General features: G+C 71.9%; 209 protein-coding genes, 1 tRNA gene and 1 pseudogene (1 of these 211 cut by a window edge). 78 read left to right on the top strand and 133 right to left on the bottom strand.

Annotation, left to right across the window (positions count from 1 at the left end; translation table 11 throughout):
* Positions 1-129: 129 nt before the first annotated feature.
* The 4 genes from DPM19_RS16210 to sigE form a co-directional block, all read right to left on the bottom strand.
* The gene (locus DPM19_RS16210; protein ID WP_111868365.1) at positions 130-1,728 is read right to left on the bottom strand and encodes a S1C family serine protease; all 1,599 of its coding nucleotides are present in this window, start codon (positions 1,726-1,728) and stop codon (positions 130-132) included.
* A gap of 84 nt (positions 1,729-1,812) precedes the next feature.
* Entirely contained in the window at positions 1,813-2,874 is a 1,062-nt protein-coding gene (locus tag DPM19_RS16205) for a sigma-E factor regulatory protein RseB domain-containing protein (protein WP_111868362.1), read from the bottom strand.
* Positions 2,871-3,392, bottom strand: coding sequence for an anti-sigma factor family protein (locus tag DPM19_RS16200; RefSeq protein ID WP_111868359.1), 522 nt, complete (start codon positions 3,390-3,392; stop codon positions 2,871-2,873). Before DPM19_RS16200 ends, DPM19_RS16205 begins: the two co-directional genes overlap by 4 nt.
* A gap of 79 nt (positions 3,393-3,471) precedes the next feature.
* Complete coding sequence (gene sigE, locus DPM19_RS16195; protein ID WP_111868356.1) at positions 3,472-4,071, bottom strand: RNA polymerase sigma factor SigE; 600 nt, start codon at positions 4,069-4,071, stop codon at positions 3,472-3,474.
* Between the two features lie 196 nt (positions 4,072-4,267).
* Between sigE and DPM19_RS16190 the strand changes: the two genes are divergently transcribed.
* Together DPM19_RS16190 and DPM19_RS16185 are read left to right on the top strand one after the other, a co-directional pair.
* Positions 4,268-4,903: an O-methyltransferase gene (locus DPM19_RS16190; protein WP_111868353.1), complete on the top strand. Its 636-nt coding sequence runs from the start codon at positions 4,268-4,270 to the stop codon at positions 4,901-4,903.
* On the top strand, positions 4,900-5,502 hold the full coding sequence (locus DPM19_RS16185; RefSeq protein ID WP_233510205.1) for a hypothetical protein: 603 nt from the start codon (positions 4,900-4,902) through the stop codon (positions 5,500-5,502). Before DPM19_RS16190 ends, DPM19_RS16185 begins: the two co-directional genes overlap by 4 nt.
* Positions 5,503-5,600: 98 nt before the next feature.
* Here DPM19_RS16185 and DPM19_RS16180 read toward each other — a convergent pair whose 3' ends face one another.
* From DPM19_RS16180 to DPM19_RS16160, 5 genes are all read right to left on the bottom strand, one after another.
* Positions 5,601-7,103, bottom strand: coding sequence for a leucyl aminopeptidase (locus DPM19_RS16180; RefSeq protein ID WP_111868350.1), 1,503 nt, complete (start codon positions 7,101-7,103; stop codon positions 5,601-5,603).
* Positions 7,104-7,247: 144 nt separating this feature from the next.
* The gene (locus DPM19_RS16175) at positions 7,248-7,415 is read right to left on the bottom strand and encodes a DUF3117 domain-containing protein (protein ID WP_111868348.1); all 168 of its coding nucleotides are present in this window, start codon (positions 7,413-7,415) and stop codon (positions 7,248-7,250) included.
* 443 nt (positions 7,416-7,858) lie between these two features.
* Positions 7,859-8,479 (bottom strand): DNA-3-methyladenine glycosylase I, encoded by a 621-nt coding sequence (locus DPM19_RS16170; protein ID WP_111868345.1) that lies wholly within the window; start codon positions 8,477-8,479, stop codon positions 7,859-7,861.
* A gap of 9 nt (positions 8,480-8,488) precedes the next feature.
* Positions 8,489-8,941, bottom strand: a complete 453-nt coding sequence (locus DPM19_RS16165; RefSeq protein WP_111868343.1) for an SRPBCC family protein — start codon at positions 8,939-8,941, stop codon at positions 8,489-8,491.
* The gene (locus DPM19_RS16160) at positions 8,938-9,417 is read right to left on the bottom strand and encodes a SlyX family protein (RefSeq protein WP_146778893.1); all 480 of its coding nucleotides are present in this window, start codon (positions 9,415-9,417) and stop codon (positions 8,938-8,940) included. Before DPM19_RS16160 ends, DPM19_RS16165 begins: the two co-directional genes overlap by 4 nt.
* A 50-nt stretch (positions 9,418-9,467) precedes the next feature.
* Here DPM19_RS16160 and DPM19_RS36295 point away from each other — a divergent pair, with 50 nt between their 5' ends.
* Complete coding sequence (locus DPM19_RS36295) at positions 9,468-10,007, top strand: hypothetical protein (RefSeq protein ID WP_111868338.1); 540 nt, start codon at positions 9,468-9,470, stop codon at positions 10,005-10,007.
* Here the strand turns inward: DPM19_RS36295 and DPM19_RS16150 are convergent.
* The 5 genes from DPM19_RS16150 to DPM19_RS16130 form a co-directional block, all read right to left on the bottom strand.
* Positions 10,004-11,353, bottom strand: a complete 1,350-nt coding sequence (locus DPM19_RS16150) for an alkaline phosphatase PhoX (RefSeq protein ID WP_111868337.1) — start codon at positions 11,351-11,353, stop codon at positions 10,004-10,006. The two genes, DPM19_RS36295 and DPM19_RS16150, sit on opposite strands and share 4 nt — an antisense overlap.
* A 118-nt stretch (positions 11,354-11,471) precedes the next feature.
* Entirely contained in the window at positions 11,472-12,077 is a 606-nt protein-coding gene (locus tag DPM19_RS16145) for an LOG family protein (protein WP_111868335.1), read from the bottom strand.
* Complete coding sequence (locus DPM19_RS16140; RefSeq protein WP_111868333.1) at positions 12,077-12,883, bottom strand: LOG family protein; 807 nt, start codon at positions 12,881-12,883, stop codon at positions 12,077-12,079. Before DPM19_RS16140 ends, DPM19_RS16145 begins: the two co-directional genes overlap by 1 nt.
* A 278-nt stretch (positions 12,884-13,161) precedes the next feature.
* Positions 13,162-14,217 (bottom strand): succinyl-diaminopimelate desuccinylase, encoded by a 1,056-nt coding sequence (dapE, locus tag DPM19_RS16135; protein WP_111868330.1) that lies wholly within the window; start codon positions 14,215-14,217, stop codon positions 13,162-13,164.
* A gap of 70 nt (positions 14,218-14,287) precedes the next feature.
* A complete protein-coding gene (locus tag DPM19_RS16130; protein ID WP_111868328.1) occupies positions 14,288-15,124 on the bottom strand; it encodes a 2,3,4,5-tetrahydropyridine-2,6-dicarboxylate N-succinyltransferase in 837 nt (278 codons plus the stop codon).
* A 62-nt stretch (positions 15,125-15,186) separates the two neighbouring features.
* Between DPM19_RS16130 and DPM19_RS16125 the strand changes: the two genes are divergently transcribed.
* A complete protein-coding gene (locus DPM19_RS16125; RefSeq protein ID WP_233510204.1) occupies positions 15,187-16,014 on the top strand; it encodes a hypothetical protein in 828 nt (275 codons plus the stop codon).
* A 427-nt stretch (positions 16,015-16,441) separates the two neighbouring features.
* On the opposite strand, the gene DPM19_RS16120 is transcribed toward DPM19_RS16125, so the two are convergent.
* From DPM19_RS16120 to DPM19_RS16110, 3 genes are read right to left on the bottom strand one after another with little or no spacing between them, the layout of a single operon-like run.
* Entirely contained in the window at positions 16,442-16,633 is a 192-nt protein-coding gene (locus tag DPM19_RS16120) for a DUF397 domain-containing protein (protein ID WP_111868323.1), read from the bottom strand.
* Between the two features lie 37 nt (positions 16,634-16,670).
* Positions 16,671-16,856 carry a DUF397 domain-containing protein gene (locus DPM19_RS16115; RefSeq protein WP_111868321.1) on the bottom strand — a complete coding sequence of 62 codons (186 nt, stop codon included), beginning with the start codon at positions 16,854-16,856 and terminating at the stop codon, positions 16,671-16,673.
* Entirely contained in the window at positions 16,856-17,668 is an 813-nt protein-coding gene (locus DPM19_RS16110) for a helix-turn-helix domain-containing protein (protein WP_111868319.1), read from the bottom strand. Before DPM19_RS16110 ends, DPM19_RS16115 begins: the two co-directional genes overlap by 1 nt.
* 99 nt (positions 17,669-17,767) lie before the next feature.
* On the opposite strand from DPM19_RS16110, the gene DPM19_RS16105 reads away from it, so the two are divergent.
* Positions 17,768-18,175 (top strand): ATP-binding protein, encoded by a 408-nt coding sequence (locus tag DPM19_RS16105; RefSeq protein ID WP_158566802.1) that lies wholly within the window; start codon positions 17,768-17,770, stop codon positions 18,173-18,175.
* A 16-nt stretch (positions 18,176-18,191) separates the two neighbouring features.
* On the opposite strand, the gene DPM19_RS16100 is transcribed toward DPM19_RS16105, so the two are convergent.
* From DPM19_RS16100 to fdxA, 14 genes are all read right to left on the bottom strand, one after another.
* Positions 18,192-19,043 carry a GNAT family N-acetyltransferase gene (locus DPM19_RS16100; protein ID WP_146778892.1) on the bottom strand — a complete coding sequence of 284 codons (852 nt, stop codon included), beginning with the start codon at positions 19,041-19,043 and terminating at the stop codon, positions 18,192-18,194.
* 79 nt (positions 19,044-19,122) lie between these two features.
* Positions 19,123-19,266, bottom strand: a complete 144-nt coding sequence (locus DPM19_RS35740; protein ID WP_199485106.1) for a hypothetical protein — start codon at positions 19,264-19,266, stop codon at positions 19,123-19,125.
* Positions 19,263-20,189, bottom strand: coding sequence for a radical SAM protein (locus DPM19_RS16095; protein WP_233510203.1), 927 nt, complete (start codon positions 20,187-20,189; stop codon positions 19,263-19,265). Before DPM19_RS16095 ends, DPM19_RS35740 begins: the two co-directional genes overlap by 4 nt.
* A 375-nt stretch (positions 20,190-20,564) precedes the next feature.
* Complete coding sequence (locus DPM19_RS36290) at positions 20,565-21,320, bottom strand: DUF6879 family protein (protein WP_233510202.1); 756 nt, start codon at positions 21,318-21,320, stop codon at positions 20,565-20,567.
* A gap of 39 nt (positions 21,321-21,359) precedes the next feature.
* Complete coding sequence (locus DPM19_RS16085) at positions 21,360-22,262, bottom strand: helix-turn-helix domain-containing protein (protein WP_111868310.1); 903 nt, start codon at positions 22,260-22,262, stop codon at positions 21,360-21,362.
* Positions 22,263-22,386: 124 nt separating this feature from the next.
* Positions 22,387-23,529 carry an acyl-CoA dehydrogenase family protein gene (locus DPM19_RS16080; protein WP_111868307.1) on the bottom strand — a complete coding sequence of 381 codons (1,143 nt, stop codon included), beginning with the start codon at positions 23,527-23,529 and terminating at the stop codon, positions 22,387-22,389.
* Between the two features lie 106 nt (positions 23,530-23,635).
* Positions 23,636-25,213 (bottom strand): polyamine aminopropyltransferase, encoded by a 1,578-nt coding sequence (locus tag DPM19_RS16075; RefSeq protein WP_111868305.1) that lies wholly within the window; start codon positions 25,211-25,213, stop codon positions 23,636-23,638.
* Positions 25,214-25,281: 68 nt separating this feature from the next.
* Complete coding sequence (locus DPM19_RS16070; protein WP_111868302.1) at positions 25,282-25,758, bottom strand: DUF350 domain-containing protein; 477 nt, start codon at positions 25,756-25,758, stop codon at positions 25,282-25,284.
* On the bottom strand, positions 25,758-26,585 hold the full coding sequence (locus DPM19_RS16065) for a hypothetical protein (RefSeq protein WP_111868300.1): 828 nt from the start codon (positions 26,583-26,585) through the stop codon (positions 25,758-25,760). Before DPM19_RS16065 ends, DPM19_RS16070 begins: the two co-directional genes overlap by 1 nt.
* A complete protein-coding gene (locus DPM19_RS16060; protein ID WP_111868298.1) occupies positions 26,582-26,986 on the bottom strand; it encodes a DUF4247 domain-containing protein in 405 nt (134 codons plus the stop codon). Before DPM19_RS16060 ends, DPM19_RS16065 begins: the two co-directional genes overlap by 4 nt.
* Complete coding sequence (locus DPM19_RS16055) at positions 26,983-27,483, bottom strand: DUF2617 family protein (protein WP_111868295.1); 501 nt, start codon at positions 27,481-27,483, stop codon at positions 26,983-26,985. The genes DPM19_RS16060 and DPM19_RS16055 overlap by 4 nt, the downstream gene beginning before the upstream one ends.
* Before the next feature lie 2 nt (positions 27,484-27,485).
* On the bottom strand, positions 27,486-28,085 hold the full coding sequence (locus tag DPM19_RS16050) for a DUF4178 domain-containing protein (protein WP_111868293.1): 600 nt from the start codon (positions 28,083-28,085) through the stop codon (positions 27,486-27,488).
* A 116-nt stretch (positions 28,086-28,201) separates the two neighbouring features.
* Positions 28,202-29,281 carry a succinyldiaminopimelate transaminase gene (gene dapC / locus DPM19_RS16045; RefSeq protein WP_111868290.1) on the bottom strand — a complete coding sequence of 360 codons (1,080 nt, stop codon included), beginning with the start codon at positions 29,279-29,281 and terminating at the stop codon, positions 28,202-28,204.
* An 81-nt stretch (positions 29,282-29,362) separates the two neighbouring features.
* Positions 29,363-29,689 carry a ferredoxin gene (gene fdxA, locus DPM19_RS16040; protein WP_111868288.1) on the bottom strand — a complete coding sequence of 109 codons (327 nt, stop codon included), beginning with the start codon at positions 29,687-29,689 and terminating at the stop codon, positions 29,363-29,365.
* A 143-nt stretch (positions 29,690-29,832) separates the two neighbouring features.
* Between fdxA and DPM19_RS16035 the strand changes: the two genes are divergently transcribed.
* On the top strand, positions 29,833-30,042 hold the full coding sequence (locus DPM19_RS16035) for a putative acetyltransferase (RefSeq protein WP_111868457.1): 210 nt from the start codon (positions 29,833-29,835) through the stop codon (positions 30,040-30,042).
* Here the strand turns inward: DPM19_RS16035 and DPM19_RS16030 are convergent.
* The 3 genes from DPM19_RS16030 to DPM19_RS16020 all read right to left on the bottom strand — a co-directional run bounded on the left by DPM19_RS16030 (position 30,039) and on the right by DPM19_RS16020 (position 32,686).
* Positions 30,039-30,854, bottom strand: a complete 816-nt coding sequence (locus DPM19_RS16030; protein ID WP_233510201.1) for a polysaccharide deacetylase family protein — start codon at positions 30,852-30,854, stop codon at positions 30,039-30,041. The genes DPM19_RS16035 and DPM19_RS16030 overlap by 4 nt on opposite strands.
* A 144-nt stretch (positions 30,855-30,998) precedes the next feature.
* Positions 30,999-31,865, bottom strand: a complete 867-nt coding sequence (locus DPM19_RS16025; protein ID WP_111868285.1) for a crotonase/enoyl-CoA hydratase family protein — start codon at positions 31,863-31,865, stop codon at positions 30,999-31,001.
* 74 nt (positions 31,866-31,939) lie between these two features.
* A complete protein-coding gene (locus DPM19_RS16020; protein ID WP_146778891.1) occupies positions 31,940-32,686 on the bottom strand; it encodes a hypothetical protein in 747 nt (248 codons plus the stop codon).
* 95 nt (positions 32,687-32,781) lie between these two features.
* On the opposite strand from DPM19_RS16020, the gene DPM19_RS16015 reads away from it, so the two are divergent.
* The 6 genes from DPM19_RS16015 (at position 32,782) to DPM19_RS15995 (ending at position 39,542) form a co-directional block, all read left to right on the top strand.
* Positions 32,782-33,594 (top strand): class I SAM-dependent methyltransferase, encoded by an 813-nt coding sequence (locus DPM19_RS16015; protein ID WP_111868280.1) that lies wholly within the window; start codon positions 32,782-32,784, stop codon positions 33,592-33,594.
* A gap of 34 nt (positions 33,595-33,628) precedes the next feature.
* Complete coding sequence (locus tag DPM19_RS16010) at positions 33,629-34,723, top strand: acyltransferase family protein (protein ID WP_111868277.1); 1,095 nt, start codon at positions 33,629-33,631, stop codon at positions 34,721-34,723.
* 10 nt (positions 34,724-34,733) lie between these two features.
* A complete protein-coding gene (locus DPM19_RS16005; protein WP_111868275.1) occupies positions 34,734-35,402 on the top strand; it encodes a hypothetical protein in 669 nt (222 codons plus the stop codon).
* A 318-nt stretch (positions 35,403-35,720) separates the two neighbouring features.
* Positions 35,721-36,251 carry a hypothetical protein gene (locus DPM19_RS34855; RefSeq protein ID WP_146778890.1) on the top strand — a complete coding sequence of 177 codons (531 nt, stop codon included), beginning with the start codon at positions 35,721-35,723 and terminating at the stop codon, positions 36,249-36,251.
* Between the two features lie 771 nt (positions 36,252-37,022).
* Entirely contained in the window at positions 37,023-37,757 is a 735-nt protein-coding gene (locus tag DPM19_RS16000; RefSeq protein WP_146778889.1) for a hypothetical protein, read from the top strand.
* Between the two features lie 9 nt (positions 37,758-37,766).
* A complete protein-coding gene (locus tag DPM19_RS15995) occupies positions 37,767-39,542 on the top strand; it encodes a serine/threonine-protein kinase (RefSeq protein ID WP_111868270.1) in 1,776 nt (591 codons plus the stop codon).
* An 8-nt stretch (positions 39,543-39,550) separates the two neighbouring features.
* Here the strand turns inward: DPM19_RS15995 and rraA are convergent, their stop codons facing one another.
* Positions 39,551-40,030: a ribonuclease E activity regulator RraA gene (gene rraA, locus DPM19_RS15990; protein WP_111868267.1), complete on the bottom strand. Its 480-nt coding sequence runs from the start codon at positions 40,028-40,030 to the stop codon at positions 39,551-39,553.
* 30 nt (positions 40,031-40,060) lie between these two features.
* On the bottom strand, positions 40,061-40,507 hold the full coding sequence (locus DPM19_RS15985) for an Lrp/AsnC family transcriptional regulator (protein ID WP_111868264.1): 447 nt from the start codon (positions 40,505-40,507) through the stop codon (positions 40,061-40,063).
* 91 nt (positions 40,508-40,598) lie between these two features.
* Between DPM19_RS15985 and rocD the strand changes: the two genes are divergently transcribed.
* A complete protein-coding gene (gene rocD / locus DPM19_RS15980; protein WP_111868262.1) occupies positions 40,599-41,801 on the top strand; it encodes an ornithine--oxo-acid transaminase in 1,203 nt (400 codons plus the stop codon).
* Here the strand turns inward: rocD and DPM19_RS36285 are convergent.
* The 4 genes from DPM19_RS36285 to DPM19_RS15960 form a co-directional block, all read right to left on the bottom strand.
* The gene (locus tag DPM19_RS36285) at positions 41,783-42,274 is read right to left on the bottom strand and encodes a flavin reductase family protein (RefSeq protein ID WP_233510199.1); all 492 of its coding nucleotides are present in this window, start codon (positions 42,272-42,274) and stop codon (positions 41,783-41,785) included. The two genes, rocD and DPM19_RS36285, sit on opposite strands and share 19 nt — an antisense overlap.
* Positions 42,271-42,669, bottom strand: coding sequence for a DUF6113 family protein (locus tag DPM19_RS36280; protein WP_233510198.1), 399 nt, complete (start codon positions 42,667-42,669; stop codon positions 42,271-42,273). The genes DPM19_RS36285 and DPM19_RS36280 overlap by 4 nt, the downstream gene beginning before the upstream one ends.
* Positions 42,670-42,761: 92 nt before the next feature.
* A complete protein-coding gene (mshB, locus tag DPM19_RS15965; RefSeq protein WP_111868254.1) occupies positions 42,762-43,634 on the bottom strand; it encodes an N-acetyl-1-D-myo-inositol-2-amino-2-deoxy-alpha-D-glucopyranoside deacetylase in 873 nt (290 codons plus the stop codon).
* Between the two features lie 13 nt (positions 43,635-43,647).
* A complete protein-coding gene (locus DPM19_RS15960; RefSeq protein WP_111868251.1) occupies positions 43,648-44,991 on the bottom strand; it encodes a serine/threonine-protein kinase in 1,344 nt (447 codons plus the stop codon).
* Positions 44,992-45,115: 124 nt separating this feature from the next.
* On the opposite strand from DPM19_RS15960, the gene DPM19_RS15955 reads away from it, so the two are divergent.
* Positions 45,116-47,215 (top strand): S9 family peptidase, encoded by a 2,100-nt coding sequence (locus tag DPM19_RS15955; RefSeq protein ID WP_111868248.1) that lies wholly within the window; start codon positions 45,116-45,118, stop codon positions 47,213-47,215.
* A 10-nt stretch (positions 47,216-47,225) separates the two neighbouring features.
* Here DPM19_RS15955 and DPM19_RS15950 read toward each other — a convergent pair whose 3' ends face one another.
* The gene (locus tag DPM19_RS15950; RefSeq protein WP_111868246.1) at positions 47,226-49,013 is read right to left on the bottom strand and encodes an ABC transporter ATP-binding protein; all 1,788 of its coding nucleotides are present in this window, start codon (positions 49,011-49,013) and stop codon (positions 47,226-47,228) included.
* 50 nt (positions 49,014-49,063) lie between these two features.
* Positions 49,064-50,743 carry an ABC transporter transmembrane domain-containing protein gene (locus DPM19_RS15945; RefSeq protein ID WP_111868243.1) on the bottom strand — a complete coding sequence of 560 codons (1,680 nt, stop codon included), beginning with the start codon at positions 50,741-50,743 and terminating at the stop codon, positions 49,064-49,066.
* Between the two features lie 279 nt (positions 50,744-51,022).
* On the opposite strand from DPM19_RS15945, the gene DPM19_RS15940 reads away from it, so the two are divergent.
* The 6 genes from DPM19_RS15940 (at position 51,023) to DPM19_RS15915 (ending at position 57,834) form a co-directional block, all read left to right on the top strand.
* Positions 51,023-52,231 (top strand): PP2C family protein-serine/threonine phosphatase, encoded by a 1,209-nt coding sequence (locus DPM19_RS15940; RefSeq protein ID WP_233510197.1) that lies wholly within the window; start codon positions 51,023-51,025, stop codon positions 52,229-52,231.
* Positions 52,228-53,919, top strand: coding sequence for a sensor histidine kinase (locus DPM19_RS15935; RefSeq protein ID WP_111868241.1), 1,692 nt, complete (start codon positions 52,228-52,230; stop codon positions 53,917-53,919). The genes DPM19_RS15940 and DPM19_RS15935 overlap by 4 nt, the downstream gene beginning before the upstream one ends.
* Complete coding sequence (locus DPM19_RS15930; protein WP_111868238.1) at positions 53,861-54,301, top strand: response regulator; 441 nt, start codon at positions 53,861-53,863, stop codon at positions 54,299-54,301. The genes DPM19_RS15935 and DPM19_RS15930 overlap by 59 nt, the downstream gene beginning before the upstream one ends.
* 139 nt (positions 54,302-54,440) lie before the next feature.
* Positions 54,441-55,118: a succinate dehydrogenase cytochrome b subunit gene (locus DPM19_RS15925; RefSeq protein ID WP_267900885.1), complete on the top strand. Its 678-nt coding sequence runs from the start codon at positions 54,441-54,443 to the stop codon at positions 55,116-55,118.
* A gap of 35 nt (positions 55,119-55,153) precedes the next feature.
* Complete coding sequence (locus DPM19_RS15920) at positions 55,154-57,091, top strand: fumarate reductase/succinate dehydrogenase flavoprotein subunit (protein ID WP_111868447.1); 1,938 nt, start codon at positions 55,154-55,156, stop codon at positions 57,089-57,091.
* Complete coding sequence (locus tag DPM19_RS15915) at positions 57,091-57,834, top strand: succinate dehydrogenase/fumarate reductase iron-sulfur subunit (RefSeq protein WP_111868235.1); 744 nt, start codon at positions 57,091-57,093, stop codon at positions 57,832-57,834. The genes DPM19_RS15920 and DPM19_RS15915 overlap by 1 nt, the downstream gene beginning before the upstream one ends.
* Before the next feature lie 3 nt (positions 57,835-57,837).
* Here DPM19_RS15915 and DPM19_RS15910 read toward each other — a convergent pair whose 3' ends face one another.
* Together DPM19_RS15910 and DPM19_RS15905 are read right to left on the bottom strand one after the other, a co-directional pair.
* On the bottom strand, positions 57,838-58,824 hold the full coding sequence (locus DPM19_RS15910) for a LysR family transcriptional regulator (RefSeq protein WP_111868232.1): 987 nt from the start codon (positions 58,822-58,824) through the stop codon (positions 57,838-57,840).
* A 50-nt stretch (positions 58,825-58,874) separates the two neighbouring features.
* Positions 58,875-59,585, bottom strand: a complete 711-nt coding sequence (locus DPM19_RS15905; protein WP_111868229.1) for a Crp/Fnr family transcriptional regulator — start codon at positions 59,583-59,585, stop codon at positions 58,875-58,877.
* A gap of 285 nt (positions 59,586-59,870) precedes the next feature.
* On the opposite strand from DPM19_RS15905, the gene DPM19_RS15900 reads away from it, so the two are divergent.
* From DPM19_RS15900 to DPM19_RS15890, 3 genes are all read left to right on the top strand, one after another.
* On the top strand, positions 59,871-60,770 hold the full coding sequence (locus DPM19_RS15900; RefSeq protein WP_111868226.1) for a hypothetical protein: 900 nt from the start codon (positions 59,871-59,873) through the stop codon (positions 60,768-60,770).
* Between the two features lie 112 nt (positions 60,771-60,882).
* Positions 60,883-61,488 (top strand): hypothetical protein, encoded by a 606-nt coding sequence (locus DPM19_RS15895; RefSeq protein ID WP_111868223.1) that lies wholly within the window; start codon positions 60,883-60,885, stop codon positions 61,486-61,488.
* Positions 61,489-61,585: 97 nt separating this feature from the next.
* Positions 61,586-62,479, top strand: a complete 894-nt coding sequence (locus DPM19_RS15890) for a hypothetical protein (RefSeq protein ID WP_111868221.1) — start codon at positions 61,586-61,588, stop codon at positions 62,477-62,479.
* A 118-nt stretch (positions 62,480-62,597) separates the two neighbouring features.
* On the opposite strand, the gene DPM19_RS15885 is transcribed toward DPM19_RS15890, so the two are convergent.
* The 8 genes from DPM19_RS15885 to DPM19_RS15850 all read right to left on the bottom strand — a co-directional run bounded on the left by DPM19_RS15885 (position 62,598) and on the right by DPM19_RS15850 (position 70,069).
* Positions 62,598-63,368 (bottom strand): succinate dehydrogenase/fumarate reductase iron-sulfur subunit, encoded by a 771-nt coding sequence (locus DPM19_RS15885; protein WP_111868219.1) that lies wholly within the window; start codon positions 63,366-63,368, stop codon positions 62,598-62,600.
* The gene (locus DPM19_RS15880) at positions 63,365-65,278 is read right to left on the bottom strand and encodes a fumarate reductase/succinate dehydrogenase flavoprotein subunit (protein WP_111868216.1); all 1,914 of its coding nucleotides are present in this window, start codon (positions 65,276-65,278) and stop codon (positions 63,365-63,367) included. Before DPM19_RS15880 ends, DPM19_RS15885 begins: the two co-directional genes overlap by 4 nt.
* Before the next feature lie 13 nt (positions 65,279-65,291).
* Entirely contained in the window at positions 65,292-66,095 is an 804-nt protein-coding gene (locus DPM19_RS15875; RefSeq protein WP_111868213.1) for a hypothetical protein, read from the bottom strand.
* A gap of 265 nt (positions 66,096-66,360) precedes the next feature.
* Positions 66,361-66,777: a DUF3592 domain-containing protein gene (locus DPM19_RS15870; protein WP_111868210.1), complete on the bottom strand. Its 417-nt coding sequence runs from the start codon at positions 66,775-66,777 to the stop codon at positions 66,361-66,363.
* Positions 66,774-67,148 carry a hypothetical protein gene (locus DPM19_RS15865; RefSeq protein WP_111868207.1) on the bottom strand — a complete coding sequence of 125 codons (375 nt, stop codon included), beginning with the start codon at positions 67,146-67,148 and terminating at the stop codon, positions 66,774-66,776. Before DPM19_RS15865 ends, DPM19_RS15870 begins: the two co-directional genes overlap by 4 nt.
* Complete coding sequence (locus DPM19_RS15860) at positions 67,145-67,690, bottom strand: hypothetical protein (RefSeq protein ID WP_146778888.1); 546 nt, start codon at positions 67,688-67,690, stop codon at positions 67,145-67,147. Before DPM19_RS15860 ends, DPM19_RS15865 begins: the two co-directional genes overlap by 4 nt.
* Positions 67,669-69,294, bottom strand: coding sequence for a hypothetical protein (locus DPM19_RS15855; protein ID WP_111868201.1), 1,626 nt, complete (start codon positions 69,292-69,294; stop codon positions 67,669-67,671). The genes DPM19_RS15860 and DPM19_RS15855 overlap by 22 nt, the downstream gene beginning before the upstream one ends.
* A 100-nt stretch (positions 69,295-69,394) precedes the next feature.
* Positions 69,395-70,069, bottom strand: a complete 675-nt coding sequence (locus tag DPM19_RS15850; RefSeq protein WP_158566801.1) for a hypothetical protein — start codon at positions 70,067-70,069, stop codon at positions 69,395-69,397.
* 67 nt (positions 70,070-70,136) lie between these two features.
* Between DPM19_RS15850 and DPM19_RS15845 the strand changes: the two genes are divergently transcribed.
* Entirely contained in the window at positions 70,137-71,351 is a 1,215-nt protein-coding gene (locus tag DPM19_RS15845) for a C40 family peptidase (protein ID WP_233510196.1), read from the top strand.
* A gap of 17 nt (positions 71,352-71,368) precedes the next feature.
* Here DPM19_RS15845 and DPM19_RS15840 read toward each other — a convergent pair whose 3' ends face one another.
* The 18 genes from DPM19_RS15840 to DPM19_RS15755 form a co-directional block, all read right to left on the bottom strand.
* Entirely contained in the window at positions 71,369-72,259 is an 891-nt protein-coding gene (locus DPM19_RS15840; RefSeq protein WP_111868196.1) for a hypothetical protein, read from the bottom strand.
* Between the two features lie 90 nt (positions 72,260-72,349).
* Entirely contained in the window at positions 72,350-73,051 is a 702-nt protein-coding gene (locus DPM19_RS15835) for a hypothetical protein (protein ID WP_111868193.1), read from the bottom strand.
* Between the two features lie 37 nt (positions 73,052-73,088).
* A complete protein-coding gene (locus DPM19_RS15830; protein ID WP_146778886.1) occupies positions 73,089-73,544 on the bottom strand; it encodes a hypothetical protein in 456 nt (151 codons plus the stop codon).
* A 30-nt stretch (positions 73,545-73,574) separates the two neighbouring features.
* Positions 73,575-74,534 carry a hypothetical protein gene (locus DPM19_RS15825; protein ID WP_146778885.1) on the bottom strand — a complete coding sequence of 320 codons (960 nt, stop codon included), beginning with the start codon at positions 74,532-74,534 and terminating at the stop codon, positions 73,575-73,577.
* A 108-nt stretch (positions 74,535-74,642) separates the two neighbouring features.
* The gene (locus DPM19_RS15820; protein ID WP_111868186.1) at positions 74,643-76,859 is read right to left on the bottom strand and encodes a fused MFS/spermidine synthase; all 2,217 of its coding nucleotides are present in this window, start codon (positions 76,857-76,859) and stop codon (positions 74,643-74,645) included.
* A 69-nt stretch (positions 76,860-76,928) separates the two neighbouring features.
* Positions 76,929-78,692 carry a hypothetical protein gene (locus tag DPM19_RS15815; RefSeq protein ID WP_111868184.1) on the bottom strand — a complete coding sequence of 588 codons (1,764 nt, stop codon included), beginning with the start codon at positions 78,690-78,692 and terminating at the stop codon, positions 76,929-76,931.
* A gap of 13 nt (positions 78,693-78,705) precedes the next feature.
* Positions 78,706-80,277 carry an OmpA family protein gene (locus tag DPM19_RS15810; protein WP_111868181.1) on the bottom strand — a complete coding sequence of 524 codons (1,572 nt, stop codon included), beginning with the start codon at positions 80,275-80,277 and terminating at the stop codon, positions 78,706-78,708.
* Positions 80,278-80,433: 156 nt separating this feature from the next.
* Positions 80,434-80,631: a hypothetical protein gene (locus tag DPM19_RS15805; RefSeq protein WP_111868178.1), complete on the bottom strand. Its 198-nt coding sequence runs from the start codon at positions 80,629-80,631 to the stop codon at positions 80,434-80,436.
* Between the two features lie 108 nt (positions 80,632-80,739).
* Positions 80,740-81,393, bottom strand: a complete 654-nt coding sequence (locus DPM19_RS15800; RefSeq protein WP_111868175.1) for a response regulator — start codon at positions 81,391-81,393, stop codon at positions 80,740-80,742.
* Positions 81,390-82,583, bottom strand: a complete 1,194-nt coding sequence (locus DPM19_RS15795) for a sensor histidine kinase (RefSeq protein ID WP_111868173.1) — start codon at positions 82,581-82,583, stop codon at positions 81,390-81,392. Before DPM19_RS15795 ends, DPM19_RS15800 begins: the two co-directional genes overlap by 4 nt.
* Positions 82,567-83,460, bottom strand: coding sequence for a type II secretion system F family protein (locus tag DPM19_RS15790; protein WP_111868171.1), 894 nt, complete (start codon positions 83,458-83,460; stop codon positions 82,567-82,569). The genes DPM19_RS15795 and DPM19_RS15790 overlap by 17 nt, the downstream gene beginning before the upstream one ends.
* Positions 83,460-84,386 (bottom strand): type II secretion system F family protein, encoded by a 927-nt coding sequence (locus tag DPM19_RS15785; protein WP_111868168.1) that lies wholly within the window; start codon positions 84,384-84,386, stop codon positions 83,460-83,462. Before DPM19_RS15785 ends, DPM19_RS15790 begins: the two co-directional genes overlap by 1 nt.
* The gene (locus DPM19_RS15780) at positions 84,383-85,696 is read right to left on the bottom strand and encodes a CpaF family protein (protein WP_111868166.1); all 1,314 of its coding nucleotides are present in this window, start codon (positions 85,694-85,696) and stop codon (positions 84,383-84,385) included. Before DPM19_RS15780 ends, DPM19_RS15785 begins: the two co-directional genes overlap by 4 nt.
* A gap of 1 nt (position 85,697) precedes the next feature.
* Positions 85,698-86,063, bottom strand: coding sequence for a TadE/TadG family type IV pilus assembly protein (locus DPM19_RS15775; RefSeq protein WP_111868163.1), 366 nt, complete (start codon positions 86,061-86,063; stop codon positions 85,698-85,700).
* Positions 86,060-86,446: a TadE/TadG family type IV pilus assembly protein gene (locus tag DPM19_RS15770; RefSeq protein WP_146778884.1), complete on the bottom strand. Its 387-nt coding sequence runs from the start codon at positions 86,444-86,446 to the stop codon at positions 86,060-86,062. Before DPM19_RS15770 ends, DPM19_RS15775 begins: the two co-directional genes overlap by 4 nt.
* Positions 86,447-86,465: 19 nt before the next feature.
* Complete coding sequence (locus tag DPM19_RS15765; protein WP_111868157.1) at positions 86,466-87,665, bottom strand: AAA family ATPase; 1,200 nt, start codon at positions 87,663-87,665, stop codon at positions 86,466-86,468.
* Positions 87,662-88,378, bottom strand: coding sequence for a Flp pilus assembly protein CpaB (gene cpaB / locus DPM19_RS15760; RefSeq protein WP_111868154.1), 717 nt, complete (start codon positions 88,376-88,378; stop codon positions 87,662-87,664). Before cpaB ends, DPM19_RS15765 begins: the two co-directional genes overlap by 4 nt.
* A gap of 35 nt (positions 88,379-88,413) precedes the next feature.
* Entirely contained in the window at positions 88,414-89,394 is a 981-nt protein-coding gene (locus tag DPM19_RS15755) for a hypothetical protein (protein WP_146778883.1), read from the bottom strand.
* Positions 89,395-89,849: 455 nt separating this feature from the next.
* On the opposite strand from DPM19_RS15755, the gene DPM19_RS15750 reads away from it, so the two are divergent.
* From DPM19_RS15750 to DPM19_RS15720, 7 genes are all read left to right on the top strand, one after another.
* Entirely contained in the window at positions 89,850-90,293 is a 444-nt protein-coding gene (locus tag DPM19_RS15750) for a DUF4282 domain-containing protein (protein ID WP_111868150.1), read from the top strand.
* Positions 90,294-90,353: 60 nt separating this feature from the next.
* The gene (locus tag DPM19_RS15745; RefSeq protein WP_111868147.1) at positions 90,354-92,726 is read left to right on the top strand and encodes a serine/threonine-protein kinase; all 2,373 of its coding nucleotides are present in this window, start codon (positions 90,354-90,356) and stop codon (positions 92,724-92,726) included.
* A gap of 268 nt (positions 92,727-92,994) precedes the next feature.
* The gene (locus DPM19_RS15740) at positions 92,995-94,122 is read left to right on the top strand and encodes a peptide chain release factor-like protein (RefSeq protein WP_146778882.1); all 1,128 of its coding nucleotides are present in this window, start codon (positions 92,995-92,997) and stop codon (positions 94,120-94,122) included.
* Positions 94,123-94,398: 276 nt separating this feature from the next.
* On the top strand, positions 94,399-96,327 hold the full coding sequence (locus DPM19_RS15735; RefSeq protein ID WP_111868142.1) for an AAA family ATPase: 1,929 nt from the start codon (positions 94,399-94,401) through the stop codon (positions 96,325-96,327).
* A complete protein-coding gene (locus tag DPM19_RS15730; RefSeq protein ID WP_111868139.1) occupies positions 96,324-97,049 on the top strand; it encodes a 4Fe-4S single cluster domain-containing protein in 726 nt (241 codons plus the stop codon). The genes DPM19_RS15735 and DPM19_RS15730 overlap by 4 nt, the downstream gene beginning before the upstream one ends.
* Complete coding sequence (locus tag DPM19_RS36775; RefSeq protein WP_111868136.1) at positions 97,037-98,092, top strand: FHA domain-containing protein; 1,056 nt, start codon at positions 97,037-97,039, stop codon at positions 98,090-98,092. Before DPM19_RS15730 ends, DPM19_RS36775 begins: the two co-directional genes overlap by 13 nt.
* 99 nt (positions 98,093-98,191) lie before the next feature.
* Entirely contained in the window at positions 98,192-98,626 is a 435-nt protein-coding gene (locus DPM19_RS15720) for a DUF4282 domain-containing protein (RefSeq protein WP_158566800.1), read from the top strand.
* 36 nt (positions 98,627-98,662) lie between these two features.
* Here DPM19_RS15720 and typA read toward each other — a convergent pair whose 3' ends face one another.
* The 10 genes from typA to ychF all read right to left on the bottom strand — a co-directional run bounded on the left by typA (position 98,663) and on the right by ychF (position 114,011).
* Complete coding sequence (gene typA, locus DPM19_RS15715; protein ID WP_111868131.1) at positions 98,663-100,516, bottom strand: translational GTPase TypA; 1,854 nt, start codon at positions 100,514-100,516, stop codon at positions 98,663-98,665.
* Between the two features lie 205 nt (positions 100,517-100,721).
* Entirely contained in the window at positions 100,722-101,129 is a 408-nt protein-coding gene (locus DPM19_RS15710) for a (deoxy)nucleoside triphosphate pyrophosphohydrolase (protein WP_233510195.1), read from the bottom strand.
* A complete protein-coding gene (locus DPM19_RS15705) occupies positions 101,126-102,172 on the bottom strand; it encodes a C40 family peptidase (RefSeq protein WP_111868128.1) in 1,047 nt (348 codons plus the stop codon). Before DPM19_RS15705 ends, DPM19_RS15710 begins: the two co-directional genes overlap by 4 nt.
* On the bottom strand, positions 102,169-102,804 hold the full coding sequence (locus DPM19_RS15700; protein ID WP_158566799.1) for a hypothetical protein: 636 nt from the start codon (positions 102,802-102,804) through the stop codon (positions 102,169-102,171). Before DPM19_RS15700 ends, DPM19_RS15705 begins: the two co-directional genes overlap by 4 nt.
* Positions 102,804-105,317, bottom strand: coding sequence for a type IV secretion system protein (locus DPM19_RS15690; RefSeq protein WP_111868123.1), 2,514 nt, complete (start codon positions 105,315-105,317; stop codon positions 102,804-102,806). Before DPM19_RS15690 ends, DPM19_RS15700 begins: the two co-directional genes overlap by 1 nt.
* A complete protein-coding gene (locus tag DPM19_RS15685; RefSeq protein ID WP_111868121.1) occupies positions 105,310-107,814 on the bottom strand; it encodes an ATP-binding protein in 2,505 nt (834 codons plus the stop codon). Before DPM19_RS15685 ends, DPM19_RS15690 begins: the two co-directional genes overlap by 8 nt.
* Positions 107,815-107,879: 65 nt before the next feature.
* Positions 107,880-111,107, bottom strand: coding sequence for a TcpE family conjugal transfer membrane protein (locus tag DPM19_RS15680; RefSeq protein WP_111868118.1), 3,228 nt, complete (start codon positions 111,105-111,107; stop codon positions 107,880-107,882).
* 80 nt (positions 111,108-111,187) lie between these two features.
* Entirely contained in the window at positions 111,188-111,469 is a 282-nt protein-coding gene (locus DPM19_RS15675) for a hypothetical protein (protein ID WP_111868116.1), read from the bottom strand.
* Positions 111,470-111,666: 197 nt separating this feature from the next.
* Positions 111,667-112,689 (bottom strand): conjugal transfer protein, encoded by a 1,023-nt coding sequence (locus tag DPM19_RS15670; RefSeq protein WP_111868113.1) that lies wholly within the window; start codon positions 112,687-112,689, stop codon positions 111,667-111,669.
* A 230-nt stretch (positions 112,690-112,919) separates the two neighbouring features.
* Positions 112,920-114,011 carry a redox-regulated ATPase YchF gene (gene ychF / locus DPM19_RS15665; RefSeq protein ID WP_111868110.1) on the bottom strand — a complete coding sequence of 364 codons (1,092 nt, stop codon included), beginning with the start codon at positions 114,009-114,011 and terminating at the stop codon, positions 112,920-112,922.
* 138 nt (positions 114,012-114,149) lie between these two features.
* Between ychF and DPM19_RS15660 the strand changes: the two genes are divergently transcribed.
* Together DPM19_RS15660 and DPM19_RS15655 are read left to right on the top strand one after the other, a co-directional pair.
* Entirely contained in the window at positions 114,150-115,511 is a 1,362-nt protein-coding gene (locus DPM19_RS15660; RefSeq protein ID WP_111868108.1) for a DNA recombination protein RmuC, read from the top strand.
* Entirely contained in the window at positions 115,508-116,041 is a 534-nt protein-coding gene (locus DPM19_RS15655) for a DUF6542 domain-containing protein (protein WP_233510194.1), read from the top strand. Before DPM19_RS15660 ends, DPM19_RS15655 begins: the two co-directional genes overlap by 4 nt.
* 24 nt (positions 116,042-116,065) lie before the next feature.
* Here DPM19_RS15655 and DPM19_RS15650 read toward each other — a convergent pair whose 3' ends face one another.
* Complete coding sequence (locus tag DPM19_RS15650; RefSeq protein WP_111868102.1) at positions 116,066-117,022, bottom strand: 4-hydroxy-3-methylbut-2-enyl diphosphate reductase; 957 nt, start codon at positions 117,020-117,022, stop codon at positions 116,066-116,068.
* A 205-nt stretch (positions 117,023-117,227) separates the two neighbouring features.
* Between DPM19_RS15650 and DPM19_RS15645 the strand changes: the two genes are divergently transcribed.
* The 3 genes from DPM19_RS15645 to DPM19_RS15635 are packed head-to-tail and all read left to right on the top strand — an operon-like array spanning position 117,228 to position 119,424.
* A complete protein-coding gene (locus DPM19_RS15645; protein ID WP_146778881.1) occupies positions 117,228-117,878 on the top strand; it encodes a hypothetical protein in 651 nt (216 codons plus the stop codon).
* A gap of 40 nt (positions 117,879-117,918) precedes the next feature.
* Positions 117,919-119,157: an exodeoxyribonuclease VII large subunit gene (gene xseA, locus DPM19_RS15640; RefSeq protein ID WP_199485105.1), complete on the top strand. Its 1,239-nt coding sequence runs from the start codon at positions 117,919-117,921 to the stop codon at positions 119,155-119,157.
* A 9-nt stretch (positions 119,158-119,166) separates the two neighbouring features.
* Positions 119,167-119,424 (top strand): exodeoxyribonuclease VII small subunit, encoded by a 258-nt coding sequence (locus DPM19_RS15635; protein ID WP_111868095.1) that lies wholly within the window; start codon positions 119,167-119,169, stop codon positions 119,422-119,424.
* Between the two features lie 7 nt (positions 119,425-119,431).
* On the opposite strand, the gene DPM19_RS15630 is transcribed toward DPM19_RS15635, so the two are convergent.
* Both DPM19_RS15630 and DPM19_RS15625 read right to left on the bottom strand, forming a co-directional pair.
* Complete coding sequence (locus DPM19_RS15630; protein ID WP_111868093.1) at positions 119,432-120,040, bottom strand: DUF4245 domain-containing protein; 609 nt, start codon at positions 120,038-120,040, stop codon at positions 119,432-119,434.
* Positions 120,041-120,060: 20 nt separating this feature from the next.
* Positions 120,061-120,678: a TetR/AcrR family transcriptional regulator gene (locus tag DPM19_RS15625; protein WP_111868090.1), complete on the bottom strand. Its 618-nt coding sequence runs from the start codon at positions 120,676-120,678 to the stop codon at positions 120,061-120,063.
* 119 nt (positions 120,679-120,797) lie between these two features.
* Here DPM19_RS15625 and glpX point away from each other — a divergent pair, with 119 nt between their 5' ends.
* Positions 120,798-121,832, top strand: coding sequence for a class II fructose-bisphosphatase (gene glpX / locus DPM19_RS15620; protein ID WP_111868087.1), 1,035 nt, complete (start codon positions 120,798-120,800; stop codon positions 121,830-121,832).
* A 44-nt stretch (positions 121,833-121,876) separates the two neighbouring features.
* Here the strand turns inward: glpX and DPM19_RS15615 are convergent, their stop codons facing one another.
* Positions 121,877-122,482, bottom strand: coding sequence for a DUF1707 SHOCT-like domain-containing protein (locus DPM19_RS15615; RefSeq protein WP_233510193.1), 606 nt, complete (start codon positions 122,480-122,482; stop codon positions 121,877-121,879).
* A gap of 74 nt (positions 122,483-122,556) precedes the next feature.
* Between DPM19_RS15615 and DPM19_RS15610 the strand changes: the two genes are divergently transcribed.
* The 3 genes from DPM19_RS15610 to DPM19_RS15600 all read left to right on the top strand — a co-directional run bounded on the left by DPM19_RS15610 (position 122,557) and on the right by DPM19_RS15600 (position 125,643).
* Positions 122,557-123,498: an ABC transporter ATP-binding protein gene (locus tag DPM19_RS15610; RefSeq protein WP_199485104.1), complete on the top strand. Its 942-nt coding sequence runs from the start codon at positions 122,557-122,559 to the stop codon at positions 123,496-123,498.
* Positions 123,495-124,313 carry an ABC transporter permease gene (locus tag DPM19_RS15605; protein ID WP_111868082.1) on the top strand — a complete coding sequence of 273 codons (819 nt, stop codon included), beginning with the start codon at positions 123,495-123,497 and terminating at the stop codon, positions 124,311-124,313. The genes DPM19_RS15610 and DPM19_RS15605 overlap by 4 nt, the downstream gene beginning before the upstream one ends.
* A gap of 220 nt (positions 124,314-124,533) precedes the next feature.
* A complete protein-coding gene (locus DPM19_RS15600) occupies positions 124,534-125,643 on the top strand; it encodes an MFS transporter (protein ID WP_233510192.1) in 1,110 nt (369 codons plus the stop codon).
* A 214-nt stretch (positions 125,644-125,857) separates the two neighbouring features.
* Here the strand turns inward: DPM19_RS15600 and DPM19_RS15595 are convergent, their stop codons facing one another.
* Positions 125,858-126,088, bottom strand: coding sequence for a hypothetical protein (locus DPM19_RS15595; RefSeq protein WP_111868077.1), 231 nt, complete (start codon positions 126,086-126,088; stop codon positions 125,858-125,860).
* Positions 126,089-126,116: 28 nt separating this feature from the next.
* Positions 126,117-127,502 carry a MocR-like pyridoxine biosynthesis transcription factor PdxR gene (gene pdxR / locus DPM19_RS15590; RefSeq protein WP_111868076.1) on the bottom strand — a complete coding sequence of 462 codons (1,386 nt, stop codon included), beginning with the start codon at positions 127,500-127,502 and terminating at the stop codon, positions 126,117-126,119.
* A gap of 81 nt (positions 127,503-127,583) precedes the next feature.
* On the opposite strand from pdxR, the gene DPM19_RS15585 reads away from it, so the two are divergent.
* From DPM19_RS15585 to DPM19_RS15570, 4 genes are all read left to right on the top strand, one after another.
* Positions 127,584-128,534 carry a DMT family transporter gene (locus DPM19_RS15585; protein ID WP_111868075.1) on the top strand — a complete coding sequence of 317 codons (951 nt, stop codon included), beginning with the start codon at positions 127,584-127,586 and terminating at the stop codon, positions 128,532-128,534.
* Between the two features lie 36 nt (positions 128,535-128,570).
* A complete protein-coding gene (locus DPM19_RS15580) occupies positions 128,571-130,226 on the top strand; it encodes a fumarate hydratase (protein ID WP_111868074.1) in 1,656 nt (551 codons plus the stop codon).
* Between the two features lie 102 nt (positions 130,227-130,328).
* Entirely contained in the window at positions 130,329-131,591 is a 1,263-nt protein-coding gene (locus DPM19_RS15575) for a serine/threonine-protein kinase (RefSeq protein ID WP_111868073.1), read from the top strand.
* A gap of 25 nt (positions 131,592-131,616) precedes the next feature.
* Positions 131,617-133,011 (top strand): class II fumarate hydratase, encoded by a 1,395-nt coding sequence (locus DPM19_RS15570; RefSeq protein ID WP_111868072.1) that lies wholly within the window; start codon positions 131,617-131,619, stop codon positions 133,009-133,011.
* A 3-nt stretch (positions 133,012-133,014) separates the two neighbouring features.
* Here DPM19_RS15570 and DPM19_RS35735 read toward each other — a convergent pair whose 3' ends face one another.
* The 10 genes from DPM19_RS35735 to DPM19_RS15520 form a co-directional block, all read right to left on the bottom strand.
* On the bottom strand, positions 133,015-133,530 hold the full coding sequence (locus DPM19_RS35735; RefSeq protein ID WP_199485103.1) for an aggregation-promoting factor C-terminal-like domain-containing protein: 516 nt from the start codon (positions 133,528-133,530) through the stop codon (positions 133,015-133,017).
* A 179-nt stretch (positions 133,531-133,709) separates the two neighbouring features.
* Positions 133,710-134,504 (bottom strand): aggregation-promoting factor C-terminal-like domain-containing protein, encoded by a 795-nt coding sequence (locus tag DPM19_RS36270; protein WP_233510191.1) that lies wholly within the window; start codon positions 134,502-134,504, stop codon positions 133,710-133,712.
* Between the two features lie 407 nt (positions 134,505-134,911).
* Complete coding sequence (locus DPM19_RS15555) at positions 134,912-136,270, bottom strand: PhoH family protein (RefSeq protein ID WP_233510190.1); 1,359 nt, start codon at positions 136,268-136,270, stop codon at positions 134,912-134,914.
* Positions 136,271-136,408: 138 nt separating this feature from the next.
* Positions 136,409-137,191 (bottom strand): isoprenyl transferase, encoded by a 783-nt coding sequence (locus DPM19_RS15550; protein WP_407642536.1) that lies wholly within the window; start codon positions 137,189-137,191, stop codon positions 136,409-136,411.
* Positions 137,192-137,335: 144 nt separating this feature from the next.
* Positions 137,336-137,899: a hypothetical protein gene (locus tag DPM19_RS15545; protein ID WP_111868436.1), complete on the bottom strand. Its 564-nt coding sequence runs from the start codon at positions 137,897-137,899 to the stop codon at positions 137,336-137,338.
* Positions 137,900-137,969: 70 nt separating this feature from the next.
* Positions 137,970-138,491, bottom strand: coding sequence for a hypothetical protein (locus tag DPM19_RS15540; protein ID WP_111868069.1), 522 nt, complete (start codon positions 138,489-138,491; stop codon positions 137,970-137,972).
* A gap of 103 nt (positions 138,492-138,594) precedes the next feature.
* On the bottom strand, positions 138,595-139,737 hold the full coding sequence (locus DPM19_RS15535) for a C40 family peptidase (RefSeq protein ID WP_233510189.1): 1,143 nt from the start codon (positions 139,735-139,737) through the stop codon (positions 138,595-138,597).
* A 218-nt stretch (positions 139,738-139,955) separates the two neighbouring features.
* On the bottom strand, positions 139,956-141,941 hold the full coding sequence (locus DPM19_RS15530; RefSeq protein ID WP_111868064.1) for a thioredoxin domain-containing protein: 1,986 nt from the start codon (positions 141,939-141,941) through the stop codon (positions 139,956-139,958).
* Positions 141,942-141,989: 48 nt separating this feature from the next.
* Positions 141,990-142,868 carry a glycoside hydrolase family 16 protein gene (locus DPM19_RS15525; protein ID WP_158566798.1) on the bottom strand — a complete coding sequence of 293 codons (879 nt, stop codon included), beginning with the start codon at positions 142,866-142,868 and terminating at the stop codon, positions 141,990-141,992.
* A 166-nt stretch (positions 142,869-143,034) separates the two neighbouring features.
* Positions 143,035-143,883 carry a dioxygenase family protein gene (locus DPM19_RS15520; protein WP_233510188.1) on the bottom strand — a complete coding sequence of 283 codons (849 nt, stop codon included), beginning with the start codon at positions 143,881-143,883 and terminating at the stop codon, positions 143,035-143,037.
* Positions 143,884-144,109: 226 nt separating this feature from the next.
* Here DPM19_RS15520 and DPM19_RS15515 point away from each other — a divergent pair, with 226 nt between their 5' ends.
* Positions 144,110-145,522 (top strand): S28 family serine protease, encoded by a 1,413-nt coding sequence (locus DPM19_RS15515; protein WP_111868057.1) that lies wholly within the window; start codon positions 144,110-144,112, stop codon positions 145,520-145,522.
* A gap of 36 nt (positions 145,523-145,558) precedes the next feature.
* On the opposite strand, the gene DPM19_RS15510 is transcribed toward DPM19_RS15515, so the two are convergent.
* The gene (locus DPM19_RS15510) at positions 145,559-146,215 is read right to left on the bottom strand and encodes a LuxR C-terminal-related transcriptional regulator (RefSeq protein ID WP_111868054.1); all 657 of its coding nucleotides are present in this window, start codon (positions 146,213-146,215) and stop codon (positions 145,559-145,561) included.
* A complete protein-coding gene (locus tag DPM19_RS15505) occupies positions 146,215-147,615 on the bottom strand; it encodes a sensor histidine kinase (protein ID WP_111868049.1) in 1,401 nt (466 codons plus the stop codon). Before DPM19_RS15505 ends, DPM19_RS15510 begins: the two co-directional genes overlap by 1 nt.
* Positions 147,616-147,748: 133 nt before the next feature.
* Between DPM19_RS15505 and DPM19_RS15500 the strand changes: the two are divergent.
* Together DPM19_RS15500 and DPM19_RS15495 are read left to right on the top strand one after the other, a co-directional pair.
* Positions 147,749-148,438 (top strand): annotated as a pseudogene (locus DPM19_RS15500) (ABC transporter ATP-binding protein); the annotation flags it as partial.
* A gap of 23 nt (positions 148,439-148,461) precedes the next feature.
* The gene (locus DPM19_RS15495) at positions 148,462-149,196 is read left to right on the top strand and encodes an ABC transporter permease (protein ID WP_111868046.1); all 735 of its coding nucleotides are present in this window, start codon (positions 148,462-148,464) and stop codon (positions 149,194-149,196) included.
* Positions 149,197-149,331: 135 nt separating this feature from the next.
* On the opposite strand, the gene DPM19_RS15490 is transcribed toward DPM19_RS15495, so the two are convergent.
* Together DPM19_RS15490 and mca are read right to left on the bottom strand one after the other, a co-directional pair.
* On the bottom strand, positions 149,332-149,565 hold the full coding sequence (locus DPM19_RS15490; protein WP_111868043.1) for a hypothetical protein: 234 nt from the start codon (positions 149,563-149,565) through the stop codon (positions 149,332-149,334).
* A complete protein-coding gene (mca, locus tag DPM19_RS15485) occupies positions 149,553-150,413 on the bottom strand; it encodes a mycothiol conjugate amidase Mca (protein ID WP_111868040.1) in 861 nt (286 codons plus the stop codon). Before mca ends, DPM19_RS15490 begins: the two co-directional genes overlap by 13 nt.
* Before the next feature lie 137 nt (positions 150,414-150,550).
* Between mca and DPM19_RS15480 the strand changes: the two genes are divergently transcribed.
* Both DPM19_RS15480 and greA read left to right on the top strand, forming a co-directional pair.
* Entirely contained in the window at positions 150,551-150,940 is a 390-nt protein-coding gene (locus DPM19_RS15480; RefSeq protein WP_111868038.1) for a DUF4307 domain-containing protein, read from the top strand.
* Between the two features lie 213 nt (positions 150,941-151,153).
* Complete coding sequence (gene greA, locus DPM19_RS15475) at positions 151,154-151,654, top strand: transcription elongation factor GreA (protein ID WP_111868036.1); 501 nt, start codon at positions 151,154-151,156, stop codon at positions 151,652-151,654.
* Between the two features lie 83 nt (positions 151,655-151,737).
* Here the strand turns inward: greA and DPM19_RS15470 are convergent, their stop codons facing one another.
* Positions 151,738-152,205, bottom strand: a complete 468-nt coding sequence (locus DPM19_RS15470) for an Lrp/AsnC family transcriptional regulator (RefSeq protein WP_111868033.1) — start codon at positions 152,203-152,205, stop codon at positions 151,738-151,740.
* 143 nt (positions 152,206-152,348) lie between these two features.
* Between DPM19_RS15470 and hppD the strand changes: the two genes are divergently transcribed.
* The 6 genes from hppD (at position 152,349) to DPM19_RS15440 (ending at position 160,071) form a co-directional block, all read left to right on the top strand.
* Entirely contained in the window at positions 152,349-153,440 is a 1,092-nt protein-coding gene (hppD, locus tag DPM19_RS15465) for a 4-hydroxyphenylpyruvate dioxygenase (protein WP_111868030.1), read from the top strand.
* A gap of 66 nt (positions 153,441-153,506) precedes the next feature.
* Positions 153,507-154,115, top strand: coding sequence for an RDD family protein (locus tag DPM19_RS15460; RefSeq protein WP_111868028.1), 609 nt, complete (start codon positions 153,507-153,509; stop codon positions 154,113-154,115).
* A gap of 47 nt (positions 154,116-154,162) precedes the next feature.
* On the top strand, positions 154,163-155,677 hold the full coding sequence (locus DPM19_RS15455; protein WP_111868025.1) for a M1 family metallopeptidase: 1,515 nt from the start codon (positions 154,163-154,165) through the stop codon (positions 155,675-155,677).
* Between the two features lie 88 nt (positions 155,678-155,765).
* On the top strand, positions 155,766-157,157 hold the full coding sequence (locus DPM19_RS15450) for a M1 family metallopeptidase (protein WP_199485102.1): 1,392 nt from the start codon (positions 155,766-155,768) through the stop codon (positions 157,155-157,157).
* Positions 157,151-158,545, top strand: a complete 1,395-nt coding sequence (locus DPM19_RS15445; protein ID WP_233510187.1) for a M1 family metallopeptidase — start codon at positions 157,151-157,153, stop codon at positions 158,543-158,545. The genes DPM19_RS15450 and DPM19_RS15445 overlap by 7 nt, the downstream gene beginning before the upstream one ends.
* 107 nt (positions 158,546-158,652) lie before the next feature.
* Positions 158,653-160,071 carry a M1 family metallopeptidase gene (locus DPM19_RS15440; protein WP_111868023.1) on the top strand — a complete coding sequence of 473 codons (1,419 nt, stop codon included), beginning with the start codon at positions 158,653-158,655 and terminating at the stop codon, positions 160,069-160,071.
* 46 nt (positions 160,072-160,117) lie between these two features.
* On the opposite strand, the gene ilvA is transcribed toward DPM19_RS15440, so the two are convergent.
* The 3 genes from ilvA to DPM19_RS15425 form a co-directional block, all read right to left on the bottom strand.
* Entirely contained in the window at positions 160,118-161,302 is a 1,185-nt protein-coding gene (ilvA, locus tag DPM19_RS15435; protein ID WP_233510182.1) for a threonine ammonia-lyase, read from the bottom strand.
* Positions 161,303-161,383: 81 nt separating this feature from the next.
* Positions 161,384-162,322, bottom strand: a complete 939-nt coding sequence (locus DPM19_RS15430; protein ID WP_111868018.1) for an ROK family protein — start codon at positions 162,320-162,322, stop codon at positions 161,384-161,386.
* Entirely contained in the window at positions 162,319-163,506 is a 1,188-nt protein-coding gene (locus tag DPM19_RS15425; protein ID WP_111868016.1) for an FIST signal transduction protein, read from the bottom strand. Before DPM19_RS15425 ends, DPM19_RS15430 begins: the two co-directional genes overlap by 4 nt.
* 144 nt (positions 163,507-163,650) lie before the next feature.
* Here DPM19_RS15425 and DPM19_RS15420 point away from each other — a divergent pair, with 144 nt between their 5' ends.
* The 3 genes from DPM19_RS15420 (at position 163,651) to DPM19_RS15410 (ending at position 167,605) form a co-directional block, all read left to right on the top strand.
* On the top strand, positions 163,651-165,051 hold the full coding sequence (locus DPM19_RS15420; RefSeq protein ID WP_111868013.1) for a sigma 54-interacting transcriptional regulator: 1,401 nt from the start codon (positions 163,651-163,653) through the stop codon (positions 165,049-165,051).
* 46 nt (positions 165,052-165,097) lie between these two features.
* A complete protein-coding gene (locus tag DPM19_RS15415; protein ID WP_111868011.1) occupies positions 165,098-167,062 on the top strand; it encodes a vWA domain-containing protein in 1,965 nt (654 codons plus the stop codon).
* A 72-nt stretch (positions 167,063-167,134) separates the two neighbouring features.
* Positions 167,135-167,605 carry a DUF2269 family protein gene (locus tag DPM19_RS15410; RefSeq protein WP_111868009.1) on the top strand — a complete coding sequence of 157 codons (471 nt, stop codon included), beginning with the start codon at positions 167,135-167,137 and terminating at the stop codon, positions 167,603-167,605.
* Here DPM19_RS15410 and DPM19_RS15405 read toward each other — a convergent pair.
* Positions 167,602-168,597: an alpha/beta hydrolase gene (locus DPM19_RS15405; RefSeq protein ID WP_233510180.1), complete on the bottom strand. Its 996-nt coding sequence runs from the start codon at positions 168,595-168,597 to the stop codon at positions 167,602-167,604. The two genes, DPM19_RS15410 and DPM19_RS15405, sit on opposite strands and share 4 nt — an antisense overlap.
* A 115-nt stretch (positions 168,598-168,712) precedes the next feature.
* A complete protein-coding gene (locus tag DPM19_RS15400) occupies positions 168,713-169,864 on the bottom strand; it encodes a cystathionine gamma-synthase (protein WP_111868003.1) in 1,152 nt (383 codons plus the stop codon).
* Positions 169,865-170,010: 146 nt separating this feature from the next.
* Between DPM19_RS15400 and DPM19_RS15395 the strand changes: the two genes are divergently transcribed.
* On the top strand, positions 170,011-172,161 hold the full coding sequence (locus DPM19_RS15395) for an MMPL family transporter (RefSeq protein WP_111868000.1): 2,151 nt from the start codon (positions 170,011-170,013) through the stop codon (positions 172,159-172,161).
* A gap of 50 nt (positions 172,162-172,211) precedes the next feature.
* Here the strand turns inward: DPM19_RS15395 and DPM19_RS15390 are convergent, their stop codons facing one another.
* A complete protein-coding gene (locus DPM19_RS15390) occupies positions 172,212-173,588 on the bottom strand; it encodes a cystathionine beta-synthase (RefSeq protein WP_111867998.1) in 1,377 nt (458 codons plus the stop codon).
* Positions 173,589-173,760: 172 nt separating this feature from the next.
* Between DPM19_RS15390 and DPM19_RS15385 the strand changes: the two genes are divergently transcribed.
* From DPM19_RS15385 to DPM19_RS15370, 4 genes are all read left to right on the top strand, one after another.
* On the top strand, positions 173,761-174,753 hold the full coding sequence (locus DPM19_RS15385) for an SGNH/GDSL hydrolase family protein (RefSeq protein ID WP_199485116.1): 993 nt from the start codon (positions 173,761-173,763) through the stop codon (positions 174,751-174,753).
* Positions 174,754-174,854: 101 nt separating this feature from the next.
* Positions 174,855-176,177: an outer membrane protein assembly factor BamB family protein gene (locus DPM19_RS15380; protein ID WP_233510177.1), complete on the top strand. Its 1,323-nt coding sequence runs from the start codon at positions 174,855-174,857 to the stop codon at positions 176,175-176,177.
* Between the two features lie 155 nt (positions 176,178-176,332).
* Positions 176,333-177,553, top strand: coding sequence for an acetyl-CoA C-acetyltransferase (locus DPM19_RS15375; RefSeq protein ID WP_111867989.1), 1,221 nt, complete (start codon positions 176,333-176,335; stop codon positions 177,551-177,553).
* Positions 177,554-177,739: 186 nt separating this feature from the next.
* Entirely contained in the window at positions 177,740-177,967 is a 228-nt protein-coding gene (locus tag DPM19_RS15370) for a DUF4287 domain-containing protein (RefSeq protein ID WP_111867986.1), read from the top strand.
* Positions 177,968-178,130: 163 nt separating this feature from the next.
* On the opposite strand, the gene DPM19_RS15365 is transcribed toward DPM19_RS15370, so the two are convergent.
* From DPM19_RS15365 to eno, 9 genes are all read right to left on the bottom strand, one after another.
* A complete protein-coding gene (locus DPM19_RS15365; RefSeq protein ID WP_111867984.1) occupies positions 178,131-178,925 on the bottom strand; it encodes a Bax inhibitor-1/YccA family protein in 795 nt (264 codons plus the stop codon).
* 96 nt (positions 178,926-179,021) lie between these two features.
* Positions 179,022-179,095 (bottom strand) — tRNA-Leu (locus tag DPM19_RS15360).
* A 120-nt stretch (positions 179,096-179,215) separates the two neighbouring features.
* Positions 179,216-180,472, bottom strand: coding sequence for a class I SAM-dependent methyltransferase (locus DPM19_RS15355; protein WP_111867981.1), 1,257 nt, complete (start codon positions 180,470-180,472; stop codon positions 179,216-179,218).
* Positions 180,473-180,545: 73 nt separating this feature from the next.
* Positions 180,546-181,892 carry an NAD(P)/FAD-dependent oxidoreductase gene (locus DPM19_RS15350; RefSeq protein ID WP_111867978.1) on the bottom strand — a complete coding sequence of 449 codons (1,347 nt, stop codon included), beginning with the start codon at positions 181,890-181,892 and terminating at the stop codon, positions 180,546-180,548.
* 189 nt (positions 181,893-182,081) lie between these two features.
* The gene (locus tag DPM19_RS15345; RefSeq protein ID WP_199485101.1) at positions 182,082-182,906 is read right to left on the bottom strand and encodes a uracil-DNA glycosylase; all 825 of its coding nucleotides are present in this window, start codon (positions 182,904-182,906) and stop codon (positions 182,082-182,084) included.
* A complete protein-coding gene (locus DPM19_RS15340) occupies positions 182,903-183,838 on the bottom strand; it encodes a Ppx/GppA phosphatase family protein (protein ID WP_111867972.1) in 936 nt (311 codons plus the stop codon). The genes DPM19_RS15345 and DPM19_RS15340 overlap by 4 nt, the downstream gene beginning before the upstream one ends.
* A complete protein-coding gene (locus DPM19_RS15335; protein WP_111867969.1) occupies positions 183,835-184,353 on the bottom strand; it encodes a DUF501 domain-containing protein in 519 nt (172 codons plus the stop codon). Before DPM19_RS15335 ends, DPM19_RS15340 begins: the two co-directional genes overlap by 4 nt.
* Before the next feature lie 51 nt (positions 184,354-184,404).
* Complete coding sequence (locus tag DPM19_RS15330; protein WP_233510175.1) at positions 184,405-184,842, bottom strand: FtsB family cell division protein; 438 nt, start codon at positions 184,840-184,842, stop codon at positions 184,405-184,407.
* A 10-nt stretch (positions 184,843-184,852) separates the two neighbouring features.
* Positions 184,853-186,136, bottom strand: coding sequence for a phosphopyruvate hydratase (eno, locus tag DPM19_RS15325; RefSeq protein ID WP_111867966.1), 1,284 nt, complete (start codon positions 186,134-186,136; stop codon positions 184,853-184,855).
* Between the two features lie 196 nt (positions 186,137-186,332).
* Here eno and DPM19_RS15320 point away from each other — a divergent pair, with 196 nt between their 5' ends.
* The 3 genes from DPM19_RS15320 to DPM19_RS15310 all read left to right on the top strand — a co-directional run bounded on the left by DPM19_RS15320 (position 186,333) and on the right by DPM19_RS15310 (position 189,140).
* On the top strand, positions 186,333-187,391 hold the full coding sequence (locus tag DPM19_RS15320; protein WP_111867964.1) for an ABC transporter substrate-binding protein: 1,059 nt from the start codon (positions 186,333-186,335) through the stop codon (positions 187,389-187,391).
* Positions 187,388-188,194: an ABC transporter ATP-binding protein gene (locus tag DPM19_RS15315; RefSeq protein ID WP_111867962.1), complete on the top strand. Its 807-nt coding sequence runs from the start codon at positions 187,388-187,390 to the stop codon at positions 188,192-188,194. The genes DPM19_RS15320 and DPM19_RS15315 overlap by 4 nt, the downstream gene beginning before the upstream one ends.
* 73 nt (positions 188,195-188,267) lie before the next feature.
* On the top strand, positions 188,268-189,140 hold the full coding sequence (locus DPM19_RS15310; RefSeq protein WP_111868423.1) for an ABC transporter permease: 873 nt from the start codon (positions 188,268-188,270) through the stop codon (positions 189,138-189,140).
* 85 nt (positions 189,141-189,225) lie between these two features.
* Here DPM19_RS15310 and DPM19_RS15305 read toward each other — a convergent pair whose 3' ends face one another.
* The 4 genes from DPM19_RS15305 to mfd form a co-directional block, all read right to left on the bottom strand.
* Complete coding sequence (locus DPM19_RS15305) at positions 189,226-191,574, bottom strand: transglycosylase domain-containing protein (protein ID WP_158566797.1); 2,349 nt, start codon at positions 191,572-191,574, stop codon at positions 189,226-189,228.
* A gap of 76 nt (positions 191,575-191,650) precedes the next feature.
* Positions 191,651-192,640 (bottom strand): MazG family protein, encoded by a 990-nt coding sequence (locus tag DPM19_RS15300; protein WP_111867959.1) that lies wholly within the window; start codon positions 192,638-192,640, stop codon positions 191,651-191,653.
* Between the two features lie 4 nt (positions 192,641-192,644).
* The gene (locus tag DPM19_RS15295) at positions 192,645-193,340 is read right to left on the bottom strand and encodes a hypothetical protein (protein ID WP_111867957.1); all 696 of its coding nucleotides are present in this window, start codon (positions 193,338-193,340) and stop codon (positions 192,645-192,647) included.
* Between the two features lie 10 nt (positions 193,341-193,350).
* The gene (gene mfd / locus DPM19_RS15290; protein WP_111868417.1) at positions 193,351-196,875 is read right to left on the bottom strand and encodes a transcription-repair coupling factor; all 3,525 of its coding nucleotides are present in this window, start codon (positions 196,873-196,875) and stop codon (positions 193,351-193,353) included.
* A gap of 212 nt (positions 196,876-197,087) precedes the next feature.
* On the opposite strand from mfd, the gene DPM19_RS15285 reads away from it, so the two are divergent.
* The 4 genes from DPM19_RS15285 to DPM19_RS35725 all read left to right on the top strand — a co-directional run bounded on the left by DPM19_RS15285 (position 197,088) and on the right by DPM19_RS35725 (position 201,432).
* On the top strand, positions 197,088-197,795 hold the full coding sequence (locus tag DPM19_RS15285; RefSeq protein ID WP_111867954.1) for a class I SAM-dependent methyltransferase: 708 nt from the start codon (positions 197,088-197,090) through the stop codon (positions 197,793-197,795).
* Between the two features lie 105 nt (positions 197,796-197,900).
* A complete protein-coding gene (gene cysC / locus DPM19_RS15280) occupies positions 197,901-199,361 on the top strand; it encodes an adenylyl-sulfate kinase (RefSeq protein WP_111867952.1) in 1,461 nt (486 codons plus the stop codon).
* Positions 199,362-199,450: 89 nt separating this feature from the next.
* Positions 199,451-200,425, top strand: a complete 975-nt coding sequence (locus DPM19_RS15275; RefSeq protein WP_111867949.1) for a sulfite exporter TauE/SafE family protein — start codon at positions 199,451-199,453, stop codon at positions 200,423-200,425.
* Between the two features lie 119 nt (positions 200,426-200,544).
* Positions 200,545-201,432, top strand: a complete 888-nt coding sequence (locus tag DPM19_RS35725) for an LPXTG cell wall anchor domain-containing protein (protein ID WP_111867947.1) — start codon at positions 200,545-200,547, stop codon at positions 201,430-201,432.
* Positions 201,433-201,509: 77 nt separating this feature from the next.
* On the opposite strand, the gene DPM19_RS15265 is transcribed toward DPM19_RS35725, so the two are convergent.
* From DPM19_RS15265 to DPM19_RS15250, 4 genes are all read right to left on the bottom strand, one after another.
* Positions 201,510-202,619, bottom strand: a complete 1,110-nt coding sequence (locus DPM19_RS15265; protein ID WP_111867944.1) for a glycoside hydrolase family 26 protein — start codon at positions 202,617-202,619, stop codon at positions 201,510-201,512.
* Positions 202,620-202,791: 172 nt separating this feature from the next.
* Positions 202,792-204,294, bottom strand: a complete 1,503-nt coding sequence (locus DPM19_RS15260) for a sulfatase family protein (RefSeq protein ID WP_111867941.1) — start codon at positions 204,292-204,294, stop codon at positions 202,792-202,794.
* A gap of 35 nt (positions 204,295-204,329) precedes the next feature.
* A complete protein-coding gene (locus tag DPM19_RS15255; protein WP_146778880.1) occupies positions 204,330-205,316 on the bottom strand; it encodes a glycoside hydrolase family 26 protein in 987 nt (328 codons plus the stop codon).
* A 147-nt stretch (positions 205,317-205,463) separates the two neighbouring features.
* Positions 205,464-207,431, bottom strand: a complete 1,968-nt coding sequence (locus DPM19_RS15250; protein ID WP_146778879.1) for a hypothetical protein — start codon at positions 207,429-207,431, stop codon at positions 205,464-205,466.
* 373 nt (positions 207,432-207,804) lie between these two features.
* Here DPM19_RS15250 and DPM19_RS15245 point away from each other — a divergent pair, with 373 nt between their 5' ends.
* Genes DPM19_RS15245 through DPM19_RS15215 form a run of 8 tightly spaced genes read left to right on the top strand, consistent with a single transcriptional unit; the run spans position 207,805 to position 216,734 of the window.
* Positions 207,805-209,499 carry a Wzz/FepE/Etk N-terminal domain-containing protein gene (locus tag DPM19_RS15245; protein ID WP_111867932.1) on the top strand — a complete coding sequence of 565 codons (1,695 nt, stop codon included), beginning with the start codon at positions 207,805-207,807 and terminating at the stop codon, positions 209,497-209,499.
* 3 nt (positions 209,500-209,502) lie between these two features.
* Positions 209,503-210,954, top strand: a complete 1,452-nt coding sequence (locus tag DPM19_RS15240; RefSeq protein ID WP_233510174.1) for a hypothetical protein — start codon at positions 209,503-209,505, stop codon at positions 210,952-210,954.
* The gene (locus tag DPM19_RS15235; protein ID WP_111867930.1) at positions 210,951-212,210 is read left to right on the top strand and encodes a phosphotransferase; all 1,260 of its coding nucleotides are present in this window, start codon (positions 210,951-210,953) and stop codon (positions 212,208-212,210) included. Before DPM19_RS15240 ends, DPM19_RS15235 begins: the two co-directional genes overlap by 4 nt.
* Positions 212,211-212,215: 5 nt before the next feature.
* Complete coding sequence (locus DPM19_RS15230) at positions 212,216-213,091, top strand: sulfotransferase (RefSeq protein ID WP_233510173.1); 876 nt, start codon at positions 212,216-212,218, stop codon at positions 213,089-213,091.
* The gene (locus tag DPM19_RS15225; RefSeq protein ID WP_111867928.1) at positions 213,088-214,611 is read left to right on the top strand and encodes a lipopolysaccharide biosynthesis protein; all 1,524 of its coding nucleotides are present in this window, start codon (positions 213,088-213,090) and stop codon (positions 214,609-214,611) included. The genes DPM19_RS15230 and DPM19_RS15225 overlap by 4 nt, the downstream gene beginning before the upstream one ends.
* Positions 214,612-214,645: 34 nt before the next feature.
* Positions 214,646-214,801, top strand: a complete 156-nt coding sequence (locus tag DPM19_RS35270) for a hypothetical protein (RefSeq protein ID WP_158566796.1) — start codon at positions 214,646-214,648, stop codon at positions 214,799-214,801.
* Entirely contained in the window at positions 214,798-215,256 is a 459-nt protein-coding gene (gene pssD, locus DPM19_RS15220; protein ID WP_111867925.1) for a PssD/Cps14F family polysaccharide biosynthesis glycosyltransferase, read from the top strand. Before DPM19_RS35270 ends, pssD begins: the two co-directional genes overlap by 4 nt.
* The gene (locus DPM19_RS15215) at positions 215,253-216,734 is read left to right on the top strand and encodes a glycosyltransferase (RefSeq protein ID WP_233510171.1); all 1,482 of its coding nucleotides are present in this window, start codon (positions 215,253-215,255) and stop codon (positions 216,732-216,734) included. Before pssD ends, DPM19_RS15215 begins: the two co-directional genes overlap by 4 nt.
* Positions 216,735-216,847: 113 nt before the next feature.
* On the opposite strand, the gene DPM19_RS15210 is transcribed toward DPM19_RS15215, so the two are convergent.
* From DPM19_RS15210 to glmU, 9 genes are all read right to left on the bottom strand, one after another.
* The gene (locus DPM19_RS15210) at positions 216,848-217,783 is read right to left on the bottom strand and encodes a sulfotransferase family protein (RefSeq protein WP_111868410.1); all 936 of its coding nucleotides are present in this window, start codon (positions 217,781-217,783) and stop codon (positions 216,848-216,850) included.
* A 47-nt stretch (positions 217,784-217,830) separates the two neighbouring features.
* Positions 217,831-219,093 (bottom strand): sulfate adenylyltransferase subunit 1, encoded by a 1,263-nt coding sequence (locus DPM19_RS15205; RefSeq protein ID WP_111867920.1) that lies wholly within the window; start codon positions 219,091-219,093, stop codon positions 217,831-217,833.
* A 207-nt stretch (positions 219,094-219,300) separates the two neighbouring features.
* Positions 219,301-220,215, bottom strand: coding sequence for a sulfate adenylyltransferase subunit CysD (gene cysD / locus DPM19_RS15200; RefSeq protein ID WP_111867917.1), 915 nt, complete (start codon positions 220,213-220,215; stop codon positions 219,301-219,303).
* Between the two features lie 25 nt (positions 220,216-220,240).
* Positions 220,241-221,038 carry an inositol monophosphatase family protein gene (locus DPM19_RS15195; RefSeq protein WP_111867914.1) on the bottom strand — a complete coding sequence of 266 codons (798 nt, stop codon included), beginning with the start codon at positions 221,036-221,038 and terminating at the stop codon, positions 220,241-220,243.
* Between the two features lie 72 nt (positions 221,039-221,110).
* Complete coding sequence (locus DPM19_RS15190) at positions 221,111-222,556, bottom strand: sugar transferase (protein ID WP_233510169.1); 1,446 nt, start codon at positions 222,554-222,556, stop codon at positions 221,111-221,113.
* 226 nt (positions 222,557-222,782) lie between these two features.
* Positions 222,783-223,358 (bottom strand): aminoacyl-tRNA hydrolase, encoded by a 576-nt coding sequence (gene pth / locus DPM19_RS15185; protein ID WP_111867909.1) that lies wholly within the window; start codon positions 223,356-223,358, stop codon positions 222,783-222,785.
* A gap of 72 nt (positions 223,359-223,430) precedes the next feature.
* Positions 223,431-224,039: a 50S ribosomal protein L25/general stress protein Ctc gene (locus tag DPM19_RS15180; protein ID WP_111867907.1), complete on the bottom strand. Its 609-nt coding sequence runs from the start codon at positions 224,037-224,039 to the stop codon at positions 223,431-223,433.
* Between the two features lie 213 nt (positions 224,040-224,252).
* Entirely contained in the window at positions 224,253-225,230 is a 978-nt protein-coding gene (locus DPM19_RS15175) for a ribose-phosphate diphosphokinase (protein ID WP_111867905.1), read from the bottom strand.
* Positions 225,231-225,246: 16 nt separating this feature from the next.
* Positions 225,247-226,394: the 3' portion of a bifunctional UDP-N-acetylglucosamine diphosphorylase/glucosamine-1-phosphate N-acetyltransferase GlmU gene (gene glmU / locus DPM19_RS15170; protein ID WP_111867902.1), read on the bottom strand. The gene runs 301 nt beyond the window's last position; only the last 1,148 of its 1,449 coding nucleotides appear in the window; its start codon lies beyond the right edge, outside the window — the gene reads right to left on this strand; the stop codon is at positions 225,247-225,249.

Below are 226,394 nucleotides of genomic sequence, written 5' to 3'. Positions count from 1 at the left end.
CGAACAGCAGGGGGCCGAGCCCGTTCGGGCCCGGCCCCCTCAGGGTATCCCCGTACAGGTCACCCCGGACAAAACACCTGGTGAACGAGCCCGTCAGGCCGTGCTCACCACGCCCTCACCTCACTCGACTCAGGCGGCGCCCAGGACGACGTCGACCGTGCTTTCCTTGCCGTCGCGCTGGTAGGTGACCTTGATCCGGTCGCCCGGCGCCTTGCTGGTGATCAGTGCGACCAGGTCGGCGCGGCCCTCGATCGGCTTGCCGTCCACGGCGGTGATGATGTCGCCGGGCTTGAGCCCCGCCTGGTCGGCCGGGCCGCCCTTGGTCACCGGGTCCGAGCCCTGGTCGGGCTGGGTGGCGATCCGGGCTCCGTTGCCCTGGTAGGTCACGTCCATCAGGATGCCGATCCGGGCCCGCTTCACGGTGCCGGTGTTGATGATCTCCTCGGCGGCCCGCTTGCCGGAGTTGATCGGGATGGCGAAGCCCAAGCCGATGTTGCCGCTCTGCTGGCTCTCGCCGCCCAGCCCGCCACCGCCAAGGGTGGCGATGGCCGTGTTGATGCCGATCACCTGGCCCCGGCCGTCGACCAGCGGTCCACCGGAGTTACCCGGGTTGATGGCCGCGTCGGTCTGGATCGCGTTGAGCAGCCCGCCGTCGGATCCACCGCCGCGGGTGGGCACCGGCCGGTTGAGCGCGCTGACGATGCCGGTGGTCACCGAGCCGGCCAGCCCCAGCGGGGAGCCGATCGCGATGACCGGGTCGCCGACCGCCAGCTGGTCGGAGTTGCCGAGCGTCAGCGCCGGCAGGTTGTGCGTGGTTTCGGGCTTGAGGACCGCGATGTCGAAGCTGGCGTCCTGGCCCTTGACCGTGGCCCGTGCGGTCTTCTTGTCGTTGAAGACGATCTCGATCTGGTTCGCGTTGTCCACCACGTGGTTGTTGGTGATGATGTAGCCGCCGTTGACGATGAAACCGGTGCCGGACCCGCCGCTGCCACCGCCCGACATCGCCTTGATCGTGACCACGCTGGGCAGCACCCGCTGGGCCACACCCGCCACCGAGTCCGGCGGCCGGTTCTTCGCGGCCGTGCCGCCCGGGCTGCCGGAGAGGTTGACCCCGCCGTCCTGCTCCGGACCGCGGTCGGCGGCGATCACGCCGATGCCCGCGCCGAACGCCCCGGCCACCAGGGCCACGACGAGCGCCATCACGGCGAACACCCCGATCCCGGGGCCCGACCGCGACACCGGCGGCGGCGCCGGCACCGGAGCCCAGTTGGGCCGGCCCGGCCCGCCGAAGCCCGCCCCGGGGGGAGCGGCCGGCGGCGCGCCCATCGGCATCGCGCCCGCCGGCGGGGGCGGCGCGGTGGAGATCGGGGGCCCCGCGGGCGGCGGCGGTTGCTGGTGCGGCGGGGGCTGCTGGTGCTGGTTCTGCGGCGGCCACCCGTACGGCGCCGGCCGCTGCCCGTGCTCCTGGTCGTAGGGGACGAATCCAGGCCGGGCCCGGGGCGGCTCACCGGGAAGGGGCTGTGGGCCGGACGGCGACGGCTGGCCGGAGACCAGTAGCCGGTCGGACGGCGGGTCGGCGAGCCGGCCGGAGGGCGGCTCGCCGGGGACGTCCGGCGGGGCGAAGCCCGGGTCCTCGGGGGAGCCGTCGGCGGCGGGCTCGGCGGGAGTGTTCTCCGCGGACCGGGGCTCGCGGTCATCGCCGGCGGGTCCGCGGCTGTCTTCCGTCATTCCCCGTCTCTCCTCGCGAACATGGTTTCTGTCATCTCAGCCCATCGTGCCCAGCACCGGATGTGCTGAGCATAAGACGCGCCGTTAGCCAAAAGGGTTCAACAAGGATCCCAGACGCACGGCGCCGCGGCGCATCCGTGCCCAAAATCCGACCGCTTGATCAGGGAGCGCGAAGACCACCTGGTCGGCGGCCGTCTGGGGAGCGTCGGTCAGGACCGTGTACACGTGACCGGAGTCGGCCCACACCGTCCAGCGCCGCGGCGCGTCGCGCTGGAAGACCGTGCGCCCCCGCTCCTCGACCTTGCGCCAGCCACCCATCTTGCGCTCGTCCAGCCGGCCACGCTGGATGAACAGCGAGACCGCGGCCAGGCCATCGGTGTAGGTGAGATGCAGCACGGGACCCGGTTCGGTCCGCCGGGCGTCCTGCAGGGTCAGCCGGCCCGGCAGGGCGGCGGGAACCTGCCAGCCCGCCCGGCGCAGCGCGCTCAGGGCGGTGGCGCCCAGCGGTGTCCCGGCCAGGTGGCCGCCCGACCGGGACCCGGCCAGCCGGACCGCCCGAACCGCGGTGATCCGCAGGTCGTAGAAGCCGGTGCTGCTCACCGCGCGTCCCCGCTCGTCCAGCAGTTCGCGGTGGAGCATCAACCCGGTCCCGCGGTCGAGCCAGAACCGGCCGGCGGGCGTGCCGTCGGCACGGCGCGCCTCGACCACCTGGGCCGGCCGGCCGCAGATCGAGTCGTCGGCCGCGCGCACCAGCGTGTAGTTCCGGGTCAGCAGGTCGAGCGCCCTGGGCGAGAACCCGGACAGCCCGCCGGGGAACTCGGTGTCGTCCGGGCGGTAGGCGCTGCCGCCGCGCTGCGCGACGGTCTGCCGGACGTGCAGCGTCGTTCCGGCGCCCGGCGTGTGCGAGACGTCCAGCAGCGAGGTGGCCGCGCCGTTCCTGCCCCAGGTCGTGACGAACTGCATGCCCTCGTAGGGCGTCTGGCGGGCCGCCGCAGCGGCGTCGCGCAGCAGCCGCAGCGCCCGGGAGTCGCCGGCGCGCCGGCCGTTGGCCGCGGCGTCACCGGGCACCACCCACAGCAGCATCACCGCGGTGGCCAGCCCTCCCACCGCCCACGTACCGCGCCGGGTGCAGCCGGCCTGGATCACGGCCCGAGCGCGGGCTCGACGGGGAGCGGCACATCCCCGGAGGTCTGGCCGTGTTCCACGGAGAACCGGTCGAAGGCGGGGACCACCGCCGGCATCGGCTCGGTGTCGGCGCCCGCCACGTACGAGGCCGTGCTGAAGACGACGGCCGCCGCGCCCACGGCGACATAAGCCCGGCGGCGGGCCGCAGCCCGGGCGGGCCGGCGCGCGGGACGCTGGTCGGGCGGACGCCGGACGGCACCGGCCGGGACGGGACGCCGGGTGCGGCGCGGGGAGCGCACCGGCTGCGGGGCCGGGACGTCCATCGCGGCCATACCGGTCAACCTGCTCATCAGATCGGCCGAGGGTGCGGCTTCGTCAGCGGTGCCGAAGGAGCGCAGCCTGCCCTTGAGCCGGCGCAGCGTCTCGGCCTCGGTCCTGCACTGCTGGCAGGACGCGAGGTGGGCGAGCGCGCGGTCGCGCTCGTCGTGGTCGAGTTCGCCGTCGACCAGTGCGGTCAGACGCTCCCCGAGATGGTTCACGCGGTCCCCTCGTCAGCGGCCCGCGGCCGCGTCCGTCGTTCTGCCGTACCGGGCGGCGCGCCGGCGCGCCCCTCCTCCATCACCCCGTGACGGCCGGTCGCCGGGGTGCCCGATGTTCCAGCGCCGCCCGCAACTGGGCCCGGCCGCGGTGGATGCGGCTGCGCACCGTACCGAGCTTGACCCCGAGGGTGGCGGCGATCTCTTCGTACGAGAGCCCCTCGATGTCGCAGAGCACCACCGCGGCGCGGTACTCCGGAGCCAGCGCGTCGAGCGCCGACTGGACGTCCGCGTCGAAGCTGCGATCGTCGAAGAGCTGGGCCGGGGTGGGCTCGCGGCCCTGCAGCCGGTCGGCCGCGTCGTCGGCCAGCCCCTCGAACCGGATCCGCTGCTTGCGGCGGGCCATGTCGAGGAACAGGTTCGTGGTGATCCGGTGCAGCCAACCCTCGAACGTGCCGGGAGTGTAGTTGGACAGCGATCGGAACACCCGGACGAAGACCTCCTGGGTGAGGTCCTCAGCATCGTGCGGGTTGCCGGTCAGCCGGTAGGCGAGCCGGTAGACCCGGGCCGAATGCTCCCGTACCACCTCATCCCACGACGGAGGCGTCCAGGTCGCCTCCGGAGCGTGCTCACGGTCTCGCGCGGCCGCTCCCCCTCGGTATGCAAGCGCTGCCACCACCATGGTGCCGGGTATCCCTTCCATGCCGCATCGGAACGGCTCGGTCGCGCCTGGGCTGGGCGGTCAGTGATCCGACATTCCTTTCAACGCCGCGGAACACGCCCTGGTTCCCGGGCAGCGATAAGGTTCCTCCCTGTCAGAGGCGATCTGCGGCCGGCCCGGCCCGGCCGCCCGGTTCGGAGTCTCGCAGGAGGCAGTCATCGACGCGGTCCAGGCCACGCTGGCCTATGTTGAGGATTTCCTGCCCGAGGACGAACCCCTCCTGAACGCCCGTAGCCGCGGCGAGGAGGTCGGCGCGGTCCCGATCAGCCCGGCCGGCGGGGCGACCCTGCGGTTCGTCGCCGCCCTGATCGGCGCCCGCACCGTGGTCGAGGTCGGCTCCGGCTGCGGGGTGTCCGGCATCTGGCTGCTCCGCGGGATGCGCGGGGACGGGGTGCTGACCAGCGTCGACGTCGATCAGGAGAACCAGCGGCTGGCCCGGCAGGCGTACGCCGAGGCGGGCCTTCCCACCGGCCGGGCCCGCATGATCCCCGGCCGGGCGCTCGAAGTGCTGCCCCGGCTCACGGACGGCGCCTACGACATGGTCTTCTGCGACGCGGTCAAGCAGGAATACCCCGAGTACCTGACCGAGGCACTGCGGCTGCTGCGTCCCGGCGGGGTGGTGGCGTTCGACAACGCGCTCTGGCACGACCGGGTCGCCGACCCCTCCCGGCAGGACCCCGACACGGCCGCGATCCGCGAGGTGGGCCGGGCGATCCGCGAGGACGACCGGCTGGTGCCGCTGCTACTGCCGGTCGGCGACGGGCTGCTCTGCGCCCTCAAGCGCGACCGGTGAGCGGCGCCGCGGACCCGGCCACCTTCCGGGTGACGACCCGCTTCAACTGGAGCACGGCCGGGCACCTGCTGGCCGCCGTGCTGCTACTGGCCTCCTCCGCGGCCTTCGTCAGCGGCGGGGTGATGGCCCCCTTCGGCGTCGCCGGCACGGTCTTCGTGGTGCTCGGCGGAATCGGGCTGGTCTTCTTCGGGTTCGGCGTGCTCTCCGCCACCGGACGGCTGTTCGGGCTGCGGGCGGTGCTGGAACTCGACCCCGACGGAATCCGCCGGCCGGCCGCCTGGCCGCTGCCGCGGCGGGCCGACCGGGTACTGCCCTGGGACGAGCTGTCGGGGCTGTGCGCCCTGGCCCGGGGCGTGGGCAAACGCGGCACCGCGCGGAACTACCTGGTCTTCCTGCCCGGTGCGGAGACGGTCGAGGCGGTGCGCGACGCCGGACGGCCGGAACTGGTCGCCCTGACCCTGCCCGAAACCGCCCTGGGCGCCCGCACCGCCCCCTGGTGCTTCGCGGTCGAGCCCGCCTGGACCGCCTCGCTCACCGAGATCGTGAAGGCGACCCGCGAACGCCGCGAGGTCCCCTTCCTCGACCGCCGCAAGAACTGACGGCCCCGGCTCAGGCGGTGTTCGCCGCCGCCCTCACCTCACTCGGTCGCTCCACGGACCACTCGTCCCTCGCGGGCCGCTCCGCTCCCTCCCTCGGCTCAGGCGGTGTTCGCCGCCGCCACCGTGGTGAGCCAGTGCAGCAGCAGCCGGGTGCCGAAGCCAGTAGCGCCGCGGGAGATCTCCGCGTCGTCGGAGGTGGCGCGGGCCGGGCCCGCCACATCGAGATGCGCCCAGGTGCGCTTGCCCACGAACTCGCGCAGGAACAGCGCGGCCATGATCGCTCCCCCGCCGAAGCCGCGTCGCTCGATGTTGGCCACGTCGGCGACGTCGGAGTCGATGGCCACGCGGTAGTCCTCGACGATCGGCAGCCGCCACAGCGGCTCGCCGGTGGCCGCCCCGGCCTCGGTCAGCGCCGTCGCCAGCGCGTCGTCCGCGGCGAACAGCGCGCCGTGCCGCAACCCCAGCGCGACCTTGGCGGCGCCGGTCAGGGTGGCCACGTCGACGATCAGGTCGGGGTCGAGTTCGGCGTCCGCGTAGGCCAGCGCGTCGGCCAGGACCAGCCGGCCCTCCGCGTCGGTGTTGAGCACCTCGGAGGTCTTGCCGCCGTAGTGGGAGATCACGTCGCTGGGTCGCATGGCCGAGCCGGAGAAGGAGTTCTCCGCGCTGGGGACCAGACCGGTCACCCGGGCCCGCACGCCCAGCGCCGGCAGCGCCGCCAGCACCGACATGACCACGGCACCGCCCGCCATGTCGGTCTTCATGGTCTTCATGTTGTCGGTCGGCTTCAGCGACAACCCGCCGGTGTCGAAGGTGATGCCCTTGCCGACCAGCACCACGTGCGGGCCCTCGACGCCCTCGGGGGCGTGGGTCAGCTCGATCAGCCGGGGCGGCCGGGGCGAGCCCGCGCCGACCGCGATCAGCCCGCCGAAGCCCTCGGCGCGCAGCGCCCGCTCGTCCCGGACCCGGATGCCCAGACCGGCGTCGGCGGCCAGTTCGGCCGCCCGCTCGGCCAGCCAGGCCGGGCCCTTCTCCAGCGACGGGGTGTTGGCCAGGTCACGTGCCCGGACCGTGGCCCCGGCGGTCAGCGCGCCCCGTTCCAGCGCCGCGGCGTCGCCGGTCACCACCGCAACCGTGGCGGGGGGACGCCGCTCCCCGGGCTCACCGATCCGGAACCCGTATCCGGCCAGCAGCGCACCCTCGGCGAAGGCCGCGAGGTCGCCCGCCGGGGCGGCCACGGCCAGGGCCGACCGCCCCCTGGCCCGCCGGACCAGCGCGGCCCCGGCCCGGCGCAGCGCGCCCGGTGAGCCGTCGCCCACCCCGTACAGCAGCACCTCGCCCACCCTGTCACCAGCACTGTCACCGGCACCGAGCGACACCGGAACGGCGGTGATCTCACCCGCGCCGCCCCGGGCGCCGTGGTAGGTCAGCAACGCCGGGGCGTCCAGCGGCAGCACGTCCGCAAGCGCCTCCGCCTGGGCAGGGTCGGGTTCGGCACCGCCGTCACCGGGACGGACGGGGACCGCCATCAGCTCCGCGGACACGGCCTCGGCTGCGCGCCGGAGCGGCCCCTCGACCGCGTGGAGCCGGGTCTCGACTGGCATGGTGGTCTCCTCAAGTGACGCTCCGGGCACCGCCGTGCGGGCGGGCGAAGCACGAAAGTCGGCAAAGGCCCAACAAAGGCCTGGTAACGGCAAGGGTCCCGGCGCCCGCGCCGGGACCGTCACCACCGTCTGGAGCCGGTACCGTCAGCCCACGACGTTCTTGAGCGCGTCGCCCAACTCGCTCGCCTCGTCTGCGGACAGCTCGACGACCAGTCGCCCACCGCCCTCCAGCGGGACACGCATGACGATTCCGCGCCCCTCCTTGGTCACTTCGAGCGGACCGTCTCCCGTCCGCGGCTTCATCGCCGCCATGCGTGCATCCCCTTCCTGCCTAGGGCCGCGTGGGGCCGTCGGACAACCTGAGGCCGACGTGGCCGCGTGGCCGCCTGTCGCATCCGCATCATCAGTAGTTGTTCATTATCCCGTCTTCCGGGCGCGAAGTGGTAACGATCAGCGCCTGGGATCGGTAGACGACGACCGGACTCGACGTTCCGCGGCCCTCCTCCGCACGAAACCTCCACCGCCGAGCGCGGGCACCGCATCGCTTCACCGCTGGTCAGCGCCAAACTCGAAAGCCGGTCAAACGTGGTCGCCACCACGGGCCCGCCGCCGCTCCTCGGCACGGGCCTCCTCGGCCGATCCGGGCCTGCCCCTCCGGCCTGACCTCCTCGGCCACCGCACGGGCCGCTCCCCCGCTCCGCTCCGCTCGCCCGCGGGCCGGCTCTCCGGTCGCCCCGCTCGAACCCGCACGGTCGTTACCCGAGCCGCCCGGCCGGCTCCGCGCCCTCGCCCGATTCGGCGGCAGAGTGCGCGCCGCGGCGGTGGCAGCCGGTCAGGTGGTCGTCGACCAGCCCGCACGCCTGCATCAGCGCGTAGGCGGTGGTCGGCCCGACGAAGCGGAACCCGTTCTTCTTGAGCTCTTTGGCCAGCAGGGTGGAGCCGGGGGTGAGCGTGGGCACATCCGCCAGGGTGGCGGGGGCGGGGGCCTCGGGGTCGGCGTACCGCCAGACCAGTGCGGCCAGCCCGCCGGGCAGGTCGAGGGCGGCCCGGGCGTTGGCGACGGTCGCCTCGATCTTCGCCCGGTTGCGGACGATGGCGGTGTCGGCCAGCAGCCGCTCGACGTCCTCGGGCCCGTAGCCGGCGACCTGGTCGGGGTCGAACCCGGCGAAGGCCTTCCGGAACCCCTCGCGTTTGCGCAGGATCGTCAGCCAGGACAGCCCGGACTGGAACGCCTCCAGGCACAGCCGCTCGTACAGCCCCTGGTCGTCGCGGACCGGGCGGCCCCACTCCTCGTCGTGGTAGGCGATGTACTCGGGTGCGGAGACTCCCCACGGGCAGCGCGCCAGCCCGTCGTCACCGATGACCGCGGTGCTCATGCGCCGTTCCTACCGCACCCCACCGACAGAACCGGCCGCCGCGAGCCGGGCCAGGCGGCGCAGGCCGACCCGCATGAAGAAGCGCGCCGGGGGGCCGATCACCAGCCAGCCGATCCGGCCCAGCACGCCCAGCGGCAGGTCCAGCCGCTCGGCCCACACGATGGTGCACCCGCCGGCCGGCAGCGGCCCCAGTTCGAACCAGGCGTCGCCGCGCACCAGCCGGCCGGTGTGCTTGACGGCCACCCGCCGGCCGGGCCGCCACTCGGTGATGGTCATGGTGTCGAGGAAGCCGATCGGGCCCACACCGGTCCAGCCCGACACCTCGGCGCCCACCTCGTGGCCGCCCTCGGCGCGGGTGAACGGCATCCACTCGCCGTGCCGCTCCCAGTCGGTCAGCACCGCGAAGACCTGCTCGGGCGAGGCGGTGGAGGTCGCGTCGGCCGCCACCGTCACCGGGCTCATCGCGGTTCTTCCGCGGCCGGTGCCACCCGCTCGGGCTCCTCGGCGGTCTCGGCGTCGCCGGTTTCGGCGCCGGCGGGGCCGTCCGCCTTCTTCCAGGGGCTCGCCGGGACGGCTCCGCTCCACCACGGGCCGGACCTGGGCTCCTCCCAGGGCAGCGGCTCGTCGGTCGCCCCGCCGGTCTCCAGCCGGTGCCGCAGTTCGGCCACCTGCCGTTGCAACGCCTCGACCCGGGCGTCGCGCTCGACCAGCGCGTCGGTCAGCGCGTGCAGTGCCTCGTCGGTCGCCCCGCTGTGGTAGCCCCACAGCCCGCGGGGCAGCCGCCACAGCTCGGCCTGGATGCCGGCGACCGACCCGTCCGCGAAGTCCAGCGGCGGGTAGTCGGGGCCGGCGTCGGTGAGCTCACCGCCCCGGCCCATGGCGAGCACGACGACCGCGGCCAGCACGGACGCTCCTGCCAGGATCAAGGCAACGATCACGATCAGCACTGCGGACCACTCCCCGGGACGGCTCTCCCTACGATCGTCCCATGGTCACGCGCGTGGAGTTGCGGCTCGGGTCCCGAGTGTTCGATCGGGACGACTTCGTCATCTGGTGTGTTCCCGGTCCGGAGGGCGGCGACGTCCCCGAGGACGCCGATCTCGCCGGTGGTCCCGGCGGTCCCGTGCGGGCGCGGAGCGCTTCCGGTCCGGGAGCCGAGTTGCTGGTCGGCGACGATCTCGCCGAGCGGGCCGCGGCCCTCGGGGCCGGGCTGGTCTGCGCCGATCCCGGGCGGGCCCGCGCGCTGGGGGTCCGCGCGGACGGCGTCGTCGCCGACGCCGGTACGGACCCCTCGGCCGCCCGGGTCACGGAACTGGTCGCCACCGGTCTCCCGGTGTGCGTCGCCGCCGGCCCGGCGGGGAAGGCCGGGTCGGCGGCGCTGGCGTCGCTCGCGGTGTACGCGTGGCTGGGAGCCCGGGTGTTCCGGGTGGGCGCCCCGGACGTCCGGCCGGCACGCCAGGTGCTCGACATGGTCGCCTCGATCCGGGGCACCCGCCCGCCCGCGGTCTCCCGCCGTGGTCTCGCCTAGTGGGGGAAGCGGTTCCAGGGGCCCTGGATCGCGAAGGTGACGCCCGGGGACTGGCGGTTGGCGTAGAGCGTCTTGCCGTCCTCGGAGAACGTCACGCCGGCGAACTCGCTGTCGTTGAAGGCGTTGCGGGCGAAGGGGAAGGCCTCCCCGTCGCGGGTGGCGCCGACCAGGTACTGCTCGCCGTCGCCGTCCTCGGCCAGGATCACGCCGCCGCCGTAGGGGGAGACGGTGATGTTGTCGGGCGAGTCGAACTGGCCGCCGGGCTTGAAGATCAGCTCAAGCTCCAGGGAGTTGCGCAGCGGGTCGTACTTCCACACCTGGCCGGCGTGGTCGGCCGCCGCGCCGGAGCCGCGCTCGGCGTAGCTGGCCACGAAGTAGACGCAGCGGTGGCCCCACCAGACACCTTCGAGCTTCTGGCTGCGGGTGATCTTGTCGAACTGCTTGCGGGTGGAGACCGTCGCGGCGGACGGGTCGGGCACCGGCAGCCAGCGCACGTTCCGCAGGACGGTGCCCGGCTCCTGCACCGCCGACAGGTCCGGCACGTCGGGGACGTACATCGCCTCCAGCGTGCCGCCGGCCTGGTAGCTGTGGTAACCGCCGCGGTGGGCGCGGGGCTTGAACCGGTAGAACAGCCCGAACGGGCCGCTGGCGTCCTCGGTGAGGTAGCAGATGTTGGTGCGCGGGTCGATGCCGACCGCCTCGTGCGCGAACCGGCCCAGCGGCTTGATCGGCTCGGGGCGGGTGTGCCTGCCCTGCGGGTCCACCTCGAAGACCCAGCCGTGCGTCTTGGTCTGGGCGCTGAAGCCCTCGGTCTCCTCGCAGGTCAGCCAGGTGCCCCAGGGGGTGCGGCCGCCGGCGCAGTTGGTCGCGGTGCCGGCCAGGCTGACGTACTGGTTCACCAGGTCGCCGTCCCGGTCGAGCTCCAGCGTGGTGGTACCGCCGAAGGCGGCGGGGTCGTAGACCAGGTGGGCGGGCGCGACCGGCTTGGTGCCGCTGCCGCCCTGCTCGTGGTTGCGGACCAGCAGGGTGTTCTTGTGCTTGCCGGCCCGGAAGGCCGCCATGCCGTCGTGCTTGCCGGGGACGGGCTGGCCAGGGGCGATCTCCTCGCCCTCGGCCGAGAACACCTTGTACGTGAAGCCCTTGGGCAGGTCGAGCACGCCCTCGGGGTCGGGGATCAGGGGGCCGTAGCCGCCCTTCACGCCGTGGCCATGGCCGTGGCCGTGGCCGGGCCCGTGGGTGCCGGCCTCGGCCGAGGTCGCGAAGACGGTGTCGAGGCTGCCGGCCAGGGTGATGGACAGCGCGGAGGCGGTACCACCGGCCACGAAGCCGCGGCGGGAGACGTCCATATCGGTTGGACTCCTTGCGTCAGAGGTGAAACACGCCGAAGATTCCGCACCGATCTGAACGCGAGGTATCAGCGATCAGACGATCGCCCCAACCAGTATTAGAACGTTCTAAACCACGCTATTCCCCCGGCGGCCCCGCGACGGCCTCGGTGTAGTCCTCCGCGGTGGCCTCGATCCGGGGCTGGGTGCGCTCCAGCAGGTCGAAGGCCTCGGGCACCGAGTCGGTCCAGCCCACCGCGTCGAAGATCTTCGGCCGGGCGAAGCCCTGGTCGGCCAGGCCGGTCATCAGGTCGCGCAGCGGGTCGTACACTCCCCACGGGTCCAGGATGACCAGCGGCTTGTCATGCATGCCGAGTACCCGGGCGGTCCAGATCTCGAACAGCTCCTCCAGGGTGCCCAGGCCGCCGGGCAGCACCAGGAACGCGTCCGAGCGGCGGTCCATCTCACCCTTGCGGCTGCGCATGTCGGGCGTGACGATCAGCTCGTCGTTGTCCTCGTCGGAGATCTCCACGCTGACCAGCCCCTCGGGGATCACCCCGACCGTGCGGGCCCCGCCGGCCCGCGCGGCACGGGCGACCTCTCCCATGCACGACACCGTGGCGCCGCCGCTGACCAGGGTGTGCCCGCGGCGGGCCAGCTCGGCGCCGGTCTCGGCGGCCAGGTCCAGGTAGCGCCGGTCGATCCGGCTGCTGGACGCGCAGAAGACGCAGATCGCCCGGCCCATCAGCTGCCGTTCCCTGCGGTCTCGGCGGTGGCCCGGGCGGCGGCCGCCTCCTCGCGCTCGCGGGCGGCGGTCTCGTGCGCCTCCCGGATCACCTGGATGACCTCGTCGGGGTCGTCGGTGAGGTGGATCAGCTCCGGGTCGGTGGGCGAGATCTTGCCGGCGGGCAGCATGGTGGCCTTGATCCAGTCGAGCAGCCCGCCCCAGTAGTCCGTGCCGACCAGCACGATCGGGAACCGGGTGATCTTTCGGGTCTGCACCAGGGTGATCGCCTCGAACAGCTCGTCGAGGGTGCCGAACCCGCCCGGCAGCACCACGAAGGCCTGCGAGTACTTGACGAACATGGTCTTGCGGACGAAGAAGTAGCGGAACTCCAGGCCGACGCCGACGTACTCGTTCATCTCCTGCTCGAAGGGAAGCTCAATGCCGAGCCCGACCGAGACCCCGCCGGCCTCCTCGGCGCCCTTGTTGCCGGCCTCCATGATCCCGGGGCCGCCGCCGGTGATGACCGCGTAGCCCGCCTCCACCAGCTTGGCGCCGATCTGCACGCCGAGCTCGTACTCCTCCGAGCCCCGCGGGGTCCGCGCCGACCCGAAGACGCTGACCGCCTTGCCGAGCTCGGCCAGCAGCCCGAAGCCCTCCACGAACTCGGCCTGGATCCGCAGTACCCGCCACGGGTCGGCGTGCAACCAGTCGCTCGGCCCCCGCTCGTCCAGGAGCCGTTCGTCGGTGGTGGTCTGCGGGACGGCCTTGCCCCGCAGCATCACGGGGCCCTGCCGGTGCTTGCGGGGGTTCACTTCGGATTCCATGCGCCCCAAGGTAGCCAAGCGACCCGCCCCGCGCCCCCCGATATCCAGGTCACACGGAACGGATCTTCCCCGGTCAGACGGCCACCGGCACCCGCCCGGCCACAACCCCTCGGAAGGACGAGAAAGCAGCCGATGCGAAGCGAGGCGGTCCGGGAGCGGCGCCCGCGTCGTCTGGACTGAGGAGTGGTGAAGATCGTAAGGTACGAGCGATCTTCACCGTGACGAGGGAAGACGACGCGCCGAAGGCGCCGCGACAAGCGCGAGGAACGAGCGCCAAGCTAACAGAGCCACATGCGCATGCGGGCTTCGCAGTCGTGGATGAGCGGGATCTCGACGTACTCGTCCCGGGTGTGGGACAGCGGCGGGTCGCCGGGGCCGTAGTTGACCGCGGGGACGCCGAGTTCGGCGAACCGGGACACGTCGGTCCAGCCGAGTTTGGCCCGGGGGGTGCCGCCGATGGCGGAGACGAAGGCGGCCGCGGCGGGGTGGGTGAGGCCGGGCCGGGCGGCGGGCGCCGCGTCGACCACCGTGACCTCGAACCCGGCGAAGAGCTCGCGCAGGTATGCCTCGGCCTGCGCCAGGGACTTGTCCGGCGCGAACCGGTGGTTGACGGTGACCACGCACTCGTCGGGGATCACGTTGCCGGCCACCCCGCCGCGGACGAACACCGCGTTCAGCCCCTCGTGGTACTCCAGCCCGTCCACCACGGGGCGGGCGGGCTCGTAGCCACGCAGGACGTCGAGGATGCGTCCGGCGGTGTGGATGGCGTTGGAGCCCATCCAGGCCCGGGCGCTGTGCGCTCGCTCGCCGCGCGCGGTCACCTCGACGCGCATGGTGCCCTGGCAGCCGCCCTCGATCTCGGCGTAGGTCGGTTCCATCAGCACGGCGAAGTCGCCGTGCAGCAGTTCGGGGCGGGTCTCGGCGAGCCGTTTGAGGCCGTTGCGGTCGGCTTCGACCTCTTCGCACTCGTAGAAGACGTAGGTGACGTCCCGGCCGGGCTCGGGCAGGGTGGCGGCCAGCCGCAGCGCCACGGCGACGCCGCTCTTCATGTCGGTGGTGCCGCAGCCGTACAGCCGGTCGCCGTCCACCCGGGACGGCAGGTTGTCGTTGACCGGGACGGTGTCGACGTGCCCGGCGATCACGACCCGTTCGGCGCGGCCCAGCGAGGTGCGGGCGATCACGGAGTCGCCGTCGCGTTCCACGGTGAGGTGCGGCAGCGGGCGCAGCGCGGCCTCGATCGCGTCGGAGAGCGGTTTCTCCGCGCCGCTCACCGACTCGATGTCGACGATCTCCGCTGTCAGCTCCGCCACGTCCGAGAACAGGTCAAGGCCCATGTCAGCCGAGCCTAGCGCCCCGGGACCGGTCGGCTCCGGGGCGCGGGCGATCCTGCTTCGTCAGGTTTCGTCAGGTGTTGACGCCGTGGTCGCGGAGGATGTCGTTGAGGGCGGCCTTGTCGTGCCGCTGCCCCTCCTCCAGCCGCTTGAGGATCAGGACGCACGGCAGCCCGAAGGTGCCGCCGGGGAACTCCTTGGGACGGGTGCCGCCGACGGCCACGCACCAGTCGGGGATCCGGCCGCGGCTGATCTCCTCGCCGGTCTGCACGTCGATGACCGGCATGGACGCCGACAGGTTGGTGCCGGAGCCGACGACCGCGCCACGGCCCACCCGGGCGCCCTCGACGATCATCGAGCGGCTGCCGATCATCGCCTCGTCCTCGATCACCACCGGGACGGCGTTCGGCGGCTCCAGCACCCCGCCGATGCCGACCCCGCCGGACAGGTGCACGTTCTTGCCGATCTGGGCGCAGGACCCGACGGTGGCCCAGGTGTCGACCATGGTGCCGGAGTCGACGTAGGCGCCGATGTTGGTGAAGGACGGCATGAGCACCACGCCGGGGGCCAGGTAGGCGCCCCACCGGGCGATCGCGCCCGGCACGACCCGGACGCCGTCGAGCCGGCTCTTCAGCGGGATCCGGTCGTGGTGGTGGAAGTCGCCGACCTGGGCGCGCACCATGCCGAGGACCTTGAAGCTCAGCAGGATCGCCCGCTTGGCGCGCTCGTCGACGACCACCTCGTCGGTGCCGGGGTCGACCCGCGCGACCCGGGCCTCGCCGGAGTCGATCTGGTCGACGGCGGCCACGATGGCGGCCCGCGCGTCGCCGTCGTCCGGGGTGAGCTCGGCCCGCTTCTCCCACAGCTCGTCGATGAGCGCGGAGATCGGGCTGGTGAACGTTTCGGTCATGGACGTGAAGCTTAGAGGCCGTACGGACGGGAGGGGTGCGCGGATGCCGGTACGGTTTTGTCGTGGGTCGCTGGAGCGGAGGCGGGGCGCGGGCCGCCGGAGCCTCGTTGGTCGTCGTCCTGGTGCTGGGGCTGGGCGGTTACGCGCTGTACTCGTATGCCCGCCCCTACCTGCACGGGTCGAACTGCGAGGTGCGCGGCGTCGACGGGGTGATGCCGCTCGACCTGGAACAGGCCGCCAACTCCGGCACGATCGCCGCGGTGGCACACCGCAAGAACCTGCCCGAGCGGGCCGTGGTGATCGCGTACGCCACGGCGATCCAGGAGTCGCACATCCGCAACCTGCCGGGCGGCGACCGCGACTCGGTCGGCATCTTCCAGCAGCGCCCGTCCCAGGGCTGGGGCCGGATCGACCAGTTGCGCGACCCGGTCTACTCCACCAGCAAGTTCTACGACTCGCTGGTCAAGGTGAAGGACTACCTCGACCGCGACCTGCACGACGCCGCCCAGCGGGTGCAGCGCAGCGCCGACGGCCGCGCCTACGCCCCGCACGAGGGCAAAGCCAAGATCATCGCCGAGGGTTACACCGGCCGCCGCCCCGCCGCGGTGCGCTGCTGGTTCACTCCTCGCAAGCGGACGGAGCCGCGCCGCGCCGAGGCCGTCCGCGAACTCCGCCGCGCCTTCGGCAGCAGGCTCCCCGCCACCGGCGGCACGGTCCGCGTCCCCCACACCCGCGCCGGCTGGGCGGTGGCCTCCTGGGCGGTCTCCCACGCCCAGGCGTTCGGCCTCACCGAGATCCAGTACGCCGGCAAGCACTGGCGCGCCGACCACGGCCACGACGGCTGGACCGACCACTCGGACGCCCCGGCCGACCGCGTCGTCATCCGCTGACCCCTGCCCGACGGAGACGGTTCGCGCACTGCTCTCCTGACCTGATCCGGCCTCTGCCGGAACCGGCCCGGGACGGCCTAAGCCGTCCCAGCTCACCCCGCCGACCCGCCCAGAAGCCCGCCACCTGGCACAAGCGCCTGCGCCGGTGATCGTTGAGGATGGGTGGGGTTGGAGCCCCACCCATCCTCAACGATCACGAGGGCAAGGGGCCAGAGGCGGGCGTTGGTGGTACCGCCAGGGGCTGCCGACCTCACTTTGGGACAGACCTTAGGGATGTCAGCCGCGCAACCAAGCAGACCCACCCCTGCCCATCTCACATCACGGCCAACAGCAACATGGCTGATCCTTCAGCTTCCAGGGCGCCATAGTGCACCGGATGCTGAAGGATCAGCCATACATGGCGAGAGCGCTGGTCAAGCGCTTTGGGCTACAGATCTAGTTCGCCACGCTTCACTCGTGTCAGCAGTTCGGCGAACAACTCCTGCCGGAACTCCAAGCGATCGCCGTCTGGATTCTTGGAGTCTCGGACCCAGACCGCATCGGCCGATTCGGCCAGTTCCACACACGCATCGTCGTTCCCGCCGCCCGTGTAGGAGCTCTTACGCCAGTTGATGTTCATGTGGCCTCGCAGGGGGACTCAGGTGGACATCCAAGTACTACAGGTCGAGTTCCCCGTGCTTCACCCGCGTCAACAGATCACTGAACGACTCCCGCCGGAGCTCCAGCCGGCAACCGTCTGGGTTCTTGGAGTCCCGGACCCAGACCGCATCGGCCGATTCGGCCAGTTCCACACACGCATCGTCGTTCAGCCCGCCGCTGTAGGAACTCTTGCGCCACTTCATCACTCGTACATCCTCAGAGTCTGCTCAACCAGTTTTCTCGAGTCATCCCGAGAAAGGGCCAATGCCCCGATCTGATCGAACCGTACTCCTAACGTCGAAGCTTCGGTACCAGCCTCAATCAAGCGTCCACCGATCTGCGCCACCGCATAGGCGACGCACCTGTCACCCACCTGGTAGATCTGGAAAGCCCCGTCGTGGCCTGGGTGTGGACCGACGGATCTGGCCACGATGCGAATCGAAAATCGCGGGTCATCCATGATTTCAAGGAGCCGTTGTAGCTGGCCACGCATGACCCCGTCGCCACCGATCGGACATTCGAGGACTTCCTGATCAAGAAGAACCCACAAGAACGGCGGATCGTCCCGCCGCAAGATCTCCTGGCGCTTCATACGTGACTTGCTTTCGGCCTCGACCTCCCTTGTACGCCCCGCCGCCCACAGAATGGCCTGCGCATACTCGGGAGTCTGCAACAGGACTGGGATCGTCTTGCCGTGGTAGACCCTGATCGCGTCGGCGCCCTCTTCGTACTGCACGAACTGGCGGAACCAGTCGGGATCGTGTCCGGTGCGGGCGTACCAGGCCAGCCGTTCGAAGTGGCCGCCGGTGTTCCACGCCTGGTCGAGGCGGGTCAGGTACTCGTCCTTCGGCCGCAGCCGCCCCGCCTCCCAGTTGGATACAGTCCCCCGCGCGACCCTGGCGACCAGTCCGGTCTGGGCGAGCGACAGGCCCCGCTGGGTTCGGTAGAACCACAGGTCGAAGGCGAGCCAGGCCCATAACGAGGACTTCGGGTCGATCGACTCTCTGACGCTCATCGCTCACCCACAGGTGTCTCGAAGGTCTCCGAATGCACGGCACGCTACACAATGAACGCGGACAGTGAGGGCAAGTTCCCCAACTTCAGGACGGCCTTCATGAACGACCTCGCTTCGCCCTCCCACCCCCGCGACCTGCGGCTGACCCTGCTGGCCGAGCCCTCCTCGGTGGTGCTGGCGCGGGAGATGGTCCGCTACGCCCTCACCGGATGGCGTTACGAGCGCGACCTCGTCCACGACTCCATGCTCGTGATGAGCGAGATCGTCACCAATGCGGTGGTCGCCGCCCGGGGCCGGCGTATCCGGCTGCGCTGCGCCGTCCGCGACCGCGCGCCGCTGCTGGAGTGCTGGGACCCCTCCCCCGCGCTCCCGGTCCGCCGCGACGCCCCCGGCACCGCGGAGTCCGGCCGGGGGCTCGCGATCGTCGCGGCCTGCGCCAAGGAGTGGGGCACCCGCCCGGCGGCCACCGGGCGGGGCAAGGTCGTCTGGGCAATGATGCCCGGGTGACGTCGCGGCGGCCGCCTCACCCTTGGCACAGGAATCCCACTGTTTCCAGACCTTCGGTGCGGTAGAGGCGTTCGGCGGCGCTGCCGATGGACGCCTGGAGAACTTTGGCCTCGGCGCCCGATCGCCAGCCCCAGGCCATGGAGGCTCGCCAAAGACGCCGTCCGTGACCGCGTCCCCGATACGCCGGATGGACGGCGAAGTAGGCCGGTGGCTGGATCATGCGCCGATCCGGGCCGGGCAGGACGGACAGCGGACCGACGGCTCCGATGATTCGGCCATCCGCCACCGTGACCAGTACCGGCCCGTCCCGGTGCCCCGCCTTCATCCGTTGGCAGAGGAACTGGAAGCCCTCCGGGCCGATCTCGTCGGCGAACGCCCCGAAGGTGTCGGCGCCCGCGCTGTCCTCCAGCTCGTCGACTCCGGCGACGGCCTGCTCGTCGGCGTCGGTGAAGGTCTTCACCATGAGACGAGTCCGAGCATGGTCAGGCCGTTCGGAGAACCAGATGATCCGGTGTCCGGCCTCCGCGCCGTGCTCATGAGCGAGTGCCTGGCCGAGCTTTCCCAACTCGGCGAGGGCGGGGTCGTGCCGGGCATAGTGATGAAGTTTGATCAGCCCCCCGCCGCGAACGGACATCGTGGGGACGATCGTGAAGTCCGGCTGGTGCACGATCGCGTCCACCAGCACCCGCTCGTCCTTCGTCGCCGACCAGCGCCGGTCCTTGTCGTACGGCAGGAAACGGCCGGAGTCCGCAACGGCCAGCACATCTTCGAACACCTCTGCCGAGACCGCTCCAGGGTGAACAGGACCTAGTGCCGGAACGTACGGGGCGCGCATCACGGGCCCCAGCCAGTCCCATCGCAAACGCATGCCACGCAGGTTAGCGACGGCGTGACGGGTGAGGGCCTCGGACGCAGAAGCCGTCCGAGGCCCTCATCCGATTCGTACATCAGAACGGGTTGTCGTCTCCGGCCGCGCACGAGCACACGTTGCCCGCCGACAGTTCGTCCACGTCGGCCACGATCGTCACGTCGAGCGGCTCGATCGTCACGGGCACGACGGATACCGGCGATGGGAGCTTCTGTGTAGTCATCCGGTCACCTCCTCTCCAGGTCTCTCGCGGTGCTGGCAGTAGGTGGCCAAGTGCGCCTTGGCCTTGCGGTAGAGCTGCACCAGGGGCATGCAGGTCCCGCAGGATCCCTGTAGCCCGCAACCGGTGCAGCCGCCCTGCCGTAGCAGCAGGGAGTCGGCGATCGCGCCGAGGCGGGAGAGTCCCTCGACGCCCTCCTCGGTGAGGTCGATGTTCGGTTCACGGCCGATCTTGCAGATGGACGCTCTGCCGAACGGATCGACGTGGAAGAACGTGTGGCCGGCGTTGCAGCCGGTGAACGGTCGGCGTTCACGCAGGTGGGCGGCGGACTGTGTGGGGAGGGTCTCGTCCCCACCGTAGATCGTCGGGACCATGTTGGTGTACTCGTCCATCGGCACTCCGAGCCGATCCGCAAGTGCTCTCATCCGGCCGACCTCGTGCGCGTTGTGGTGCGTCACGATCATCGAGAGGGAGAGCGGAAGTCCCGCCTCGTGCGCGGCCATCAGACCTTTCATGAACAACCGGTACGCGCCTTTGCGCCGGGTGAGGCCGTCGTAGCTCGCCTCGGTCGCGCCATAGACGCTGAGTGTGATCCGGCCGGGTGGCCTGCCGGCCAGCAGGTCGAGGATCTTCGGCAGGAACAGCCTCGATCCGTTAGACAAGATCGTCAGCATCATGCCCTGGTCGTAGGCCGCGGTGTAGGTGTCGGTGAACAGCCGGTCGATCATCGGCTCGCCGCCTGTCAGCTGGAGCCACAGCACTCCGGCGTCCCGAAGAACGCCGAGCAATCGTTCCCGCTGCTCCCATTCCAGTCCGGCGAAGTCCTTGATCCCGAGGTAGCAGTGCTCGCAGTCGTAGTTGCAGCCCAGGTTCAGCTCGTACGAAGCGCGGCCGTAGCCGAGTCCGGAATCCTGCCGGACCAGCACCGTGGGAACGAGCGGTCTGCCCGTGAGATCGAGATCCCACGCCTGCCGGGCGGCATCCGCCAGCCACCGGGGGCACGGGTCGGCCGGTTCTCTCTCGGTGAGTTCTCGGAACCGAACCGCGGGAATGGTCGCACCGGCCTTTCGGCCGGGCCTCACCAGGACATACCTGCCCAGGAAGGGGCTCGCGATCAGCTCATGCGCGTTCATGCGCAGGTGACGGGTCGGTCGTCGAACCTGCGGCGATCGAGAGAAAACATGGGTGCCTCCAGCGGCCAGGGTCGAGTGCGTTATCTCGACACTGACCGGGACCGTCCGCCGGAGGCCAGAAATCTGACGGCTTTTGACACCTGGAACTCTGTGCAGGCCGCCCCGCAGCTACAGCCGGTATTCCCCGTGCGGGGTCGCCCGTTCCCACACCAGCTCAAAGGCCGCTACAACCTGGGAGACGACACGAGGGTCGGTGGTGTATTCGAGCTCGTCGGTATCGGTACCGTCACCCGCGTTGAAGTTCCATCGGACCAAGCGCTGGTCGAACATCCACAAGTCCGCACCGGGCAGGAAGAGGTCGAAGGCCCGACGCCGCGGCAACCAGCGGACTTCCTCGCCTGCCTTGATGTTCTTATCGGTGACCGAGTGCAGGAACCGGGCGCAGTCGCTGAGCGGCTCCGACACCACACGGGCACGCCGTACCCGGACCCCGCGCTCCACGGCCGATCCGATCAGGCCGGTCCAGCGCTCCCAGCTCTCGTCGTCCACCCCACCATCGCCACCGGCCTGCCAGTCCAGGAACTCCGGATCTTGCGGATCGTAGGTGTCACGCAACTCCAGATGGACCGCCGAGTGCTTGGTGTTCGCCAGGAGTTGGGCGAACGTCGGCTCACCCGGACCGCTCCGTCCTCGCTCGTAGCCGTCAAGGGCTTCCCGGATCATGGGCGCCATGCGGGCCGGAAGCCACACGATCCGCTCGTCGGCGGCCACCGTGCCATGCTCAGCAAACCTCGCCAGAAGCGCCGGATCGTCCACTTTCTTCCCTTGGAAGAAGAAATCGCCGGTATCCGGATCCATGAACACCGCCGGGCACTTCTCGTTCTTGGATTCTGGATCGGATCCGACGAAATCGAAGTCACGCATGTGGCCCTCCCCTAGGGTCGCGCTGCTCCACACCGACCTTCACTCGACTCCCCCTTGCGGGTCAAGCGCCTGAAGCGCCGCCATGATGAGGGCGGACGCACGGGTACCGACCACCGCGAGACCGAAGAGGCGTTCCCATGCCTCCATGTACATCCGGATCTCATACGGCTGCGTGACAGTGAGATAACCCGATACCAACTCCACGCTGACCATCCGGCTGTCGAAGGCGGAGAACGACTCTTCTGGGCACACGCCGACACGATCAGCGTCCTGCGGGATCACACCGAAGACCACCGTGGGCCAGGACATCATGGCCAAAAGGTGGCGAAGCTGGTCAGCGTGAATTTCGACCGGAGCGGGACGGAATCGAAGTACTGCCTCCTCCACCACGAAAAGCCATCGGGCATCCGGTCGCCGGAGGCACGCCTGTCTTCTCATCCGTTCTTCGACGGCCTCGGCAACGTCGTCCAACTCCAGGTGCTGCTCTCGCCGCGCCTGCTCCAGGTAAGCCGTCGTGATCGCCCGTGTCTGGAGCAGCCCGGGGATCACCTTGGTCTGGTAGACCCGATGGACTCTCACTCGTTGGTAGTCGTCCCGAACCGACTCCTGAACCAGCCTCAACCCACCCCGGTTCGCCTCCCGATAGGTCACCCACATCCCGGCCACCGCGGCCTGCTCGGCAAGCAGTTCCGCTGTGAGCCGCGGCGAAGCCCCGCAGATCCGGCACCACAGCCGCACGTGATCCGCGCTGATCGTCCGACGGCCCCTCTCGATCATCGAAACCAGGGACGAGTCCCGCCACCCGGCCTCTGCGGCGAAACGCACCCCGGTGATGCCTCGATCCACACGCATCTGACGGAGCCGCCCCCCGAGACGCTGCCGGGCGGCCTGCGCGGACGAAGAAGGCGAAGCAGGCATCGCCGCTATCTTCGCAAGCGTCACGCGCCGATAGCCGCAACGCTGACGATCTTTGACACCTCGCACCTCTATACGCCCGCAGGCGAAACGAGCCGAGATCGGTAAGGCCACCCCGCAGACGGCCCCGTTGCCGTGCCGGGAGTAGTGCTCAGACGCCGAGGGAGCGGCCGATGATCTCCTTCATGATCTCGGTGGTGCCGCCGAAGATGGTCTGGATGCGGACGTCCTGGTACGCCTTGGCGATCGGGTACTCGGTCATGTAGCCGTAGCCGCCGTACAGCTGGACGCAGCGGTCCACGACCGACTTGCACAGCTCGGTGTTCCAGTACTTGAGCATGGCCGCGTCCTCGGGGCTCAGCTCGCCCGCGTTGTCGGCCAGGATGCACTGGTCGGTGAAGGCCCGGGCCACAGTGATCTCGGTCTTCATCTCGGCCAGGGTGAACCGGTTGTGCTGGAACTTGCCGATGGGACGGCCGAACGCCTCGCGGGTCTTGCAGTACTCCAGGGTCTGCTCGAACGCGGTCTCGGCGCCGGTCAGCGCGGTGGCGCCGATGGACAGCCGCTCGCGGGCCAGGTTCTGCATCAGGTAGATGAAGCCCATGCCCTCCTGGCCGAGGAGGTTGGCGGCGGGCACCCGGACGTCGGTGAAGAACAGTTCGGCGGTGTCCTGGGCGTGCATGCCGACCTTGTCGAGGTTGCGGCCGCGTTCGAAGCCGGCCATGCCGCGCTCGACCACCAGCAGGCTGACGCCCTTGGCCCCGGCGGACGGGTCGGTCTTGGCGACCACGATGACCAGGTCGGCGAGGATGCCGTTGGAGATGAAGGTCTTGGAGCCGTTCAGGACGTACTCGTCGCCGTCCTTGACCGCGGTGGTCTTGATGCCCTGCAGGTCCGAGCCGGCGGCGGGCTCGGTCATCGCGATGGCGGTGATGAGCTCGCCGGAGCAGTAGCCGGGCAGCCAGCGCCGCTTCTGCTCGTCGTTGCTCAGCCGGTTCAGGTAGACGCCGTTGATGTCGTTGTGGACGGCGAAGCCGGGGCCGTGCCCGCCGGCCCGCGCCATCTCCTCGTTGAGGATCAGGTAGTAGCGGTAGTCGGGGTCGCCGCCGCCGCCGTACTCCTCGGGGATGTCGATGCCCAGCAGCCCCTGCCGGCCGGCGGCCAGCCACACGTCGCGGGAGACGACCCCGTCCTTCTCCCACTGCTCGTGGTGCGGGGTGACCTCCTTCTCGATGAAGGACCGCACCATGTCGCGGAACGCCTCGTGCTCCGCAGTGAAGATCTCGCGCCTCATCTGGGGCCCTCCTGGACGTAAGTGGTTACTGATATCAGGATAGTGCACCACATATCGGTCGGGTAACCCGAGGTCACACCGTTGCGCACGCGGACCGGACGGGCCGCTAGAGGTCGCGCCACTCCTGGCGCTGATAGTCGATCAGCTTCGGCTCGACCAGGGTGTTGACCTGGACGTCGCGGTTCCGCAGGTCCTTGCCGAACACCGCCGCGGCGCGCAGCACGTCCCCGTCCAGGAACCGCAGCCCGGACACGCCGCCGTCCACCGCCAGCGGCGGCGGGCTCCCGGACGCGGTGGCCAGCACGTAGCCCCAGTCGCCGAAGCTCGGCACGTCCACGTGGTACGGGGTGGTCGCCAGCCCGGCCGCGCGGACGGTCTTGTCGATGCACCAGAACGACTTCGGCGCGAAGAACGGTGAACCCGACTGCACCACCATCCGGCCGCCGGGCGCTAGCGCCCGCTTGGCCAGCCCGTAGAACTCCACCGAGTAGAGCTTGGCGGTGGGCACGTCGTCGGGGTCGGGCATGTCCACGACGATCGCGTCGAACCGCTCCCGCTGCGCGCGCAGCCAGCCGAACGCGTCGGCGTTCACCAGCCGGACCCGGGGGTCGTCGAAGGCGCGGCCGTTCAGCTCGGCCAGCTCCGGATAACGCCGGGCCAGGTCGGTCATCTCGGGGTCCAGTTCGACCAGCGTGACGGCCCGGACGTCCCGGTACCGCAGGATCTCGCGCAGCGCCAGGCCGTCGCCGCCGCCCAGCACCAGCACCCGGCCGCGCCCTTCCGGCGGACCGGACAGCGCGGGATGCACCAGCGACTCGTGGTACCGGTACTCGTCGATCGAGGAGAACTGCAGGTCGCCGTTGAGGAACAGCCGCAGGTCGGGCCGGCCGGACAGCGCCACCGAGCGGGTGATGACGATCTCCTGGTACGGCGTCCGCACGGAGAACGCGATCGGGTCCTGGTAGAGCGCCTGCCGGGCCGAGACCTCGAAGCCGCCCGCCAGCGCGTACGTCCCGCCGAGCACCGCGAGCACCGCCGCCATCCCGGACCACAGCAGGACCCGGGCCGTCCGTTCGAGCTGGGCACGGAACAGCCACAACACCACCGCGATGCCCGCCACCGCGTTCACCGCGCCGACCAGCAGCGCGCCCTTGATGTGGCCGAACAGCGGCAGCAGGAAGAACGGGAACGCCAGCCCGCCGATCAGCGCGCCCACGTAGTCGGCGGCGAACAGGTCGGCGACCGCGCTGCCCGCGTCCTGCCGCCGGATGCGCTGCAGCAGGGTCATCAGCAGCGGGATCTCCGCGCCGATCAGCGCGCCCACCGCGAACGCCACGACCACCAGCACCGGCACGTAGACGTTCAGCCAGGCGAACGCCGCGTACAGCGCCAGCACCGACAACCCGCCGACCAGCGCCAGCGCGCCCTCCACCACCGCGAACGCGACCACCGGACGGCTCTGCAGCGGCTTGGCCGCCAGCGACCCGATGCCCATCGCGAAGACCATGACCGACAGCACGATCGCCGCCTGGGTGATCGAGTTGCCCATCAGGTAGCTGCCCAGCGCCACCAGCGCCAGCTCGTACACCAGCCCGCAGGCCGCGCACACGAACACCGCGGCGAGCACCAGCGCCCGGGCGGCCCGGGCGGGCAGCCGCAACGGCTCGACGGCGGGCTCGGTCACCGGCCCCTCCCCTCCGCGCGCGGACGATTCGCGCGGAAGGGTACGCCCATGACCGGACTGCTCCTTACTCAGGAGATGGCGGCGGCCACGATGGCGGCCGTGGCCAGGTCGAGCGCAGCCACCACCCAGCAGGCCGGGTGCACGCCCTGCACCGGGCCGGTGGCCTCGGGGGCGGGCTCGGCGTGCTGGCCGGGCAGGTGGTCGACCACGATCGCGCCCAGCTTGCCGGGGGTGAACAAGTCGAGCAGGTAGAACGCCAAGGTCATCAGCACGATGCCGAGCACCCCGTAGGTCGCTGTGCTCGCCACCCCGGACCCGAGGCTGTCCTCGCTGGTCACGATCGCGGTGGTCACGATCGCGCCCACGCCGATCAGCTTGGCCGCAAGGATCATCCCGGCCCCGCGGTTGCGCTCGGTCCAGATCTGCCGGCCCAGGTTGCCCGGGGTGGTGATCTCGACCACGAAGTACCCGAGCGCCATCAGAACGACGCCGACCGCACCGTACGCGAGCGCGGCACCGCTCTCCTGGAGGATGTCATTGACCATCAGGACTCACTCCCACGACTCCGTACGGCGGCGGCGATGATCCACACCAGCCCGCCCGCGATCAAGAGGATCGCGATTCCCATGAAGATGTACCGGCCCACACCGGGACCGGAGACCTCGTCGCCCGCAGGGGGCGGCTGAGCGGCGGCGGGAGCGGGGACCGGCTGGGCGCCGCCCTTCTCCGCCACGATCATCGGCAGCGCGCCGATCGCGTCGGCCAGCCGCCCGTTGGCGTTGTCGCCGAGCAGTTCCTGGTTGGTGATGCCGAGGTCGTCCAGATCGAACCCGGTGAGCGTGATGTCGAGGTTGGTCTTGATCCCCGACGACACGCTCGTCCACTCCTTGTCGATGGACGAGTAGTAGTAGTCGGCCGTGAAGACCACCCACCGCGGGCACCGGTCCGGCACCTTGCGCGGGTCGACGCCGACACCCAGGTTGGAGCCGAGTTCCACGCCATCGCTCGACGGGTCGTCGAACGAGTCGGTCGACGGCACCGGGGCGGGGGTGAACGTGCCGCTGTAGACGGGCGCGGCCGGGCGCACGAAGCTCCGCCCGGAGTCGATCTCCCAGCCGTAGCAGACGTTCTGCACCTTGCTGGCCTCGGCGAGCTGCTCGGCCAGCAGGCCGCTCTCCCGGCCGCCGAACACCGGGGCGGTCTCGGAGGACTTGCTCGACCCGTCGAAGACGCCCTCGTCGTACATGCCCCACAGGATCGGGCCCACGACGAACACGGCGGTCAGCACGATGACGAAGAGGCAGCCGTAGGTGCCGCTATTGTCCTTCTTCTTGTTCTGCGCGGGCTTCTTGCGCTGCTGGGTGGAGCTCACTTGCCCTCCCCGGGGCCGCCGCCGCGGAACAGCGAGGCCCGGCCGCCCGGACCGCCCCAGCGCCCGCTCACCGCGGAGTGGTGGTTGCGGTAACCGCGATCGGGGGTCTCGATCGAGATCCGGCTGCCGCGGCCGTCGGGCAGCACGGCGATCATCACCTTGGGGTAGCGCAGGAACGCCCCGGCCGGGACGTACACCCGGTCGGACGGCTTGAACTTCCGTGCGATCTCGCCCGCCACCTTGGCCGGCGGGGCCGCGGCGCGGAAGGTGGTCGCATTGACCTTGGTGTACTTCCCGGCGATCCACGACCGCGGGGAGGTGCTGTTGCTGACCAGCACGCCCACCAGGATGACTGCGCCGAGACCGGCCAGCAGGCCGCCCCCGATCAAACCTCGTTTCATGGCTCGCTCACCAACCGGCTCTGGGTCATGACGATCTCCCGGGTCTGCGGATAGGCATGCCAGGTCTGCCAGCCCAGCCGCCGGGCGGCCGGGCCGGGGTCCACGGCGAGCGCCGTCACGGCGTGCGGCGAACCGGGGAAGGTCCCGGTGAGCGCGTCGTCGCGGCCGGCGAGCCGGGCGCACAGCGCGTCCACCGCGGGGCCGAACCCGGCGGCGCCGTAGGTCCGCACGGTCGCGGTGAAGGCGTACGACCAGCCGTCGAGGGTCTCGCGCACCTGCGTGGGGAGCGGTCCGGGCCGGTCGGGCAGGCAGGCGACCGTCTCGCTGACCGGGCCGACGATCACCTGGTGCGAGGCGCCGAGCAGGCGGAGCTCCACCGGGTGCCCCGCGCACTCCAGCGGCAGCACGGCCAGCGCGTCGAGCGGGGGCAGGCCGAGCGCGAACGACAGCGCGTCGGCACGGGTGTCGGCGTACGCGGTCCGCAGCGTGGTCAGCAAGGTCAGCTCGCCGAGTAGATGGTCAGGGTGCCGGCCGGCACCTTCTCGCCCGTGCCGGCCTCCCACGGGCCGTCGCCGTAACGTTCGAACGAGAGGTAGCGGCCGCCGGGCGCCGCGTAGTCGGCGTACTCGACCCGGCCGTCCGCGCCCAGTCCGGTGGTGCCCTCGGTGCGGTAGCCGGCGGTGCCGTGCTCCTCGCGGTGGTAGTCGACGCCGTCCCAGGTCAGCTCGCGGCGGGCGGGCGTGAGGTCACCGGCGTCGATCTCGGTCCACCAGACGACTTCGAGGTCGGGGTCCTCCTCGACCGAGATCCAGACCTTGCCGCCGCCCGGTGAGTCGGCGTCGAGCAGGTGCTCGTCCCAGGTGTAGCCGCCCTCGCGGAACCGCACCGAGCCGCGGACGAAGTAGCGGACGCCCAGGTACTCGACCATGTCGCCCGCCTTGATCGCGCGGGGGTCACCGGCCGTCTGCTCGGCGGCGCCGAACGGGTCGGCGGGCCGGCGGGACGGGGCGGCGGTCTCGGTGGAGCGCCGGCCGCGCAGCACGAGGACGATGAGGACGATCAGGGCGATGAGGACCAGCAGGAGCAGGATCTTCACCATCCACAACCCCCTGTTATCGCCCGAATTCGCTTCGACCCCGTCGGATCCTAGCGATTTAGGGCGAACAACGGCACAGAAGGTTCCCGACCAACGGTCACAAGAGGATTACGACAGCGCTACAGGCGGCCGGCCGCCGCCGCCACCCGCTCATCGGTGGCGGTGAAGGCGATCCGGACGTGCCGCGCGCCCGCGGGGCCGTAGAAGTCGCCCGGCGCCACCAGGATGCCCAGCCCGGCCAGGTGGGCGACGGTGTCCATGCACGGCTCGTCGCGGGTGGCCCACAGGTAGAGCGACGCCTCGGAGTGGTCGATGCGCAGCCCGTGCCGCTCCAGCGCGGCGCGGAGCACGGCCCGCCGCCGGGCGTACCGCTCACGCTGCTCCTCGACGTGGGCGTCGTCGTCGAGCGCCACCGCCATGGCGGCCTGCACCGGGGCGGGGACGATCATCCCGGCGTGCTTGCGCACCGCCAGCAGTTCCCGTACCACCGCGGGGTCGCCGGTCACGAAACCGGCCCGGTAGCCGGCCAGGTTGGACCGCTTGGACAGCGAGTTCACCGCCAGCAGCCCCTCGTGGCCACCGCCGCAGACGTCGGGGTGCAGGATCGAGACCGGCTCGCTCTCCCAGCCCAGTTCGATGTAGCACTCGTCGCTGACCACGAGCGCGCCGCGCGCCCGCGCCCACTCGACGACCTTGCGCAGGTGCTCCCGGGGCAGCACCTTGCCGGTGGGGTTGGACGGCGAGTTGATCCAGACGATCTTGGGGGTGTCCGGGCCGAGCGCCAGCAGCCCGTCCACGGCCACGGGCTCCGCGCCCGCCAGCCGGGCGCCCACGTCGTACGTCGGGTACGCGAGTTCGGGGAAGGCGATCTTGTCGCCCGGGCCCGCGCCGAGCAGGGTGGGCAGCCAGGCGACCAGTTCCTTGGTGCCGATCACCGGCAGCACCGCGGCCGGGTCGGCGCCCGGCACGCCGAGCCTGCGGCGCAGCCAGCCCGCCACCGCCTCGCGCAGCCGGGGGGTGCCGTAGGTGAGCGGGTAGCCCGGCGCGTCGGCCGCCTCGCTCAGCGCCCGGCGCACCGCCTCCGGAGTGGGGTCGACCGGGGTGCCGACCGAGAGGTCGACGAGCCCCCCGGGGTGCAGGCGGGCCTTCTCCTTGTACGGCTCCAGCCGGTCCCACGGGAAGTCGGGCAGGGCGAGCATGGAGCCTCCGGGTCCTTCACCGCATCCTTCGCTGCGAGGCCGCGGCCCGGCACTTCGGAACCGCGGCCCTCGAACGTCACGTCACTCGTCGTGCTCCTGCGGGGGCAGTGCGGCCACGATCGCGTGATCCTTCTCGATCTTGCCGACCTTGGAGGCACCGCCCGGCGAACCCAGGTCGTCGAAGAACTCCACGTTGACCTTGTAGAAGTCCTTCCACTGGTCAGGCAGGTCGTCCTCGTAGTAAATCGCCTCGACCGGGCAGACCGGCTCGCACGCACCGCAGTCCACGCACTCGTCAGGGTGGATGTAGAGCTGACGCTGTCCCTCGTAAATGCAGTCGACGGGGCACTCCTCGATGCATGCCTTGTCGAGCAGGTCCACACAGGGCTGCGCAATGACGTAGGTCACGTCATGACTCCTCTCGAATCCTCCGGCCCCGCCGTACGCCACGGCTCACCGCAAGCTTGTCGACACCTAGTATTGCGACTGTCAGCAGGCTCATACGACACGGGGGTCGCCACTTGTCCGGCCGATTCGTTGCACGGCTGGTGATGAGCGTCACCGAAGCGGACGTTGGGCAGCGGGTCTCGCTCCGTCGGCGCCTGCCCTCCGGAGAGTACAGCGATGTCGTCGGTGTCCTCGAATCGTGGCAGGACGACGTCCTCAGGATACGCCGCCGCACCGGCGAGACCGTCGAGGTCCCGCGCGGCATCATCGTGGCGGGCAAGGTCGTCCCTCCGGCTCCCCCGGCCCGCCGCTAACCGTGCCGGACCGGCCGCGCGGTCGCCGTGCGGGTCGGTGCCGGGGTCGGGGTCTGCGGGTCGCGTTCGGTGTAGCGGACGCCGGGACGCAGCGGCGGCTTCCCCCGGAAGAGTTCCGAGACGGTGACGAACCGGTAGCCCCGGCGGGAGAGCCCGGTCAGCACCTCGGGGATCGCGTCCACCGTCGTCTTGTGGATGTCGTGGAACAGGACGATCCCGCCGGGCCGCGTCTGCCCGATCGCCACCCGGGCGACCCGCGCCCGGTCACGGTGCATCCAGTCGAGGGTGTCGACGCTCCACATGATCTGCGGCAGCCCGGACGCCCGGCCCACCGTGGCGTCGGTGGCCCCGTACGGCGGCCGGAAGAGCAGCGAGGGCCGGCCGCTGGCCAGGAGGATCGCCCGCTGGGTGCGCCCGACCTCCGTCCGGACGCGGTCGGCCGGCAGCCCGGTGAGGTTGGGATGCGACCAGCTGTGGTTGGCGATCTCGTGCCCGTCGACCACGGCCCGGCGCAGCGCCTGCGGGTAGAGCCCGACGTTCTGGCCGAGCACGAAGAACGTGGCGCGGGCGTTCCGGGCGCGCAGCATGCCCAGCAGCCGCTCGGTGTGCGCGCCGGGCCCGTCGTCGAAGGTCAGCGCCACGCACCTGGCGATGGAGCAGTCGACGGGGGGTGGCCCCGGTGGCCGGACGGGCTTGCGCGACTGCGGCGCCGCCTGCGGCGGGCCCTCCGTCGGCCGCGGCGAAGCCAGATCGCTGCAGACGGCGGCGATCACCAGCAGCGCCGCCACCACACCGATCCGCGATTTCCTCACCTTGCACCCCCGCGGCCCTGAATACCCCCGTTACCCAACGTGACACCATAGACGCAGAACGGCATGGCGTCCCGGCATCCGGGCCTCGTGTACGGCGCGGTCAGGGTCCGGGCATGACAGCACCCGGATCCGGCTGGGGTCTGGTCAGCGCAGCGGCCAGTCCGGGACCTCGGCCGGGAGGTCCGTGGAGACGCGCATCGGGAACTCGGCGGCCCGCTTCTCCAGGAACGAGGTGACGCCCTCGGCGGCGTCGGCGGACTGCCCCAGGGCGGCCATCAGCCGCGAGTCGGCGACGTGGGCGTCCCAGGGGGTGGTCGCGGACAGGCCGGACCACATCAGCCGGCGGATCGCCGCGATCGAGATCGCGGAGGTGTTGTCGGCGATCTCGCGGGCCAGCGCGTAGGCGGCCGGCAGCAGGTCGTCCGGGGCGTGGGTGCGCAGGACCAGCCCGCCCGCGCGGGCCTCCTCGGCGTCGAACACCCGGCCGGTGGTCACCCACTCCATGGCCTGCTGGATGCCAACGACGCGCGGCAGGAACCAGCTGGAGGCGGCTTCGGCCACGATCCCGCGCCGGGCGAACACGAAGCCGAACCTGGCCTTGTCGGACGCCAGCCGGATGTCCATCGGCAGGGTCACCGTGATGCCGACGCCGACCGCCGCCCCGTTGATCGCGCCGATCACCGGCTTGAGGCACTGCGCGATGCGCAGCGCCACCGTGCCGCCGCCGTCGCGGGGGGTGCCGTCCTCCAGCAGGTCGGCGCCGAACATCTCGGTGCGCTTCTCCCGGTTGAAGGTGTCGCCGCCGCCCTCCAGGTCGGCCCCGGCACAGAAGGCCCGCCCGGCCCCGGTCACCACCGCGACGCGCACGTCGTCGTCGGCGTCGATCCGCTCGAACGCGTCGATCATCTCGCCGCGCATCACGTAGGTGTAGGCGTTGAGCCGCTCCGGCCGGTTCATCGTGATCGTGGCGATCCCGTCCCTGACCTCGTACTCGATCTCGCTGTACGACACCCGCGTACCTCCTCGCGCCTCGATGTAGAACCAGACTCTAGAACCGCCTTCTGTAGGTCCGGTACCCGGCCTGGTCAGCTCCGGGCGGCGGGGAAGAGCGCGGTGGCAAGGTGGGTGCGCCAGGACTGCTCCGCGCCGGTGAAGCCGGGCGGCGGGACGGGGGTCAGGGCGCCGTCGGCGTAGCGCAGGCCGACGGGCTCGCCGTCGAGGACGAACTCGCCCGGCAGGGCGGCGGGGTCACGCCACAGCGCCGGGACGAGCAGCCCGGCCAGGGTGTGCAGCAGCCTGGCCCAGGCCTGGCCGAGGTACGGCGGCAGCCCCGCGACGCGCAGTTCGGGGGCGCCCAGCCGGGTCAGGCCGAGGGTGGTCAGGGCCAGCCCGTCCGCCGCCGGCGTCCCCATGATCCGGATCCACTCCCCCGGCACGAACGCCCGCACGGCGGCGGGGGCGGCCGAACCCGCGCGCAGCGGGATGGCCGGGCGGACCCGGGCGGGGATCTCGGCGAAGCGGGCCAGCGCCGGGTCCAGGAGCACGCCGCCGGTGGCCGCCGCCAGTGCCGCCGCGTCGTCGCGGGCCACGATCAGGTGGGCGGCGCCGCCGGCCGGGCCCGACCGGGTCACCAGCAGGTGCCGGGAGGCGGCCGCCCGGGTCAGCGCCGCGGGGTCCGCACCGCTCCGGGCGAGCACTCCCGGGTCGGGCATGACGGGGTGTTCGGGGCCGATTTCCTGATACGCCCCAGGCAGGGCGGGTTTGCGAGGATCGACCACCACGAAGTGCGCGACGAGGGTCCGGGGTGCGGGGACGATCGGTAGCTGGGCCATATGCCCAACGGTACGCAGCCAGGCCAGCGGGCGTTACGGCGGCGACGAACTCCAAGCCCACCTCAGCTGGGTTGATTGTCAGATAAGTTACGACTGTGAATTGGGCCGTTGCGACGTACGACTCCGCCTTCGGGTACGTCACCGCACACGGCGCTCCGCTGGTCGACCTGCTCGATCCGCAACCGGGTGAGCGCGTCATCGACCTGGGCTGCGGGACGGGCTCGTTCTCCGCCGAGATAGCCGAGCGCGGTGCCGAGGTACTGGGCATCGACGGGTCGCCGGAGATGATCGCTCAGGCGACGTCACGGCACTCGAACCTGTCGTTCGCCGTCGGCGACGCCCACGACTTCACCGTCGCCGAACGGTACGACGCCGTCGCCTCCAACGCCGCCCTGCACTGGATGACCCGCGACCCCGACGCGGTGATCGCACACGTGCACGCGGCACTGCGGCCCGGCGGCCGGTTCGTGGCCGAGATGGGCGGCGCGGGCAACTGCGCCGAACTGATCGTCGCCATGCAGACCGCCTGGCGCGTGTTCGGGCTGGGCGAACCCGAGCTGCCCTGGTACTTTCCGAGCCCGGCCGAATACGCGACCAGGCTGGAGGAGGGCGGCTTCACCGTGCGGCTGCTGGAGTACGCCGACCGGCCCACCCGGATGACCGAGGGGCCCAACGGCGCCGCCGACTGGGTCCGGGTGTTCGCCGCCAAGCCGCTGGCCGAGGTACCGCCCGAACTGGTCGACCCGCTACTCGGCCGGATCAACGACCTGGCCGCCCCCGCACTGCGCCGGGAGTCGGGCTGGGTCGCCGACTACGTACGGCTGCGGTTCGCCGCGGTGCGCAAGGCCGACCGCACCGCCATGCCCCCCGGCGAGCCCTACCAGCCCGGCCAGCCGGGCGCGCTCTAAGCGCTTCCCGACCCGAACCCCGAGGCCCCGCACCATGGCAGACACGCTTCCCGGCACCGCCGCGATACGTCCGACGGTTCCCCCGCCCGCCACGCGGTCCCGCGACCCGTTCTTCGACAACGCCAAGTTCCTGGCGATCCTGCTGGTGGTGGTGGGCCACTCCATCGCCTACCTGAAGGACGTCCCGCTCGCCCGGGGCCTCTACCTGTTCGTGTACATGTTCCACATGCCGCTGTTCATCGTGGTCACCGGCTACTTCTCGCGGAACTTCACCTTCTCCGGCGGCAAGGCCCGCAAGCTCATCACCAACCTCGGCGTCCCCTACGTGGTCTTCGAGGTCGCCTACTCGACCTACGACGCGCTGGTCGGCGGGAACCCGCTGCGGATCAGCCTGCTCGACCCGTACTACCTGACGTGGTTCCTGCTGGCGCTGTTCCTGTGGCGGCTGTCGACCCCCGTCTGGCAGCAGATCCGCTGGCCGCTCGCCGTCGCGGTGGCGATCTCGCTGCTGTCCTACATGGGCGAGCTGCCCAGCACCCTGGACATGCACCGGGTGTTCGGGCTCGTCCCCTTCTACGTGCTCGGCCTGATGCTGCGGCCGGAGCACTTCGAACTTCTCAAGACACGGCGCGCCCGGATCGCCGGCGTACTGACCCTCCTCGGCGGCTTCGTGTTCGCCTGCACCCTGGGCCGGCGCATGGCCATGGAGTGGGTGTTCTGGCGCAGCGGGCACGACGACCTGAACGTCGACAACGTCACCGGCACGCTGATGCGGTTCGCCATGCTGGTCGCCGCGACCGCGCTGGTGGCCGCCTTCCTGGCGATCGTGCCGACCGGGCAGCACTGGTTCACCGCGCTGGGCACCACCACGCTGTACGCGTACCTGCTGCACGGCTTCTACACCCGCGGGCTGCTCCTGGTGGACGCCTACGACCTGGAGTGGATGCACACGGTGCCCGGGGTGCTCGCCATGTCCGCGGCGGCCCTGGTGATCGGCACCGTGCTGTGCACCAAGCCCGTCGTCAAGACCATGCGCTGGGCGCTGGAACCCAAGATGACCTGGGCCTTCACCCCGCTCCGGCACCCCACCAAGAAGCGCCCGCCGGGTCCCCGCAAGTCCGCCGACTAGCCTGGAAGACATGCTGCGGATCCACGACGCGCGCACCGGCCAGGCCGAACCCGTCCCCTCCGGACCGCTGCGGATCCGGGTGCACGGCCCGGCGCCGCGCACCCACGTGGTCGGTGACCTGCTGCGCCGGGTGGCCGGACGCACCCGGCGCGAGGTCCGGCTGTATTGCGCTGGCTCTTCGGCGCCCGAGCGGGACCTCGACGAGCTCAACGTCCGCCCGCCCGACCTCGGTGCCGGCGCCTCGGCCGAACTCCACGTGGCCGAGCACGGCGGCGAGCCGCCTCCGGCCGGCGCCTTCCTGGGCGTCCGGCCGGCGACCGGCCCCGGCACCGTGCCGGACGGGCTCGACCCGCTGAGCGTGCGGCTGGCGATGCTGCGGGTCCCCTACCGCGACCCGCTCGACCTGGGCGGGACGGTGCTGCCCGACGCCGACGCCGAACTGCGCCGGCTGCGCGGCCTGGTCGCCGGCTGGGCCCGCTCCCCCGGCCGGCCGATGCACCGGGCGTACGCGGACGAGGCCACGGCGGCGCTCTTCGACGACCTCGACGTCCGGGGCGCCCTGGCGGTGCTCGACCGCCTGGCGGCGGATCCGGAGGTACCGGACGGGGCGAAGCTGGAGACCTTCATCCATCTGGACCTGCTGCTGGCGCTGGACCTGGTCCGCGACATCGGACGCTGACCTTCGCGAGAACGCTCTTCTAGAAAAGAAGATCACAGCGCGGGGTCGAGCGTGACCAGAGTGATACCGGCGCCGAATCATCGGTGCTGGCCCTGCTAGATCAAGTGAATGTGCTACGACCAGCGTGAATAGAGTTCATCTCACTTGCAGATGGCACCTTGCAGCCATACTTCACTGCCCTTCCGGCAAGACGAGCGCAACGAATCCCTTCACTGGCCACATCCTCCTCAGTAAGCTTTCGCGGGTAATCCGCCTGTGTCGGCTGAATGATCAGGTGTTGCGATGTGGCCCGCCCGCTTCCTACGGTCCCTCGGACCCGTGGCCATGGCGGCATTGCTCACCGCCTGCGCCTCCGACTCACCCTCCGGCGGCACCTTCCAGCCAACAGGCCGCTACGGCGGCGAGGCCGCCCCCACCGGCCCCTCTGCACCTCCTGGTCCCGGCACCCTCCCGGTTTCGCAGGTCGAAGCCCAGGTTCTGGCCCGCTACCGGGAGTACCACAAGGCGTACAAAAACGCTTACGAGACCGGCGACCCTTCAAGCCTGACCACCGTGGCCATGGACCCTCTCCTGACGAGCGTCACCAAAGATGTCGAGAGAACTCATGCCAAAGGTGAGATATGGCGCTTCACCAACGTACTCAACCCACGTGTCAAAGGGCGCTCCAAAGATAATTCGCTGGTCATCGTCATCGACTGCGTCCGGACCCTGGGTACGCATCGCTTCTCCACCAGAACCGGAAAGCGCTTGGGTTCGTATCCCGGAGGAACGAACATCCAAGAATCACTTATGAAGTACGCCGGCGGAACCTGGACCATATCCGACACAAAGCTAGGCAAGAGATGCTGAAGAAAATTACCGGCCTTACCGCGGCATTGCTCACCGGAGCCGCACTGATCGCCGCTCCCGCCTCTTCCGCACTCGCCGCGCCCTGTGTGATGATCCGACTACCAAATGGGGAGCCCGCCTGCGTCGCGATCCACGACGGAAGCAATCCTGGCAGTAATGGCAACGGAGGCGGGGGCGGTGGAGGCGGCGGCAACGGCCCGGGCTTCGGTTGCGGTATCAACCCTGATGGGCAAATAGAATGCCCCCCAGGGCAAGACCCTCCCCCCGCGAACGTCCCGTCGGAAGCATATGCCCAGTCCGCTTTCGACCGGATTCCCCTACCTACACCCGTGGTCAGCGTTTCACCCAGCCCTCGAACCTATGTACAACTCACCACAAGCCTCCGGATTAGCGGCACCCAATTTCGGGAGTTCCGCATAAACGTGGGCGTTCCCGGCGAAAACATCACAGCTGTTGCCGATCCCGAAAAAGTTGTATGGGAGCTGGGCGAAAAGACCCTGACCTGCGAATCATCGCGTGCGGTGAACGGAAGTTGCACCCATACTTACCTCCGCTCTTCAGCAGGCCAAGCCGGAGGGTCCTACAAGATCACAGCAACAATTTACTGGAATGTCACATGGACATGCGCGGGCCCCAACTGTGATACGCCCTCTTCGGGAAGCCTCGGTGCAGCGTACCGGACGTCCGAACCCTTCCCGCTGATCGTCGGGGAAATCCAGACGAATTCTCGACCCCGCTGATCATAATCTTCCCCCAGAAAGAGAGGCCATAATGCACTGGTCGGCAAGAGTGGCCTGCCTGACCGGCCTTTCTGTAGCCACCACCGTGACGCTGGCCAGTTGCAGCGGCGAAGCGCAGCAAAGCGATAAAAACGCCCGGTCCCGCCCCTCGGCCAGCCCTGCGCCACCGAAATACGAGTTCGCGCACATCAGAAAATCCCTGCTGGGGGCAGCAGAGCTGAGTTCGAAAATGAAGGCGCAAGCAGCGGAGATGCGCGATATTACGAAGGGGGCGGCCCCCTCGTGCTACCTGTCGAGCGTCAAACTCCCTGGCTCTCCCGAGACGGTCGTCCGCCAGTTCTCGGAACCCGACAAGAACTACACCGGGGCGAACTTCGTACAACTGATCGCAACCTACGCAGACGGGGAAGCCGCCACCAAGGCTTACGGAGCCCTCAGGTCCAAGGCGACCACCTGCCCGAAGAAGCACGAGGAAAGATCCGAAAAGCTGCCCAACGGGCGTATCAAGCTCGCCTTCGACGGCACCTGGGAGATCGTTGAGGACAAAGTCGCGGAGTGGCAGCACATCCAGGGGAGAGAGAAGAACACCTACCCTCCCTCGACCAGCATCATCAATGTAGTCCACCTGTACTACGACTATGCCATACGCGGCAATGTAGTAGTAACCTCCGTCTACTGGCAGCGCACCAAGCCGTCCCAGGCGGCCGGACCGATCCAGAAAAAAGCTACAGAGATACTGACTCGACAGCTGCAGAGGATCGGCTGAACAGAATCCATGCCCGAATCGACACCTGATCAAAAATGGCATGTCTCTGGCTATACCGAGTTATCAAAGATTGGGAGCGGAACTCAGGGACGAGTAGTTCTCGCTCGCACCGATAACTCAAGTCACATTGCTGCCATCAAGTATCTGGACAGCGGTTTACTGGGAAACCCCCGCACTCAGTTGCTCTTCCGGAAAGAGGCTGCGGTTCTGCAGCGTGTGGCCAGCCCGCACGTGGCACGGCTGTACCAGTACGTGGAAGGACCCCAAGGGGCCGCCATCGTCATGGAGGCCGTAGGCGGGTCCACCCTGCGGAAACTGCTGGACGAGCAACAGGTACTGGCCCCGGAGGCCGCACTGGCCATGCTCAAGGGGTCTCTGTTCGGTCTGGCCGCGGCGCATGCGGTCGACGTCGTTCACCGCGACTACAAGCCCGCCAACGTCATCGTTCAGCCGAACGGCCAGAGCAAACTGGTCGACTTCGGCATCGCCGTACTCACAGGCCGAGGCGACGGTCTGGGCACTCCCCGATACATGGCCCCGGAGCAGTGGAACGGCGGCCCCGCCTCGCCCGAGACCGATATTTACGCTGCTACCTGTGTGTTCTTCGAATGCATCACAGGAGCCCCGCCCTATCCGGATGCTGACGTCCAGGTACTCGGCGAACTACACCGGGCCGCGCCCATCCCTTATGGATCGCTGCCCGAAGCGCTTCGTCCGCTGGTCGCCCGGGGCATGGACAAGGAACCGGGGCGGCGGTACGAGAACGCGGTCGAATTCGTCTCCGCGCTGGAGTCACTGGCATCCGATGCCTACGGTGCCGACTGGGAGAAGCGGGGTCTGATCGCCCTGGGAGCGGCGGCTGCGGCTCTGGCCACGGCGTTACCGCTAGCCCTGTTCGGTGGGACGGCCCTCACCCAGGGCGCCGCCATCATCTCCGGCACGGGCGGAGCGGCGGGACACGCAGCCGGCTCGGTTGCGGAGAATGCCGGTCATCTCGGTCAGGCCGCGGCCGAGTTCAGCAGGCAGGGAATCCTCGCCAAGGTCGGCGGTGCCAAGGTGGCCACCGGTGTGGCCGGTGTCGGCGGTGCGGCTGCGGTGACCGCAGCGGTACTGCTTTGGCCGTCCGGTCCGGAGGTCGGCGGGATCTCCCGAGGTTCCGTTCACGCCTATTTCACCCGGCCAGGGCTTCTGGTCGGCCAGCCGCACATGCCCGCCGCTCACACCCCGTTCATCAAGCTGGACCTCACCGTCTCCCCCACACGAGTCCGGCCTGGTACCAAGGTCCGGTTCACCATGCGCTTCACTGCACGGACCCCGTCAGGTGGCAAGTACGCATCCGACGGTTCCCTGAAATGCTTCGGTGAGCACACCAAACGCAAAGACGTCATCGCCGACTTCAGCTTTGGCATCGGATCGGACGACGGTGGCGAGGAAGAACCCGAACCCGCCGGCTCTGAAGGCAACGTCTGGCTGTACGAGGCGGCTGTGGTTCCGCGCAGCGGCCTCCCACAGGGAGGCGGGACGCCCATCAAGACGGTTCAAAAGCACGCTCAGGAGTCGCAGCCCTACAACATGGACACCTGCGCATACCTGAGCACCTGGGTCGACATCCACGACTTCACCGTTCCGGTGCGAAATTCGCCCCCGCCGGGGAGCTACCGGCTGGCCCCGACCAACCCGCCGCGCATGGTGGAGGTCACCCGGCAGGGCACGAAGGTGTCCCCGGAGGTCGCGGGTGGGCGTACCGAGGGGACGCTTCCCGAGTTGACGGTCCTCCCCGAGTGAGCCGAGGCTCAGAGGAGGGGGCGGGAGGCGACGACGATGCCGTCCTCGTCGCTGTAGAGCCAGGCTCCGGGGTGGAAGTCGGTGCCGCCGAAGGTGACCGGGACGTTCACCTCGCCGGTGCCGGCCTTGGCGCTCTTGCGGGGGTTGGCGCCCAGGGCCTTGATGCCGAGGTCCAGGGTGCGCAGGGTCGCGACGTCGCGGACCGCGCCGTTGATCACCACTCCGGTCCAGCCCTGGGTGACCGCGGCGGCGGCGATCAGGTCGCCCATCAGGGCGGAGGCCAGGGAGCCGCCGCCGTCCACCACCAGGACCCGGCCGTCGCTGGGGGTGTTGAGCAGCTTCTTCACCAGTGCGTTGTCGCGGTGGCAGCGGACGGTCGCGATCGGGCCGGCGAAGGCGGTGCGCGCCCCGTACTGCCGGAACTGCGTCTCGCAGCTGGCCAGTTCGGCGTCGAAGTCGTCGATCAGATCGGCGGTCGCGAACTCCATGACCGGCAGCCTACCGGCCGGTAATCCGGGTCACGGGCCGGTGGGGCGGCCGATCAGGCGGGACAGCACGATCGACGTCCGGGTCTGGGAGATGTTGCGTTCCCTGCGCAGCCGTTCCAGCGCCTGCTCCAGATGGTGGATGTCGCGGGCCCGCAGGTGCACCAGGGCGCTGGCGTCGCCGGTGACGGTGTAGGCGGCCACCACCTCGGGGTGGCGCCGTACGCTGTCGTGGATCTCCTCGGGGGCGGTCGCCCCGGTGCAGAAGATCTCGATGAAGGCCTCGGTGGTCCAGCCCAGCGCGGACGGGTCGACGACCGCCGCGAACCCCGTGATGACGCCGTCGGCCCGCAGCCGGTCGACCCGGCGCTTGACGGCGGGGGCGGACAGCCCGACCCGCTCGCCGATCTGCGCGTACGAGGCGCGGCCGTCCTCCAGCAGCTGCGCAACGATTCGATGGTCAAGCTCGTCAAGACGCAACAAATAAGCCCTCCGAAGTCGCTTCTCAGCATAGGAGGCCACCCGAACCCGAACTTACGCTTGATGCGAGATCGTCACCAGAAGGAGTTCCATGACGCCTACCCAGCGGCTGCGCGCCCTGTCCGAACGGCACAGCGCCCACAACTACCATCCGCTGCCGATCGTCATCGCGGAGGCCGAGGGCGCCTGGGTCACGGACGTCGAGGGCAACCGCTACCTGGACATGCTGGCCGCGTACTCAGCGGTCAACTTCGGGCACCGCAACCCGCGGCTCACCGCGGCGGCCCGGGCCCAGTTGGAGAAGGTCACCCTGGTCAGCCGGGCCTTCGACCACGACCAGTTCGGCCCGTTCGTCGAGGAGCTCGCGGCGCTGGCCGGCAAGGAGATGGTGCTGCCGATGAACAGCGGCGCCGAGGCCGTCGAGACGGCGCTCAAGGCCGCGCGCAAGTGGGGGTACGAGGTCCGGGGCGTGCCCGCCGGTCAGGCCAACATCATCACCTTCGAGGGCAACTTCCACGGCCGGACGACCACGATCATCAGCTTCTCCACCGACCCGGACGCCAAGGACGCCTACGGCCCGTACACCCCGGGGTTCCGGACCGTCCCGTACGGCGACGTCGACGCGCTCAAGCAGGCGATGGACGCCGACACGGTCGGGGTACTGATCGAGCCGATCCAGGGCGAGGCGGGGGTCAACGTGCCGCCGAGCGGTTTCCTGACGGCCGTCCGGGAGCTGTGCACGGCCAATCGCAGCCTGATGATCGCCGACGAGATCCAGTCGGGGCTGGGCCGGACGGGCACCATCTTCGCGGTCGAGCACGAGAACGTGGTCCCCGACGTCTACATCCTGGGCAAGGCGCTGGGCGGCGGCATCATGCCGGTCTCCGCGGTGATCGCCGACTCGGACGTGCTGGGCGTCTTCAAGCCGGGGCAGCACGGTTCGACGTTCGGTGGCAACCCGCTGGCCTGCGCGATCGCCCGCGAGGTGGTGGCGATGCTGCGGACCGGCGAGTACCAGGAGCGGTCCCGGGTGCTGGGCGCGCACATGCACCGGCGGCTCGGCGCCCTCCCGCGGGACCAGGTCCGCCAGGTGCGCGGGCGCGGGCTGTGGGCCGGGGTCGAGCTGCACGGTCCGGCCCGTCCGGTCAGCGAGCGGCTGATGGATCTGGGCGTGCTCGCCAAGGAGACCCACGAGACCACGCTGCGGCTGGCCCCGCCGCTGGTGATCGAGCGGGACGACCTCGACTGGGCGCTCGACCAGGTGGAGCTCGCGCTTCAGCGCAGCCCGCGGTAGCGGCCCTCGTAGTACAGGAGGGGACGGGCGGCGGGGTCCGGGACGCCGAGCGACAGGACCTCGCCGACCACGATGCTGTGGTCGCCGCCGTCGTGGACGGCCCAGCTCCGGCACTCCAGGGCGGCGACGGCCCCGGCGAACAGCGGCAGGCCGGTCTTCTCGCCGCGGGCGACGGGGCGCCCGTCGAGCTGCCCCTCCAGCGGCCGGCCCCGGGTGGCGAACCAGTCGGAGGCCTCCCGGTCCTCCTCGCCCAGCACCGAAACGGCCCACTGCCCGGTGGCCAGCACCACGTCGTGGAAGCGGGCTGTGCGCTCCACGCAGAACAGCACCAGCAGCGGATCGAGCGACACGGACGTGAAGGCGTTCACGGTCATCGCGTGGTCGACGCCGTCCAGCGTGGTGGTCACGACCACGACGCCGGTGGCGAAACGGCCGGCCACCCGGCGGAACTCGAGGGGATCCGGACCGTTCACGGGCCGACGGCCGGTGCACCGGGGGCGCCGCGCAGCAGCCAGGGTGTGGACGCCGAGGGGATCAGCATGATCGCCACGGCCGCGGTGACCATGCCGCCGAGGAGGAACCCGTAGCCGAGCAGGGTGCCCGAGATGATCAGGTCGCCTTCGGGGCGCCGGGTGGACATCAGCACGGCCACCAGCGTCCAGGCCGCCGCCGGCACGATCCCGCCGAGCCTGCCGCCCATGGCCCAGCCCGCCAGCCAGGTTCCGGCCAGGTTGACGGCGAGCAGCACCAGCAGTACCACGGGGACGCCGCCCAGCAGCCATGCGTGGGTGAAGGAGCCGACCAGGCCGAGCACGACGCCCAGCGCCGCCAGCGCCCCGTAGGCCAGGCCGGTGAGGATGGCCAGCACTGTCGGATCGGGCTCGTGGCGAACCTCCGGTGGGACCGGATACGGCCCTATTCCACCCGGTTTCTGGTCGTCTATCCCCACAGCGGGTCAGACTAGCTCAGACCGGAGAACAGGTCGGTCTCCCGCCCATCCGCTGCGGACGGCCCCCGCTCGCCCTCGATCAGCGTGTAGTACTCCACGCCGAACGCCTGCTGCCCCACGTTGTTGGACAGCGCGAAGAAGGGCTCGGCGACGACGATCTGCGTCCGGTGCGCCCGCAGCGCGTCGATCTTGGCGCGCAGGTGGTCGCGGGCGTCCACCACGGTCGTCACCTCCTCGTCCGGAACGCCGTAGGTGAGCTCGTCGACCCCCGACACCCGCTCGAAGGGCGTCTCGGAGGCGGCCATCACGGCGATCGAGCGGACCAGCACGCTGCGGGGCATCGCGGTGGCGTAGAGCTTGGCCACCCGCCATGGCTCACCCTCGCCGTATCCGGGGTCGGCGGCCAGCTCGTACGCCCGGCGGGTCACCCGGTGCGCCTGGATATGGTCGGGATGCCCGTAGTAGCCGCGGTCGTCGTAGGTGACGATCACCTGCGGGCGGAGTTCGCGGATCAGCGGGACCAGCTCGGCCGCCGCCTCCTCGGCGTCGGCGCGCCAGAAGCAGCGCGGGTGGTCGTTGGAGGGGGCGCCCATCATGCCCGAGTCGCGCCACCGGCCCGGCCCGCCGAGGTAGTGGTGGTCGCGCACGCCCAGCGCGCCGCACGCCTCGGCCAGTTCCCCGGTCCGGAACTCGCCGAGCCGGTTCTCCTTGTCGGCGGCGAGGTGGCGGAGCTCGTCCGGGATGACCTCGCCCTCTTCTCCGAGCGTGCAGGTGACGAGGCTGACCTGGACACCCTCGGCCGCGTATTTCGCCATGGTCGCGCCGGTCCCGATCGATTCGTCGTCGGGATGCGCGTGCACGAACAGAATCCGCCGCTCACTCATGTCCCGAGCCTACTCAGGGAGCCTGCGCGTCGCCGGACGCCGGGGGGTCGTCCGGCGGATCGTCCGGGGGCTCCTCCTCCGTCGGCGGGGACGCCGGCGGCTCGGAGCTCGGCGGCGGCTCGGAAGACGGCGGCGGCTCGGAGGACGGCGGCGGCTCGGAGCGGCTCGGCGGAGGCTCGGCGGAGGGCTCCGTCGCCGGGCCGGACGGCTCCTCGGCGGGGTCGCTCTGATCCTCCGTGGGCTGCTGCGTGGTCGGGCCGACGGTCGGCGTCTTGTTATCGTCGCCGTCCAGCATCATCGCCATGGCGCCCGCCAGCAGCAGCACCGCGACCGCGGCGGCGACCGCGACCACAACCGGCCAGGGCGACCGGCGCGGGGCCGCGGGCTCGCCCGCCTGCCGCGTCGTCTCGGCGCCGCCGCCGAGGACGGCCGTGGCGGCCGGCCCGGGCTCGGCCCGCTGGACGCCCGCGGCCAGCACCGCCGTGGGCAGCTCGTCGGTCGAGGGGTCCACCCGGGTCGCGTCGTCGACCGCGGGGGCGGCCACCGGTGCGGGCGGGGTGGCGTCGCCGATCAGCCGCATCATCAGGCTCTGCGCGGTGGGCCGGCGCTCGGGCTCCTTGGCCAGGCAGTCGGTGATCAGGCCGCGCAGGTCGTCCGGCACCCCGTCCAGCGCGGGTTCCTCGTTGAGCACCCGGTTGATCACCGCGGTGACCTGGTCCTGGCCGAACGGCGGCCGGCCGGTGGCCGCGAAGACCATCGTCGCGCCCCAGGCGAACACGTCGACCGCGGGGGTGAGGGGGCGGCCGGCGATCTGCTCGGGGGCCATGTAGGCGGGGGTGCCGATCGCCTTGGTGCTGGCCGTGGAGCCGGACTCGATCGCCCGCGCGATCCCGAAGTCGATCACCCGAGGGCCGTCGGGCGCCATCAGCACGTTGTGCGGCTTGAAGTCGCGGTGGACGATGTCGGCCTGGTGGATGGCCACCAGCGCGGTGGCGGTACCGATCGCCAGCCGTTCCAGCGCCGCCCCGGTGCGCGGCCCCTCGTCCTTGACCAGCCGGTCCAAAGACGGCCCGGGGACGAACTCGCTGACGATGTAGGGCCGGTCTCCGGCGACGTCGGCGTCGATCACCTGGGCGGTGCAGAAGCGGGCCACCCGCTTGGCCGCCTGGGCCTCGCGGACGAACCGGGCGCGCGCCGACTCGTCCTCGGCCAGGTCCCCGCGCAGCAACTTGACCGCGACCTGCTCGCCCGCGGCGTCCCGGCCGAGATAGACGGTGCCCTGCCCGCCCTCCCCCAGCCGTTCGATCAGCTCGTACGACCCCAGCCGTCGCGGATCACCCGGTTGCAGCTCTGCCATCGACGACTCCGGTGGACTAAAACGGACACGGCCTCCCCGAGCCTATGCCAGCAGGGGGCCGTTCCCCGGCCATCCGGCGATGCCGTAACGCAACCGGGTCCCGGCGGCTGGCAGACTCGGGTGAATGACCACGAGCTATCCCCGGCAGAGCGCCCGTACCCGGCGGTTCACCCTCGGCGTGCCGCGAGGCTTCCAGATCGCCCCGGACGGGTCGTACGTCGCGTTCCTGCGGACGAAGGCGGGCACCGACCCGGTCACCTGCCTGTGGACGCTCGACACCGCCACCGGGGAGGAGCGGCTGGTCGCCGACCCGACCGCGCTCGACGTCGCCGGTGAGGAGGACCTGCCACCCGAGGAGCGGGCCCGCCGGGAGCGCGCCCGCGAGCAGGCCGGCGGCATCGTCGGCTACACGCTCGACCGCACCGGGTCCCAGGCCGTGTTCACCCTCGGCGGCCGGCTGTTCCTGGCCGACCCGCGCGGCACCGGCGGGGTGCGGGCGCTCGGCGCGCAGACCCCGGTGTTCGACCCCCGGATCGACCCGACCGGGCGGCGGGTGGCGTACGTCTCGGGCCGCACCCTGCGTGTGATCGAACTCACCGGCGACGAGGACGACCGGGCGCTGGTGCAGCCCGAGAGCGACCAGATCTCCTACGGGCTGGCCGAATTCATCGCGGCCGAGGAGATGGGCCGGATGCGCGGGTACTGGTGGTCCCCGGACGGCGAGTCGCTGTTGGTCGCCCGGGTGGACGAGACCCCGGTGCAGCGCTGGCACATCGCCGACCCCGCCGACCCGGCCGCCGACCCGGTCACGATCGCCTACCCGGCGGCGGGCACCCCCAACGCCATCGTCTCCCTGACGCTCCTGAAACTCGACGGCCGCCGGGTCGCGGTCGGCTGGGACCGCGGCGAGTTCCCGTACGTGGTGACGGCGCACTGGGACGCCAAGGGGCTGCTGATCGTCGTGCAGACCCGGGACCAGCGGGCGCTGCGGGCGCTGCGGGTCGACCCGAGCAACGGCGAGACCACGCTGGAGCACGTCGAGCACGACCCGGTCTGGGTGGAGATCGTGGCCGGGGTGCCCGCCCGGACCGGTTCCGGCGCGCTGGTGTGGGCCACCGAGGACCACGAGACCGACACCCGGCGGCTGACCGTGGCCGGCGAGCCGGTCACCCCGCCCGGCCTGCAACTGCGGTCGGTGCTGGGGGTGGAGGGCGCCTCGGTGCTGTTCACGGCCGCCGAGGAGCCCACCGAGGTGCACGTGTGGTCGTACGGCCCGGACGGCCTGCACCGGCTGACCGGGCAGGCGGGCGTCTTCTCCGGCACCCGCTCGGGTGGCATCACCGTCCTGACCGGGTCGCGCCCGGACGCGCACGGCGTCACCACGACGGTCACCGGCCCGGCGGGCACGTTCGAGATCGAGTCCCGGGCCGAGGCCCCGGTGATCGACCCCGCGGTGCAGATCGTGCGGGCGGGCGACCGGGAGATCCGCACCGCGGTGGTGCTGCCCACCGGCTGGCGCCCCGAGCACGGGCCGCTGCCGGTGCTGCTCGACCCGTACGGGGGGCCGCACGCCCAGCGGGTGCTGGCGGCGCGGCGGGCCTACTACGAGGCGCAGTGGCTGGCCGACCAGGGCTTCGCCGTGGTGATCGCGGACGGCCGGGGCACCCCGGCCCGCGGCCCGGCCTGGGAGCGCGCGGTGCGCGGCGACTTCGTCGGCCCGGTGTTGGAGGACCAGGTCACCGCGCTGGAGGAGGCGGCCCGGCGGTACCCCGCCGCGCTCGACCTGGGCCGGGTGGCGATCCGCGGCTGGTCGTTCGGCGGCTGGCTGGCGGCGCTGGCGGTGCTGCGCCGCCCCGACGTGTTCCACGCCGCGGTGGCGGGCGCCCCGGTGACCGACTGGGCGCTGTACGACACCCACTACACCGAGCGGTACCTGGGCCACCCGGACGAGGACCCCGAGCACTACGCGCACAACTCGCTGCTCGCGGACGCCCCCGCGCTGAAGCGGCCCCTGCTGCTCATCCACGGGCTGGCCGACGACAACGTGGTCGCCGCGCACACCCTGCGGCTGTCCTCGGCCCTGCTGGCGGCGGGCCGCCCGCACACCGTGCTGCCGCTGTCCGGGGTCACCCACATGACCCCGCAGGAGACCGTCGCGGAGAACCTGCTCACCCTCCAGGTCGACTTCCTGCGCCGGGCCCTGGCGAACCCCGAGGGTCCCTGAAGGGTCGGGGTCAGTACCGCCAGGAGCGCCAGAGGGCCGCGTAGGAGCCGTCCGCGGCGAGCAGTTCGTCGTGGGTGCCGAGTTCGGTGATGCGGCCGTCCTCGACGACCGCGACCCGGTCGGCGTCGTGCGCGGTGTGCAGCCGGTGGGCGATGGCGACGACGGTGCGGCCGGCGAGGACGGCGGCGAGCGAGCGTTCGAGCCGGCGGGCGGCGCGCGGGTCCAGCAGCGAGGTGGCCTCGTCGAGCACCAGGGTGTGCGGGTCGGCGAGCACCAGCCGGGCGAGGGCGAGCTGCTGGGCCTGGGCGGGCGAGAGCTCGTGGCGGCCGGAGCCGACCTCGGTGTCGAGGCCGGGGCCGTCCCACTCGACGGCGGCCAGGGCGTCCAGGGCGGCGCGGTCGGTGCTGCCGGGGCGGGCCATGACCAGGTTGTCGCGCAGGGTGCCGTGGAACACGTGGTGCTCCTGGGTGACCAGGGCGACCTGGCCGCGCAGTTCGCCCGCCGACAGTTCGGCGAGCGGGACCGCCGTCCCCCCGGGCGGGCGGACCTCCACCGTGCCGGTGCGCGGCGCGTTGATCCCGGCGAGCAGCCGGCCCAGCGTGGACTTGCCCGCCCCGCTGGGCCCGACCACCGCCAGCCGCTCCCCGGGCCGCAGCTCCAGGTCCACGCCGTGCAGCACGTCCTGCCCGGGCCGGTAGGCGAAGCGCACGTCCCGCACCGCGATCGCCGGGCGCCTGCCGTCCGAAGAGACGCGCTCGGCGGCGGCCGGCGGGCGGGTGCCGGGCCGGTCCGGGGGGACTCCCTGGACGCCCAGCAGCCGGGCCAGGGAGACACCGCCGAGTTGGAGCGTGTCGAGCTGGTTGAGCAGCATCTGGACGGGTTCCACCAGCCGCTGGACGTACAGGGTGGCGGCGGTGACCTGGGCGAGCGTGGCCATGTCCCGGGTGTAGAGCAGGCCGCCGAACAGCAGGGTGGCGGCCAGCGGCAGGACGAAGCCCATGTCCACCACCGGGAAGAGGACGGTGCGCAGCCGCAGCGTGTACCGCTCCGCCGCCCAGCTGTGGGCCAGGTCGGCGTCGCCGCGCGCGTGCCGCCGGTCGGCCAGCCCCAGCGCCTCGACCGTGCGGGCGCCGTGCACCGTCTCGGCCAACCCGTCGGCGATCCGCGCCCAGGCGGCGCCCTCCCACAGGTAGCCGTCCCGGGCCCGGGTCAGGTACCACCGCCAGGCCCACCACAGCAGCGGCACCCCGAGCAGGCAGGGCAGCACCAGCAGCGGCCCGACCAGGATCAGCGCGCCCAGGGTGAAGATCGTGGTGACGGTGCCGATCATCACCTGCGGCACCGCGAACCGGACCGCCTCCGTCAGCGCGTCGACGTCGCGGGAGCTGCGCGCGACCAGGTCGCCGGTGCCCGCCCGCTCCACCATGGACAGCGGCAGCCGGAGCGTCCCCTCGACGAACTCCTCGCGCAGTTCGGCCAGGATCCGCTCGCCCAGCCGGGTCGAGGCCAGGTGGGCGTAGCGGACCAGCACCGCCTCCGCCACGATGAAGGCCGTGATGGCCGCCACGGTCGTCCCGACGTGCGCCGGAGCCCCGGTGGCGGCGTCCTGCACCAGTTCGCCCAGCAGCCGCGGCCCGGCCAGGCCGGCGACCGCGGCCAGCGCGTGCAGGGCCAGCGCCCCGCCCAGCGCGCGGGGGTACCGCAGCATCAGCCGCCGGGCGTAGGCGCGCACCTGTGCGGTCGTCGCCACCGGCAGGATCTCGGCGGGCGCCGCGGCCGGCGGGATCTCGGTGGTCATGGGCGGTCGTCTCCTGTTCCGCCGGGCGGCCGGCGGTGCGTTCCTCTGTGTCAGTCGGCGGGGGCGAGCGTCTCGCCGCGGGTGACCACGGCGGCGTAGCCGGGTGTGGTGCGCAGCAGTTCGCGGTGGGTTCCCTCGGCCGCGACCGCGCCACCGGACACGAACACCACGTGGTCGGCCCGGTCGAGCATCAGCGGGCTGGTGGTGCAGACCAGGGTCGTCCGGCCGGTGCGGGCGGCGCGGAGCCGGTCGGCGATCCGCGCCTCGGTGTGGGCGTCGACCGCGCTGGTGGGCTCGACCAGGATCAGCACCTCGGGGTCGGCGGCCAGCGCCCGGGCCAGCCGCAGCCGCTGCTGCTGGCCACCGGAGAACTCCCGCCCGGCCTCGGCGACGTGGGCGTCGGGTTCCGCGATGTCCTCGGCGCAGGCGGCGTGCAGTGCCGCGGCGACTCCGGGGCCGTCGCCGAGCCCCGCGCGGAGCGGCCCGGCGAACAGCCGGTCCTCGTTGATCGCCACCAGGATCCGGGCGCGCAGGTCCGCCAGTTCCCGCAGCGGCACCCCCGCGTAGGCCACCTCGCCGGCGTCGACGTAGCGGCCGAGCCGGTCGGCGATCGCGCGCGCCGCGGCGGTGTCGGTCGCCACCAGCGCGGTGCACCGGCCCGGCCGTACGACCAGCCCGGACTCGGTGTCTGTCAGATCGCCCGGGCCGGCGGGCTCGGTCGTGCCGGCGAGCACCGGTTCGGGGGTGAGCGCCAGCAGCCGGACGACCCGGCCCGCGGCGACGTGCGCCCGGATGAGCTTGTCGGCGGCCTCCCCGATGGTGCGCATGGGGTGGATCAGGAACACCGCGTACCCGTAGAACGTGACGAGCTCGCCGGGGGTGATGGCGCCGGTCGTCGCGGCCCGGGCGCCCGCCCAGACGACCAGGGCGATCAGCAGCCCGGGCAGCAGGATCTGGGCCCCGCTCAGCGCGGAGTCCACCTGGGCGACCCGGACACCGGCCCGGCGCACCCGCTGGGAGCCGGCCCGGTAGCGCTCGGCGAAGATCTGCTCCCCGCCGATCCCGCGCAGCACCCGGAGCCCGGCCACGATGTCGGCCGCCCGGGTGTTGAGCTCGCCGACCCGCTCGCGGAGCACGTGCGTCCGCCGGTGGTAGGGCCGGAACAGCGGGGCCGCGGCGGCCAGGACCAGCGGGACACCGATCACCACGATCAGGCCGAGCGGGAGCGAGGCGCCCAGCAGGAGCGCGGAGACGACGACGATGGTCACCACCGCGCCGGAGCCCCGGATCATGATGTCCATCCCGTCGCCGATGTGCGCCACGTCGGTCAGGCCCACGCTCACCACCTCGCCGGCCGAGATGCGGCGGGGCAGCGCGGCGCCCAGCCGGGTCGCCTGCCGGGTCACCACCTGGGCGGTGCGGTACGCGGCGGCCAGCCAGACGAACGACGCCCGCCGGTGCCGCAGGATGCCACTGGCCGCCTGCACCGCCCCGAGCCCCAGCAGCACCGCCGACCAGCCGAGCAGCGCGCCGGTGTCCCGGGCGGCGATCCCGTCGTCGACGGCCCGGCCGAGGGCCACCGGCACCAGCGCCTGGCTGAGCATCCAGAGGATGCCGAAGACGATTCCCGCGCCCAGCGCGCGCGGCTCGACCCGGGCCAGCCACCGCAGGTGGCCCCATGGCGTGAGGCGGCCGGGAACCCCCGGATCCGGCACGGGCAGCGAGCGCATGATGGACGACCCTAGGCACGCGTCTGCCATGGTCGCGAACCATTTTTTCGCGCTCCGTCGATCACGATCGACTGTGCGTTTGGAAACAAAGGAGGTAGGGTCACCAGTTGTACGGAGCGTGCTCACGCTCCATGAGACCTGGGTTTCAGCGGCTAGGCAGATGCCGCGGCCGGGTGCGACCGCATTGACGAGTGTCCATCGTCGTGCGGCTTGTTGCACGCCGAGACAAGCCTCGCCTTGGAAAGTGGGTGCCATGAGCCCATTCAGCGGAACCGTAACGTGAGCGCCATCAACCATCGTCAACAGCAACACTCGGCCGTCCCTGGAGTGGACGGCCCGCTCGGGCTGCTCCTGATCGAGGACGACCCGGGCGACGCGTTCCTGGTGCAGGAACTGCTGGCCGAGAGCGGCCTGAACGTCGACATCACCCACGCGCCGACCCTGGGCGAGGCCCGGCGGAAGCTCTCCCGCCGGGTCCAGTGCATCCTGGTCGACCTCTCGCTGCCGGACGCCGACGGCTTCGAGTTGCTGCAGGAGGTCCTGTCGATGGGCACGCACGCCGCCGTGGTCGTGCTCACCGGCCTGGACGACTCGCACCTGGGCGTCCGCGCCGTCGCCGCGGGCGCCGAGGACTACCTGGTCAAGCAGCATGTCGACGGGCCGCTGCTGGCCCGCGCGATCCGCTACGCGATCGAGCGCAAACGCGCCGAGGAGTCGGAGCGGCGGCTGGTCGAGGCACGCATCGTCGGCCGGGAGAACGCCCGGCTGGAGCGCGGCCTGCTACCCGTCCCGGTGATCGACGACCCGACGCTCCACCACCACACCCGCTACCAGCCGGGCCGGGAACGCGCCCTGCTGGGCGGTGACTTCTACGACACGGTGCAGACCTCCGACGGCACCGTCCACCTGGTGATAGGGGACGTCTGCGGGCACGGCCCGGACGAGGCCGCGCTCGGTGTCTGCCTGCGGATGGCCTGGCGCACCCTGGTGCTGGCCGGCCACACCGGGGGCGGGTTGCTGTCCACCCTCGACACCGTGCTGGGCCTGGAGCGGCGCAGCGACGAGATCTTCACCACCCTGTGCATGGTCACCGTGGCGCCCGACCGGCGGAGCGCCCAGATCTACATGGCGGGGCACCCCGTGCCGCTGCTGTTCGTCGGCGACGAGGTGACCGCGCTGGAGGGCGAGGAGTTCGGCCCGGCGCTGGGGCTGCTGCCGGGGGCCGAGTGGTCCGCGGTGGACGTCGAGCTGGGCGAGTCGTGGGGCCTCATGCTCTACACCGACGGGCTGATCGAGGGCCTGATCGGCAAGGGTCCCGAGCGGCTGGGCACCGACGGGCTGATCCGGCTGGCGCAGAACACCCCGGACCGGAAGTTCTGCAGTGACGCCCTGATCGACACGCTGGTCAGCGAGGCCGAGACCCTGAACGGCGAGGCGCTGGCCGACGACCTGGCCGTCCTGCTGCTGGCACGATCCGAAACCGGGTGATTCCGACGTCGCAACCGACCCCGCCGACCCTGACCCCGCCGATCCCGCCGACCCCGGCGTACGAGCCCCGGCCGCAGTCCAGGCTGGGCCGGGTGCGGCTGCGCCAGTGGTACGGCATCGGCGGCCTGGTGCTCAGCCTGCTGGTGCTGGCCGCGATGGCGCAGTCGATCCTGGCGTTGCAGGAGATCGGGAACGCCCGGACCACCCTGCTCAACCACGTGACCCCGGCCACGTTGCAGGCGTTCCAGCTCAACGGGGCGCTGGCCGCGCAGGACACCGCGATCCGCGACTACGCCGCCACCGGCGAGGCCCGGTTCGTCACCACCTACCGCCGGGCGATCGCCACCGAGGCGCAGACCGAGCAGCAGATCCAGGTGCTGTTGCGGGACGTGCCGAACGCCGCGCCGGTCCGGAACGACCTCGGCCGGCTGATGGCCGCGTCCGCCACCTGGCGCCGCGACTTCGCCGACCCGCTGACCGTCGACGGCAAGCTGGCGCGCGAGGAGAGCCGCACCGGCAGCCGGCTGTTCGGCGAGGTCAGGAACACCAACGGCGCGGTGCAGCAGGGGCTGGGCACGCTGAACGCCCAGGTCGACCAGAACCTGCGCGAGCGGGTGCGGAACCTGTACCTGTCGATGGGGATATCCAGCGTGGTCATCGGCCTCGCGGCGCTCACGCTGGTGCTGCTGATCCGGCGCACCGTGCTGCAGCCGGTGGCCAGGCTGGGCGAGCAGAGCAGGCGGGTCGCCCAGGGCGAGTTCGCCCATCCCCTGGACATCAGCGGGCCGGCGGAGCTGAGCGAGCTGGCCGCGATCGTCGACTCCATGCGGCACCGGATCATCCAGGAGTGGCGGCACACCGCCGAGGCCCGGGCCCGGCTCGACGAGCAGGCCGCGGAGCTGCGCCGGTCCAACGCCGAGCTGGAGCAGTTCGCCTACGTCGCCAGCCACGACCTGCAGGAGCCGCTGCGGAAGGTGGCGAGCTTCTGCCAGATGATCGAGCGCCGCTACTCCGATCGGCTCGACGACCGGGGACGGCAGTACATCGACTTCGCGGTGGACGGCGCGAAACGGATGCAGGCGCTGATCAACGACCTGCTCACCTTCTCCCGGGTCGGCCGGTTCACCAAGCCCGAGGAGGCCGTCTCGCTCGACGCGGTGCTGGAGCGGGCCACCGACAACCTCACCCGGCTGATCGAGGAGACCGGGGCCGAGGTCGTCGCCGACGACCTGCCCGAGGTGCCGGGCGACCGGACGCTGCTCACCCAGCTCTTCCAGAACCTGATCGGCAACGCCATCAAGTTCCGGTCCGACGAGCGGCCCCGGGTGGTCGTCGGGGCCCGGTGCGACGGCGACATGTGGGAGCTGTCGTGTGCCGACAACGGGATCGGCATCGAACCCCGCTACGCTGACCGGATCTTCCTGATCTTCCAGCGGCTGCACCCGCAGGACGAGTACACCGGGACCGGGATCGGGCTGGCCATGTGCAAGAAGATTGTCGAGCACCACGGCGGGCACATCTGGCTGGACACCGAACAGGAGCCGGGGCACCGGGGTACCACCATCCGCTGGACGCTTCCCGCCGTCGGCGCCACCGACCGCGCCGGTTCCACCGACTGCAAGGACGACGATGAACGAGCCGACGCCCAGCCCGATCGAGGTCCTGCTGGTGGAGGACGACCCCGGTGACGTGCTGCTGACCCGGGAGGCGTTCACCGACTACAAGGTCAAGAACAACCTGACCGTGGTGAGCGACGGTGAAGAGGCGATGGCCTACCTGCGGCGCGACGAGCCGTACGCGGAGGCCGACCGGCCCGACCTGGTGCTGCTCGACCTCAACCTGCCCCGCAAGGACGGGCGCGAGGTGCTGGGCGAGATCAAGGCTGATCCGGAGCTGCGGTCCATCCCGGTGGTGGTGCTCACCACGTCGGAGGCCGAGGAGGACATCCTGCGCAGCTACGAGTTGCACGCCAACGCGTACGTGGCCAAGCCGGTGGACTTCGACCAGTTCATCCGGGTGGTGCGGCAGATCGACGACTTCTTCGTCTCGGTGGTGAAGCTGCCCCGCTGAGCGCTGTGAGGTCCCTCACCCGACACAGAGCGACAAAGCAGACAAAACCCCCCGCCTGCTCGCTTCATAGCCTGCGGCTATCGAAACCAGAGTTTCCATGACTTGGACCGGCTGACCAGCGCCGACCTACCGTGCGCGGGTGGCCCCAGCGATTCCCCAGCTCTACCGGTCGACCGTCGGCAAGAAGGCCGTCATGGCCGTGACCGGCGGTCTCCTCCTCCTCTTCGTGACCGCCCACATGGTGGGCAACCTGAAGTTCTTCTTCGGGGCGGAGGAGTTCGACGGCTATGCCGCCTGGCTGCGCACCATCGGCGCCCCCGCGCTGCACCACGAGTGGTTCCTGTGGATCCAGCGCACCGGCCTGCTGCTGTGCGTGCTGCTGCACATCGGCACCGCCACCTCGCTCGCGGTACGGGCCCGGCGGGCCCGGCCGGTGCGGTACCGGCACCGCCCGGCGGTGCAGGGGTCGTACGCGGCCCGCACCATGCGGTGGGGCGGGGTGATCGTCGCGCTGTTCGTCGTCTACCACCTGCTCGACCTGACGGTCGGCGTGCTGAACCCGCACGGCGAGCACGGCGAGGTGCACGCCAACGTGGTGGCGGACTTCGCACCCGAGCGCTGGTACGTGACGCTGTTCTACGCCCTCGCCGTGATCGTGCTCGGCTTCCACGTCCAGCACGGCCTGCGGTCGGCGTTCCAGAGCCTGGGCCGCGGCGACGCGAGGACGCTCGACCTGGTCGCGACCGGGTACGCGGTCGCGCTCGTGGTGGGCTTCCTGGCCGTGCCCGTCGCCGTCCTGGTCGGAGTGGGGTCGTGAGCACCACGGCCAGTGAGGGGAGGCAGTCCGTGCACATCGACGAGAGCTTCTACGGCAGCGGCGAGCCGATCGCCGACACCAAGGCCCCGGCCGGGCCCATCGAGGAGCGCTGGAGCGAGCGCAAGTTCGCCGTCAAGCTGGTCAACCCGGCCAACAAGCGCAAGAAGACCGTCATCATCGTCGGCACCGGCCTGGCCGGGGGTTCGGCCGGCGCCACCCTGGCCGAGCTGGGCTACAAGGTCGTCCAGTTCTGCTACCAGGACAGCCCCCGCCGGGCGCACTCGATCGCCGCGCAGGGCGGCATCAACGCGGCGAAGAACTACCGCAACGACGGCGACAGCGTGCACCGGCTGTTCTACGACACCGTCAAGGGCGGCGACTTCCGCTCCCGCGAGTCCAACGTGCACCGGCTGGCCGAGATCAGCCGGCAGATCATCGACCAGTGCGTGGCGCAGGGCGTCCCGTTCGCCCGGGAGTACGGCGGCCTGCTCGACAACCGCTCGTTCGGCGGCGCCCAGGTCTCCCGCACCTTCTACGCCCGCGGCCAGACGGGCCAGCAACTGCTGCTCGGCGCCTACCAGGCGCTGATGCGGCAGGTCGACGCGGGCAACGTCGAGCTGCACCCGCGGCACGAGATGCTCGACCTGATCATGGAGGACGGCCGGGCCCGCGGCGTGGTCGTCCGGAACCTGGTCACCGGGGAGGTCAGGTCCCACACCGCCGACGCGGTGGTGCTCGCCACCGGCGGGTACGGCAACGTCTACTTCCTGTCCACCAACGCGATGGGCTCCAACGTCACCGCGGCCTGGCGGGCGCACCGGCGCGGCGCGCTGTTCGCCAACCCCTGCTACACGCAGATCCACCCGACGTGCATCCCGGTCAGCGGCGACCACCAGTCCAAGCTGACCCTGATGTCGGAGTCGCTGCGCAACGACGGCCGGGTGTGGGTGCCGGTCAAGGCCGGCGACGACCGCCGGCCCGCCGACATCCCCGAGGACGAGCGCGACTACTACCTGGAGCGGATCTACCCGGCGTTCGGCAACCTGGTCCCCCGCGACATCGCCTCCCGGGCCGCCAAGAACGTCTGCGACGAGGGCCGGGGGGTGGGCCCCGGCGGCCTGGGCGTGTACCTGGACTTCGCCGGCGCGATCGAGCGGCTGGGCCGGGACGCGGTGGCCGCCAAGTACGGCAACCTCTTCGAGATGTACGAGCGCATCACCGGCGAGAACCCCTACGAGCAGCCGATGCGCATCTACCCGGCCGTGCACTACACGATGGGCGGGCTGTGGGTCGACTACGACCTGGAGTCCACCGTCCCCGGCCTGTTCGTGATCGGCGAGGCCAACTTCTCCGACCACGGCGCCAACCGGCTGGGCGCCTCCGCGCTGATGCAGGGCCTGGCCGACGGGTATTTCGTGCTGCCGCAGACGATCGGCGACTACCTGGCCCGGAACCCGGTCGGCGCGGTGCCGGCCGAGACCGTCACCGCGGCGGAGGCCGAGGTGCAGGAGCGGATCGAGCGGCTGCTGTCGATCGACGGCGACCGCACCGTGGACTCCTTCCACCGCGAACTCGGCGCCATCATGTGGGAGTACTGCGGGATGGAGCGCACCGAGGAGGGCCTGCGCAAGGCGCTGGAGCTGATCCCGGCGCTGCGCGAGGAGTTCTGGCGGCGGGTCAGGGTGCCGGGCTCCGGCGACGACCTCAACCAGTCGCTGGAGAAGGCCGGCCGGGTGGCCGACTTCTTCGAACTCGCCGAGCTCATGTGCGTGGACGCGCTGCACCGCACCGAGTCCTGCGGCGGACACTTCCGCGCCGAGTCCCAGGACGAGGACGGCGAGGCCGCCCGCGACGACGCGAACTTCTCCTACGTCGGGGCCTGGGAGTGGACCGGCCCCGGCGAGCGGCCGATCCTCCACAAGGAGGACCTCGCCTTCGAATACGTCACGCCGAGCCAGAGGTCGTACAAGTAATGAAGCTCACCCTGCGCGTCTGGCGCCAGAAGGGCCCCGAGGACAAGGGCCGGATGGTCACCTACGAGGTGGACGACCTCTCCCCGGACATGTCGTTCCTGGAGATGCTCGACGTCCTGAACGAGCGGCTGGCGCTGAAGGGCGAGGAGCCGATCGCCTTCGACCACGACTGCCGCGAGGGCATCTGCGGCATGTGCTCGCTGGTCATCAACGGCACCCCGCACGGGCCGGAGCGGGCCACCACCACCTGCCAGCTCCACCTGCGCAAGTTCAAGGACGGCGAGGTCGTCGACATCGAGCCGTGGCGGGCCCGCCCGTTCCCGGTGATCAAGGATCTGGTGGTCGACCGGTCCGCCTTCGACAAGATCATCGAGGCCGGCGGGTACATCTCGGCGCCGACCGGGTCGGCCCCGGACGCGCACGCGGTGCCGGTGCCCAAGCCGGACGCCGACCGGGCGTTCGAGGCCGCCGAGTGCATCGGCTGCGGCGCCTGCGTGGCGGCCTGCCCGAACGGGTCCGCCATGCTGTTCACCGCCGCGAAGGTCACCCACCTGGGCCTGCTGCCGCAGGGCCAGCCCGAGCGCGACTCCCGGGTGGTCGACATGGTCGCCACCCACGACGACCTGGGCTTCGGCGGCTGCACCAACACCGGCGAGTGCACCGTGGCCTGCCCCAAGGGCATCCCGCTGGACACCATCGCTCGGCTCAACCACGACTACCTCAAGGCCGGCGGGAAGCGGTAGCCCTCAGGGCCGGACCAGCGACTCCACGCCCGCCGGCAGGCCGCCCGTCCGGGTCGCCTCGACGAGGAACGCCTCCAGGGTGGCCTGGAAGGCGCGGGCCGCGTGCGTCGGCGCCACGTCCTTACGGTGCGCCAGCGCGACCGTGCGCAGCAGGCCGGACGGCCCGGGCGGGTGGTCGCGGCTCCGCCCCGCGGTGTCGTCCACCGCCAGCGGCGTGCCGCGGAGCCGGGGCCGGCCCGCCAGCACCATGCTCGGCACCACGGCGATGCCCAGCCCCGCCTCGACGAAGCGCAGCACGGCATCCATCTCACCGCCCTCGACGGCGAACCGCGGCTCGAAGCCGGCCTGGCGGCAGGCGTTGATGGTCGCCTCGCGCAGGTCGTACCCGGACCGGAACATCACCAGGGGGCGGTTCCGGAGGTCCTCGATCCTGACATAGGGGCGGCGCGGCGGCCGGGCCTGGCCCGTGCCGCCGGCCGGCGAGGCCACGACCAGCCGCTCGCGCAGGATCGCCGTGGTGGCCAGGGGCGCGTCACCCGCCAGCGGCAGGATCACCAGCGCCAGGTCCAGCAGGCCCCGGCTCAGGTCGCGGACGAGGTCGTGGGAGCCGCCCTCCTCCACGACCAGGCCGATCCCGGGATAGGCGTCGTGGAACCGGCGCAGCACGTCGGCGAGCAGGCCCGCGCACAGCGACGGCGTCGCGCCCAGCCGGACCCGCCCGCGGCGCAGCCCCGCGAGTTCCTGCACCTCCAGGCGGGCCGTGTCGGCATCGGCGAGGATGCGCTTGGCCAGCGGCAGCAGCGCCTCCCCGGCCGGGGTCAGGGTGATGTTGCCGCGCGCCCGGCTGAACAGGGCGGCGCCCAGTTCGGTCTCCAGCGCGCGGATCTGCTTCGACAGGGACGGCTGGGCCACCCCCAGCGTCTCCGCCGCCTGCGTGAAGTGGCGCGTGTCGGCCACGGCGACGAAGTACGCCAGCTGTTGCAACTGCACTCTGCATACCGTACGGCTATCGACTTTTCAGCTTCGATTCCGGGGCGGGCTCAGCGGGCGTGCCGGCGCAGCGCCTGCAGGTCGTGGACGATCAGGCTGCGGCGGCCCGTCTCGATCCAGCCGTGCGCCCGCAGCGTGCGCAGCGCCTTGCTCACCGCCTCGCGGGACGCGCCGACCCAGCCGGCCAGCTCCTCCTGGCTGATGTTGAGCGTGATCCGCAGGCTCTGCGGCTGCTCGCCGGCCCGTCCCGCCGCCGCCCCGCCGAGCCGGTACGGGACGCCGTACCGCTCGGCCAGTTCGACCAGCCGCTGGGCCACCCGGCCCGTCGCGTCGTACATCCCGAACTCCACCCGCTTGCGGTCGGCGTCCCGCCACCGCGCGCAGAGCATCCGCATGATCAGCAGGGAGACCCGGCTGTGCGCGGCCAGGAAACCCAGGAAGTCGGCCGCGTTCACCACCAGCGCCTCGACGGGCTCCATGGTCGAGACGGTCGCCGACCGGGGCAGGCCGTCGATCACCGAGATCTCGCCCATCAGCGCCCCGGGCCCGCGCACCGCCAGCAGCACCTCGCCGCCGTTCAGCCCGTGCGAGGACGCCTTGACCCGGCCCGACAGCAGGATCGCCACCCAGCCCGAGGGCTCGCCCTCCCGGAACAGCACCTCACCTCGATCCCAGGGACGCACCCGGCCGCGCTGCTCCAGATCGGCTCGCTCCTCCGGGGTGAGGTCGGCGAGAAACGATCCCCGCTCGATCGGGCTCATGGGCTTCTCCCCTCCGTGAACGGGACATCATGGCACTCCCATCGACCCGATCACGCACACGCCGTGGCTTGTGTGTATTTTTCCCTATCCCCACACCTGACTTTTCGTAAAGGTGGATCGCGGTGTGCTCAGGGGACAGGACACCGGCCCGGGTGGGCGGCGGAGGCGGAGGCACGCCGCCCGCCCGGCACACCACCGATCGAGGTCGGACCCCGCACGCGCTGGGTCCGGGCATGGGTCCCAAGACCCTGGTCTCCTCGAAAAGATCCGCTTTACGGTACGGCGGTGCGTGCGAACCGGGCCGACCGCGGCGAAGGCAGCGCCTCCTACATCGCCGTCATCGTGCTGATCGGTGCGGCCGTGACCGTGGTCGCCACCACCGGGATCGGTGCGACGATCACCTCCGGCGTCGAACGCTCCATCTGCCGGGTCACCGGCGGCTGCGGGCCCGCCCAGGCACAGGCCGAAGACGAACCCAGCCTGCTGCCACGGCCGCCCCTCAACCCCGGCCGGCGGCTCCCGGAGCCCACCCGGCTGCCGAACCCCAGCCCCGGACCGCCACCTCCGTCCGACTCCGAACAGGTCGCCACCGAACGGGTGCTCAACGAGACCCCGCTCGGCCGCGAGGCACTCGAATGGGTGCGGCAGAACGGGGTGGCGGTGGTCTACCGCCCCGGTGGGGGCTCCTTCTACCGAGGCAGCACCAACACCTTCTACGTGGACAGCAGCAGAACGCCCGAAGCCCAGGCCGCGACCTTCGTGCACGAGGTCAACCACGCCCGGCACGACGGAACCCCCGACCCCAAGAAGATGGGACGCGACGAGTACATCGACGCGTCCATCAACGAGGAGGTCGAGAGCGTCATCCTCGCGATCCGGGCCAACCAGCAACTCCAGGCGGTCCGGCCCCCCGGCAGCGTCCCGGACATCCCGTTCCAGTCCCAGTACGAGGCGTCCTACGATCGAGCCATCCGGCGGGCGGAAGAGGCCCGTAAGCAGAACAACCAACCACCGCTCACCGAAGCGGAGAAACGCCGGATCGGTGAAGAGGCCGGATGGAACCGACTCAAACGCGGCTTCCTCAGCGGCGAAATCACCCGATCCACCGACGGGAAGAGCTATGTCGACGGATACGGAGAAGCATGGGACGACGCGCATGACTGCTTCCTGTGGATCTTCTGCTGAGCGCCGGCGGCCGCCGCGCGCGGCGGCCCTCCTCACCGCGCTGATCCTGGCGGCCGGATGCACCGGCGGCCCGGACGCCGCGGAGGGACCATCACGCAGTCCAGGGGTCCGCGTGGACGAGAAGACCCGCGACTCCCTCAGTGCCGCGCTGAACAGGGCCGGGCGCTCCGCGGAAGCGGGACTGGTCAAGGAGGACGGCACCCGGCTGACCACCCTGCCCGCGCCGTTCCTGCGCACCTGGCGCATCATCGAGGTCAGCAACCGGCAAAACGCCCACCCGGTGCTGTTCTACGTGGGCGCGGGCGCCGGGCAGGCGTACCTGCTGACCGGCGACCCGGCGGCCTTCGGCAAGGTCACCACCGCGGACGGAAGCCGGGTCGCCGACACCGCCACCGCCGAGCGGCTCGCCCGCCTCTACCTGGAGACCACCCGCGACACCGGCCGGCTGACCTACGTCGTCGGCGGCGTCAACGAGATCAGGTTCCGGCCGGGGATCACCGGCGAGGACGCCGAGCGCCGCAACGCCGTCATCGCCCGCTACCGCCCCACCATCGCCCCGCCCCAGGCCAGGGCCGCGGACGGCGGGTTCACCGTGACCGCCTACACCGTCCGCGAGCAGGAACTGCGCCGGCACACCCTGACCGTCACCGCCGCAGGCGCCGTCCGGGACAAGGCCGAGACCCTCGTCGACGACCTCCCGGTCCCCTACACCCTCTGACCTGGGCTCCCCGTGCGCCCGGGCCCAGCCCCATGAGGTCCGGGGAATGGGCCCGGGGACCCTGGGCCGCCGAGCATGATCGGCTTACCGTGCGGCGATGCGAACGAACCGGGCCGACCGCGGTGAGGGCGGCGCCTCCTACCTGGCCGTCATCCTGCTGATCGGCGCGGTCACGGCCGCGATCGCCACCACCGGCCCAGGCGGGACGATCACCTCCGGCCTCTGGCAGTCCCTCTGCCGGGTGACCGGCGACTGCGTGCCGCCACGGGTGGACAACCATCCCGAGCCGCTGCCCGCACCACCCCACGCCTCCGGCCCGCCCACGCGGGCCGTCCCGCGGCCGAGCCCCGGCCCCCCGGTCCCGCAACCGCTCCCGGACCCCGAACGGATCGCCACCGAACGGATACTGCGCGAGACCCCGTACGGCCGCGAGGCACTCGAATGGGTGCAGCGGAACGGGGTGACGGTAGTCTACCGGCGCGGCGGCGGCTCCTACTACAACCCCGTCACGCACACCATCATCGTGGACACCAGCAGATCACCCGAGGCACAGGCCGCGACCTTCATCCACGAGACCCACCACGCCAAAACCCGCTACACGCCCCTCGTCTGGGGGATGGGCCGGGCGGAGTACATCAGCGCGGCGATCGACGAGGAGGTCGAGGCGACCCTCCAGGGGATCCGGGCCAACCAGTACCTCCAGCGGATCCGGCCGACCGGCGAGATCTACGACATGCCCTACGAGAGCAACCACGACTCCGCCTACACCCAGGCGGTCTACCGGGAGGAGCAGGCCCGCCTGAAGAACGAGCAGCCGCCGCTCACCAAGGAGGAGGAGGCGCGGATCGGCGAGGAGGCCGCGCGGCGGGAACTCAAGCGGCTCTACATGGACGGCACGATCACCGGATCCACCGACGGGAAGCCGTACCCGGACTCCTACGGCGAGGAGTGGGACTTCGCCCACGGCTGTTTCGTCCTGATCTTCTGCTGAGCGGGTGAGGGCGCCCCGGCCGGAATCCCGGCCGGGGCGCCCTCACCTCGCTCCCTCGGATCAGGCGGTGCTCACCGCCGCCCTCACCTCACTCACTCGCTGCGCTCGCTCCCTCGGCTCAGGCGGAGGGGGTGTCCTGGCCCTTCTTGACGATGCCGAGCTTGGAGCCGAGCCAGACCAGCGGGTCGTACTTCTGGCCGGCCACGCGCTCCTTCATCGGGATCAGCGCATTGTCAGTGATCTTGATGTGCTCGGGGCAGACCTCGGTGCAGCACTTGGTGATGTTGCAGAAGCCCAGCCCGTGGTCCTCCTGCGCGATCTTGCGCCGGTCGGCGGCGTCGGCCGGGTGCATCTCCAGCTCGGAGATGCGCATCAGGAAGCGCGGCCCGGCGAACGACTCCTTGTTCTCCTCGTGGTCACGGATCACGTGGCAGACGTTGTTGCACAGGAAGCACTCGATGCACTTGCGGAACTCCTGCGAGCGCTCGACGTCCTGCTGCATCATCCGGAACTCGCCGGGCTTGGTGTCGCCCGGGTCGAAGGACGGGATCTGCCGCGCCTTCTCGTAGTTGAACGACACGTCGGTGACCAGGTCGCGGATGACCGGGAAGGTACGCACCGGGGTCACCGTGATCGTCTCGTCCGGGGAGAACGTCGACATCCGGGTCATGCACAGCAGCCGCGGCATGCCGTTGATCTCGGCCGAGCACGACCCGCACTTGCCGGCCTTGCAGTTCCACCGCACCGCCAGGTCGGGGGCCTGGGTGGCCTGCAACCGGTGGATGATGTCGAGGACGACCTCGCCCTCGTTCACCTCGACCGTGTAGTCGGTCAGCTCGCCCTCGCCCGCGTCACCACGCCAGACGCGGAACTTCGCCTCGTAGCTCATGCCTTCTCCTCGGCCGCCGCGGACACGGGCAGCTCCTCTTCGGTGAGGTACTTCTTGAGCTCGTCGTTCTCGAAGAGCGTGATCAGGTCCTCGCGCATCGGCTCCAGCGGCTGGCGCTTCAGCTCGACCCTGGGGTCGGCGGGGTCGCCGACCAGCCGGCAGACCAGGTTCACCTTGCGCCAGTCGGCCGACATGGCCGGGTGGTCGTCGCGGGTGTGCCCGCCGCGGCTCTCCTGCCGCTCCAGCGCCGCCTTGGCGATGCACTCGGAGACGAGGAGCATGTTGCGCAGGTCGAGCGCCAGGTGCCAGCCCGGGTGGTAGCCCCGGCCGCCCTCCACCGCCACGTTGGCGACCCGGGCGCGGAGCTTGTCCAGGGACTGGAGCGCCTGCTCCAGCTCCCCCTCCTTGCGGATGATGCCGACCAGGTCGTTCATCGTCTGCTGGAGTTCCTGGTGGACGGTGTAGGGGTTCTCCCCGCCCGTCCGGTCGAACGGCTCCAGCGCCTCGGCGGAGGCCGCCTCGACCTCCTCGGCGGAGACCGCGGGACGGTCCGCCAGGGCGTCGACGTACTCGGCGGCGCCCAGCCCGGCGCGGCGGCCGAACACCAGCAGGTCGGTCAGCGAGTTGCCGCCCAGCCGGTTGGAGCCGTGCATGCCGCCGGAGCACTCGCCCGCGGCGAACAGCCCGGGGACGAGCGCGGCCCCGGTGTCGGGGTCGACCTCCACCCCGCCCATCACGTAGTGGCAGGTCGGGCCGACCTCCATCGGCTCCTTGGTGATGTCGACGTCCGCCAGTTCCTTGAACTGGTGGTGCATCGCCGGCAGCCGGCGCTTGATCTCCTCGGCGCCGCCGGGCATCCGGTCGACCACGGTGAGGAAGACCCCGCCGTGCGGCGAGCCGCGGTTCGCCTTGACCTCGGAGTTGATGGCCCGGGCGACCTCGTCACGGGGCAGCAGCTCCGGCGGGCGCCGGTTGTTGTCGGGGTCGTCGTACCAGCGGTCGCCCTCCTCCTCGGTGGTGGCGTACTGCGCCTTGAACACCTCGGGGATGTAGTCGAACATGAACCGCTTGCCGTCGGAGTTCTTGAGGATGCCCCGGTCGCCGCGCACCGACTCGGTGACCAGGATGCCCTTGACGGACGGCGGCCAGACCATGCCGGTGGGGTGGAACTGGACGAACTCCATGTTCAGCAGCGTGGCCCCGGCCAGCAGCGCCAGCGCGTGCCCGTCACCGGTGTACTCCCAGGAGTTGGAGGTGACCTTGAAGGCCTTGCCGATGCCGCCGGTGGCCAGCACCACCGCGGGCGCCTCGAAGACCACGAACTTCCCGGTCTCGCGGACGTAGGCGAACACGCCGCTGATCCGGTCGCCGTCCAGCAGCAGCCGGGTGACGGTGGTCTCGGCCCAGACCTTGAGCCGGGCATCGTAGTCGCCGTGGTCCCGGTGGTCCTCCTGCTGGAGGGCGACGATCTTCTGCTGGGCGGTGCGGATCAGCTCCAGGCCAGTGCGGTCGCCGACGTGCGCCAGCCGCGGGTACTCGTGCCCGCCGAAGTTACGCTGGCTGATCTTGCCGTCCTTGGTGCGGTCGAACAGCGCGCCCCAGTGCTCCAGCTCCCAGACCCGGTCGGGGGCCTCCTTGGCGTGCAGCTCGGCCATCCGCCAGTTGTTGAGGAACTTGCCGCCGCGCATGGTGTCGCGGAAGTGGACCTGCCAGTTGTCGTTGGGGTTGACGTTCCCCATCGCCGCGGCGGCGCCGCCTTCGGCCATCACCGTGTGGGCCTTGCCGAACAGCGACTTGGAGATGATCGCCGTCTTCTTGCCCTGCAGGCGGGCCTCGATGGCCGCCCGCAGTCCCGCACCTCCGGCGCCGATCACGACGACGTCGTAGGAGTGCCTTTCGATCTCAGTCATGATCCGTGGGTCCTCAGTTGTAAATGCGCAGGTCGGAGATCGCTCCCCCGGACACCAGCGCCACGTACAGGTCGGCCACCACCAGCGAGCCGAGCGTGATCAGGGCGAACTGCCCGTGCCGCTCGTTCAGCTTGGAGACCTGTCCCCACATCCAGTAACGGATCGGGTGCTTGGAGAAGTTCTTGAGCCTGCCGCCGACAATGTGCCGGCAGGAGTGGCACGAGAGCGTGTAACCCCACAGCAGGACCGCGTTGGTCACCAGGATCAGCGAACCGAGACCGATGCCGAAGCCGCCGTCCTTGCCGTGGAAGGCCAGCACCGCGTCATAGGTGTTGATCAGCGAGATCAGTGCGGCGGCCAGCCAGAAGTAACGGTGCAGGTTCTGCCCCACCAGCGGGAAGCGGCGCTCGCCGGTGTACTTCTTGTGCGGCTCGCGCACCGCGCACGCCGACGGCGACGCCCAGAACCCGCGGTAGTAGGCCTTCCGGTAGTAGTAGCAGGTCAGCCGGAAGAGCAGCAGGAACGGCAGCGAGATCGCGGCGAACGGGATGAAGAACGGCAGCTTCGGCAGGAACTCGCCGAAGTGCGCCGAGCCCGGCACGCACTCCACGCTGACACAGGGTGAGTAGAAGGGCGTGAGGTAGTGGTACTCATCGACCCAGTAGTACTGGCCCATCATCGCGCGCACGGTCGCGTACGCCACCCATGCCGTGAACACGACGACGATGAAGATCGGATATTGACGCCAACGGTCCGTGCGGAGCGTGCGCTCTTCGAGCCGAGCGCGCTCCTTGGCCGGGGCATCCAGGGTGCTCATGAGGCGCTCCTGTACTCGGGTTCCGGCACCGGCCGGTGACCGGACCCGGGGCGGTCCGTAGTGACGCGTGAGTCTGCCGCCGTTGCGCCACGGCTACAAGCTGTACACGCGCTGCTGGCGAAGCGACCTTACGCTACCCCCGCAGATCTGTGACACAAGCAACAGGCAGACGACTCATGTGACTCTAGCCACAGATGACGCCTGCGCCGAACGAGCCTGGGAGGATGCCCCACCTGCATAGACGCGATAGCCCCCGGCTATCTCTTCAGCCGGGGTTCCCCAGGAAGAAGACGACCGTGAAGGTGATCACCACGGCGCCCGCGAGGGCCAGCAGGAGCGCGTCCCGATCGGACTTGCCGGCGTCGAAGGCGATGTGGGCCCGGGTGGGACGGGCGGGGTCGTACAGGACGGTGACCGGTGTTCCGGTCGCCGCGTCCTGGCGGAGCCCGCGTTCCTCGAAGGTCAGCTCCCGGCCGTCCGGTCCCCGGTAGCGGATGGTGAGGCGGTAGGTGCTCGGGCCGTCGTCGCGCCGCTTCTCCCAGTCGGAGCCGACCACCGTGCCGGGCGTCTCAACGGCGCGCCGCAGGAACCGGCGCCGGTGCACGGCGTAGATCGGCGCGGCGACGACCAGGCCGGGGCCGAGCACGAGCAGGAGCGCCAGGAGCGCGTACTCACCGATCATCGGCGCCCTCCGAAGAACAGCACCCCGCCGGCCGTTCCGGCGAGCGTGCCCGCCTCGTACAAGAGCACACCGGCCCAGTCGCCGTCGATGGCGGCGGGGATCGCGGCGAGGGTCATCACGGTCAGCGGGCCGACCAGCGCCAGCGGCAGCCGCCGCCGGCCGGGCAGCCGGCGGGCCGCCAGCGCTCCCGCCACGCCGCCGAAGCCGAGCAGGAGCATGATGACCGCGAGGGCCGAGGTCCACACGAAGCTGTCACCCGCCACCGTCTTCGGGGAGCCGACGGCGACGACGACCGAGACGAAGCCGATGACGAGGAGGGCGGCGGCCATGACGAAGCCGCTCTCCACCGCGGCGCGGACCGGCCGGTTCACGAGGCGACCCGGACGGAGCGCAGGACCGCGGGCAGGCCGGCGACGGCGAACTCCGCGGACGGGGCACGGACGGCGATGTTGAGCATGGTGCCCTTCGGGGTGAGCGCGTAGATGTCCACGATCTTGACCTGCACGGTGCCGCCGCCGGGCAGCCGCTCCTCGTACACCGCCTCGATCCAGTGCGCCTCGGTCGCGCCCGGCACCCGGTGCGGGCGGTCGGTGAGGATCTGCCGCCCGTACACGGTGTTGAACGCCCGGGCCTGGAGGAGCTGGTCGCGCATGGTGCCGGTGTAGCGGTCGCGCCGGGCCACGATGACCTGGCCCCGGAACGCGCCGTGCGGGCCGGGCGGGCCGTGCAGCTCGATCAGCGGGGATCGCCGCTCGTCGGTGGTGCGCCGCTCGGTCCAGCCCGCGGGATGCGTGAACGTGTAGCCGGCGCCGCGGTACAGCACGTGGCCCGGCGGCGGCGCGGCCGGTTCGGGGCTCGAACAGGCGGCCGCGGCGAGGACCAGGGCGGGGATCAGGACGGACAGTCTGCCCACGGCACCCACCCCTTGCCGTCCTGCCAGATCCGCGCCTGGGACAGGTCGTTGTCCTCGTTCTCGATCTTCAGCTCGACGAGCGAGTTGCCCCGCCGGCCCGAGCCCTCCCCGGTGAACTTGACGTTGCCGACGCTGGAGTCGTAGATCTGGGAGGTCTTCGTGCCCCGCTGCTCGATGTACTGGTTCAGCCGGAACGCCTCCGGGGTGAACTCCGCGATGGCGCCGACCGGGTAGCGCAGCCAGGTCCCGGCCGCGTTCAGGAAGAAGCTCGCGGCGGCGTCCCGGTTGGCCGGGTCGGTGAGGTCGAGGGTGCTGTGCTCGATGGTGCGGCTGCCGCCGAGGGGGACCTGGAGGTTCCCCACGGAGCGCCCGCTCCGGTCCTTCTTGGCCACCTCGTCGGCGAGCCGGCCGAACCAGTTGCCGTTCATGTCGACCACCCGCTGGTACCGGGTGAGGTTGCCGTTCTTGTCGACGGTGAGCTGGTACGTCAGGTTGATCCGGCCCTTCCAGGTCAGGCCGATGTCGGGCCAGTTGGTCTTGAGGTGCTCGCGGGCCGCGGCGGGGAGCTTGAACACCCCGCCGTACCTGCGGCCCAGCTCGTTCTCGATGTAGTCGATGGCGTCGTCGATCTTGTTGTTGAACCGGCCGCGCGCTCCCCGGGGGATGACCAGGGCCAGGTCGATGGCGAGCGACGGTTCCAGCTCGGCCGAGTCGCGGAGGGTGAAGGAGGTGTTGCCCGCGTCGTCGCGGCGGACGCCGGCCAGGTGCCAGCCACGGCCGCCGACCGTGAGCGCGGCCCGGCCGAACAGGTCGAGCTTGCCGCTGAAGCCCGCGGTGAGCCCGCCCTCCAGCGACCATTCCTTGCGGGGCGGCAGTTGCGGGCCGTCGAGTACGTTCCGCACGTCGTCGCCCACCAGCGGGAGGTTCTTGAGGATCCTGACCGGCAGGCCGGTGGCGGGGTTGTTCTCCAGGATCGTGTCGGCGATGTCGGCGGCCCGCTTCTGCGCGTACTTCCAGGGGAAGCCGCGGGCCTCCGCCTCGCTGCCGAACTCGTAGGTCTCACCGCCGGTGACGTTCAGGCCGAGCCAGGCGCCGGCGGTCAGCGGGTTCGAGGGGCGGACGGGGCCGTACGGGCTGTCGCCCTCGGTCTGGCCGCCGGGCAGGCTGGGGGTGGCGACCGCGCCCTCGCCCCAGCCGTAGACCGTCACCTGCCAGCGGTCCGGCTTACCCGGTGTGATGATCTTGCGTGTCTGGAAGCCCAGCCGGACGCCGCCGCGCAGGTCGACGTAGCGGATGGGGAAGGTGACGTTCAGTTCCCCGTAGCTGACGTCGATCTCTCCGTAGCAGGGGTTCACCGGACGGCCGGCCACCGGCTGCGTCGGCGGGTTGTGGCCCGGCAGCAGGGGCCCGCAGACCGCGTCGACGTCGCCCTCGACCAGCAGCCGGCACAGGGCGTACTCGATGCCCCCGGAGATCCGGGCGCCTATTCCGCTCGCGACGATGACTGCCAGGATCGCGGCAGTCAGCAGAATGGCGGCGAGATAGTTAATGACACCTTCGCCGCGATCCCGCCGGACCCCCGCCCGCCGAGTAAAACGTTCCACCCGGCGATCATCTACGAATTCCCAACTGGGGGAATAGGTCTACCGAGTCAATTATCTGACATATACGTGAATGTTAACCGGACGTTTCCGCAGATTTCGATCAGTGGATTCTGAACGATCCCACGACCTCTGCTACCCGTGCGGCCGCGGCCGCCCCGTCGGCCGCGGTGACCGAGAATTCCAGCAGTACACCGTCCTCGGTGAGCGCCAGCGTGTCGGTGGCCCGCACCCGCACGGTCCGGCCCCTGACGGTCTTCACCTTGGCCGTGTACTCGAATCGGTGCCCTCGCCGGGCGCGGTCGAGCACCAGCGATTCATCCTTTTTGATGGTGCGGTCGGCGCGATCGGCCTGGCGCCGGTATTCGACGAGCCGGTCCTCGAACTGGTACGGATAAGAAGCCCACCGCACAACGCGCGCTCGGCCGCTGAAAGCCCCCTCCGGGGTCGCCGGGCCGTTGATTTCCACATATTCGTGGCCCAGCCGATCGAACCCGGACCGGAGCGTCCAGCCGGCCGGGTACGCCACCCGGTAATCGTCGCCGCGATGCTCGGCGAATCCCGCCGGCTTCGGATCACTCGACCAGATCTTCCGCTCCAGCGTGACGCTCTTCCAGTCACAGGACGCCAGCGGGAGCAGGAGGATCAGCGCCGCGAGGGCGCGGAGGGCAATCGAGAAAAACACTCTTGACGGTATGTGAACACGTGGCGTCCGAGATGGGTCCACAGGCCCAAAACCGGACCCAAAAACCGGGCCCAGCACCGAAATTAGGTCCACGGACCCTATGCCCGAACCCCCTTGCTCCCTAGGGTCTCTACGGTCGGATAACTACGGACTGGCGGCGGTGGACGTCTTGATGCTGGCTCGTGGACGATGGGGCACGTCCCGGCGCGACGAGGGCTCGACACAACTCCTCCTGTTGATGGGCACGGTCTGCGCGCTGGCCCTGACCGTCATGATCGTGCCGTTGGCGCAGGCCAACGACATGCGGACCCGCGGGCAGACCGCCGCGGACGCCGCCGCGATCGGCGCACTCACCCCGCTGCGCGACAAGGCGATCCTGCTCGCCCAGAACGGCAACGATCCCAATGGCCTGGGGCTGTGGGAGGCCGTCACCGACATCGACACCGCCGGCGCGGCGCACACCGCCGCCGCGCGCCAGTACGCCGACCGCAACGGCTCGAGACTCATCGGCGACGTCAACGTGACCGGCCGCCTGGGTTACACCATGAAGGCCACGGTGGCCACCAAGGACTGCCAGATCAAGGACCGCGACAAGCTCACCGCCCAGGAGGCCGAGGACCTGCGGCTGCGGCGCATGGACAAGCTGTGCACCGACAACACCGGTGAGCTGGGCGTCCCGCGCAGCCGGGGCGGCGGCAGCGCCATCGCGCAACTCCAACTCCCCGAATGCGTCGTCGAGTACAGCCCGCCGGACCCGAGCGGCAACCGCCATCCCATCGCCCTGCACTGCGGGGGGGTGACGGTGTGGCGGCCCGGTGGCGCGTTGGTCTCCCGTGGCCGGCTCATGAACCTCTTCAAGATCCGGCTGGTCGCCAAAGAGGACTCGACCGAGTACAACGGGCTGCCGCCCACGGAGTACTTCGGCGGCGTCGGCTGGGACGGGGTCATCCCCGGCAACCCGTGCGAGATCGTCAAGAGGATCATCCAGAACGCCCGAAACAAGATCGGCAAGGCGTATGTCTGGGGTGGCGAGTCCGAGGCCGAGGGCGGCTACGACTGCTCCGGGCTGATCTACGCCTCCTACCTGGAGGCCGGGATCTCCATCCCGCGCACCACGTTCACCCAGTGGCCCTACGGGGTCCGGGTGACCGGCCCGGAGAAGCCCGGTGACCTGGTCTTCTTCAACTCGGGCCCCGGCACGGCCAGCGGCCGGCCCGGCCACGTCGGGCTGGTGGTCGACCCCGAGCGCAAGCTGATGATCGAGGCGGCCTGCACCGCCTGCGGCCCCATCCGGGTGTCCTCCTACGCCCGTTCCAACATGGTGGGCTTCACCCGGCCGCTGGCGCACGCCACCAACAAGTGCCCCGAGGAGTGAGCGGCGCGGGCCGCCGGTCAGCCGGTGAGGGTGGCGACCTGGGCGGGCGGCGGCGCCTGGATCGCCACCGGGCCGCCCCAGCCGGAGTAGGTCGCGACGCTGGTCACCCGGCGGCCCTGGGCGGTGGCCAGGGTGACCGTGTACTTGCGCGGCAGGCCCGAGGCGTCCACCCAGAGCGTCCAGGCGATCTGCCGGAGCCCCGCCCTGTCCATCTCCGCGAAGCTCCGGTCGAGGCGGGCCACGGCCGCGGTCCGGGTGGTGCCCTCGAACCGGGTGACCCGGGTTCCGGTCAGGTCCTCGGCCGCGGGTGCGCCCCGGAACGCGCCGTGCCGGACGAGGTTCAGCCCGGTGTCGGCGGTCACCTCGCGCAGCGCCCGGTCGGCCTGGCCGTACATGGTCTCCAGCAGCCCGACGACCTGGCCGGCCTCGGGGGCGTCGCCCACCCGCGCCTTGAACGCGTCGATGTCCCGGCGGGACAGCCGCGCCCACGGCTTGCCCGGCTCCTGCTCCTCCCCCTCGGTCCGCACGTAGAACACCCCGCCGAGCACCACCGCGTGCGTGGTCTCGGGCCGGGTGCCCGCCGAGTCGACCACCTTGACCAGCACGGTCGGGGTGGGGGTGTTCGTCCGGACCTGGGCGGTGAGGTGCTGCTGCACCGACCCGCCGTCCGGCAGCGTGTTGACCACCTCGGCGCGCAGTGTCCCGGCCGCCCGCACCTGGCGGGCCACCAGGTCGGCCAGCGCCGCCGGCCGGGCGGGCAGGGTCACCGGGGGGAGCGAGACGGTGCCGCCCTGGGACGCGGCCGGTAAGCCGGAACGGCCGGCGGCGGGCTTCCCGTCATCCCCCTGGCACGCGGCCGTCGCGAGGGCGAGTACGGCGATTCCGGTGGCGACCGTCCTGCGCTTCATGGCTCGCACCCTAACCCCGGGCCCGGCCCGGACCGCGGCATGTGCCTGCTTTGGGCCCGCAATTGGGTCCTGGGTCCCACGACAGTGACCTCATTCTCTGGTGCACTGGACGGTTGCGGTGCCGCCTGCGAACGAGAGGGCCGGTTTGCGCCGCCGAGCCCGTCCCCATGCGGCGACCAGCGCCCCGCCGGCGACGCAGCCCGCGGTGAGCCAGCCCAGCCGGCCCGGGTCGACGGAACCGCCCGCCACCAGGTGAAGCCCCTCGGCCAGGAGCACGGCGAGCAGCGGTGCGGCCATGACCAGCACCCGTCCCCGCCGGGACAGCGCGGCGCCGGCCGCCACGGCGGCGGCACCGACCACCGCCGCCGGCCAGAGCGGGTCCGGGAGGACCGTCGCCACGATCTGCTCTCCGGCCAGCGTGACCCCCACCGCCGGGGCGAGCCCGGAGCAGCGCCGGTGGCAGTGCGGTAGCGCGCCGACGACCGCGCCGAGCGGCACCGCGCACAGTCCCCCGGCGACGGCCGCCGCAGGCAGGTCGCCGGCCGACCTCAGCACGAGCAGGGTCATGACCGCCGCGGTGACCGCGGCGGCCAGCAGCATGGCCGCCGAGACGCCTCCCGGCCGCCGGTCACGCGGATCGGCCGAGGCCCACACCCCGACCACCGCCGAGAGCAGGCAGGCGCGGATGACCGCTTCGGCCAGGTGCGCGTCGTCCAGTGACAGCATCCGCAGGACGGCCAGTTGGGACAGCAGCAGGACGGCTCCCGCGACGACACCGATCAGGCCGGCCACGAGAGCCTCCCGGTCACGAGGTCCACCACCATCGCCGTCACTCCCAGCGGGCTTTCAGGTCGGCGCAGACCACGGTGATCGAACCGTTGGTGAGAGCGATGTCGTGGACGCAGCCGTGGGCGTGCGGGCGCACCTCGTCCAGCAGCACGCCGCCCAGCCCGGGCGGGCTCGCCGTGGTGATCCAGGAGCTTCGCATCTCGACCGACTCGACGTCGTCGTAGCGGATCTCCAGGCCGGCGTCGTGCGTCCACTCGTTGGGCGCGAACCGGATCTCCAGATCCGTCCGCCCCGACCCGGAGAAGGCCAGGGAGCCGATCTCCAGGTTCTTCACGCACCGGGTGCCGGAAATAGCGTAGTGCGCGGGGTCGGACGCGAAGGCGAAGGCGCCCTCCGGCAGCTCGCTCCGCAGTTCGGGCAGCGCTTCGAGATAGCGCGTCGGATCGCAGTAGAACCCGGAGATATCGTCGTCCCAGTCGACCACAACGTATTCCATCATCTCTCCGAACAGGCGATATCTGCTGGTTCAGCAGGGGTCGAGGCCGATTCTCTGGCGCAGGTTGTTGACCCTGCTGTTCAGGTTGTCTTCGATTTCCGGAGGCAGTACCGGCGGCTCCTTGAAACCGTGCTTCATGATCCAGCCGTTCGGGCCGCGGACACCCACCTCGCGCCCCTTGTAATAGACATGGATTTCGAAGGACGCCTGGCCTCCTGTGTTGAACACGTCCGCACGCGCGGTGTAGTTCTTACCCAGGGTGATGGGGTCCTTGGGGCCGGCGAGCGCGATCGGAACGGCCACGGCCGCCACCGGAACGATCCGGTACGACCCCGTGCGGGATGCCGCGGGAACCGGGCACGCCTCCCGCTTCTTGCGGTCGAGGGCTTCCCGGGCGCGGCGCAGGGCGTCCTGGGCGTCGTCGCGGCGTTTGCGGGCGGCCGAGACCCGGTCCCAGATGTTCTTGAGGCGGGTGGCCAGCTTGATGGCCTTGGGGAGGGTCTTGAGGAGTTTGAAGAACTTGCCCCATGGCACGGCGGTGGCCACCAACTCCAGGCAGGCGACGATGTCGCCCTCCCCCAGGCAGTTCTCCAGGGCCTCCAACCCGATCAGGTCCTTGAGCAGACCGATCAGCTCGTCCTTGGCCCCGCCCCACTCACCCTCGGCGTTCCGTAACTCGAGGTCGGCCGCGTTCGCCTCGTTCACCGCGTTGTTGTAGGCCACCAGCACCGGATCGTCGGCCGGTAACCCCTCGGTGGGGGGCGACACCCCAGGCGAAGGAGCACCCGGTAAGGACGCACCCGGCGAGGGAGACGCACCCGCCGCGGGATCGCAGTTCTCGTCGGTGACCCGGCAGATCCCCGACTCCACCCCACCCGCGATCTTCTGCGGCACCCCCACCACGACCGACCCCGCCAACACCGCACCGATCAGCACGACCACCACGATGTAGCCGACCGCGCCCTCACCACGCTCACCACGACAACGCACCGGTGCCCCCGCTCGGCCGACGACGAGTCCTTACGGGTTACGACGCATCGGTTTCCGTGCTGGATCCACGAACCGCGCTCCTGGCCGGGTCGTGTCCCCGAACCGGTGTCAGCCGGGGTGGGCCACGCGCAGGACGCCGAACAGGGAGGAGTGCGCGTCGGTCCAGACCGGGCCGCCCGGTGGGATCGGCCGCCAGTCCAGCCGGCCGCCGCGCAGCGGGCCGAGCCCGTTCTCGGTGCGGGCCAGCGCCACCCAGTGCGACGAGGTACCGACGGCGTCGGGCGCGTCCGGGCTCCGGCCGGCCAGGGCGACCATCCCCGCGGTCCGGGCGGTGGCACCGAGCATCCGCTCCAGGTTCAGGTGGCGGTTGCTCACGTGGAAGGCCAGCACCCCGCCGGGCCGCAGCTTGCGCTCGTACAGGCCGATCGCCTCGCGGGTGAGCAGGTGCGCCGGGACGGCGTCGGAGCTGAACGCGTCCAGGACGATCAGCCCGTACGTCCCGTCAGGCACCTCCGCCAGCCGCAGCCGGCCGTCGCCGACGACGGTGCGCACCTCGGCCGGGGAGTCCCGCAGGAAGGTGAAGCGCTCGCGGGCGAGGCGCACCACCACCGGGTCGATCTCGTAGAAGTCCATCCGCTGCCCGGCCCGGCCGTACGCCGCGACGGTCCCCGCTCCCAGCCCGACCGCGGCCACCCGGTCCGTCCCGCCGTAGGCTCCGAAGACCTCGCCCAGCGGCCCGCTGCGCGCGTAGTAGGACGTCGGCGTCCGGCGCTGCGCCGGATCGAGCAGTTGGAAGCCGTGCACCGTGGTGCCGTGGGCCAGCGTCCGCCGGCCGTCCCGCTCGGATATCTGGTAGGACCCGAAGAACGTCCGCTCGCGCAGCTCGCCCGCCTGCTGCTGGACGGCGAACAGCAGCGTGACGCTGACCGCGACGAGCAGAAGGAACGGCCCCGGGGTGCGGGTCAGCAGGACGCAGCACACCACCCCGACGGCGATCCCCGCGACCACCGCCCACAGGCCACCGACCACGTACCACAGCAGCACGACGAGCAGCGGCCCGGCCAACAGGACGACGGTCGCCCAGGTTCCGCGCCGGGGGGCCCGCGGTACGGCGAACGGCAGCAGCGCGAGCGCGGCGACCACCAGCGGCAGTTCCACCACCCAGTCGAACACCACCGGCGCCAGCAGCCCGTTGAAGGCTCCGCCCAGCGCGCCGCCCAGCGAGACGATCAGGAAGAACTCGGTCAGCCGGCGGGGTTCGGGCCGGTCGGCCGCCAGCAGCCCGTGGCAGGCCAGGCCCGCGACCACCAGCAGGCCCAGGTCCAGCAGCACCGCGTAGGCCGGCAGCCTGCCGCCCACCGTGGTGAAGAGAACGGGCAGCACCGCCGCGCAGGTCGCCGCGGCGGTCACCAGAACGGGCAGCCCGGGCAGCGACCGTACCCCGAACGCCACGATGAACGTCACCAGGTAGAGCGCCAGCGGCACCACCCACATCAGCGGCACCGGCGCGATGTCGGTGGAGATGTGCGTGGTGACCCCGAGCATCAGCGACGAGGGCAGGAAGGCCAGGCCCAGCCAGCGCAGCCGGCGCCACCGGTCCACCGGCCGTGCCTCGGCCGCGACCGCGGCGGGCTCGCCGGCCGGTTCCGGCCCGGTCCGGCCGCGCCGCCGCACCACCAGCGCGCAGACGATCATGAGCACGGCGAACACTGCGTACCCGACCGTCCATCCGGTCGCCTGCGCCGGGACGTCCGTCAGGGGTTCGATGAGGAACGGGTAGGCGAGCAGCGCCACGAGGCTGCCGCCGTTGCTCGCCGCGTACAGGAAGTACGGGTCGTCCGCCCGGGGCAGCCCCGACCAGGAGTACCAGCGCTGCACGAGCGGTCCGGTGGTGGACAGCACCGCGAACGGGGCGCCCACCATCACCGCCAGCACCAGCAGCAGCCACAGCGCGGTCGGGGCCGACTCCGGCGCCTCCGCCCAGCCCGGCAGCGCGATCGGCAGCGCGAGCAGCGGCAGGCAGAGCAGCGCGATGTGGACCACGGGCTGCCGGCGCGCCCCCAGCCGCTGCGACCAGTGCGCGTACGCGTACCCGGCCAGCAGCGCCGACTGGAAGAACAGCACCGAGGTGTTCCACACCATCGGCGACCCGCCGTACACCGGCAGCAGCATCTTGGCGGCCATCGGCTGCACCGCGAACAGCAGCGCGGCGCTGACCAGCGTGGCCGCCGTGAACAGGCCGACACCGGCCAGGGCGGGGCGGCCGCGGGACGGCGGGGCGGGGGCGGTGTCCTCGCCCGGTACGGCCTCGCCGGTCACACTCATCGCCTGCTCCTTCACCTCAAGGGGGCGGCCACCGCGGCGGCCGGGGCGGGATCGGGTCGCACCGTGCGCTCATCCGCCGGAGGGCGAGCAGGCGGGCGCGTGCCAGACCACCCAGAACACGCCGAACGACTGGGCTCGCCGGTACTGCCAGCCGGGCGGGTGGGCGGGCCAGGAGTCGGCCGCGAAACCACCGACCGGCCACTTCACCACCACCGTGCAGACCCCGGGCGGCGGTCCCTGCTCGGGGTCGAACCATTCGAGTTCGGTCCACCAGACCCGGTAGGCGAGCCGCGCGGAGATCAGCTGGGGTTGGCCGTCGTCCCGTTCCTCGTAGAAGTACCGGTCGGCGGCGACCCGCCCGCCGGGCGCTCCGGGGATCTCGGGCACCGGCTGCGCCCGCGGCCGCCAGTGCACCATCGTGATCACGAGCGATGCGGACAGGTTGACCAGGAGGAGCACGGCGAACAGCGCCTGGAACCCGATGCGGCGTGCCGCCACGAGCACCGCCAACAGCACGCAACCGGTCAGGCAGGCAGGGGCGATGTTGAGTTTCGTCCAGCTCGCCCCGATCAGCCCGATCTCGGCGAAGTCGTGCGGGATGTAGAGGTACCGGCGGAGCAGGTCCCCCGCGTACAGCCACACCCAGAGCGCGGAGCCGACGAAGACGGCCGCCGCCGCCACCGCGAGCGGCACCGTCCGGCGGCCGCGCGCCAGCGCCGCCACCCCCAGCAGCAGGCAGGTCAGCGCCACCGGCGCCAGGTAGCGCCCGTACGCGAAGTTGCCGACCCGCAGCTCGTCGGGCAGCGCCGCCGCCGAGGCGTACCCCATGCCCGCGACCACGGCCAGGAACGCGCCCGCCAGCACCCGGTCGACCCCCGGCGCGCTCCGGCGGACCAGGACGACCACGAGCGCGACCAGCCCCACCCCGCCCAGCCCCCAGGTGCCCCCGATGATCGCCCAGAGCTGGCCGACCGCGCCCGACACGGCCCGCAGCTGGCCGTCCAGGCTGGTCATCCTGTCCCAGAAGACGGTGTTGAGATCGTGGGAGCCGCCCGGGTAGAGCCTGGCGGACATCCAGGCGTTGAACCCCACCGCGGCAGCCGCGGCGGCCAGCGCCGCCGCCAGCGCGATCGCCGCGACCCTGCGGTGCCGTCCCCGCAGGAGGTAGCCGCCCACCACGGCCAGGTGCACGACCACGAGCACCGCGCCCCGGGCATGAGCGGTGTAGGCGTGCGCCGCGGCCGCTCCCGCGAGCACGCCCATCGGCACGCTGTGCCGGCGCAGCAGGGCATCGAGCGCCAGCAGCCAGCCCAGCACCAGGACGGGGAGCACGGCGTCGGCCAGCGCCCCCTGGTTGTAGACGACGGCGAACGGCACCAGGGCCGCCGCCCAGGCGAGCGGGCCCGCGTGCACCCGCTGCACCCCGCAGCGCACCAGCAGCGCGTAGCCGAGCAGGAAACCCAGCGAGCCGACCAGCGCGCCGATCTTGACCACCAGGCCGTAGACGACCGCGGGGTCGTCGCTCAGCCAGAACGCCGGGGTCAGGAGCAGCGAGTAGCCGCCCTGGTAGAACGTCATCCCCGACAGGTCGGCGCCCGGGCCGCCGGCCAGCAGCCGCGCGCCCATCAGGTAGCCCACCTCGTCCGGGTAGAAGTGCGGCGCCGCCTGGTCCTTGGCCAGCCAGAGCCGCACCGCCACCTGGGCCGCCCAGCCCGCGGCCAGCCAGTACGCCACCTGCCGCGACCGGCCCGGAGAGGCCGGTGCCGCGGCGGGCGGCCGGGCCGGGACGAGGGCGCCCCGCTCCCCCGCCCGTTCGGTCCCCGAAGTCGTCATCGCCGCTCGCGCCCTAACGGACGGGCAGGTTCTGGATGGCGCGGAAGCCCGGGATCTCGACCGTGACCGCCTGCACGTCCGCGGGCACCTTGAACATCGCCCACAGCGTGTACTCCTCGCCCTTGTCCACGGTGAAGTCGCGGACGGGCGTGATGGTCAGGTTCGGGCCCAGGGCCACCTTGTGGCCGTCCCGGGCCACCCGGTAGCGCCGCCCGTCAGCCGACAGCGCCGCGGCGCTGGTGCTGTACTCCAGGTACAGGCCGCTCCAGTCGGTCATCGCCCGCTCGGCGGGCAGCGGCTTGTCGTCGTCGTTGCGGAGCGTCCAGACCAGCGAGACGTACCCGTTGGAGTCGCGGCGCAGCTCGTTGATCCGGACCTCGGCCTTCTTGGGCCAGACCGACGAGACGACGAACGGCCCGGGGCCGGCGGGGGCGGTGGCCAGCACGGGCCACCCGCCGCCGGCCGGGGTGCTCGGGGCGGCGGAGGCGGGCGGCGCGGCGGCCGGGGGCCGCGGCCGGGTGAAGGTGACCGTCACCCGGCGGTTCACCCGCCGGCCCTCCTCGTTGTCGTTGGACGCGATCGGCTGGGTGGAGCCGTGGCCGCTGGTCTGGTACGTCACCCCGCTCCGGGTGACCAGGCGTTCGAGGGCTGCCTTCACGCTCTCCGCGCGCCGCTGCGAGAGCGGGTTGTTGATCGCGTCCGTGCCGGTGTTGTCCGCATGGCCCTCGATCTTGACGGTGGTCCCGGTCGACTGGTCGATCTTCTGGGCGACCTTCCTGAGCGCGTCCTGCGCCTTCGGGGTCAGGTCGGCCTTGTTCACCGCGAACAGCACGTCGGTCGACAGCCGGACGCTCAGGTCCCCGCCGCCGTCGTCCTCGGACCCGGTGGCGTCGTCCGCCGCCGCGACGACCTTCAGCACCCGGGGCGGCGCGGTGGGCGCCGTGGTCACGTCGATCTCGGCCCCGCCGACGTTGATCATTTTCTGGTCGGGGCGGTCGGTCACCGGGATGTCGAGGAAGGGGGGAGCCGTCGGGAACATGACGTCCAGCCGGGGCACATCGGCGGGCGGTGCGGGGAAGGCGGCCACCAGGTCCAGCGTGCCCTTCGCCGGAACCGTCGGCGCCGTGGGATTGTCCCGGGAGCACAGGCACCTGTCGTCGGTGCCGTTCAGGGGGTAGTGGCGCTGCGCGTTCTTGCCGTCCAGCAGCGAGATCCCGCCCACGGAGTTCTCGTCGACCTGCGCACCGGCCTCCGGCGGGGACTTCGGCCACGTGGGGTCGAGCGCCCCCTCCATCGCGTAGGGGGCGTCCAGGGTGCTGACCACCCGCCAGCGGCCGACGACCACCTTGGGCGACACCCGGTCGAGGGCGAGGAGGTCCACCCGGACGCCGGTGCCGACCGACAGGAAGCGCGACTGGATAACCCCGCCGCCCTGGGAGACCGGCGGCCGCGCCGCGCCCGAGGAGCCCGGTGTCTTGCCGGGCCCGTCGTCTCCGCCGCTGCAGGCCCCCGCCAGGAGCAGGACGGCGCCTACGGCAGCCCCTGCCCTGAACGCGGTCCCGCGCATCCGTCGACGAGTGCCCATCTCAACACCTTCTTCCAGGAGGAATGGCCGGCCTGAACATCTGCGATCGAAAATCCCACTTCGCAGGAAACGTCGAGAAGGAGGACCGGGATCCCGGTCCTCCTTCTCGCACGGAATTCCACCGCGCAACGCATCCCCTTTTCGGGGAGGCGCAGATTAGCTCTTGGGGGTGGCGCTCGTGACCTTGTCGATGGCGGTCCCGATGCCGTTCGCGATCTTGGTGCCGATACCCGACACCGAGATGGCGCCGAGGATGGCGGCGATCAGGATGATGACCGCGATGTAGGAAACGGCGCCCTCTCCCCGGTCGCCGCGAGTCTTGGAGACCATCATACGGTCGCGCAGTTCGAGCATTTCTATTCCCTCCGGGGATCAGTTCTCCCTGATGGAAATAAAGATACGGAGACCGCGCCGCCCGCCATAGGGCCCGCGGGCCCAACCTGGGCCCAACCAGCAGACCCATCAACGGGTCTCCATAGCGGTGCCCAGCCACCGGGCGATCGCCGCCGCTCGATTGTCCACCGCGAGCTTGGCGTAGATGCGGTTGATGTGGTTCTTCACGGTTTTCTCGCTCAAAAAGAGCTCGGCCGCGATATCCCGATTGGCCCGGCCCGCCGCCATGAGGTCCATTACCTGGGCCTCCCGGTCGGACAGCCCGAACCGGTCGCGCTCCGGCGGCGCGGCCCGCTCGGCGGGCTGCTTGACGGCCTCCATCAGCGCGGACACCGCCGCCGGCGAGAGCGGGTTGCCATGCCCGCCGGCGGCATCGCGCACCGCACGGGCGAGCTCCTCCACGGTGAAGGTGCCGTGCACGAGGTAGCCGCTCGCCCCGCCCCGGATCGCGGCCCGGATCACGTCCGGGTCGTCGGTGTAGGTGAGCATCAGCACCGTGGTGAGCCGGCTCAGCGTGGTGACCGCGGTGACCCCGTCCAGCAGCGGCATCCGCACGTCGAGCAGCACCAGGTCGGGCCGGTGCTGCTCGGTCAGTTCGATGGCGCGCCGGCCGTCGCCCGCCTCGGCGACGACGTCGGCCTCCCCGGTGGCCTCCAGCAGCGCGACGAGCCCGGAGCGGACCACCGGATTGTCGTCCGCGACGATGACCCTGACCCGGCTCATGCGACCTCCAGCGCTCTCTGCCGGGCGGGCACCGTCACCCTGATCGAGGTGCCCCGGCCCGGTTCCGACTCCACGTCCAGGGAGGCCCCCACGTGGGCCGCCCGTTCCCGCATCCCGATCACCCCGTAGTGACCGGCCCTGGCGAGCCCGTCCATGTCGCCGTCCGGCGCCGCGAAGCCCCGGCCGTCGTCGCGGACGTCCATCACGATCGCGCCCTCGCGCACGGCCAGTTCCACCCGGACGGCCGTCGCCTCGGCATGCCTCTTCACGTTCTCCAGCGCCTCCTTGAGGATCGCCACCACCTCGTGGCGCTCGCGCAGCGGCAGGTCGACGCCCGGTTCCGCCGACACCTCGGCGGCTACCCCGATGTCCTCCGACCAGGCGGCCGCGATCTGCCGCACCGTGTTCGCCAGCGGCTGCTGCACGGAGTCCTCACGCAACTCCGTGATCAGCTCGCGGGCCTCCCGGGAGGCGATCTCGGCGGCCGAGGCGAGCTTGGCGGCCTCCTCGGCCGCGCGCTCGGGCGCCTTGCCGATCCAGATGGGCAGCGCGGCGGCGCTCATCGAGATGCCGCGCAGCGTCTTGGCCAGCGAGTCGTGCATCTCCCGGGCCAGCCGGGCCCGCTCCTCCGCGGCGGCCGCGGTCACCTCGGCCCGCTGCCGGGCCCGGTCGGCCTCGGCGGCCTCGTCGAACAGCCCGCGCAGCGCCGTCCCCACGAACCCCGCGATGAAGTAGCAGAGCGGCATGCCGAGCGCGGTCTGGAAACCGACCGTCCAGCCGTCCCCGTGGGTGGCAGCGGCGTAGTACAGCAGCACCTGCAGCACGCAGATGAGCATCATCCCGGACCAGCGGAACAGCAGGCCCGCCACGGCGGAGGTGACCACCGTGAAGAAGAAGAACGGCCCCAGCACGCCGCCGATCTCCAGCACCGCGTAGGCGATCAGCGCGTCCAGCGCCAGGAGCACCGGGTACTCCAGCATCCGCGGGACGATCTCCTGCCAGCCGAACAGGGCCAGCGCGGACAGCGCGCCGATGCAGGCCACCACGAAGATGGAACCCAGCCGCCGCTCCTCGGGCACCAGCAGCACGGTCACCGCGGCGATGAGGACGCGCACCTGCATGAGCAGGCGGAACGTGGCGGCGATCCGAACACCGGACGCCAGGCCCAGCGGCTTACCCGAATGCGCCACCGAACCCCCCGGCCCCGGTTCCGTAGAAGAGCATCCCGAGGATCAGCGCCATCATCGCCGGAACCATGAGAAAGGTCACGATCATGGTGATCTGCGGGTCGGCCCGCTGGGCACTGCGCCGGGCCCGCTGCGACGCCTCCCGGCGCATGTCGACGCTGATGTCGTTGAGCGCGTTGGTGAGCGGTGCGCCGAGTTCCTCGGCCTGCAGGATCGCCGTGACGAAGCTGGCCAGTGCCTCGCTGTTGTTGCGGCTGCGCAGTTCCTCGAACGCCTCGCGCAGGGAGGTGCCCACCTCCATCTGCCGCAGCGCCGTCATCATCTCCTGCGAGAGCGCGCCGGGCATGCTCTCGGCCACCCGGGCCAGTGCGTGCCGGAAGCTCAGGCCCGCCGACACGGTCACCGCCAGCACGTCGAGGAAGTCGGGCAGCCCCTTCTCGATGGCCTGCTGCCGCTCCTGGGAGAGGTTCCACAGCACCACGTCGGTCTGCACCAGGCTGACGATGAGCAGCAGCCCGCCGAACAGCGTCTGGCCCGACAGCAGCACGAACACGCCCACCGAGCCGAACAGGACGACGCTGCCCATCTTGTTGCGGGCGTAGCCGTCGAGGTCCAGCCCGTAGGGCCGACCGGCGCGTTCGATGCGGCGCCGGATCCGGCCCCGCATCGCCGGTGTCATCGAGCGCACCAGGGCGGGGCCGAACGGCGCACCCAGCGGGTTGATGATCTCGCCCAGCGGCCCGAACTGCTTGACCTTGGACTTCTTCGTCAGCATCGCGAAGCTCTCGGGCACCTGCTGGCCGGAGGACCGCAGGTGGTAGCCCCAGACGAAGAGGAGCACGCACAGGGCCGCGCCGGCGGAGATCGCAAGAGGGAACATCAGACATCAATCCTCGACATCCGGCGGACCAGGACCAGGGCCGCGGCGAACAGCAGGCCGGAGCCCAGCAGGATCAGCTGGCCGAACAGCGAGCCCGACATCCGCTCCAGCACCCCGGGATTGATCACGGCCATGATCAGGACCGTGCAGATGCCCATGCCGAACACCGCGTAGCCGGCGACCAGCGACTGGCCCAGGATCGTCTTGACCTCACGGCGGGTCTCCTTGCGCTGCTCCAGCGTCGCGGAGATGTTGCGCAGCGCCGTGATCAGCGAACCGCCTGCTCGGGACGACACCACCAGCGTGCTGACCAGCACCGCCAGCTCGCGGGAGGGCAGCCGCTCGCGCAGGTCGTTCATCGCGTCGTCGAACGGCTGGCCGAGCCGCAGCGCCTCGGCGGTCCGGGTCAGCTCCGAGCGGGCGGGGTCGTCGAGTTCCTCCGCGGCCATCTCCAGCGCGGTGCGGACCGCCAACCCGGCCGAAGCCGCGTTCGACAGCACCCGGGCCAGCTCGGGGAGCTGGGCGATGAACTCCTCCCGCCGGCGGTCCTCCTGCCGGGTCAGGTAGGCGAAGAAGATCGCTCCGACTCCGATCGCGGCCGCCACACCGAGGAACAGCGACAGGATCTGGCCGAGCAGCAGCACGATCAGCAGGCCCACGCCGCACAGCAGCCCGACGAAGGCCGAGAGCCGGATCCGCAGCCCGGACGCGGCGATCCGGCGGTTGATCTGCCGGCCCAGGGTGGTGCGCCGCAGCCGCGCGTCCCACCGGTCGAGCTGGGTCGCCATCCGGCGTTCCTGGAAGCCCCGCGCGCCCCGGACCACCAGCTCGCGCTGGAGGTCGAGGCCGCGCCCGTACTCCCAGGCACCCCACACGGCCAGCGTCAGCACCGCCAGCAGCAGGAACGCAATGGTCGCGTAGTTCACCGCACCTCCTCGTCGCTCACGCTGAACGTGCCGGGGACCGCCTCGCCGGCGAGCATCAGGCGGGTGACCAGGTCCCGGGGCAGCGGCTGGTGGACGAACCGGCCACGGACCACCCGGTCGAGGCCGATCGGCTCGGGTTCGAACCGGGTGATGGTGGTCATCCGGATCGACTCCCGGCGGCCCGAGGAGATGACCGCCACCTCCGCCACCCGGCGGGAGCCGTCCGCACCGCGGTCGAGGAACACGATCGCGTCGACCGCGTTGTTGATCTGGTCACGGATCGCCTCGTAGGGGATTTTGACCTCGCTCATCGAGGCCAGCGTTTCCAGCCGGTAGATCGAGTCCTCGGCGGAGTTGGCGTGCACCGTCACCATGGAGCCGTCGTGACCGGTGTTCATCGCCTGGAGCATGTCGAGGGTCTCCGGCCCGCGGACCTCACCGACGATCACCCGGTCGGGGCGCATCCGGAGCGCGTTGCGGACCAGGTCGCGGATGGTGATGGCGCCCTCGCCCTCGATGTTGGGAGGCCGCGACTCCAGCTTGATCACGTGCTCCTGCTGGAGCTGCAGCTCGGCCGAGTCCTCGATGGTGATGATCCGCTCCTGGGCGGAGACGAACCCCGACAGCGCGTTCAGGAAGGTCGTCTTCCCGGTACCGGTACCGCCGGTGATGACGATGTTCATCCGGGCCCGGACGAGCGCCCCGAGCAGCAGCGCGGTGGGCTCGTCCAGCGCGTTCAGCGAGACCAGCTCGTCCATCCGGAAGGCCCGCGGGAAGCGCCGGATCGTCAGGACCGGGCCGTCCAGGGAGAGCGGCGGCACGATGACGTTGACCCGCTCGCCGGTGGGCAACCGGGCGTCCACCATCGGGCTCGACTCGTCCACCCGGCGGTTGACCTGGGCGACGATCCGGTCGATGGTCTGGTAGAGCTGCGCCTCGCTGGCGAAGCCCAGGTCGATGCGGGAGAGCCGGCCCGAGCGCTCGATGTAGACGTGGTCGGGGCCGTTGACCATGATCTCGGTGACGTTGGGGTCGGCGAGCAACGGTTCGAGCACGCCCAGGCCGAGCGCCTCGTCGACGATCCGCCGGATCAGGATGCTGCGCTCCCGGGTGGACAGCACCGGGCCCTCGCGGGTCAGGATGTGCCCGACCACCTTCTCCAGGCGGGCCCGGCGCTGGGCCATGTCCAGCCGGGCCAGGTCGTCGAGGTTGATCTCCTCCAGCAGCCGCTTGCGCCAGTGGGCGACGCTGGTGTTTCCGGTGTGCTGTTCCTCCTGGGCGCCGTTCTCCAGGCGGTTCTTGATTCCCATGTCAGCTCACCGGCATCTCTACGCGTCGGGTGATACGGATGTCGAGGTCGATCCCGCGGACCAGCACCGGCACCCGGGCGCTGATCTGGCACCGCACGGTGTCGTCGTCGACCTGCTGCACGTTGATCTGGTGGCTGTTCAGCCAGGACGGCAGGGCAGCGCTGGCGGCCTGGGTACCCCGGTAGACGCGCTCTCCCGGGGGCGAGGTGGAGGCGACCCGGGCGCCGGTGCGGGTGGCGTTCTCCACGCCCTCCACCGCGCCGAACGCCGCGTAGGCCACGAAACAAGCCATGATCATCAGGATGAAGAACCCGATCATGCCCATGAACTCGACGGCGGCGGCGCCCCGGTCGCTCCTGCGTCTCATTCCGCCCCCTCGTAGACGACCCTCGACCGCGCGCTGACCTCCATGGGCAGCAGGACGCCGGGGAACAGCAGCGGCGGCCTGATGGTCACCCGGACGTATCCGTAGTCGGGGTGGTTGCGCCCGTTCGGGTGCAGGACCTCCACGTTGCGCTCGTCGGCCCACGCGCCGGAGACCCGGCGCAGCGCCTCACGCTTGATCGCCTGGTCGTCGCCGTTCACGGCGGCCGTCCGGGCGCCCTCGTTGGCCGCGTGACCGGCGTAGGTCATGGACATGCCGATCAGGAACGCCTCCCAGACCACGATGAAGGCGAGCAGGATCGCGGGCAGCATCCCGGTGAACTCGATCATGCCCGCGTCGGCGGGCGACCGAGTACGTCGTCGCATCGCGTTTCTCATGACACCCCTATCGAGCCTCGGCCTTGGTCTGGATCGAGCTGCCGTCACCGGTGGGAGACACGGCTCCGAGCTCCGTTCCGAGCTGGATCACGGCCTTGCGGAACTTGTCGTCGTCGACTTTGGACAGGGTCCCGTTGTTGATCGCCCGCTCCAGGGCCTTGAAGGACGGGGGGATGGTGGCCTTCGCCGGCGTCAGCCCCAGGATCCGGGCGGCGAAGTCGGGCTGGATCTCGCTGCTCCGGTTGAGCTTGGTGAGCACCGGGGTGATCTCGTCGTCCTTACGGATCTGCAGGCGACCCCACAGGTGCACCATCCGCTTGGCGGCGCGCAGGCACGGCAGGTCGGGGGTCACGGTGAGCACGACCCGGTCGGCGATCTCGATGGCCGACACCGAACCCTCCGTCATGAACGACCCGCAGTCGACGATCACCACGTCGTACCGCGACCGCAGCGCGCCCAGGATCTGCCGGGTCGCGATCGAGCTCACGTCCTCGGCCCGCTCGCCCTCGGCCGGGGCGAGCAGCACGTGCGGGCCGTCCTGGTGGACGAAGAGCGCGTCGGCCAGCATCGGGCCGGTGATCTCGTGCGCCACCCCGGCCAGGTCGACGATGCTGCGGCGATGCACCATGTCCAGGTAGCTGGGGATGTCACCGGACTGCAGGTCCATGTCGACCAGGCACACGGTCCGGCGCGCGGTCGAGGCCGCCAGCGCCATCTGCACCGCCAGCGTGGTGGCGCCGGTACCGCCCTTGGCGCCGGCGAAGGCGATCACCTTGCCACGCCGGCCGCCCAGCGGTTCGGCGGGGCCGCTGCCGATCCAGCGGCGCATCCCGCGCGACCACTCCGCGGCGGCGGTGATCCGGCTCTGCAGTTCCTCCAGGCTCGGCCGGCGCGCCACCACCCCCCGCGCGCCCGCTTCCAGCGCCCGGGTCAGGGCCTCCTCGTCCACCCTGCCCGACAGCAGCACCACCGCGCCGTGCGGCCGGCGCATGGCGATGTCGCGGGCGAGGTCGGGGGCCGGCTGGGGACCGATCTCCTCGTCGATCAGCACGACGTCGAGATCGTTCTCCGAGGTGACGATCGCGAGCACGTCGGCGGAGGTCCGCTCGACGCCGATGACCTCGAAGTCGGCGAGTTCGGCGAGGGAGGCGCGCAGCGCTCCGGCGATCTCCTGGTCGCCGGTTCCGATCAGTACCTTGATGCTCATCGGGTCGCCGTGGGGACTCGGCACTGCTGGGACGGCGGCGTCCGGAGGTCGGCGGTGCCGCCGACCAGCGCCAGGCGCAGCTTGCGGGAGAACGACTCGGCGTAGGTGAGGTCGAGGACCTGGCCGGCGTCCAGGGCGAACGTCACCGGGACCACCTGGCCGCTGGTGCCGGGTTGCTTTCCGTCCCCGGACGCCCGCTGCTGTCCCACGTCGATGACCTGCACCCGGCTGAGGATGCGGACCGCGCAGGCGGCGTTGCGGCTGTTAGGAACCGCGTCGAAGGTGGAGTAGACGTCGACGATGGAGCCCGGCATGACCTTTCCGGCCACGCCCGTCTCGGCGTCGATCATGATCGCGATCTCGCGCTGCCCCGGTTTGAGGATCGGTGCCTCGATCACCATGCCGTGCTGGAGGTACGCGCCGGGAGGCAGCGGCCCCGAGGCCACCTTGCCCTGCAACTCGGCCACGCTGCGGACGAACGCGTCGGTGGTCCACCGCTTGGGGATCTGCACTTCTCTGACCGAGGCCGCGTTGATCGGCTGGTACGCCTCCACCCTGGACTGGAGCTGGAGGACCCGGGTGTATTCACCCACCTCGGCCTGGGCCTCGGCGCGGACGTTGCCGACGTACCCGAGGACCATGACGAAGACTACGATGGCCCCGAGCCCTGCCAGGATCATCAGCAGGACTCCGCGGCGCTGGCGGGGGTTCATGTGTATGTCGTTCCTTCTGGGGAGCTGGCGCGGAACTAGTGGGAGGTGTGCGCGGGGGACGCGACGCCGGCCGACGGCGGCCCCGTGTCACCCTGGGGCGGCGCGGGTCCGAAGGACCCGTCCGCGGGCGGAGCGGAACGCGGCGCGGCGGCCTGGGCCGCCGGTTGCTGTCGCGTGGGTGCGACGGACGGCTGGGGCTGTGCCATGAAGCAGAACGGGCAGATCGACAGTGCGGTGGGCTCCGAGCACCAGGAGCACCGGCGGCACTGAGTGTCCTTGATGACGTTCTGCAGCGCCTGCTGGTGGCCGCTGAAGGCCACGAATTCGGCGTACTTCCTGGTGCCCCAGTACGCCGAGCTGAGCGGCTGGTGAGCGGTGAAGGTCATCGACACCGCGCCGATCGCCGGCTGGAAGCGGCTTTGCAGCCAGTCGGCGTCGCCGTCCTGCTGGGTGGCGAGCACGATGACCGGATCGAGCGGCCGGAACTGGATCGGCGCCACGGGGTGCGCCGAGGTGATCCGGTGGATGTTCGGCCAGGGGACCGCCGACACCATGAACCCCGTGCGGGTCAGGTAGGACGAAACGTGTTCGCCGATGCCCGCCTGGACGTGTTCGAGCTTGGTGACGCTGTTCACCCAGGCACCCGCGAAGACGCCCGCGGCCAGCCGGTGCGCCACGCTGACCAGCACGCCGGGCGCCACGTGCGGAGCCATGAACGCAAGCTGGTCGGCCACCAGGGAGAGGGCGAGCGGGGGCAGGGCGAGCGGTACCGCGGCGATCCGGTCGGTGCGCAGTATGCCGCGGGCGAACCTGATCAGCCGGGTGGCCGCCTCGGGCCGCCAGGTCGGGTAGAGGACCACCACGGCCTCGCGGTCCCGCAGGCCGCGCGCGGCCAGGTCAAGGAAGTGTGGAACGTTCTCGCCGTTGAACGCCGGGGTCACGTGGACCCGTTCGGCCTTCGCTTCGCGGATGACGTCCGTACTGGGGATGTCGCCCAGGAGCATGACCGCTGTCATGAACGATCCATGCAGGTCAGAGGCTTCACCGCACGCCTTTCATCGGACGCCGGGGGGTTGGGCGTCTATTACCACAATGACAAATCGGCTATTCGGAGCATGGAGACCATAACTAGTGCTACGACGGAGACTCAACCAGGTTGGTTCCATCCTGACCAGGGGTACACGACATTGAACGGTCAACTTCCCGCAGGTTGCCGGGTTTGCCGACCGAAATGATGTCAGTCCAGTGAACAAAAGCTCACCGAACGGTTCCGTTGAACCGACGGGCGGAACCACGGCCGCCGTCCCACGCTCCCACACCACTGAACGACATATCCCCTGAGGTGCGATTATTCAAGAATGACCCATTATCGGGGCATCGGCCATGGGCGCAGCGGCGGCGAGTCGCACCTGCCGCGGCCTGAACCGTTCTAGAGTCGGACCGCCCGCCCCTTCCCGTCCCGGAGGCCGTGATGACGAACCCGCACGATTCCGGTCCGCAGTACCGCCCGCCGGGCCCCGTGGGCCCGTACGGGCAGCAGCCGCGGCAGGGCGGCCCGGTGCCCGGCCCGCGGCCCGGTGCCACGGGCGAACGCGGCGGTGCGCCGCTCCCCGCGCAGAAGGGGGTGCTGGGGGCCCTGCTCGACGTCAACTTCAACCACCTGGTCACCGCCAAGCTGATCAAGCTGTGGTACGTCGTGGCGCTCCTGCTGATCAGCCTGCAGTGCCTCGCCTTCCTCGCCCTGGGGCTGTGGATCGCCACCTGGGACAACGGGTGGGCCTGGGGGGTGATGATGGCGGTCTCGTCGCCGCTGGTCTGGCTGTTCGAAGTGCTGATGGTGCGGATCCTCATGGAGGCGGTCGTCGTCCGGTTCAAGGGTGTCGAGCATCTGCGGGTCATCAAGGACAAGATCTGAGCGTCCGGCCGGGCCCGGCGCGTTAAGCTCGCGTGGGCGGCAGACAGACGGAGCTGGGCAGTGGGCGAGTACGAGGAGTCCCCGCACTGGACTCGGCGGGACCCCGGGGTGACGCACCGCGACCCGGACGTCCCCGACCCGGCCACCACCCGGCGCGATGGTGCTCCGCCGGCCACCCCGCTCATCCGGCTGCCCGAACCGCTCGACCGCCGTTTTCAAGTCGCCGGGGAGATCCCGGTGCAGGGGGCCGAGTCCGACCTGCTGCTGGTACGCGACCGGACGGACGGCACCGAGGCCGTGGTCAAGGTCTACCGGCGCGGCTACCGGGCCGACCGCGACGTCTGGGCGAAGCTGCCCGAGCTGGACTCCCCGCACGTGGTGCGGATCCTGGAGACCGGGCACGCCGGAGACCGCGACTACGAGATCATCGAATACGCCCCCGCGGGCAACCTGCGGGAGCTGATGGCCGGCCCGCTCGGGCCCGACGAGATCGCCGCGCTGGTCGCCCAGTTGGCGGACGGGCTCGCGGCCCTGCACCACGCCGGCATCGTGCACCGCGACCTCAAGCCCGAGAACGTCCTGGTGACGGCCGCGGCCCCCGTCCGGCTGGCGATCACCGACTTCGGGCTGAGCAAGGTGATCGACCAGAGCGTGGTGTTCGCCTCCTCGTCCCGCACGCTCGCCTACGCCGCACCGGAGTCGCTGTCCGGCCAGGTGTCACCCGCCCGCGACTGGTGGTCGCTGGGCATGATCGTCCGCGAGCTGGCGACCGGGCGCCCGCCGTTCCACGGGCTCAGCGAGACCGTCGTGGTGGACCAGCTCGCCACCCGGGGCGTGGACAGTTCCGACATCCCCGACCCGCGGCTGCGGCTGCTCTGTGCCGGGCTGCTGACCCGCGACCCCCGCCTTCGCTGGGGCGCCGCCGAGGTGACGGGCTGGCTGGACGGCGAATCCCCCGCGGTGGCGGCACCCACCCGGCCCGCCCCCGCGGGCCCCGGCCTGCCGTTCGCCGGGCACCGGTACGACGACCGCGCGGAACTGGCCCGGGCTCTGGTCGAGCGGTGGGAGGACGCCGCCCGCTACTTCTTCGCCCGGCCCGACGGGGAGGCCTGGCGCACGCTGCGCGACTGGCTGGCCGCCCTGCCCGACGACGACGGCCGGATCGAACTCGTCGACTCCCACCTCACCGCGCCGCTTCCACCGGACGTGAAGCTGCTGCACCTGGTGCGCTGGCTCGATCCGACACTCCCCCCGCACTACCTGGGCCTGCCGGCGTCCCCCGCCGACCTGCCCGGCCTCGCCGCGCTGGCGGCCGACTCCCGGCACCCCGACCACCGGCGGGCCTGCCTCGCCGGCCGGGCGCTCTGGGAGCACCGGCTGCTGCCCGTACTCGACCCGGCCGGCGGCGCCGAGGCGGACGCCGCCTGGCGGGGCCGGGCGGCGGCCTGGCGGGACCTCACCGCCCGGCTGCACGGCCGGGTGCCGCCCCAGGTCGCCGACCGGCTGCCGGAGGCCGGCGTCCCCGGGCGCGACGACCCCCCGACCGTCCTGCTCACCCTGCTGGCCCTCGCCGCCCGGCCCGACGAGACCGCCCGGGCTCTGGCCGGGGCCGCGACCCGGGCCCAGGCGGCCGTGCCCGAACCGGTCCCCTGGTTCGACGGCCTGGCAAACGCCGCCGGCACCGACCCGCTCCGGCTGCTCGTGGTCGTCCGCGCGGCCCCCGAGGCCGTACTGGAGGTCGAGGCCCGCGGCCGGGAGCGCACCGCGGCCGGCCTGCGCGCCGCCGAACTGCGGCGGCACTGGGACGACCGCGAACGCCACCGGCTGGCCGGCGGCGCCGCCGCCACCCGCCGCGCGATCCTGCTGTCACTGCCGATCCTGGCCTGCTGGCTGCTGGGCGGCCTGCTGGTCGACGCCCTGTTCCTCGCCGACGGCGACCCGGGCACCCAGGCGGTCGGCGGGCTGCAACGCGGCTCCGGCCCCGCCCTGGGCCTGCTGCTGGCCCTCGCGGTACTCGCCTGGCTGGTCCAGTGCGGCGCCGAAGTCGCCCTCGCCCGCAGGCAAGGCGCCGACTACCTCCCCAAGGGCCCCTGGCCCTGGCTGGCGAAGCTGCTGGGAGCGGGCGGCCGCGGCCTCGGCGGCGCCTCCCAGGCCCTCTCCGGCACGGCCCGGCAAGGCCGCCGCGGCTGCGGCTTCCTCCTCCTGGCCGCCGTCATCCCACTGCTCGTCGTCCTCCTCCTGCTCACCGCCCTCACCCCCTTGGCCGGCCCCCTCTGGATACTGATCCTCATCGCCGCCCCCACAGCCCACGCGATCGGCGCAGGAATCCGCCACCACCACTGGCGCCAGACCCACGACCGAGCCAGGCGAGAAGCCCTGGGAGATCCCGAAGCCGGGAGCGGCGCCCGCGCCGTCTGGACTGAGGAGCGGTGAAGATCGTGAGGAACGAGCGATCTTCACCACGACGAAGGAAGACGGCGCGCCAAAGGCGCCGCGACCCGCGAGCGAAGCGAGCCAAACCAACAGGGAGCGGCGCCCGCGCCGTCTGGACTGAGGAGCGGTGAAGATCGTGAGGAACGAGCGATCTTCACCACGACGAGGGAAGACGGCGCGCCAAGGGCGCCGCGACAAGCGAGCGAAGCGAGCCAAACCAACAGGGCGACAAGCACGAGGAACGAGCGCCAAGCAGACAGGGAACAGAGTGAGCAGTGGGGTGGAGACCGAACTCGCGCTGGACGCCGCGGTGGTGCTCAGCCTGGGAATGAACCGGGTCCTGGGCGGCGCCGCCGGCCTGGCCGCGAGCGGGGCCGGCGCGCTGGCGGCGCTGGCGGCGGCCAGGGGCGAGGAGCGGTCCGCCGCGCTGGCCGAGGCCGAACGGCACTACGAGGCCGTGCGCGAGGTGATCGACCGCAATGCCCGGATTGCCGCGCTGGCCGAGTCGGCCGCTGGAGAACCGCTCCCCGACCCGCTGGATCCCGCCGGCCGGCCGGTCGAGGAACTCACCCGCTGGTGCGCCGCGACCGACACCGCACTGGCCGGGGCCGAACGCCGGATCTCCGCCCGGATGGCCGCGGACCTGGCGGCGAGCATCTTCACCGCACCGCCCGCCACTCAGGCGACCGTGTCCCCCGCGGCGTCCCCACCCCCGGACGAGCACCGGACCGCCGAACTGGCACGCATCCTGTCTCGCCTCTCCCCCGACACCGCCCCCACCGACCTGCCCCCCGTGACCGAGGCCGCCGCCCGGCTGTCGGCCGCGACGACTGCCGGGGAGGCCGAGGGGCTGCTCACCGAGGTCCGGCTGCGCGTCCAGGCCGCCAACCGCGAGACGGCCCGCCGCCGTGAGGCCGCCCGGCTGGAGGCGGCCGAGCGGGAGGCGAAGGCGCAGGCCGAAGCCGAACGCCGGTACGTCCTGGACACGATCACCACCGCCTTCGAGGAGATGGGCTACCAGGTCGACACCGGTTTCGAGACGGTCACCGCCCAGGACGGCGAGGTGGTGCTCACCCACGGCGGCTGGGCCGACCACGGCGTCCGGATGCGCGTCGAGGACGCGGAGTCCCCCACCGCCACCGCCACCCTGCGCGCCTCCGTGCTCCGCACCCGGCCGGCCCGCGACGAGGACGACCGCCGGCTCGACGCGGAACGCGAACGCGAGTGGTGCGACGCCTTCGAGGCCGCCCGCGAACGCCTGGCGGCGGCCGGCGTCCACTCCGAGGTCACCTGGCAGATCGACCCCGGCGTCCGGGAACTCCCGGTGACCCCGCAGGCACGGCAGACTAGGCCCCAGACCAAACAGCAGGAACGCCACCGAGAACACGACCGATGATCCACCCGAACCCCACCCCCCGAAAAAACGATCCAACACTCGGAACCGAACACGGCGGCCCCTTCAACGCCGATGCGCAGCGAGGCGGGAAGGGAGCGGCGCCCGCGCCGTCTGGACTGAGGAGCGGTGAAGATCGTGAGGAACGAGCGATCTTCACCGCGACGAGGGAAGACGGCGCGCCGAAGGCGCCGCGACAAGCGAGCGAAGCGAGCCAAGCAAACAGGGCGACAAGCGCGAGGAACGAGCGCCAAGCCAGCACAGCCAACAGGGAGATGCATGAACACCGACCAGCCCACGCTCAGTGGACGGCTGCCCGGCTGGCCCGCCTTCGTCCGGGAGCTCGACGCGACCCTGTCGGTGCACTCGCAGTACATCCTGTCGGGCAACCTGCACGACAGCTTTCTCGCCCCGGGCTCGGACGAGGGCGGCCCGGCCCGGTTGCTGCCGCTGCGTGACCTGCTGTGGGAGGCCCTGCGGTCCAGCGGTTTCTCCTGTCTGGTCTGCTACGACCCGGTGGACGGCCTGGTGGTCTGGCCGGATGGCGACGACGAGGTCGCGTTGGAGGCCGCCCGGGCGGCGGAGTTGCTGCTGGGCAAGCGCGCCTTGCAGGAGAAGCCCTCGCTGGAGGCGTTGGGCCGCTGTCTGTCCGCGCTGGCCCGCCCGGATGAGAACGTCCGGGCGGCGTTCGTGATCGACTCGGCGTCCCGGATCGCCCGTTCCCCCACCGATCTGGAGCCCGCCGAGCGCGACTTCTTCCGGTTCTGCGAGAAGCTCTCCCGGTCGGCCCGCCCGGTGCGGGTGCCGGGGCCGCGGCCCAAGCCGCTCTACAACCCGGTGCTGTGGCTGGTGGAGCGCCCTGGTGACCTGCCGCCCTGGCTGGGCAACGGCAACGAGAACATCCGCGAGATCACCGTCCCCCGGCCGCATCTGGGCGACCGGCAGGAGACGGCGCGGCTGCTGGCCCGCGCTTTCGGCGTGCAGGACGTGAAGAACGACCCGGCCGCGCAGGAGGCCTGCGACGCGTTCGCCGAGCAGGCGGACGGCCTCACCCTGCAGTCGATGATCGAGGTGACCCGGCTGGCCAAGGAGCGCAATGTCGCCCTGTCGGACCTGCCGGACGCGGTGCGCACCTACAAGCTGGGGGTGCTGGACAACCCGTGGAGCCGGGGGCATCTGCGCCGCCGGGTGCTGGAGGGTGAGAAGCGCGTCCCGGAGCGGGTGGTCGGCCAGCCGCAGGCGGTCACCAAGACCCTCGACATCCTGAAGCGGGCGGTGCTCGGCCTGTCCGGGGCGCAGGCGACCCGGTCGGGCAGCCGGCCGCGCGGTGTGCTGTTCTTCGCTGGCCCGACCGGTACCGGCAAGACCGAGCTGGCCAAGGCGATCACTTCGCTGGTCTTCGGTGACGAGTCGGCGTACCTGCGGTTCGATATGAGCGAGTTCTCCGCCGAGCACGCGGGCGAGCGGCTGATCGGCTCCCCGCCCGGCTATGTCGGCCACGAGGCCGGCGGCGAGCTCACCAACGCGGTGCGCGAGGACCCGTTCCGGGTGATCCTGTTCGATGAGATCGAGAAGGCACATCCGCGGATCCTCGACAAGTTCCTGCAGATCCTGGAGGACGGGCGGCTCACCGACGGGCGGGGCCACACCGTGCACTTCTCCGAGTCGATCCTGATCTTCACCTCGAACCTGGGCATGTACGTCGAGCGGCCGCCCAGTGCCGCGGGGCCGACCCGGCTCGACGGGCCTGTCGACAACCGTCCGGCCCGGGTGCAGAACATCATCCCGGACATGTCCTACGACGAGATCGAGCAGCGGTTGAAGAGCGCGATCTCCGACCACTTCACCACCGTGCTGAACCGGCCGGAGCTGCTGAACCGGTTCGGCGACAACATCGTGGTGTTCAACTTCATCTCACCGGAGGCGGCGGCGCAGATCTTCGACATCCAACTGGCGAACATCTGCCGGCGGGTCACCGAGGAGCACCGTCTGGTGCTGGCGCTGAAGGGCGAGGCGTTGCAGACGCTGCGCGAATGGTGCACCAGCGAGCTCGACAAGGGGGGTCGTGGCATCGGCATGGCACTGGAGTCCCACTTCATCAATCCGCTGGCCCGGGCGCTGTTCGACCGGGAGTTGCAGCCGGGCGAGCGGGTGACCGTGACCGGGCTCCGGCGGGAGGGCGGCATCGTCCGGCTGGACGTGCAGTGAACCTGTTGCTGGCCAAGGCCCACTACCCGGTGACCACGTTGGGTCCCGGCACCCGGGCGGGCATCTGGACGCAGGGCTGCACGCTGCACTGCGGCGGCTGCCTGTCGCGCGACACCTGGGCCGCCGATCCGAGTACCGCCGTCCCGGTGGACGCGGTGCTGGGCTGGCTGGACTCGCTGCCGGGCCCGGTGGACGGCGTGACGATCTCGGGTGGGGAGCCCTTCCAGCAGCCGGCCGCGCTGGCCGCGCTGCTGCGCGGCGTGCACGGCTGGCGCGCCCCGGAGGTGGACGTGCTGGTCTACTCGGGTTACCCCTACTCCCGGCTCGCCCGTTCCGCCGAAATGCGTGAGATCCTGGGCCTGTGCGACGCAGTGGTCGCGGGGCCGTACATCGATCGGTTGAACCGCGCGGCTCCCGCGGACGTGACAGAGAAGGACCCGCAGGGGCGACACCCCTCCGAGGGCTCTCTACTCTGGAGGGGTTCGGCGAACCAGCGCATCGTGCCCCTGACCGCTTTGGGCCACGAGCGATACGCCGGGCCGGCCGGTGACGATCCGGTTGAGGGACGAGCAGGACCTCGGATGCAGGTATCGGTGGACGAGGGTCCGGAAGGAAGGCGGGTGTACTACATCGGCATCCCGCGTCGGGGTGACATGGCTCGCCTGACGTCGACGTTGGAGCGAGCCGGCGTACACGCGGGGGAGGTGTCATGGAGACCCTGAACTGCCCGGTCTGCGGTGATCCGTATACCCGGGGCGATCTGATCTGTTTCACCTGTGGGGCCAACCTGGCCCGGGCGGGGACCCGGCGGCAACCGCCGACCCAGCCCGCGCAGCCCGGCCCGCCGGCCGAGCAGCGCGGCCCGGAGCCTCCCGCGCAGGACCCCTGGGCCCCGCACCAGCACCCGCCGCAGCAACCGCCGCCCCAGCAGCGCCCGCCGCAGCCGGGCCCGCCCGCCGAGGACCCCTGGGCGCGGCAGCCCGCGCCGCCGCACCGGCCGGAGCCCGGCCAGGAGCCCTGGCAGCAGCAACGCCCGCCGCAACCCGAGCAGCGCGGCCCGGAGCCCGGCCAGGAGCCCTGGCAGCAGCAGCCGCAGCAGCAGCAGCGCCCGCCCGAGCAGCGTGGCCCCGGCCCCGCCGGGCAGGAGCCGTGGGGTCCGCAGCAGCCGCCGTCCCGGCAGGAGCCCTGGGAGCCGGCGCAGCAACGGCCGCCCGGCCCGGGCGGCGGTCACGCGCCGCTGTCTCCCACGCCGCCGCACGGCCCGGCGGGCAGGCCGCCCGGGCCCCCGCCGGCCCGGCGCGAGGAGACGCTGATCCCGCCGGAGGAGCGCGGGCCGCGCCGACCGCAACCGCCGGTGGACGAGAACACCGCGTTCATGTGCCCGCACTGCGAAGCCGTGCTGCGCAACCCCGGGGCGGCGCAGTGCGACGCGTGCCTGCGCCCGCTGCGGCAGCAGCCGCCCGCGCTGCGGCTGGTCTTCCCGACCGGAGAGATCAAGGTGTCGGTCGGCCAGCATGTGGTGCTCGGCCGCGACGTCGGGCAGTCGCCGGTGGCCACCACGTTCACCCAGTACGACAACGTGTCGCGGCGGCACTCCACGGTGTGGCTGGACCCGTCCGGCACCGCCTGGGTCCGTGACGAGGGGTCCACCAACGGCACCTTCGTCAACGGAGAGCGGCTGCCGCCCCGGGTGGAGGCCCCGCTGGCCGACGGTGACTCGCTGCGGCTCGCCGCGGATGTGACCGGCACGGTGCACGTCAGCTGATCGGCTGATCCGGCACCGTTCGCCCGGGCTCCTTCGGTAGGGTCTGCCCACGTATGCCCTGTGCACTGGGCAGCCCCCCGTCTCGCCCTGGAGGACTCGTTGGCGAACCCTTATGGCCCCGGCCCGCAGCAGCCCGGCTGGCCGCAGCAACCCGGGCAGCAGTACCAGCACCAGCAGCCCGGTTACCCGCCGCCCGCCGCGGGGCACCGCTTCGCCAACGACAAGGGCTTCTTCGGGGCGCTGTTCGACTTCAGCTTCGACAACTTCATCGCCCCGAAGCTGGTCAAGTTCCTGTACATCCTGCTGCTGATCCTGGTGACCGTCGGCGGGCTGGTGTACCTGGTGATCGGTTTCACCATGCTGGCCTCGGGGACCGACGCCGGCGTCCTGGGCGGGTTGCTGGTCATCGTCCTCACACCGGTGATCTGGCTGCTCAGCCTGATGATGTACCGGGTGATGCTGGAACTGATGATCGTGGTCTTCAAGATCAGCGAGGACATCAAGGACATCCGCGACAGCCGCACCCTGCGCTGATCGCCGCCCCGCCCCACCGGTGGGGCGGGGCGGCGATCAGCCCGCGCGCTTGGCCCGGGCGCGGGTGCGCTCGCGCTCCTTCGAGTCGAGCACGACCTTGCGCAGCCGGACGGCGGCCGGGGTGACCTCGACGCACTCGTCCTCGCGGCAGAACTCCAGCGCCTCCTCCAGGCTGAGGATGCGCGGCGGGGTCAGCCGCTCCAGCTCGTCACCGGTGGAGGAGCGCATGTTCGTGAGCTTCTTCTCCTTGGTGATGTTGACGTCCATGTCGTCGGCACGGGAGTTCTCGCCCACGATCATGCCCTCGTAGACCTCGGTGGTCGGCCCGACGAAGAAGGTGCCGCGCTCCTGCAGGTTGGTGATGGCGAAGGTGGTGGCGCTACCGGTACGGTCGGCGACCAGCGACCCGGACGGGCGGGTGCGCAGCTCGCCGAACCAGGGCTCGTACGCCTCGAAGACATGGTGGGCCATGCCGGTGCCGCGGGTCTCGGTCATGAACTCGGTACGGAAGCCGATCAGCCCCCGGGCGGGGACCAGGAACTCCATCCGGATCCAGCCGGTGCCGTGGTTGGACATGTTCTCCATGCGGCCCTTGCGCACGGCCATCAACTGGGTGATCGCGCCCAGGTACTCCTCCGGCGCGTCGATGGTCAGCCGCTCGACCGGCTCGTGCTTCTTCCCGTCGATCTCCTTGGCCACCACCTGCGGCTTGCCGACGGTCAGCTCGTAGCCCTCCCGGCGCATGGTCTCCACCAGGATCGCCAGCGCCAGCTCGCCCCGGCCCTGCACCTCCCAGGCGTCGGGCCGCTCGGTGGGCAGCACCCGGATGGAGACGTTGCCGACGAGCTCCCGGTCGATGCGGTCCTTCACCATCCGGGCGGTGACCTTGGTGCCCTTCTCCCGGCCCACCATCGGGCTGGTGTTGGTGCCGATGGTCATCGAGATGGCGGGCTCGTCCACGGTGATCGCCGGCAGCGGGTGCGGGTCGTCCGGGTCGGCCAGGGTGTCACCGATCATGATGTCGGGGATGCCGGCGATGGCGATGATGTCACCGGGGCCGGCGGCCTCAGCCGGCTTGCGCTCCAGCGCCTCGGTCATCAGCAGTTCGGTGATCTTCACCCGCTCGACGCTGCCGTCGCCCTTGCACCAGGCGACCTGCTGGCCCTTCTTGATGGTGCCCGCGTGCACCCGGCAGAGCGCGATCCGGCCCAGGTAGCTGGAGGCGTCGAGGTTGGTGACGTGCGCCTGCAGCGGGGTGTCGGGGTCGTAGGAGGGCGCCGGGATGGTCTCCAGGATCGTCTGGAACAGCGGCTCCAGGTTCTCGCTGTCGGGCAGCCCGCCGTCGGCGGGCTGGTTCAGCGAGGCCCGGCCCGCCTTGCCGGAGGCGTACACGATCGGGAACTCGATCTGGTCCTCGGCGGCGTCGAGGTCCATGAACAGTTCGTAGGTCTCGTCGACGACCTCGGCGATCCGGGCGTCGGGACGGTCGGTCTTGTTAACGACCAGGATCACCGGCAGCCGGGCCGCCAGCGCCTTGCGCAGCACGAAACGGGTCTGCGGCAGCGGGCCCTCGCTGGCGTCGACCAGCAGGACCACGCCGTCCACCATGGACAGCCCGCGCTCCACCTCGCCGCCGAAGTCGGCGTGGCCGGGGGTGTCGATGATGTTGATCGTCAGCCCGCCGTGCTTGACCGCGGTGTTCTTGGCCAGGATCGTGATGCCCTTCTCCCGCTCCAGGTCACCGGTGTCCATGACCCGTTCGTCCACGTCCTGGTTGGCCCGGAAGGCACCGGACTGCCAGAGCATGGCGTCGACGAGCGTGGTCTTGCCGTGGTCGACATGGGCGACGATCGCGACGTTGCGGAGGTCGTCGCGCGTGGAGATAGGCATGGCGTACTCGCTCTGGTTTCGGTGCGGGAGTTCGCCGCAGAAGGACGCGGCACGGACGATTCTACGGGGCTGCGGAGAACAGAGCCCGCCGCGGGACGGTGCGGCGGACGGGCGGAAGTCCGCCGGGGAGTCCTCACTGACGTCCCGCGGAGGCCCCGCTGGAGGAACGATCGAGCAGGCGGCGGGTATTCCGGGGTACCGGCGGCTACGCGGATCCGGCGAGGTGCGCGCGGACCAGGTCGACCACCGGCAGGTCGCCCGCCAGCCAAGCGACATCGTACAGCTCCGCGGAGCCCAGCCAGCGCAGGGCCAGGTGCTCCAGCGGCCGGGGCTCGCCGTCGACGAGTTCCGCCCACCACACGCGTAGCGTCTGGCCGCTCTCCAGCGGGAAGTCGCCGCCCAGCCGGGCGCCCACCCGGATCTTGACGCCGAGTTCCTCGTGGCACTCGCGGACCAGGGCCGCCCCATCCGACTCACCCGGATCGACCTTGCCGCCGGGGAACTCCCAGCCGCCGGCCAGTTCGGGAGGTTCGGAGCGCTGCGCGGCGAGCACCCGGCCGTCCCGCACGATGGCGGCGCCCACCACCACTCCGGACCTGGGCGGGCCGCTCACTGCTGCCCCTCCAGTTGCCTGAGGATCTCCGGCTTGGCCAGCGGGCGGGTGACGCCGACCCAGTCGCCGCGGATCCGGTAGTTCTGCACCCCGATGTTGGGGACGCAGCTCGCGCAGCGGGCGACGATCATCTTCCCGTTGCCGATGACCATGCCGACATGGCCCGGGTTGTTCGCCGACGTCCAGGGGCCGGAGTTGAAGAACACCAGGTCGCCCGGCTGCTCCTTGCCCTTGTCGATCTTCACTCCGAACGGCCACTGGACGAAGGTGGTGCGCGGGATGGAGATGCCGACCGACCGGTAGGCCGCCTGGATCAGGCTGGAACAGTCCCAGGCGTCCGGGCCGGCGGCGCCCAGGATGTACCGCTTGCCGCGCTGCGCCATGGCGAAGTCGATGATCCGCTGCACCACGGCACCGGCACTGGCCGGCAGCCCCTCGGTGTCGGAGCACAGCGGGCCGCTGGCCTGGACGGCCTGGAAATCGCCGTCCGCGTAGCGGTCGGCCCACCGCAGCACCAGGTTCACGTAGTCCCACGAGTGGTTGTACATGTAGAGGGCGGTGCGGGTGCGCTCCGGGGCGCCGTTGTGCTTGAGGTAGCGGGCCGCTCCGGGGATGGCGTCCTTGGGGTCGTAGCGGTCCTTGTCGCCGTCCTTGTCGCCGTCCACCCCGAACGCCCGCCAGGTCGGCTCCAGGAACTGCATCGGGCCGCCGGCCCCGGCGTAGTTCTCCCCGCTGCGCACCCCCGGCAGCTCCGAGGTGCCATGGCCGGTCTCGACCTTGCCGACCCCGGCCAGCAGGTTCCACGGTATGCCGTAGTCGGCGCCGGTCTTCTTGTACAACTCCAGGTAGTCGGCCGGGATGGCGCCCGCGTCCTGCGCCGCGGCGGGCTGCGAGCCCGCCCGCGAGGCGTCCACGCAACCGGTGGCGCCGCCCCCGCCGAACAGGAACTGGGTGGCGCTGAAGAACGCCGGGACGATCAGCAGCGCCAGCAGCAGCAGGCCCGTTCCGCCGAACGCCACCACCATGACGACCCGCCGTCTCATCCGGTGTCACCCGCCTGACCGACATCGGCCGGTTCGAACGCGTACACCCGCCAGGACCCGCCGTCGCGCGACACCGTCACGGCGTACTGCCGCCGTTCCTGGGCCTCCTCGCCCGACCGGGTGACCCGCTGCTGCCCGGTCACCAGGAAGATCACGCTGTTGTTCTCGACATCGCGGATCCGGTCGAGCGTGGCGGTGCCCGCCGCGACGACCTGTTCCTGCCGCCGTTCGTCGAGCAGGCCCGGCGCCGAGGCCCCCCGGGCCAGTTCGGCCCGCAGTTCCTCGGTGACCATGCCGCCCAACCGGTCGACGTAGACCTTGGGGTCCTCGTCGAAGCGGTACGTGCCGTATGCGGCGGTGAAACGCTGGGCGAGATCCGCGGCCGCGGCGAAGTCGTCCCGGGAGAACGGCAGCAGCCGGTAGATGTCGAACGAGTCGGGGTTCACGGTGGTGCCGATGCCGGGCGGGGAGGTGGGAGCCGCCGCCGGGGCGGTGGCCGTAGGGGCGGGCCGGGAGGACGGGGGTTCGGCGGTGCCGTCACCGCCTGGCAGGGAGAGGTAGACGCCCAGGCCGCCCAGGGCCACCACCAGCCCGCCAAACACGAGTTTGCGCTGGCGTTCCGACAGGTCCATCAGGCGTCCCGATCACCGTCGCGATCGACCGGGCGCAGCCAGAACGGGATCGGTGGTGCCGAGTCGGCCTCACGACCGCCCCACAGCGGCGGGGGTTCCCGGCGGGCGCCCCCGTCAGTGCCGGAGCCGCCGCCCGGACGGGGCCTCGGCACTCCGCTCGCCGGGTCCGGGGACCCGCCGGACGAGCGGGCCGGGGTCCGCGAGTGGTCACCGCCCGAGCCGCCGGACCGGCCGCCGAACAGGGATCTGCCGCCCCCACCCGAGCCGCCCTCGGCGCCGCCACGGCGCTCGGACCGCCCCGACCGTCCAGAGCCGCCGGACCCACCGGACCCGGCCGATCCGCCAGAGCCACCGGACCCGCCGGACCCACTCGAACCACCGGACCCGCCGGGCCCGCCCGAGCCGCCGGACCGGCCGCGCCGTCCCGAACCGACCGCGGAGACCCCGTCGCCGTCACCGGCGGGGGCGCGCCCTCCCCCGGCCCACGAGGTGGGCCGGCCGACGCCCGTGCCGGAACCCGCCGGGGTCTTGCCCGACCCGCGCCCGGACCCGCCGCCACTCGAACCACCGCCCGAGCCGCCCTCGGCACCGCCGGAGGAGCCGCGCCCCGGCCCACCGCCCGGCCGGACCGCCACGACACCGGTGCCGCCCGCGGCGTCCGCGCCGGCCGCGTCGCCCAGGCTCTTCGCACCACCCGCACCGCTCCGGGAGGGCAGGTTCAGCGGGGGCGCCCCGTCGCGGGCCCGGCCGGAGCCGGCCACCGGAGCACCGCCGCGGGACTTGCCCGCGAGCGCACCCGCCGAGTCGGCGGTCGCACCCTCCGCTCCGGCCCGGCGATCGGCGACGGCCGTGCCGGCCTCGGTTCCTTCGGCGTCGTCGCCGCGACCCCAGCGGGCCAGCCGGTAGCCGGCCGCTCCGGGCACCGCGGCGGCCGCCACCGCGGCGGTGTTCTTGCGCACCTCGGTGACCGACTTCTGCAACTGGGCGTCGCTCTTCTCCCGCGAGCCCACGGCCGAGTAGCCCACCGCGGAGAACAGGTGCTGGAACGGCTTGCGGTAGATGAACGCGGCGAAGGTCACCAGCGCGATGAGCAGGATCTGCAGTCCCCAGGGCAGCGTCTCACCGAGGATCAGCCCGTACGACCACAGCAGCAGTGCCAGCACGCCGATCAACGCGGCCTGTTTGAGCAGCATCGACAGCAGCAGTTCGAGCCAGCGGATGGCGATCACCCGGCCGATGCCCGGATGGATGCCGATGCCCAGGAAGATCGGCCCGGCCACGAGCAACAGCAGGAAGGAGATCTTCACCACGATCAGCGCGATCGCGATGACCAGGATGAGCATGCCGGCCACCAGGGCGGCGAACAGCGCGCCGAACGACACGGCCAGCCGGCTCGTCCACTGCTTGCCCTGGAAGACGGGATAGACCCCCGGGTAGTCCTCCTTGATGTTCTCGGTGACCTCCTTGTACGCGTCGGCCTTCTTGCCGAGGTCCACCTTCTGCCCGCCGTGGGTCTCCGACAGGTCGACCGCCTGGGACCACAGCAGCTTGTCGGCGTTCTCCTTGACGATCTTCGCGTTGGGGTCGGTGGTGCCGAACTCGCCCATCAGCCAGGGCTTGCACACCAGCGCCACCCACAGCCCGTTGGCGTTGCGCGTGGTGGCGTCCACCTCGGTCGAGCTCACCGGGTCCCGGCCGCTCGGCGACGGGATGCAGGTGGTGCCCTTGGTGTCGCTCTGCGGCAGCGCGGCGTTGAACGCGGCGCTGGTCGCCTCGGACACCTTCGTGCCCAGGGTGGTGAAGTCGCCCGGCCGGGCGACCAGCCAGATCAGCGCGACCATCGCGGCGACCATCCAGATCGTGCCCTCGGCGACCTTGCTCGCCCGCCGCCGGACCAGGCCCCACCAGGCCAGCCACATCGCGCCGAGGATGACCACCCAGGCCCAGTACTGGGCGTTGAAGGTCTTGCCGATCCCGCTGATGACGCCGTCCACCGTGCGCTTCAACCAACCCAGCAGCGACTCGGACGCGGCCGCCTGGTAGACGCTGATCGTGGTCCGGTCGATCGCGCGGACCAGGGTGAAGGTGGTGTTGGCGAGGGCGTTGCCCATCATCGCCATGGCGTCGGAGCAGCCCATGTCGACCGCGTACCAGCTCTGGCCGGCGGTGCCGTACCGGTCGTAGTAGGTGAGCCGTTCCGGCGGGGTGGTGCGCAGCTTCTGGTTGGGGTAGTCGGGGGGTTTGATCAGCCCGTCGGTGCCGGACCCGTAGGCCTCCGGCGCCGGGCTGTCCGCCGGGCGGCAGGGGTCCCCACCGAACGGGTTGGCTCCGGCGGGGGCGACGGGGCTCAGCATGAACAGCGCCATGAAGAGCACGAGCAGGGCCGAACGGCGGGTCCGGCGATGAACGCGCGCGCGACCCCGGCGGCGCCCGGGGAGGCTCAACCCCTCGGCCGGGGTGCGCTGGATCGGCGCGGCGCGGCGCCGCCGGATCAGACGACCTCTGTCAGTCATTGCGCCCGGAACCCCTTCTGGCGATCTCGGCACCGGCCGCGGTCAACTCCTCGTCGTCGAGGTCGTCGGTCGTGCCCGCCCCGGACCGCGGCCGTGCCCGGGTGGGGTTGGTGTCGAGCCAGCGCAGCAGCTCGTCGGAGATCAGGTCGACTCCGATCCGGCCGGCCCGCCCGTCGAGATCGCGGAAGACGCATTCGCCGTTGCCGAGGTTGCGGAGCACGGCTTTGTGCTCCTCGGACTGCTCCACGCCCAACAGCGCCAGGACGTTCTCGACCTCCACCCGTTCGGAGGAGCGGAACGAGAACACCGATGACAGGCAGTTCGTCACCTGTTCATTCAAGAGGTCGCCGGCGTTTTGCGAAACCAGGATCAACGCAGTGTTGCGAGAACGCCCCATTCTCGATACTTCCGGTATCAGTTTGGCGCCCTCGGGTGTCGAGGTGATGGCCCACGCCTCGTCCAGGAAGATGGACTTGGGCAGCCGCCGGTCCAAGCCGTGCATGAGCCGCCGGGCGAACTGCGACACCAGGTACATCAGCGCCACCGAGAGCCGCTGCTCGTAGGAGTAGTCCTCCCGCGAGATCGCCATATCCGGAAGCGTGAGCCCGCCCAGGGTGAAGACGGTCGTCCAGCCCGCCGTGTCGATGCGCTCGCCGCCGGAGGGGTCGAAGCAGAGCCGGGCCAGCCGCATCTCCGACATCGACCGCAGCACCGCGCCGAGGTTCTTGGACGCCGGGTCGGCCGAACCCTCCAGGTGGTCGACGACCTTGCCCAGCGACGGCCGGTCGCCGTTGGCCACCGTGCCGACGGCCTGGATCATCGCCGACTCGCGCTCCTCCGACATGCGGGGCAGCAGCAGCCGCAGGGTCTCGGTGGCCATCGTCTTCTTGGCCGCCAGGTCGTCGCCGAAGGAGAACGGGTCGAGCAATCCGGGCGCGGCGGAGCCCAGCGGCAGGATGCGGGCCTTCCGGCCGCGCGCTCGCAGCAGTTCCACCAGCGACTCGGCGTCGCCCTTCGGGTCGATCGCCGCGATCGTCACCCCGCGCAGCGACATCTGGTACAGCAGCAGCAGCGCGAGCGTGGTCTTGCCGCCGCCCGGCTCGCCGGTGATGGCCACCGCGGTGGGCCGGTTGCGAGCGGCCGCGACCAGCGGATCGAAGTGCACGATGGAGCGGGCCCGGCCCAGCGTCTCGCCGATGTACGGGCCGATCCACCCGCCGCCCGTCTCGTCGGTCCGGTCGCCGAGGTCGACGGTGGCCGTGGGCATACCGCCGGCGATGGTGCGCAGCGGCTGCCGCTGGGCGTACGCGTTGAGCCGGATCCGGTCGCCGGGCAGCGACTCGCAGAACAGCGAGAACTGGTCGCCGGTGGAGTTGACCACGTCGACGCCGATGTCGCGGTAGTGCTCGACGACCGCGTCCACCCGCTGGACCAGCATCTCCTCGGTGGGCGCCGTGACGATCAGCCGGTGCCAGCCGTACACGAACGGGAGCCGCTGCTTGGTGATGCCGTGCTCCAGCATCCGGGCCGCGTCGATCTGCTCGGCCAGCGCGATCGGCGCCTCCGCGCCCGCCTCCCGGATGTGCTGGTCCATGTCGCGGGCGTGCGCCAGCCGGCGGGAAACGTCCTTGGACGCCTTGGCCGGCGGGACCAGCTTCATCCGGGCACTGATCTCGACCGGGAACGCCAGCGCGTCGGCGTAGTGGAACCACGGCTCGCCGTCGGGGAACGGCATCAGGTCCGGGAACCGGGCGAAGGACAGGTACGCGGTGTAGGAAGCCCCGCCCGGCTGCTCCATCCGCAGGTGGGAGCGGCCGTTGTGGATCGCGCCCTCGACCAGGGCCTCGATCTCGCCGGCCCCCCAGGTGCGCCGTGGCACCGCCGACGGCGGCGGGTCGGCCAGCGAACCCGTCACCGCGTGCTGGAACAGCCAGGCCAGCTGGGTCGCGGTGGCGTGCCGGGCGTACAGCGCCGATCCGCCCAGCGCCCGGCCGATCCGCTCGGCCTGCTCGGTCCAGCGGGCGATCTCGCGCTTGTCGATCGCGTCGTCGTTCAGGCCGAGGGTCTGCTCCCCGCGCTTGTAGAAGCCGAGGAACTGCGCCAGCACACCGCCCGACAGTTGGGCGCCCACGCCCCGCGGGCCCAGCCGCACGCCCAGGTAGACCTCCTTGGTCCAGAAGTCCTTGGCCCAGACGTGGGCGTACATCTCCTCCAGGTAGTCGCGCCAGCCCGGGCCGCTGTCGGAGGTGCGGTCGAGGTCGAGCGCCCAGTCGGCGGCCGGGTAGGTGCGGTGCGCGATCCGCAGGTGCACCTCGGCGTCCTGCATCCGGATGCCGGCCAGCGCGATGGTGACGTTGGTGGCGAGCGCCTCGCGCTCCTCCCCCGTGGTGAACTCGTAGGAGACCGTGGGCAGCCTGAAGTAGGCCCAGGCGGCCTGGTCGGTCAGCAGGATCCGGTCGTCGAAGTAGCGCACCGCCAGGCGGCTGGCTCTAGCCATGTCCGGTCAGCCCTCCTCGTTCACTGTGCGGCGGGCTTCCGGCGGGCCGCCCGGCTGTCCGGGGCTCATCGGGAGGCCTCCTGTTCCTGCTCGGGCTGCTCGTAGCGCTCGGGGACCACCCCGAAGCCTCCGGCCACCACCCCGGCCAGCGCCAGATAGGCCCGGCGGGTCGGGGAGCGCAGCGATTTCAGCTCGTTGCGGGGTGACCGGTCCATGCTGAGGTGATCGTCCCACGGGATGCGCACCAGCGCCCGGCATCGCCCGCGGGCGACCGCCTCGGCCTGCTCGACATCGTCCATGCTCCGCCGGCTGACCCCGTTGATCACGGTCACCGCGCGCGACCGCAGCTCGTCGTAGCCGTGCCCGTCGAGCCATTCGAAGGTCATCGACACCGCGCGGGGCGCGTCCGCGCTGGCGGGGGCGACCAGCACGATCTGGTCGGCGTGCGGGAGCACCCGGGCGACCACCGCGGCGGCCGCGTCCAGCAACGTGATCGAGTAGAACCGGTCCAGCGTCCGGATGGCCAGCGCGTAGTCGCGGTCATCCAGGGCCTGCAGCGGGTTCTTGCCGGCGGCGATCACGTCCAGCCCCGACTTGGCCTGCGAGGTGTACCGGCGCATCGCGGTCAGGCTGCCGATCTGGTCGGCCCGGGTGATCAACCCGGTCAGCGTCTCGTGGGTCTCGCTGCGGGTCCGCCGGGCCAGGGCGCCCGGACCGGGGTTGACGTCGATCGCCACGATCGGCTCGCCGCAGTGCTGCGCGAACGTGTGGCCGAGCATCAGCGCCGTCACGCTCTGCCCCGCGCCGCCGGTGCAGCCCAGCACCACGATCCGCCGGGTGCCCTGGAACGGCCGTTGCAGCCGCTCCTGGTAATCCTGGTCGACTTCGCTGTACCCGCCGCCTACCGCTCGGATCAGCCGGCGTAGCCCGCCGCCTCCCGCGGTCTCCTGCTCGGGGTCCGGCTGGGTGATGGCCGCCGGTGCGGGCGGGGGCGACGGCGGGCCCGGCAGTGGCCTGGGCCGGACCGGCGACGCCGGGCCCGACCGCACCTCGCGCGCGGGAGGCTGCTCTTCGTCGGCGGGACGTTCCGCCGGCCACGGGGAGTCGGTGCCGTACCGCTCGTCGCCGTCGGGTTCCGGGCGGGCCGGCGCGCCCGGCCAGGGCGAGCCCGTCCCCGGTGCTCCACCGCCGGGCCGGGAGGGCATGAACGGGTCGCCGGACGGCCGTGCGGGCCGGTACGGAACCGGCGGCTGCGCAGGGGCCGAAGTCTCGTTCTGGGCGGCCGGGGTTTCGGGGGCCGAGGCTCGTCCGGGCGCGTCCGTCTCCCGTACCGGCTCGCCGGGCGGCGGGCCCGCCGGAACGTTCCGGTCGACCGCTCGCCCCGGCTCGCCGGGAGCCGGCGCCGCCCGCCCGGGCGGAGGCAGCGGAGGCCAGAGCATCGCGTCGGTGCGCGCCGCCCGCAGCGGCCGGGACAACCCTTCCGACCAGGGCCTGGGCGCCCGGGGAACCTCGGCCTCGCCGGTCCGCTCCCCGGTTTCGGAAGGTGCGGGGCTCTGCTCTCGGTCCGGCGCTCCGGGGCCTTCCGCCCTGGCTGCGACCTCGGGACGGTCGGAGGCCGTCTCCCCGGCAGCCGCCGCGGGCTCCTCCGTCACGTGGGCCACCTGCTCGGCCTCCTCCGGCCGCGCCGGCCCGTCGGCAGGGCCGGCCGTGGTCTGCTCCGCACGCGTTGCCTCGGCCGCGGCCCGCTCTTCCGGTGCGGGGGGCACGGAAGGTCCGGCGGCGGACGGCACCGGCTCGCCGGGACGGTCCTGGACCGGACGCCGCGCACCGAACGCTCCCGGCACCATCGGAATGTCCGGAACGGTGGTCGGCGGGGTCTGCGGGATGTCCGGCCGGGTGATCGGCGCGGGCGCCACGGGCGGGCGGGCACGCGGCGGCTCGTCTCCGCCCGGCGCCGCCGCCGGTGGCGGACCTTCGGCGACCGGCTCCTCGCGGGCGGGGGCCGGAGCTTGCTCTCGGGTGCCCGCCGCCTCCACCGGCGCGCCTCCGGCCGCCGGTGTTTCGGCGGCCGGCGGTTCCGCGATCGGTGTCTCGACCGTGCGCCAGGGATCGCTTTGCCCGGCCGGCGGCTCCGCGGACGGAGCCTCAGCCACGCGCCGGCGGTCGCTCTGCCCAGCCGGCGGTTCCGCGATCGGTGTCTCGGCCGTGCGCCGGGGATCGTCCTGGGCGGCCGGCGGCTCCGTAGACGGAGTCTCGGCCACGTGCCGGTGGTCGCCTCGCCCGGCCGGGGACTCTGCGGCGCCCGGGTCGCCGACGGTGGCGGTCTGGGCGGGGACCTCGTGTCCGGGCAGGTCCGGCCGGGTGTCCGGCGGCTCTGGGGCGGGTGGCCGCTGCGCGGCGGCGTCGGATGCGGAGCCCTCGGCCTGCGGTGCGATGGCCGGCCAGAATCCGCCCGGCGCACCGGGCCGGCGGACCCCCGAGGCCAGGCCGCGCTTGCCCGCCACGGGCTCGTCCGCCCGGCGGGCCGGGGGCACTTCGAGTACCGGGGTGGCGGGGGGGCGCTCCCGCTCCACGGGGGCGGGCCTGTCCTCTTCGGTCCGCCTGGGGGGTTCGGTGGGCGGGACGGCGCCCGCCACCCGGCGGTCGCCGGGCGGGGTCGGGGTTCCTTCGGGTTCGTGGGAGATCTCGCGGGGGGTGGTGGGCCGCCAGGTGCGGGCGGCGCGGCACCCCGCGGGCCCGCTCTCCATGGCCTGCTCGCGGTGGCCGGCCGGAACGCCGGGCCGGGCGGCGGCCGCGACGGGCTCGGTTTCGGCCCGGGGTGCGGGGACGGCCCGGACAGCCACGGCCGGCTCGACGCCGATTCCCCGGGCGCGGTGCGCGCGCAGGGCGGCCCGCTCCATGGCGGCCGGCGCCGTCGCGGTGCCGTCGGCCCGGCGCCAAATCCGGGCGGTCACCAGGACCTCGCGCGGTTCGCGGATCGGGGTGAGCCGGCACCAGGTGCGCGGTTCGGCGAGGTAACGCGTCTGGGACAGCAGCAGTTCGGTGAGTCGCTTGCCTTCGATGACCGGCCGGGTGGCCAGCCAGGTGAGCACTCCGGGCGGGACCAGGTAGAGCACGTGCCAGGGGGTGCGGAAGGGGACTCCGACGAGTTGGAGCATCAGGATCCACGGCACGAAGATGCCGACGAACACGCCGATCTGCACCAGCGGCAGCGGCATCGGAAGCCTCAGGTCGTACAGCTTGTACAGCCGCTTCTCGATGCGCCAGATGTTGGTGTACGTGGGTAGATCCACGCCCTACTCCCCTAACTGTGCCAAGCGCGGCGGCGGCCCGGCAGGTCCCGCCCGGCCCCGGCGGGCAGCGGCTCGCCGGGTCAGGTCAGCTCCACTCCGAGCGCCTTGGCGATCGCCCTGGCGGTCGTCTCGATCACATTGGGCACGTAGAAGATGACTCCGATCCCGATCGCAAGAACGATGAACTGCACGAAACGCGTGATCTCCCGGGTGAACAGGAAGACCAGCGCCACGATGGACACGATCACCAGGAAGAGCGGACCGAATATGCCGCGCAGCCAGTCCGCGAGCTGGTCCGTCTTGAGATCGTCGGGCGCCGCCACCAGCTGATCCGGCAGCGACGCCATGACCTGGTACAGCATCGACTAACCGCCTTCCTCGATACGCGGGGGGCACATCCCGGCGGACGCGGCCGACCGCTCCGCCGTGATCTGCCTCCCCAGGGCTGCCGGGGGGCTCCCTCGCGGAGGCACGGGGGTTCGTCCCGGATGACTCTCCTGGGAGAGTACGGGACATCGCGCCCGCTGCGGCGTCGTCGATGGCTCCATCAGCCGGCCTCTCACGATCCGGTCGGCGGCACGGCGCCACGGATGTCTCTCACGTACCAGTTGCCGTCCTTCTTCACCACGGTGAGCTCGTAGGTCTGGTCGAGTTCGCCGCTCGGGTTGCGCGCATCGGTCGCCGGGATCTGCCAGGTGACCGTCGCAGTGATTTTGCGCTCATCGGCGCCGCCCTGCGGAGCGATGACCTCCTTGACCGCGATGAAGGTGACGGTGTTCCCCAGCCCGGTGATGCCGGGTCGCTCGGCGAAGCGATCGAGCGAAGGCTGGTCACTGCGGGAGTACGCCTGGAAGAAGGGGCCGAGCGTCGTCTGCAGCTCGCCCTCCAGGGCGGTGTCGCGCTCGCGGTTCGGCGGCTGCGGCGGCGTCGCCCGGCCGGGTGGCGGCAGCAGCGCGGGACGACCCGAGATCACCAGCGCCCCGTTCCTGGCGTAGACGGGGACGGCGAGCTGGAGCCACTTGTCGCCGGCGCGGGCCAGCAGCATGACGATCGCGTTGTTGGCGTCGCGCGCCTCGACCCCCGCCACCTGGACGGACTGCACCTGCAACTGGCCCGCCCGGTTCCAGCCGAGCTGCCCGTCGGCCCCGTCGGGCAGGAACGCCCGGAGCTGCTGCTCCCGGACGTCGGCCGTCCTCTCGTCGTAGTTGAGATAGACGTTGGCGAACTGCAGCGCGTAGGAGGACGCGGCGGCGGTCGGGAACTGCGTGCCCGTACCGGTGACCCGGGGCGCCTCGGGCGTGCCGGACTCGTCCGCGGTGAACCGCTCGAACGGCGCCCGAACACCGTTGACCAGCACGACGATGAGGAACGCCCAGAGGATCGCCCGGCCGATCCAGAGCCACCACCGGCCCCCGGATCCACCCCAGCGCCGCCCCTTGGCCCCTCGGCCTCGCCGCCCGTCGGACATGTCCCAGGAGTCGGCGCCGCCGGCGTCGTCGAGCGGGGGGACGGCATCGTCACCGGCCCGCCCTTCCCGGGCAGTCTTGACAGGGCCGCTCTGCACGGCCGACCTGCGAGCCATCGCGCCTCCGCTCGCGCCTTGCCCCCGGTCGGCGCGGTCATCTCAGCCTGGTCTTATGTGGTCTGGTTTTCCCAGCCTAACCACGGAGGTCAATTGTTCCAGCGTCATCGGAGGAAGCACAGCCCCGCCGCGCGGTTGTGGATAACTCGATCCACTTCACGTCGGAGCAGGTGAGATTGCCAAAGGGTGACGATCGCGTACCTGTCCAATCCGCGGTACGCGAACCCCGTTCAGACGTTGAAGCGGAACTCCACCACGTCGCCGTCCTGCATGACGTAGTCCTTGCCCTCCATCCGGGCCTTGCCCGCCGCCCGGGCCGCGGCGACGGACCCCTCGGCGACCAGGTCGTCGTAGGAGACGATCTCGGCCTTGATGAAGCCCCGCTGGAAATCGGTGTGAATGACGCCGGCGGCCTCGGGCGCGGTCGCCCCCTTGCGGATGGTCCAGGCCCGGGCCTCTTTGGGACCGGCCGTCAAATAGGTCTGCAAACCCAGAGTGCCAAATCCAATTCGTACAAGCTGGGACAAACCAGACTCTTCTTGTCCCATTCCCTGGAGCAGTTCCAGCGCCTCGTCATCCGGCAGCTCGATCAGCTCGGCCTCGATCTTCGCGTCCAGGAAGATCGCCTCGGCGGGGGCGACCAGGTCGCGCAGCCGGCCGCGCAGTGCCTCGTCGCCGAGCTCGTCCTCGTCCAGGTTGAAGACGTACAGGAACGGCTTGGCGGTGAGCAGGTGCAGCTCGCGCAGCCGGTCGACGTCGATCCCGGCCGGACCGGCGCCCGCGAAGACCGTGACCCCCTCGTTCAGCATCTTCTGCGCCGCCGTGACCGCCTCGACGACCGCCAGGCCCTCCTTGTCCTTCTTCGTCCGCGCCTCCTTCTCCAGGCGCGGCAGGGCCTTCTCGATCGTCTGCAGGTCGGCGAGGATCAGCTCGGTGTTGATCGTCTCGATATCCCGGGACGGCGCCACGTCACCGTCCACGTGGGTCACGTCGGGGTCGTCGAACACCCGGATGACCTGGCAGATCGCGTTGGTCTCCCGGATGTTGGCCAGGAACTTGTTGCCGAGCCCCTGCCCCTCGGAGGCGCCCTTCACGATGCCCGCGATGTCGACGAACTCCATCGTCGCGGGCAGGATCTTCGCCGACCCGAAGACCTCGGCCAGCCTCTCCAGCCGGGGGTCGGGCACACCGACCACACCGACATTGGGCTCGATGGTGGCGAACGGGTAGTTCGCGGCCAGCGCGTCGTTCTTGGTCAGCGCGTTGAAGAGCGTGGACTTACCGACGTTGGGCAGCCCGACGATGCCGATGGAGAGACTCACGGTCGGCGAGTCTAGTGCGTGCCCCCCGTGCCCTCGTCGCGAAAAGAACCCCGGAACAAACCCAGGAGCAGGGGCCGGCAATCGGACATCTCGGCGAGTCGGGCCGACCGAGTGACTCCACGCTGTCACCATGAGGCCATGGACCCCGCCCTGCTCGCCGGCCTCGCGCTCGGCGCCGCCCTCGGCGCGGTCGTCGGCTACGCGCTCGCCACCACCCGGCAGGCGACCCTGATCGCCCGGGCCAAGAGCGCGGAGGAGAAGGCCGCGTACGTGCAGGAGCGGCTGACCGAGCACTTCGAGTCCCTGTCCGCCCGCGCGCTGGACGCCAGCAACCAGCGGTTCCTGGAACTGGCCGACGTCCGGCTGCGGGCCGCGGGCGCCCAGGCCGCGGGCGAGCTCGACCGCCGCAAGGACGCCGTCGAGAACCTGGTCGCCCCGCTGCGCGACACCCTGGCCCGGGTGGAGGAGCAGCTGCGCGAGGTCGAGATCGGCCGCCGCGAGTCGCACGCCATGCTGGCCAAACAGGTCGACTTCGTCCGGCAGAGTTCCGAGCAGCTGCGCGGCGAGACGCGGACGCTGGTCCGGGCCCTGCAGCGGCCGGAGGCCCGCGGCCGGTGGGGCGAGCTCCAGCTGCGCCGCGTGGTGGAGCTCGCCGGCATGGCCCACCACTGCGACTTCGACGAGCAGGCCACCGCGACCACCGACGACGGAACCGTCCGGCCGGACCTGATCGTCCGGCTGGCCGGCGGCAAGAACATCGTCGTCGACTCCAAGGTCTCGCTGGCCGCGTACCTCGACGCCGCCGACAGCGACGACGACGCCGCGCGGGCCGCCCGGCTGGACGCGCACGCCCGGCACCTGCGCGACCACGTGGACCGGCTCGCCGCCAAGTCGTACTGGCAGGCGTTCAGCCCGGCACCGGAGTTCGTGGTCCTGTTCATCCCGGGCGAGGCGTTCCTGGCCCCGGCGCTGGACCGCGCGCCGGAGCTGCTGGAGTACGCGCTGCGCCGGCGGGTGCACATCGCCACCCCCACCACGCTGATCACCATGCTGCGCACGGCCTCGTACGCCTGGCAGCAGGAGGCGCTGTCGCGCAACGCGCGGGCCGTGTTCGAGCTCGGCCGGGAACTGTACGACAGGCTGGGCACCATGGGCCGGCACGTGGACGAGCTGGGCCGGACGCTGTCGAACGCGGTCGGCTCCTACAACCGCACCGTCGCCTCGCTGGAGACCCGGGTGCTGGTCAGCGCCCGGCGGCTGAACCAGCTCGGCGTCGTCGAGGACGACCTCGCGGCGCCGCTTCCGGTGGAGGAGAGCACCCGGGCGCTGTCGGCCGCCGAGCTGACCGAAGACCCCGTGGACCCCGTGGCCGAACCCGCCGAGGCGGTGGGCTTCCCCCGGCGGCTCGCCGCCTCGGACCGGCCTCTGGGCCTGTTCCGCGGGAGGGGCGCCGACCGCGTTCCTCCGGACACCGACGACCGAGGGCAGGAGGCACCGTGAGCACACCGACGACCATGCGTGGAGCTTCGGGCGACGCCGCCAGGACGCCGAAGGGATCCGCGCGCCGCCGGCCCCGGGGATCGTCGGCCGCCCTCACCGGGCGAGGCGGCATCGTAGTGATCTACGGCGCCGCCCTGCTCGGCGCCCTGCTGGCCGGGTGGCTGGAGACGGCCGCGCCGTTCGGGATCGCGTTCGCCGCGGGCTGCGCCCTGGCGGCGCTGACCACCCGTCCGGCCGACCTGCTCACCCTCGCGGTCAGCCCGCCCGTCGCCTTCCTGGCCGCGGCGTTCACCGTCGAGCTCGGCGCCGCGCTGGGCGACGGCTCGATGCTGCGCAGCCTCCTGGTCGGGCTGGTCGGGGCCCTGGCGACCGGGGCTCCCTGGCTGTTCCTCGGCACCCTGCTGGTGGTGGCGATCACCGTGCCGCGAGGGCTGCTCGGCAACCTGCGCGAGCTCCGCGACCAGCTGGCCAGCACCCGGCTGTTCGAGGAGGAGCACGACGAGGACCCCGTCCGCTGGGAGGAGTCCTGAGCGACGCCCCGAGGGGCGGCACGGTCAGACGGCCCGCAGGTCCTTGCGGAGCTCGTGCGGCAGGGCGAAGCGCATGCTCTCCTTGACCGACTCGACCTCCTCGACCCGGTCGAAACCGCGCTCGGCAAGCCAGTCGATCACGCCCCGGATGAGCACCTCGGGCACCGAGGCGCCGCTGGTGAGGCCCACCGTGGTGACGCCCTCCAGCCAGGCCGGGTCGATCTGCTCGGCGTAGTCCACCAGGTACGAGGCGTCGGCGCCGTACTCCTTGGCCACCTCCACCAGCCGCACCGAGTTGGAGGAGTTGGTGGAGCCGACCACGATCACCAGTTGGGCCTGGGCGGCGATCTCCTTGACCGCCGTCTGCCGGTTCTGGGTGGCGTAGCAGATGTCGTCGGACGGCGGGTCCATCAGGTTCGGGAACCGCTCGCGCAGCGCGGCCACGGTGGCCAGGGTCTCGTCCACCGACAGGGTCGTCTGCGACAGCCAGGCCACCTTGTCGGGGTCGCGCACCTGGACCTTGGCGACGTCGCCGGGACCGTCCACCAGATGGATGTGGTCGGGCGCCTCACCGGTGGTGCCGATGACCTCCTCGTGCCCCTCATGCCCGATGAGCAGGATGTCGTAGTCGTCGGCGGCGAACCGCACCGCCTCCTTGTGGACCTTGGTCACCAGCGGGCAGGTGGCGTCGATGGTGCGCAGGCTCAGGCCTGCGGCCTCCTCGTGCACGACCGGGGCCACTCCGTGTGCGGAGAACACCACGATGGAACCCTCGGGCACCTCCTCCGTCTCATCGACGAAGATCGCGCCCCTTTCCTCCAAAGTCTTGACGACGTGCACGTTGTGCACGATCTGCTTGCGCACGTAGATCGGCGCTCCGTACTTCTCCAGGGCGACCTCGACCGCCTCGACGGCGCGATCGACCCCCGCACAGTAACCGCGGGGCTTGGCGAGCAGGACACGGCGGCTGGTGGAAGTCATGCCGCCATCGTACGAACCCCGAGAGGCTCCCGGGAGGCCAGGGACGCGGAACCATTGGGCTGACGGAGGATTTGGGCCCCTCGCCGGCGGTCACGAACCAGGTGACCCGAGGTGACCGGCATCGCACGATGCGGCACAGTGATACTTGACACCTGGTGCCGTCTCGATCCGGTCCGAACGACCAGGACAGTTAGGGAGCCAACCGATGACTCGATCGCCGCGCCAAATCAAGCAGCAGGTCCAGGAAGCCGTGGAGGAGCAGGTACGCGACCTCCCGTTGCACGCCGTCCGGCTGGCGATGTTCGGGGTGGGCCGGGCGCTGCTGCTGAGCGACCGCGTCACCAAGGACTACAAGGAGTTGCGCGAGGGCGGTGTGGGCCCGGTACTGGGCCGGCTGCGCGACGACGCCCAGCACACGGCCGGGAAGGTCGTCACCGGGGTGTTCGAGCGGGTCCGCGGGTCCGGCCCGGAGCCGGCCGCCGCCCCGCGGCCCACCCCGCGGCCCGCCCCGAAGCCCGCGGCACGGCCCAGCCGTTCCCCGGCCGCCGAACCCGAGATCGTCGTCGGCAAGCCGGCCGCCGAGCCGAAACCCGCGCCCAGCCCCGTCCCCAGCCCCGCCCCCAGCCCCACCCCGAGCCCCGAGCCGAAGCCCACCGACACGGCGACGATCACCGCCGACTCGCTGCCGGTGCCGAACTACGACCAGGCCACGCTCGCCGCGCTGCGCGCCCGGCTGCGCGGCCTGACCGCGGCGCAGGTGTCGCGGCTGCGCGACTACGAGCGGCAGCACGCCGCCCGGCCCGAGGTGCTGCGCATGTACGAGAACCGGCTCATCAAGCTCGCCGGCCTGGGCTGACCCGCGTGCCCGGGGCGGCGGCGCTGGCTAGGCTGCCCCAATGTCCATGGAGACCTCGGCCGAGTCGCCCGTACCGGTCCGCACCGTGCTGCAGGCGGTCGGCGGCTGGATCGGCAGGCTGGGCCGCATCTGGGTCGAGGGGCAGATCACCGAGCTGAACCGGCGCGGCGGCACGGTCTACCTGACCCTGCGCGACCCGGTCGCGAACATGTCCGTGCGGGTGGTGGGGCAGCGCGCGGTGTTCGACGCCGCGGGTCCCGCGGTGACCGACGGCGCCCGGGTGGTGGTGCACGCCCGGCCCGACTTCTGGATCAACCGCGGCACGTTCTCGCTGAACGCCCTGGAGGTCAAGCCGGTCGGGGTCGGCGAGCTGCTGGCCCGGCTGGAGCGGCTGAAGGGGGTGCTGGCCGCCGAGGGGCTGTTCAACCCGGAGCGGCGCCGGCCGCTGCCGTTCCTGCCCCGCCGGATCGGGTTGATCTGCGGGCGCGACTCCGACGCCGAGCACGACGTCCTGCAGAACGCCCGCCGCCGCTGGCCGGCGGTGCGTTTCCGGATCGAGAACACCGCCGTCCAGGGCACGCACGCGGTCGGCGAGATCATGGCGGCGCTGCGCGGGCTCGACGCCGACCCCGACATCGACGTGATCGTCATCACGCGGGGCGGCGGCGCGATGGAGGACCTGCTGCCGTTCTCCGACGAGGCGCTGGTCCGGGCCGTCGCCGCGACCCGCACTCCGGTCGTCAGCGCGATCGGGCACGAGCAGGACGCCCCGCTGCTCGATCTGGTGGCCGACCTGCGCGCCTCGACGCCCACCGACGCCGCCAAGCGGGTGGTGCCGGACGTCCGCGAGCAGCTCCAGCTCGTCCGCCGGCTGCGCGACCAGGGCCGGCGCTGCGTGGCGGGCCGGCTCGACCGCGAGGCCGCCTGGCTGGAGTCGGTGCGCACCCGGCCCGCGCTGGCCGACCCCGTCCAGGAGGTGGAGCGCCAGGCCGAGCAGGCGCTGGCGCTGCGCGACCGGGCCCGCCGGGCGCTGGCCGGGGCGCTGGACCGGGCCGGCGACCACCTCGCGCACACCCGGGCCCGGCTGGTCGCGCTGTCACCCGCGGCCACCCTGCGCCGGGGGTACGCGATCGCGCAGCTTCCCGACGGCTCGGTGCTGCGCTCCGCCGCCGACGCCGCCGTGGGCGACGAGCTGCTGGTCAGGCTGGCCGACGGCCGGCTGGCCGTGACCGTCACCGGCCCCGCGGAACCGGCTCCGGGCACCGGCGGCACGGCCTAGGCTGGGCGGGTGGCCGAGGACGATCAGCAACAGCGCGCCGGCGCCCGCCCGGGCGACCCGCAGTCGTATGAGCAGGCCCGCGACGAGCTCGCCGACGTGGTCAGGCGGCTGGAGGCGGGCGGGCTCACCCTGGAGGAGTCGCTGACCCTCTGGGAGCGGGGCGAGCGGCTGGCCGGCCTCTGCGAGGAGTGGCTGGAGGGCGCCCGCGTCCGGCTGGCCGCCGCGATGGAGAACGGCGCCCCGGACGAGTCCCCCGCGCCCTTCTAGGCTCGGTCTAGCTCTGGGGGGTCGGGACCGGGGCCGGGGAGTTCCGGGGCTGCGGCCGCAGCGCGGCGGCAAGCACGCCGAGGTCGGCGAACGAGGCCGTGCCCGTCACCACCAGCGTGACCCCGGGCAGCCGCCGCACCAGCGACCGCTGGTTCTTGTCCTCGCGGTACCACTGCTCCCAGGTGACCCCGGCGACCTGCTGGGAGCCGACGGGCTCCTTGGTGTTCGTCATCCGCCGGACGAAGTCGGCGGGCCGCTCGTTGCTCTGCTCCACCGCGACGTACTCGTCGGCCGCGGTGAGCATGCCGAGGTGCCAGGCCGCCGGTCCCTTGCCGTTCAGACCGGTGACCCGGCTGCTGGTGGCCCGCCAGCCGGCGGGCAGGCCCTCGGGCGCGTGCACGGTGTAGGGGGCGTCCAGGCGCATCGCCCACAGGCCGGTCTGGTAGTCGACGGTGGGCAGCACTTCCTTGTCGCTGCGCGGGGTGATCGCGACGATCACCCCGACCAGCAGGAAACACGCCGCCATCGCCATGATGTAGCCGCCCAGGCCGGTCGTCAGCCGCTTGTGCACGGCGGGACTGACCCGGATGGGGCCACCGGCGGTCCGCTCCGTCATGCGTTCAGGATCTCGTACGGTCACGCGTTCCCCGCACCGGGGTTGTGGATCGTGCCGATGATCGCCACGACCTCGTCGGCCAACTGCCGGGAGACGTCCTCGTCATCGCTCAGCGAGACCTCGGCGACGGAGCCCGCCATCGCCCCGGTGAGGACGGTGACCAGCGCCTCGTCCACCCCGCCGTCCGCGGTCTGGAAGAGCGCGGCGTTCCGCCGGGCCCAGGTGTTCAGCCGCTGCCGCATGATCCGGTCGAATCGCGGCGGGCCGTCCCCGGAGATGAACAGCCGCGCCACGTTCCGCTCCAGCACGCACCCGTACAGGTACGCCCGGGCGCCCGCGATGAAGAGCCGCATCGGATCGGCCTCGCCCGCGTCCCGCGCCGCGTGCACCGCCTCGCGGGTGCGTTCCTGCTGCCGGGTCTGGAACTCCTCGAACAGGGTCAGGTAGAGATCGGCCTTGCCGTTGAAATGGTGGTAAAGACTGCCGACGCTCGCGCCCGCCCGGGCGACGATGTCGGTGACCGCCGCCTGGGCGAAACCCGCCTCGCAGAAGACATCGCACGCGGCCGCCAGCAGGGCGCCCCTGGTCGCGGCTCCCCGATCGGAGACCCGCGCGACCGATTCCTCGACGCTGCTCACGCTCGCCTTTCCTTTCTGTCCGGCACGGCGCGCCGGCGCCGCCCCCGGACGCCGAGAGTACGCCCAACTCGCCGCCAACTACGATCCCTACAGGCCGACGATGGAAGGGCAGCTTCGCCATGTCTGACGAAACGACCGTATCTTCCCCGCTTGCGACCGCGCAGGATGCTCCAGATCGCAACCTTGCGATGGAATTGGTCCGCGTGACCGAAGCGGCTGCCATGGCCGCCGCCCGATGGGTGGGTCGGGGCGACAAGAACGGCGCCGACGGCGCCGCCGTGAACGCCATGCGCCAGCTCATCAACACCGTATCCATGCAGGGCGTGGTGGTGATCGGTGAAGGCGAGAAGGACAACGCCCCGATGCTCTTCAACGGTGAGGAGGTCGGTGACGGCAGCGGCGCCGAGTGCGACGTCGCCGTCGACCCGATCGACGGTACCCGACTCACCGCGCTCGGCATGAACAACGCGATCGCCGTGCTGGCGGTGGCGCCCCGCCACTCGATGTACGACCCGTCCGCGGTGTTCTACATGGAGAAGCTGGTCACCGGGCCCGAGGCCGCCGACGCGGTCGACATCGAGCGCCCGATCGGCGACAACATCAGGGCGATCGCGCAGGCCAAGGGCTCCTCGGTGCAGGACGTGACCGTGGTGATCCTCGACCGCCCGCGGCACGAGGGGATCGTCAAGGAGGTCCGCGAGGCGGGTGCCCGGATCAAGTTCATCACCGACGGCGACGTGGCCGGCGCGATCATGGCGGCCCGGGAGGGCACGGGCGTCGACCTGCTGCTCGGCATCGGCGGCACCCCGGAGGGCATCATCGCCGCCTGCGCGATCAAAGCCCTCGGCGGGGTGATCCAGGGCCGGCTGTGGCCGCAGGACGACGCCGAGCGGCAGCGGGCCATCGACGCCGGGCACGACCTCGGCCGCGTGCTCACCACCGACGACCTGGTGACGTCCGACGACGTGTTCTTCGCCGCCACCGGCATCACCGACGGCGAACTCGCGGGCGGGGTGCGCTACCGCAAGGGCATCGCGTACACGGAGTCGCTCGTCATGCGCTCCCGCAGCGGCACCATCCGCAAGGTGTCGAGCGAGCACCAGCTGAGCAAGCTGCGCGCCTACAGCGCGATCAACTTCGACGCCGCCGTCTGACCCGCGCGGGCGCCCGCCGGCGGCGGGCGCCCGCGGCACCGCCCTCACCGGGGCCGGCGCAGCCGGTCACCGACGCGCCGCCGCCAGGTGACCCGGGGCGCCCGGGCCCTGACCGAACCGAACACGAGCGTCCCGCTCACCTCGACCGTGGGGACGCCGTCGCCGTCGCCGGGGCGGACCCGCACCCCCCGGGAGGTGAGGATCGTACGACCGGAGACGTCGACCCGGACCCCCTCAGGCACCAGCAGCCGGACGCGCCCGCACAGCACCCGGGCGTCGATCACCACATGCCGGCGCTGCAGGATCGCCTCGCGCAGGTCGAGCTCCACCGTGCCGAACAGCGCCAGCAGCGGCAGCCGGACCGGCACCACCCAGCGCCCCCCGCGGCGCAGCGAGCCGAACGTGGCCAGCAGCGGCCGGTCGTCGACCAGGATCGGCTGGCTCTCGGCGGTGGCCAGGTCGGTGGTCAGCCCGGTCAGCTCGCCGAGCGTCCGCGCCGCGTGCACCCGGTCGATGCGCTCGCCGTGCTCGGCCAGGGTGAGCCGCCCGTCGGCCATCGCCTCACTCAGCAGGCGGGCCACCCGCTCGCGGTCGGCGTCGGACGCGCGCAGCTCGCTGACGGGGACGGCCCGGCGCCGGGATGCTTCCACGTCTTTGACGATAGCGGCCCGACCGCCCGGAAAACCGATGGGGAAATGTCGTGCCCACTGCCTAGTCTGACCCCATGCCGGTGGAAGGGCTCGACGACACGGGCGGGCAGGCCCCGCCGGCCATCGCGCTGCGCGGGGTGGTCAAGCGGTTCGGCGAGGTGACCGCGGTGAACGGCCTCGACCTGACGGTGCCCGCCGGGATCTGCCTGGGCCTGCTCGGCGCCAACGGCGCGGGCAAGTCCACCAGCATGCGGCTGCTGACCGCCCAGGCGCGGGCGGACGAGGGCTCCATCGAGGTGCTGGGGCACCCGGTGCCGCGCGAGGCCAAGCGGGTGCGGGCCCTCATGGGCGTCGTGCCCCAGCAGGACAACCTCGACGAGGAGCTGACCGCCCAGGAGAACCTGGAGGTCTTCGCCCACCTCTACCGGGTGCCCCGGGCCGGCCGCCGGGCCGCCGTCGACGACGCGCTGGCGCTGGCGCACCTGACCGGCAAGCGGCACACCCGGGTGGACGCGCTGTCCGGCGGGATGCGCCGGCGGCTGCTGATCGCCCGCGGGCTGGTGCACCGGCCCCGGCTGGTCCTGCTCGACGAGCCCACCGTCGGGCTCGACCCGCAGGTGCGGGCGGAGCTGTGGGGGCTGATCGACGGGCTGCGCGCCGGCGGCACCACGGTGCTGATGTCGACCCACTACATCGAGGAGGCCGAGCGGCTCGCCGACGACTGCGCGCTGATGTCGCACGGCCGGGTCGTGGCCCGGGGTGCGCCCGCCGAGCTGATCCGGGAACACGCCGGGCAGCGGGCCGTCGAGCACCACGGCCCGCCCGACCGGCTGGCCGAGATCGAGGCGCTGGCCCGGGCGCACGGCCTGCCCACCCGGCGCACCGGCCCCACGGTCTCGGTGCTGCGGGCCGAGGCCATCACCCCCTCGCTGGCCGACAAGCTGGGCGACGGGGTACCGCGGGCCGCCACCCTGGAGGACGTCTTCGTGGTGCTGACCGGGGAGACGGTGGAATGACGGCGGGAATGCCGGCGGAAACCGCCCGGGAAGCGCCCGCGCCCCCGCTGCGGCGGTTCGAGCTGGCCCCGGTGCGCGGGGTCTGGCGGCACGAGTTCGCGCTGTACAAGCGCTACTGGCGGTCACAGTCGTTCGCCGCGATCGTCGAACCGACGTTCTTCCTGCTGGCGTTCGGCTACGGGTTCGGCTCGCTGATGGCGGTGATCGGCGACTACCGCTACATCGACTTCGTCGGCACCGGGGTGGTGGGCACGGCCGCGCTGTTCACCTCGGTGTTCCCCGGGATGTTCAACAGCTACATCCGGCGGGTCTACCAGCACACCTACGACGCGATGCTGGCCACCCCGGTCGACGTGCACGAACTGCTCGCGGGCGAGGTGCTGTGGATCGCGGCCAAGTCCGCGATCTACTCGTGCACCCCGCTGCTGGTCGCGATGGCGTTCGGGCTCGACCCGTCGGCGGGGATGCTGCTGGTGCCGCTCATCGCGTTCGCGACCGCGTTCGGGTTCGGGCTGTTCGGCATCTGGGCCTCCACGGTGGTGCCCTCGATCAACTCCTTCGACTACGTGATCACCGGGGTGGTCACCCCGCTGTTCCTGGTCGCGGGCACGTTCTTCCCGGTCACGACGCTGCCCGGCTGGGCCCAGGCGGTGAGCCTGGCCAACCCGCTCTACCACTGCGTGGAACTGGTGCGGCACGCCGTCTTCGGGCTGCGGCCGCTGACCGATCTGGGGCATGTGGGGGCGCTGCTGCTGTTCGGCGCGCTGATGTGGCTACTGGCCCTGCAGGGAATGCGCAAGCGCCTGATCGGGTGACAGGGCCCGCGGTGGGATGGGCGTTGACCTGGTGGGAGGGGGTGCCTAGGCTGACGCGAATCTCTTTCGGGTTTTGGGGCTTGGGGCGGGTGCGATGGACGGGAGCCTTGCCGGGCGGGATCGGTGGGCGCGGTTCGCCGCGTATGCCGGGTTCGCGATCCAGGGATTGTGCTTCGCCTCGCTGGTGACGCGGGTGCCTCGGGTGCAAGAGGCGCATGCCATGAGTGATGGTGCGCTGGCCGTGGTGTTGCTGCTGGTTCCGCTGGTCGCGGGGGTCGGCAGCGTGCTGGCGGGGTTCCTGTTCGCGCGGCTGGGCAGCGCGGTCGTGCTGCGGGTCGCCCAGCCGGGGGTGTGCGTGGCCGTCGCGCTGGTCGGGCTGACCGGAGGGGACGATCGGGCGCTGTACGTCGCGGTGGCGCTGTTCGGGCTGTTCGTCGGTGCGGTGGACGCGGCGATGAACGCGCAGGGGGTGGCCGTCGAGCGGCGGTACGGGGTGAGCCTGCTGACGGGGTTCTACGCCGTCTGGAGCGTGGCCGGCATCCTCGGTGGGCTGTGGACGGCGCTGGCCAACCGGCTGGATCTGTCGCTGGCCGTCGGGTTCGCCGTTCCCGCGGCTGTGGGAGTGGTGTTCTCGCTGGTCACCGGCCCCCGGCTGTACGGCAAGGCCGAGGAGGGGCACGGCCCCGGCGCAGCGGAGCTACGGGCGGCGGCGGTGCGGGTGCCCTGGCGGCCCGTGCTGGTGGTGGGCGCCGCGATGGGGGTCTTCTACCTCGCCGACGCCGCCATCTCCAACTACAGCACGAAATTCCTGGAGGACGAGCTGGCGGCCTCGGCGGCGGTGGCGCCGCTGGCGTACGTGGCGTACCAGGTCACGATGGTGGTGAGCCGGGGCGTGGCCGACCTGGCGGTCCGGCGGTACGGCGGGACGCGGGTGGTCCGGGCGGGCGGGCTGGTCGGGCTGGTGGGGATGTGCGGGCTGGTGGCCGCGCCGAACGCGGTCTCGGCGATTCTCGCGGTCGCGGTGGCGGGGCTGGGGCTGAGCGTGGTGGCCCCGGTGGCGTTCTCCGCGGCGGGACGGGTCGATCCGACGGGGCTCGGCGTGGCCGTCGCCCGGCTGAACGTCTTCAACTACGTGGGGTTCGTGCTGGGCGCGGCCGTGGTGGGCGCGATCGCCCCGGTCAGCGCGGAGCACGGGCTGCGGCTGGCCTTCATCGTGCCCGCCGCCCTGGTACTGGTGATCGTCGCCACCGCCCGCGGCTTCGACCCGGCACCCCGATCCGCCGCACCGGCCCCCGCCCCGGGCGGCGCCGTTCCCCAGGCGCCTGGATGACCCCGGCTGAGGTCCCCGCCAGAGCCGGATGGACCCGACGCGGGCTCACCCGAGGGGACGGTTCCGCGGGATGCCCGCTCCCCACCGAAACCGGACAGGGCCGACGCGGGCTCGCCGCGCCGGGACGGTTCCATGGAACGGCCGTTCCACGTCGAGGCCGGGCGGACCCGGGTGACCGGCCCCTGCGGGCGCGGTCACCGGGTCGCGCGCGCCGTTAGGCGTCCTCCAGGGCCTTGACGGCCTGGTCGCCGGCCTCGGCGGCCTCCTCGGGGGTCATGTCGGCGAGCGCCTGCCGCAGCCCCATCTCGGCCGCGTCGACCGCCGCCCGTGCCGTGATCGCGTGCTCCTGTGCCCGGTCGAGCTCACCCAAGCCGATGCAGTCGAACGCCACCTGCGCGTCGTGAACCGCCATCTTGAGCTGCCGAGCCGCCTCTTCGAGATTCATCCGCCGCCCTCCTTTTCGGTCGCTGCACCTACCCATCATCACGCGGGGTAATCGCCCGCGCGAGGATCTTCACCGCATCGGCCAGCCGCGCCTCGCCCATCCGGGCGTAGCCGAGCACCAGCGCGGCCGACGGCGCGGGGCGCGACCACATCGGGGCGGCGCCCACCACCGCGACCCCGGCCCGGGCCGCCGCCGCGACCGCCGCCGCCTCGCCGTGGCCGGGCGGCAGTTCCACGTACAGGTGCAGCCCGGCCGAGACGCCGTGCACCGTGGCCGCCGGCAGTTCCGCGCGCAGCGCCCGGGCCAGCGCGTCCCGGCGGGAGCGGTAGCTGCGGCGCATCGCGCGCAGGTGCCGGTCGTACCCGCCGGTCGCCAGCAGGTGGGCCAGCGCGTGCTGCTCGATCACCGCGGTGCCCAGGTCCGTCTCCTCGCGGTACCGGCGGATCCGTCCGGCCAGGGGGGCCGGGGCGAGTGCCCAGCCGAGCCGGAGCGCCGGCGCGAGGGCCTTGCTGACCGAGCCCAGCAGCACCACCCGGTCGGGGTCGAGCGCCTGGACGCAGCCCACCGGCTCCCGGTCGTAGCGGAACTCGGCGTCGTAGTCGTCCTCCAGCACCAGGCCGTCCACCGCGCGGGCCCAGCCGATCAGCTCGGCCCGCCGCCGCGGCGACAGCACCACCCCGGTGGGGTACTGGTGGGCGGGCGTGACCAGCACGGCGCGGGCGCCCGTGCGGGCCAGCGCCGCGACGTCGATCCCCGCGCCGTCGACCGGTACCCGGACCGGGTCGGCGCCCGCCCGGCGCAGTGTCGGCAACTGCCGGTCGCTGGTGGGGTCCTCGACGGCCAGTGCCCCGCGGCCGTCCTCGGCGAGCAACCGGACGATGATCGCCAGCGCGTGCGCGACCCCGTTCACCACCATCAGGCGGCCGGGGTCGGCGACGGCGGCCCGGACCCGGCCGAGGTAGCCGGCCAGTTCGGCGCGGAGCGCGCCGGCTCCCGCCGGGTCGGGGTAGTCCAGCGTCCCGTGCGGCAGCGCGCGGAGCGCCGCGCGCAGCGCGGCCTGCCAGCGCTCCCGGGGAAAGGCCGACAGGTCCGGGCCCGGCCGCAGGTCGTAGGCCGCGGTCACGCCGCCGGACGGGGTGCGGGCGGGCTCCGGCGGGCCGTCCGGGCGGGCCAGCGGCGCCACCCTGGTCCCGTCGCCGCGCCTGGAGACCAGGAACCCCTCGGCGACGAGCTGCTCGTAGGCGGTCACCGCCACCCCGCGCGAGACGCCGAGGGCGCGGGCGAGGTCCCGGCTGGACGGCAGCCGGGTGCCCGCCGTCAACCGCCCCGACCGCACGGCGGAGCGCAGCCCGGAGGCGATCTGGCTCGACAGCCCGCCGGCCGCCCGGTCGAGCGGAAGATGCAGGTCCCGCACCGGCCCTCCCCGATTGGACCAATCAAGCTCGATGGAATTGGCCCTGTTTACCGGACCAAACGGCTCCTAGCGTTCCATGCCATGACCTCCTCCACCAGCCCGCGCGGCGTTTTCGGCGCCGCCGCCGCGATGCTCTTCGTGGGCACCCTGACCGCGATCTCGGACGTGATCGGCGACTACCCGATCCTCGGCGGGCAGGCGCTGCGCTACACCACGGCGGCGCTGATCATGCTGGCGGTCGCCCGCGCGCTCGGCCCGCTGCCCCGGCCCCGGCCGCGCGACTGGGTCCTGCTGACGGCGCTGGCCGTGACCGGGCTGGCGGCGTTCAACGTCTGCGTGATCGTGGCGGCCGAGCGCTCCGGCCCGGTCGCCGTCGGCATGATGATCGCCGCCGCGCCGGTGGTGCTCGCGCTGGCCGGCCCGCTGGTCGGCGGCTCCCCCGGCCGCCGGCGCCCGGCGCCCCGGGTGCTGGCGGGCGCGGTGCTGGTCTCCCTGGGGGCCGCCCTGGCCAACGGGCTGAGCGGAGGCGGCGCGCTCGGGACGGCCGCCGCCGTGGGCGCGCTGGCCGGGGAGGTGTGCTTCTCCCTGCTCGCCGTGCCGCTGCTGCCCCGGCTGGGGCCGGTTGTGCTGACGGCCTACACGACCGCGCTGGCCGCGCCGCTGCTGGCGGTGACCGGGCTGGCGATCGACGGCGGGGCGGTGCTCCGCGTCCCCACCCCACAGGAGGCGGCGGGGCTGGCCTACCTCGCGGTGATCGTGACCACGGTGGCGTTCTTTCTCTGGTACGACGCACTGGGCCGGATCGGCGCCGACCGGGCCGGCCTGTTCGGCGGCCTGGTCCCGCTCAGCGCCCTGGCCACCGCCACCGCGCTGGGCCTGGCCGGTCCGGGCGCGGCCGATCTCGCCGGCGCCGCGCTGGTCGTCGGCGGCCTGCTCGTCGGCCTCTCCCGGCCGCGCGCCGCACCGGCGCCCTCCCCGCCGGCAGGCGGGCGGGTACCGGCCGCCGCGGGCGGCGGGCGCCGTACGCTGTAGGGCGGTCCCGACCCGATCGTGCTGCGAGGATGCCCGATGCCCGAGTTCGCCCACACCGACCTGCTGCCGCTCGGCCCCGACGAGACGACGGAGTACCGCCTGCTCACCACCGAGGGGGTGTCCACCTTCGAGGCGGGAGGACGCACGTTCCTGGAGGTCGCCCCCGAGGCGCTGCGGCTGCTGACCGATACGGCGATGCACGACATCGCGCACCTGCTGCGGCCGGGGCACCTGGCCCAACTGCGCCGCATCCTCGACGACCCCGAGGCCTCGCCCAACGACCGGTTCGTGGCGCTCGACCTGCTCAAGAACGCCAACATCGCGGCCGGTGGGGTGCTGCCGATGTGCCAGGACACCGGCACCGCGATCGTGATGGGCAAGCGCGGCCGGCACGTCCTCACCGACGGGCGGGACGAGGAGCACCTCTCGCGGGGCGTGTACGACGCTTACACCCGGCTGAACCTGCGCTACTCGCAGCTCGCCCCGCTGACGATGTGGGACGAGAAGAACACCGGCAGCAACCTGCCCGCGCAGGTCGAGCTGTACGCCACGGGCGGCCCCGGGATGGACGACGCCTACAAGTTCCTGTTCATGGCCAAGGGCGGCGGCAGCGCCAACAAGTCGTTCCTCTACCAGGAGACGAAGGCCGTCCTGAACCCCAAGCGGATGATCTCCTTCCTGGAGGAGAAGATCCGCTCGCTGGGCACCGCGGCCTGCCCGCCGTACCACCTGGCGATCGTGGTGGGCGGCACCAGCGCCGAGTACGCGCTGAAGACCGCCAAATACGCCTCGGCCCGCTACCTGGACACGCTGCCCACCGCGGGTTCCCCGCTCGGGCACGGTTTCCGCGACGTCGAGCTGGAGGAGCAGGTGCTGGAGCTGACCCGGAAGCTGGGCATCGGCGCCCAGTTCGGCGGCAAGTACTTCTGCCACGACGTGCGCGTGATCCGGCTGCCCCGGCACGGCGCGTCCTGCCCGGTGGCGATCGCCGTGTCGTGCAGCGCCGACCGGCAGGCCGTCGCCAAGATCACCGCCGAAGGCGTCTTCCTGGAGCGGCTGGAGACCGACCCGGCGCAGTACCTGCCCGACACCACCGGCGACCAGCTCGACGACGCGGTGGTCCGCATCGACCTCAACCGGCCGATGGACGAGATCCGCGCCGAGCTGACCAGGTACCCGGTCAGGACCCGGCTGTCGCTGAGCGGTCCGCTGGTGGTCGCCCGCGACATCGCGCACGCGAAGATCAAGGAGCGGCTGGACGCGGGCGAGCCCATGCCGGCCTACCTGCGCGACCACGCGGTCTACTACGCGGGCCCCGCGAAGACCCCGGAGGGTTACGCCTCGGGTTCCTTCGGCCCCACCACCGCGGGCCGGATGGACTCCTACGTCGAGCAGTTCCAGGCCGCGGGCGGGTCGCTGGTGATGCTCGCCAAGGGCAACCGGTCCCAGCAGGTCACCACCGCGTGCAAGGAGCACGGCGGCTTCTACCTCGGGTCGATCGGCGGGCCCGCGGCGCGGCTGGCGCAGGACTGCATCAAGAAGGTCGAGGTGCTGGAGTACCCCGAGCTCGGCATGGAGGCGGTATGGAAAATCGAGGTCGAGGACTTCCCCGCCTTCATCGTCGTCGACGACAAGGGCGAGGACTTTTTCGCCGATACGACCGGACCGGTTCTCACCATCGGCCGTCGCTGAGCGTGATCATCCAATTCCCCGGAAACACGACATACAGCGCGTTCTAAAGAGGTACCCGGATCGGCCCCGTAGCAAGGTAGTCATTCCGGTATCTTCTTCGCCATGTCTCAGTCTGAGCGCCTCGTACTAGCGACGCGCTATCGGCTGGTCTCCGAAATTGGCCAGGGCGCCAACGGCACGGTCTGGCGAGGTCACGACGACCTGCTCGACCGTGCCGTGGCGATCAAAGAACTCCGGCTGCCCCAGGACCTCTCCGAAGCCGAACGGGTGGTCTTCTACCGGCGTACGCTGCGCGAGGCCAGGGCACCCGCACAGCTGCGCACCCACTCGATCGTCGAGGTCTACGACGTCGTCATCGAGCAGGGGCGCCCCTGGATCGTGATGGAGCTGATCGAGGCGCCCAGCCTCGAACAGCTCATCGAGCGCGACGGGCCGCTACCGCTCGCCCAGGTGGCCCACATCGGCCGGCGGATGCTCGACGCGCTGGCGGTGGCGCACCGGGCCGGCATCATGCACCGCGACATCAAGCCGAGCAACGTCCTGCTCGACGGCGACCGGGTGGTGCTGACCGACTTCGGGCTGGCCGTCTCGTCCGGCTCGGCCAGCATCACCAAGACCGGGCACTTCATGGGCTCCCCCGCCTACGTGGCCCCCGAGGTCGCCGCCGGCGAGAAGGCCACCCCGCAGTCCGACCTGTGGTCGCTGGGCGCGACGCTGTACGCCGCGGTCGAGGGCACCCCGCCGTTCGAACGCGGCAACGTCATGGCGACGCTCAGCGCGCTGGCCAACGAGGAGGCCGCGCCGCCGCAGAACGCCGGCGCGCTGAGCCCCGTGATCACCGGCCTGCTGCAGAAGAACCCGGTGCGGCGGCTCAGCCACGCTCGGGCCGTCGACCGGCTGGAGCGTGCCGTGTCGGGGCCCCGGTCGGCGCGCCGGCGCACCGACCCGCGCTACCGGCTGGCAGTGGTGTTCGGCCTGGTCGCCGCCACCGTCGCGTCCTGCGCGATCGGCGGCGGTGCCCTGATCCTCGGCATGATGCGGGAGCAGCCCGGCTCCTCGCCCGCGGCGGCCCACACCCGGCCGTCGGTCCAGCGGCCCGCGGGCGCCGACACCAACGCCCTGGTCGTCCGGGCCGTCAACGACCAGTGCCGGCTCTTCGTCACCTCCGGCGACGCGCTCGACATCAAGTACAACGGGTCGCTCGTCAAGGACGACGTGCGCCAGTTCGACGAGGCCCGGCTCACCGCCGTGGTCTACGACTCCGCCGCCTGCGAGGTGTGGGTCAACGGCGTCCTGCAGCCGCTCGGCAACGCCGGCGAGCGCAAGAACTACACCATCGCCAAGAGCACGCCCGGCGCCGGATAGATTCGGTCGCGGAGGTGTCCGCGACATGACCGAGCAGGAATTCCGGGTCGAGTACGACTCCATGGGAGAGGTCCGGGTACCGGTCTGGGCCCGGTGGCGCGCCCAGACCCAGCGGGCGGTGCAGAACTTCCCGATCTCGGGCCGTCCGATCGACTCCGCGCAGATCGCCGCGCTGGGCGAGATCAAGGCCGCGGCGGCCGTGGTGAACGCGGAGCTGGGCGTCCTCGATCCCGAGGTGGCGGCGGCGGTCGCCGCCGCGGCCCGCGAGGTGGCCGACGGCGCGCTGGACGACCACTTCCCGATCGACGTCTTCCAAACCGGGTCGGGCACCTCGTCCAACATGAACGCCAACGAGGTCGTCGCGACGCTGGCGACCGAACAGCTGGGCCGGCCGGTGCACCCCAACGACCACGTGAACGCCTCCCAGTCGTCCAACGACGTCTTCCCCTCCTCCATCCACATCGCCGCCACCGCCGGGGTGGTGCACGACCTGATCCCGGCCCTGCGCCTGCTGGCGAGCTCGCTGGCGGCCAAGGCAGCCGAGTTCGCCGACGTGGTCAAGTCGGGGCGCACCCACCTGATGGACGCCACCCCGGTGACCCTGGGCCAGGAGTTCGGCGGGTACGCGGCGCAGGTGCAGCTCGGCGTGGAGCGGCTGGAGGCCGCGCTCCCCCGGCTGGCCGAGCTGCCGCTGGGCGGCACGGCGGTCGGCACCGGGCTCAACACCCCGCCCGGCTTCGCCGCCCGGGTGATCGCCGAGGTGGCGCGGGCCACCGGGCTGCCGCTGCGGGAGGCCCGCGACCACTTCGAGGCGCAGGGCGCGCGGGACGCCCTGGTGGAGACCAGCGGCGCGCTGCGGACGATCGCGGTGAGCCTCACCAAGATCTCCAACGATCTCCGCTGGATGGGTTCCGGGCCGCGCGCCGGGCTGGCCGAGATCCGGCTGCCGGACCTGCAGCCCGGCTCGTCGATCATGCCGGGCAAGGTCAACCCGGTGATCCCCGAGGCGGTCTGCCAGGTGGCCGCCCAGGTGATCGGCAACGACGCGGCCATCGCGTTCGGCGGCGCGGCCGGCAACTTCGAGCTCAACGTGATGCTGCCGATGCTGGCCCGCAACCTGCTGGAGTCGATCCGGCTGCTGGCCGCCGCGTCCCGGCTGCTGGCCGAGCGGTGCGTGGACGGCATCGAGGCCGACGCCGACCGCTGCCGCGAGTACGCCGAGTCCTCGCCCTCGATCGTCACGCCGCTGAACCGCTACCTCGGCTACGAGGAGGCCGCAGTGGTCGCCAAGCAGGCGCTGCGCGAGCGCCGGACGATCCGCGAGGTCGTCCTGGAGCGGGGGCACGTCGAGCGGGGCGCGCTCACCCTCGAACAGCTCGACGCGGCGCTCGACGTGCTCGGCATGACCCGGCACCCATGACGGTCAGTACCAGCCGGTGGCGCGCAGGTGCCGCCAGGCGCCGCACGGGGTGCCGTGCCGGCTCCTGATGTAGCGCAGGCCCCACTTGATCTGGGTACGCGGGTTGGTCCGCCAGTCGTCGCCCGCGGTGGCCATCTTGCCGCCCGGGTGCGCCTGCGGGATGCCGTGCGCCCCGGTGCGTGAGTTGTGCGCCCGGTGGTTCCAGCCGCTCTCCCGCGTCCACAGCCGGTCCAGGCAGCGGAACTGGTGCTCGGAGGCCCAGCGGCGCCGGTCCATCAGCTCCCAGGCGATGAGCTTGTTGCGCACGACCCGGGTGAGCCGGCGCGCCCGCACGGTCGTACGGGCCGGCTCGTCCTCGGCCGGTTCCCCGTGGGCGTGGGAGTCGGGCGGGTCGGCCGGAGCGCGGCCGGCGTGTGCGGGGTTCGGTGCGGGGGCCACGGCCAGGCCGGCGCCGAGGAGCGTCGTCAGGGCGACGACGGCCGTCTTCGCGGGACCGGCCTTCACTCTGTGCAAGGGCATGGCGGGAAACATGCGGCGGAACCCGGAGGCCCGAACCTCCGCACCGGACTTCCCACCCTGATCTTTGCCCGCCGGTGGCACGTCACCGACCCCCGGCGGGCCGGGGGAACCCGGTACCGCCCGGCGGGCGGCATCGGTTTTACCGGCCGCCGCGCCGGAGATTCCGTACTACGGGTGGATCAGTACCAGCCCTGCCGGTTGAAGGCCGCCCACCCACCGCAGGGGGTCTTGTAGCGGCTCTTGATGTAGTTCAGGCCCCACTTGATCTGGGTGCGCGGGTTGGTCCGCCAGTCGGCGCCCGCGCTGGCCATCTTGGAGCCCGGCAGCGCCTGCGGGATGCCGTAGGCGCCGGAGGGGTTGGCCGCGGTGGTCCGCCAGCCGCTCTCCTTCATCCACAGCTCGACCAGGCAGCCGAACTGGGTGTCGGGGTCGAACCCGAACGAGGGCAGCATCTGCTTGGCGATCCGCTGCGCCTCACCGGCCGGGACGGGGTTGCCGGCGGTCGGCGCGCCCGGGGCGGCCGTGGGCGTGGGCGGGGTGCCCTTGGGGGCGAGCCGCGGCGGCTTGGCCGCGTCGCCGTAGGCGGCATGGGCGGCCCGCTTCAGGGCGTCCCTGCGCCGCTGCGCGTCCAGGGCCTGGGCGTCCACCTGGGGCGGGTCGGCCGCCGCCGGTCCGGGCGACACGGCGGTCACCGGCGGCTCGCCGGAGCCGCCCGTGACGGCCAGCGCGGCCACGGTGCCGCCGCCCACCACGGTGACGGCGACGGCGGCCACCACCGCGATCTTGGCGGGGGTGATGCGGCGGCCCTGGGTGCGGGGGACTCCCCGGCCGGCGATCTCCTCGCGCGGGGGCGCCTGGGCGGCTCCGGCGACGCGGACGTCCGGGCCGGGCTGCGGGGCGCCGAAGCTCGCGGGGGGCAGGGGGTCGGGTTCGACACCGTCTCGCCTAGGGGACCCGGGATGGTCTCCGTACAAGCCGGTCCTTCCGCCGGTCGCACGCGCATGGACACGCGGGCGAAGTGCGTCCACCCCGGGGCCGGTGACCGGCCGTCGCGGCCGGTCTCGGCACCTGATCGTCAGCGCGCTCGCAGGGGGGTTCGCGAGGGGACGCGCGCTGGCCGGGGTGCTTACGGCGCCCAACGATGCCGGAGGTCAGGGGGGTCTCCGCAACCAAAACGAGACAACTGCCCCCGGTCCGCGCGTTGTCAACCCGGCCAGAACACCGTCGAAACCACGACGGGAGCAGGGATTCCTCAGGTTGTCACCAAAACAAGTGACCTTCATCACAATTTACGCAATGGAGCCATGGCGGTACGTGGTGTGACTGAAACGGCGGGCCGCCACACGTTGGTGGCAGCCCGCCGTCGCGGTGCGATCCGGGGTCAGACCCCCACATCTCCCAGCATGTCGGTCACCAGGGCGGCGATCGGGGACCGCTCCGAGCGCGTCAGCGTGACGTGTGCGAACAGCGGGTGACCCTTGAGCCGCTCGACCACGGCGGCCACGCCGTCGTGCCGGCCGACGCGCAGGTTGTCGCGCTGGGCCACGTCGTGGGTGAGGACGACCCGGGAGCCCGCGCCGATCCGCGACAGCACGGTCAGCAGCACCCCGCGCTCCAGCGACTGCGCCTCGTCGACGATCACGAAGGAGTCGTGCAGCGAGCGTCCCCGGATGTGGGTCAGCGGCAGGACCTCGAGCATGCCGCGGTCGAGGACCTCCTCGACCACCTCGGGGGTCGTCATCGCCGACAGGGTGTCGAAGACCGCCTGCGCCCAGGGCGACATCTTCTCGTTCTCCGACCCCGGCAGGTAGCCCAGGTCCTGCCCGCCCACGGCGTACAGCGGGCGGAAGACGACGACCTTGCGGTGCCGGCGCCGTTCGAGGACCGCCTCCAGCCCGGCGCACAGCGCGAGCGCGGACTTGCCGGTGCCCGCCCGGCCGCCCAGCGAGACGATGCCGACGTCCTCGTCCATCAGCAGGTCGATGGCGACCCGCTGCTCCGCCGACCGGCCGCGCAGCCCGAACACCTCGCGGTCGCCGCGGACCAGCCGGACGGACTTGTCGGGCATCACCCGGCCCAGCGCCGAGCCGCGCTCCGACAGCAGCCGCAGCCCGGTGTGGCAGGCCAGGTCGTCCGTGCCCGCCATGGACCGGTCGAGGTCCAGCCGGCTCGTCTCGTACAGCTCCTCGACCTGATCGTTCGTCAGTTCCAGCTCGCGCATACCGGTCCAGCCGGACTCGACCACCGCGAGCTCCGCGCGGTACTCCTCGGCCGCCAGGCCGACCGCCGAAGCCTTCACCCGCAGCGGCAGGTCCTTGGAGACCAGGACGACGTCCTTGCCCTCCTTGGCCAGCCAGCCGGCCACCGAGAGGATTCGGGTGTCGTTGTCGCCCAGCCGGAAGCCGTCCGGCAGCACGGAGGCGTCGGAGTGGTTGAGCTCGACCCGGAGCGTTCCACCGAGATCTCCGATGGCGACGGCCTCGTCCAGACGGCCGTGGTCGACTCGCAGGTCGTCCAGGGTGCGCAACGCCTGGCGGGCGAAGTAGCCCAGTTCCGGGTGGTTGCGCTTGGCTTCGAGCTCGGTGATGACGACGATCGGAAGTACGACCTCGTGCTCGGCGAACCGGGTCATCGCCCCCGGGTCGGCGAGCAGGACACTGGTGTCGAGGACGTACGTGCGCCGGCCCTCGTCCGCAGTGTGGGACTGCGGAGTGACACGGCGCGAGGAGGAAGTGGCCACTCGCTCTCCTTCGGGCACCGCCAGGCCCAGGGCCTGGAAACGCCCTTTCCTCGGGGGGAACCTGATACCACGTTACGGTCCGACCGCAATATCGCCACGGTGACCTGTATCACATGGGGAGATTCCCCAGAGAAGGAGTCAGGAACCGTAGCGACGGTGCCGCGCGGCATACGAACGAAGCGCCCGCAGGAAGTCGACCTTGCGGAAGTCCGGCCAGTGGACCTCGCAGAAGTAGAACTCCGAGTGGGCGCTCTGCCAGAGCATGAATCCGGACAGCCGCTGCTCTCCCGAGGTACGGATGACCAGGTCAGGATCGGGCTGGCCGCGCGTGTAGAGATGCTCGGCGATGTGCTCAACGTCGAGGATCTCGGCGAGTTCCTCGATGCTGGTGCCTTTGCCCGCCTGCTCGATGAGCAGTGAGCGCACCGCATCAGCGATCTCACGCCTACCTCCGTACCCCACCGCGACGTTCACAATCAGGCCGGGAGCGTCGGATGTGGCCTCACCCGCGTCTTTTAGGACACGAGCGGTCTTGTCGGGCAGGAGGTCGAGCGCCCCGACGGGCTTCACGTGCCAGCCGTCGGCGACGAACTTCTGGACGGTCTTCTCGATGATCGTCAGCAGTGGATCGAGTTCCTGGGCAGGCCGGGCCAGGTTGTCGGTGGACAGCAGCCAGAGCGTGACGTGCTCGACGCCCGCCTCGGTGCACCACTGGAGCAGTTCGGAGATCTTGTCGGCCCCGCGCTGGTGACCGGTGTTGACGTCGCTCAGCCCCAGCGAGCGCGCCCAGCGCCGGTTCCCGTCGAGGATCACGCCCACGTGCCGGGGGGCGACGCCGGTCGGCAGCGAGGACTCCACCCGGCGCTCGTAGGCCCGGTAGACCTGTTCCCGGATCGCCGCGTACAGCCCACTGCGCCGCATCCCCTCGCTGAGCGCACGCCGCCATACCGCCATGGGCTCTCCTCCCCCGGAACCGGCCCGTGTTGAACCCCATGATGAACGACGCCCAATTATCGCCCGGCTCGTCGTGTTGATGGCCCTACATCGGGATTTCTCGGGATTTCGCTAACTTTCGCCGATCCGCTCCACCGCGTCGAGCAGGTCGGTCAGGAAGAGCTCCAGTTCGCCGGAGGTGAGCACCGCCCGGACGCCGCGCCCCCCGGCGCCCCACGCCTCGACCACGGCCCGCCGGTTCAGCCGCCACCGGCCGAGCGCCGGGCCCCGTCCCGACCAGCACTCCTCCTGGCGGGGGATCCAGACGGACGACGTGCGGACCGTACAGCGCAGTTCGCCGGTACCGGCCAGGTCGACGCGATCGCGGTAGCGGAAGGCGAACAGCTCGCACTCCTGGCTCCGCTCACCGCGGGCGGCGGGGGGCCGGGGCGGGTCGGGGAACCGGTCGTCGGGGTCGCGCCAGCGCACCGCCTGCGGCGAGCCCTCGGCCCGGGCCGCGGCGAGCCGGGCGGCCAGATCGGCGATGAAGTAGCCGCAGCGCTCGCCGACCGAGCCGAAGGACGCGCCGTCGCGCTCCAGCCGCAGCGTCACCTCGTACGGGGTGCCGCCGCTGTCGCACGACGGCACCGGGATCACCCGCAGCGATGATCCGTCCAGGCAGTGCAGTCCTCCCACCCGGGTACGGTAGGCCAGCCGAAACGCCAAGATCGGATTCCCTGACCGAACGTTTGCCAGGTCGGCAGGGTCAGAGGTCGGGCCCGGCGGCGCGCGCCCGTTCGACGTGCTGGAGGGCCTCGCGCAACTCGCTCAGCCACGCGTCGGCGTTCTTGCCCACCAGCCGGACGCACCAGGCCAGCGCATCGCTGCGGCTGCGCGCCACCCCGGCCTCGACGAGCGTGTCCAGGACCCGCCGCTCGGGCTGCCGCAGCCGGGTCATCACGGGCACCGAGAGGGTCGTGAACATCTCCCGCGCCGGGCCGCACCGGACGCCCCAGGACACCTTCCGGCCGAAGCGCTCCTCGGCCTCGCGGGCGATGGCGATGCGCCGCTCCCGGGTCTCCTCGCGGAAGCGCTGGATCTGGCCGGCCGCGGCGGCGGCCCACTCGGTGTCGGAGACGTCCTCGGCGCGCGGCGGGTCGGGCAGCCGGCCGACCACGGAGACCTCTTCCCGGTCGAGCACGACCTCCAGCGGACCCTCGAACCAGCCTTCGGGCAGCCGGCCGGTGAACCAGCCGCGCAGCTTCTCCTGCGCTTCGCTCGCATGCACGTAATCATGATTACACCTTTTGCGAGCCAAGCCAACCGACAGGGAGCATGCGTTGACGGCCGCTCCCGGCGACGATCCGGCCGAGGCGGTCAGGAGGACGGGATCAGTAGGCGATCCGGGCGGACACCTGGGGGTTGACCCGGATGGCGCCCCGGAAGTTGCGCAGGTAGACGTTCTGCACCTGGACCACGGTGCCCCGGCGAGGGGCGGCGATCATCCGGCCGTTGCCGATGTAGAGGGCGATGTGCGAGATGTAGCCCGGGGCGGTGGGGTCGTTGGCCCAGATGAGCATGTCGCCGGGCTGGGCCTTCTCGTAGGGCAGGACCCAGCCGGCCCGGGCCTGGTCGGCGGCCACCCGGGGCAGCCTGATCCCGGCCCGGGCGAAGGCGAACTGCATCAGCCCGGAGCAGTCGTAACCGCCCTCGGCCTCCGACTCGCCGCCCCAGACGTAGGGCCAGCCCAGCCGGGTTCGCGCGGCCTCGATCACGGTCCGAACCTGCTGCACGTTCATCACCCGGCCGCGCGCCGCGGGCAACTGGCCGCCCGCCTTCGGAGCGTCGATCTGCGGGCTGACCTCGACGGCCTTCACCGTCTTGGGCACCACCCTGCGGATCTGCTTGAGCAGGGCGTCCGTCTTCACCTTGGGGGCGCTGATCAGCACCGCGTTGCCGGTCGGCACGCCGAGGTTGCGGGCCGTGGCGCGGGAGACCACCGCGTCGACGTCGGCGATGCCCATGGTGGCGTACGCGCCGACCCGAAGCTGCGCCTGCCGCGCCTGCCCGCCGACCGGCACCTGGGTACCGAGCTTGACACCGCCGTCACTGCCCATGGTGAAGGAGATGGCCACATCGCCGGCCGCCACGTTGCGCCACAGGTCGTCGGACTGCGCGGTGGGCTTGGGGGTGAAGGCGCGGAACGTCGAGGGCTCGACGCCGAGCAGCCCGACACGCTTGCCGTCGACCATGGCCTGGGCCGCGTCGGCGACCTCGACCGCGCCGACCCCCTTGATCCGGCGCAGCCGGCTCAGCGCCTCGAGCGGCATCGGGCCGGAACCGGCCACCAGGACCTTCGGCGTCACCCGCTGCTGCAGCGGCGCCACCGGGGCGGGCGAGAGCCGCGATCCGCTGGCGGCGGCGACATACCGCTCGTTGGCGTCCCGGCGGGCGGGTTCGCCCTTCGTCTGCTGGTGGGCGATGACCACCGCGACGTTCGCCGCGAGGGTGGTGAGGACCGAAACGCCGATCACCGTTGGCAGTACACGGCGGTCCGGGCGCACGGCAACACACTCCCTCGTACGGCGGCCTGACACGGCCACCGATCATGTCTCAACTGGGCGGCAGGCGTCCAGGCACCCCGAAAGCACAGTTTCGCCCTTGCAGCCTAAACCCGCACTACCGGAAGGTAACTACTAACTTCCCTACATTTCTGAGCGCTCGGGTCAGCACTCCATCGAGCAAATCTCTGTCACTTCTGCGCACCCGCGATCTCGACGGTAAGGTCCGCCACCGTCGTGACCGGCAGCCGGCAGGCGAAGTCGCGGCAAACATATGCGGCCGGAACACCGCCCACCAGACCGCGTCCCGCCAGCAACGGCACCTCGGAGCCGCCCGGCGCGCCCACCGTCACCACCGCCCCGGGGGCCGCCGCCAGCAGCGCCGTCCGGTGCAGTTCCCGGGTCCGCGGATCGTCCGGCTCGCCCACCACGGCGATCTCCAGCGGGCCGCCCCGCCGGGCCGCCGCCACCGCCAGCCCCCAGCCGGCGAACCGGGCGTGCCGCTCGGCCAGCGGGGTGACCGGCGCGAGCGCCGCCTCGGCCGCCTCCCGGTGCCGGGCCGAACCGGTCAGCGCGGCGTACGACAGCAGCGCCCCGGCCGCGGCGAACTGCCCGGACGGGGTGGCGTTGTCGGTCGGGTCCTGGGGCCGCCGGAACAGGCGTTCCGCGTCGTCGGCGGTGTCGTAGAAACCGCCCGCGCCGTCACCGAACCGGGTGAGCACGGTCTCCAGCAGCTCGCCGGCCGTCCGCACGTACGCCGGGTCGCCGGTCACCGAGTGCAGGGTCAGCAACCCCTCGGCGAGGTCGGCGTAGTCCTCCAGCACCCCGGCGTGCGGGCCGGCGACACCGTCCCGGGAGGTGCGCAGCAGCCGGCCGCCGTCCAGGTGCAGGTCCTCGATCAGCCGGGCCGCCGTCCGGGCCGCCTCGACCAGGTCGGGCCGGTCGAACAGCGCGCCGCACTCGGCCAGCGCCGCGATCGCCAGCCCGTTCCAGGCGGTCACCACCTTGTCGTCGCGGGCCGGCGGGACGCGCCCGGCCCGGGCGTCCAGCAGCGCGGCCCGGATCCGGGCGTACCGCTCCTCGTCCACCGGGTCGTGCAGCAGTTGCAGCACCGAGGTGCCGTGCTCGAAGGTGCCGGTCACCTCGAAGAGTTCGGTCGCGTGGGCGCCGTCCTCCTCGCCCAGCACCTCGCGCAACTGCTCGGAGGTCCAGACGTAGTAGCGCCCCTCCTCCCCCTCGCTGTCGGCGTCCAGCGCGGAGGCCAGCCCGCCCTGGGGGGTCAGCAGGTCGCGGAGCATCCAGTCGCAGGTCTCCAGCGCGATCCGGCGGGCCAGCGGGGAACCGCCCAGCCGCCACCAGTGCGCGTAGCCCCGGGCCAGCAGCGCGTTGTCGTACAGCATCTTCTCGAAGTGCGGCACCACCCAGCCGGCGTCCACCGAGTAGCGGGCGAACCCGCCGCCGAGCTGGTCGTACAGGCCGCCCCGGGCCATCGCCTCGTAGGTGTGCGAGGCCATCGCGAGCGCCTCGGGGTCGCCGCCGAGCGCGTGCCGCCGCAGCAGGAACTCCAGCACCATGGACGGCGGGAACTTGGGCGCCCCGCCGAACCCGCCCCGGGCGGTGTCGTAGGTCGCCGCGAGCGCGGTGACGGCCGTGGCCAGCGTCTCGGCGCCGGGCGGCTCGGCGCCGCCCTCGACCGGACCCCGGGAGGCGAGCGCGTCGACCACCTGGCGGCCCTGCTGCACCACCTCGTCGCGCTGGGTCGTCCACGCCCGGTGGACGGCCTCCAGCAGCGTCCGGAAATGCTGGTTCGGGAAGTAGGTCCCGCAGTAGAAGGGGTGGCCGTCCGGGGTGGCGAACACCGTCATCGGCCAGCCGCCCTGGCCGGTCATGGCCTGGGTGGCCTCCATGTAGACGGCGTCGACGTCGGGGCGCTCCTCCCGGTCGACCTTCACGTTGACGAACAGGTCGTTCATCAGCCGGGCGGTCTCGGCGTCCTCGAACGACTCGTGGGCCATCACATGGCACCAGTGGCAGGCCGCGTACCCCACCGACAGCAGGATCGGCACGTCCCGGCGGCGGGCCTCCTCGAACGCCGCGTCGCCCCAGGGGAACCAGTCGACGGGGTTGTCGGCGTGCTGGAGGAGGTAGGGGCTGGTCGCGTCCTTGAGCCGGTTCATGCGCCCGATCCTGCCCCACAGGAGCGGAGTTAGCCGACCCGGCCCGGGTTATCCGGGGAAGCGGTGGATGCGCACCCAGTCGACGTGCATGGTGACCTCGCGCGGGGTCCGGCCGGTCCGGCAGGAGCCCGGGCCGCACACCACGTCGTTCTGCAGGGCCAGGCCCATCCGGCCCCGCCGGGGGACGAGCGGGCCCCGGTAGTCCCAGACCCGGCGGCCGTCCAGCCAGATCACCACCCGGCCGGGCAGCCAGTCGACGGTGACCGTGCGCCAGCGGGTGAAGTCGGCGCGGACCGCGCGCCGCGCGGTGGCGCCGTCCGGGCCGCGGTGGATGAACATGCCGTGGGTGCGCCGGGCGGGGTCGATGATCTCGGCGAAGTCGATCTCGGCGTGCTCGGGGTCGCCCATCCGCTCCGGCCACAGCAGCGCGACGGCCGAGTAGCCGCCGCCCCGGTCGGCGCGCATCCGCACCTGCCAGCGGCCGTACCGCTGGTCGATCAGCGAGGCGACGCCGCCGGAGAGGTCCCGGCCGCCGAAGTTCCCGCCGCTGATCCGCAGCGCCCCGCCGGCGACCCGGACGGCGTGCCGGGTCCGCGGATGCACCCGGGCGTCCGGGGAGTGGTAGACGGCCCAGGCCCGGGAGTCGAGCCGCCGGCCGGAGAAGTCCTCGACCAGGATCGGCCGGCCCCAGAACCCGGGCCGGCGGCGCTCGGCGGGACGGGCCGGGACGGGCGCCTTGGGCTGGAGCGTTCCGAGCGTCCGGGGCGCCGCTTCCGCCAGCGGTCGCGGAGCCACCAGGACGCCGCCCTCCCGGGACTTGGACCGCGGGCCGTCGAAGGGGCGCCGGTCGGTGTGGTCACCGCTCGCGCACCCGGCGACGGCCGCCAGCAGGGCGAACGCCCCGATCCGGATCGGGCCTGAGGTCATGGCTCCCATGGAAGCAGCTCATACCGCGTTTCCGCCGAGCCACACCGACAGTGGTATATCGCTTGCGATCAGTGACGATTCCTTGCCCGGCGCGCTCGGCCTGGGCCGCGCCGCGGCCTGAGCCGTCCCCTCTGTTCGGCTCAGACCGCGGCTCGGCCCACCCCCCTCAGGCGGCCTGGAAGGAACGTTTGGCCAGCCCCATGAAGTAGCCCTCGACGGTGGTGGTGACGGGAGCCGCGGGATCGGTGGCGGCGCCGAGGGTGACGAACAGCGGGGTGAAGTGCTCGACGGTGGGGTGCGCGTAGGGCATGCCGGGGGCGCGGTCGCGGAAGGCCGCCAGTTCCGCCACGTCCCCGCGGGCCAGCGCCTCGGCGGCCCAGCCGTCGAACTCAGCCGACCAGCCGGGGACGGCGGCGTCGGGACGCCACTCGCGCAGGAAGGGCAGGCCGTGGGTCATGAAGCCGGAGCCGATGACCAGCACGCCCTCCTGGCGCAGTTCCCGCAGCCGGGCGCCCAGCGCCAGCAGCCGGTCGGGGTCCTGGCCGGGCAGGCTCAGCTGCAGGACGGGGATGTCGGCCTCGGGGTACATCGCCTTCAGCGGCACCCACGCGCCGTGGTCGAGCCCCCGGTCGCGGTGCTCGTGTGCGGTCTCGCCGTCGGGGAGCGCCGCCAGCACCCGGCGGGCCAGGTCGGTGGCGTCCGGGGTGTCGTACCGCATCCGGGAGTACAGCGGGGCGAAGCCGCCGAAGTCGTAGACGGGCGTGGTGTGCGCGGCCGTGCTCGAAATCGCCAGCGGAGCCTGTTCCCAGTGCGCGCTGACGATCAGGATGGCGTGCGGCCGGGGTAGCGCCCGGGCCCAGCCGAACAGTTCGGTCATCCAGCCGGCGTCCTCCAGCAGCGGCGGGGCGCCGTGGCTGAGGTACAGCGCGGGCAGCGGCCCGTCGTCGGGGGTCCACAGCGGATGCTCGCCCGCTGCGGCGGTGTGGGCCAGATGCAGGGTGTACGGGTGCGACACGGTCGCCTTCTCTCCACCGGTCGAGAGTCCCTTGAACTCTCAAGTAACACCCTAGGGGAACTTGTTTGAGAGTTCAATCATTCCAATCCCTGATTGACCTGCGAAAACGTCTGATCGCCTGGCCGGGACGCACTACAGATACGTAACGAAATAACCACCGTAGGTGGATTTGCGTACTTCATGCCTAATGTCGCACCTCGTCATGTCATCCACTCAGGAGGTGCGGATGAAAGCCAGAGGTGCACGAATCCTCACGGCCGCCATGCTCGCCGGACTGGCCGGCCTCGGGACGGCGACCCCGTCCGTGGCGGCACCGGCGGACGACATCGTCGCCGAACTCGAGGCCATTCCCGGAATGACGGTGCTGTCGGAGAGACCCTCCAACGACCCCGCCTACCGGTTCTTCCTGCTGACCTACCGTCAGCCGGCCGACCACCGCAAGCCCGGCGGCCCCTGGTTCGAGCAACGGTTCAGCCTGCTGCACAAGTCCGAGGACCGGCCGGTGGTGCTGTTCACCTCCGGCTACAACCTCAACACCAACCCGTCCCGCTCGGAACCGACCCAGCTCGTGGACGGCAACCAGATCTCGGTGGAGCAGCGGTTCTTCACCCCCTCGCGCCCCCAGCCGGCCGACTGGTCGGACCTGAACATCTGGCAGGCCGCCACCGACCACCACCGGCTGGTCCGGGCCCTCAAGTCCGTCTACGACACCAAGTGGATCTCCACCGGTGGCAGCAAGGGCGGCATGACCTCGATCTACCACCGGCGCTTCTACCCCAAGGACATCGACGGCACCGTCGCCTACGTGGCGCCCAACGACGTGGTGAACAACGAGGACCGCGCCTACGACCGGTTCTTCGAGACGGTCGGCTCCGACCCCGCCTGCCGCACCTCGCTCAAGGCGCTGCAACGCGAGGTGCTCAAGCGGCGCGCCGAGTTCGTCACCCGGTACGAGACGTTCGCCAAGGAGAACGGCTACACCTTCACCTACCTGGGCACCGCGGACCGGGCACTCGAAGCCACCGTGCTCGACACCGAATGGGCGTTCTGGCAGTACCAGCTCGAATCGGCCTGCGCCCAGGTCCCGCCCGCCACCGCCTCGACCGACCAGCTGTGGGACTTCGTCCACTCGGTCGCCGACTTCAGCTTCTACACCGACCAGGGGCTGGAGCCGTACATCCCGTACTACTTCCAGGCCGGCACCCAGCTCGGTGCGCCGGAGCCGAAGTTCAAGTACCTCAAGGACCTACGGCGCTACCCCGACCTGTACAACCCGCGCTGGTTCGTCCCCGGTGAGATCCGCGCGCAGATGCGGTTCCAGCCCTGGGTGATGGCCGACATCGACCGCTGGGTGAAGACCCGGGGCAGCGAGCTGATGTTCCTCTACGGCTCGAACGACCCCTGGGGCGCCGAGCCGTTCCACCTCGGCAGGGGCACCCGCGACTCGCTCTGGTACGAGGTCGCCGGCCTCAACCACAGCGGGCGGCTGATCCAGTACCTGCCCGAGACCCAGCGCGCCCAGGCCACCGCGACCCTGCGCCGCTGGGCGGGCGTGGAGGCACCGCAGCAGCGGCTGACCGGGCAGACCGTCAGCCCGCTCGACACCGACGACCTGCAGGTCCGGCGTCCGCGGCTGTGAACCCGCGAGCGGTGGCCTCCGCCCGGAGGCCACCGCTCAACCCCGCCGGGTCCCGTTCAGGTAGGCCAGGACGGCGAGCACCCGGCGGTTGTCGTCGTCGGACGGGGCCAGCCCGAGCTTCCCGAAGATGCTCGCGGTGTGCTTGCCGACCGTGCTCTCGCTGAGGTGCAGCCGCTGCCCAATGGCCGCGTTGGACCGGCCCTCGGCCATCAGCTCCAGCACCTCGCGCTCCCGCGGGGTGAGCCCGCCCAGCGGCTCGTCCCGGGCGTTGCCGGTGATCAGTTTGGCGATGACCTCCGGGTCCATCGCGGTACCGCCCGCCGCGACCCGGCGCACCGCGTCGATGAACTGCCCCGAGTCGAACACCCGGTCCTTGAGCAGGTAGCCGACCCCGCCGGTGCCGTCGGCGAGCAGTTCCCGGGCGTACAGCTGCTCGACGTGCTGGGAGAGCACCAGCACCGGCAGCCCGGGAATCCGCCGCCGGGCCGCCAGCGCGGCCTGCAGGCCCTCGTCGGTGAAGGTCGGTGGCAGCCGGACGTCCACCACCGCCAGGTCGGGCCGCTCGGCCAGCAGCGCGCGCTCCAGCTCGGGGCCGCTCTCCACCGCGGCGGCGATCTCGAAGCCGTGCGCCTCCAGCAGGTGGATCAACCCCTCCCGCAGCAGGTAGAGGTCTTCGGCGAGGACCAAGCGCATCAGCCCCTGCCCCTCCACCACCGCCGGAGACGACCGAAGAGCCCGGCCCGCCAGTAGCCGTACAGTCCCGCCGCAATCATGATCGCGATGGTGGGCCACTGCAGCGGTTCCGGCAAGTACAGCGCCAGGAACCAGCTGCGGGAGTCGTCGTGCGTCAGCTGGATGGCCATCGGCACAACCCCCTGCGGCCACAGCGCCATCGACGCCAGCACCAGCACCGCGATCACCCGCAGCTCCTCCTTGGACATCGGGACGTCCTCGGGCTCCGGCTCGTCCGCACCCGGCAGCTCGACGGTGACGGTGGTCGGCCCGCCCGGCGGGCTGCTCACCTGGAGGGCGCCGTCGAACGGGGCCAGCCGGCGTTCGATCCCCCGCAGCCCGCTACCGCCGGAGTCCGCGGTGGCACCACCGCACCCGTCGTCGGTGACCGAGACACGCAGCCGCCCGCCCGCGTGCCGCAACTCGACCCGGGCGCGGCCGGCGCCGGAATGCCGGACGACGTTGCCCAGCGCCTCGCTGACCGCGAAATAGACGACCGACTCCACCGGCGGCGCGGGGCGTTCCCGCAGCTCGGCCGTGACCGTCACGTCCAGCGGGGCGTCGAGTGCCAGCGCCCGGACCGCGTCCGCCAGCCCGCGCTCGGCCAGCACCGGCGGGTAGATGCCGCGCACGATGCCGCGCAGCTCGGTCAGCGCCCGCCCGGCGGACTCCCGGGCCCGGGCCAGCAGCGCCCGGGCCGCCACCGGGTCCGTCTCGACGAGTTCCTCGGCCGCGGCCACGGTCATGCCCAGCGCGACCAGCCGGGCCTGCGTGCCGTCGTGCAGGTCGCGTTCGATCCGGCGCAGCTCGGCGGCCAGGGAGTCGGTGGCCTCGGTGCGCGTCCGCGTCAGCTCCTCCACCCGCCGCCCCAGCCGGGCGCGCCGGGTCGGCGCCAGCAGCACCCGGGTCCACCGGGCGTGCAGCCGCAGCGGCCAGGCGCCGAAGAGCACCACGAGCAGGGCCAGCACGCCGCCCACGACGGGGTTCAGCAGCGTCCACAGCAGGTCACGCCAGGTGGCGCCGTCGGAGTACATCCACAGCGTGCGCAGGTTGTAGGCGGGCAGCCGGGGGCTGCGGTACAGCCCCCGGCCGTGCCGGTACCAGCCGTCCGGCTGCCGGACGGGCAGTGGCGGGCCGGGCGTGTACGGCTCCGGGATCTCCACCCCCGACCACTCCCGGGCGTGCCGCCGGGCCAGCACGGCCAGCCGGCGGCAGCCGCCGAACGCCGGGCCCAGCACGAACCAGCCCACCCCGACGCAGTACGTCGCCAGCAGCGCGGCCAGCGCCAACGCGCACGCACCCAACTCGACGACCGCCAAGCCCAGCAGCGCCAGGCCGCGGAGGCGCACCTTCACGAACATGCGGTCCAGTCTGACCGCGGCCAGCCGCCCCGCACATCGCGGTCAGACCCCGGCCGGGGGTGTACCTACCCCCACCCCGGCTCGGGGCCCAGCCGGGTTCTCCGGCGCCCGCCCGCTGCCCAGCATTGGGGGCATGAGCGTCATCGACATCGAGAACCTGCACAAGCGGTACGGCGGCACCGCCGCCGTCGCGGACGTCTCCCTCCAGGTCGAGCGGGGCGAGATCTTCGGGATCATCGGGCGCAACGGCGCCGGCAAGACCACCCTGGTCGAGTGCGTCGCCGGGCTGCGCCGCCCCGACGGCGGCACGATCGGCGTGCTCGGCCTCGACCCCGGCCGCGACGGCGCCGAACTGCGGCGGCGGGTCGGCGTGCAGTTGCAGCAGAGCGCGCTGCCGGACCGGCTCCGGGTCGGCGAGGCCGTGGAGCTGTACGCCTCCTTCTACCCGGACCCGGCCGACGGCGACCGGCTGCTGGCGGACCTCGGCCTGGCCGACCGGCGCCGCACCGCGTACGCCAAGCTGTCCGGCGGCCAGCAGCAGCGGCTGTCCATCGCGCTGGCCCTGATCGGCCGGCCGGAGATCGCGATCCTGGACGAGCTGACGACCGGGCTCGACCCGCACGCCCGCCGCGACACCTGGCGGCTGATCCAGGGCATCCGCGACCGGGGGGTGACGGTCGTGCTGGTCACCCACTTCATGGACGAGGCCGAACGGCTGTGCGACCGGATCGCGGTGCTCGACGCCGGCCGGGTCGTCGCGCTCGACACCCCCGCCGGGCTGGCCGCCCGGGCCGGCGGAACCCTCGAAGACGCCTTCGTGGCGCTGACCGGCCGGGAGGCCCGCCCATGATCCAGATCATCCTTACCGAGGCCCGGCTCTACCTGCGCGACCACATGACGCTGTTCTTCGTCTTCGCGCTGCCGCTCGGCATGCTGCTGATCTTCGGGCTGCCCGAGGAAGTCCGCAAGCCGCTCCCCGAGCTCGGCGGGCAGACCCCGCTGGACAGCCTGCTGCCGTCCGGGATGACGGCGATCGCGTTCGCCATCGTCGCCGCCTTCGCCCTGCCCGGCGCCCTGTCGGCCTACCGGCAGCAGGGCGTGCTGCGCCGGCTGCGCACCACTCCCGTCGGGCCGGCCCGGCTCCTGCTGGCACAACTGGTCGTCAACCTGGTGGCGGCCCTGGCCTCGCTGGTACTGATGATCGCGGTCGGCGCGGCCGTCCTCGGCATACCGCTCCCCCGGCACCTGCCGGGCCTGCTCGCCGCCTGCGTGCTCGGCCTCGCGGCGCTGTTCGCGATCGGCCTGCTGATCTCCGCGGTGGCGTCCGGCCCCACCTCGGCCGGGATGCTGGGCGCGCTGGTGGTCTTCCCCTCGATGTTCTTCGCGGGCATCTGGCTGCAGAAGCACGACATGCCGGACCTGCTGCGCCGCGCCAGCGACTTCACCCCGCTCAGCGCCTTCCGCGAATCGCTCCAGGACGCCTGGACCGGCACCGCCCCCGACCCGCTGCACCTGCTCACCCTGGCGGTCACCGCCGCCCTCTGCGGCTTCGCCGCGGCCCGCCTGTTCCGCTGGGAATGAGCCGCCCGGCCTGTCCCGCGTCAACTGGCGGAGCAGCAACGGAGCACACGACCTGCCCCGAGCCGAACCGGCCGGAACCAGGTTGATCGTTGAGGAGGGGTGGGGCCAGGGCCCCACCCCTCCTCAACGATCACGTCAGTCCTCGGGGCCCTTGCCGGGCTTCTGGGCGTGGTCGGCTGCCTGGCGGGCCTCCCATTCGGCCTGCTTGATGTCCTCGTCGCGGGGGGCCTGGATCTTCTTCATCTGCTTGTTCATGGAGCGCAGCAGGAAGACCAGTGCCAGGCCGATCCCGACCACCACCAGGAAGCCGAGCACGCCCGGGGAGACGGCCTCATCGTCGGGCACGGCGAGCGGTCCTACGAGCAACATGCCTTCTCCTGGATACCGGCGAACAGGTCGTCCTCCGGCAACTCGGTGTCGACCAGGGACCTGGCCAAATGGTAGTCCTCGGTCGGCCACACCTGCCGCTGGAGGTCCAGCGGGACCATGAACCAGAAGCCGTTCGGGTCGATCTGGGTGGCGTGCGCCAGCAGCGCCTTGTCGCGGGTCTCGAAGTACTCGCCGCAGGGCACCCGGGTGGTGACCTCCCAGGGCTGCGGGTCGCCGTCCTCCCACCGCTTCAGCCAGTCCTTGTACGGCGACTCCAGCCCGGCGTCGAGCATCCCCTGGTGCAGCGCCAGCAGCCGGTCGAGGGTGAAGGACATGTGGTAGTAGAGCTTGAGCGGCTGCCAGGGCTCGCCGGTGCCGGGGTAGCGGTCGGGGTCGCCGGCCGCCTCGAACGCCTCCATCGACACCTCGTGGCACTTGACGTGGTCGGGGTGCGGGTAGCCGCCCTTCTCGTCGTAGGTCAGCATCACGTGCGGCCGGAACTCGCGCACCGCGCGGACCAGCGGCTCGCTGGCCACCTCCAGCGGCTGCGCCGCGAAGCACCCCTCGGGCAGCGGGGGCGGCGGGTCGCCCTCGGGGAACCCGGAGTCGACGAAGCCGAGCCAGCTCTGGTCGACACCCAGGATCTCGCGGGCCGCGGCCATCTCGCGCTGCCGGACACCGGTGATGTCGGCCTTGATCTCGGGCCGGTCCATCGCCGGGTTGAGGATGTCGCCGCGTTCGCCGCCGGTACAGGTGACCACCAGCACCTCGACGCCCTCGGCCGCGTACCGCGCCATGGTGGCGGCGCCCTTGCTCGATTCGTCGTCAGGGTGGGCGTGCACGGCCATCAGCCGCAGCGGTGCTGACTCAGACACCTGGGGGTCCCTCTCTGGAAGCGCTAGATCCCGGGCCGGTCCACAGCATCCACGGCCACGGGGGACAATTGTCCCTGACAACGCCGACACCCCGCACGGAGATTCCCACGATGACTCCCGCACCGACGACCAGCGCCGACACCGAGACGGGACCGCGCCGGGGCCGGCTCGGTTATGTGGTGATCGGCCTGGTGGTGGCGGTGGCCGCCGCCGGATGGGCCTTCGTGATGGCCAATGCCGGCCGCACCCCGGGAATCTCCGCCGAGACGGTCGCGTTCAAAATTCTGGACGACTCGGCGGTCGAGCTCAAGTACCGGGTGGCCAAGCCGAAGGACCGGGCGGTGCGGTGCGTGCTCGACGCGATCGACCGGAACTTCGCCCCAGTGGCGCGGACCGAGACGGTGATACCGGCGGGCGTGTCGGAGGTGGAACGGACCGTCACCCTGCGAACGACGAAACGGGCGAACGCGGCCCGCGTCAAGGACTGCAGACGCGTATGAACTGCGCGTGAAGGGCATAGGAAAACGCCGGGCCACCGGCTGAAAGTTCCCGGGCCGTTCCCGGATTGCAGGTAATACCGAGGGGGAACCTTTACCCTCACATACCAGATAGGCTAGAGGTTTCACCCGGCACCGTCGTGTCGGAACGACGCCCTGACCAGGTCGTCCAGGATTGAAACACCCGGCCGCAAATCGTGTGGATGAGGAGTACCCGTGACCGATACCCGCACCGACAGCGTCACCTGGCTGACCCAGGAGGCGTATGACCGGCTCAAGTCCGAGCTGGATCACCTCTCCGGCCGCGGCCGCGTCGAGATCGCACAGAAGATCGAGGCGGCTCGCGAAGAGGGGGACCTGCGGGAGAACGGCGGCTACCACGCGGCCAAGGAAGAGCAGGGCAAGATCGAGGGCCGTATTCTCCAGCTCCAGCACATCCTGGAGAACGCCCGGGTGGGTGAGGCGCCGCGCACCGATGGCGTGGTCGGCCCCGGAATGACCGTCACCATCGCTTTCGCCGGCGATGACGAGGAGGTCACCTTCCTGCTGGCCTCGCGCGAGGAAAGCGGCTCCCCGATCGACGTCTACTCGCCCAAGTCGCCGCTTGGCGCCGCCATCAACGGCAAGAAGGTGGGCGAGAAGGCCACCTACACGATGCCGAACGGCCGGAGCATGACCGTCGAGATCATCGACGCCACGCCCTACGCCGGAGCATGACGCACTCGTAACCCCCTCGGCCGGGAATCCTCGGAACGGTCCGCCGCGCTCGCCGCGGCGGACCGTTCCTTTTTCCCGCGCGTTCACCCCGTACCGGTCGCCGCGCGGACCAGCGGCAGCGTGCGGTAGGGCACCTGGGTCGCCAGCGAGATCGCGGTGGACGCCCGCTCCACCCCGTCCACCGCCACCACCCCGTCGATCACCCGTTGCAGGTCGGCGTTGCTGCGCGCCACGATGCGGCAGAGCATGTCGGCCCCGCCGGTGATCGTGTGCGCCTCGAGCACCTCGGGGATCCGGGCCAGCCGCTCCGCCACCGGGTCGTGCCCGCCGGGCTGGCGGATCTGGAGGGTGACGAAGGCGGTCACCCCGTAGCCGAGCGCGGCCGGGTCGACCTCCGGGCCGAAGCCGCGGATCACCCCGTCGCCGACCAGCCGGTCGAGCCGTGCCTGCACCGTGCCGCGGGCCACGGACAGCCGGCGGGACGCCTCCAGCACGCCGATCCGCGGTTCCCGCGCGAACAGCTCGATCAGCCGGCCGTCGAGCGCGTCCATGGCACCTCCTGAGCAGAATGCACAGATCGACCGGGCGAACCGGTCCGCAGCTATACAGATTGTCCAGTATATCGAACGTCTCTTGCGCACTCTGTTGGGTTCTGTCCAGATTGAGGGCACAGAATTCAGAAAGGGGTGCCGTGATGGCAGACGAGTTCCCGGTCAACGGCATGGACGCGGTGGTCTTCGCCGTCGGAAACGCCCGGCAGGCAGCACACTTCTACTCCACCGCGTTCGGCATGCGCCTGGTCGCCTACCGGGGACCCGAGACCGGCAGCCGCGACGAGGCCGCCTACGTCCTGGAGTCGGGCACCGCCCGGTTCGTGTTCCGCGGCCCGGTCCGCGCCGGCACCTGGCTGGGCCGGCACGTCGCCGACCACGGCGACGGCGTGGTCGACCTGGCGATCGAGGTGCCCGACGTGGAGGCCGCGTACGCGTACGCGCTGGCCCAGGGCGCCCAGGGGCTGGAGGAGCCGCACTCGCTGGAGGACGAGCACGGCAAGGTGCGCATCGCCGCCATCGCCACCTACGGCGAGACCCGGCACACCCTCGTCAGCCGCGCCGACTACCACGGCGCCTACCTGCCCGGCTTCGTCGCCGCCGAGCCCCTGGTCCAGGCGGGCGACACCTTCTTCTCGTCGATCGACCACTGCGTCGGCAACGTCGAGCGGATGGACGAGTGGGCGGACTTCTACCACCGCGTCATGGGCTTCACCGACATGGCCGAGTTCATCGGCGACGACATCGCCACCGAGTACTCGGCGCTGATGTCGAAGGTCGTCGCCGACGGCACCCGCAAGGTCAAGTTCCCGCTGAACGAGCCCGCGGAGAGCAAGCGCAAGTCGCAGATCGACGAGTACTTGGAGTTCTACGGCGGCCCGGGCGTCCAGCACATCGCGCTGGCCACCGACGACATCCTCGCCGCGGTGGACGGGATGCGCGCGGCCGGCGTCGAGTTCCTGAACACCCCCGACTCCTACTACGACGACCCCGAGCTGCGCGCCCGGATCGGGCAGGTCCGGGTGCCGGTCGAGGAGCTGCGCAGCCGCCGGATCCTGGTCGACCGCGACGAGGAGGGCTACCTGCTGCAGATCTTCACCAAGCCCGTGCAGGACCGGCCCACGGTGTTCTTCGAGCTGATCGAGCGGCACGGCTCCCAGGGCTTCGGCAAGGGCAACTTCAAGGCCCTGTTCGAGGCGATCGAGCGGGAGCAGGAGCGCCGCGGAAACCTTTGATCCGAACCGGGCAAAACCCCTGCCCGGCCGGGTTTGGCGGATGACCGCGAGATCAATGCAACGGTCATGACGCAACCGCCGCAACCCGGCGACCAGCCCTGGCAGCAGCCGCCCGGCCAGCCGCCCCCGTACGGGACTCCGCCCGGAGACCCGTACGGGTGGCGGCCGTACGGGGAGGTGCCCGCCTACCCCGATCCGGCCGCCGGGCTGGCGAGCCGCTGGGCCCGGCTGGGCGCGGCGATCGTGGACGGCATCCTGCTGAGCGCCGCGACGGCCCTGCTCTCGCTGCCCTTCATCGACTGGGGCAGGGTGGTCCGCGCCCCGGACGCCGACACCGTCTACGTCCCCACTGGGCAGTGGGCCGCCACCCTGATCGGCGTGGTGCTCGCCCTGCTCTACTTCTGGTTGCTGCACGCCCGGTGGGGGCAGACGCTCGGCAAGCGGCTGCTGGGCATCCGGGTGGTGCGCGCGGTGGACGGGGGCCCGGTCGACAACTCCCAGGCGCTGCTGCGGGCCGCGGTCTACACCGTGCTGGGAGGTTTCTGCAGTTGCTTCTTCCTCATCGACGTGGCCTGGATCCTGTGGGATCGGCGCAGGCAGGCCCTGCACGACAAGGCGGCCCGGACGGTGGTCGAGCGGGCCGGCGCCCGCCCCGACCCGTACGCCGGCCGGTAGGCTCCGAGTTGCCCGTTCTGCCGCACTCAAGGCAGGCTGTGTCCGTGATGACGGCCGGAAGTTCCCGTATCGCCCCTCGGGCCGCCGCCGGCCTGCTCGTGTTCGCGAGCCTGACGGCGTGCCAACCCGGCGCCGGCGGAGATGGTCCGCCCACGTCCCCCGGCTTCTCCCAGCCCGCCGCCGGTGATGTCGGCGCGCCCGGGGTCGGCGACGCCTACACCCCCGGGGACGGCAACGGCGGGTACGACGTGCAGCACTACGACCTGAAGCTGCGCATCACCCCGGGCGACCCGGCCAAGGAACTCGACGGCGTCGCCGACATCAGCGCCACCGCCACCCAGGACCTGGCCCGGTTCAACCTCGACCTGTCCGGGCTGAACGTCGGCGACGTCAAGGTCGACGGCGCCGCCGCCCGGTTCGAGCGGGCCGAGAACGAACTCGTGATCACCCCGGCCAAGCGGCTGGCCAAGAACGCGAAGTTCACGGTCCGGGTGGCCTACTCCGGCACCCCCCAGCCGGTCAGCGACCCGCTGCTGGGCCGGTACGGCTGGATCCGCACCCCGGACGGCGTCTTCGTCGCCTGCCAGCCCAGCGGCGCGCACACCTGGTACCCGGCCAACAGCCACCCCAGCGACAAGGCCACCTTCGCGTTCACCGTCACCGTGCCGGACAACCTGACCGCCATCGCCAACGGCGAGCCGGACAAGCCGGTCGCCTCCACCGGCGGCGCCTCCCCGGTCCCGTCCCCGGCCCCCAGCCGGACAGGATCGGCCGTCCCCATCGGCCACCGGCTGGAGACCACCAACACCTGGCGGGTCCGGGAACCGATGGCCCCCTACCTGGCCACCGTGAACGTGGGCCGGTTCGAGGTGCGGCAGAGCCGCACCCCGGGCGGCATCCTCAACATCACGGCCGTGGACCCCGAGGTCAGGGGCGTCGACATCGACGCCTTCCACGCCAAGAACGCCGAGATCACCGACGCCTGGGTGAAGCTGTTCGGCCCCTACCCGTTCGGCTCCACCGGCGGGCTGGTCGACAACGCCGACGTGGGCTTCGCCCTGGAGACGCAGACCCGCTCGGTGTACGGGTCGTTCGGCGCCCCCGAGTCGATCGTCGCGCACGAGATCGCGCACATGTGGTTCGGCGACAGCGTGAGCATCACCTCCTGGAAGGACATCTGGCTGAACGAGGGCTTCGCCTCGTACGCCGACTGGATGTGGGACGACCGGCGCGGCGTGGCGCCGCTCCAGGCCAAGTTCGACCAGCTCTACGCGCAGGCCGGCAACCGCCAGCTGTGGGACGTCCCGCCGGGCAACCCGGGCCGCGGCCAGATGTTCGACCGGGCGGTGTACGACCGGGGCGCCATGACGCTGCACGCGCTGCGCACCAAGGTCGGCGACGACAAGTTCTTCGACATCCTGCGGGCGTGGGCCAAGGACTACCGGCACCGCAACGCCACCACCCCGCAGTTCATCGCGGTGGCCGAGCGGGTCTCCGGGCAGCAGCTCGACTCTTTCTTCGACAAGTGGCTCTACCAGCGGGGTCGTCCCGCCAACTACTGACGCCGGGGATTGAAAGCAGGGTCAGCAGTCGGTAAGGCCCCGGCACGGCACGGTGTGTCCATGATCCCGCCCGGTCAGGGTGGGCCGGGTGAACCGGTCTTTGCAACGCGCCACCACGGCGGTCGCCGCCGCGGCGACGCTCCTGGCCCTTGACCCCGCCGCCGCCGGGGCGCTCCGCGTCCAGGCGCCCGGCGGGCCCGGCGCCGGCGACCCGTACTTCCCGTCCGCCGGCAACGGCGGCTACGACGTCCTCCACTACGACGTGGCGCTGACCTTCCGGCCCGTGGACGGCCACATCGACGCCACCGCGACGATCAAGGCCCGGGCCGACCGGAAACTGCCCGCCTTCAACCTCGACTACCGCGGCCCGAAGATCGCTTCGGTCACGGTCGACGGGGCCAGGGCCAGGCACCGGCGCAGCGGCCAGGAGCTCACCGTCACCCCGGCGTCCGCGCCGCGCCGCGGCAAGGAGTTCACCACCGTGGTGCGGTACTCGGGCGTGCCCCGGTCACTGCACGACGGCGAGCTGGGCACCTACGGCTGGATCCGCACCGCGGACGGCGCCCTCACACTGTCCGAGCCGGACGGCACGCCCACCTGGCTGCCGGTCAACGACCATCCGAGTGACAAGGCCACCTACGAGTTCCGGGTCACCGCGCCCGACCGCCTCCAGGTGGTGGCCAACGGGGAGCCGGGCCCGGTGACCCGGCAGAACGGCTCCGCCACCTACGTGTGGCGGGAGCGGCTGCCGATGGCCAGCTACCTGGCGATGGTCGCGATCGGCAGGTTCCAGACACGGCACGGCAAGGCCGGACCGATCCCCGTCATCACCGCCGTGGACCCGCGCTTCGCCAAGTCGGCCGCGCCGCTGCACCAGACCACGGTCAAGGTGCTGAACTGGCAGCGCAAGATCTTCGGGCCGTACCCGTTCATGACGGCCGGCGGCGTGATCGACGACCCGCGGCTGGACTACGCGCTGGAGACGCAGGAGCGGCCGGTGTACGCGGGGCTGGTCCCCGACGCCGACTTCATCGTCCACGAGCTGGCGCACCAGTGGTTCGGCAACAGCGTGACGCCCCGGACCTGGCCGGACATCTGGCTGAACGAGGGGTTCGCCACCTACGCCGAGTGGCTGTGGCGGGAGCGCACCCGCAAGAACGCGGCCAAGCGGCTCTTCCGCAGCTACCACCGCCAGCCGGCCCGCTCGGCGATCTTCGCGCCGCCGCCCGGGCGGCCCGGCCGCAAGCACATGTTCGGCTTCTCGGTCTACATCCGGGGGGCGATGACCCTGCACGCGCTGCGCGAGCGGGTGGGCGACCGGGCGTTCTTCGCCATCCTGCGCGGCTGGGCGGCCGAGCACCGGCACGGCAACGCCGACACCCGCCAGTTCATCGCCCTCGCCGAGCGGGTCTCCGGCAAGGACCTCGACCGGCTGTTCCAGGTCTGGCTCTACACGAAGGGAAAGCCCCGCTCGTGGTGAACACGACTCCGCGGTCCGTCCTGGCCGCCGCCGTCCTGCTGACGGCCTGTTCCGTTCCGGCCATCCCGGCCGTCGCCACCCGGATCCAGTTCGCCCCGGGTGCCGCGGGGGCCGGCGACTCCTACCTGCCGATGGCGGGCAACGGCGGCTACGACGTCCACCGGTACGCGCTCGACCTGGCCTACAACCCGAGGAGTGGGCGGCTGACCGGGCGGGCCGAGATCACCGCCGCGGCGACCCAGGACCTGTCGCGGTTCAACCTGGACCTGGTCGGGCTGGACGTCGGCTCCGTCCAGGTCGGCGGGCGGGCCGCCACGCACCGCCGGGCCGGCGGGGAGCTGACGGTCACGCCGGCGGTCGGCATCCCCCGGGGCGACCTGTTCACCGTCACGGTGCGCTATGGCGGTGTCCCGCGGCGGCTGAACGACCCGATCCTGGGCACCGCCGGCTGGCTGCGCACCCGGGACGGCGCGGTGACCCTGTCGCAGCCGGTCGGGTCGGCGACCTGGTTCCCGGTCAACGACCACCCGAGTGACAAGGCGGTCTACGACATCCGGATGGTCGTGCCCAAGGGGCTGCGGGTGGTGTCCAACGGCGAGCCGGTGCCGGCCCGGGCGGGCGTCCACCGCTGGCGGTCGGAGCGGCCGATGGCCAGCTACCTCGCGATGGTGGGCATCGGCCGCTACCAGATCACCGACACGAACACGCCCGGCGGGATCCGCACGATCACCGCGGTGGACCCCCTGTACCGGCGGGACGCCGCCGCGTTCCACCGGATCACCCAGCGGGTGACCGACTGGGGTGTCGGGCTCTTCGGGCCGTACCCGGGCGGCTCGTCCGGTGGTGTCCTCGACGACGTGAAGGTCGACTACGCGCTGGAGACGCAGGACCGGCCGGTCTACCCCGAGCGCTTCTCGACCGACCTGGTGGTGCACGAGCTGGCGCACCAGTGGTTCGGCGACAGCGTGTCGCCCAAGCGGTGGAAGGACATCTGGCTGAACGAGGGCTTCGCGACCTACGCCGAGTGGCTGTACGCCGAGCGGAACGGCGGCCGGAGCGCGCAGCGGGCCTTCGACTCCGCGTACTCCCGGTCGGCTGGCGACCCCGCCTGGCGGATCCCGCCCGGCGATCCCGGGCGGGCCGGGATGTTCGCGCAGTTCCCGGTCTACGTCCGCGGGGCGATGGCCCTGCACGAGCTGCGCCGGGTCGCGGGCGACGAGACGTTCTTCCGCATCCTGCGCGCCTGGACCGCCCGGTACGCCGGGGGCAACGCGGCCATCGCCGACTTCACCGCGCTGGCCGAGGAGGTGTCGGGCAAGCGGTTGGCCGACCTGTTCCAGGACTGGCTGTACGTCCCGCGCAAGCCGGCCCTGCGCGGGGGCTCGTGAACGCCCGCGCAACCGCCCTTGCAGAGCTGAGACCGAATCGCGCTTGCGCCGCCGATCACGACGGTGCCAGCTTGAGGGGCGATGTGCCATCTCCCAGATGAGGTCGAATGAGCAACGCCACCCGTAATCTGGCCGTCGCGGCGATCACCGCCGCGGGCCTCGTCCTCACCGCGACACCCGCCCAGGCGACGCACGGGTTCACCCCGGGCGCGCCGGGCGCGGGCGACCCCTACTTCCCCGACATGGGCAACGGCGGCTACGACGTCGCCCACTACGACCTGGCCCTGAAGTACGACGCGACCAGCAGGGGCATCACGGCCGTCACCAAGATCAAGGCGCGCGCGACGCAGCACCTGTCACGGTTCAACCTCGACTTCCTCGGCCCGCTGAACGTCGACGGGCTGACGGTGGACGGCAAGAAGGCCAAGTTCACCCGGACCGGCGCCCAGGAACTGGTGATCACCCCGGCCCGGGGGCTGCGCCGGAACTCCTGGTTCACCGTGACCGTGGCCTACTCCGGCGTGCCCAAGCGGATCGACGACCCGACGCTGGGCACGTCCGGCTGGGTGGCGACCAGCGATGGCGCGGTGGCGCTCAACCAGCCGTTCGGCACCGCCACCTGGATGCCCGTCAACGACACCCCGCTGGACAAGGCGACCTACTCCTACACGCTGACCACCCCGGCGGGGCTGACCTCACTGGCCAACGGCGACTTCGCCGGGTCCTACGGCTACAAGGGCCAGACCGTGTCGCGCTGGAAGATGAACCAGCCGATGATCAGCTCGCTGGCCATGCTGGCGATCGGGAAGTTCAACGTGACCAAGGGACGCACCCCCGCGGGCACGCCGAGCATCACCGCGATCGACACGGCGCTCGACACCGCGCCCGCGCAGGGCACGGAGTTCTTCCAGCTCACCGCCAAGGTCAACGACTGGGCCGCTTCGCTGTTCGGCAAGTACCCGTTCGGCTCCACCGGCGGCATCGTCGACGACGCCGGGGTGCACTACGCGCTGGAGACCCAGGGCCGGCCGGTGTACGACCGGGCGGGGCGGCCGGGCGTCAACCCGTCCCCCGGGCTGGTCACGCACGAGCTCGCCCACCAGTGGTACGGCAACAGCGTGTCGCCCAAGCGGTGGAAGGACATCTGGCTGAACGAGGGCTTCGCGACCTACTCCGAGTGGCTGTACGCCGAGCGGTTCGAGGGGCAGAGCGCGGAGGCCACCTTCCAGGAGGTCTACGCCCAGGGCCCGGACGCCGACGTCTGGCAGGGCGTGGTCGCGGACCCGGGCCGGGACAACATCTACGGCTCCCTGGTCTACGACCGCGGCGCGATGACCCTGCACGCCCTGCGCCGCGAACTCGGCGACAAGGTCTTCTTCAAGCTGATCAGGGACTGGGCCGCCTGGAACCGGTACGGCTCGGTCGACACCGCCGACTTCATCCGGCACAGCGAGAAGGTGTCCGGGCGGCAGCTCGACGACCTCTTCAAGAAGTGGATCTTCACTGCGGGCAAGCCCGCCCTGTGAGATCCCGACCGCCCGGGCGCCCCGGTGGCGGGGCGCCCGGGGCCGGTCAGCCGAGGGTGAGGACGTACCCCTGCTCCTTCAGCCGGGCCAGAACCTCCTCGGAGTGGTCGGGGCCGCGGGTCTCCAGGTGCATCAGCACCTCGACCTCCTCGACGTGCAGGCGGGCCACCACCCGCTCGTGCATGACGTCCAGGACGTTCACCTCCAGCTCCGCCAGCTCGGTCAGCAGCGTCACCAGGGCGCCGGGGCGGTCGGTGAGGCGGCAGCGGGCCACCAGGTAGCGGCCCGCGCCGGCCAGCCCGTGCCGCAGCACCTTGGACAGCAGCAGCGGGTCGATGTTGCCGCCCGACAGCACCGCCACCACCGGCGGCCGGAACGCGTAGGAGTGCTCCAGCAGCGCGGCCACGGCCGCCGCCCCGGCCGGCTCCACCACCTGCTTGGCGCGCTCCAAGCAGAGCAGCAGGGCCTGCGAGATCGACTCCTCCGACACCTTGACGACGGCGTCGACGAGCTCGTCCACCAGCCGGTAGGTCAGCTCGCCGGGCCGGCCCACCGCGATGCCGTCGGCCATGGTGGGGCCGACCTCCACCGAGACCGGGCGCCCGGCCGCCAGCGAGGCGGGGAACGAGGCGACGCGCTTGGTCTGCACTCCGATGATCTTCACATCGGGCCGCTCGGGCTTGACCGCCGCGGCCAGGCCGCCCACCAGCCCGCCGCCGCCGACCGCGGTGACGATCGTGCTCACCTCGGGGCACTGGCGCAGGATCTCCAGGCCGATGGTGCCCTGACCGGCCACGATGTCCGGGTGGTCGAACGGGTGGATGTAGACCGCGCCGTGCTCATCGGCGAACTCCTGGGCGGCGACCAGGCAGTCGTCCACGGTGAGGCCGTGGAAGATCACCTCGGCGCCGTACGCCCGGGTGGCGGCGACCTTGGGCAGCGGCGCCCCCTGGGGCATGAAGACCGTCGCCCGGGAGCCGAGCAACGCGGCGGCCAGCGCCACGCCCTGGGCGTGGTTGCCCGCACTGGCGGCCACCACGCCCCGGGACCGCTGTTCCGGGCTCAGCCCCGCGATCCGCGTATAGGCCCCCCGGATCTTGAATGATCCGGTGCGCTGCACGTTCTCGCACTTCAGGTAGACAGGGCCGCCCATCGCGTCCGACAGCGCCCACGAATGCAACAGCGGAGTGGTGATCGCCACCCCGTCGAGCAGCGCGTCCGCCGCTCGCACCTCCGCAATCCCGACCGTTTCCACCCTCGCAGTCTGTCACCCCGCGCCGGATGTACCCGGATCATCCCTCCCTGAGCGGTCTCAGGAGGGATTCCAGTAGCGCTCCGGGACGTGGATCAGGGCGGCGGCACCGACCAGGCCCGCGGTCTGGCCGAGCTCGGCAGGAACGATCCGCGCCCGGCGGGCGAAGTCCATCCGGGCGTGCTCGTCGAACGCCTCGGCCAGCGGATCGAACAGCAGCGCCCCGGCCTGCGAGAGGCCGCCCCCCACCGCGATCACCCCGAAATCGCACAGGTGCGTCGCCGAGGCGATCGCGACCCCGAGCGCCCGGCCGGCCCGGCGCAGCGCCGCGACCGCCACCGGATCGCCGCGGCGGGCGTCGGCGGTCAGGTCCGCCCCCGTCGGCTCGACCCGGTCCGGCCGCCAGCCCGCCGCCAGCGCCCAGGCCACCAGCCCCGGCCCGCGGGCGATCGCCTCCAGGCAGCCGCGCCCGCCGCACTCGCACGGCGGCCCCACCGGATCGACCACCACGTGCCCGATATGCCCGGCATTGCCACCGGCCCCGTCGATCAGCCGGCCGCCGAGGATCAGGCCGCCGCCCACCCCGGTCGAGACGACCATGCCCAGCACGTCCACATGCCCCCGGCCCGCGCCCCGCCAGTGCTCCCCCACCGCCACGCAGACCGCGTCGTTGTGGACCCGCACCGGCAGCCCGGGGAACCGGGCGCGCAGCCGCGCCCGCAGCGGGAAACCGCGCCAGGCCGGGATGTTCAGCGGCGAGACCTCGGCCGCCGGCCACACCATCGGCCCGCCGCAGCCCACCCCCACCCCCGCGAGGGCGGGCCCGTCGTACTCGGCGAGCAGCCCCTCCAGCGCCCGCCACAGCGTCTCGGCGTCCGTGGTGGGGCCGGCGGCCGGCGTCGCGACCCGGCCGTGGGCGAGCACCCGCCCGTCGGGGTCCACCAGCCCCGCGGCCAGCTTCGTTCCCCCGATGTCGATCGCGAGGGCGGGTGCGGTCACGCCGCGCCGAAACCGTCGGCGGGGCCGAAGGCGAGGATCGCGGCGGTGAAGCCGTGGACATGGTTGCGCCCGCCCACCGGGCCGATCTCGCCGGAGGCGAAGAAGCCGCCGACCCCCTCCACGCCCAGGCCGTCGCGGAGCATCCGCACGTCGTGGTCGGAGCCGCCGAACATCGCCTGCCCGCGGCCGTTGCAGGAGAACAGCAACGCGCCCTCCACCGACAGGTCGAAACGTTCCAGCAGCCGGCCGAGGTCCTCGTCGGCCGCCTCGGCGTCGCGCACCTGGAAGCGCACCGTGCGCCCGATCTCCACCACGTCGCCGATCGCGATGGCGCCGCTGTCGGCGTCGGCGCCGACCACCCCGCGGACCAGGAAGTCGCCCTGCTCGTGCTCCTCGGCGTACTCGTCCATGGCCACCCCGATGAGCAGCCCGCGCGCGGCGAGCTCCCGCTCGTCGTCGGGGAGGGTCAGGACGATCTCCTCCAGCTTGTCCAGCGCCGGGGTGCCGGCCAGCTCGTACACCACGTTGTCGCTGGCCCGGGTGACCGCCATGTTCGGGCCGATCGGCCGGGCCCCCTGGCTGACCAGGGTCGCCGCGACGACCGGGCCGCCCAGGACCACCCCGACCGCGCCCGCGTCGAGCACCTCGGCGGGGCCGTCCCACTCGGTGCCGCCGACGAACAGCCGGGGCTCGCCCCGCTGCTCGCCCCCGGCGAGCCCGCCGACCAGCGGCAGCCCGGACAGGGCCTCGCCGGAGCGCTCGACGAACGCGTCGACCGGGAAGGTGAACGGGTCGGCCAGCAGCACCCCCGCCACGTCGTCGGCGTAGCCCTCCGGCATGCCGACCACCACCAGCCGGTCGTCGGTCTTGAGGGTCTCCAGCCGGAACGGGTCCAGCCGGGCCTCCGGCAGCACCGCCGCCCAGGCGCTGACCGCGCTGTGCTCCTCCTCGCCCCGGTCTCCGCCGATCACCCCGCTGGCGCTGCACCCGATGATCACTCGGGCGTCCGCGATCCGCAGCGCGTGGTACGCCGCGCGCTCGACCGCCGCCGGGTCGTCGGACGCGATGAACACGCACAGCAGGTCGGGCGCGGCGCGCAGCGGCGCGGTGGCCTGCCCGACGGCCGACTCGACCGCCCCCGGCAGGTCGGGACCGAGCGCCAGGCCATCACCGAACCGGCTCATCGGCGCCCTCCCTCGGAACAGCTACGTCGGGCCATACTCCGATTCTCCCCCGGCCCGGCCGTCCGCCCCAACCCGTCGCCCAAAAAACGATCTCCGCCTGGGGCGGGGTGCCATCCGGGGGGTTCGCGACGTAGTGTCGATCGCGTGCTTGAATCCACTCCGCGAGAGACCACGGTCGGGGAACTGCGCGCCGCCGGCCACACGCGCCGGACGGTCAAGGCCGAGTTGCGGGAGAACCTGCTCGCCCGGCTGAGGGGGGGCGAGCCGCGTTTCCCGGGGATCGTCGGGTTCGACGAGACCGTGCTGCCCCACCTGGAGCGGGCGCTGCTCGCCGGGCACGACCTCGTCCTGCTGGGCGAGCGCGGCCAGGGCAAGACCCGGCTGATCCGTACCGTCGTCGGGCTGCTGGACGAATGGACCCCGGTGGTCGCCGGATGCGAGATCAACGACCACCCCTACGCCCCCGTCTGCGTGCGCTGCCGGCGGCTCGCCGCCGAGCTGGACGAGGACCTGCCGGTGGAGTGGCGGCACCGCGACGAGCGGTTCGGCGAGAAGCTGGCCACCCCCGACACCAGCGTGGGCGACCTGATCGGCGACATCGACCCGATCAAGGTGGCCGAGGGCCGTACCCTGGGCGACCCCGAGACGGTCCACTTCGGCCTGGTGCCGCGCGCCAACCGGGGCATCTTCTCCATCAACGAGCTGCCCGACCTGGCCGAGCGCATCCAGGTGGCGCTGCTCAACGTGCTGGAGGAACGCGACGTCCAGGTCCGCGGGTACGCGCTGCGGCTGCCGCTCGACGTCCTGCTGATCGCCAGCGCCAACCCCGAGGACTACACCAACCGGGGCCGCATCATCACCCCGCTCAAGGACCGGTTCGGCGCCGAGATCCGCACCCACTACCCGCTGACGCTGGACCTCGAACTGGAGCTGATCAAGCAGGAGGCCGAGCTCGACGGGATGGGCGCCGAGGTGCCCGACCACCTGATCGAGGTGATCGCCCGGTTCACCCGGCTGGTCCGCGAGTCGACCGCGGTGGACGCCCGCTCCGGCGTGTCCGCCCGGTTCTCCATCGCCGGCACCGAGACGGTCGCCGCGGGCGCGCTGCGCCGGGCCGCGCTGACCGGTGAGGAGCGCCCGGTGGCCCGGGTCTGCGACCTGCCCCCCGTGGTCCCCGCGCTGATGGGCAAGGTCGAGTTCGAGGTCAGCGAGGAGGGCCGCGAGCAGGAGGTGCTGGAGCACCTGCTGCGCCGGGCCGTCGCCGAGACCTACCGGCGCCGGCTGGGCGCCGCCGACCTGTCCGGGCTGCTGGACAAGTTCGACGCGGGCGAGTCGGTGGAGTCCGGCGAGCTGGTGCCCTCGGCCGAGCTGCTGCACCGGGTCGGCAAGGTCCCCGGGCTCGCCAAGATCATGGAACGGCTGGACATGGGCGGCGACTCCCCCGGGCAGGCCGCGGCCGCGCTGGAGTTCGTCCTGGAGGGCCTGTTCCTCACCCGGCGGCTGTCCAAGGACGACACCGGCACCACCAGCACCTACCGCACCTGAGGGAGCCCATGCAGCCCATGGAGACCGCAGCCATCGGGGCCCGGGCATGAGCCGGGGCACGTACCGGTACGGGTCCTACCGCGACGGCCCCGACCCGCTGGCCCCGCCCTACGACGTGCGGGACGCGCTGGACGCCCTGGGCGACTCGGTACTGGAGGGCACCAGCGCCCGGCAGGCGCTGCGTGACCTGCTGCGCCGCGGCCTGCCCGGGGCGCGGGACCGGCGCGGGCTGGACGACCTGCTCCGCCAGGTCCGGGAGCGCCGCCGCGAGCTGCGCGACCGGGGCCGGCTGGACGGCACCCTGGAGCAGGCGCGGGCGCTGCTGGACAAGGCGATCGGCCAGGAGCGGGCGACGCTGTTCCCCGACCCGAGCGACGACGCCCGGCTGCGCGAGGCCGAGCTCGACACGCTGCCGTCCGACACCTCCCAGGCGATCCGGCGGCTGGCCGACTACCAGTGGCGCTCGCCGCAGGCCCGCGAGACCTTCGAGCAGCTCAAGGACCTGCTGCGGCGCGACGTGCTGGACGCCCAGTTCCGCGGCATGAAGCAGGCCCTGGAGAGCCCCGACCCGCAGACGATGCAGCGGTTCAAGGACATGATGTCCGCGCTCAACGACATGCTGGAGAAGGACGCCCGGGGCGAGCACACCCAGGAGGACTTCGACCGGTTCATGCGGGAGCACGGCGAGTTCTTCCCCGACGACCCGCAGAACCTCGAAGAGCTGGTCGACTCCCTGGCCCGCCGGGCCGCGGCGATGGACCGGCTGCTGGCCTCCCTCACCCCCGAGCAGCGCGCCGAGCTGGCCGGGCTGATGGCGCAGGCGATGGAGGACGCCGGGCTGGCCATGGAGATGTCCCGGCTGAACGACTCGCTGCGCGCCCGCCGGCCCGACCTGGGCTGGGGCGAGCCGGAGCGGATGTCGGGCGACACGCCGCTGGGCATGGGCGACGCGACCACCGCGCTGGAGGAGCTGGCCGACCTCGCGGACCTGGAGTCGGCGCTGGGGCAGGACTACCCGGGCGCCCGGCTGGACGACATCGACGAGGAGGCGGTCCGGCGGGCGCTGGGCCGGCAGGCGGTCGACGACCTCGCCGAGCTGCGCCGGCTGGAGGCCGAGCTGGAGCGGCAGGGCTACCTGAACCGGCGCGGCGGCGCGCTGGAGCTGACCCCCAAGGCGGTCCGGCGGCTGGGCGAGACCGCGCTGCGCCGGGTCTTCGCGCAGCTCACCGAGGGCGGGCGCGGCGACCACGACCAGCGCGACGCCGGCCAGGCGGGCGAGCTGACGGGGGCGAGCCGCGAGTGGCGGTTCGGCGACGAGCAGCCGATCGACGTGGTGCGCACCCTGGGCAACGCGGTGCGCCGGTCCGGGGCCGGCCGGCCGAAGCTGACCGTCGACGACTTCGAGGTGCTGGAGACCGAGCGGCGCACCTCGGCCGCGGTGTGCCTGCTGGTGGACCTGTCGTACTCGATGGTGCTGCGCAACACGTGGGGGGCGGCCAAGCAGACGGCGCTGGCGCTGCACTCCCTGGTCACCACCAAGTTCCCGCAGGACGCCATCCAGGTGATCGGCTTCTCCAACTACGCGCGCCAGCTCCAGCCGACCGAGATGGCCGGCCTCGACTGGGACATGGTGCAGGGCACCAACCTGCACCACGCGCTGCTGATCGCCGGCCGGCACCTGGACCGGCACCCCGGGTTCGACCCGATCGTGCTGGTGGTCACCGACGGCGAGCCCACCGCGCACCTGCGGCCGGACGGCCGCTCGCTGTTCGACTACCCCCCGTCCCCCGAGACGCTGGTGCTGACCATGGCCGAGGTCGACAAGATGACCCGGCGGGGCGCCACGCTCAACGTCTTCATGCTCGCCGAGGACCGGCGGCTGGTGTCGTTCGTCGAGGAGGTGGCCCGGCGGAACGGCGGCCGGGTGTTCGCACCGGCCGCCGACCGGCTCGGGGAGTACGTGGTCAGCGACTACCTGCGGGTGCGCCGGGGCCGGCGGCGGGCGGGCTGACCTGGGCGAACCGGCCGGAACATGACCGGCGGAAGACCGGCTCCGGGACGGCCCGTGGCTAGGGTTGGCCCCATGTCGCTCCTCGACCGCTTACTGCTGATCCTGCACATCGGCTTCGCGATCTTCACGCTGGGGCCGCTCACCGCGGCCACCAGCGCGACGCCGCGCTACATCCGGCGGCGCGACGCCCGGGTGCTGCGCTACCTGAACCGGGCGACCGACCTCTACGCCGTGTGCACCCTGGGGATTCTGCTGTTCGGACTGATCCTCGCCGGAGGGAACGTGACCCGGGGCTGGCTGGCCGCCTCGATCGCGCTGTACGTGGTGGCGCTCGTCCTGCTGCTGCTCGTGGATCGCGACCAGCGCCGGGCGATCCAGCTGGTGGAGGCCGCCGCCGAGGCGGACGCCGCCAGACCCGCCGAAAGCGTCGGGACGGCCGATGTGGCGCCGGTCGAGCGGGGCCGGATCGCGGTCCTGTCGGGCGTGGTCGCGCTGCTCTGGGTGGTGATCCTCGTGCTGATGGTCGGCTACGGGGGACGCTAGGACTTGGCGACCGAGTCGATCCACCGGACGACGGACAGGAACACGGCCTCGTCGGAGACGATGCCGACGCCGTGGGCCTTGCCCGGGTAGGTGCGCACCGTCGTCTTCACCCCGACCCGGTTGAGCGCGTCCGCCAGGCCGGTGCTGTGCGTGACGGGCACGAACTCGTCCGTGCTGTGCATCAGCAACATGGGGGCGTCGCCCGCGCTGGCGTAGGTGGTCGAGGAGGCGTCCTCGAACCGGCTCAGGCAGACCAGGTCGGAGTCGGCCGGGGTGCAGCCGACGAGCTCGATGGCCGCGTTGCGGACCGCCCACCGGGACCCGCCCTCGCCCGCGGCGTTCCCGTCGACGACGCTGAGGTACGGCGAGTTCACCGGCGACATGGCCACCACGCCGCGCACCTGCTCGCCGCCTGTGCCGAAGGTGCCGAGCATGGTGGCGAGGTGGCCGCCGGCCGAGGAGCCGACGGCGACGATGCGGTCGGGGTCGACTCCCCAGCGGGCCGCGTTCTGCTTGACGTACAGCAGGGCGCTCTGCACGTCGTCGCGCTGGGCGGGCCACACCGCCTGCTGGCTGAGCCGGTAGTTGGGCGCGATGGCCACGTACCCGAGCTGGGTCAGCCGGCCGGCGATGTAGGACCAGCCGTTCTTGCTGCCCTGCCGCCAGGCGCCGCCGTGCAGCAGCAGGACCGCCGGGCGCGCGCCCTCGGTGGGGGAGGTGCGCCAGTAGACGTCCAGTTGCTGGCGGGGGTGCGTGCCGTAGGCGAAGGTCCGCCGGTGCGGCGGCGGCGGGGTGACCTGCACGGCCTCGCCCGAGGCGACGTCGGGTGGCGGCGCGGGCACCTCGGGGGGCGGCGGGGAGGGCACTGCCGACACGGTTCCGCCCGGGGTGGGGGTGGGCTCCAGGGGGGCGGCGGCGGACCCCGGCGGCGTCAGCAGGGACGCGATGCAGGTCGCGGCGAGTGCCGTCCCGAACACCAGTACCTTGCGCAACCGTGCCCCTTCCCTGGGACTATTTTGGCGCAATGATAGAGCCTGGATCATGAACTGAGATCAAAACCCCCACTACTTCCCCGTCCTCCCAGGTCGAACCACGTTGCGACATATGTCACAACGAAAGGGCTTGTTCCAGGTCACGGACCAGATCCACGGCGTCCTCGATGCCGACCGACAGCCGGACGAGGTCACCGGGCACCTCCAGCGGGGAGCCCGCCGCCGAGGCGTGGGTCATCCGCCCGGGGTGCTCGATCAGCGACTCGACGCCGCCCAGCGACTCCCCGAGGGTGAACACCGAGGTGCGCTCGCAGACCCGGACGGCCTCCTCCTCCGACCCCATCCGGAACGACACCATCCCCCCGAAACCGCTCATCTGCTTGGCCGCCACCTCGTGCCCGGGGTGGTCGGGCAGGCCGGGGTAGAGCACCCGGACCACCCGGGGGTGGCGTTCCAGCAGGTCCACGACCGCGGCGGCGTTGGCCGAGTGCCGGTCCATCCGGACGCCCAGGGTCCTGATGCCGCGCAGGGTCAGCCAGCTGTCGAACGGCCCGGCCACCGCGCCCATGGAGTTCTGGTGGAAGGCCAGCCGCTCGCCCAGCTCGGGGTCCGCGGCGACCAGCGCGCCGCCCACCACGTCGGAGTGCCCGCCCAGGTACTTGGTGGTGGAGTGCACCACCACGTCCGCGCCGAGCGCCAGCGGGCGCTGCAGGTAGGGCGAGGCGAAGGTGTTGTCGACGATCAGCAGCGCGCCGGCGTCCCGCGCCACCGCGGCCAGCGCGGCGAGGTCGGCGATGCCGAGCAGCGGGTTGGTCGGCGTCTCGACCCAGATGGCCCGGGTGTCCGGCCGTACGGCGGCCCGTACCGCCGCGATGTCCGCCAGCGGCACCGGGTCGAAGGCCAGCCCCCACGGTTGCAGCACCTTGGCGAACAGCCGGTAGGTCCCGCCGTAGGCGTCGTTCGGGACGATCACGTGGTCGCCGGGCCGGCAGACGGCGCGCAACAGGGTGTCCTCGGCGGCCAGGCCGGACGCAAAGGCCAGCCCCCGCGCACCCCCCTCCAGGGCGGCCAGGCACTCCTCCAGCGCGGTCCGGGTGGGGTTGGCCGAGCGGCTGTACTCGTAGCCGCCGCGCAGCCCGCCCACCCCGTCCTGCTTGAAGGTGGAGACCTGGTAGATGGGCGGGACGACCGCCCCCGTCGCCGGGTCCGGCTCCTGACCAGCGTGGATCGCGAGTGTGGAGAAACCGGGTTGCGCTTCCGTATCCATGCAGACGAGGCTAACCGTGCCCTCCCGGAGGAGGATGCCCTCCCCCGGAGGTATCAGGACCGATTTCCCCGCCTGGGCCGACTACATCGGGACAGAAGGCGCATACCGTTCTGCTGGTAAATCCCCCATTGTCGAAAGTAGGCATTGTGTTCGCACGGCTGGCGCGGGTCGTCGTAAGACACCCCTGGTGGACGATCGTGGCCTGGTTGGTCGCGGCGATCGCCATCATCGCGTTGTCACCTGACCTTGAGACCAAGTCCGACCAGGGCGACTTCCTCCCCACTTCATATGAGTCCGTGCAGGCCGCGGAGCTGGCACAGAAGGCCTTCCCCGATCAGTCGGGCCTCTCCTCGCTCATCGTGGTGCAGCGGACCGACGGCGGCAAGATCACTCCGGCCGACACCACCAAGATCACGCAGGCCGCCCAGAGCCTCACGGCGCGGAAGTACCCGACCGTCCAGGGCTTCCTGACCGGCCCGCAGGCGGTGGCGCCCAACCAGGCCGTCCAGCTGATCACCGTCCCGATGGAGATGGTGAGCGGCGCCGAGGGCCAGCAGAAACAGAGCCAGGCCATCAAGGACATCCGCGAGCAGTTGCCCAAGGATCTGGGCGGCGGGCTGGAGGCCAAGGTCGGCGGCCAGGTGGCCTCCTTCGTCGACAACGAGGACTCCTTCACCCAGTCCTTCGCGATCATCTCGATCGCCACGTTCGTTCTGATCATCGGGTTGATCCTGCTGATCTTCCGGGCACCGCTGGCCGCGGTGCTGCCGATCATCCTGATCTTCGCGACCGAGATGGTCTCGATGAAACTGATCGGCGCGGCGTCCAAGCTGCTGGACTTCTCCGGCGACGACAGCATGGCGATCATCATCACCATCGTGCTGTTCGGCGTCGGCGCCGACTACTACCTGTTCCTGCTGTTCCGGTACCGGGAGCGGCTGCGCGCCGGCGACGACGCGAAGACGGCCATGATGGTCGCGGTGGAGCGGGTCGGCGAGGTCATCACCTCGGCGGCGGCCGCGATCGCGGTGACCTTCCTGGTGCTGATGCTGGCCTCGTTCGGGATCTTCGCCGCCTGGGGCCCGTCACTGGCCATCTCCGTGGTGGTCATGGGCATCACGTCCCTGACCCTCTTCCCGGCCGTCATCTCCCTGCTGGGCCGCGCGATCTTCTGGCCCTCCAAGAAGTGGAAGGACCAGCCGACGGCGACGACCTCGGCCCGGCTGGGCCGGCTGGTCGGCGGCAAGCCGGCCCTGGTCGCCCTCGTCTCCGGCGTCCTGCTGGTGATCCTGGCCGTCGGCGCGGTCAACTTCAAGGCCGACTACGACTTCCAGTCCAGCTTCCCGCAGGACACCGAGTCGGCCCAGGCCATCAAGGACATGGAGAAGGGCTTCCCGGCCGGGCAGACCACGCCGGTCCAGGTGATGCTCCAGTCCACCGACGGGCAGCCGCTGACCAAGGAGCGGCTCGCCCCCTTCCAGCAGGCCGCCAGGTCCCTGCCGGGCGTCGGCGGGGTCGCGCCACAACCGGAACTCAGCAAGGACGGCACGGTGGCCCGCGTCGACCTGCTGCTGGCCGGCAACCCGGTGGACAACGACGCGATCAACCTGGTCAAGGACGAACTGCGGCCCGCGACGCACAAGATCACGCCGGCCGGCACCAAGCTGCTGGTGGGCGGCGAGACCGCGATCTACGGTGACATCAACAAGGTGGTGAACCGCGACCTGTCGGTCATCCTGCCGGTCGCCGGGGTGCTGATCGCGCTGATCCTGCTGCTGTTGCTGCGGTCCGTGGTCGCCCCGCTGTACCTGGTGCCGGCGGTGCTCCTGGGCTTCGCCGCGACCCTGGGTTCCGCGGTGTACGTCTTCCAGGGCCTGCTGGGCCAGCCCGGGGAGATCTTCCACCTGCCGATCATGTTGTACCTGTTCGTGCTGGCCATCGGCACCGACTACAACATCCTGATGACCGCACGGCTGCGCGAGGAGGCCCGGGAAGGGCACGAGCCCCGCAAGGCCGCCGCACTGGCGGTGGAGCACGGCGGCCCGACCGTCGCCGCGGCCGGGCTGATCCTGGCCGGCACCTTCTCGGTGATGCTGCTGGCCAAGGTCTCGATGCTGCAGCAAATGGGCTTCTCCGTCGCGCTGGGCATCGCGCTCTCGGCCTTCGTGATGGCGATCTTCCTGGTGCCCGCCATCACCGCCCTGCTGGGCCACAAGGCCTGGTGGCCGGGGCACGCCGACAAGCCCGCCGCCCCGCCCGCCGACCCCGACCGGAAACTGGAACACGCCACCCACTGAGCGACGCGATCACGGCCCCTCCCGCACCTCGCGGGAGGGGCCTTCGCGTTTCAGGTGCCGCCGGCGGCCAGGAAGGCGAGCAGGTCCTGGCGGGTGATCAGGCCCGCGGGCTTGCCGTCGATCAGGACGACGGCGGCGCCGGCCTTCTCCAGCACCTCCACCACCTTGCTCACCGGCTCGCCCGAGCCGACCATCGGCAGCGGGGCGGACATCTGCCCGGCCAGCGGGTCGTGCAGAGCGACGCGCTGCTGGACCAGGCCCGCCAGCAGGTCCCGCTCGACGATCGAGCCGACCACCTCGGCCGCCATCACCGGCGGCTCCTCCTTCATCACCGGAAGCTGCGAGACGCCGTACTCCCGCATGATCGAGATCGCCGTCTCGACGCTCTCGTGCGGGTGGACGTGGACGAACTCGGGCAGCGCGGGGGCCTTGCGCGCGAGCACGTCGCCGACCACCGCCTCACCGGAGGAACCACGCAAAAAGCCGTAATCCGTCATCCACTCGTCGTTGAAGATCTTCGAGAGGTACCCGCGGCCGCCGTCCGGCAGCAGCACGACGACCACCGCGTCCGGACCGGCCTCGGCGGCGACCCGCAGCGCGGCGACCACTGCCATCCCGCACGAGCCGCCGACCAGCAGGGCCTCCTCCCGGGCCAGCCGCCGGGTCATCACGAACGAGTCGCGGTCGCTCACCGCCAGGACCCGGTCGCAGATGTCCCGGTCATAGGTGTCCGGCCAGATGTCCTCGCCGACGCCCTCGACCAGGTAGGGCCGTCCGGTGCCGCCGGAGTAGACCGAGCCCTCCGGGTCCGCGCCGATCACCTGGACCCGGCCGCCGGAGACCTCCTTGAGGTAGCGGCCCGCGCCGCTGATCGTCCCGCCCGTGCCGATGCCCGCGACGAAGTGCGTGACCTGACCCTCGGTCTGCGCCCAGATCTCCGGGCCGGTGCTCTCGTAGTGCGAGCGGGGGTTCTCCGGGTTGGCGTACTGGTCGGGCTTCCAGGCGTCGGGGATCTCCGCGGCGAGCCGGTCGGAGACCGAGTAGTAGGAGTCGGGGTGGTCGGGGGCGACCGCGGTCGGGCAGACCACCACCTCGGCGCCGTACGCGCGCAGCACGTCGATCTTGTCCCGGGCGACCTTGTCCGGGCAGACGAACACGCAGCGGTAGCCCCGCTCCTGGGCCACGATGGCCAGCCCCACCCCGGTGTTGCCGGAGGTCGGCTCGACGATCGTTCCGCCTGGCCGGAGCGCCCCCGAGGCTTCGGCGGCGTCGATCATGCGGACCGCGATGCGGTCCTTCACCGACCCGCCGGGGTTGAAGTACTCGACCTTGGCCAGCACCTGGGCCCGCGCTCCCGCGGTGACCTTCCGCAGCCGGACGAGCGGGGTGTTCCCCATCAATTCGACGAGCGAATCGTGTACTTGCACGGTGACATCCTTGTCGGTCCGCCATGTTGCATCCGCGTTTCACACCCACGTAACGCGGCTGTACCACACATGCACTCGGATACATTCCAGTTCCTGAAGGTAGCCGATACTGGCCAGCAGAAGCGTCGCGTCGATGGAGGTAAGAACCGGTTTGGCCGCGAACAGAGCCGAGATCATCCGAGCCTTGACCGCCCGACGCATCGCGACGGCGGCCGCCTACGGCGGTGGCGGGATCACCGCGCTGGGCGGGCTGACCTTCGGGCTCATCGTGCTGGAGGCCAGGTTGGCCCGCAGGATCATCCAGGCCACCCCGTCCGGGGACCCGCCGGTCGCCGACGGCCTGTTCGGCGCCGGGCTGCCCGGCCAGCCCCTCTCCTTCGTCATGCTGGGCGACTCCACCGCCGCCGGACTGGGCGTGTTCGAACCCGACGAGACCCCGGGGGCGCTGCTCGCCGCGGGCCTCTCGGCCATCGCGGGCCGTCCGGTCCGGCTGACGAACGTGGCCGTGTCGGGTTCGCGCACCGAGGCGCTGGCCGAGCAGTTGCCGGACGCGCTGGCCGTGGAACCGGACATCGCGGTGATCATGATCGGCGCGAACGACGTGACCGCCCGGATCCCCGCGGCCCAGTCGGTCCGGCACCTGGCCGGAATCGTCGCGGGGCTGAGCGCCGTCGGCTGCGAGGTGATCGTCGGCACCTGCCCCGACCTGGGCTCGGTCGAGCCGCTGATGCAGCCGCTGCGCTGGATCGCGCAGCGGGCCAGCCGCCAACTCGCCGCCGCCCAGACCATCGCGGTGGTCGAGCAGGGCGGCCGGACGGTCTCGCTGGGCGACCTGCTGGGCCGGGAGTTCGCCGCCGCGCCACTGGAGATGTTCAGCGCCGATCGTTACCATCCGTCAGCGCGAGGCTACGCCGCGGCGGCGGCCGCGATGCTACCGTCGATGGCTGCCGCGCTGAGCCTGGAGCCCGACCACGAGGAAGTGCCCGAGCCCCGGCGCGGCGAAGGTGTCCTGCCCGTCTACCTCGCGGCGGCGGAGGCCGCCGAGGAGCCCGGCACCGAGGTGGCCGGCACCCGGGTCGCGGGCCGCGAGCGCGGCCCCCGCGGCCGGTGGGCCATGCTGCTGCGGCGCCGCGAGGTCCCCGAGGTCGCGCCCGACGCGATCTAGAACCCCGCCCGCGAGAACCTCCCTCCGGAAGGCCTCCCATGCCCTCCTGCGCCCACGATCGACTACTCTCCGCATCCCTATCAATACTTCTGGCGAGCTGCGTGCTGCCGGCGGGCGGCTGCACCTGGTCCCGGCGGGGCGTCGCCGTGGCGGGCACCGGCAGCTGGACCGACACCGAGGTGAACGCGGTGAGCCGCCCGGCGGTCGGCGGCGGTGTCACCGCGGTGACGGGGCTGCGCGCGGACGGCACGCTGGAGACGGCCGTCTTCGACCCGGCCACCGGCCGGCGGCTGTGGGCCAGGCCCGCCGCCCTGGCCGGCCGCCCGGCCGCGATGGGCGTCCAGCCGCCCGCGGTGGCCGGCCCGGCCGGCCGGGCGGTCGTGGTCGCGGTGGAGCCGCGGCGGTCCGCCCGGTGGCCGGCCGCCCTGGTCGCCCGCGACGCCCGCGACGGCACGCAGCGCTGGGCCCGGCCGGTCGGCTCCACCCACGGTCCCACCCGGTGCGGCGGGTACGTCTGCGCGGCCGAGTCCACGGCGCGGCCCGACGCCCGGTTCGTCGTCCTCGACCCGGCCACCGGGCGGGCGGTGTGGTGGGCCCGGGGCGTGGCGGAGATGCCATGGGCCGAGGGCCGCCGCGCCGTGCTCTTCCGGCCGGGCGGGCGCCCCGTGCTGGAGGGCCGCGACCTCGCCACCGGGCGGCGGCTGTGGTCCTTCCCGGTGGAGCGGGCGGTCGGCCGGGGTGTCCGGGCGTCCGACGGCTGGACGTTCGGCGCGCTGCCCGGGCAGGGCGGCGGGTCCCCGGTCCTGGTCGGCCATGTCGCCCCGGTCTGGGAGCGCCCGGGCAGGCCCGCGCCGCCCTTCGGGTTCTTCGCGGTGCGCGTCCTCGACGGCAGGCCGCTGTGGGCCCGCCCCCGGCTGCTGCGCGCCCACCCCGGCGCCGCCGTCTCGGTCGCGCCGATCGGCCGGGAGGTCGCGGCGGACGGCGGGTACGGCGGCTTCGTCCGGCTCGATCCCCGGACCGGGCGGGTCCTCGGCCGTGTCCCGGCCGACCGGGCGCCGTCCGGCGCCTGGTGGCTGGCCCTGCCGGACGACCCGTCCAGGCTGGGCTTCCTCGTCCGGGAGGCGCCGGGTACCGCCTACGGTGCGGCCGGCGCCACCCCGGTCCCCGCCCGGGGCCTGCGGGTGTGGTCCTTCTGCACGGTCGAGGCCGCGGAACTGCCGATCCGGGGGCAGCGCGGGTTCTTCCCGCCCATCCCGCTGTGCGCGTACGACCTGGGCACCGGGCGCCGCGTGACCGCCCCGGGCCCGCCGCCCGCCTGGTTCACCGGCGCGGCCGGCGGCCGGCGCGTGTGGCGGGACGAGGGCGGGGCACTGCACACCGTGACGGACGGAACGGGCGACCTCCCTGGGACGCACGGCAACTGAACGGCCCTCTTCCTGTGCGCTGACACAAAAAGCGATCGCCTATCTCGGTCCGTCCGATAAATGGGCACCCCCGGCATGTACGCCCCCGGGGGCAGCGGTTAAGTTGCGGAGTAACCGGCGAGTAACCCCGGTGCCAAGCATGAGGGAGAGCTGAAATGCCCGAGGCAGTCATCGTCGCGACCGCTCGTTCACCGATCGGACGCGCGTTCAAGGGGTCGCTGAAGGACCTGCGCTCCGACGACATCACCGCCCAAATGGTCACGGCCGCAATGGCCAAGGTTCCGCAGCTCGACTCCAAGGACATCGACGACCTGTTGCTCGGCTGCGGCCTGCCCGGCGGCGAGCAGGGCTACAACATGGCCCGGGTCGTCTCCGTCCTGCTGGGCTGGGACCACGTGCCGGGCGCGACGGTCACCCGGTACTGCTCGTCGTCGCTGCAGACCACCCGGATGGCCATGCATGCGATCAAGGCCGGTGAGGCCGATGTGATCATTTCGGCCGGTGTGGAGATGGTCAGCCGCTTCGCGTTCGGCAGCAGCGACGGCATGCCCAACACGCAGAACCCGCTGTTCGCCGAGGCCGAGACGCGCAGCGCCAAGGGCGGTGAGGGCGGCGCCGGCGTCTGGCGCAACCCCCGCGAGGACGGCACGCTGCCCGACGTCTACATCGCGATGGGCCAGACCGCCGAGAACGTGGCCGGGCTGCGCGGCATCACCCGGCAGGCGCAGGACGAGTTCGGGGTCCGCTCGCAGAACCTCGCCGAGAAGGCGCTGGCCAACGGCTTCTGGGAGCGCGACATCACCCCGGTGCGGCTGCCCGACGGCACCATGCACGCCAAGGACGACGGCCCCCGGCCCGGCACCACCCTGGAGAAGGTGGCCGGCCTCAAGCCGTCGTTCCGGCCCGATGGCACGGTGACCGCGGGCAACTGCTGCCCGCTGAACGACGGCGCCGCCGCCCTGGTGATCATGAGTGACACCAAGGCCGCCGAGCTGGGCATCACCCCGCTCGCCCGGATCGTCTCCACCGGCGTGTCCGGGCTGTCGCCGGAGATCATGGGCCTGGGCCCGGTCGAGGCGTCCCGCAAGGCGCTGGCCAAGGCCGGGATGAGCATCGCCGACATCGACCTGGCCGAGATCAACGAGGCGTTCGCCGCGCAGGTGCTGCCCGCGGCCGAGGACCTGGGCATCGACATCGACAAGCTCAACGTCAACGGCGGCGCCATCGCGGTCGGCCACCCGTTCGGCATGACCGGGGCGCGCATCGCCACCACCCTGATCAACAGCCTCCAGTTCCACGACAAGCAGTTCGGTCTGGAGACCATGTGCGTGGGCGGCGGCCAGGGCATGGCGATGGTGATCGAGCGGCTGAGCTGATCCTGCTCCGACACAGGCCGGCTCATCCGGCTCCGGCGGCCCGCGCGTCCCACGCGCGGGCCGTTTTTCGCCCTGTCCACAAAGGATCTACGTTACGTGCCGGACAGGTCGGCGTTGGGGTCTTGTCACATCGGTTTTGCTGTTGCAGAGTCGCAGGAAGAGCCCCGCACGGCCCTGGAGGTGCCGATGTCACTGACCCACTCGCCGGAGACCCACAGCAAACTGATCGCGCGCATCCCGACAGTCACCGGACGTGACCTCCCCGAGTGGTTCAGAGCAATCGAGAACGGCCCCGCCTTCCTGCGCTGCGAGGAACGTTCCCACTGGCTGGCCGACGAGCACGGCATCTCCCATGGCTACGCGTCGGCCCTGGTGCGCGAGCACGAGCGCACCCGCCGCGCCCGCCACTACTGACCTGCCTTCCGGGAGGCGAACTCCGGATCCGCGCTTCGCGGGACCGCCCTGGGTCAACCCCGCAGTCGCAGCCCCGTGCGACCTCCGGTGCGTGATCCCGCACAACGAATCACCCCCGCCGGGCCTCGCCCGGCGGGGGTGATTCGTCGCGTGACCGGACTCGTCAGTCCGAGCTGGAGAAGTACGACAGCAGCCGCAGCATCTCCAGGTAGATCCAGACCAGGCTGAGCACCAGGCCGAACGCGCAGTACCAGGCGAACTTGTCCGGCGCCCCGGAGCGCACGCCCTCCTCGATCTGGTCGAAGTCGAGCAGCAGGAAGAAGCAGCCCACCAGGATCGCGACCACGCTGAAGACGTAGGCCAGCGGGTTTCCGGGGTCGCGGATGCCGATGCCGTCCGCGGCGCCGAAGAGCTGGACCACGATGTTGATCAGCATCAGGCCGAGCAGGGCGAACCCGGCGCCGATCACGAACCGGGTGAACTTCGGTGTGACGCGGACGATCCGCAGCGCGTGCACGGTGAGCATCGCCGCGAAGGCCAGTGCGGTGCCGATCACCGCCTGGAACACGACCCCGTTGTAGAGGTCGTTGTAGACGTGGCTGAGCACGCCCACCGCGACCCCGTAGATCCCGGCAAAGCTGAGGATCAGCGCCGGGTTCATGCTCATCCGGAACGAGATGAACAGCCCGATGCCCAGTTGCAACAGGAAGGCCACCACGATGACCGGGAAGGCAGCCGAGGCCGGTACCAGCGCCCAGGAGAGCGCGGCCGTGACCACCAGCGTGCCCAGGGTCAGGAACCCGCGGACGACCACGTCGTCCAGCGTCATCCGGCGCTCGGCGGGAGGCGCGTACGCCGGCTGGTCGTACATGTTCTGCAGCTCCGCCGGGCTGGGGGACCCCTGCCCGGGCTGCTGGCCGAAGCCGCGGCTTCGGAAGGCCGGGTTTCTGCTCTCCATCACTGCCTCCAACTGAACCGGTCTAGGGATCAGTCTAAACGGACAACCAGGCCGATGAGTTCCGCCCCGATGACAGATGAGTATCGGTCCGACCAGTACCCCCGGTCGGATTCGAACCGACACAATGGCCCTTTTAGGGGGCCCGCCTCTGCCAGTTGGGCTACGGGGGCGGCGTAATCATACCGGGATCGGCGCATTGGAGCACCTGTTTAATATCGAAACAAATTCTGGTTATGCCGATCATGGAACGCTACACAAAGACATGAATTTTCGGTTATTTACTGTCCGAATCAACGGCTCAGTACCTCGCGCCCCGCTACCAGTGCTTCTCCGGCTCTTCCGTCACGATCGCGACGAATCGCACAGATTTCATGCATGCCGATTCGCCCGCTCTCGCAGGCCAGCGCCGACGCCGCCAGGTACAGCAGCCACGCCCGGGCCCGCCCCGGGGTGGCGAGCGCGCCGCACTCGTCCCAGTGCCGCTGCAGGTTGGCGGCCCAGGCCCGCAGCGTCCGGGCGTAGTCCTCGCGCAGCGCGCCGACGGTGCGCACCTCCAGGCCGGCCGTCTCGATCGCGCCCACCAGGTCGCCGAGCGTCCAGAGCGCGCCGGCCTCGGGGAACATGTAGCTGGTGGTGAACGTGCGCCGGATCGGGTGCGGGCCCGGCCGCCGGGCGATCTGCTGCAGCACCAGCCGGCCACCCGGCGCGAGCAGCTCCCGGATCCGGGGCAGGTCCGGGCCGAAGTGCTCGGCGCCGCTCAGCCCCACCACCGCGTCGTAGGGGCCACCGCCCGCCGCCCGCAGGCCGCCCTGCCGGGCCTCGACCCGGTCGGTCAGCCCGGCCCGGGCCGCCTCGGCGCGCAGGTGGTCGGCCTGCTCCGGCGAGCGCACCAGCCCGACCACCCGGACCCGGTGCAGCCGCGCGGCGTACATCGCCAGGCCGCCCCAGCCCGCGCTGAGGTCGAGCACCCGGGCGCCGGGGAACAGGCCCAGCCGGGAGACGACCGAGTCGAGCGCGGTCCGCTGCGCCTCCGCCAGGTCCGCGGCGCCCTCCCAGCGGGCGCAGACGTACACCAGCGCGGGCCCCAGCAGCAGGCGGAAGAACTCGTTCGGCTCGGCCGGCAGCACCGCCTCGTCCGCCCGGCGGCCGGGCGGCAGTTCCTCGTCCGGCGGCCTGGGCTCGGGCCCCACGGCACCGAGCATCACCGCCGTCCGGACGATCTCGCGCTTCTCGTCGCTGCCCAGCCGGATCGGCTCGTCGCCGCCGCGCATCACCCGCTGGACGGCGCCGAGCGCGGCGAAGATGTCGCCCTCGATGTCGAGCTCACCGGCGACGTACGCGCGGGCCAGCCCCAGCTCGCCCGGCTTCCAGAGCAGCCGGCGCAGCGCCCGCCGGTGTCGCAGCGCGAAGACCGGCGCCCCCTCCGGGCCCACCTCGCTGCCGTCCCAGGCCCGGACCCGGATCGGCAGCTCGGCGTCCTGTTCGGGCGAACCGAGCAGGATGCGGCGGAGCAGCGGTTCCAACCGGGAGGCTGTTCCTTCGTGCATTCGGCGTGCTCCCTCCCGGCCCTTGTCACTGCAGGGCCACTGCAGAGTCACTGCAGGGCCGCTGCAGGGCCCGTCAGGACTTTCCGTCGTCCTGCCGGCCCGCGGCCAGCTCGAACTCCTGTCGCGGCTCGTGTTCTTCGCCCAGCGAAATGATCTCACGAGGGAAGAAGAGCCCCAGTGTCCAGTCCGCGGTGATCCGGGCCTTCCGATTCACCGTGGGGACCCGCGACAAATGGTAGGTACGGTGCATAAACCAGGCGGGAAGCCCACGTATCTTCAGCCCGTAAACGTTTGCAACACCTTTGTGCAAGCCAAGCCCCGCGACCGAGCCGACATAACGGTGCTCGTACGGTTTGCGCGGGCGTCCACGCAGGTCGGCGACGAGATTATCGGCCAGCCGCCGGGCCTGGCGAACCGCGTGCTGGGCGTTGGGGGCGCAGTACTCCCCCGGCCTGGTGAGATCGGGCACCGCGGCGACGTCGCCCGCGGTGTAGGCGTCCGGCACTCCCTCGACGGTCAGGTCGGCGGTCGCCTTCAGCCGGCCCTTCTCGTCCACGGGCAGGTCGGTGTCGCGGACCACCGGGTTCGGCTTGACCCCCGCGGTCCACACCAGCGTGCCGGCGTCGAACTCCGTGCCGTCGCTCAGCACGATGTGCTGGTCCTCCGCCGACTTCACCAGCGTGTCCAGCCGCACGTCGACGCCGTCGCGGCGCAGTTCCTCGATGGTCCAGCGGCCCATCTCCTCGCCCACCTCGGGCAGGATGCGGCCGGTGGCCTCGATCAGGTGCCAGCGCAGGTCCGACGGCTCGATGGTCCGGTACCACTTACAGGCGTCCCGGCTCATGTCGGCCAGTTCGGCCAGCGCCTCCACCCCGGCGAAGCCGCCGCCCACGAACACGAAGTTCAGCGCCCGCCGCCGGGCCCGCTCGTCGTGGGTGGACTCGGCGACGTCCATCTGGCCCAGCACGTGGTTGCGCAGGTAGACGGCCTCGGCGGCGGTTTTGAAGCCGATGCCGCACTCGGCCAGCCCGGGGACGGGCAGCAGCCGCGAGATCGAACCCGCACCCACCACCAGACGGTCGTAGGACAGTTCCCGGTCGCCGTCCGGTGACCGGCCGGCGCCCTCCACCCGGACGGTGGCCCGCCGGGCGGCGTGGTCGATCGCGATCACCCGCCCGTTCAGGATCGTGCAGCGGCGGAGCACCCGGCGCAGCGGGACCACCACGTGCCGCGGCTCCACGTTGCCGGCCGCGGCCTCCGGCAGGAACGGCTGGTAGGTCATGTAGGACTGGGGGTCGACGACGGTCACGCGGACCTCGCCGCGGGCGAGTTCCCGGCGCAGCCGCCGCTGCAACCGGAGCGCGGAGTACATGCCGACGTAACCGCCGCCGACGATCAGAACGTGCGTGGTCTCAGGCATGCCGCTTCCCTTACCCGCCGCCCGGAACCCGTCACGTGTCGGCGCTCACCCCGGTTCGGAGGAAATTCGAGATTTCTCCGAACCTCGCCGGTCACCCGCGCATCACATCAGCGGGGGACGGACCGGCGGGTCAGGGCCGGACGGGGGCGCCCAGCGGCGACATCGCTGGGCCAAGGCCCTGCCCCGCCGTCACCGCGCGTACTCGCGCGCCCGGACGAAGACCGCCTCCAGCATGTCGGCGGTCACCCGGCCGGTGAACGTGTTCTGCTGGCTGGGGTGGTAGCAGCCCAGCAGCAGCACCGGTTCCGGGGCGGTCCCCGGCGGCGGGGCGAGCAGGACCTCCACGCCGTGGCCGAACGGCGGCCGGGGCCGCGGCAGTTCGTACCCCGCCTGCTTGAGCGCGGGCCAGATCCCCTGCCAGGCGTAGCCGCCGAGAACCACCACCACGCGCACCGTGGCCGCCACCTCGGCCACCTCGCGAGCCAGCCAGGGCAGGCAGGCCGCGCGCTCGGCCGGGGTCGGCTTGTTGTCGGGAGGCGCGCAGCGCACCACGGCGACCAGCCGCGCACCGAACAGCCGCTGCCCGTCGCCGGCGTGCTCGCTCGTCGGCAACGCCGCCAGCCCGGCCCGGTGCAGCGCGGCGAACAGCCAGTCGCCGCTGCGGTCGCCGGTGAAGACCCGGCCGGTGCGGTTGCCGCCGTGCGCGGCCGGAGCCAGGCCGACGATCAGAACGCCGGGGTCGGCGGCGCCCCAGCCCGCGATCGGGCGGCCCCAGTACTCCTGGTCGGCGAACGCCCGGCGGCGCTCCACCGCCACCTGCTCCCGCCACTCCACCAGCCGGGAGCAGGCCCGGCAGACCGACTGCCGGGCGCACAGCCCGGCCAGGCCGGGAGCCGTCGCGGCCAGCTCCACCACCTCGTCCGGAGCGTGCGCCACCGGGGTGTCGGGCCCGGCCGGGTCGCCCGGCCAGCCCGTCCCTGGAGGGACGAAGGGCGCGTTGGGGGGTGCGTTCACCCGACCAGCGACCAGGCGATGCCGTCGAGGATGTCGTGCTCGCTGACCAGCACGGCGCTGAAGCCGTACTCGCGCATGACGCGGTCGAGGATCAGCGCCCCCGCGCCGATCACGTCCACCCGGCCCGGATGCATCACCCCGACCGCGGCGCGCTGCTCGTGGGTGGAGCGCAGCAGCCCCCGGGTCACCTCGTGCACCTGGGCGGCCATCACCCGGGTGAGGTGGATCCGCTCGGAGTCGTAGGCGGGCAGGTCGAGCGCCATCCCCGCAACCGTGGTGACCGAGCCGGCCAGCCCGACCAGGGTGCGCGCCTCGTCCACCGGCACCCGCTCGCGGACGGTGGCCAGCGCCGCGTCGATGTCGGCCGAGGCGGCGGCGATCTGGTCGGGGGTGGGCGGGTCGGAGCGCAGGTGCCGCTCGGTCATCCGGACGCAGCCGATGTCCACCGACAGCGCCGCCTCCACCTCGGACGTGCCGAGCACGAACTCGGTGGAACCGCCGCCGATGTCCACCACCAGGTACGGGCGGGGCGGGCGCAGTTCCACCAGTTCCCGGGTGGCGCCGATGAACGAGAGCCCGGCCTCCTCGGCCCCGGTGATCACCTCGGGCTCGACACCGAAGATCTCGACCACCCCGGCCACGAAGTCGGCCCGGTTGGCCGCGTCACGGGTCGCGCTAGTGGCGACCACCCGGACCGGGGCCGCCCGGTGCGCGGCGATCAGCTTGGCGTAGCCGCGCATGGCGGTGAAGGTCCGTTCCAGCGCCTCGGGCGCCAGCCGGCCGGTCTCGTCGACGCCCTGGCCCAGCCGGACGATCTCCATCCGGCGTTCTACGTCGGTCAGCTTCCCGTCGACGGCGTCGGCGATCAGCAGGCGGACCGAATTCGTCCCGCAGTCGACGGCGGCGACCCGGTTCGGGACGGGGGTGCTCATGTGGTCTCCTCGGGGGGCTCTGGGGACACGCAGGGGCCGCCACGCCACCACTGCGGCAGTTCGGCCAGGGCCTCCCCGCCGAACGGGTTGGCGCCGGGCACCGCGAGCTCGTGGGCCACCAGCGCGTGCAGGCACTTGACCCGCTCGGGCATACCGCCCGCGCTCTGGGTGCCGGCGGGCAGCGGTTCCAGCCCCTCGGCGCGCGCCGCTTCGTCGCGGCGGCGCAGGTAGTCGTCGTGGGCGGCGCGGTACTCGGCGGCCAGCTTCGGGTCGGTGGCCAGCCGCTCCTGCATGTGGCGCATCACCCCGCCGGCCTCCAGCGTCCCGATCGCCGACGCGGCCTTGGGGCAGGTCAGGTAGTACAGGGTCGGGAAGGGGGTTCCGTCGGGCAGCCGGGGTGCCGTCTCGATCACGTCGGGCCGGCCGCAGGGGCAGCGGTGCGCCACCGCCCGCACACCGCGGGGCGGCCGGCCGAGCTGCGCATGCACCGCCGCGATGTCGGCCTCGTCCATCATTTTCGGCTCTCCCGGCTGCCGCGTTCCAGTCGATCTTTCATGGTGCCCGGGTCAGCCGGGCCGGTCCGCGGCCCTGACCGATCCCCACAGCGCCTCGTACCACGGGGGCCTGCGGGCGGGACCGTCCGCGGGAGCGTCCCCATCGTCCTCACCGGCGCCGTCGAGCACGATGTAGCACTTCTCACCCGGCATGCAGTAGTGCAGCCGGCGGCGGGCCTCCCGCTTGACGTAGGAGGGGTCGCCCAGCCGCTCCTTGCGCCGGGTGAGTTCCGCCACCCGGGCCTGAAGCACCCGCTCGTCATGCCTCAGCTCGGCGATCTGCCGCCGCTGGGCGATGTACTCGCGGACAGGGTAGGCCAGGCTCAGCGCGATCGCGCACATCACGATCGCCAAAATGGTGGCCCGGCTGGTGAGATGCCCGCGCGGCGCACCCCCCGCCGGCCGTTTCGCGGCCGGGCGGGGGGGTTCGGCGTCGTCTTCGCGCGCCACGGGAGCGGGGTCAGCCGTCGGCGCGGAAGCGCGGGAAGGCGGCGGCGCCGGCGTAGCGGGCCGCGTCGCCGAGCAGCTCCTCGATCCGCAGCAGCTGGTTGTACTTGGCGACGCGGTCGCTGCGGGCGGGGGCGCCGGTCTTGATCTGGCCGCAGTTCGTGGCGACCGCCAGGTCGGCGATGGTGGTGTCCTCGGTCTCGCCGGAGCGGTGGCTCATCATGCAGCGGTAGCCGTTGCGGTGGGCCAGCGAGACGGCGTCGAGGGTCTCGGTCAGGGTGCCGATCTGGTTGACCTTGACCAGCAGCGCGTTGGCGGTGCCGCCGTCGATGCCGCGGCGCAGCCGCTCGGGGTTGGTGACGAAGAGGTCGTCGCCGACCAGTTGCACCTTGGCGCCGATGGCGTCGGTGAGGGCCGTCCAGCCGTCCCAGTCCTCCTCGTCCAGCGGGTCCTCGATGGAGACCAGCGGGTAGGCGGCGACCAGTTCGGCGTAGTAGTCGGCCATCTCGGCGGCGGACTTCTTGCCGCCCTCGAAGGCGTAGCCGCCCTCGGCGTGGAACTCGGTGGCGGCCACGTCCAGCGCCAGCGCGATGTCGGTGCCGGGGGTCAGGCCCGTCTTCTTGATCGCCTCGATGATGAGGTCGAGGGCGTCGCGGTTGCTGGGCAGTTCGGGGGCGAAGCCGCCCTCGTCGCCGAGGCCGGTGTTCAGGCCCTTGCCCTTCAGCACGGACTTGAGCGCGTGGTAGACCTCGGCGCCCCAGCGCACCGCGTCGGAGAAGGTGGGCGCGCCGATCGGCGCGATCATGAACTCCTGGATGTCGACGTTGGTGTCGGCGTGCGCGCCGCCGTTGAGGATGTTCATCATCGGCACCGGCAGCAGGTGCGCGTTGGGGCCGCCGACGTAGCGGAACAGCGGCAGCCGGGCCGACTTGGCGGCGGCGTGCGCCACGGCCAGCGAGACGCCGAGGATGGCGTTGGCGCCGAACTTGGACTTGTCCGGGGTGCCGTCCAGGTCGATCAGCCGCTGGTCGATCAGCCGCTGGTCCTCGGCCTCGTAACCGACGATCTTCTCGTCGATCTCGTCGTTGACGGCGGCGACGGCCTTGCGGACGCCCTTGCCGTTGTAGCGGTCTCCCCCGTCCCGTAGCTCCACGGCCTCGAACTGGCCGGTCGAGGCGCCGCTGGGCACCGCGGCCTGCCCCTCGGAGCCGTCGTCGAGCAGGACCTCGACCTCCACGGTGGGGTTGCCGCGGGAGTCCAGGATCTCCCGGGCGAATACGGCGTCGATCGACGACACGGGAACTCCTATGTGATCAGGACGGAGACGCTTCGCCCTCCGAGCCTAGTCGGGCCGGTCGCGCGCCGCCCACGGGGCACGCCGTTCCGGACGTCCGGCCGTTATTCCACCGTTCCCGGCATCCGACTTGCCCACCCCCAACCCAATATTGTCTACTTGGCATGCCTAACCCACCAGATTAGTAGGGATCTTGTTCATGCGACGAACGTTCAAGTGGCGTGCGGCCACTGCGGCACTGGTCATCCTGGCTGGCGCGGGAGCGCTCACCGCATGTGGCGACGACTCCTCGGGGGGATCCGGTGGCGGCGAAGCCAAGGAAGTGAAGCTCGGCTTCTTCCCCAACATCACGCACGCCACCGCGTTGGTCGGCGTCCAGCAGGGCATCTTCGCCAAGAACCTGGGCCCCGGCGTCAAGCTCACCACCGCCTCGTTCAACGCCGGCCCGGCCGCGGTCGAGGCGCTGTTCGCCAAGGGGGTCGACGCGACCTTCATCGGCCCCAACCCCGCCATCAACGCCTGGGCCAAGTCCAAGGGCCAGGCCATCAAGATCATCTCTGGCGCGGCCTCCGGCGGCGTCTCCCTGATCGTCAAGCCCGAGATCACGTCCGTCGAGGACCTCAGGGGCAAGAAGATCGCCACCCCGCAGCTCGGCAACACCCAGGACGTCGCCGTCCGCTACTACCTCAAGTCCAAGGGCCTGACCGCCAACAAGGACGGCAGCGGCGACGTGAAGATCGTCCCGCAGGAGAACTCCCAGACCATCGACACCTTCAAGCAGGGCGCGATCGACGGCGCCTGGGTCCCCGAGCCGTTCGCCTCGCGCCTGATCCTGGAAGGCAAGGGCAAGCGCCTGATCAACGAGAAGGACCTCTGGCCCGGCGGCAAGTTCGTCATCACGCACCTGATCGTGAGCACCGAGTTCGCGAAGAAGAACCCCGGCCTGGTCAAGAAGCTCGTCCAAGGCACGGTCGAGGCCACCGACTTCATCAACAACGACCAGGCGGCCGCGAAGAAGGCCGTCAACGACCAGCTCGCCAAGCTCTCCGGCAAGCCGATCGACGAGAAGATCCTCGACGCGGCCTTCAAGGAGATCACCTTCACCACCGACCCCGTCGCCTCCTCGCTGACGGCGGGAGCGCAGCACGCCCAGGAGATCGGGCTGCTCGAACCGGTCGACCTGAAGGGGATCTACGACCTCACGATCCTCAACGACATCCTCAAGGCAGCAGGAAAGGCACAGGTCAACGCCCGATGACGGAGGCCACCACGGCCGCCCCGAGCCGGACCGCCACCGCGGTCCGGCTCGCCGGCGTGTCCAAAGCATTCGGTTCCGGAAGCGCGGCGCTGCTCGCGCTCGACAACGTCTCCCTCGACGTCGCCCCAGGCGAGTTCGTCTGCCTGCTCGGCGCGTCCGGCTGCGGCAAGAGCACCCTGCTCAACCTGGTGGCCGACCTCGACAAGGTGACCGCGGGCACCATCGACACCCACGGCGCCCGGGTGGCCCTGATGTTCCAGGAGCCGGCCCTGTTCCCCTGGCTGACCGTCACCGGCAACCTGGAGCTGGCGCTGCGGATGCGCGGGGTGCCCCGCGCCGAGCGCCGGGCACGGGCCGCCGAGCTGCTGGCCTCGGTGCACCTGACCGGGTTCGAGAAGAAACGCCCGCACCAGCTGTCGGGCGGGATGCGGCAACGTGTCGCGCTGGCCCGCGCGCTGGCCCTCACGGTCGAGGAGGGCGAGGCCGAGCGCGGAAAGACCCTGCTGCTCATGGACGAGCCGTTCGGCGCGCTCGACGCCATGACCCGCGACCTGCTGCACGACGAGATCGAACGGATCTGGCGGGAGCGCGGGCTGACCGTGCTGTTCGTGACGCACAACGTGCGCGAGGCCGTCCGGCTGGGCGACCGGGTGGTGCTGCTGTCGAGCCGGCCGGGCCGGGTCGTCGAGGAGTTCCCCGTCGAGATGGCGCGCCCGCGCCGGATCGACTCCCCCGAGGTGGCGTCGCTCGCCGCCCGGATCACCGACCGACTCCGGGACGAGGTCGGTCGCCATGGCTCCTGAGCCGCAGACCACCGAACAGGTGGAGCGGGCGGCCCCGGCCGACCGCGAAACGCACGAGGGAACGGACCCGAAGATGGCGGTCGAGACGAGCAAGCGGCCGGCGGACGTGAACCGGCAGATCGCCGGGCTGGACGCGCTGGAGCTGGCGGCCGGATCGAAGCAGGCACTCCCGCTGCGGATCTGGTCGGCGTTGTGGCCGATGCTGGCCGCCGTCGGCATCGCGCTGGCCGGCTGGGAACTGGTGGTGCTCAGCGGCTGGAAGGAGCCCTGGGTGCTGCCCGGGCCCCGCGACGTGCTGCCGGACTTCGCCGAGCTGGTCACCGACGGCCGGTTCTGGGACGCGGCCGGGCTGACCATGCGGCGGGCGGTGGTCGGCTTCGCGCTGGCGACCGCGATCGGCGTGCTCATCGGTGCGGCCGTCTCCCGCTCCCGGGTCCTGCGCCGGGCCTTCGGCTCGCTGATCACCGGCCTGCAGACCATGCCGTCCATCGCCTGGTTCCCGCTGGCCATCCTGCTGTTCCAGCTCAGCGAGAGCGCGATCCTGTTCGTGGTCGTGCTGGGCGCGGCGCCGTCGATCGCCAACGGGCTGATCGCGGGGGTGGACTACACCCCGCCGATCCTGCTGCGCGCGGGCAAGGTGCTGGGGCTGCGCGGGGTGAGCCTGTACCGGCATCTGATCCTGCCGGCCTCGCTGCCCTCCTTCGTGGCCGGGCTGAAGCAGGGCTGGGCATTCGCCTGGCGCAGCCTGATGGCCGGTGAGCTGCTGGTCATCATCGGCGACACCGAGTCGATCGGTACCCGGCTGCACTTCGCCCGGGAACTCAGCGACACCTCGCTGATGATCTCGGTCATGATCGTCATCCTGATCATCGGCATCCTGATCGACCAGTTGTTCGGCCTCGCCGACCGGTCGCTGCGGGCCCGCTGGGGGCTCGACGGCGACTGAGGGACCCGCCCGGGAACCGCCATCTGGTCGGTGGCACGGTGGGTGGCGGTTCCCGGTCGGCCCTCATGGGCCGCACTCTCCGGCCTCAGTCGTCGGTCCCCGGGGACGGCGAGGGGAGCAGCGGGTCCAGCACGTCCGGCGGATCCTCGGGCTTCTTCCCCTTGCTGACCGTCACGGTGACGGTCTCCCCGGGCTCCAGCTCGAAACCCTCGTCGGGATCGATGTCGGCGACGGTGCCCGCCGGGTACTCATCGGAGTTCACCCGCCGGTCCCGGACCTCCACCTTGAAGCCCGCCGCGCGCAGCCGCGCGACCGCCCGGTCCAGCCGCTGCCCCCGCACATCGGGAACCTTGATCTTGTCCTCGCCGGAGCCCTGGCTGAAGAACCGGCGGTGCGGTGCCACGAAGGCGCCGGCGGGCTGCCCGGACAGCGCACCCCGCATGGAGTCGCGCCAGATGGGGGCGGGGATCGACGCGCCGTACACCGCCCCGTAGCACTGCCCGCCGATGCACACGCCCCGCATCGGGTGGGCGTAGCCGCCGCGCGGGTCACCCACCCAGACGGCCGCCGCCAGGTCCGGGGTGTAGCCGGCGAACCAGGCGGCGGAGAAGTTGTCGACGGTGCCGGTCTTGCCGGCGGCCTGCCGGCCGATGCCCATGCCCTTGGCGGTGCCCTTGGTCAGCACCCCGCGCAGCACGTGGTTGACGGCGTCGGCGACGTCCTCGTCCATCACCTGGCGGCAGCGGGCCGAGGGGACCTTCAGCCGGCGCCCGGAAGCGTCCGTGATCGCCGTGATCGCGACCGGCTGGCAGTACCGGCCGCGGGCACCGAACGCCGCGTACGCGGCCGCCACCCGCAGCGGCGAGACGGTGTTGAAGCCCAGCGTGAAGGACGCGTACTGCTGCAGCGGTTTCCCGCTCGCCTGCCGCAGCCCGAGCCGCTCGGCCATCTTGACCGTCTCGCACAGCCCGACCTCGCGCTGCAACGCCAGGAAGAAGGTGTTCACCGAGTGCTGGGTGCCGGTGACCAGGGTGAAGGACCGGCCGCCCTCGCCGTCGGCGGAATTGCGCAGCGGCTTGGTGTCGCCGACCCGCCGCCCCTTGCAGTCGCGGTAACCGGTCGGCGTGAAGTACCGCTCGGCCCGCAGCCGGGTACCGAACGGCATGCCCTCCTCCAGCGCCGCGGCCAGGGTGAACACCTTGAACGTGGAGCCGGCCTGCATGCCGATGCTGGTGCCGTGGCTGGCGTCGGCGGCGAAGTTGATCCAGGTCTTGCCGCGCTGCCGGTCGTCGCCCAGCTTCCGGTCGACCACCATGCCCTTGATCTCGCCGGTGCCCGGCTCGACCAGCGCCTCGGCCGCGGCCTTCCGGGCCGAGTTCGTGGGCGGCACGTGCCGGTCGACGGCGCGCTGCGCCGCCCGCTGGGTCTTCGGGTCGAGGGTGGTGCGGATGGTCAGCCCGCCGCGGACCAGCAGCCGCCTGCGTTCCTCGGCCGTCCGGCCGAAGACCGGGTTCTCCAGGATCTCCCGGCGCACGTAGTCGCAGAAGAAGGGGGCCTTGCTCACCACGCAACCGTTGGGCGTGTTGGTGACCTTGAGCGTCAGCGGCGCCTTGGCGGCGGCCTCGGCCGTGCCGCGGTCCACCCAGCCCAGCTCGGCCAGCCGGCCCAGCACCACGTCCCGGCGGCGGCGGGAGTCCTCGGGGTTCAGCCGCGGGTTGTAGGCGTGCGGCTGGCTGATCACGCCGGCCAGCACCGCCGCCTCGCCCAGCACCAGCCGGCCCGCGGGCTTGGAGAAGTAGTGCCGCGCCGCCGCCTCGATGCCGTACGCGCCGTCACCGAAGTAGGCGATGTTCAGGTAGCGCTGGAGGATCTCCTGCTTGGTGAACCGCTTCTCCAGGGCCACCGCGTACCGCAGTTCGCGGACCTTGCGCTCGGGGGTGACCGCCGCGGCCGCCCGCCGTGCCTGCTCGGTCTCGGCCTGTTCCAGCAGCAGGTTCTTGACGTACTGCTGGGTGATGCCGGAGCCGCCCTGGGTGACCTGGCCCGAGTTCATGTTGCTGATCAGCGCGCGCAGGGTGCCCTGGGTGTCGAGCGCGCCGTGCTCGTAGAACCTGCTGTCCTCGATGGCCAGCACCGCCCGCTGGAGGACGGGCGCCACCTGGTCCAGGCGCACCTCCACCCGGTTCTCGTAGAAGAACGTGGCGAGGGTGGAGCCGTCGGCCGCCAGGATCTTGGACCGCTGCGGCAGCGGCGGGGTCTTCAGATCGCTCGGCTCGGTCTGGAACCAGTCCGCGGTGTCGCGCGCCCCCAGCCCGGCCGTACAGGCGGTGGGCAGCAGGATCAGCGCAACCAACACCCCGGACAGCACGGAGAGGCCGCCGAGTCGCCCCGCGACCCGGGCCGCCCTGACTTTTCCAGCGATCCCAGCCGACACGCCGTCAGCGTAGAGGGACGCGCCCGGCGCGACCAAGGGTCCCACGAGCTTCCGCGAGAATGCGTGCGGACCGTTACTACTTTCGGCCCTGTGTTTTGGCCTGTTCCCACTTCTGGACACGTTCCCGGAATGCCCGCGCGGCGGCGCGCAATGCCGCTTCCGGGTCAAGACCTTCCGCGGCGGCCGCCCGCACCGCGTCGAACAGCCGCCCGCCCAGATCGTCCCCGGCGGCGTACAGCTCCTCGGGGGCGTCGATCCGGGCCGCGCGCCGCTGCACCTGGGCGGCCAGCGACAGCGCGGGCTGCGCCGCCGGGACCCCGTCGAACACCGACGCGGCGGCGCCGTCGCGGGCCTGCCGCTCCGCCGCCTTGATCTGCTCCCAGTTGGCGTTGACCTCGTCGGCGTCGGCGACCCGCACCCCGGCGAAGACGTGCGGGTGCCGGCGCACCAGCTTGTCGACGATGCCGGCGGCCACGTCGTCGATGGTGAACCGCGTCTCGTCGTCGCGTTCCTCGGCGACCCGGGCGTGGAAGGCGACCTGCATCAGCACGTCGCCCAGTTCCTCGCGCAGCGCGGCGTGGTCGGGCTCCCCTTCACCCCCGGTGATGGTGTCGGCGACCTCGTAGGCCTCCTCCAGCAGGTAGGGCACCAGCGAGGCGTGCGTCTGCTTGCGGTCCCAGGGGCACTCGCGGCGCAGCGTGTCCATCACCTGGACCAGGTCCAGCAGCCGGGCGCCGGGCAGGTCGTAGGACCCGTGCAGCACCTCCACCTCGGCGGCCACATCGCCGCCGGACACCACGAGGGTGCCGATCGCGCGCATCAGCTCCTCGTCACCGGCCGGATCGGCCAGCCAGACCGCGCCCCCCTCGGCACCGGCCGCCAGCAGCGCCCGCGGATCGGGGGCGGTCACCTCCACCGCGACGCCCGCCTCGCGGAGATAGGGCAGCTGCGGGTGGTCGGCCGTGCCGGTCAGCACCCGCCCGGCCGATCGCAGCGCCGACCAGGCACGCCAGCTCAGCAGCCCCGGAGCGACCCGGTGGGTGGTGGCGAGGACGATCAGTGCCATCGGCTCAGCCGAGGTCCGGCACGACCGGGCCCGTGACGGGGACCACCCCGGGCCTGGACAGCGCGGTCGTCACCGGGGAGAGCCCCTCGTCCGACCGCCACTGGCCGTACCGGGGGTTGATCTGGATGTCGAGCCCCGTGCGGGCCTGCCGGTAGATCTCGTTCGCCCGGCGCGCGGCCTGCCGTGTCTGCGTCTCGTCCGCCGGGGTGCGCGGGACGGGCACCGCGCCCAGCCGCGTCAGCAGCGTGTTCTGGACGGCGAGGCTGTGCAGCAGGTCGTCCTGGTAACGCGCGGGCAGGCCGATCGCCAGGGTCAGCGAGGTCAGCGTCCGCGGCCCGCCCAGCTGCCGGCTCACCAGCTCGACCTCGGCGGGGGCCGGCTGCGCACCGTACCGGGCGGCGACCCGGTCGGCGACCCGGAAGTCCAGCAGCTGGGCCAGCGCCGTACGGGCGGGCGAGCGGGAGTCGACCACGATCTGCTGGCCGCTCGCCTCGAACCGGGCGCGCATCTGGCCGGCGGCCGGGTCGGCCCGGAACTCCCGCTGCCAGTCGTCGACCACCTGGCCGAGCGAGCTCGTGGTGATGCGTTCGTCGCCGACGGTGGCCGCCGCCCCCACCTTGATGGGCGAACCGCCGCAGCCGGCCAGCGTCACGAGCGCGGCGAGCGCACCCGCCGCGACCTTGAGAGTTGTACGGATCACGGCTGCCACCTTAGGGCCTGTTTTCCAGGAAAAGCGCCTCGACCAGATCGGTGCACCATCTCAGCAGGTCCTGGTCGCGCAGCGGCCGGCCGCCCAGCGGTGCGGTCTTGGGCACCGGTACCAGCAGCGTTCTCGTGGCCGGCTTGAGCAGGCTCTTGGGGTAGAGCCGCTGCAACCGCACCTGCCTGGACTCGGGCAGCTCGACCGGGGCGAACTTGACGTGGTTGCCCTGGACGGTGATCTCGGTGAGCCCCGCCCGGCGGGCCCGCGCCCGGAACCGCGCCACCTCCAGCAGGTTCAGCACGGGCACCGGCAGCGGGCCGAACCGGTCCTTCAGCTCCTCGTGCACGCCGGTGATCTCGTCCTCGGCGGTGATCCCCGCGATCCGCCGGTAGGCGTCCAGCCGGAGCCGCTCGCCCGGGACGTACTCGTGCGGCAGGTGCGCGTCGACCGGAAGCTCGACCTTGACCTCGGGGGTCTCCGGCGGCCCCTCGTCCTTGAGCTCGCGGACCGCCTCGCCGATCATCCGCACGTACAGGTCGAACCCGACGCCCGCCACGTGCCCGGACTGCTCGGCGCCCAGGATGTTGCCCGCCCCCCGGATCTCCAGGTCCTTCATCGCCACGAACATGCCCGCGCCGATCTCGGTGTGCTGGGCGATGGTGGACAGCCGCTCGTGCGCCGTCTCGGTGAGCGGCACCTCGGGCGGGTAGAGGAAGTAGGCGTACCCCCGCTCCCGGCCCCGGCCCACCCGGCCGCGCAGCTGGTGCAGCTGGGACAGGCCGTAGGTGTCGGCGCGGTCCACGATCAGGGTGTTGGCGTTGGGGATGTCGAGGCCGGACTCCACGATCGTGGTCGCCACGAGCACGTCGTAGTTCTTCTCCCAGAAGTCGACCATCACCCGTTCGAGCTGCTGCTCGTTCATCTGGCCGTGCGCGGTGGCGACCCGGGCCTCCGGGACGAGCTGCTTGAGGGTGGCGGCGACCCGGTCGATCGAGCGCACCCGGTTGTGCACGAAGAAGACCTGGCCCTCGCGCAGCAGTTCCCGGCGGATCGCCGCGGCGATCTGCTTCTCGTCGTAGGGGCCGACGAAGGTGAGGATCGGGTGCCGCTCCTCCGGCGGGGTGAGGATCGTCGACATCTCGCGGATGCCGGTCAGGCCCATCTCCAGGGTGCGCGGGATCGGGGTGGCCGACATGGCGAGCACGTCGACCTGGGTGCGCAGCCGCTTCAGCTCCTCCTTGTGCTCGACGCCGAACCGCTGCTCCTCGTCGATGATCACCAGGCCCAGGTCCTTGAAGCGGGTCTGGTTGGACAGCAGCCGGTGGGTGCCGATCAGGACGTCGACCGCGCCGGTGGCCGCGCCGTCCAGGCTGGCCTCGATCTCCTTGTCGGTCTGGAACCGGCTGACCGGCCGGACCACGATCGGGAACGCGCCGAACCGCTCGGTGAACGTGGACAGGTGCTGCTGCACCAGCAGCGTGGTCGGCACCAGCAGCGCGACCTGCTTGCCGTCCTGGACGGCCTTGAACGCGGCCCGCACCGCGATCTCGGTCTTGCCGTAGCCCACGTCCCCGCAGATCAGCCGGTCCATCGGGACCGGCTTGCGCATGTCGGCCTTGACCTCGTCGATGGCGGCGAGTTGGTCGGGGGTCTCGGCGTAGGGGAACGCGTCCTCCAGTTCCCGCTGCCAGGGGGTGTCGGGCCCGAACGGGTGGCCGGGCGACGCCATCCGCGCCGAGTACAGCCTGATCAGCTCGCCGGCGATCTGCTTGACCGCCTTGCGCGCCTTCGCCTTGGACTTCTGCCACTCGGCGCCGCCCAGCCGGTGCAGGCTGGGCGCCTCGCCGCCGACATAGCGGGTGATCTCTTCGAGCTGGTCGGTCGGCACGAACAGCCGGTCGCCCCGGGCGTACTCCAGCACCAGGTACTCGCGGGTGGCGCCCTGGACCGTCCGGCTGACCATCTCGACGTACCGGCCCACCCCGTGCTGCTCGTGCACCACGTAGTCGCCGGTGGTGAGCTGGAGCGGGTCGATGCCGCCACGGCGGCGGGACGGCATCCGGCGGACGTCCTTGGTGGAGGACTTCTGCCCGGACAGGTCGGTCTCGGTGAGCACCACCAGGTTCGGGCCGGGCCACACGAAGCCGTGCTCCAGCCGCCCGGTCGCGACGTGCACCAGCGCGGGCTCGGGCGGTTCGGGCAGGTCGGTGAGCCGGACGCCCAGCCCCTCGCCCCGCACCACCTCGGCCAGCCGCTCGGCCGGGCCGCGGCCCTCGGTGACCAGCACCACCCGCCACCGCTCGTCCACCCAGCGTTTCACGTCGCCCATCACCCGGGCGGTGTCGCCGCGGTACGGTTCCGCGGCCCGCGCCCCCAGGTCGACGGCCGCGACGGCGCCGCCCCGCGGGGAGGCCGCCTCCTCGTCCAGTTCGGCCGCGGCGCTCCGCAGGCCGGTGATCGTCCACCGGGGCAGGTCGAGGGCGGCGGCGTGCTCGCGGACCTCCTCCAGGGTGCGGAAGGCGGCCGCGCCGAGGTCGATCGGCGCCGCTCCCCCGGCCGCGGCGTTGACCCAGGACGCCGCCAGGAACTCCTGGCTGGTGCGGACCAGCTCGGCGGCCCGGGTGCGGATGCGCTCGGGCTCGCAGACCAGCAGGCCGGAGCCGGGCGGGAGCAGGTCGACCAGCAGTTCCATCCGGTCGGCCAGCACCGGCGAGAACGCCTCCATGCCCTCCACGGTGTCGCCATCGGCGATCCGGGTCAGCACGTCCTCCAGCGCGGGGTGCTCGGCGGCCAGTTCCCGGGCCCGGGCCCGCACGCCCTCGGTGAGCGGCAGCTCCCGGCAGGGCGGCGCCCACAGGCCCTCCTGGGCGACCTCCAGCGACCGCTGGTCGGCCGCCTTGAAGTAGCGGATCTCCTCGACCGTGTCGCCCCAGAACTCCACCCGCAGCGGGTGCTCCTCGGTGGGCGGGAAGACGTCGAGGATGCCGCCGCGGACGGCCGCCTCGCCCCGCTTCTCCACCAGGTCGACCCGGCGGTAACCGGCGTCCACCAGGGCCCGCACCACGTCGTCGAGTTCGGCCTCGTCGCCGGTGCGCAGCCGCACCGGCTCCAGGTCGGCCAGGCCGGACACGATCGGCTGGAGCACCGCGCGCACCGGGGTGACCACCACGCCGACCGGGCCGGCGGCCCCGGTGTCGGGGTGGGCGAGCCGGCGCAGCACGGCCAGCCGCCGACCGACGGTGTCCGAGCGGGGGGAGAGCCGCTCGTGCGGCAGCGTCTCCCAGGCGGGGAAGTGCGCCACCCGGTCGGGGTCGAGCAGGCTGGTCAGCGCGGCGGCGAGGTCCTCGGCCTCCCGCGCGGTCGCGGTCACCGCCAGGATCGCGCCGGCGCCGGCCTGCCCGGCCAGCGAGGCCGCCACGATCGGCCACAGCGCGGGCGGGGCGACCAGGTCGTGGTCGACCCGGGCGCCGGCCAGGGCACGCCCCAGCGCGGAATCCGCGCGGGCGACATCGAGAAGTCCGGAAAGAGTCATGATCACCGTTGCCTGTGCCCGCCCGCCGCAGAGGTTCCGGCGGGCGCCGCCCCTTGGGTGCGGGGCAGCCCGAAGCCCCGGAATCCGCACCGACCCCGGGGTCCCTAGCCTACGCGCTCGACCCCGGCCGGCACCGGCGGCCCGGCGACACGGCGCCCCGGAGAGGGCCATTTGGCGGACAGTGCGAAGTCAGGCGACTACGCTCCGAAAGCGTGACCGATCTGCGCACGCCGCCGGTCAACGACGGCGATCTGTTCTCCGAACGTGTCCGCCAATACGCATACGACAGGCCGCTGCAGCGCGTCCAGGTGCTGGAGGCCGGTTGCGGCCAGGGTTTCGGCCTGGACCTCCGCGACGTCCGACGGAGCGTCACGGGGGTCGACATCGACCTCCCCGGGCTGCGCGCGCATACCGAGGGGCGCGCCGACCTCGACTCCTGGCACCTGGGCGACCTGCGCACGGTGCCGATGCCGCCACGGGCCTACGACGTGGTGCACGCGTCCTACCTGATCGAGCGCATCACCCAGGCCGAACTGGTGCTCGACCGGTTCGTCGCCGCGCTGAAGCCGGGCGGGCTGCTGCTGGTGCGGTTCCGTGACCGGGCCACCGCCTACGGCGCGCTCGACCGGCTGCTGCCCGGCGGGCTCGGCCGGCTGGAGGGCCGCGACGGGCCGGCCTCCATCTACGAGACGGTGGCGTCCCACCAGGGCATGCAGTGGTACTGCATGATGCGCGGGCTGATGGTCGCGGAGGAGTACGCCGGGCGGGCCGCCTTCGACCGGCTCGGCCGCTGGCGCGGCCCGGTCGACCGGCTGTGCCGCGCCGTCACGGCGGCCTCGCGGGGACGGCTGTCCGGCGACCACACCGAGATGGCCATGGTCATCCGCAAGCCAGAGAACCGTTTCGCGCGGGTGATCTGACTCTCCCGGTGATGCAGGGCCGGTGTGGGCGCATTATTTTGTGCCTGAGCCCGTCTGCCCTGCACCGTCCCGGCCACCCCGGGCGGGATCGGAGAGAAGAACCAGTTGACCGCCGAAGCCGGCCTCCCTGACACGCTGCGCGACCTGCCCACCTGGACCCCGGGTGCGGTCGAGCTCGCCGACCTCGAACTGCTGCTCGCCGGGGTCTACCGGCCGCTCACCGGCTTCCTCGGCTCGTTCGACACCGCGATGGTGATCGCCGGAGGACGGCTGGCCGACGGCACCCCCTGGCCGGTACCGGTCACCCTGGCCGTGCCCGCGGAGATGACCTCCCACAAGGAGGTCGTCCTCCAGGACCCCGAGGGCGTGCCGCTCGCCGTGCTGCGGGTGACCGAGGCCTGGCAGGACCCCACCACCGGAGGGTGGCGGCTGGCCGGCCCGCTGGAGGCGCTGCGCGCCCCGGCGCACGGACCGTTCCACCGGCTGCGCCGCCGGCCGGACGAGCTCGAACCGGTGGCCGGCCCGGTGCTGGCCGTGGCCACCCGCGAGCCGCTGCACCGCAAACAGCTCGGCCAGCTCCGCCAGGTCGCCGAGCAGATGAACGCCGGGGTGCTCGTGCTGCCGCTGCTCGGCGGCGCCCACGACGAGGCGCTGGTGCGGGCGCTGCTGGCGGTGCGCCGGGAACTGCCCGAGGGCACCCGGATCGTGCCGGTGCCGCTGCCGCCCCACCCGCGCGACCTGGCGGTGCGGTCGCACGTGGCGGCCGCGTACGGGGCGACGCACCTGCTGGCAGAGACCGAGGCCGAGGGCACCGCCATCCCCGTCGTGGTGCCCGAGCCCTGGGCCTACGACGCGGACGTGGAGGTCTGGCGTCCGGTCGCCCGGATCGAACCCGACCACGTCAAGGCCGAGCTGACCCCCGGGCAACTGGACGAGCTGCTCGATCGCGGCGAGCCCGTCCCCGAGTGGTTCACCCCGCCCGCGGTGGCCGCGGAGCTGGCCGTCGCCCGGCCGCCCAAGCTCGAACGCGGGCTCACCGTCTTCTTCACCGGCCTGTCGGGGTCGGGCAAGTCCACGGTCGCGCGCGGCCTGTCCGACGCGCTGGTCGAGCGCGGCGGCCGGACGATCAGCCTGCTCGACGGCGACGTGGTGCGGCGGCTGCTGTCGGCCGGGCTGACGTTCTCCCGGGCCGACCGCGACCTCAACATCCGGCGGATCGGCTTCGTGGCGGCCGAGGTGACCCGGCACGGCGGGGTGGCGATCTGCGCGCCGATCGCCCCGTACGCCGCGACCCGGGCCGAGGTGCGGCGGATGGTGTCGGCGGTCGGCGACTTCGTCCTGGTCCATGTGGCCACCCCGCTGGCCGAGTGCGAGCGGCGCGACCGCAAGGGGCTGTACGCCAAGGCCCGCGCCGGGCTGATCCCCGAGTTCACCGGGATCTCCGACCCCTACGAGGAGCCCGACGACGCCGATCTGGTGATCGACACCTCGCTGCTGGCGCCCGAGGAGGCCGTCGGCCGGGTGCTGGACCTGCTGGTCGAGGGCGGCTGGGTCAGGACCGAGTAGCAAGGTTTTCCTACCGGGGTGGCGTACTTTCCGACCATTCGTCCGCACTACCCTGTTAACCGACTTTTCCTAGGGATCAGGTAGGGCGGATGGACTTCGACTACGCGATGGCGCTCGGCTCCTTCCTGGTCGCGATCGTCGTCGGGCTGACCGGCATGGGCGGCGGGGCGCTGATGACGCCGATGCTCGTCACCTTCTTCGGCGTGCAGCCGCTGGCCGCGGTGTCCAGCGACCTGGTCGCCGCCGCGGTGATGAAGCCGGTCGGCAGCGCGGTGCACTACCGCCAGGGCACCATCAACATGCAGCTGGTCGGCTGGCTGTGCGTCGGCTCGGTGCCGGCGGCGTTCAGCGGCGTCCTCGTCGCCCGGGCGCTCGGGCAGGGGGACGGCGTCCAGCACGTCATCGAGATCGCGATGGGCGTGGCGCTGCTGATCGCGGCGGCCGGGCTCACCGTGCGGCTCTACCAGGCGATGGTCGACCGGGCCGCGCGGCTGGCCCCCGCCGACCGGCGCACCGCCCCGCCCGGCGCCCCCGCCGCCGAGGAACCGCCCGAGATCAAGGTGCGGCCCCTGCCCACCGTGCTGGTCGGCGCGATCGGCGGCCTGGTGGTCGGCATCACCTCGGTCGGCTCCGGCTCACTGATCATCGTGGCGCTGCTCGCGCTCTACCCCGCGCTCAAGGCCAACCAACTCGTCGGCACCGACCTGCTCCAGGCCGTACCGCTGGTGATCTCCGCGGCGATCGGCCACCTGCTGTTCGGGGACTTCCAACTGGACGTGACGGTCGCGCTGCTGGTGGGGTCGATCCCCGGGGTCTACCTCGGCTCGCGGATCTCCTCCCGGGCCCCGGGCGGGCTGATCCGGCGGCTGCTGGCCGTGGTGCTGCTGGCCTCGGCGCTGAAGATGTTCGGGCTGGGCCCGATCGCGATGGCCTGGACGATCATCGGCGCGGTCGCGGCCTCGATCGTCGTGTGGATGGCCGTCCGCCGCCGGCACGGCCTGACCGCCCTGCCGCTGCGCCGCGAGGTCGACCCGGCCGCGCGGGACCGGAGCACGACCGGCTGACACCCCCGGGCCGGCTCCGGGCCGGCTCCGACCGAGTCCGGCAAGTCAGGCCCATCGGACGGGGATGCGCACTACAGTGACTGCCTGTCCCACCTCAGCCACACCCGAGGAGAGCTCCGGTGCGAGCCAGCCCCCTCCGCGCACGAGCGTCCGCCGTACTGGCGGCGGCCCTCGTAGCGATCGTCGCCCTGGCCGGACCGGCCCGCGCCGAGACCATCAACCCCCGCGAGGTGGCCGCCGCGCTGGACGAGCAGGGCCGCATCTACGTCCACCCCAAGGCCGCCTACCTCCAGACCGACGCCCAGCTCGACCTGGTCCGCAACACGATCGAGCGGGCGCAGTTGCCCGTCTCCGTCATGGTGCTGCCCGCCGGGGCCGTGCCCCCGCGGGCGCAGGCGATGAACCGGCTGCTGGTCGACGTCTACAAGGCCAGCGGCCGCAAGAGCACCTACGTGCTGGTGGTCGGCAAGCAGGTGCGCGCCTACTCCTGGGCGCTGTCCCCGGCCACCACCGAGCGGGTGGCGGCACAGGCCCAGCGGGCGGCGCGCGGCAACATGAACGCCTACCTGCTCCACTTCACCCGGCTGGCCGGCAACTCCCCGTCCGGGCAGCCCGGTCCCGGCCCCGACATCGGCGTGGAGAAGCCCATCGGCGAGATCGCCACGGCTCCCCCGCCGGCCCCCACCCAGCCCCAGGCCCGGCAGGAGTCCGCGGACTCCTCGATGCTGCCGCTGGTCGGCGGGCTCGTCGCCGCGGTCGTCGTGCTGGGCGGTGCGGCGTTCCTCCTGCTGCGCCGCAAGAAGAAGGCCGCCGCGGCGAAGAGGGCCGCCGCCGCGCCCGCCGGGCCGGGAGAGCCCGTCGGCGTCGGTGCTCCCCAGCCGGGCGGTGCTCCGGGTCCTGGCGCCGCCGGGCCCGGCATGCCCGGTCCGGGTGCCCCTGGCCCGGGTGGCGCCCCCGGCCCGGTTCCGGGTCCGCGGCAGGGTGGCGGCCCCGCCGCCCCTCGCTGAACGGTTCGTGCGCGACGCGGCCCGCCCCCGGAAACTTGGGGGCGGGCCGCGTCGCGTATCGGCCTGCTGGAGGCGCCTCAGGGCACCTTGGGGTTGAGGTAGGGATCGCGGCCCGCCGCCCGGAAGGCGGCGAGCGCCGCCGGGCTGCTGCCGATGCTGGTGTCGCCGAAGTGGGGCGCCACCGGGGTGTCGAAGTAGACCAGGGCCTTGATCCGGGGGTGCTGCTTCAGCACCGGCAGGATCTGCTTGAAGATCCGCTGCTTGCGCCCAGCGGGCCCGATGCGGTCGCCCACCCCCCACTCCGACAGCATCAGCGGCTTGTTCCGCCGCTCGGCCCACCGGTAGAAGCCCGGCCACCTGGGGGCCCAGCCCGCCGTCCGGTTCACCATCTGCGCGAAGTTGTCGTCGCCGGACTTCTGCGCGTAGGGGTCGTAGGCGATCCAGTCGACGACGTCGTCGCCGGGGTAGAGGCGGGCGAACCAGGGCTTGGAGCCCTCCCCCGGCCAGCCCATGAAGGTCACGACGGACACGATGTTGCCGACGCCGTTGGCCCGGAAGCGCTTGATCACATGGCGGAACATCGCGCGGTAGTCGTCGGGGGTGTAGCCGGAGCCGGCGTTGAGGTTGACCTCGTCCTCGGGCTCGTGGTGGATGGTGAGGAAGAACCGCTCCGGGAAGTTGCGCTTGATGTGCCGCGACAGCTTGTCGATGTGGGCGTCGGCCGACCCGCGGGCGACCTGGGCCCAGGTGCCCTTCAGCGGCTTCCAGTTGAGCAGCAGCAGCCGCTCCTTGCCGGGCTGCCGAGCGATCTTCATTTCCATCGAGGTCGGGAAGATCTGTTCGCCCCGGTGGTAGGCGTGGAAGATGCCCGCCGTCCGGCCGGCCTTCTCCTCCCAGAGCCGGAGCGACCGGTCGTGGGGCAGGTTCGGCGTGCCCACCGGCGCCACGCCCCACCACGCACCGCAGGTCGGCTCCAGGATGGCCGACACCGTGCACTTCGGCTTCTTCTTGCCGCGCGTCGGGGTGGCCTTGGGGGTCGGGGAGGGGGTGGCCGGCGGCAGCTCGAAGGGGCTCTCGAAGGGCGGCACCGGGCTGCTCGCCGCGATCGGCCGGCCGCCCCGGCCGTCGGGGGCCTGGACATTGGCGAACACCGCCCCTGCCGCGCCGACGGCGATGGAGGTGCCCATTCCCACGAGCATCCACCGCTTCCGGAGCCGGAACCCGGCCCCTCTGGGCGGCCGCACGCCGTACGGTCCCTGTCGCTGAGGTGGCCGGTTCATGGCGTTGGACTATACAGCCCACCTTGCACTTCGGCCAGAGAATGCATTTTTGACCACTGTTGTAACGGTAAATAGGTTATTAACGGTCGGCCATTCTGCAGTTCTGCCCGGCGCAGTCCTTGAGCCGGTGCAGTTGCTCCGCCAGGCGCTGCGCCACCGGATCCGTATCGGCGATATTGCGCTGCTGGTAGGGATCATTCACCGTGTCGTAGAGCTCGCGCTCACCGGTGGCGTACTCCACATAGAGATGGGTCGCCGTGCGAATCGCCTGGTAAGGCGGCAGATAAAGGGAGGTTCGGGTCTTCGGACCCCAGCCCGGGCGGTAGGGCTCGGGGGCCTCCAGCGTCCGGTCGGCCTGGTTCCCTCCGGCGTCCTTCGGGGCCGGGCCGTGTTCGAGCAGGTACGCCCCGCGCCAATCCGCCGGCACGCTCCCCCGGAGGAGGGGGACCAGCGAGCGCCCGTCGACGTATCCCGGTGGCGACACCCCGGCCAGCACGGCCAGCGTGGGGGCGATGTCGACGTTCCCGGCGATGCCGGCGACGGTCTTCCCCGCCGGCACCCCGGGGCCCCGCACGATGAAGGGGACGCGCACGTCCTCCTCGTACGGGGTGTCCTTGCCCGGCCCCAGCCGGTGCTGCCCCAGGTGGTAGCCGTTGTCGGAGGCGAAGATGACGTAGGTGTCGGCCAGCTTGTCGGTGGACTCCAGCCGGTCGATCAGCTTGCCGATCAGTTCGTCGACCGACTGGAGCGAGCGGAGCCGCTTGCGGTACTCCTCGGCCCAGGCGGTCTCCTCCCGGGCGGTGAGCGGCGGGAGCCGGCGGAGTTCCTGCGGCTTACCCGTGCCGGGCTTCCCGAACGACGGCGGCCGGGGCAGTGTCACGTCGGCGAACATCCCGCGGTGCCGCGGCGCCGGCGTCGCCGGGCTGTGCGGGTTGTAGACCGGCAGGTAGGCGAAGAAGGGGCGGTCGTCGTCCTTGGCGAGGAAGCCGTCGACCCGGTCAGCCAGCACGTCGGTCAGGTAGTCCTCCGGCGCCCGCCCGAACCGGCGCAGCCGGCCGTCCTCGTTGAGCGTGTAGTAGTACTGCTCGTACGGGTTGCCTCCCACCGGGCTCACCCAGGTGTCCCACCCCGGCGGGACGTGGGTGTTGGGCACGATGCCCCACGGGTAACCGTTGAGGTACTTGCCGAAGAACCCGGTCCGGTACCCCGCCCCGCGCAGCCAGGTACCGAGGTTCGACTGCTCCAGCCCCCGCCGGTGGTAGACCGCGTACCCGCCGTTGGGCGGCGCGTTGGTCAGCACCTTGGTGTTGTGCGCGTACTGGCCGCGCAGCAGGGTGGCCCGGGAGGGACAGCAGCTGGCGGTGCTGATGTAGTAGCGCGACAGCGACACGCCCCGGTCGGTCAGCAGCCGCTTCAGCCGGGGCATGTACGCGATCGAGGCCGCGTCCTGGTCGTCGGTGAGCAGTAGCACGATGTTGGGCCGGCGCGGTGGGCCGTCGTCACCCCCGAAACACGCCGCCAGGGACGACGCGAGCGAGAACGTCAGCAGCAACGCGAGCACGCCCCGACGGCGCTTCCTCACCTGACCTCTTTCCTGGGTTTCCTGGGTTTCCGGAGTTAGCGCCGCGGCACCCGCGTGGCGTTGAAGTGGGGCAGCTGGGCCAGGATCCGGAACGCCTCCAGCGATCCGGGGTTGGAGTCCACCCGCGAGTCACCACCGACCACGTCGGCGCCGTCGAAGTAGACCATCGCCTTGATCCGGGGGAAGTCCTCGATCTGCCGGCCGACCCATCCGTAGAACCACGGCTTGTGGCCGGGTTCCTTGCGGCGCTCGAACACGCCCCACTCGGCGACCATGAGCGGCTTGTCCGGCATGTTCTGCGCGGTCCAGGTGTAGAAGCCCGGCCAACCCGGATACTGGGGCTCGCGGTAGTTCATCAGGTCCGCGAAGGCGATGGCCTTGCCGAAGACGAAGGGGCTGAAGGCCAGCCAGTCCACCACGTCGTCACCGGGGTACAGGTCCTTGAACCAGGGCTGCACGCCGTACCTGGGCCAGCCCTGGTAGTTCATGACGGTGACGACCTTGTCAAGGCCGTTGTGCCGTAGCCGCTGCACGACGTACCGGTACATCGCCCGGTAGTCCGCCGCGGTGTAGCCGGAGCCGCGCTGGGGCCGCACCTCCTCCTCCGGCTCGTGGTGGATCGTCAGGAAGAAGCGCTGGTCGAAGTACCGCTTGATGTGCCGTGACAGCCGGTCGATCCGGGCGTTGATGACCGGGTCGCCGGCCGCGACCTGGGCCCAGCTACGCCCGGTGTCCGGCTTCCAGTTGACCAGGAGCATGCGGGGCCGCCGGCGGTCCCGGGCCACCGCGATCTGCCAGGCGTTGGGGAACAGCTCGCCGTCCCGCGCGTAGACATGCATGATGTCCATCCGGCGGCCGACCGTCCGCTCGAAGTCGGCGAGGCCGCGGTCGGGACGCATCGGCGCCCCCACCCGGGGGGCCGCGCCGAACCAGGTGCCGCACGCGGGCACCAGGATCTTCGAGACCGTGCACTTCACGGTGGGCGAGACGCTGACCCCCGGCGCCGCCGGGAGGTCCAGCACCGGACCCTTGACCGACGACGCCTGAGAACAGCCTGTGATCAGCGCTAGACCGAGCGCCACCAGGGCGTATACAGGCCGGAAGCCCGGGACCGTACGAGGTCCCGGGCTTCGGCCGGTGCGGTTGAGCAATACCAAGGAGACGTCCCGTCAGGGCTTGGCGAGGAAGAGGGCGCGCCCGCGCCAGTCCTTGCCGTCGGTGCCGGGGCCGCTCACCGTGGTGGGCGTCCCGGTCGGCAGGCCGCCCGTGAAGTCGACCCGCCGCAGGCTGCCGTCGGAGACCACGAAGTAGAGCTTGCCGCCGGAGACGAACATGCCGCCGGTGTTGGACCAGCTCATGCCGTTACTGGCGTTGAACTCCTGGGCGCCGAGCACGCCGCTCTCCGGGGTGAAGTAGCGGTAGTACAGCGACGAGGAGCCCGACCGCGTGTAGTACAGCCGGCCCTGGGCGTAGAACATGCTCGTCAGCGTGGCCGCGGTCGTGCCGTAGAAGGTCGGCTTGGTGCCCTTCCACGTCGGGTGGACGGCGTCCCACGTCGGGATGGTGTACGGGTCGACCAGTTCTTCGGCGCCGAAGGCGACCCCGTTGAAGGCGCGCCGGTAGAAGTTGCCGTCGGCCTTGGCGTACCAGAGGTTGCCGTCGATCAGCGTCGAGCCGCGCACCTCGTCCCAGCCGTTGGCCGCCGCCGGCACGTCGGGGCCGGCCGTCGTGCCGTCGAAGACGCGGGAGACCAGGCTGCCGTCCGTCTTGGCGACGTACACCTTGCCGGGAAGCTGCGCGGTGGTGTTGGGCGGCGGCACCTTGCCGGCGTTGAGCTGGAAGAAGCCCAGCTTGGCGCGGTAGTGCTCCTGCGGCCCGAAGAAGTCGGTGTCACTGCCGACGTACAGGCCCGTGGGGGTGAGGGTGAGCTCGAACGCGCCGATCCCCTTCGGGTCGCGGCCCGGGTTCCAGGAGTACGGCATGCCGTTCTCCGGGTCGAGCGCGCCGAGGCCGACGCGCGTCACCGCGCCCTGCCGAGAGCTGTCCCGGCCTTCGGGGTTGTTGGCCCACCGCTGGTGCCCGCCGATGTAGACGGCCGTGGAGCTCACCGCGACGGAGTGCAGCGTGTCGCCGCCGGTCCAGGCGACCCAGCTCGGGCTGAGGTCGGTGCCGGTCGCGCCGGTCTCCCAGCGGGCGGTCGAGTCGCAGAGGTTCCGGGTGCCGTAGGGGCCGCCCGTGGTGACGATCGCGAAGAACGAGCCGTTGGGCGAGAAGTCGACGTCGCGCACGTAGAAGTCGAACGCCGACGAGGAGCAGGCGGCGGAGTACTGGGAGGTGTTCCACTCGGTCCGCAGCGCGGCGGCGCTCGCGCCCAGGTCGAGCATCGCGACCTGCCGGCGGGTCTGCCCGGCCACCGCGTTGAAGTTGCCGATCGCCACCAGCTTGGAGCCGTCGGGCGAGGCCGCCAGCTTGTAGATGTGCGTCGAGCCGTGGTTGTGCACACCGGTGAACGGCACGTTGGTGTACGCCTGGACGGTGCCGTTCGTCGCGTTGACCGAGGCCAGCGCGTTCCGCGTCTGCCCGTTGATCTTCGTGAACCGGCCGCCCACGAAGGCCCGGCTGCCCACCACCTTGATGTCGTAGACGGCGTTGTTGGGCGAGGCCTTGAACGTGGTGACCTGCTTGCCGGTGTTGATGTTCAGCTTCTGCAGCGACGCGGGGCCCTGGCCGTTGATCGAGCCGAACCAGCCGCCGACGAGGACGTGGCCGTCAGGGCTGGCCGCCACCGTCAGAACCTCGCCGCTGACCTGCGGTGCGAAGTTGGGGTCGACCTTCCTGGTGTTCGCGTCGATGGCGAAGAGGTTGGTGCGGGCGTACTGCGTCCCGCTCTGCCCCACCTTGGTGAACTTGCCCCCGATGATGATCTTGTTGCCGACCTGGGCGATGGCCTTGACCCAGGAGCCTTCGAGGACGTGGGGGGTCGACCCTGCCGGCACCTCGCCGACCAGCCGGTCGTGGTTGACGGGCTGTGCGGCCGCGACCTGCGCGGGCTGGGCCGACACGACCCCCGTCAGGCTCGCGCACAGCGCGCCCGCCGCAAGGGCGACCGTCGCCGTGCGGGGGGGAATCCGAGACACTACTGGTACCTCCAGGCCACATTTCACCGATGGGTGGCGGGGATCCGGAACGTGAGATCGAGATCAGGGGTGTGCCGTGTCCGCCGTGCGGAGACGAGCCTAAGTAGTACTGACACAGCCGCTTGCTGGCGGTCTACCGGGAACCGGTATCCGTGACCGAGCTGTGACCACCCCACCGAGTTGCACTGAAATCCCGCGGTTCCGGGTAATCCAAACGGAAGGTCCGCGCGTCGTCATCACATAGGGTGCTCATCTCCGGGTCCGGCATGCCCCCCGATCCGGATATGACCACCCGGGGGAAGAGCCGACCGGTTTCACGCGGGACGAGTCCACTGCTGACCCCCGGCACGGCGGGCGAGAAGAGGCTATCTGCATGGATACGTTGGGTCCATCGGGGACCAGTGAGGTCGTCGACTACGGGGCGGTGCTCCGCAGACGATGGCGAGTCGTGCTCAGCGGCGCGCTGGCGGGGCTCTTCCTCGCCGGGCTCTACGTGATCGTGGCACCGAAGACCTACACCTCCCAGGCGTCGGTGCACGTCACCCCCACCGGAATCCAGGATTCCCCCAACTCCAACTCCCAGATCCGGCAGGGTCTCAACCTCGACACCGAGGCGCAGATCATGCAGTCGGTGGCGGTCGCCCTCAAGGCGCGGGAACTCCTCGACCGGCAGCGGCGGCTGCCCGGGATGCGGGCCGAGCAGCTGCGCCAGAAGGTCTCGGTCACCGTTCCGCCGAACTCCACGATCCTCGTGGTCAGTTTCGCGGGTTCCAACCCGCGGGACGCCGCGGCGGGCGCGCAGGCGCTGGCCGAGGGCTACCTCAACCACCGCAAGCAGGTCGCCGAGGAGAACCTGGCCAGCCAGATCAACCGGCTGAGCGAGCAGATCAAGAACCTCAACACCAAGCTGCAGCAGGGCATCGCGAACCTCGGCCGGCAGACCCGCGCCGGAGCCCGGCGCAACTACCTGGCCGCGCAGCTCAACCTGATGAACCGGCAGCTCACCGACTTCCAGTCGCGGCAGGACTCGCTGCAGAGCCTGACCGTGCTGCCGGGCCGCGTGATCAGCAGCGCGTCGGTGCCGCAGCGCGCCAGCTCGCCGAACATCCCGCTGCTGCTCGGCAGCGGCCTGGTCCTCGGCCTGCTGGCCGGCCTCACCGGCGGCATGTTCCGGGACCGGCTCGACCGCCGGGTGCGCAGCGCCGCCGACGTCGAGCGGCTGGTCGACCTGCCCGTGCTGCTGGACCTGATCGACGTCGCCGGGCGCGACCAGAGCAAGAAGAAGGCCTGGCTCGGGCTGCTGCCCGCCCGCAGCCGCGCCGGGCAGGCGTTCCACGAGCTGGGGCACACGATCGACGCCACCCTCGGCGCCGGGAACCACGTCATCCTGGTGACCGGGGCGTCGCCGGGGCGCGGCGGGGCCGTGGTCGCCGCCAACCTGGCGGCGGCGCTGGCCCGCACCGAGTCCGGTGTGGCGCTCATCTGCGCCAACCTGCACTCCTCGGTCAGCGCCCGGCTGCTGGGCATCCCCAACGGGCCCGGCCTCGCCGAGCTGCTGCTGCGCAGCAAGACCGTGCGCGAAGTGGTGCAGCGCCCCGCGGAGCTCGACCGGCTGCGGGTCATCCCGCCCGGCTTCGCCGACGAGCTCGCCTCCGAGCGGCTGCAGACCGCCGCGATGACCAACCTCGTGGCCGAGCTGCGCAAGGGCGTCAAGTACATCGTCATCGAGGCCCCTTCCGCGAGCGTCAGCGCCGACGCCCAGGCGCTCGCCGAGGTCGCCGACGCGTCGGTCATCGTGATCGAGGCGCCGCGGGCCCGCGATGTGGAGATCAACGAGTCGGTGTCCCGGCTGGACCGGATGCGCGTCGCCGTCCTGGGCGCGGTCGTCGTCCAGGAGCAGGGCGCCGCGGTGGAGCCCGGGGGCGGCAAGCACTCCGACGAGTCGCCGTCCCCCTCGGCCGCGGCCCCGAAGGCGAAGGCACGATCCACCAAGAGCGCCGAACCGTCCCAGAACGAGCGCCCGCCGCGCTCGTCGGCCGGGAAGCCCACGGCGGGCACGGGCAGCTAGCCCGTGAGCACCCTGACCGAAACACCGGATCCGGCCGGCTGGCCGGATCCGGTGCCGGAGCGCCGGGCCAGGCGGCTGGGCCGGCGCCGGCAGCACTACATCCCCCGGGTGCATCTGCCGCCGGCCTGGCCGGTCGCCGCGCTCCTGGTGGGGTACCCGATCTGGTGGGCTCTGGGGCTGGGCATCTTCAGCTTCACCATCATCGCGATCCCGATGGCGTGGGGGCTGGTCCGGCGCTGGCCGATCAGGCTGCCCGCGGGCTTCGGGCTGTGGCTGCTCTTCCTGCTGTGGTGCGTTTTCAGCCTCAGCATGATCACCGTTGACCCGCCGGGCACCTACGGGCAGTTCGGCATGGGTCGGATGATCTCCTCCGGGCTGCGGCTGGTGCAGTACCTGTCGATCACCATCCTGCTGCTCTACATCGGCAACCTGACCGAGAAGGAACTGCCCCGGCTGCGGCTGGTGCGCATGCTCGGGATCTTCTTCCTGACGACGGTCGCGGGCGGGCTGCTCGGCACCTACGTCCCCGACTTCGAGTTCAAGGCGCCGCTCGAGTACGTGCTGCCGGCCGCGCTGGCGAACGATTCCTACGTGCTGAACCTGGTGCACCCCACGGCCGCGCAGATCGAATGGTTCCTGGGCTTCCGCTCCCCCCGGCCCGAGGCGCCGTTCGAATGGGCGAACGCCTGGGGCAACAACCTGTCGATCCTGCTCATCTGGTTCGTCATCGGCTGGTGGACCTACGGCGGGCCGGGCCGGCGGCTGTCCATGGGGGTCTTCCTCTCCCTGGCCGCGATCCCCGTCGTCTACTCCCTCAACCGCGGGCTGTGGGCGGCGCTGGGCTTCGCGGTGCTGTTCGGGGCGATCCGGATGGCCATGCGCGGCCGGGTCTGGGCGCTGGCGGGGATGAGCGCGATCCTGCTGGTCGGGACGGTGTTCTTCATATCGTCCCCGCTGAAGCAGATCGTTGACGACCGGCTCGCCAACCCGCACAGCGACAGCGGCCGGGCCTGGAACCGCAACAAGACGATGGAGGTCGCCTGGGGGTCCCCGGTACTGGGCTACGGCGGCACCCGGTGGGCCATCGGCAGCCAGAACTCCAGCGTCACGGGCAAGACCGGCGGCTGCCCGGAATGCGGCCACCCGCCGCTGGGCGCGGACGGGCAGCTCTGGCTCGTGATCATCTCGCAGGGGTACGTCGGGGCGTTCTTCTACCTGGCGTTCTTCCTCAACGCCCTGTGGCGCTACCGAAGAGACAACACGCCCATCGGCTCGGCGGGGCTCCTGGTGCTGTGCCTGGCGCTGTTCACCATGCTCATCTACGACCATCTGGTGACACCGCTGGCCCTCTACTTCGTCACCCTCGGCCTGCTCTGGCGCAACGACCAGGCCAGGCGGGCGGCCCGGTTCGGCGCGGCGCTCCCGCCCGCCCCCCAGCACAAGGCGGTGTCATGACGTCCGAAGCCGAACTGCGGCTCGACTACCTGCGCGAGGTCGGCGAGCTGCTGTGGCCGTCGCCCGCCGAGTTCTCCATGGACGGCCCGCGGTCCGGACAGGTCACCGCCGAGTTCATCCTGGTCCCCGGGGCTCGGCAGCCGCGGATCCTGGTGCCCGGGCACGCCCGCCGGGCCGCCGCCACGGCCGTCCGCGGCTACGGCGAGAACAGCTCGGGCGTCGCGGCCCTGCGCACCAGGGTGCTCGCCGGGCTGCTGCGCAGCGGCCTGGGCCCGCTGGTGCTCCGCGACCGCGTGCACGTGACCGTCCCCGAGGGCGGCCCGGCGGAGCCGGACGGCATCGACCGGTACCTGCGCTCGGTGCTCGGCGACGTGCTGGTCGGCCTCTACGTCCGGCCGGCCCGGCGGGCGAACCGCAAGCCGGTCCTCCAGGTCCTCACGCCCGCCGGCGAGATGGTCGGGTTCGTCAAGGTGGGCGTGGACCCGCTGACCCGCCGGCTGGTCCGGGCCGAGCGCGACGCGCTCACCGCGCTGGGCGCGGCTCCGCTGCGCACCGTGCGCCCGCCCGAGGTGCTGCACCACGGCGAGTGGCGCGGGCTGGAGGTGCTGGTGTCGTCCGCGCTGCCGGTCTGGGAGCCGCGGCGGCCGATGAGCGAGGAACGGCTCGGCACGGTGCTGCGGGAGATCGCCACGGCGGCGGGCGAGCACCGCGCACCGCTGGCCGGCAGCGCCTACTGGGCCGACCTGAACAAGCGGCTGGCCGGGCTCGACGACGGCCCCGAGACCACCGCCCTGCGCGCGGCGGCCGACGCGATCGGCGCGCACGCGGGCGGCGAGGAACTGCGCTTCGGCGCCTGGCACGGCGACTTCAGCCCGTGGAACCTGGCGAACCTCGCCGACGGCGTGCCCGTGTGGGACTGGGAGCGCTTCGCCACCGGGGTCCCGCTCGGCTTCGACGCCTTCCACTACCACCTGCAGAGCCGGGTGGCGGGGCTGCCCGCCGAAGGCATCCACGAGCGTGCCCGGGGCATGGCGGCCGGATGCGCCGAGCGGGCGGGGGAACTGCTCGCACCGTTCGGGACGGCCGCGGAGCCGGCCCGCCGCACCGCGCTCCTGTACTTCCTGGAGCTGTCGGTCCGGTACCTCGCCGACCGGCAGGCCGACGCGGGGGCGCTGCTCGGCGCGCCCGGCGGCTGGCTGATCCCCGTCATCGACGCCGAGGTGGCACGGCTCGCCTCGACCTCCCTGAAAGGCTGACCACGGTGGCCCTGTCGGATTCGAAACCGATCCCGCACTGGATCAAGGAGCCTGCCCGGCGCGGGCTGCGCTCGATGGGGCGGATGACCCACAGCGCCCGGATGACTCCGGACTTCCTGATCGTCGGTGCGCAGCGGTGCGGGACCACCTCGCTGTTCAAGGCGCTCCGGCAGCACCCGGCGATCCTGCGCGGGGTGCTGGACAAGGGGGTCCACTACTTCGACCTCGCCTACGACCGGGACATGGCCTGGTACCGGGGGCACTTCCCGCTCAAGGCAGCCGCCCGGCGGGTGGAGGACAGGCTCGGCGTCCCCGCGATGACCTTCGAGTCGAGCCCGTACTACATGTTCCACCCGCTGTCGGCGGAGCGGATCGCCCGGGACCTGCCGGACGTCAAGCTGATCGCGCTGGTCCGCGACCCGGTGGAGCGCGCCTACTCCGCGCACGCCCACGAGCTCGCCCGGGACTTCGAGACCGAGCCGTTCGAGCGGGCGCTGGAGTTGGAGGAGGAGCGGCTGCGCGGTGAGGCCGAGCGCATGGTCGCCGACCCGGCCTACCTCAGCTTCAGCATGCAGCACCACGCCTACCGGGCCCGGGGCCGCTACGCCGAGCAGTTGGAGCGGCTGGAGCGGCTGTTCGGCCGGGAGCGCGTCCTGGTCGTCGACAGCCACGACTTCTTCGAGACCCCCGAGCCGATCTACGACGGCGTGCTGGAGTTCCTGGGCCTGCCGCGGGCCGAGTACCCGCAGTTCGACCGGCACAACGCCCGGCCCAGGTCACCGATGCCCGACTCGGTGCGGGCCGAGCTCGACGCGCACTTCCAGCCCTTCGACGAGCGGCTCGCCACCTGGCTGGGCAAGCCCCCCTCCTGGCGCCGATGACGGAGACGCAACGACCGGGCGGGCGGGCCGACCTCCGGGCCCTGGCCCGCGGCGGCACGCTCAGCGCCATCGGCGCCGCGATCTCGGCGATCACCCAGTTCCTGGTGATCGCCGCGGTCGCGCGCGGGTTCACCCAGGCCGACGCCGGGGTGTTCTTCGCCGCCACCTCGGTCTTCGTGCTCGCCGCGATGGTCGCCAAGCTCGGCACCCAGACCGGCCTGGTGTACTTCATCGCCCGGTTCAGGTCGCTGGGAACGCCCGAGCTGATCGCGGGGTGCATCCGGGTGGCGCTCACCCCGGTCATGGTGGTGTCGCTGCTGCTGACCGGGGCGCTGCTGGTGTCCGCTCCCGCCCTGGCCGGGCTGCTGGCCGAGGACCACGCCGGTGACTTCACCGTGCTGCTGCGGACGCTGGCGGTCTTCCTGCCCCTGGCGGCGCTGTCGGACACCGCCCTCGCCGCCACCCAGGGCTTCCGGGCGATGCGGCCGACGGTACTGATCGAGAACATCTGGCGGCCGCTGATCCAGTTCGGCGCCGTGGCGATCATCGCGGTGATCGGCTTCCGGGAGGGGCTGGCGTTCGCCTGGGCGGCGCCCTACCTGGTCACGGCCGTGCTGGCGGCGCTGTGGCTGCGGTCGCTGGTCCGGGGTCTGGCCGTCCCGCGGACCGCCGTCCCCCCGGCCGGGGAGTTCTGGCGGTTCAGCGCGGTCCGAGGGGTCGCGTCGATCGCCCAGCAGGCGTTGCAGCGGCTGGACATCGTGCTGGTCGCCGCGCTGGGCGGCGCGGTCGCCGCCGCCATCTACACGGCCGGCACCCGGTTCCGGGTGGTGGGCCAGCTCGGCAACCAGGCGATCTCGCAGGCGGTCCAGCCCCAGCTGGCCGAGGTCCTGGCGCACGACGACCGCAGGTCCGCCAACGCCCTCTACCAGACCGCCACGGCATGGCTGGTGCTGATCACCTGGCCCATGTACCTGCTGATCGCCGTGTTCGCGCCGTACGTGCTGCGGATCTTCGGCGAGGATTACGCGGACGGGGCGCCGGTCGTGCTCATCATGATGCTCACCATGGTCGTCGCGAGCGGCTGCGGCATGGTCAGCACCGTGCTGATCATGGCGGGCAGGACCACCTGGAACCTGGCCAACATCCTGCTGTCGCTGGCCGTCCAGGTCGGGCTGGGCCTGCTGCTGATCCCGCGGCTGGACCTGCTCGGCGCGGCCCTGGCCGCCGGAGCCGCCGTGCTCGCCAACAACCTGCTGCCGCTGGCACAGATCTGGCTGGCGCTGCGGCTGCACCCGTTCGGCCGCGGGACGCTCACCGCGATGGCGCTGGCCGCGCTGAGCTTCGGGCTGCTGCCCCTTGGCGTGCGCCTGGCGTTCGGCTCCGGCCTCGTCCAGCTCGTCGGGGCGGCGGTGCTGGGCGGTGCGGTGTTCGCGCTCGGCTGCCGGAACCGCCGTACCGCGCTCCGGCTCGACGCGCTGCGCGGAGTGCGCCGAGGTAAGGCGGCCGCCGTTGCGACCTGACGCGTCCGTCCTCCCGAAGGGAGCACGGCACCGGGTGACCGATGTGCCCCCGGGATTCCTGTACGGCTTTGTGATCATGGGAGTGGTGATGATCGCCTGTACCGCGTTCGACCGGACGTCCGCGCCCCCCGGGCCGGCGGCGCAGCCGCCCACCCCGGCCCGCGCCGAGAACGGGGAGGGGCGAGCATGAGCGCCTCCCGGGTCCTCCTGGTGGGGTCCAGCGGCGGCCACCTGTCCCAGCTGCTGGCGCTGGAGCCCTGGTGGCGCGACCGCGAGCGGTTGTGGGTGATGTTCGACACCCCCGACGCGCTCTCCCTGCTCGCCGACGAGCGGGTCGAGTGGGCCGCCCACCCGACCACCCGCAACCTGCCCAACCTGGTGCGCAACACCCGGCTCGCCTGGCGGCTGCTGCGCCGGGAGCGGCCGGACGTGGTGGTATCCACGGGCGCCGCCGTCGCGTTCCCCTTCTTCGTCTTCGCCCGGCTGCGGCGCATCCCGACGGTCTACATCGAGGTGTACGACCGGATCGACTCGGCCACCCTCACCGGGCGACTGTGCCAGCCGCTCACCTCGCTGTTCCTCGTGCAGTGGGAGGAGCAGCTCAAGTGCTATCCGAAGGCCATCGTCGTGGGGAACCTGCTGTGAACGCCGAGGAACGCCCGCTCGTCCTGGTCTCCGTCGGGACCGACTTCCATCACTTCGCCCGGCTGGTCCAGTGGGCGGACCGGTGGGCCGCGGACGTCGGCCCGGACCGGGTCCGCTGCCTCATCCAGCACGGGGCCACCCCGCCGCCCGAGCACGCCGAGGGGCGCGACTACCTCGACCACGACGAGCTGGGCCGGGCCATGGCCGAGGCGGTGGCCATCGTCTCGCACGGCGGGCCCGCCACGATCACCGAGGCGCGCCGCACCGGGCACCTGCCCATCGTCGTCGCCCGGGATCCGGGGCTTGGCGAGCACGTCGACGGGCACCAGCAGCGGTTCGTCCGGCGGCTGGCCGCCGAGGGGCTGATCGCCGCCTGCGACACCGAGGAGGAGCTGCGCAAGCACCTGGACGCCGCGCTCGCCGCGCCGGAGGAGTACCGGCTGCCCGCGGTGGACGGCGACGCCCCCGCGCCGGCCGCCGTCCGGCGCGCCGGCGTCCTGATCGACGCGCTCGTCGCCCGGCGGCGGCCCGCTCCGGCCGACCCCGAACCGGCGGCCTCGACCGAGCCCGCGCACTGGCCCTCGGTCACGGTGGTGATCCCCACGATCAGCCGGGCCGAGCTGCTGCGGGCCACGATCGAGTCCATCCTGGAGCAGGACTACCCGGGGGACGTGCACTGCCTGGTGGTGCACGACAACGTCGAGCCCGACGAGTCCCTCGTCCGCACCGCCCCCGGGCGGCGGGTGTCGGTGCTGTCCAACACCCGCACCCAGGGCGCCGCGGGCGCCCGCAACAGCGGCGCCTTCGCCGCGGACGGCGACCTGATCGCGTTCTGCGACGACGACGACCTGTGGCTGCCGGGCAAGCTCCGCGCCCAGGTGCGGGTGCTGCACGAGCACCCCGACACCGAGCTGGTGTGCTGCGGGATCCAGATCGCCTACGACGACCACACCGTCGACCGTGCCGCCGCGCCCCGGATCGTCCTCAACGACCTGCTCCGCTCCCGGCTCGCCGAGTTGCACACCTCGACCTACCTGATCCGGCGCGAGGCCGTCTCGGCCGAGCTGGGGGTGTTCGACGAGGAGGTGCCCGGCAGCTTCGGTGAGGACTACGAGTTCCTGCTGCGCATGGCGCAGCGGAACGTCATCCGGAACGTCCCCGGGGTGCACGTCCGGGTGCTGTGGCACCGCCAGTCGTACTTCATGCGCAAGTGGGAGACGATGGCGCACGCGCTGACCTGGCTGCTGGAGCGGTACCCCGAGTTCCGGCTGGAGCCCCGGGGCCTCGCCCGGATCGCCGGGCAGATCGCGTTCGCCGAGGCCGCGCGGCGGCGCCGCCGCGCGGCGTTGCGGTGGGCCGCCCGGACCGTCCGGGCCCGGCCCGCCGAGGCGCGCGCCTACCTGGCCCTGGCCGTACTGGCCGGAGTCCCCGCGGACGCCGTCCTGGGCCGCCTGCACCGCCGCGGACGCAGCATCTGACGCGGATCGGCCGGCCAGAGCGGCCGATCCGCCTCAGGGCACCGGCCCGCCGGAGGACACGGCCGGCCGGGAGCGGCCCGGCGAAAACCCGGGGCCGCCCCCGGAAAGGCCGCTCAGTCCCGGTCGGTGTCGCCCAGGTAGCCGTAGCGGCGCAGCATCGGCAGCGTCATCCCGGTGACCAGGCCGCGGCGGGCGCCGGTCATGCCGTCCCGCCACGCCCCGTCCACGCGCAGTTCGACGGGGCCGGTGCGGAACCGCATCGGGTTGCCGGCAACCTGGTGGTTGGGGCTGAGCTCGACGGTGTTCTCGCCGACGAACGGCAGCGCCACGTCGCCGCCCAGCCCGGCGAACTCGGCCACGGCCCGCAGCGTGTCGGCCGGCGCGCGGACGAAGTCCTCGTACCGCACCCGCATCGTCGGCACCCCGGTCCGGCCGAGGTAGTCGAAGCCGAGGTTCTGCGCGCTCCAGTGCACCGCGGTCTTCGCCGGTGACCACCGGGCCATGAACTCGCCCTCGGTGGACCCGGCCACCGCGTCGGGCCGGCGCACCTTCTTCGACCAGGAGTGCGCGACCGCCCGGGAGTCACGGACGATGTGCAGGGCCCGCAGGTCGATGTCCTCGCACCAGCGCAGGCAGTAGGCCAGCGAGGTGTGCTTGCTGGAGTCCACGAGCACGTCGCAGCCGCTCACCTCCCGGACCGCCTCGTACAGCTTGCGGTAGATCTCGCCGTACTCGGCGACCCGGGCCCGGACCTCGGGGCGGAGCTTCTGCCGGGCGAGCGTGGGCACGAACCGGGTCCGGTCGATCGACTCCTTCAGCCGCAGCAGCGCCTGGGCGTCGAAGGAGCCCCAACCCCCGTAGGCGCGCTCGCCCACCTCCTGCCAGAACGGGCAGTCGTGGAAGAACGCGTTGCAGCCGCAGCGCTCGCCGTCCACCAGCCCCCACTGCCACAGGTGGACGACCTCGCCCAGGCCGCAGACCCCGGGAAGCTCGCCGAGCAGCCGCTCCAGCAGGGTCGAGCCGCTGCGGCCGAGGCCGCCGATGAACAGGACACGCGCCTTGTCCGGCCTGGGAGTGCCCACGACCACCGCTCTTTCTACTTGGCTCCGATGATCATGCCTGCGCCGACCGTACCGTTGGTGGCCTCGTCGATGAGGACGAATCCGCCGGTGAGCCGGTTGCGCGAGTAGTCGTCGACGAACAGCGGCTGGGTCACCCGCAGGCCGACGCGGCCGATCTCGTTCAGGCCGAGCGAGGCGGCCTCCTCGTCCCGGTGCAGGGTGTTGACGTCGAGCCGGTACTGCAGGTTCTTGACCATGGTCCGCGCGGTCCGGGTGGTGTGCTTGATCACCAGCTTCATGCGCGGCGACAGCCGGCGCTCGTCGGTCATCCAGCAGACCATCGCCTCCAGGTCCTGGGCGACCTCGGGCCGGTTGTTCGGCCGGGCGATCATGTCGCCCCGGGAGATGTCGATCTCGTCGGCCAGCCGGAGCGTCACCGACATCGGCGAGAACGCCTCGGGGACCGGGCCGTTCGGGCCGTCGATGTGGGTGATCCGCGTGGTCAGCCCGGACGGCAGGTGCACGACCTCGTCACCGGGCTTGAGCACCCCGCCGGCGACCTGGCCGGCGTAGCCGCGGTAGTCGTGCAGTTCGGGGTCGGTCGACTTGTGCGGCCTGATCACGTACTGCACCGGGAACCGCACGTCGATCAGGTTGCGGTCGGAGGCGATGTGCACGTGCTCCAGGTGGTGCAGCAGCGACGGCCCCTCGTACCACGGCATGTTGACCGACCGTTCGACCACGTTGTCGCCGTGCAGCGCCGAGATCGGGATGAACGTGAGGTCGCCGATCTCCAGCTTGGAGGCGAACGCGGTGAACTCGTCCTGGATGCGTTCGTAGACGCCCTGCTCGTAGTCGACCAGGTCCATCTTGTTGATCGCGACGACCAGGTGCGGCACCCGCAGCAGCGTCGTCAGGAACGCGTGCCGCCGGGACTGCTCCTGGATGCCCTTGCGCGCGTCGACCAGGATGATGGCCAGGTCGGCGGTGGAGGCGCCGGTGACCATGTTCCGGGTGTACTGGATGTGCCCGGGGGTGTCGGCGATGATGAACTTGCGCCGCGGGGTGGCGAAGTACCGGTAGGCGACGTCGATCGTGATGCCCTGCTCGCGCTCGGCGCGCAGGCCGTCGGTGAGCAGGGCCAGGTTGGTGTGCTCCTCGCCCCGGTCGGCGCTGGTGCGCTCGACCGCCTCCAACTGGTCCTCGAAGATCGACTTGGAGTCGTACAGCAGCCGCCCGATCAGGGTGGACTTGCCGTCGTCGACCGAGCCCGCGGTGGCGAACCGGAGGATGTCCATCAGAAATGCCCTTCCTTCGTGCGGTCCCCCGTCGTGGCCTCGCCGGCGCGGCACCTTGGTCTCCGCGGCGCTGGCCACCGCATCAGAAGTACCCTTCCTTCTTGCGGTCTTCCATCGCGGCCTCGCTGGCGCGGTCGTCGGCGCGGGTCTGGCCGCGCTCGGTGCTGCGAGCACAGTGCTTTGATCTCCGAAACTCCGGCCACCGCATCAGAAGTACCCCTCCTTCTTGCGGTCTTCCATCGCGGCCTCGCTGGCGCGGTCGTCGGCGCGGGTCTGGCCGCGCTCGGTGATCCGGGTCGCCTTGATCTCCTCGATCACCGCGTCGAGGGTGGCCGCCGTGGACTTGACCGCTCCGGTGCAGCTCGCGTCGCCGACGGTGCGGTAGCGCACGGTCGCCTCGAAGGCCGGCTCGTCGTCGCCCCGGTTGGCGTACGGGCTGTCGGCCAGCAGCATGCCGTCGCGCTCGAACACCCGGCGGGTGTGCGCGAAGTAGATCGGCGGGATCTCCAGTTCCTCGCGCTGGATGTAGTCCCAGATGTCCAGCTCGGTCCAGTTGGACAGCGGGAACACCCGGACGTGCTCGCCGAGCCGGATCTTGGTGTTGTAGAGGTTCCACAGCTCGGGCCGCTGGTTCTTGGGGTCCCACTGGCCGAAGTCGTCGCGGAAGGAGACCACCCGCTCCTTGGCCCGCGCCTTCTCCTCGTCGCGCCGGGCCCCGCCGAACGCCGCGGTGAACCCGTGCTCCTCGATCGCGTCCAGCAGCGTGGTGGTCTGCAGCCGGTTGCGGCTGGCCCGCCGCCCGGTCTCCTCCACCACCCGGCCCTGGTCGATCGAGTCCTGGACGGACGCCACGACCAGCCGCACGCCGAGTTCCGCCACCCGCCGGTCGCGGTACTCGATCACCTCGTCGAAGTTGTGGCCGGTGTCGACGTGCATGACCGGGAATGGGATGGGCGCCGGCCAGAACGCCTTCTCGGCGAGGCGGAGCATGACGATGCTGTCCTTGCCGCCCGAGAAGAGCAGCACCGGCCGCTCGAACTCGGCCGCCACCTCACGGATGATGTGGATGGACTCGGCCTCGAGGACGTCGAGCTGGGACAGCAGGTAGTCACTGCGCTGCATGATCGGGCTTTCTGTGCGCGCTTGGTCAGCCGTCGAGGCCGACATGGCGGATTCCGGCGAGCAACATTGATGCCGGCTCAGGGGTACAGACGAGGATATCCGGCAGCCAGGGGTCTTCGCGGTTGTACTCGGGGGCGGACCCGTCGATGCGGGACACGTGCGCGCCGGCGGCCAGCGCCACCGCGACCGGGGCGGCCGAATCCCACTCGTACTGGCCGCCCGCGTGCACGTAGGCGTCGACCTCGCCCAGCAGCACCGCGGAGATCTTGCCGCCGGCCGAGCCGATGGGCACCAGCTCGACCTCGGTGTCGAGGTGGTCGGCGAGCCGCTGGACGAACGCCGGTGGCCGAGACCGGCTCACCGCGATCCGCAGCCTGCCGGGGGCCGGCTCGCCCACGGCCAGCGGGGCGTCCCCGACCCGGGCCCCGCCGGGGACGGTGTGCAGCGTGCGGCCTTGGGCGGGCAGGGCGACCGCGCCGGCGGCCAGCGCGCCCTTCTCCCAGAGCGCGACGTGCACGGCCCAGTCGGTGCGGCCCTCCTCGCCGTACTCGCGGGTGCCGTCGAGCGGGTCGACGATCCACACCCGGTCGGCGGCCAGCCGGGCCGGGTCGTCCTTGCCCTCCTCGGAGAGCACCGCGTCGCCGGGGCGGTGCCGGGCCAGCGCGGCGGTCAGGTGGTCGTGCGAGCTGCGGTCACCGGCGTCCTTGAGGGCGCGTCCGTCGGTGAAACCGCGCTCCGCGCGCAGGGCCAGCAGCAGCCGCCCGGCCTCCTCGGCCAGTTCGGCGGCGAGCGCGTGGTCGTCCGGCCCAGGGTGCTGCGGCATCGTTCGGATTCTCCCCATGGTTGACAGGCATGTTCATTCTTGCGCACCGGGCCGCCCCGGCGAGGACCGGTCTCAGTACGCGCCCGAACCCCGGAACACCGCCGACCAGGTCTTCCACATGATCTGGAGGTCCAGGGTGAGGGACCAGTTCTCCACATAGCGCAGATCGAGCCGCACGGATTCCTCCCAGGACAGGTCGGATCGGCCGCTCACCTGCCACAGCCCGGTCATGCCCGGCTGGACGACGAGGCGGCGCCGCACGTCGTGGGCGTACTGGGCCACCTCTTCGGGCAGCGGCGGGCGCGGCCCGACCAGCGACATCTCGCCCCGCAGCACGTTGATCAGCTGCGGCAGCTCGTCGAGGGAGCGGCGGCGCAGCCAGCCGCCGACCCGGGTGATCCGAGGGTCCTTCTTGATCTTGAACAGTACTTCGCCGTCGTGCTCGTTGCTGGCCAGCAGCTCGGCCTTGCGCGCTTCGGCGTCGACCACCATGGTGCGGAACTTGAAGAGCGTGAACTCGGTGCCGCCGCGGCCCACCCGGGTCTGCCGGAAGAAGGCCGGCCCGGAGCTGGTCAGCCTGATCGCCAGCGTGATCATCAGGATCACCGGGGAGAAGATCGTCAGCAGGGCCAGCGCGCCCAGCCGGTCGAACAGGGTCTTCAGCAGCCGGCGGCCACCGCTCAGCTCGGGGTGCTCCAGGTGCAGCAGCGAGAGCCCGGAGACCGGCCGGATCGAGATGCGCGGGCCGGCCACGTCCATCAGCGCGGGCGCCACCAGCAGCTCGACGCTGTCCCGCTCCAGCTGCCAGGCCAGCCGGCGCAGCGCGACACCGTCCATCTCGGGACAGGCCAGGACGGCGACCGAGTCGGCCTGGAGGGCGTGGACGACCTCGGCCACCCGGGAGAAGTCGCCCAGCACCCGGGCCCCCTCCACCTTGCCGACCGCGTCGTCGCCGGTGAACAGGGCGGGCGGCAGGCAGACCCCCACCACCTCCATCCCGTGGTACCGCTTCTCGCGCAGCAGCCGGACCAGGTCGGCGGTGGCCGACCGGTGGCCGACCGCGACCACCCGGCGCATGCACTCGCCCTTCCAGCGCCGGCGGTGCAGCCACTTGCGCAGCTGGTAGCGCGTCAGCAGGTTGAGGGCGGTGGCGAACGGCAGGGCCATGATCACGTAGCCCCGGGCCACGTCGGTCTTGGTGGCGTACGCCACGATCGCCACGGCGGCGGTCAGCACGAAGCCCGCCTGCAGGACCGTGCGGAACTCCTCGGAGCCGACGCCGATCAGCCGCGGCTCGTAGGCCCGGCGCAGCGCCAGGGTGACGATCCACAGCACCGGCAGGGCCGCCGTGAAGGAGATGTAGGGCCAGTTCGAGGTGCCGGAGGAGGTCTGGAAGCGCAGCACGTAGGCGAGCAGGCCGCCCAGCAGCATGCTCAGAAAGTCCAGCCCCACAGCCCAGCGCAGATACCAGCCGGTCCACGACGCTCCCTGACTGCGCCGTTGGACGACCTCAGGCATGGGTACGGTCTGCATGCTGTCAACAACAGCCATTGGCCCTCACAACCCCTACGCCCCACCCGAACCACACTCCAGACGCATGCAAGACGCCTGAAGTCCCCCATAGGTTCACGTGCTTGTTAAAAGCGACCCCAACAGGGCGAATCCTAGGGTTACCAGAGTCACTGCCGGTAGAGGACCGAGACGAGAGGAAAATCTATCGACCGATAGCGGACATCGCGTAACGTCACCGAGCGTGATGGACGTTCTGCGCCGCGGCCAGCCCCGTTGACAGAACGTCCTCCACGGCGTCCCCGGCCTGGTCGACGAACAGTTCGAGTTCCTTGCGCTCCGCCGGGGAGAAGTCGCGAAGCACGAATGCGGCCGGATCCATCCGGCCGGGCGGGCGGCCCACTCCGAACCGCACGCGAAGGTAGTTCTTGTCGCCCAGCGACCGGGTGATGGAACGCAGACCATTGTGGCCATTGTCGCCACCGCCCTGCTTCAGCCGGATCGCACCGTAGGGAATGTCGAGCTCGTCGTGGACCACGATCGTCCGTTCGGCGGGCACCTTGTAGAACCCGCGCAGCCCGGCCACCGGACCGCCCGACTCGTTCATGTACGTCCGCGGCTTGGCCAGCACCACCCGGTGCCCCGCCAGCCGCCCCTCGACCACCTCGGCCCGGGAGCGATGGGCCTTGAACCTGCCGCCGGCCCGGGCGGCCAGCGCGTCGAGCACCATGAACCCGGCGTTGTGCCGGTTCCCCGCATAGGCGGGCCCCGGGTTGCCCAGGCCCACCACCAGCCACGCGTCCGTGTCCACCGGCCACCGCCTCTCTGGATATGCCGCGGCCCCCGTACGGGCGGTGTACGGGGGCCGGACGAAGGTCGTTCCCTACTCGGTGGCCTCGGCGGCCGGCTCCTCGGCCGCGGCCTCCTCGGCTTCGGCGGCCGGCTCCGTGCTCACCGTCGCGTCGAGGATCTGGAGCACCAGCGCCTCCTCGTCCGCGACCAGCGTGGCACCGCGCGGCAGCTTGAGGCCACCGGCCTGCACCGAGTCGCCGATCGCCAGGCCGGTGATGTCGACCTCGACGGCCTGCGGCAGGTGCGTGGCCTCGGCCTCGACCGCGATCTGGATCAGCTGCTGCTCCAGCCGGCCGCCCGCCGCGACATCGCCGGTCACCTGGACCGGGACCTCAACGGTGACCTTCTCGCCGCGCTTGACCAGCAGCAGGTCGACGTGCTCCAGGAAACCCTTGATCGGGTCGCGCTGCACGTCCTTGGGCAGGGCCAGCTCGGCACCGTCGGACAGCCCCTCGACCCGGAGCAGGACGTTGGGCGTCTTGAGCGCGAGCATGAGGTCATGGCCGGGCAGCGAGATGTGCTGCGGGTCGGTGCCGTGACCGTAGAGGACGGCGGGCACCTTGCCGGCCCGGCGGGTGCGCCGGGCGGCACCCTTACCGAACTCGGTGCGCGGCTCGGCGGCAATGCGTACCTCGGACACGGCGGAAACTCCTCGTCGTTGCACAGGATGGTGCTCAGGTGATACTCGATGCGCCGGGCGCCTCGAAGATCGTCAGCGCTCTCCGGCGGCGTGCGGACCCCGGGGTCGGGGCCGCACAGCACAGCACGGTGCGCACGCGGTCTCCAGAGTTTAGCCGATGAGCGCGTGCCGCTACGCCACCAGGGGGCGATTCACACCCCGATCAGGCCCCGATCAGGACTGCCCGCCGAACAGGCTCGTCACCGAGCCGTCACTGAAGACCTCGCTGATCGCTCGCCCGATCAGCGGGGCGATGGAGAGGACCGTCAGCTTGTCGAACTGCTTGTCCTCGGCGATCGGCAGCGTGTTGGTGAGGATCACCTCGGAGATCCGGGAGTTCTTCAACCGGTCCACCGCGGGCCCCGACAGCACGCCGTGGGTGGCGGTGGCCACGACCTTCGTGGCGCCCTGCTCGAACAGCGCGTCGGCGGCCTTCACGATCGTGCCACCGGTGTCGATCATGTCGTCGACGATGACGCAGGTCCGGCCCGCGACGTCACCGACGACCTCGAACATCTTGACCTCGTTGGCCACCTCGGGGTCGCGCCGCTTGTGGATGATCGCCAGCGGGCAGCCCAGCCGGTCGGTCCACCGCTCGGCCACCCGGACCCGGCCGGCGTCCGGGGCGACCACGGTCACCTGCGAGGTGTCGAGCCGCTGCTCGACGTGGTCGGCCAGCAGGTCCAGCGCGAACAGGTGGTCGACCGGCCCGTCGAAGAAACCCTGGATCTGCGCGGTGTGCAGGTCGACGGTGATCAGCCGGTCGGCGCCCGCGGTCTTGAACAGGTCGGCGACCAGCCGGGCGGAGATCGGCTCCCGGCCGCGGTGCTTCTTGTCCTGGCGGGCGTAGCCGAAGAACGGCGCCACCACGGTGATGCGCTGTGCGGACGCGCGCTTGAGCGCATCGCACATGATCAGCTGCTCCATGATCCACTGATTGATCGGAGCGGTGTGGCTCTGGATCACGAACGCATCGGAACCGCGCACCGACTCCAGGAACCGCACGAACGTCTCACCGTTCGCGAAGTCGTAGGCCGCGGTGGGTACGAGTTCCGTCCCGATGTTCTTCGCGATCTCCTTCGCCAGGTCGGGGTGTGCCCGGCCGGCGAAGAGCATCAGTTTCTTCTGACCGCTCGTGATGATCCCACTCACCTCTGACAACTCCCCCTCAACGGAACTGTTCACTCTCCGAGCCCTCCCTGGCCCGGCGAGCGGCCTCCGCCGCGGGCGTACCCGCGCGGCTGCGTTCGACCCACCCCTCGACATTGCGCTGCCGACCCCGGGCGACCGCCATCGCGCCCGGCGGCACGTCCTTGACGATCACCGACCCGGCCGCCGTGTAGGCGCCGTCGCCGATGGTGACCGGTGCGACGATCATGCTGTCGCTGCCGACCTTGACGTGATCGCCGACCACGCTGCGGTGCTTCTGGACGCCGTCGTAATTGACGAAGACGCAGGACGCTCCGATGTTGGAGCCCTCGCCGATCTCGGCGTCGCCGACATAGGTGAGATGAGGAACCTTGGAGCCCTCACCCACCACGGCGTTCTTCATCTCGACGTAGGCGCCGGCCTTGGCCTTGCGGGCCAGCCGGGTGCCGGGGCGCAGGTAGGCGTACGGGCCCACCGTCGCCTCCGGGCCGATCTCGGCCTCGACGCACACGGTGTTGGCGACGACCGCGTCGGCGCCCACCAGCGTGTCGGTCAGCGTGCTGTGCGGGCCCACCTCGGCGCCTTCGGCCAGGTGCGTGCGGCCGTGCAGCTGGGTGCCCGGGTGGATCACGACGTCGGGCTCGGCGGTGACCTCGACGTCGATCCAGGTGCTGAGCGGATCGACGATCGTCACCCCGGCGCGCATGTGCGCCTCCAGGATCCGGTCGTTGAGCTGGCGGCGGGCCTGGGCGAGCTGGACCCGGTCGTTGACGCCCTGGGTCTCCACCCAGTCGGCCGCCTTGAACGCGCCGGCCCGGTGGCCGTCGCCGCGCAGGATCGCGACCACGTCGGTGAGGTACTCCTCGCCGCCGGCGTTGTCGGTGGTCACCCGCTTGAGCGCACCGGCCAGCAGCGCGCCGTCGAAGACGTACATGCCGACGTTGATCTCGGTGATCGCGCGCTGTTCGGGCGTGGCGTCCTTGTGCTCGACGATCGCGGCGGCGCTGCCGTCCGCGCCCCGGACCAGCCGGCCGTAGCCGGTGGGGTCGGGGATGTCGGTGGTGAGGACCGTGACGGCGTTGCCCTCGGTCTCGTGCGTGCGGACCAGCTCGGCGAGCGTCTCGCCGCGCAGCAGCGGGTGGTCGCCGTTGGTGACCACGACCGTGC

Origin of the sequence: Actinomadura craniellae, assembly GCF_003289645.1 — a bacterium.
In the GTDB taxonomy this organism is placed as follows: Bacteria; Actinomycetota; Actinomycetes; order Streptosporangiales; family Streptosporangiaceae; genus Actinomadura_D; species Actinomadura_D craniellae.
The sequence above is the reverse complement of the archived record's forward strand: the minus strand, read 5'-3'. Positions and strand labels throughout refer to the sequence as shown.

What these genes read in the sequence shown, in the direction of transcription:
- DPM19_RS16210 (WP_111868365.1), bottom strand. Translation starts at nt 1,728, where the DNA reads ATGACGGAAGACAGCCGCGGACCCGCCGGCGATGACCGCGAGCCCCGG.
- sigE (WP_111868356.1), bottom strand. Translation starts at nt 4,071, where the DNA reads ATGGTGGTGGCAGCGCTTGCATACCGAGGGGGAGCGGCCGCGCGAGAC.
- DPM19_RS16180 (WP_111868350.1), bottom strand. Translation starts at nt 7,103, where the DNA reads ATGCCAGTCGAGACCCGGCTCCACGCGGTCGAGGGGCCGCTCCGGCGC.
- DPM19_RS16175 (WP_111868348.1), bottom strand. Translation starts at nt 7,415, where the DNA reads ATGGCGGCGATGAAGCCGCGGACGGGAGACGGTCCGCTCGAAGTGACC.
- DPM19_RS16170 (WP_111868345.1), bottom strand. Translation starts at nt 8,479, where the DNA reads ATGAGCACCGCGGTCATCGGTGACGACGGGCTGGCGCGCTGCCCGTGG.
- DPM19_RS16165 (WP_111868343.1), bottom strand. Translation starts at nt 8,941, where the DNA reads ATGAGCCCGGTGACGGTGGCGGCCGACGCGACCTCCACCGCCTCGCCC.
- DPM19_RS36295 (WP_111868338.1), top strand. Translation starts at nt 9,468, where the DNA reads ATGGTCACGCGCGTGGAGTTGCGGCTCGGGTCCCGAGTGTTCGATCGG.
- DPM19_RS16150 (WP_111868337.1), bottom strand. Translation starts at nt 11,353, where the DNA reads ATGGACGTCTCCCGCCGCGGCTTCGTGGCCGGTGGTACCGCCTCCGCG.
- DPM19_RS16145 (WP_111868335.1), bottom strand. Translation starts at nt 12,077, where the DNA reads ATGGGCCGGGCGATCTGCGTCTTCTGCGCGTCCAGCAGCCGGATCGAC.
- DPM19_RS16140 (WP_111868333.1), bottom strand. Translation starts at nt 12,883, where the DNA reads ATGGAATCCGAAGTGAACCCCCGCAAGCACCGGCAGGGCCCCGTGATG.
- dapE (WP_111868330.1), bottom strand. Translation starts at nt 14,217, where the DNA reads ATGGGCCTTGACCTGTTCTCGGACGTGGCGGAGCTGACAGCGGAGATC.
- DPM19_RS16130 (WP_111868328.1), bottom strand. Translation starts at nt 15,124, where the DNA reads ATGACCGAAACGTTCACCAGCCCGATCTCCGCGCTCATCGACGAGCTG.
- DPM19_RS16120 (WP_111868323.1), bottom strand. Translation starts at nt 16,633, where the DNA reads ATGAACATCAACTGGCGTAAGAGCTCCTACACGGGCGGCGGGAACGAC.
- DPM19_RS16115 (WP_111868321.1), bottom strand. Translation starts at nt 16,856, where the DNA reads ATGAAGTGGCGCAAGAGTTCCTACAGCGGCGGGCTGAACGACGATGCG.
- DPM19_RS16110 (WP_111868319.1), bottom strand. Translation starts at nt 17,668, where the DNA reads ATGAGCGTCAGAGAGTCGATCGACCCGAAGTCCTCGTTATGGGCCTGG.
- DPM19_RS16105 (WP_158566802.1), top strand. Translation starts at nt 17,768, where the DNA reads ATGAACGACCTCGCTTCGCCCTCCCACCCCCGCGACCTGCGGCTGACC.
- DPM19_RS16100 (WP_146778892.1), bottom strand. Translation starts at nt 19,043, where the DNA reads ATGCGTTTGCGATGGGACTGGCTGGGGCCCGTGATGCGCGCCCCGTAC.
- DPM19_RS35740 (WP_199485106.1), bottom strand. Translation starts at nt 19,266, where the DNA reads ATGACTACACAGAAGCTCCCATCGCCGGTATCCGTCGTGCCCGTGACG.
- DPM19_RS36290 (WP_233510202.1), bottom strand. Translation starts at nt 21,320, where the DNA reads ATGCGTGACTTCGATTTCGTCGGATCCGATCCAGAATCCAAGAACGAG.
- DPM19_RS16080 (WP_111868307.1), bottom strand. Translation starts at nt 23,529, where the DNA reads ATGAGGCGCGAGATCTTCACTGCGGAGCACGAGGCGTTCCGCGACATG.
- DPM19_RS16070 (WP_111868302.1), bottom strand. Translation starts at nt 25,758, where the DNA reads ATGGTCAATGACATCCTCCAGGAGAGCGGTGCCGCGCTCGCGTACGGT.
- DPM19_RS16060 (WP_111868298.1), bottom strand. Translation starts at nt 26,986, where the DNA reads ATGAAACGAGGTTTGATCGGGGGCGGCCTGCTGGCCGGTCTCGGCGCA.
- DPM19_RS16050 (WP_111868293.1), bottom strand. Translation starts at nt 28,085, where the DNA reads ATGGTGAAGATCCTGCTCCTGCTGGTCCTCATCGCCCTGATCGTCCTC.
- dapC (WP_111868290.1), bottom strand. Translation starts at nt 29,281, where the DNA reads ATGCTCGCCCTGCCCGACTTCCCGTGGGACCGGCTGGAGCCGTACAAG.
- DPM19_RS16035 (WP_111868457.1), top strand. Translation starts at nt 29,833, where the DNA reads ATGAGCGTCACCGAAGCGGACGTTGGGCAGCGGGTCTCGCTCCGTCGG.
- DPM19_RS16020 (WP_146778891.1), bottom strand. Translation starts at nt 32,686, where the DNA reads ATGGCCCAGCTACCGATCGTCCCCGCACCCCGGACCCTCGTCGCGCAC.
- DPM19_RS16010 (WP_111868277.1), top strand. Translation starts at nt 33,629, where the DNA reads ATGGCAGACACGCTTCCCGGCACCGCCGCGATACGTCCGACGGTTCCC.
- DPM19_RS16005 (WP_111868275.1), top strand. Translation starts at nt 34,734, where the DNA reads ATGCTGCGGATCCACGACGCGCGCACCGGCCAGGCCGAACCCGTCCCC.
- DPM19_RS16000 (WP_146778889.1), top strand. Translation starts at nt 37,023, where the DNA reads ATGCACTGGTCGGCAAGAGTGGCCTGCCTGACCGGCCTTTCTGTAGCC.
- DPM19_RS15995 (WP_111868270.1), top strand. Translation starts at nt 37,767, where the DNA reads ATGCCCGAATCGACACCTGATCAAAAATGGCATGTCTCTGGCTATACC.
- rraA (WP_111868267.1), bottom strand. Translation starts at nt 40,030, where the DNA reads ATGGAGTTCGCGACCGCCGATCTGATCGACGACTTCGACGCCGAACTG.
- rocD (WP_111868262.1), top strand. Translation starts at nt 40,599, where the DNA reads ATGACGCCTACCCAGCGGCTGCGCGCCCTGTCCGAACGGCACAGCGCC.
- mshB (WP_111868254.1), bottom strand. Translation starts at nt 43,634, where the DNA reads ATGAGTGAGCGGCGGATTCTGTTCGTGCACGCGCATCCCGACGACGAA.
- DPM19_RS15960 (WP_111868251.1), bottom strand. Translation starts at nt 44,991, where the DNA reads ATGGCAGAGCTGCAACCGGGTGATCCGCGACGGCTGGGGTCGTACGAG.
- DPM19_RS15955 (WP_111868248.1), top strand. Translation starts at nt 45,116, where the DNA reads ATGACCACGAGCTATCCCCGGCAGAGCGCCCGTACCCGGCGGTTCACC.
- DPM19_RS15950 (WP_111868246.1), bottom strand. Translation starts at nt 49,013, where the DNA reads ATGACCACCGAGATCCCGCCGGCCGCGGCGCCCGCCGAGATCCTGCCG.
- DPM19_RS15945 (WP_111868243.1), bottom strand. Translation starts at nt 50,743, where the DNA reads ATGCGCTCGCTGCCCGTGCCGGATCCGGGGGTTCCCGGCCGCCTCACG.
- DPM19_RS15930 (WP_111868238.1), top strand. Translation starts at nt 53,861, where the DNA reads ATGAACGAGCCGACGCCCAGCCCGATCGAGGTCCTGCTGGTGGAGGAC.
- DPM19_RS15915 (WP_111868235.1), top strand. Translation starts at nt 57,091, where the DNA reads ATGAAGCTCACCCTGCGCGTCTGGCGCCAGAAGGGCCCCGAGGACAAG.
- DPM19_RS15905 (WP_111868229.1), bottom strand. Translation starts at nt 59,585, where the DNA reads ATGAGCCCGATCGAGCGGGGATCGTTTCTCGCCGACCTCACCCCGGAG.
- DPM19_RS15890 (WP_111868221.1), top strand. Translation starts at nt 61,586, where the DNA reads ATGCGAACGAACCGGGCCGACCGCGGTGAGGGCGGCGCCTCCTACCTG.
- DPM19_RS15885 (WP_111868219.1), bottom strand. Translation starts at nt 63,368, where the DNA reads ATGAGCTACGAGGCGAAGTTCCGCGTCTGGCGTGGTGACGCGGGCGAG.
- DPM19_RS15880 (WP_111868216.1), bottom strand. Translation starts at nt 65,278, where the DNA reads ATGACTGAGATCGAAAGGCACTCCTACGACGTCGTCGTGATCGGCGCC.
- DPM19_RS15875 (WP_111868213.1), bottom strand. Translation starts at nt 66,095, where the DNA reads ATGAGCACCCTGGATGCCCCGGCCAAGGAGCGCGCTCGGCTCGAAGAG.
- DPM19_RS15870 (WP_111868210.1), bottom strand. Translation starts at nt 66,777, where the DNA reads ATGATCGGTGAGTACGCGCTCCTGGCGCTCCTGCTCGTGCTCGGCCCC.
- DPM19_RS15840 (WP_111868196.1), bottom strand. Translation starts at nt 72,259, where the DNA reads ATGAAGCGCAGGACGGTCGCCACCGGAATCGCCGTACTCGCCCTCGCG.
- DPM19_RS15830 (WP_146778886.1), bottom strand. Translation starts at nt 73,544, where the DNA reads ATGGAATACGTTGTGGTCGACTGGGACGACGATATCTCCGGGTTCTAC.
- DPM19_RS15820 (WP_111868186.1), bottom strand. Translation starts at nt 76,859, where the DNA reads ATGAGTGTGACCGGCGAGGCCGTACCGGGCGAGGACACCGCCCCCGCC.
- DPM19_RS15815 (WP_111868184.1), bottom strand. Translation starts at nt 78,692, where the DNA reads ATGACGACTTCGGGGACCGAACGGGCGGGGGAGCGGGGCGCCCTCGTC.
- DPM19_RS15810 (WP_111868181.1), bottom strand. Translation starts at nt 80,277, where the DNA reads ATGGGCACTCGTCGACGGATGCGCGGGACCGCGTTCAGGGCAGGGGCT.
- DPM19_RS15805 (WP_111868178.1), bottom strand. Translation starts at nt 80,631, where the DNA reads ATGCTCGAACTGCGCGACCGTATGATGGTCTCCAAGACTCGCGGCGAC.
- DPM19_RS15800 (WP_111868175.1), bottom strand. Translation starts at nt 81,393, where the DNA reads ATGAGCCGGGTCAGGGTCATCGTCGCGGACGACAATCCGGTGGTCCGC.
- DPM19_RS15790 (WP_111868171.1), bottom strand. Translation starts at nt 83,460, where the DNA reads ATGTTCCCTCTTGCGATCTCCGCCGGCGCGGCCCTGTGCGTGCTCCTC.
- DPM19_RS15780 (WP_111868166.1), bottom strand. Translation starts at nt 85,696, where the DNA reads ATGGGAATCAAGAACCGCCTGGAGAACGGCGCCCAGGAGGAACAGCAC.
- DPM19_RS15775 (WP_111868163.1), bottom strand. Translation starts at nt 86,063, where the DNA reads ATGAGACGCAGGAGCGACCGGGGCGCCGCCGCCGTCGAGTTCATGGGC.
- DPM19_RS15770 (WP_146778884.1), bottom strand. Translation starts at nt 86,446, where the DNA reads ATGCGACGACGTACTCGGTCGCCCGCCGACGCGGGCATGATCGAGTTC.
- DPM19_RS15765 (WP_111868157.1), bottom strand. Translation starts at nt 87,665, where the DNA reads ATGAGCATCAAGGTACTGATCGGAACCGGCGACCAGGAGATCGCCGGA.
- cpaB (WP_111868154.1), bottom strand. Translation starts at nt 88,378, where the DNA reads ATGAACCCCCGCCAGCGCCGCGGAGTCCTGCTGATGATCCTGGCAGGG.
- DPM19_RS15755 (WP_146778883.1), bottom strand. Translation starts at nt 89,394, where the DNA reads ATGACAGCGGTCATGCTCCTGGGCGACATCCCCAGTACGGACGTCATC.
- DPM19_RS15750 (WP_111868150.1), top strand. Translation starts at nt 89,850, where the DNA reads ATGACGAACCCGCACGATTCCGGTCCGCAGTACCGCCCGCCGGGCCCC.
- DPM19_RS15735 (WP_111868142.1), top strand. Translation starts at nt 94,399, where the DNA reads ATGAACACCGACCAGCCCACGCTCAGTGGACGGCTGCCCGGCTGGCCC.
- DPM19_RS36775 (WP_111868136.1), top strand. Translation starts at nt 97,037, where the DNA reads ATGGAGACCCTGAACTGCCCGGTCTGCGGTGATCCGTATACCCGGGGC.
- typA (WP_111868131.1), bottom strand. Translation starts at nt 100,516, where the DNA reads ATGCCTATCTCCACGCGCGACGACCTCCGCAACGTCGCGATCGTCGCC.
- DPM19_RS15705 (WP_111868128.1), bottom strand. Translation starts at nt 102,172, where the DNA reads ATGAGACGGCGGGTCGTCATGGTGGTGGCGTTCGGCGGAACGGGCCTG.
- DPM19_RS15700 (WP_158566799.1), bottom strand. Translation starts at nt 102,804, where the DNA reads ATGGACCTGTCGGAACGCCAGCGCAAACTCGTGTTTGGCGGGCTGGTG.
- DPM19_RS15690 (WP_111868123.1), bottom strand. Translation starts at nt 105,317, where the DNA reads ATGACTGACAGAGGTCGTCTGATCCGGCGGCGCCGCGCCGCGCCGATC.
- DPM19_RS15685 (WP_111868121.1), bottom strand. Translation starts at nt 107,814, where the DNA reads ATGGCTAGAGCCAGCCGCCTGGCGGTGCGCTACTTCGACGACCGGATC.
- DPM19_RS15675 (WP_111868116.1), bottom strand. Translation starts at nt 111,469, where the DNA reads ATGCTGTACCAGGTCATGGCGTCGCTGCCGGATCAGCTGGTGGCGGCG.
- DPM19_RS15670 (WP_111868113.1), bottom strand. Translation starts at nt 112,689, where the DNA reads ATGGCTCGCAGGTCGGCCGTGCAGAGCGGCCCTGTCAAGACTGCCCGG.
- DPM19_RS15660 (WP_111868108.1), top strand. Translation starts at nt 114,150, where the DNA reads ATGGACCCCGCCCTGCTCGCCGGCCTCGCGCTCGGCGCCGCCCTCGGC.
- DPM19_RS15650 (WP_111868102.1), bottom strand. Translation starts at nt 117,022, where the DNA reads ATGACTTCCACCAGCCGCCGTGTCCTGCTCGCCAAGCCCCGCGGTTAC.
- DPM19_RS15645 (WP_146778881.1), top strand. Translation starts at nt 117,228, where the DNA reads ATGACTCGATCGCCGCGCCAAATCAAGCAGCAGGTCCAGGAAGCCGTG.
- xseA (WP_199485105.1), top strand. Translation starts at nt 117,919, where the DNA reads ATGTCCATGGAGACCTCGGCCGAGTCGCCCGTACCGGTCCGCACCGTG.
- DPM19_RS15630 (WP_111868093.1), bottom strand. Translation starts at nt 120,040, where the DNA reads ATGACGGAGCGGACCGCCGGTGGCCCCATCCGGGTCAGTCCCGCCGTG.
- glpX (WP_111868087.1), top strand. Translation starts at nt 120,798, where the DNA reads ATGTCTGACGAAACGACCGTATCTTCCCCGCTTGCGACCGCGCAGGAT.
- DPM19_RS15610 (WP_199485104.1), top strand. Translation starts at nt 122,557, where the DNA reads ATGCCGGTGGAAGGGCTCGACGACACGGGCGGGCAGGCCCCGCCGGCC.
- DPM19_RS15605 (WP_111868082.1), top strand. Translation starts at nt 123,495, where the DNA reads ATGACGGCGGGAATGCCGGCGGAAACCGCCCGGGAAGCGCCCGCGCCC.
- DPM19_RS15600 (WP_233510192.1), top strand. Translation starts at nt 124,534, where the DNA reads ATGAGTGATGGTGCGCTGGCCGTGGTGTTGCTGCTGGTTCCGCTGGTC.
- DPM19_RS15595 (WP_111868077.1), bottom strand. Translation starts at nt 126,088, where the DNA reads ATGAATCTCGAAGAGGCGGCTCGGCAGCTCAAGATGGCGGTTCACGAC.
- DPM19_RS15585 (WP_111868075.1), top strand. Translation starts at nt 127,584, where the DNA reads ATGACCTCCTCCACCAGCCCGCGCGGCGTTTTCGGCGCCGCCGCCGCG.
- DPM19_RS15580 (WP_111868074.1), top strand. Translation starts at nt 128,571, where the DNA reads ATGCCCGAGTTCGCCCACACCGACCTGCTGCCGCTCGGCCCCGACGAG.
- DPM19_RS15575 (WP_111868073.1), top strand. Translation starts at nt 130,329, where the DNA reads ATGTCTCAGTCTGAGCGCCTCGTACTAGCGACGCGCTATCGGCTGGTC.
- DPM19_RS15570 (WP_111868072.1), top strand. Translation starts at nt 131,617, where the DNA reads ATGACCGAGCAGGAATTCCGGGTCGAGTACGACTCCATGGGAGAGGTC.
- DPM19_RS35735 (WP_199485103.1), bottom strand. Translation starts at nt 133,530, where the DNA reads ATGCCCTTGCACAGAGTGAAGGCCGGTCCCGCGAAGACGGCCGTCGTC.
- DPM19_RS15550 (WP_407642536.1), bottom strand. Translation starts at nt 137,191, where the DNA reads ATGCGGCGCAGTGGGCTGTACGCGGCGATCCGGGAACAGGTCTACCGG.
- DPM19_RS15530 (WP_111868064.1), bottom strand. Translation starts at nt 141,941, where the DNA reads ATGAACCGGCTCAAGGACGCGACCAGCCCCTACCTCCTCCAGCACGCC.
- DPM19_RS15525 (WP_158566798.1), bottom strand. Translation starts at nt 142,868, where the DNA reads ATGACCTCAGGCCCGATCCGGATCGGGGCGTTCGCCCTGCTGGCGGCC.
- DPM19_RS15515 (WP_111868057.1), top strand. Translation starts at nt 144,110, where the DNA reads ATGAAAGCCAGAGGTGCACGAATCCTCACGGCCGCCATGCTCGCCGGA.
- DPM19_RS15510 (WP_111868054.1), bottom strand. Translation starts at nt 146,215, where the DNA reads ATGCGCTTGGTCCTCGCCGAAGACCTCTACCTGCTGCGGGAGGGGTTG.
- DPM19_RS15505 (WP_111868049.1), bottom strand. Translation starts at nt 147,615, where the DNA reads ATGTTCGTGAAGGTGCGCCTCCGCGGCCTGGCGCTGCTGGGCTTGGCG.
- DPM19_RS15495 (WP_111868046.1), top strand. Translation starts at nt 148,462, where the DNA reads ATGATCCAGATCATCCTTACCGAGGCCCGGCTCTACCTGCGCGACCAC.
- DPM19_RS15490 (WP_111868043.1), bottom strand. Translation starts at nt 149,565, where the DNA reads ATGTTGCTCGTAGGACCGCTCGCCGTGCCCGACGATGAGGCCGTCTCC.
- mca (WP_111868040.1), bottom strand. Translation starts at nt 150,413, where the DNA reads ATGGCCGTGCACGCCCACCCTGACGACGAATCGAGCAAGGGCGCCGCC.
- DPM19_RS15480 (WP_111868038.1), top strand. Translation starts at nt 150,551, where the DNA reads ATGACTCCCGCACCGACGACCAGCGCCGACACCGAGACGGGACCGCGC.
- DPM19_RS15470 (WP_111868033.1), bottom strand. Translation starts at nt 152,205, where the DNA reads ATGGACGCGCTCGACGGCCGGCTGATCGAGCTGTTCGCGCGGGAACCG.
- hppD (WP_111868030.1), top strand. Translation starts at nt 152,349, where the DNA reads ATGGCAGACGAGTTCCCGGTCAACGGCATGGACGCGGTGGTCTTCGCC.
- DPM19_RS15460 (WP_111868028.1), top strand. Translation starts at nt 153,507, where the DNA reads ATGACGCAACCGCCGCAACCCGGCGACCAGCCCTGGCAGCAGCCGCCC.
- DPM19_RS15455 (WP_111868025.1), top strand. Translation starts at nt 154,163, where the DNA reads ATGACGGCCGGAAGTTCCCGTATCGCCCCTCGGGCCGCCGCCGGCCTG.
- DPM19_RS15440 (WP_111868023.1), top strand. Translation starts at nt 158,653, where the DNA reads ATGAGCAACGCCACCCGTAATCTGGCCGTCGCGGCGATCACCGCCGCG.
- DPM19_RS15425 (WP_111868016.1), bottom strand. Translation starts at nt 163,506, where the DNA reads ATGAGCCGGTTCGGTGATGGCCTGGCGCTCGGTCCCGACCTGCCGGGG.
- DPM19_RS15415 (WP_111868011.1), top strand. Translation starts at nt 165,098, where the DNA reads ATGAGCCGGGGCACGTACCGGTACGGGTCCTACCGCGACGGCCCCGAC.
- DPM19_RS15410 (WP_111868009.1), top strand. Translation starts at nt 167,135, where the DNA reads ATGTCGCTCCTCGACCGCTTACTGCTGATCCTGCACATCGGCTTCGCG.
- DPM19_RS15400 (WP_111868003.1), bottom strand. Translation starts at nt 169,864, where the DNA reads ATGGATACGGAAGCGCAACCCGGTTTCTCCACACTCGCGATCCACGCT.
- DPM19_RS15375 (WP_111867989.1), top strand. Translation starts at nt 176,333, where the DNA reads ATGCCCGAGGCAGTCATCGTCGCGACCGCTCGTTCACCGATCGGACGC.
- DPM19_RS15370 (WP_111867986.1), top strand. Translation starts at nt 177,740, where the DNA reads ATGTCACTGACCCACTCGCCGGAGACCCACAGCAAACTGATCGCGCGC.
- DPM19_RS15365 (WP_111867984.1), bottom strand. Translation starts at nt 178,925, where the DNA reads ATGGAGAGCAGAAACCCGGCCTTCCGAAGCCGCGGCTTCGGCCAGCAG.
- DPM19_RS15355 (WP_111867981.1), bottom strand. Translation starts at nt 180,472, where the DNA reads ATGCACGAAGGAACAGCCTCCCGGTTGGAACCGCTGCTCCGCCGCATC.
- DPM19_RS15350 (WP_111867978.1), bottom strand. Translation starts at nt 181,892, where the DNA reads ATGCCTGAGACCACGCACGTTCTGATCGTCGGCGGCGGTTACGTCGGC.
- DPM19_RS15340 (WP_111867972.1), bottom strand. Translation starts at nt 183,838, where the DNA reads ATGAGCACCCCCGTCCCGAACCGGGTCGCCGCCGTCGACTGCGGGACG.
- DPM19_RS15335 (WP_111867969.1), bottom strand. Translation starts at nt 184,353, where the DNA reads ATGATGGACGAGGCCGACATCGCGGCGGTGCATGCGCAGCTCGGCCGG.
- DPM19_RS15320 (WP_111867964.1), top strand. Translation starts at nt 186,333, where the DNA reads ATGCGACGAACGTTCAAGTGGCGTGCGGCCACTGCGGCACTGGTCATC.
- DPM19_RS15315 (WP_111867962.1), top strand. Translation starts at nt 187,388, where the DNA reads ATGACGGAGGCCACCACGGCCGCCCCGAGCCGGACCGCCACCGCGGTC.
- DPM19_RS15310 (WP_111868423.1), top strand. Translation starts at nt 188,268, where the DNA reads ATGGCGGTCGAGACGAGCAAGCGGCCGGCGGACGTGAACCGGCAGATC.
- DPM19_RS15300 (WP_111867959.1), bottom strand. Translation starts at nt 192,640, where the DNA reads ATGGCACTGATCGTCCTCGCCACCACCCACCGGGTCGCTCCGGGGCTG.
- mfd (WP_111868417.1), bottom strand. Translation starts at nt 196,875, where the DNA reads ATGACTCTTTCCGGACTTCTCGATGTCGCCCGCGCGGATTCCGCGCTG.
- DPM19_RS15275 (WP_111867949.1), top strand. Translation starts at nt 199,451, where the DNA reads ATGGACTTCGACTACGCGATGGCGCTCGGCTCCTTCCTGGTCGCGATC.
- DPM19_RS15265 (WP_111867944.1), bottom strand. Translation starts at nt 202,619, where the DNA reads ATGGGCACCTCCATCGCCGTCGGCGCGGCAGGGGCGGTGTTCGCCAAT.
- DPM19_RS15245 (WP_111867932.1), top strand. Translation starts at nt 207,805, where the DNA reads ATGGATACGTTGGGTCCATCGGGGACCAGTGAGGTCGTCGACTACGGG.
- DPM19_RS15235 (WP_111867930.1), top strand. Translation starts at nt 210,951, where the DNA reads ATGACGTCCGAAGCCGAACTGCGGCTCGACTACCTGCGCGAGGTCGGC.
- DPM19_RS15225 (WP_111867928.1), top strand. Translation starts at nt 213,088, where the DNA reads ATGACGGAGACGCAACGACCGGGCGGGCGGGCCGACCTCCGGGCCCTG.
- pssD (WP_111867925.1), top strand. Translation starts at nt 214,798, where the DNA reads ATGAGCGCCTCCCGGGTCCTCCTGGTGGGGTCCAGCGGCGGCCACCTG.
- DPM19_RS15205 (WP_111867920.1), bottom strand. Translation starts at nt 219,093, where the DNA reads ATGGACATCCTCCGGTTCGCCACCGCGGGCTCGGTCGACGACGGCAAG.
- cysD (WP_111867917.1), bottom strand. Translation starts at nt 220,215, where the DNA reads ATGCAGCGCAGTGACTACCTGCTGTCCCAGCTCGACGTCCTCGAGGCC.
- DPM19_RS15195 (WP_111867914.1), bottom strand. Translation starts at nt 221,038, where the DNA reads ATGCCGCAGCACCCTGGGCCGGACGACCACGCGCTCGCCGCCGAACTG.
- DPM19_RS15190 (WP_233510169.1), bottom strand. Translation starts at nt 222,556, where the DNA reads ATGCCTGAGGTCGTCCAACGGCGCAGTCAGGGAGCGTCGTGGACCGGC.